217 protein-coding genes, 1 tRNA gene, 1 pseudogene and 1 riboswitch (2 of these 220 only partly in view) are annotated in these 223,539 nt (G+C 64.0%); of the genes and pseudogenes, 105 read left to right on the forward strand and 114 right to left on the reverse strand.

The genetic code is table 11. The features are described from left to right. The 9 genes from AC1RRE_RS09950 to rpsF all read right to left on the reverse strand — a co-directional run. A protein-coding gene (locus AC1RRE_RS09950) for a Spy/CpxP family protein refolding chaperone (RefSeq protein ID WP_492980971.1) crosses the window boundary here: on the reverse strand, window positions 1-445 show its 5' portion. 59 nt of this gene lie to the left of the window's left edge; the window shows 445 of its 504 coding nt (coding positions 1-445); it begins with the start codon at window positions 443-445; its stop codon lies off the left edge, out of view. A 103-nt stretch (window positions 446-548) separates the two neighbouring features. Next, window positions 549-1,022, reverse strand: coding sequence for a chemotaxis protein CheW (locus tag AC1RRE_RS09955; RefSeq protein WP_492980972.1), 474 nt, complete (start codon window positions 1,020-1,022; stop codon window positions 549-551). A gap of 14 nt (window positions 1,023-1,036) precedes the next feature. Then, window positions 1,037-3,040, reverse strand: a complete 2,004-nt coding sequence (locus tag AC1RRE_RS09960) for a methyl-accepting chemotaxis protein (protein WP_492980973.1) — start codon at window positions 3,038-3,040, stop codon at window positions 1,037-1,039. A gap of 180 nt (window positions 3,041-3,220) precedes the next feature. Beyond that, window positions 3,221-5,158 (reverse strand): methyl-accepting chemotaxis protein, encoded by a 1,938-nt coding sequence (locus AC1RRE_RS09965; protein WP_492980974.1) that lies wholly within the window; start codon window positions 5,156-5,158, stop codon window positions 3,221-3,223. 231 nt (window positions 5,159-5,389) lie between these two features. Continuing rightward, window positions 5,390-6,853, reverse strand: coding sequence for a replicative DNA helicase (locus AC1RRE_RS09970; RefSeq protein WP_492980975.1), 1,464 nt, complete (start codon window positions 6,851-6,853; stop codon window positions 5,390-5,392). A 364-nt stretch (window positions 6,854-7,217) separates the two neighbouring features. Continuing rightward, window positions 7,218-7,769, reverse strand: coding sequence for a 50S ribosomal protein L9 (rplI, locus tag AC1RRE_RS09975; protein ID WP_492980976.1), 552 nt, complete (start codon window positions 7,767-7,769; stop codon window positions 7,218-7,220). Continuing rightward, window positions 7,769-8,746: a DUF2232 domain-containing protein gene (locus AC1RRE_RS09980; protein ID WP_492980977.1), complete on the reverse strand. Its 978-nt coding sequence runs from the start codon at window positions 8,744-8,746 to the stop codon at window positions 7,769-7,771. Before AC1RRE_RS09980 ends, rplI begins: the two co-directional genes overlap by 1 nt. Window positions 8,747-8,790: 44 nt before the next feature. Then, window positions 8,791-9,081: a 30S ribosomal protein S18 gene (gene rpsR, locus AC1RRE_RS09985; protein WP_492970908.1), complete on the reverse strand. Its 291-nt coding sequence runs from the start codon at window positions 9,079-9,081 to the stop codon at window positions 8,791-8,793. Continuing rightward, complete coding sequence (gene rpsF / locus AC1RRE_RS09990; RefSeq protein ID WP_492980978.1) at window positions 9,081-9,578, reverse strand: 30S ribosomal protein S6; 498 nt, start codon at window positions 9,576-9,578, stop codon at window positions 9,081-9,083. The genes rpsR and rpsF overlap by 1 nt, the downstream gene beginning before the upstream one ends. A gap of 418 nt (window positions 9,579-9,996) precedes the next feature. On the opposite strand from rpsF, the gene AC1RRE_RS09995 reads away from it, so the two are divergent. Further along, window positions 9,997-10,917, forward strand: a complete 921-nt coding sequence (locus tag AC1RRE_RS09995) for an SAM-dependent methyltransferase (protein WP_492980979.1) — start codon at window positions 9,997-9,999, stop codon at window positions 10,915-10,917. Window positions 10,918-10,919: 2 nt separating this feature from the next. Here the strand turns inward: AC1RRE_RS09995 and AC1RRE_RS10000 are convergent, their stop codons facing one another. Further along, the gene (locus tag AC1RRE_RS10000) at window positions 10,920-11,972 is read right to left on the reverse strand and encodes a methyl-accepting chemotaxis protein (RefSeq protein ID WP_492980980.1); all 1,053 of its coding nucleotides are present in this window, start codon (window positions 11,970-11,972) and stop codon (window positions 10,920-10,922) included. Window positions 11,973-12,278: 306 nt separating this feature from the next. Between AC1RRE_RS10000 and AC1RRE_RS10005 the strand changes: the two genes are divergently transcribed. Beyond that, a complete protein-coding gene (locus AC1RRE_RS10005; RefSeq protein WP_492980981.1) occupies window positions 12,279-13,670 on the forward strand; it encodes a class II fumarate hydratase in 1,392 nt (463 codons plus the stop codon). Here the strand turns inward: AC1RRE_RS10005 and AC1RRE_RS10010 are convergent. Further along, window positions 13,667-14,731, reverse strand: coding sequence for a cache domain-containing protein (locus AC1RRE_RS10010; RefSeq protein ID WP_492980982.1), 1,065 nt, complete (start codon window positions 14,729-14,731; stop codon window positions 13,667-13,669). The two genes, AC1RRE_RS10005 and AC1RRE_RS10010, sit on opposite strands and share 4 nt — an antisense overlap. A 257-nt stretch (window positions 14,732-14,988) precedes the next feature. Here AC1RRE_RS10010 and AC1RRE_RS10015 point away from each other — a divergent pair, with 257 nt between their 5' ends. Beyond that, complete coding sequence (locus tag AC1RRE_RS10015) at window positions 14,989-16,410, forward strand: FMN-binding glutamate synthase family protein (protein WP_492980983.1); 1,422 nt, start codon at window positions 14,989-14,991, stop codon at window positions 16,408-16,410. Here the strand turns inward: AC1RRE_RS10015 and eutC are convergent. Further along, window positions 16,400-17,140 (reverse strand): ethanolamine ammonia-lyase subunit EutC, encoded by a 741-nt coding sequence (gene eutC / locus AC1RRE_RS10020; protein WP_492980984.1) that lies wholly within the window; start codon window positions 17,138-17,140, stop codon window positions 16,400-16,402. The two genes, AC1RRE_RS10015 and eutC, sit on opposite strands and share 11 nt — an antisense overlap. Next, a complete protein-coding gene (locus tag AC1RRE_RS10025; RefSeq protein WP_492980985.1) occupies window positions 17,137-18,522 on the reverse strand; it encodes an ethanolamine ammonia-lyase subunit EutB in 1,386 nt (461 codons plus the stop codon). The genes eutC and AC1RRE_RS10025 overlap by 4 nt, the downstream gene beginning before the upstream one ends. Before the next feature lie 113 nt (window positions 18,523-18,635). Here AC1RRE_RS10025 and AC1RRE_RS10030 point away from each other — a divergent pair, with 113 nt between their 5' ends. Then, entirely contained in the window at window positions 18,636-19,388 is a 753-nt protein-coding gene (locus AC1RRE_RS10030) for an SDR family NAD(P)-dependent oxidoreductase (protein WP_492980986.1), read from the forward strand. Here AC1RRE_RS10030 and AC1RRE_RS10035 read toward each other — a convergent pair. From AC1RRE_RS10035 to AC1RRE_RS10100, 14 genes are all read right to left on the reverse strand, one after another. Beyond that, window positions 19,385-20,068: an SOS response-associated peptidase gene (locus AC1RRE_RS10035; protein ID WP_492980987.1), complete on the reverse strand. Its 684-nt coding sequence runs from the start codon at window positions 20,066-20,068 to the stop codon at window positions 19,385-19,387. The genes AC1RRE_RS10030 and AC1RRE_RS10035 overlap by 4 nt on opposite strands. A gap of 40 nt (window positions 20,069-20,108) precedes the next feature. Beyond that, entirely contained in the window at window positions 20,109-20,576 is a 468-nt protein-coding gene (locus AC1RRE_RS10040; protein WP_492980988.1) for a nuclear transport factor 2 family protein, read from the reverse strand. 26 nt (window positions 20,577-20,602) lie between these two features. After that, on the reverse strand, window positions 20,603-21,394 hold the full coding sequence (locus AC1RRE_RS10045) for an ABC transporter ATP-binding protein (protein ID WP_492980989.1): 792 nt from the start codon (window positions 21,392-21,394) through the stop codon (window positions 20,603-20,605). After that, the gene (locus AC1RRE_RS10050; protein WP_492980990.1) at window positions 21,391-22,401 is read right to left on the reverse strand and encodes a FecCD family ABC transporter permease; all 1,011 of its coding nucleotides are present in this window, start codon (window positions 22,399-22,401) and stop codon (window positions 21,391-21,393) included. Before AC1RRE_RS10050 ends, AC1RRE_RS10045 begins: the two co-directional genes overlap by 4 nt. Next, window positions 22,398-23,444, reverse strand: a complete 1,047-nt coding sequence (locus tag AC1RRE_RS10055; RefSeq protein ID WP_492981351.1) for an iron ABC transporter substrate-binding protein — start codon at window positions 23,442-23,444, stop codon at window positions 22,398-22,400. The genes AC1RRE_RS10050 and AC1RRE_RS10055 overlap by 4 nt, the downstream gene beginning before the upstream one ends. Continuing rightward, window positions 23,444-23,647: a TOBE domain-containing protein gene (locus AC1RRE_RS10060; protein WP_492980991.1), complete on the reverse strand. Its 204-nt coding sequence runs from the start codon at window positions 23,645-23,647 to the stop codon at window positions 23,444-23,446. Before AC1RRE_RS10060 ends, AC1RRE_RS10055 begins: the two co-directional genes overlap by 1 nt. A 15-nt stretch (window positions 23,648-23,662) precedes the next feature. Next, complete coding sequence (locus tag AC1RRE_RS10065) at window positions 23,663-24,424, reverse strand: molybdate ABC transporter substrate-binding protein (protein ID WP_492980992.1); 762 nt, start codon at window positions 24,422-24,424, stop codon at window positions 23,663-23,665. Between the two features lie 38 nt (window positions 24,425-24,462). Further along, entirely contained in the window at window positions 24,463-25,299 is an 837-nt protein-coding gene (locus AC1RRE_RS10070) for an ABC transporter substrate-binding protein (RefSeq protein WP_492980993.1), read from the reverse strand. 21 nt (window positions 25,300-25,320) lie between these two features. After that, the gene (locus AC1RRE_RS10075) at window positions 25,321-26,058 is read right to left on the reverse strand and encodes an ATP-binding cassette domain-containing protein (protein WP_492980994.1); all 738 of its coding nucleotides are present in this window, start codon (window positions 26,056-26,058) and stop codon (window positions 25,321-25,323) included. Next, window positions 26,055-26,762 carry an ABC transporter permease gene (locus AC1RRE_RS10080; protein WP_492980995.1) on the reverse strand — a complete coding sequence of 236 codons (708 nt, stop codon included), beginning with the start codon at window positions 26,760-26,762 and terminating at the stop codon, window positions 26,055-26,057. The genes AC1RRE_RS10075 and AC1RRE_RS10080 overlap by 4 nt, the downstream gene beginning before the upstream one ends. A gap of 71 nt (window positions 26,763-26,833) precedes the next feature. Then, the gene (locus AC1RRE_RS10085) at window positions 26,834-27,271 is read right to left on the reverse strand and encodes a response regulator (RefSeq protein WP_492980996.1); all 438 of its coding nucleotides are present in this window, start codon (window positions 27,269-27,271) and stop codon (window positions 26,834-26,836) included. Further along, a complete protein-coding gene (locus tag AC1RRE_RS10090; RefSeq protein ID WP_492980997.1) occupies window positions 27,268-28,371 on the reverse strand; it encodes a PAS domain-containing sensor histidine kinase in 1,104 nt (367 codons plus the stop codon). Before AC1RRE_RS10090 ends, AC1RRE_RS10085 begins: the two co-directional genes overlap by 4 nt. A 64-nt stretch (window positions 28,372-28,435) precedes the next feature. Then, complete coding sequence (locus tag AC1RRE_RS10095; protein WP_492980998.1) at window positions 28,436-29,179, reverse strand: cytochrome c biogenesis CcdA family protein; 744 nt, start codon at window positions 29,177-29,179, stop codon at window positions 28,436-28,438. Between the two features lie 16 nt (window positions 29,180-29,195). Then, on the reverse strand, window positions 29,196-30,299 hold the full coding sequence (locus AC1RRE_RS10100; RefSeq protein WP_492980999.1) for a YeeE/YedE family protein: 1,104 nt from the start codon (window positions 30,297-30,299) through the stop codon (window positions 29,196-29,198). 132 nt (window positions 30,300-30,431) lie between these two features. On the opposite strand from AC1RRE_RS10100, the gene AC1RRE_RS10105 reads away from it, so the two are divergent. The 4 genes from AC1RRE_RS10105 (at window position 30,432) to AC1RRE_RS10120 (ending at window position 32,408) form a co-directional block, all read left to right on the forward strand. Beyond that, window positions 30,432-30,656: a sulfurtransferase TusA family protein gene (locus AC1RRE_RS10105; protein WP_492981000.1), complete on the forward strand. Its 225-nt coding sequence runs from the start codon at window positions 30,432-30,434 to the stop codon at window positions 30,654-30,656. 71 nt (window positions 30,657-30,727) lie between these two features. Then, on the forward strand, window positions 30,728-30,937 hold the full coding sequence (locus AC1RRE_RS10110; protein WP_492981001.1) for a hypothetical protein: 210 nt from the start codon (window positions 30,728-30,730) through the stop codon (window positions 30,935-30,937). Next, window positions 30,934-31,365 carry a hypothetical protein gene (locus AC1RRE_RS10115; protein ID WP_492981002.1) on the forward strand — a complete coding sequence of 144 codons (432 nt, stop codon included), beginning with the start codon at window positions 30,934-30,936 and terminating at the stop codon, window positions 31,363-31,365. Before AC1RRE_RS10110 ends, AC1RRE_RS10115 begins: the two co-directional genes overlap by 4 nt. Window positions 31,366-31,526: 161 nt before the next feature. Further along, window positions 31,527-32,408 (forward strand): hypothetical protein, encoded by an 882-nt coding sequence (locus tag AC1RRE_RS10120; protein WP_492981003.1) that lies wholly within the window; start codon window positions 31,527-31,529, stop codon window positions 32,406-32,408. Between the two features lie 24 nt (window positions 32,409-32,432). Here AC1RRE_RS10120 and AC1RRE_RS10125 read toward each other — a convergent pair whose 3' ends face one another. Both AC1RRE_RS10125 and gltX read right to left on the reverse strand, forming a co-directional pair. Further along, window positions 32,433-32,981 carry an RBBP9/YdeN family alpha/beta hydrolase gene (locus AC1RRE_RS10125; RefSeq protein ID WP_492981004.1) on the reverse strand — a complete coding sequence of 183 codons (549 nt, stop codon included), beginning with the start codon at window positions 32,979-32,981 and terminating at the stop codon, window positions 32,433-32,435. Between the two features lie 4 nt (window positions 32,982-32,985). Further along, a complete protein-coding gene (gene gltX, locus AC1RRE_RS10130) occupies window positions 32,986-34,389 on the reverse strand; it encodes a glutamate--tRNA ligase (protein WP_492981005.1) in 1,404 nt (467 codons plus the stop codon). A 117-nt stretch (window positions 34,390-34,506) separates the two neighbouring features. On the opposite strand from gltX, the gene AC1RRE_RS10135 reads away from it, so the two are divergent. From AC1RRE_RS10135 to AC1RRE_RS10145, 3 genes are all read left to right on the forward strand, one after another. Continuing rightward, window positions 34,507-36,717, forward strand: coding sequence for a ComEC/Rec2 family competence protein (locus AC1RRE_RS10135; RefSeq protein WP_492981006.1), 2,211 nt, complete (start codon window positions 34,507-34,509; stop codon window positions 36,715-36,717). 107 nt (window positions 36,718-36,824) lie between these two features. Further along, window positions 36,825-36,980, forward strand: coding sequence for a DUF3309 family protein (locus tag AC1RRE_RS10140; RefSeq protein ID WP_492981007.1), 156 nt, complete (start codon window positions 36,825-36,827; stop codon window positions 36,978-36,980). A 55-nt stretch (window positions 36,981-37,035) separates the two neighbouring features. Then, window positions 37,036-37,593 (forward strand): type 1 glutamine amidotransferase domain-containing protein, encoded by a 558-nt coding sequence (locus tag AC1RRE_RS10145; protein WP_492981008.1) that lies wholly within the window; start codon window positions 37,036-37,038, stop codon window positions 37,591-37,593. A 69-nt stretch (window positions 37,594-37,662) separates the two neighbouring features. Here AC1RRE_RS10145 and lexA read toward each other — a convergent pair whose 3' ends face one another. Continuing rightward, the gene (lexA, locus tag AC1RRE_RS10150) at window positions 37,663-38,415 is read right to left on the reverse strand and encodes a transcriptional repressor LexA (RefSeq protein ID WP_492981009.1); all 753 of its coding nucleotides are present in this window, start codon (window positions 38,413-38,415) and stop codon (window positions 37,663-37,665) included. Window positions 38,416-38,735: 320 nt separating this feature from the next. On the opposite strand from lexA, the gene AC1RRE_RS10155 reads away from it, so the two are divergent. Beyond that, window positions 38,736-41,090, forward strand: a complete 2,355-nt coding sequence (locus AC1RRE_RS10155; RefSeq protein WP_492981010.1) for a methyl-accepting chemotaxis protein — start codon at window positions 38,736-38,738, stop codon at window positions 41,088-41,090. Here the strand turns inward: AC1RRE_RS10155 and AC1RRE_RS10160 are convergent. Beyond that, on the reverse strand, window positions 41,060-41,575 hold the full coding sequence (locus tag AC1RRE_RS10160; protein ID WP_492981011.1) for an O-acetyl-ADP-ribose deacetylase: 516 nt from the start codon (window positions 41,573-41,575) through the stop codon (window positions 41,060-41,062). The genes AC1RRE_RS10155 and AC1RRE_RS10160 overlap by 31 nt on opposite strands. Window positions 41,576-41,711: 136 nt before the next feature. Here AC1RRE_RS10160 and AC1RRE_RS10165 point away from each other — a divergent pair, with 136 nt between their 5' ends. Then, complete coding sequence (locus AC1RRE_RS10165; RefSeq protein ID WP_492981012.1) at window positions 41,712-43,136, forward strand: divergent polysaccharide deacetylase family protein; 1,425 nt, start codon at window positions 41,712-41,714, stop codon at window positions 43,134-43,136. 6 nt (window positions 43,137-43,142) lie between these two features. Here AC1RRE_RS10165 and AC1RRE_RS10170 read toward each other — a convergent pair whose 3' ends face one another. The 4 genes from AC1RRE_RS10170 to AC1RRE_RS10185 all read right to left on the reverse strand — a co-directional run bounded on the left by AC1RRE_RS10170 (window position 43,143) and on the right by AC1RRE_RS10185 (window position 48,315). Continuing rightward, complete coding sequence (locus AC1RRE_RS10170; protein ID WP_492981352.1) at window positions 43,143-44,039, reverse strand: class I SAM-dependent DNA methyltransferase; 897 nt, start codon at window positions 44,037-44,039, stop codon at window positions 43,143-43,145. Between the two features lie 100 nt (window positions 44,040-44,139). Beyond that, a complete protein-coding gene (locus tag AC1RRE_RS10175; protein ID WP_492981013.1) occupies window positions 44,140-44,859 on the reverse strand; it encodes a DNA-3-methyladenine glycosylase I in 720 nt (239 codons plus the stop codon). A 15-nt stretch (window positions 44,860-44,874) separates the two neighbouring features. Next, window positions 44,875-46,392: an anthranilate synthase component I gene (trpE, locus tag AC1RRE_RS10180; RefSeq protein WP_492981014.1), complete on the reverse strand. Its 1,518-nt coding sequence runs from the start codon at window positions 46,390-46,392 to the stop codon at window positions 44,875-44,877. A 9-nt stretch (window positions 46,393-46,401) separates the two neighbouring features. Then, window positions 46,402-48,315 carry a peptidylprolyl isomerase gene (locus tag AC1RRE_RS10185; protein ID WP_492981015.1) on the reverse strand — a complete coding sequence of 638 codons (1,914 nt, stop codon included), beginning with the start codon at window positions 48,313-48,315 and terminating at the stop codon, window positions 46,402-46,404. A 179-nt stretch (window positions 48,316-48,494) separates the two neighbouring features. Here AC1RRE_RS10185 and tpiA point away from each other — a divergent pair, with 179 nt between their 5' ends. From tpiA to AC1RRE_RS10205, 4 genes are all read left to right on the forward strand, one after another. Continuing rightward, window positions 48,495-49,250 (forward strand): triose-phosphate isomerase, encoded by a 756-nt coding sequence (gene tpiA / locus AC1RRE_RS10190; RefSeq protein WP_492981016.1) that lies wholly within the window; start codon window positions 48,495-48,497, stop codon window positions 49,248-49,250. A gap of 6 nt (window positions 49,251-49,256) precedes the next feature. Continuing rightward, window positions 49,257-50,279: a lysine-2,3-aminomutase-like protein gene (locus AC1RRE_RS10195; RefSeq protein ID WP_492981017.1), complete on the forward strand. Its 1,023-nt coding sequence runs from the start codon at window positions 49,257-49,259 to the stop codon at window positions 50,277-50,279. A gap of 311 nt (window positions 50,280-50,590) precedes the next feature. Further along, window positions 50,591-52,012 (forward strand): hypothetical protein, encoded by a 1,422-nt coding sequence (locus tag AC1RRE_RS10200; RefSeq protein ID WP_492981018.1) that lies wholly within the window; start codon window positions 50,591-50,593, stop codon window positions 52,010-52,012. A gap of 38 nt (window positions 52,013-52,050) precedes the next feature. Further along, complete coding sequence (locus tag AC1RRE_RS10205) at window positions 52,051-52,731, forward strand: MBL fold metallo-hydrolase (RefSeq protein WP_492981019.1); 681 nt, start codon at window positions 52,051-52,053, stop codon at window positions 52,729-52,731. A 3-nt stretch (window positions 52,732-52,734) separates the two neighbouring features. Here the strand turns inward: AC1RRE_RS10205 and AC1RRE_RS10210 are convergent, their stop codons facing one another. Then, window positions 52,735-53,361, reverse strand: coding sequence for a LysE family transporter (locus AC1RRE_RS10210; RefSeq protein WP_492981020.1), 627 nt, complete (start codon window positions 53,359-53,361; stop codon window positions 52,735-52,737). A 175-nt stretch (window positions 53,362-53,536) separates the two neighbouring features. Between AC1RRE_RS10210 and AC1RRE_RS10215 the strand changes: the two genes are divergently transcribed. Continuing rightward, window positions 53,537-54,367: a metal-dependent hydrolase gene (locus AC1RRE_RS10215; RefSeq protein WP_492981021.1), complete on the forward strand. Its 831-nt coding sequence runs from the start codon at window positions 53,537-53,539 to the stop codon at window positions 54,365-54,367. A 64-nt stretch (window positions 54,368-54,431) separates the two neighbouring features. Here AC1RRE_RS10215 and AC1RRE_RS10220 read toward each other — a convergent pair whose 3' ends face one another. Genes AC1RRE_RS10220 through hppD form a run of 3 tightly spaced genes read right to left on the reverse strand, consistent with a single transcriptional unit; the run spans window position 54,432 to window position 57,683 of the window. After that, on the reverse strand, window positions 54,432-55,412 hold the full coding sequence (locus tag AC1RRE_RS10220; protein ID WP_492981022.1) for a fumarylacetoacetate hydrolase family protein: 981 nt from the start codon (window positions 55,410-55,412) through the stop codon (window positions 54,432-54,434). Window positions 55,413-55,439: 27 nt separating this feature from the next. After that, window positions 55,440-56,591 (reverse strand): homogentisate 1,2-dioxygenase, encoded by a 1,152-nt coding sequence (locus AC1RRE_RS10225; RefSeq protein WP_492981023.1) that lies wholly within the window; start codon window positions 56,589-56,591, stop codon window positions 55,440-55,442. Between the two features lie 24 nt (window positions 56,592-56,615). Beyond that, entirely contained in the window at window positions 56,616-57,683 is a 1,068-nt protein-coding gene (gene hppD, locus AC1RRE_RS10230; protein WP_492981024.1) for a 4-hydroxyphenylpyruvate dioxygenase, read from the reverse strand. 86 nt (window positions 57,684-57,769) lie between these two features. On the opposite strand from hppD, the gene AC1RRE_RS10235 reads away from it, so the two are divergent. Continuing rightward, the gene (locus AC1RRE_RS10235) at window positions 57,770-58,225 is read left to right on the forward strand and encodes a MarR family winged helix-turn-helix transcriptional regulator (RefSeq protein ID WP_492981025.1); all 456 of its coding nucleotides are present in this window, start codon (window positions 57,770-57,772) and stop codon (window positions 58,223-58,225) included. A gap of 21 nt (window positions 58,226-58,246) precedes the next feature. On the opposite strand, the gene AC1RRE_RS10240 is transcribed toward AC1RRE_RS10235, so the two are convergent. After that, window positions 58,247-58,882, reverse strand: a complete 636-nt coding sequence (locus tag AC1RRE_RS10240; protein ID WP_492981026.1) for a DedA family protein — start codon at window positions 58,880-58,882, stop codon at window positions 58,247-58,249. A 20-nt stretch (window positions 58,883-58,902) separates the two neighbouring features. Beyond that, a complete protein-coding gene (gene thiS, locus AC1RRE_RS10245) occupies window positions 58,903-59,886 on the reverse strand; it encodes a sulfur carrier protein ThiS (protein WP_492981027.1) in 984 nt (327 codons plus the stop codon). Window positions 59,887-60,116: 230 nt separating this feature from the next. On the opposite strand from thiS, the gene maiA reads away from it, so the two are divergent. The 3 genes from maiA to AC1RRE_RS10260 are packed head-to-tail and all read left to right on the forward strand — an operon-like array spanning window position 60,117 to window position 63,236. After that, a complete protein-coding gene (gene maiA, locus AC1RRE_RS10250) occupies window positions 60,117-60,758 on the forward strand; it encodes a maleylacetoacetate isomerase (protein ID WP_492981028.1) in 642 nt (213 codons plus the stop codon). A 3-nt stretch (window positions 60,759-60,761) separates the two neighbouring features. After that, window positions 60,762-61,829: a TAXI family TRAP transporter solute-binding subunit gene (locus tag AC1RRE_RS10255; protein ID WP_492981029.1), complete on the forward strand. Its 1,068-nt coding sequence runs from the start codon at window positions 60,762-60,764 to the stop codon at window positions 61,827-61,829. Window positions 61,830-61,832: 3 nt separating this feature from the next. Beyond that, window positions 61,833-63,236 carry a sensor histidine kinase gene (locus AC1RRE_RS10260; protein ID WP_492981030.1) on the forward strand — a complete coding sequence of 468 codons (1,404 nt, stop codon included), beginning with the start codon at window positions 61,833-61,835 and terminating at the stop codon, window positions 63,234-63,236. A gap of 35 nt (window positions 63,237-63,271) precedes the next feature. Here the strand turns inward: AC1RRE_RS10260 and gph are convergent, their stop codons facing one another. Next, complete coding sequence (gph, locus tag AC1RRE_RS10265; protein ID WP_492981031.1) at window positions 63,272-63,940, reverse strand: phosphoglycolate phosphatase; 669 nt, start codon at window positions 63,938-63,940, stop codon at window positions 63,272-63,274. A 147-nt stretch (window positions 63,941-64,087) separates the two neighbouring features. On the opposite strand from gph, the gene glmU reads away from it, so the two are divergent. From glmU to AC1RRE_RS10295, 6 genes are read left to right on the forward strand one after another with little or no spacing between them, the layout of a single operon-like run. After that, on the forward strand, window positions 64,088-65,449 hold the full coding sequence (gene glmU / locus AC1RRE_RS10270) for a bifunctional UDP-N-acetylglucosamine diphosphorylase/glucosamine-1-phosphate N-acetyltransferase GlmU (RefSeq protein ID WP_492981032.1): 1,362 nt from the start codon (window positions 64,088-64,090) through the stop codon (window positions 65,447-65,449). 10 nt (window positions 65,450-65,459) lie between these two features. After that, the gene (glmS, locus tag AC1RRE_RS10275) at window positions 65,460-67,286 is read left to right on the forward strand and encodes a glutamine--fructose-6-phosphate transaminase (isomerizing) (RefSeq protein WP_492981033.1); all 1,827 of its coding nucleotides are present in this window, start codon (window positions 65,460-65,462) and stop codon (window positions 67,284-67,286) included. A 13-nt stretch (window positions 67,287-67,299) separates the two neighbouring features. After that, window positions 67,300-67,905, forward strand: a complete 606-nt coding sequence (locus AC1RRE_RS10280) for a tyrosine phosphatase family protein (protein WP_492981034.1) — start codon at window positions 67,300-67,302, stop codon at window positions 67,903-67,905. Then, window positions 67,892-69,247, forward strand: a complete 1,356-nt coding sequence (gene gor / locus AC1RRE_RS10285; RefSeq protein WP_492981035.1) for a glutathione-disulfide reductase — start codon at window positions 67,892-67,894, stop codon at window positions 69,245-69,247. Before AC1RRE_RS10280 ends, gor begins: the two co-directional genes overlap by 14 nt. Beyond that, a complete protein-coding gene (gene cobU, locus AC1RRE_RS10290) occupies window positions 69,244-69,771 on the forward strand; it encodes a bifunctional adenosylcobinamide kinase/adenosylcobinamide-phosphate guanylyltransferase (protein ID WP_492981036.1) in 528 nt (175 codons plus the stop codon). The genes gor and cobU overlap by 4 nt, the downstream gene beginning before the upstream one ends. Before the next feature lie 7 nt (window positions 69,772-69,778). Continuing rightward, window positions 69,779-71,239: a cobyric acid synthase gene (locus AC1RRE_RS10295; protein WP_492981037.1), complete on the forward strand. Its 1,461-nt coding sequence runs from the start codon at window positions 69,779-69,781 to the stop codon at window positions 71,237-71,239. On the opposite strand, the gene cbiB is transcribed toward AC1RRE_RS10295, so the two are convergent. Further along, a complete protein-coding gene (gene cbiB / locus AC1RRE_RS10300; RefSeq protein ID WP_492981038.1) occupies window positions 71,223-72,245 on the reverse strand; it encodes an adenosylcobinamide-phosphate synthase CbiB in 1,023 nt (340 codons plus the stop codon). The two genes, AC1RRE_RS10295 and cbiB, sit on opposite strands and share 17 nt — an antisense overlap. On the opposite strand from cbiB, the gene cobD reads away from it, so the two are divergent. Next, complete coding sequence (cobD, locus tag AC1RRE_RS10305) at window positions 72,244-73,293, forward strand: threonine-phosphate decarboxylase CobD (protein ID WP_492981039.1); 1,050 nt, start codon at window positions 72,244-72,246, stop codon at window positions 73,291-73,293. The two genes, cbiB and cobD, sit on opposite strands and share 2 nt — an antisense overlap. Here the strand turns inward: cobD and AC1RRE_RS10310 are convergent. Genes AC1RRE_RS10310 through AC1RRE_RS10325 form a run of 4 tightly spaced genes read right to left on the reverse strand, consistent with a single transcriptional unit; the run spans window position 73,283 to window position 77,091 of the window. Then, complete coding sequence (locus tag AC1RRE_RS10310) at window positions 73,283-74,068, reverse strand: ABC transporter permease (protein WP_492981040.1); 786 nt, start codon at window positions 74,066-74,068, stop codon at window positions 73,283-73,285. The two genes, cobD and AC1RRE_RS10310, sit on opposite strands and share 11 nt — an antisense overlap. After that, complete coding sequence (locus tag AC1RRE_RS10315; protein WP_492981041.1) at window positions 74,068-74,940, reverse strand: ABC transporter permease; 873 nt, start codon at window positions 74,938-74,940, stop codon at window positions 74,068-74,070. Before AC1RRE_RS10315 ends, AC1RRE_RS10310 begins: the two co-directional genes overlap by 1 nt. Beyond that, window positions 74,940-76,004, reverse strand: a complete 1,065-nt coding sequence (locus tag AC1RRE_RS10320; RefSeq protein ID WP_492981042.1) for an ABC transporter ATP-binding protein — start codon at window positions 76,002-76,004, stop codon at window positions 74,940-74,942. The genes AC1RRE_RS10315 and AC1RRE_RS10320 overlap by 1 nt, the downstream gene beginning before the upstream one ends. A gap of 4 nt (window positions 76,005-76,008) precedes the next feature. Then, window positions 76,009-77,091 carry a polyamine ABC transporter substrate-binding protein gene (locus AC1RRE_RS10325; RefSeq protein ID WP_492981043.1) on the reverse strand — a complete coding sequence of 361 codons (1,083 nt, stop codon included), beginning with the start codon at window positions 77,089-77,091 and terminating at the stop codon, window positions 76,009-76,011. A gap of 228 nt (window positions 77,092-77,319) precedes the next feature. On the opposite strand from AC1RRE_RS10325, the gene AC1RRE_RS10330 reads away from it, so the two are divergent. Next, entirely contained in the window at window positions 77,320-78,372 is a 1,053-nt protein-coding gene (locus AC1RRE_RS10330; protein ID WP_492981044.1) for a glycosyltransferase family 4 protein, read from the forward strand. A 12-nt stretch (window positions 78,373-78,384) separates the two neighbouring features. On the opposite strand, the gene AC1RRE_RS10335 is transcribed toward AC1RRE_RS10330, so the two are convergent. Then, entirely contained in the window at window positions 78,385-78,933 is a 549-nt protein-coding gene (locus AC1RRE_RS10335) for a PAS domain-containing protein (RefSeq protein WP_492981045.1), read from the reverse strand. 154 nt (window positions 78,934-79,087) lie between these two features. Between AC1RRE_RS10335 and AC1RRE_RS10340 the strand changes: the two genes are divergently transcribed. The 3 genes from AC1RRE_RS10340 to AC1RRE_RS10350 all read left to right on the forward strand — a co-directional run bounded on the left by AC1RRE_RS10340 (window position 79,088) and on the right by AC1RRE_RS10350 (window position 82,746). Then, entirely contained in the window at window positions 79,088-80,221 is a 1,134-nt protein-coding gene (locus tag AC1RRE_RS10340; RefSeq protein WP_492981046.1) for a helix-turn-helix transcriptional regulator, read from the forward strand. A 351-nt stretch (window positions 80,222-80,572) separates the two neighbouring features. Next, entirely contained in the window at window positions 80,573-81,703 is a 1,131-nt protein-coding gene (locus AC1RRE_RS10345) for a helix-turn-helix transcriptional regulator (RefSeq protein WP_492981047.1), read from the forward strand. Between the two features lie 104 nt (window positions 81,704-81,807). Further along, on the forward strand, window positions 81,808-82,746 hold the full coding sequence (locus tag AC1RRE_RS10350; protein ID WP_492981048.1) for a 2-hydroxyacid dehydrogenase: 939 nt from the start codon (window positions 81,808-81,810) through the stop codon (window positions 82,744-82,746). Between the two features lie 64 nt (window positions 82,747-82,810). On the opposite strand, the gene AC1RRE_RS10355 is transcribed toward AC1RRE_RS10350, so the two are convergent. Further along, window positions 82,811-83,683 (reverse strand): transglycosylase SLT domain-containing protein, encoded by an 873-nt coding sequence (locus AC1RRE_RS10355; protein WP_492981049.1) that lies wholly within the window; start codon window positions 83,681-83,683, stop codon window positions 82,811-82,813. Between the two features lie 120 nt (window positions 83,684-83,803). On the opposite strand from AC1RRE_RS10355, the gene AC1RRE_RS10360 reads away from it, so the two are divergent. From AC1RRE_RS10360 to AC1RRE_RS10395, 8 genes are all read left to right on the forward strand, one after another. Beyond that, window positions 83,804-84,931 carry a hypothetical protein gene (locus tag AC1RRE_RS10360; RefSeq protein ID WP_492981050.1) on the forward strand — a complete coding sequence of 376 codons (1,128 nt, stop codon included), beginning with the start codon at window positions 83,804-83,806 and terminating at the stop codon, window positions 84,929-84,931. A gap of 30 nt (window positions 84,932-84,961) precedes the next feature. Beyond that, window positions 84,962-85,354, forward strand: a complete 393-nt coding sequence (locus AC1RRE_RS10365) for a rhodanese-like domain-containing protein (RefSeq protein WP_492981051.1) — start codon at window positions 84,962-84,964, stop codon at window positions 85,352-85,354. Then, the gene (locus tag AC1RRE_RS10370; protein WP_492981052.1) at window positions 85,351-86,472 is read left to right on the forward strand and encodes a CaiB/BaiF CoA transferase family protein; all 1,122 of its coding nucleotides are present in this window, start codon (window positions 85,351-85,353) and stop codon (window positions 86,470-86,472) included. The genes AC1RRE_RS10365 and AC1RRE_RS10370 overlap by 4 nt, the downstream gene beginning before the upstream one ends. Beyond that, window positions 86,453-87,232 (forward strand): SDR family NAD(P)-dependent oxidoreductase, encoded by a 780-nt coding sequence (locus AC1RRE_RS10375; RefSeq protein ID WP_492981053.1) that lies wholly within the window; start codon window positions 86,453-86,455, stop codon window positions 87,230-87,232. The genes AC1RRE_RS10370 and AC1RRE_RS10375 overlap by 20 nt, the downstream gene beginning before the upstream one ends. Window positions 87,233-87,289: 57 nt before the next feature. Continuing rightward, window positions 87,290-88,522: a Zn-dependent hydrolase gene (locus tag AC1RRE_RS10380; protein WP_492981054.1), complete on the forward strand. Its 1,233-nt coding sequence runs from the start codon at window positions 87,290-87,292 to the stop codon at window positions 88,520-88,522. Window positions 88,523-88,575: 53 nt separating this feature from the next. Further along, complete coding sequence (locus tag AC1RRE_RS10385; RefSeq protein ID WP_492981055.1) at window positions 88,576-89,358, forward strand: SDR family oxidoreductase; 783 nt, start codon at window positions 88,576-88,578, stop codon at window positions 89,356-89,358. Window positions 89,359-89,433: 75 nt separating this feature from the next. Beyond that, complete coding sequence (locus AC1RRE_RS10390; RefSeq protein WP_492981056.1) at window positions 89,434-90,021, forward strand: TetR/AcrR family transcriptional regulator; 588 nt, start codon at window positions 89,434-89,436, stop codon at window positions 90,019-90,021. After that, entirely contained in the window at window positions 90,018-90,440 is a 423-nt protein-coding gene (locus AC1RRE_RS10395) for a PaaI family thioesterase (protein ID WP_492981058.1), read from the forward strand. Before AC1RRE_RS10390 ends, AC1RRE_RS10395 begins: the two co-directional genes overlap by 4 nt. Before the next feature lies 1 nt (window position 90,441). Here AC1RRE_RS10395 and AC1RRE_RS10400 read toward each other — a convergent pair whose 3' ends face one another. After that, window positions 90,442-90,891, reverse strand: coding sequence for a carboxymuconolactone decarboxylase family protein (locus AC1RRE_RS10400; RefSeq protein WP_492981059.1), 450 nt, complete (start codon window positions 90,889-90,891; stop codon window positions 90,442-90,444). A 197-nt stretch (window positions 90,892-91,088) separates the two neighbouring features. Between AC1RRE_RS10400 and AC1RRE_RS10405 the strand changes: the two genes are divergently transcribed. The 7 genes and pseudogenes from AC1RRE_RS10405 to AC1RRE_RS10435 form a co-directional block, all read left to right on the forward strand. Further along, window positions 91,089-92,636, forward strand: a complete 1,548-nt coding sequence (locus AC1RRE_RS10405; RefSeq protein ID WP_492981060.1) for an acyl-CoA carboxylase subunit beta — start codon at window positions 91,089-91,091, stop codon at window positions 92,634-92,636. Further along, window positions 92,633-93,919 carry a GTP cyclohydrolase II gene (locus AC1RRE_RS10410; RefSeq protein ID WP_492981061.1) on the forward strand — a complete coding sequence of 429 codons (1,287 nt, stop codon included), beginning with the start codon at window positions 92,633-92,635 and terminating at the stop codon, window positions 93,917-93,919. The genes AC1RRE_RS10405 and AC1RRE_RS10410 overlap by 4 nt, the downstream gene beginning before the upstream one ends. Before the next feature lie 11 nt (window positions 93,920-93,930). After that, on the forward strand, window positions 93,931-95,166 hold the full coding sequence (locus tag AC1RRE_RS10415) for a URC4/urg3 family protein (protein WP_492981062.1): 1,236 nt from the start codon (window positions 93,931-93,933) through the stop codon (window positions 95,164-95,166). A 25-nt stretch (window positions 95,167-95,191) separates the two neighbouring features. Further along, window positions 95,192-95,830: a uracil phosphoribosyltransferase gene (gene upp / locus AC1RRE_RS10420; protein WP_492981063.1), complete on the forward strand. Its 639-nt coding sequence runs from the start codon at window positions 95,192-95,194 to the stop codon at window positions 95,828-95,830. A gap of 99 nt (window positions 95,831-95,929) precedes the next feature. Further along, window positions 95,930-96,562, forward strand: a complete 633-nt coding sequence (locus AC1RRE_RS10425) for a FecR domain-containing protein (protein ID WP_492981064.1) — start codon at window positions 95,930-95,932, stop codon at window positions 96,560-96,562. A 482-nt stretch (window positions 96,563-97,044) separates the two neighbouring features. Continuing rightward, the gene (locus AC1RRE_RS10430) at window positions 97,045-98,175 is read left to right on the forward strand and encodes a type III PLP-dependent enzyme (protein ID WP_492981354.1); all 1,131 of its coding nucleotides are present in this window, start codon (window positions 97,045-97,047) and stop codon (window positions 98,173-98,175) included. 491 nt (window positions 98,176-98,666) lie between these two features. Then, window positions 98,667-100,118, forward strand: a pseudogene (locus tag AC1RRE_RS10435) (PAS domain-containing sensor histidine kinase); the annotation flags it as partial. A 30-nt stretch (window positions 100,119-100,148) separates the two neighbouring features. Here the strand turns inward: AC1RRE_RS10435 and AC1RRE_RS10440 are convergent. Both AC1RRE_RS10440 and AC1RRE_RS10445 read right to left on the reverse strand, forming a co-directional pair. Beyond that, entirely contained in the window at window positions 100,149-101,114 is a 966-nt protein-coding gene (locus AC1RRE_RS10440; protein WP_492981065.1) for an NADPH:quinone oxidoreductase family protein, read from the reverse strand. After that, a complete protein-coding gene (locus AC1RRE_RS10445) occupies window positions 101,111-102,268 on the reverse strand; it encodes an MFS transporter (RefSeq protein WP_492981066.1) in 1,158 nt (385 codons plus the stop codon). Before AC1RRE_RS10445 ends, AC1RRE_RS10440 begins: the two co-directional genes overlap by 4 nt. 162 nt (window positions 102,269-102,430) lie before the next feature. On the opposite strand from AC1RRE_RS10445, the gene mtnA reads away from it, so the two are divergent. Both mtnA and AC1RRE_RS10455 read left to right on the forward strand, forming a co-directional pair. Next, window positions 102,431-103,525: an S-methyl-5-thioribose-1-phosphate isomerase gene (mtnA, locus tag AC1RRE_RS10450; protein ID WP_492981067.1), complete on the forward strand. Its 1,095-nt coding sequence runs from the start codon at window positions 102,431-102,433 to the stop codon at window positions 103,523-103,525. 19 nt (window positions 103,526-103,544) lie between these two features. Continuing rightward, window positions 103,545-105,599, forward strand: a complete 2,055-nt coding sequence (locus AC1RRE_RS10455; protein WP_492981068.1) for a bifunctional aldolase/short-chain dehydrogenase — start codon at window positions 103,545-103,547, stop codon at window positions 105,597-105,599. A 12-nt stretch (window positions 105,600-105,611) separates the two neighbouring features. Here the strand turns inward: AC1RRE_RS10455 and AC1RRE_RS10460 are convergent, their stop codons facing one another. Further along, entirely contained in the window at window positions 105,612-106,577 is a 966-nt protein-coding gene (locus AC1RRE_RS10460; RefSeq protein ID WP_492981069.1) for a LysR family transcriptional regulator, read from the reverse strand. A 76-nt stretch (window positions 106,578-106,653) separates the two neighbouring features. Between AC1RRE_RS10460 and AC1RRE_RS10465 the strand changes: the two genes are divergently transcribed. After that, complete coding sequence (locus AC1RRE_RS10465) at window positions 106,654-107,223, forward strand: DUF924 family protein (protein ID WP_492981070.1); 570 nt, start codon at window positions 106,654-106,656, stop codon at window positions 107,221-107,223. 31 nt (window positions 107,224-107,254) lie between these two features. Continuing rightward, window positions 107,255-107,878 (forward strand): glutathione transferase GstA, encoded by a 624-nt coding sequence (gene gstA / locus AC1RRE_RS10470; protein ID WP_492981071.1) that lies wholly within the window; start codon window positions 107,255-107,257, stop codon window positions 107,876-107,878. Between the two features lie 4 nt (window positions 107,879-107,882). Here the strand turns inward: gstA and AC1RRE_RS10475 are convergent, their stop codons facing one another. Next, window positions 107,883-108,170 carry a DUF1330 domain-containing protein gene (locus AC1RRE_RS10475; protein ID WP_492981072.1) on the reverse strand — a complete coding sequence of 96 codons (288 nt, stop codon included), beginning with the start codon at window positions 108,168-108,170 and terminating at the stop codon, window positions 107,883-107,885. Between the two features lies 1 nt (window position 108,171). Next, window positions 108,172-108,393 carry an acyl-CoA carboxylase biotin carboxyl carrier protein subunit gene (locus AC1RRE_RS10480; protein WP_492981073.1) on the reverse strand — a complete coding sequence of 74 codons (222 nt, stop codon included), beginning with the start codon at window positions 108,391-108,393 and terminating at the stop codon, window positions 108,172-108,174. Between the two features lie 82 nt (window positions 108,394-108,475). Between AC1RRE_RS10480 and AC1RRE_RS10485 the strand changes: the two genes are divergently transcribed. Then, entirely contained in the window at window positions 108,476-109,309 is an 834-nt protein-coding gene (locus AC1RRE_RS10485; protein WP_492981074.1) for an SPOR domain-containing protein, read from the forward strand. A gap of 105 nt (window positions 109,310-109,414) precedes the next feature. On the opposite strand, the gene typA is transcribed toward AC1RRE_RS10485, so the two are convergent. From typA to AC1RRE_RS10510, 5 genes are all read right to left on the reverse strand, one after another. Further along, a complete protein-coding gene (gene typA / locus AC1RRE_RS10490; protein WP_492981075.1) occupies window positions 109,415-111,235 on the reverse strand; it encodes a translational GTPase TypA in 1,821 nt (606 codons plus the stop codon). Between the two features lie 318 nt (window positions 111,236-111,553). Then, the gene (locus AC1RRE_RS10495) at window positions 111,554-113,782 is read right to left on the reverse strand and encodes a molybdopterin-dependent oxidoreductase (protein WP_492981076.1); all 2,229 of its coding nucleotides are present in this window, start codon (window positions 113,780-113,782) and stop codon (window positions 111,554-111,556) included. A gap of 383 nt (window positions 113,783-114,165) precedes the next feature. Then, window positions 114,166-115,329 carry an acyl-CoA dehydrogenase family protein gene (locus AC1RRE_RS10500; protein ID WP_492981077.1) on the reverse strand — a complete coding sequence of 388 codons (1,164 nt, stop codon included), beginning with the start codon at window positions 115,327-115,329 and terminating at the stop codon, window positions 114,166-114,168. A 148-nt stretch (window positions 115,330-115,477) separates the two neighbouring features. Then, complete coding sequence (locus AC1RRE_RS10505) at window positions 115,478-116,545, reverse strand: hypothetical protein (RefSeq protein ID WP_492981078.1); 1,068 nt, start codon at window positions 116,543-116,545, stop codon at window positions 115,478-115,480. Window positions 116,546-116,728: 183 nt separating this feature from the next. Beyond that, a complete protein-coding gene (locus tag AC1RRE_RS10510; protein ID WP_492981079.1) occupies window positions 116,729-117,709 on the reverse strand; it encodes a LysR substrate-binding domain-containing protein in 981 nt (326 codons plus the stop codon). Window positions 117,710-117,790: 81 nt separating this feature from the next. Between AC1RRE_RS10510 and AC1RRE_RS10515 the strand changes: the two genes are divergently transcribed. Further along, complete coding sequence (locus AC1RRE_RS10515) at window positions 117,791-119,170, forward strand: MFS transporter (protein ID WP_492981080.1); 1,380 nt, start codon at window positions 117,791-117,793, stop codon at window positions 119,168-119,170. 3 nt (window positions 119,171-119,173) lie between these two features. Here AC1RRE_RS10515 and AC1RRE_RS10520 read toward each other — a convergent pair whose 3' ends face one another. From AC1RRE_RS10520 to AC1RRE_RS10535, 4 genes are all read right to left on the reverse strand, one after another. Beyond that, window positions 119,174-119,533, reverse strand: a complete 360-nt coding sequence (locus tag AC1RRE_RS10520) for a hypothetical protein (RefSeq protein ID WP_492981081.1) — start codon at window positions 119,531-119,533, stop codon at window positions 119,174-119,176. 2 nt (window positions 119,534-119,535) lie between these two features. Continuing rightward, window positions 119,536-119,982 carry a hypothetical protein gene (locus AC1RRE_RS10525; RefSeq protein ID WP_492981082.1) on the reverse strand — a complete coding sequence of 149 codons (447 nt, stop codon included), beginning with the start codon at window positions 119,980-119,982 and terminating at the stop codon, window positions 119,536-119,538. Between the two features lie 241 nt (window positions 119,983-120,223). After that, window positions 120,224-120,880, reverse strand: coding sequence for a GIY-YIG nuclease family protein (locus AC1RRE_RS10530; protein ID WP_492981083.1), 657 nt, complete (start codon window positions 120,878-120,880; stop codon window positions 120,224-120,226). A 31-nt stretch (window positions 120,881-120,911) separates the two neighbouring features. Next, window positions 120,912-121,187: an Rdx family protein gene (locus AC1RRE_RS10535; RefSeq protein ID WP_492981084.1), complete on the reverse strand. Its 276-nt coding sequence runs from the start codon at window positions 121,185-121,187 to the stop codon at window positions 120,912-120,914. Window positions 121,188-121,281: 94 nt separating this feature from the next. Between AC1RRE_RS10535 and AC1RRE_RS10540 the strand changes: the two genes are divergently transcribed. The 3 genes from AC1RRE_RS10540 to AC1RRE_RS10550 all read left to right on the forward strand — a co-directional run bounded on the left by AC1RRE_RS10540 (window position 121,282) and on the right by AC1RRE_RS10550 (window position 124,750). Then, entirely contained in the window at window positions 121,282-121,920 is a 639-nt protein-coding gene (locus AC1RRE_RS10540; RefSeq protein ID WP_492981085.1) for a TetR/AcrR family transcriptional regulator, read from the forward strand. Further along, window positions 121,917-123,266, forward strand: a complete 1,350-nt coding sequence (locus AC1RRE_RS10545) for an MATE family efflux transporter (protein WP_492981086.1) — start codon at window positions 121,917-121,919, stop codon at window positions 123,264-123,266. The genes AC1RRE_RS10540 and AC1RRE_RS10545 overlap by 4 nt, the downstream gene beginning before the upstream one ends. Window positions 123,267-123,364: 98 nt before the next feature. Then, the gene (locus tag AC1RRE_RS10550) at window positions 123,365-124,750 is read left to right on the forward strand and encodes a zinc-binding metallopeptidase family protein (protein WP_492981087.1); all 1,386 of its coding nucleotides are present in this window, start codon (window positions 123,365-123,367) and stop codon (window positions 124,748-124,750) included. Between the two features lie 3 nt (window positions 124,751-124,753). On the opposite strand, the gene AC1RRE_RS10555 is transcribed toward AC1RRE_RS10550, so the two are convergent. From AC1RRE_RS10555 to AC1RRE_RS10605, 11 genes are all read right to left on the reverse strand, one after another. Continuing rightward, complete coding sequence (locus AC1RRE_RS10555; RefSeq protein WP_492981088.1) at window positions 124,754-125,263, reverse strand: PAS domain-containing protein; 510 nt, start codon at window positions 125,261-125,263, stop codon at window positions 124,754-124,756. Further along, complete coding sequence (locus tag AC1RRE_RS10560) at window positions 125,260-125,736, reverse strand: PAS domain-containing protein (protein WP_492981089.1); 477 nt, start codon at window positions 125,734-125,736, stop codon at window positions 125,260-125,262. Before AC1RRE_RS10560 ends, AC1RRE_RS10555 begins: the two co-directional genes overlap by 4 nt. 182 nt (window positions 125,737-125,918) lie before the next feature. Further along, the gene (locus AC1RRE_RS10565; protein WP_492981090.1) at window positions 125,919-126,338 is read right to left on the reverse strand and encodes a hypothetical protein; all 420 of its coding nucleotides are present in this window, start codon (window positions 126,336-126,338) and stop codon (window positions 125,919-125,921) included. 170 nt (window positions 126,339-126,508) lie between these two features. Continuing rightward, on the reverse strand, window positions 126,509-126,727 hold the full coding sequence (locus AC1RRE_RS10570) for a hypothetical protein (protein ID WP_492981091.1): 219 nt from the start codon (window positions 126,725-126,727) through the stop codon (window positions 126,509-126,511). A gap of 818 nt (window positions 126,728-127,545) precedes the next feature. After that, a complete protein-coding gene (argE, locus tag AC1RRE_RS10575; protein ID WP_492981092.1) occupies window positions 127,546-128,730 on the reverse strand; it encodes an acetylornithine deacetylase in 1,185 nt (394 codons plus the stop codon). 120 nt (window positions 128,731-128,850) lie between these two features. Next, window positions 128,851-129,870, reverse strand: a complete 1,020-nt coding sequence (gene denD, locus AC1RRE_RS10580) for a D-erythronate dehydrogenase (protein ID WP_492981093.1) — start codon at window positions 129,868-129,870, stop codon at window positions 128,851-128,853. Between the two features lie 86 nt (window positions 129,871-129,956). Beyond that, on the reverse strand, window positions 129,957-130,496 hold the full coding sequence (locus tag AC1RRE_RS10585; RefSeq protein WP_492981094.1) for a periplasmic heavy metal sensor: 540 nt from the start codon (window positions 130,494-130,496) through the stop codon (window positions 129,957-129,959). 6 nt (window positions 130,497-130,502) lie between these two features. After that, window positions 130,503-130,949, reverse strand: a complete 447-nt coding sequence (locus AC1RRE_RS10590) for a hypothetical protein (RefSeq protein WP_492981095.1) — start codon at window positions 130,947-130,949, stop codon at window positions 130,503-130,505. 3 nt (window positions 130,950-130,952) lie between these two features. Then, the gene (locus AC1RRE_RS10595) at window positions 130,953-131,573 is read right to left on the reverse strand and encodes an RNA polymerase sigma factor (RefSeq protein ID WP_492981096.1); all 621 of its coding nucleotides are present in this window, start codon (window positions 131,571-131,573) and stop codon (window positions 130,953-130,955) included. Between the two features lie 108 nt (window positions 131,574-131,681). Next, window positions 131,682-132,278, reverse strand: a complete 597-nt coding sequence (locus AC1RRE_RS10600) for a gamma carbonic anhydrase family protein (RefSeq protein WP_492981097.1) — start codon at window positions 132,276-132,278, stop codon at window positions 131,682-131,684. A gap of 136 nt (window positions 132,279-132,414) precedes the next feature. After that, on the reverse strand, window positions 132,415-132,786 hold the full coding sequence (locus tag AC1RRE_RS10605) for a c-type cytochrome (protein WP_492981098.1): 372 nt from the start codon (window positions 132,784-132,786) through the stop codon (window positions 132,415-132,417). Window positions 132,787-132,953: 167 nt separating this feature from the next. Between AC1RRE_RS10605 and AC1RRE_RS10610 the strand changes: the two genes are divergently transcribed. Continuing rightward, on the forward strand, window positions 132,954-133,691 hold the full coding sequence (locus tag AC1RRE_RS10610) for a DUF6969 family protein (RefSeq protein WP_492981099.1): 738 nt from the start codon (window positions 132,954-132,956) through the stop codon (window positions 133,689-133,691). Between the two features lie 7 nt (window positions 133,692-133,698). Here AC1RRE_RS10610 and AC1RRE_RS10615 read toward each other — a convergent pair whose 3' ends face one another. Further along, the gene (locus AC1RRE_RS10615; RefSeq protein WP_492981100.1) at window positions 133,699-134,838 is read right to left on the reverse strand and encodes a TRAP transporter substrate-binding protein; all 1,140 of its coding nucleotides are present in this window, start codon (window positions 134,836-134,838) and stop codon (window positions 133,699-133,701) included. A 204-nt stretch (window positions 134,839-135,042) separates the two neighbouring features. Between AC1RRE_RS10615 and AC1RRE_RS10620 the strand changes: the two genes are divergently transcribed. From AC1RRE_RS10620 to AC1RRE_RS10630, 3 genes are all read left to right on the forward strand, one after another. Then, a complete protein-coding gene (locus AC1RRE_RS10620; protein ID WP_492981101.1) occupies window positions 135,043-136,092 on the forward strand; it encodes a TRAP transporter substrate-binding protein in 1,050 nt (349 codons plus the stop codon). Window positions 136,093-136,163: 71 nt separating this feature from the next. Further along, complete coding sequence (locus AC1RRE_RS10625; RefSeq protein WP_492981102.1) at window positions 136,164-136,694, forward strand: TRAP transporter small permease; 531 nt, start codon at window positions 136,164-136,166, stop codon at window positions 136,692-136,694. After that, window positions 136,691-137,989: a TRAP transporter large permease gene (locus tag AC1RRE_RS10630; protein WP_492981103.1), complete on the forward strand. Its 1,299-nt coding sequence runs from the start codon at window positions 136,691-136,693 to the stop codon at window positions 137,987-137,989. Before AC1RRE_RS10625 ends, AC1RRE_RS10630 begins: the two co-directional genes overlap by 4 nt. Here the strand turns inward: AC1RRE_RS10630 and otnI are convergent. Beyond that, entirely contained in the window at window positions 137,979-138,788 is an 810-nt protein-coding gene (otnI, locus tag AC1RRE_RS10635) for a 2-oxo-tetronate isomerase (RefSeq protein ID WP_492981104.1), read from the reverse strand. The genes AC1RRE_RS10630 and otnI overlap by 11 nt on opposite strands. Before the next feature lie 149 nt (window positions 138,789-138,937). Between otnI and AC1RRE_RS10640 the strand changes: the two genes are divergently transcribed. From AC1RRE_RS10640 to AC1RRE_RS10655, 4 genes are read left to right on the forward strand one after another with little or no spacing between them, the layout of a single operon-like run. Beyond that, on the forward strand, window positions 138,938-140,065 hold the full coding sequence (locus AC1RRE_RS10640) for an ABC transporter permease (protein ID WP_492981105.1): 1,128 nt from the start codon (window positions 138,938-138,940) through the stop codon (window positions 140,063-140,065). Next, complete coding sequence (locus AC1RRE_RS10645) at window positions 140,065-140,868, forward strand: ABC transporter ATP-binding protein (RefSeq protein WP_492981106.1); 804 nt, start codon at window positions 140,065-140,067, stop codon at window positions 140,866-140,868. Before AC1RRE_RS10640 ends, AC1RRE_RS10645 begins: the two co-directional genes overlap by 1 nt. Before the next feature lie 4 nt (window positions 140,869-140,872). Continuing rightward, a complete protein-coding gene (locus AC1RRE_RS10650) occupies window positions 140,873-141,844 on the forward strand; it encodes an MlaD family protein (RefSeq protein ID WP_492981107.1) in 972 nt (323 codons plus the stop codon). Further along, on the forward strand, window positions 141,841-142,473 hold the full coding sequence (locus tag AC1RRE_RS10655) for an ABC-type transport auxiliary lipoprotein family protein (protein ID WP_492981108.1): 633 nt from the start codon (window positions 141,841-141,843) through the stop codon (window positions 142,471-142,473). Before AC1RRE_RS10650 ends, AC1RRE_RS10655 begins: the two co-directional genes overlap by 4 nt. A gap of 3 nt (window positions 142,474-142,476) precedes the next feature. Here AC1RRE_RS10655 and gpt read toward each other — a convergent pair whose 3' ends face one another. The 5 genes from gpt to AC1RRE_RS10680 all read right to left on the reverse strand — a co-directional run bounded on the left by gpt (window position 142,477) and on the right by AC1RRE_RS10680 (window position 147,649). Then, window positions 142,477-142,995: a xanthine phosphoribosyltransferase gene (gene gpt / locus AC1RRE_RS10660; protein ID WP_492981109.1), complete on the reverse strand. Its 519-nt coding sequence runs from the start codon at window positions 142,993-142,995 to the stop codon at window positions 142,477-142,479. 2 nt (window positions 142,996-142,997) lie between these two features. After that, a complete protein-coding gene (locus AC1RRE_RS10665; protein WP_492981110.1) occupies window positions 142,998-143,459 on the reverse strand; it encodes an acyl-CoA thioesterase in 462 nt (153 codons plus the stop codon). 85 nt (window positions 143,460-143,544) lie between these two features. After that, complete coding sequence (boxB, locus tag AC1RRE_RS10670; protein WP_492981111.1) at window positions 143,545-144,957, reverse strand: benzoyl-CoA 2,3-epoxidase subunit BoxB; 1,413 nt, start codon at window positions 144,955-144,957, stop codon at window positions 143,545-143,547. A gap of 12 nt (window positions 144,958-144,969) precedes the next feature. After that, window positions 144,970-146,664, reverse strand: a complete 1,695-nt coding sequence (gene boxC, locus AC1RRE_RS10675; protein WP_492981112.1) for a 2,3-epoxybenzoyl-CoA dihydrolase — start codon at window positions 146,662-146,664, stop codon at window positions 144,970-144,972. A gap of 82 nt (window positions 146,665-146,746) precedes the next feature. Next, the gene (locus AC1RRE_RS10680; RefSeq protein WP_492981113.1) at window positions 146,747-147,649 is read right to left on the reverse strand and encodes a helix-turn-helix transcriptional regulator; all 903 of its coding nucleotides are present in this window, start codon (window positions 147,647-147,649) and stop codon (window positions 146,747-146,749) included. A 90-nt stretch (window positions 147,650-147,739) separates the two neighbouring features. Between AC1RRE_RS10680 and AC1RRE_RS10685 the strand changes: the two genes are divergently transcribed. From AC1RRE_RS10685 to AC1RRE_RS10700, 4 genes are all read left to right on the forward strand, one after another. Further along, window positions 147,740-148,207 carry a flavodoxin domain-containing protein gene (locus AC1RRE_RS10685; protein ID WP_492981114.1) on the forward strand — a complete coding sequence of 156 codons (468 nt, stop codon included), beginning with the start codon at window positions 147,740-147,742 and terminating at the stop codon, window positions 148,205-148,207. 57 nt (window positions 148,208-148,264) lie between these two features. Next, window positions 148,265-149,815: a benzoate-CoA ligase family protein gene (locus AC1RRE_RS10690; RefSeq protein ID WP_492981115.1), complete on the forward strand. Its 1,551-nt coding sequence runs from the start codon at window positions 148,265-148,267 to the stop codon at window positions 149,813-149,815. Between the two features lie 2 nt (window positions 149,816-149,817). Beyond that, window positions 149,818-150,627 carry an alpha/beta fold hydrolase gene (locus AC1RRE_RS10695; protein WP_492981116.1) on the forward strand — a complete coding sequence of 270 codons (810 nt, stop codon included), beginning with the start codon at window positions 149,818-149,820 and terminating at the stop codon, window positions 150,625-150,627. Between the two features lie 124 nt (window positions 150,628-150,751). Next, a complete protein-coding gene (locus AC1RRE_RS10700; protein ID WP_492981117.1) occupies window positions 150,752-151,186 on the forward strand; it encodes a response regulator in 435 nt (144 codons plus the stop codon). Between the two features lie 8 nt (window positions 151,187-151,194). Here AC1RRE_RS10700 and AC1RRE_RS10705 read toward each other — a convergent pair whose 3' ends face one another. Both AC1RRE_RS10705 and AC1RRE_RS10710 read right to left on the reverse strand, forming a co-directional pair. Then, the gene (locus AC1RRE_RS10705; protein WP_492981118.1) at window positions 151,195-151,572 is read right to left on the reverse strand and encodes a response regulator; all 378 of its coding nucleotides are present in this window, start codon (window positions 151,570-151,572) and stop codon (window positions 151,195-151,197) included. Beyond that, window positions 151,569-153,146: an MHYT domain-containing protein gene (locus AC1RRE_RS10710; protein ID WP_492981119.1), complete on the reverse strand. Its 1,578-nt coding sequence runs from the start codon at window positions 153,144-153,146 to the stop codon at window positions 151,569-151,571. Before AC1RRE_RS10710 ends, AC1RRE_RS10705 begins: the two co-directional genes overlap by 4 nt. 233 nt (window positions 153,147-153,379) lie before the next feature. Here AC1RRE_RS10710 and AC1RRE_RS10715 point away from each other — a divergent pair, with 233 nt between their 5' ends. Beyond that, window positions 153,380-154,450 carry a Fe(3+) ABC transporter substrate-binding protein gene (locus AC1RRE_RS10715; protein WP_492981121.1) on the forward strand — a complete coding sequence of 357 codons (1,071 nt, stop codon included), beginning with the start codon at window positions 153,380-153,382 and terminating at the stop codon, window positions 154,448-154,450. Window positions 154,451-154,553: 103 nt separating this feature from the next. Beyond that, window positions 154,554-154,853 carry a hypothetical protein gene (locus AC1RRE_RS10720; RefSeq protein ID WP_492981122.1) on the forward strand — a complete coding sequence of 100 codons (300 nt, stop codon included), beginning with the start codon at window positions 154,554-154,556 and terminating at the stop codon, window positions 154,851-154,853. A 3-nt stretch (window positions 154,854-154,856) separates the two neighbouring features. Here the strand turns inward: AC1RRE_RS10720 and AC1RRE_RS10725 are convergent, their stop codons facing one another. The 3 genes from AC1RRE_RS10725 to AC1RRE_RS10735 are packed head-to-tail and all read right to left on the reverse strand — an operon-like array spanning window position 154,857 to window position 159,380. After that, window positions 154,857-156,158, reverse strand: a complete 1,302-nt coding sequence (locus tag AC1RRE_RS10725; protein ID WP_492981123.1) for a hypothetical protein — start codon at window positions 156,156-156,158, stop codon at window positions 154,857-154,859. Between the two features lie 30 nt (window positions 156,159-156,188). Further along, window positions 156,189-157,736: a tetratricopeptide repeat protein gene (locus AC1RRE_RS10730; RefSeq protein ID WP_492981124.1), complete on the reverse strand. Its 1,548-nt coding sequence runs from the start codon at window positions 157,734-157,736 to the stop codon at window positions 156,189-156,191. 33 nt (window positions 157,737-157,769) lie between these two features. After that, a complete protein-coding gene (locus AC1RRE_RS10735) occupies window positions 157,770-159,380 on the reverse strand; it encodes an ABC transporter permease (RefSeq protein WP_492981125.1) in 1,611 nt (536 codons plus the stop codon). A gap of 222 nt (window positions 159,381-159,602) precedes the next feature. Between AC1RRE_RS10735 and AC1RRE_RS10740 the strand changes: the two genes are divergently transcribed. The 4 genes from AC1RRE_RS10740 (at window position 159,603) to pdxR (ending at window position 163,929) form a co-directional block, all read left to right on the forward strand. Next, window positions 159,603-159,896: a hypothetical protein gene (locus AC1RRE_RS10740; RefSeq protein ID WP_492981126.1), complete on the forward strand. Its 294-nt coding sequence runs from the start codon at window positions 159,603-159,605 to the stop codon at window positions 159,894-159,896. Beyond that, the gene (locus AC1RRE_RS10745) at window positions 159,897-161,714 is read left to right on the forward strand and encodes a tetratricopeptide repeat protein (protein ID WP_492981127.1); all 1,818 of its coding nucleotides are present in this window, start codon (window positions 159,897-159,899) and stop codon (window positions 161,712-161,714) included. Continuing rightward, window positions 161,711-162,391: an NnrU family protein gene (locus AC1RRE_RS10750; RefSeq protein ID WP_492981128.1), complete on the forward strand. Its 681-nt coding sequence runs from the start codon at window positions 161,711-161,713 to the stop codon at window positions 162,389-162,391. The genes AC1RRE_RS10745 and AC1RRE_RS10750 overlap by 4 nt, the downstream gene beginning before the upstream one ends. 86 nt (window positions 162,392-162,477) lie before the next feature. Next, window positions 162,478-163,929: a MocR-like pyridoxine biosynthesis transcription factor PdxR gene (gene pdxR, locus AC1RRE_RS10755; protein ID WP_492981129.1), complete on the forward strand. Its 1,452-nt coding sequence runs from the start codon at window positions 162,478-162,480 to the stop codon at window positions 163,927-163,929. Here pdxR and AC1RRE_RS10760 read toward each other — a convergent pair. Next, a complete protein-coding gene (locus AC1RRE_RS10760) occupies window positions 163,913-164,584 on the reverse strand; it encodes a pyridoxamine 5'-phosphate oxidase family protein (protein ID WP_492981130.1) in 672 nt (223 codons plus the stop codon). The two genes, pdxR and AC1RRE_RS10760, sit on opposite strands and share 17 nt — an antisense overlap. Window positions 164,585-164,700: 116 nt before the next feature. Here AC1RRE_RS10760 and AC1RRE_RS10765 point away from each other — a divergent pair, with 116 nt between their 5' ends. From AC1RRE_RS10765 to AC1RRE_RS10800, 8 genes are all read left to right on the forward strand, one after another. Then, entirely contained in the window at window positions 164,701-165,387 is a 687-nt protein-coding gene (locus AC1RRE_RS10765; RefSeq protein WP_492981131.1) for a LysE family translocator, read from the forward strand. Window positions 165,388-165,392: 5 nt separating this feature from the next. Further along, entirely contained in the window at window positions 165,393-166,349 is a 957-nt protein-coding gene (locus AC1RRE_RS10770) for a M14 family metallopeptidase (RefSeq protein WP_492981132.1), read from the forward strand. A 220-nt stretch (window positions 166,350-166,569) separates the two neighbouring features. Then, entirely contained in the window at window positions 166,570-168,189 is a 1,620-nt protein-coding gene (locus AC1RRE_RS10775) for an ABC transporter substrate-binding protein (RefSeq protein WP_492981133.1), read from the forward strand. A gap of 68 nt (window positions 168,190-168,257) precedes the next feature. After that, the gene (locus AC1RRE_RS10780; RefSeq protein WP_492981134.1) at window positions 168,258-169,244 is read left to right on the forward strand and encodes an ABC transporter permease; all 987 of its coding nucleotides are present in this window, start codon (window positions 168,258-168,260) and stop codon (window positions 169,242-169,244) included. Beyond that, window positions 169,244-170,167 (forward strand): ABC transporter permease, encoded by a 924-nt coding sequence (locus AC1RRE_RS10785; RefSeq protein WP_492981135.1) that lies wholly within the window; start codon window positions 169,244-169,246, stop codon window positions 170,165-170,167. The genes AC1RRE_RS10780 and AC1RRE_RS10785 overlap by 1 nt, the downstream gene beginning before the upstream one ends. A 5-nt stretch (window positions 170,168-170,172) precedes the next feature. Next, complete coding sequence (locus tag AC1RRE_RS10790; RefSeq protein WP_492981136.1) at window positions 170,173-171,153, forward strand: ABC transporter ATP-binding protein; 981 nt, start codon at window positions 170,173-170,175, stop codon at window positions 171,151-171,153. Next, window positions 171,146-172,177, forward strand: coding sequence for an ABC transporter ATP-binding protein (locus tag AC1RRE_RS10795; protein ID WP_492981137.1), 1,032 nt, complete (start codon window positions 171,146-171,148; stop codon window positions 172,175-172,177). Before AC1RRE_RS10790 ends, AC1RRE_RS10795 begins: the two co-directional genes overlap by 8 nt. Window positions 172,178-172,347: 170 nt before the next feature. Further along, the gene (locus tag AC1RRE_RS10800) at window positions 172,348-173,184 is read left to right on the forward strand and encodes a universal stress protein (protein WP_492981138.1); all 837 of its coding nucleotides are present in this window, start codon (window positions 172,348-172,350) and stop codon (window positions 173,182-173,184) included. A gap of 2 nt (window positions 173,185-173,186) precedes the next feature. Here the strand turns inward: AC1RRE_RS10800 and AC1RRE_RS10805 are convergent, their stop codons facing one another. Next, window positions 173,187-174,347 (reverse strand): GGDEF domain-containing protein, encoded by a 1,161-nt coding sequence (locus AC1RRE_RS10805; RefSeq protein WP_492981139.1) that lies wholly within the window; start codon window positions 174,345-174,347, stop codon window positions 173,187-173,189. A gap of 129 nt (window positions 174,348-174,476) precedes the next feature. Between AC1RRE_RS10805 and AC1RRE_RS10810 the strand changes: the two genes are divergently transcribed. Further along, entirely contained in the window at window positions 174,477-175,019 is a 543-nt protein-coding gene (locus AC1RRE_RS10810; RefSeq protein WP_492981140.1) for a hydrolase, read from the forward strand. An 11-nt stretch (window positions 175,020-175,030) separates the two neighbouring features. Next, window positions 175,031-175,729 (forward strand): alpha/beta fold hydrolase, encoded by a 699-nt coding sequence (locus AC1RRE_RS10815; RefSeq protein WP_492981141.1) that lies wholly within the window; start codon window positions 175,031-175,033, stop codon window positions 175,727-175,729. Here AC1RRE_RS10815 and parE read toward each other — a convergent pair. Beyond that, on the reverse strand, window positions 175,726-177,693 hold the full coding sequence (parE, locus tag AC1RRE_RS10820) for a DNA topoisomerase IV subunit B (RefSeq protein WP_492981142.1): 1,968 nt from the start codon (window positions 177,691-177,693) through the stop codon (window positions 175,726-175,728). The two genes, AC1RRE_RS10815 and parE, sit on opposite strands and share 4 nt — an antisense overlap. 104 nt (window positions 177,694-177,797) lie before the next feature. Here parE and AC1RRE_RS10825 point away from each other — a divergent pair, with 104 nt between their 5' ends. Both AC1RRE_RS10825 and AC1RRE_RS10830 read left to right on the forward strand, forming a co-directional pair. Beyond that, the gene (locus tag AC1RRE_RS10825; RefSeq protein ID WP_492981143.1) at window positions 177,798-178,187 is read left to right on the forward strand and encodes an acyl-CoA thioesterase; all 390 of its coding nucleotides are present in this window, start codon (window positions 177,798-177,800) and stop codon (window positions 178,185-178,187) included. Continuing rightward, entirely contained in the window at window positions 178,184-178,660 is a 477-nt protein-coding gene (locus tag AC1RRE_RS10830; protein WP_492981144.1) for a hypothetical protein, read from the forward strand. Before AC1RRE_RS10825 ends, AC1RRE_RS10830 begins: the two co-directional genes overlap by 4 nt. A gap of 160 nt (window positions 178,661-178,820) precedes the next feature. Here AC1RRE_RS10830 and AC1RRE_RS10835 read toward each other — a convergent pair whose 3' ends face one another. Beyond that, complete coding sequence (locus AC1RRE_RS10835; protein ID WP_492981145.1) at window positions 178,821-179,747, reverse strand: transglutaminase family protein; 927 nt, start codon at window positions 179,745-179,747, stop codon at window positions 178,821-178,823. A gap of 360 nt (window positions 179,748-180,107) precedes the next feature. On the opposite strand from AC1RRE_RS10835, the gene AC1RRE_RS10840 reads away from it, so the two are divergent. The 3 genes from AC1RRE_RS10840 to AC1RRE_RS10850 all read left to right on the forward strand — a co-directional run bounded on the left by AC1RRE_RS10840 (window position 180,108) and on the right by AC1RRE_RS10850 (window position 185,040). Beyond that, a complete protein-coding gene (locus tag AC1RRE_RS10840) occupies window positions 180,108-182,273 on the forward strand; it encodes a hybrid sensor histidine kinase/response regulator (RefSeq protein ID WP_492981146.1) in 2,166 nt (721 codons plus the stop codon). A gap of 153 nt (window positions 182,274-182,426) precedes the next feature. After that, a complete protein-coding gene (locus AC1RRE_RS10845; RefSeq protein ID WP_492981147.1) occupies window positions 182,427-184,412 on the forward strand; it encodes a DEAD/DEAH box helicase in 1,986 nt (661 codons plus the stop codon). After that, a complete protein-coding gene (locus AC1RRE_RS10850) occupies window positions 184,345-185,040 on the forward strand; it encodes a trimeric intracellular cation channel family protein (protein WP_492981148.1) in 696 nt (231 codons plus the stop codon). Before AC1RRE_RS10845 ends, AC1RRE_RS10850 begins: the two co-directional genes overlap by 68 nt. Window positions 185,041-185,043: 3 nt before the next feature. On the opposite strand, the gene AC1RRE_RS10855 is transcribed toward AC1RRE_RS10850, so the two are convergent. Together AC1RRE_RS10855 and AC1RRE_RS10860 are read right to left on the reverse strand one after the other, a co-directional pair. After that, window positions 185,044-186,927, reverse strand: a complete 1,884-nt coding sequence (locus AC1RRE_RS10855; RefSeq protein WP_492981149.1) for a methyl-accepting chemotaxis protein — start codon at window positions 186,925-186,927, stop codon at window positions 185,044-185,046. Window positions 186,928-187,231: 304 nt separating this feature from the next. Beyond that, window positions 187,232-188,248, reverse strand: a complete 1,017-nt coding sequence (locus AC1RRE_RS10860; protein ID WP_492981150.1) for a LacI family DNA-binding transcriptional regulator — start codon at window positions 188,246-188,248, stop codon at window positions 187,232-187,234. Between the two features lie 158 nt (window positions 188,249-188,406). On the opposite strand from AC1RRE_RS10860, the gene AC1RRE_RS10865 reads away from it, so the two are divergent. Continuing rightward, entirely contained in the window at window positions 188,407-189,972 is a 1,566-nt protein-coding gene (locus tag AC1RRE_RS10865; RefSeq protein WP_492981151.1) for a UxaA family hydrolase, read from the forward strand. 43 nt (window positions 189,973-190,015) lie between these two features. Beyond that, window positions 190,016-191,026, forward strand: a complete 1,011-nt coding sequence (locus AC1RRE_RS10870; RefSeq protein ID WP_492981152.1) for a Bug family tripartite tricarboxylate transporter substrate binding protein — start codon at window positions 190,016-190,018, stop codon at window positions 191,024-191,026. Between the two features lie 36 nt (window positions 191,027-191,062). On the opposite strand, the gene AC1RRE_RS10875 is transcribed toward AC1RRE_RS10870, so the two are convergent. Continuing rightward, the gene (locus AC1RRE_RS10875; protein WP_492981153.1) at window positions 191,063-191,854 is read right to left on the reverse strand and encodes an aldolase; all 792 of its coding nucleotides are present in this window, start codon (window positions 191,852-191,854) and stop codon (window positions 191,063-191,065) included. Window positions 191,855-192,010: 156 nt separating this feature from the next. Continuing rightward, window positions 192,011-192,094: riboswitch (ZMP/ZTP riboswitch) on the forward strand. Window positions 192,095-192,118: 24 nt separating this feature from the next. On the opposite strand from AC1RRE_RS10875, the gene AC1RRE_RS10880 reads away from it, so the two are divergent. Then, window positions 192,119-192,817, forward strand: a complete 699-nt coding sequence (locus tag AC1RRE_RS10880) for a DJ-1/PfpI family protein (RefSeq protein WP_492981154.1) — start codon at window positions 192,119-192,121, stop codon at window positions 192,815-192,817. A gap of 16 nt (window positions 192,818-192,833) precedes the next feature. Here the strand turns inward: AC1RRE_RS10880 and AC1RRE_RS10885 are convergent, their stop codons facing one another. The 6 genes from AC1RRE_RS10885 to AC1RRE_RS10910 all read right to left on the reverse strand — a co-directional run bounded on the left by AC1RRE_RS10885 (window position 192,834) and on the right by AC1RRE_RS10910 (window position 198,393). Further along, a complete protein-coding gene (locus AC1RRE_RS10885) occupies window positions 192,834-193,145 on the reverse strand; it encodes a ferritin family protein (RefSeq protein ID WP_492981155.1) in 312 nt (103 codons plus the stop codon). Between the two features lie 95 nt (window positions 193,146-193,240). Continuing rightward, window positions 193,241-194,293 (reverse strand): MBL fold metallo-hydrolase, encoded by a 1,053-nt coding sequence (locus AC1RRE_RS10890; RefSeq protein WP_492981156.1) that lies wholly within the window; start codon window positions 194,291-194,293, stop codon window positions 193,241-193,243. A gap of 49 nt (window positions 194,294-194,342) precedes the next feature. Then, window positions 194,343-194,972 (reverse strand): tetratricopeptide repeat protein, encoded by a 630-nt coding sequence (locus AC1RRE_RS10895; RefSeq protein WP_492981157.1) that lies wholly within the window; start codon window positions 194,970-194,972, stop codon window positions 194,343-194,345. A 193-nt stretch (window positions 194,973-195,165) separates the two neighbouring features. Beyond that, window positions 195,166-196,575, reverse strand: coding sequence for a type I glutamate--ammonia ligase (gene glnA, locus AC1RRE_RS10900; RefSeq protein WP_492981158.1), 1,410 nt, complete (start codon window positions 196,573-196,575; stop codon window positions 195,166-195,168). A 113-nt stretch (window positions 196,576-196,688) separates the two neighbouring features. After that, window positions 196,689-197,027, reverse strand: a complete 339-nt coding sequence (locus AC1RRE_RS10905) for a P-II family nitrogen regulator (RefSeq protein ID WP_492970590.1) — start codon at window positions 197,025-197,027, stop codon at window positions 196,689-196,691. 178 nt (window positions 197,028-197,205) lie between these two features. Further along, entirely contained in the window at window positions 197,206-198,393 is a 1,188-nt protein-coding gene (locus tag AC1RRE_RS10910; RefSeq protein ID WP_492981159.1) for a pyridoxal phosphate-dependent aminotransferase, read from the reverse strand. A 220-nt stretch (window positions 198,394-198,613) separates the two neighbouring features. Here AC1RRE_RS10910 and AC1RRE_RS10915 point away from each other — a divergent pair, with 220 nt between their 5' ends. Together AC1RRE_RS10915 and AC1RRE_RS10920 are read left to right on the forward strand one after the other, a co-directional pair. Continuing rightward, entirely contained in the window at window positions 198,614-198,937 is a 324-nt protein-coding gene (locus AC1RRE_RS10915) for an NIPSNAP family protein (RefSeq protein ID WP_492981160.1), read from the forward strand. A gap of 23 nt (window positions 198,938-198,960) precedes the next feature. Continuing rightward, a complete protein-coding gene (locus AC1RRE_RS10920; protein WP_492981161.1) occupies window positions 198,961-200,646 on the forward strand; it encodes a thiamine pyrophosphate-binding protein in 1,686 nt (561 codons plus the stop codon). Between the two features lie 61 nt (window positions 200,647-200,707). Here the strand turns inward: AC1RRE_RS10920 and AC1RRE_RS10925 are convergent, their stop codons facing one another. Further along, entirely contained in the window at window positions 200,708-201,616 is a 909-nt protein-coding gene (locus AC1RRE_RS10925) for a DMT family transporter (RefSeq protein ID WP_492981162.1), read from the reverse strand. A gap of 103 nt (window positions 201,617-201,719) precedes the next feature. Between AC1RRE_RS10925 and AC1RRE_RS10930 the strand changes: the two genes are divergently transcribed. From AC1RRE_RS10930 to AC1RRE_RS10940, 3 genes are all read left to right on the forward strand, one after another. Then, on the forward strand, window positions 201,720-202,634 hold the full coding sequence (locus tag AC1RRE_RS10930) for a LysR substrate-binding domain-containing protein (protein WP_492981163.1): 915 nt from the start codon (window positions 201,720-201,722) through the stop codon (window positions 202,632-202,634). Between the two features lie 43 nt (window positions 202,635-202,677). Continuing rightward, a complete protein-coding gene (locus tag AC1RRE_RS10935; protein ID WP_492981164.1) occupies window positions 202,678-203,349 on the forward strand; it encodes a hypothetical protein in 672 nt (223 codons plus the stop codon). Between the two features lie 123 nt (window positions 203,350-203,472). Next, a complete protein-coding gene (locus AC1RRE_RS10940; RefSeq protein WP_492981165.1) occupies window positions 203,473-204,420 on the forward strand; it encodes a methyltransferase domain-containing protein in 948 nt (315 codons plus the stop codon). 15 nt (window positions 204,421-204,435) lie between these two features. Here the strand turns inward: AC1RRE_RS10940 and AC1RRE_RS10945 are convergent, their stop codons facing one another. Both AC1RRE_RS10945 and AC1RRE_RS10950 read right to left on the reverse strand, forming a co-directional pair. Further along, window positions 204,436-206,400, reverse strand: a complete 1,965-nt coding sequence (locus AC1RRE_RS10945; protein WP_492981166.1) for a glycosyltransferase family 2 protein — start codon at window positions 206,398-206,400, stop codon at window positions 204,436-204,438. A 4-nt stretch (window positions 206,401-206,404) separates the two neighbouring features. Beyond that, a complete protein-coding gene (locus tag AC1RRE_RS10950; protein ID WP_492981167.1) occupies window positions 206,405-207,652 on the reverse strand; it encodes an HlyD family secretion protein in 1,248 nt (415 codons plus the stop codon). A gap of 317 nt (window positions 207,653-207,969) precedes the next feature. Between AC1RRE_RS10950 and AC1RRE_RS10955 the strand changes: the two genes are divergently transcribed. Next, entirely contained in the window at window positions 207,970-209,223 is a 1,254-nt protein-coding gene (locus AC1RRE_RS10955; protein WP_492981168.1) for an MFS transporter, read from the forward strand. 84 nt (window positions 209,224-209,307) lie between these two features. Then, a complete protein-coding gene (locus tag AC1RRE_RS10960) occupies window positions 209,308-210,555 on the forward strand; it encodes an adenylate/guanylate cyclase domain-containing protein (RefSeq protein ID WP_492981169.1) in 1,248 nt (415 codons plus the stop codon). Between the two features lie 50 nt (window positions 210,556-210,605). On the opposite strand, the gene AC1RRE_RS10965 is transcribed toward AC1RRE_RS10960, so the two are convergent. After that, window positions 210,606-210,809, reverse strand: coding sequence for a cold-shock protein (locus AC1RRE_RS10965; protein ID WP_492981170.1), 204 nt, complete (start codon window positions 210,807-210,809; stop codon window positions 210,606-210,608). 539 nt (window positions 210,810-211,348) lie between these two features. On the opposite strand from AC1RRE_RS10965, the gene AC1RRE_RS10970 reads away from it, so the two are divergent. From AC1RRE_RS10970 to AC1RRE_RS10985, 4 genes are all read left to right on the forward strand, one after another. Next, entirely contained in the window at window positions 211,349-211,921 is a 573-nt protein-coding gene (locus AC1RRE_RS10970) for a PAS domain-containing protein (protein ID WP_492981171.1), read from the forward strand. Window positions 211,922-212,038: 117 nt separating this feature from the next. Further along, window positions 212,039-212,890: a sulfite exporter TauE/SafE family protein gene (locus AC1RRE_RS10975; RefSeq protein WP_492981172.1), complete on the forward strand. Its 852-nt coding sequence runs from the start codon at window positions 212,039-212,041 to the stop codon at window positions 212,888-212,890. Window positions 212,891-212,998: 108 nt separating this feature from the next. After that, a complete protein-coding gene (locus AC1RRE_RS10980) occupies window positions 212,999-214,468 on the forward strand; it encodes a sensor domain-containing diguanylate cyclase (protein ID WP_492981173.1) in 1,470 nt (489 codons plus the stop codon). 165 nt (window positions 214,469-214,633) lie between these two features. Further along, the gene (locus AC1RRE_RS10985) at window positions 214,634-215,032 is read left to right on the forward strand and encodes a response regulator (protein WP_492981174.1); all 399 of its coding nucleotides are present in this window, start codon (window positions 214,634-214,636) and stop codon (window positions 215,030-215,032) included. A 16-nt stretch (window positions 215,033-215,048) separates the two neighbouring features. On the opposite strand, the gene AC1RRE_RS10990 is transcribed toward AC1RRE_RS10985, so the two are convergent. The 10 genes from AC1RRE_RS10990 to AC1RRE_RS11035 form a co-directional block, all read right to left on the reverse strand. Further along, window positions 215,049-215,138, reverse strand: a tRNA-Ser gene (locus AC1RRE_RS10990). 34 nt (window positions 215,139-215,172) lie between these two features. Beyond that, window positions 215,173-215,694 carry a globin family protein gene (locus AC1RRE_RS10995; RefSeq protein WP_492981175.1) on the reverse strand — a complete coding sequence of 174 codons (522 nt, stop codon included), beginning with the start codon at window positions 215,692-215,694 and terminating at the stop codon, window positions 215,173-215,175. Window positions 215,695-215,719: 25 nt separating this feature from the next. Continuing rightward, window positions 215,720-216,859, reverse strand: a complete 1,140-nt coding sequence (locus AC1RRE_RS11000; RefSeq protein WP_492981176.1) for a helix-turn-helix transcriptional regulator — start codon at window positions 216,857-216,859, stop codon at window positions 215,720-215,722. Between the two features lie 392 nt (window positions 216,860-217,251). Next, the gene (locus AC1RRE_RS11005) at window positions 217,252-217,539 is read right to left on the reverse strand and encodes a hypothetical protein (RefSeq protein WP_492981177.1); all 288 of its coding nucleotides are present in this window, start codon (window positions 217,537-217,539) and stop codon (window positions 217,252-217,254) included. Beyond that, window positions 217,539-219,284: an ATP-binding protein gene (locus tag AC1RRE_RS11010; RefSeq protein ID WP_492981178.1), complete on the reverse strand. Its 1,746-nt coding sequence runs from the start codon at window positions 219,282-219,284 to the stop codon at window positions 217,539-217,541. Before AC1RRE_RS11010 ends, AC1RRE_RS11005 begins: the two co-directional genes overlap by 1 nt. A 113-nt stretch (window positions 219,285-219,397) precedes the next feature. After that, window positions 219,398-220,195 carry an MBL fold metallo-hydrolase gene (locus tag AC1RRE_RS11015; RefSeq protein ID WP_492981179.1) on the reverse strand — a complete coding sequence of 266 codons (798 nt, stop codon included), beginning with the start codon at window positions 220,193-220,195 and terminating at the stop codon, window positions 219,398-219,400. 10 nt (window positions 220,196-220,205) lie between these two features. Then, window positions 220,206-220,748, reverse strand: a complete 543-nt coding sequence (locus tag AC1RRE_RS11020) for a response regulator (protein ID WP_492981180.1) — start codon at window positions 220,746-220,748, stop codon at window positions 220,206-220,208. Between the two features lie 64 nt (window positions 220,749-220,812). Continuing rightward, window positions 220,813-221,337: a response regulator gene (locus AC1RRE_RS11025; RefSeq protein WP_492981181.1), complete on the reverse strand. Its 525-nt coding sequence runs from the start codon at window positions 221,335-221,337 to the stop codon at window positions 220,813-220,815. 78 nt (window positions 221,338-221,415) lie between these two features. Beyond that, window positions 221,416-221,907 carry a hypothetical protein gene (locus AC1RRE_RS11030; RefSeq protein ID WP_492981182.1) on the reverse strand — a complete coding sequence of 164 codons (492 nt, stop codon included), beginning with the start codon at window positions 221,905-221,907 and terminating at the stop codon, window positions 221,416-221,418. 6 nt (window positions 221,908-221,913) lie between these two features. Next, complete coding sequence (locus tag AC1RRE_RS11035; protein ID WP_492981183.1) at window positions 221,914-223,218, reverse strand: MmgE/PrpD family protein; 1,305 nt, start codon at window positions 223,216-223,218, stop codon at window positions 221,914-221,916. A 95-nt stretch (window positions 223,219-223,313) separates the two neighbouring features. On the opposite strand from AC1RRE_RS11035, the gene AC1RRE_RS11040 reads away from it, so the two are divergent. After that, window positions 223,314-223,539, forward strand: the beginning of a protein-coding gene (locus AC1RRE_RS11040) for a YdcF family protein (protein ID WP_492981184.1). 569 nt of this gene lie beyond the right edge of the window; the window shows 226 of its 795 coding nt (coding positions 1-226); its start codon is at window positions 223,314-223,316; its stop codon lies off the right edge, out of view.

Raw genomic sequence — 223,539 nt, forward strand, 5'->3', positions numbered from 1 at the left:
CGGCGGTCTTCTTCTGCTCATCCGACAGCGACTGGTAGAGCGGGCGGAAGGCGGCGATGTGGCGGTCCTGCGCCGTCGTCATCTCCTTCATCATCGCCTGGCGCTTTTCCATCTTCTCCAGCGCCGAGGTCGAAGCCGGGGTGGTGGCGCTGGCCTGCTGGCGTTGGACATGGCGCTCCTGCATCACCTTGGCGCTGGCGCGCATTTCATCGGCCAGTTTGTCGAACAGCGGCTGCTGCGCGGCGGTGAGTTTCAGCTCGGTCTTCAGGAAGGCGATGCGGCCTTCGATGAATTTTCCAGGGGCAGGACGCTCGGCGCGTTGCGCATGCGCGGCGGGCTGGCCGGGCTGCACACCTGTCTGGGGAGCAGGCTGGGCGAAGGCGAGGCCACCGCCGAAGCCGGCGGCAATCACACTGGCGGCGAGAAGGGCATTGCGGATCGACATGACAGACTCCTGGGGTTGAAAAAAGGGACGGCAGGTTTTTCACCGCCGTCCCCAATCAACACGTCGCGTCCCGTCAAATCCTGCGGGCGGTTTTTTTGGCGGTTTACGCCGCGTGCGGCAAAGCCTTCGGCGTTTCTGCCGGCATGCGCGAGCCGGCGAGGCGGCTGAGCGCCAGCACCGGCACCAGACGCTCGCCCATCGTGGCGATGCCGTCGAGCAGGCCCGAAGCCCAGGTTTCGGCCTCATCGGCGCGACTGAGATGCTGGGGATCGATCTCGATGATGTCCGACACGCTGTCGACCACCAGGCCGAGCGGCTTGCCGTCCAGCACCGCGACGACGATCACGTCCTGGGGGCGCGGCGGATTGGCCGGCTTGCCCAGGATCGGACGGGCGTCGAAGACCGGCAGCACGCTGCCGCGCAGGTTGATCACGCCCAGACAGGCGGGATCGGTATCAGGCAGCGGCGACACCGGCGACCAGCCGCGGATCTCCTGGATCTGGAGTAGCGGCAAAGCGTAGGTCTGGTCACCGACATTGATGAGCAGGGCGTCGAGACGATCGGTATTGCTATCCATGTGCGGTCTCTCCTTTACTCGGCGGCCAGCGCCAGATTTTGCCCGGCGGTGCCCTTGATGCGGAAGAAGCTGACCAGCTGCGCGAGCTGGCTCGCCTGCTGCGACAGCGACTGGGCCGAAGCCGAGGTTTCCTCGACCAGGGCGCCGTTGCGCTGGGTCATCTCGTCCATGGTGCCGACGGCGGTATTGACCTGCTCCAGACCCGTGGCCTGCTCGCGGCTGGCAGCCGCGATCTCGGCGACGATGTCCGACACCTTCTTCACCGCGCCGACGATCTCGGTCAGGCTTTCACCGGCCTGGCCGACCAGCTTGCTGCCGTCGCGAACCTGGGCGTTCGATTCAGAGATCAGCGCCTTGATCTCCTTCGAGGCATCGGCCGAGCGGCCGGCGAGCGCGCGCACTTCCTGTGCCACGACCGCAAAGCCCTTGCCGGCTTCACCCGCACGCGCGGCTTCGACCGAAGCATTGAGCGCCAGCAGGTTGGTCTGGAAGGCGATCTCGTCGATCAGGGCGATGATGTCGCTGATCTTGCCGGCCGAGGCTTCGATGCCGGTCATCGACTGCACGACGCTGCCCATCACGTTGCCCCCCTTGTCGGCGGCCTCGCGTGCCACGGAGGCGAGCTGGTTGGCTGCCGCCGCATTGTCGGCATTCTGCTTCACGGTAGCGGTGATCTCGTGCATCGAGGCGGCGGTCTCCTCGATCGAGGCTGCCTGACTTTCCGTCCGGCTGGCCAGGTCGAGGCTGCCGGTGGAGATTTCCGCAGCGGCTTCCTTTACGGCGGCGGCGCTATGGTTCAGCTCGCCGGCGATCTCGCGCAGCTTGCCGGCCATCTCGTTGACACCGGTCTTCAGCTTGCCGAAGACGCCATGATAGTTGCCGCGGATGTCATTGGTCAGGTCGCCCTGGGCCATGCCGGCGGTAACGGTGGCGATTTCGCTGGTGACCTGCTGCAGCATGCCGGTCAGGCCGTTCAGGCGCTGGCTGATGGTGAGCAGGAAGCCTTCCTTGTCGGTTTCATTGAGCCTTGTATCCAGGTCGCCGGCGGCGGCCTTGTCACAGAGCAGCGAGATTTCCTCGATCGCCTTGCGCTCGCGGGTCTCGCGGGCGGCGCGCTGCTCTTCCGTTGTGCTGCGCTGGGCGGCGATATCGGCCTCGGCCTTCTCGCGGGCGATCATGCTGTCCTTGAACACCTGCACGGCCTTGGCCATGGCGCCGATCTCGTCCTTGCGCAGGGCGCCTTCGACATCGACCTTGGTGTTGCCGGTGGCCAGCGTGGCCATGGTGTCGGTCATGCGGCGGATCGGGCGGGTGATGGTGCCGATGGCGACGAAGCCGGCGATCAGCAGCGAGCCGATGATGGAGCCGGCGACGGTGACGATCAGCAGCCAGCGCTGGTCGGCGTAAAGCGCGCTGACCTCGTCGTTCATCTTGTCGACAGCCTTTTCATTATTGGTGACGGCGGACTGGATGCGCTCGACCACGGCATCGCGCAGCTTGATGTTGTCGGGGGTCTGGCCGAAAGCCTGGGCCGCGGCTGAGCCTTCCTTGCTGGCGACCTCGATGATGCGGCGGCGCAGGGCAATGAAACTGTCAACCTGGCTGCGCATCTCGGCAAAGGCGGCCTTGCGATCGGTGGGGACCATGCTTTCCCATTTATTCATGCCGGCGACGATCTTGTCGATATTCTGCACCGCGTTGGCGCTGTAGCGCTTCAGCTCGTCCGCATCGCGGGCGGAGTAGACCGAGCGGGTATCGGCGAGCGTCGACTGGATCAGGGAGTCGATCCGCAGACCCTGCAGGGCGCGGGCCGAGGTATTGGCCATCTGGTCGGTCACCTTGTCCGACACATCGACGATGTAGCGCGCCATGATGCCGACGCCCAGCGTGGCGCCGGACAGCAGGATCAAGACGAAGAAGATGCGGGTCAGAATCTTGGTATTGGTCAGCAGGCGGGTCATGGCGGCCTCGATGGGCTTGAAGGGGTGTGATCCCGCTTCCGGCGGGACCTGACCCATCCGGCATACGCCTGCCTTTCAAACCTGTCCGATTACTTTCCAATAATGGAAACGGTTGATAATGGCGGCCTTACGGGAAAATTAGGGCGTTTCCCGGTCTGGCGCCCCAATCATCCCGTCTTGCGTGTAGCGACCTAAAACAGCCCAACCTGCTCTGGTTTATGCCTCGGTTATTTTCCATCAGGCCACGCGCACCAGCCGCGGTGCATGACCGCCGACACGGAAGAAGCTGACGAGCTGGGCAAGCTGGGTGGCCTGCTGCGACAGCGATTGGGCGGCGGCCGAGGTCTCTTCGACCAGGGCGCCGTTGCGCTGGGTCATCTCATCCATGGTGCCGACAGCGGTGTTGACCTGCTCGAGGCCCGTGGCCTGTTCGCGCGAGGCCGCCGCGATCTCGGCGACGATGTCGGAGACCTTCTTCACCGCGCCGACGATCTCAGTCAGGCTTTCGCCGGCCTGGCTGACCAGCTTGCCCCCATCGCGGACCTGGGCATTCGATTCCGTGATCAGCGCCTTGATCTCCTTCGAGGCATTGGCCGAGCGGCCGGCCAGCGCGCGCACTTCCTGTGCGACCACGGCGAAACCCTTACCGGCCTCGCCGGCGCGGGCGGCTTCAACGCTTGCGTTGAGCGCCAGCAGATTGGTCTGGAAGGCGATCTCGTCGATCAGGGCAATGATGTCGCCGATCTTGGCTGCCGAATTCTCAATGCCGGTCATGGATTTCACCACATCCTGCATGACGGCGCCACCCTTGTCGGCCGCGCCGCGCGCCACTTCCGACATCTGGTTGGCGGCCTGGGCATTGTCGGCATTCTGCTTCACGGTGGCGGTGATTTCATGCATCGAGGCGGCGGTCTCCTCGATCGAGGCGGCCTGGCTTTCGGTGCGGCTGGCCAGGTCGAGGCTGCCGGTGGAAATCTCGGCGGCGGCTTCTTTCACCGCGGCGGCACTGCGATTGAGCTCGCCGGCGATCTCGCGCAGCTTGCCGGCCATGTCGTTCACGCCGGTCTTCAGTCTGCCGAACACGCCCTGATAGTCGCCGCGGATGTCATTGGTCAGGTCGCCCTGGGCCATGCCGGCGGTGACGGTGGCGATCTCGCCGGTCACCTGCTGCAGCATGCCGGTCAGGCCGTTCAGGCGCTGGCTGATGGTGAGCAGGAATCCCTCCTTGTCGCCTTCGTTCAGGCGGGCATCCAGATCACCGGCCGAAGCCTTGTCGCAAAGTGTGGAGATTTCCTCGATCGCCCGGCGTTCGCGGGTTTCACGGGCATTGCGCTGCTCCTCGGTGACGCGGCGCTGTTCGGCGATATCGGTCTCGGCCTTTTCGCGGGCGATCATGCTGTCCTTGAACACCTGCACGGTCTTGGCCATGACGCCGATCTCGTCCTTGCGGGTCGCGCCATAGACATCGGTGCCGGTATTGCCGTCGGCCAGGGTCTTCATGCCCCCGGCCAGCCGGTTGATGGGACGGGTGATGGTCAGCAGTGAAATGCCGAAGCCCAGCAGCAGCGAGCCGATGATGATCATGGCCGAAAGACCGATCAGCAGCCGTTCCTCGGAAACGATAAAAGCATCGAGCTGCGTGGAAATCTGCGTGATGCCCTGGTCGTTGCGAGCGATGGCATCGTCCAGCTCCTTGTCCAAGGTGTCGCGCAGGGTGGTGTATTGCGGCTGGTTGCCGAATCTGCGTGCGGCCGCACCGCCATCGGTCAGGGCGATGCGAGCGATCTCGCGGCGATATTTTGCAAACTCCTGCATCTGCTGCTTGCGCGCCTGGAAGGCGGCGCGCCGGTCGGCCGGCTGTGCGGCCTCATAGGGGACAAGGGTATCTTCGAATTCCTGGATCGCCTTGTTCAGGCGCTCCGCCAGGCCGCGGATTTCGGCCGGATCGGTGCTGCTGTAGATGGCGCGGGCTTCGGCCGCGGTATCGCTCATGGCGCGGCTGGCCTTCAGCGCGTACAGCGCGCGGTTAGCCATGCTCTGCATGTCGTCGACGCTGCTGTCATAGGTACGGAGGCCGTTGAGGCCGATCAGCGTTACGCCGACCAGGCCGCAGGCGAACAGCACCAGGATGGACAGGATGCGGGTGCCGATTTTCAGGTTGTTGAAGAACTGCATGGAAAATCCCTCCAGCATGATCCGTGATGGACCGTTGTGCGTGGAGGGATAGTCGCGAAAAGGAATTTTACGCGAAAGCTATTTTACTTAATTCGAACACGATCCTTACAAAACTTAAGGGCCGTCATGTCTTTCAATGCCATCAGCGAAGCTTGAGCATATGATGATACTCGCCTGGCGCGGCTCGATCGCTGTGCTGCTCAGTATGCGGCGTTATCGTAGCGTATCTTTTTAATACGCCTCGGGTAGGTGATCGCTCTGGATATGATCGCTGAACTTGGTGAAGGCGCTTTCGAAATGCAGCACCACGCGGCCGATAGGGCCGTGACGTTGCTTGCCGATGATCACCTCGGCCAGGTTGGCGATGCGGCCCATGCGGTCCTGCCACTCTATATGCTCGGGCGTGCCCTCGGTGGGCTGCTTGCGCATCTCGTAATATTCCTCGCGATACACGAACATCACGACGTCGGCGTCCTGCTCGATGGCGCCTGATTCACGCAAGTCCGAAAGCTGCGGGCGCTTGTCGTCGCGGCTTTCCACGGCGCGGGAGAGCTGGGACAGCGCGATGACGGGGACGTTCAGGTCCTTGGCCAGCGCCTTCAGCGCCTGGGTCACTTCCGAGATTTCCTGCACGCGATTGTCGTTGCGGCGCGAGTTGCTGCCGCGCACCAGCTGCAGGTAGTCGACGATGATCATGCCGATATTGTTGGTGCGCTTGAGGCGGCGGGCGCGGCTGCGCAGCAGCGAGATCGAGATCGCGCCGGTATCGTCCACGAAGAACGGCAACTGCGCCAGGTCCTTGGACGCCGGCACGATCTTGCGGGTGAATTCATCGTCAGTGATTTCGCCGCGGCGCAGCTTCTCGGACGGAATTTCGGTTTCTTCCGCCAGGATACGGGTGGCCAACTGGTCGGACGACATTTCGAGGCTGAAGAAGGCCACCGGGATGCCGGCCTTGGCCGCGTTGAAAGCCATGTTGGTGGCCAGCGAGGTTTTACCCATCGACGGACGGCCGGCAAGGATGACCAGATCGGACGGATGCATGCCGCCCAGCATCTTGTCCATGTCGCGCAGGCCGGTGGTGACGCCCGACAGGCCGCCCTTCTTCCAGGCGGCGTCGATATTCTTGATCGATTCCCCGATGGATTCCTTGAACGAGACGAAACCGCCTTCCGAGCTGCCTTCATCGGCCAGCTTGAACAGGCGCTGTTCGGTTTCCTCGATCTGGTGGGTCGCGGCCTCGTCGACCTGGGGGTCGTAGGCGCGGTTCACCATTTCCTCGCCGATGGTGATCAGCTGGCGGCGCAGCGCCAGGTCGTGGATCACCTTGGCGTAATCCTCGGCATTGATGACGGTGGTGGCGGCGGCGGCCAGGCGGGCCAGATAGGCGGTGCCGCCGGTCTTGGCCAGCACTTCGTCACGCTCGAAATAGGCCTTCAGCGTAACCGGATTGGCGATCTCGCCGCGCTCGATCAGCGTCAGCGTCGATTCATAAATCTTGCGATGGGCTTCGTGGAAGAAATGGTCCGGGGCCAGGAAACCCGACACCTTCATGGCAGCTTCGTTGTTGACCAGGATCGCGCCCAGCAGTTCCTGTTCGGCATCCAGGTTGTGCGGTTGGGTCCGGAAGGCCGGTGTGGTGCCGGCAGGGTCGCTGCCAGCCGCCGGGGCGGAGAAGGGGGTAACGACTGCCATACCGGAATTCTTCCCAAACCTGAGTTCTGCCGTTCAGTTCATCGACCGCATTCTGTCCTTCCTGGGATATTTCCCGAGGAGAAGACTGTGACGGTTCTGCGTCGCCATGCTGGCGAGGGGCGCATTAACGGCGAATGGCCTGTGCAGTTCTAGTTCGAAATGAGATTGACAGCTGATTATCCACCTCATTTTAGCTGTGGGTAACCGATCTTCCTAAGTCGATATTTCGACACACAATTCTTGGCGCAAAACCAAGTAATCCACAGGCGTAGTTCTTTTGAGCAAAACAAAACGGCCCGGCAGTTTCCTGCCGGGCCGATTCGTTTTTACGCAGATAATCGTGACGCTGATCAGACGTTCGGGATCAGGCGTTCTGGGCTTCCGCCTCAGCTTCGCCTTCGGCCTCTTCGTCTTCGATCGAGACGCCTTCGTCGAGCAGGTTCTCGACGCTGACCTGCTTCTCGGCTTCAGCCTCGGAGCGGGCAACGTTGACCTTCACGTCGACGGTGACTTCCGGATGCAGGACGACGGTGACGCTGGTGACGCCCACGGTCTTGATCGGGGTGGTCAGGTTGACCTGGTTGCGACCCAGCGTGAAGCCGGCGGCGGTGACGGCGTCCGCGATGTCGCGGGCGCTGACCGAGCCGAACAGCTGGCCGCTGTCGCCAGCCTGGCGCAGCAGGGCAACGCTGAGACCGACCATCTTGGCGGCGACCTTCTCGGCCTCGCCCTTCTTGGCCAGGTTCTGCGCTTCCAGCTGGGCGCGCTGCTTCTCAAAGACCGCCTTGTTGGCGGTGGTGGCACGCATGGCCTTCTTGCGAGGGAGCAGGAAGTTACGGGCGTACCCGTCCTTCACACGCACCACTTCGCCCATCTGGCCGAGCTTTTCGACGCGTTCGAGCAGAATGACTTCCATTAGTTTTTCTCCTGGCTGGCTCCGGCCCCGGCGAGACGCCGGCGGAAACCCGCCCATTGTTCGATGAAACCCAGGATAACGACCAGTACACCGACCAGCGCGCTAACCAACACCAAAGCCGCATAGAAGACGGCCAGAACCAGACCCGGCAAAGCGACTTTCGCCGCCAGCCCATGCACCACCGCCAGCCCCTGCAGGAAGAAGGGGAAGGCGAGAACCGTCGCCGCCGTGGCGCCGACGAAAGACAGATCGCCGGGCAATACCAGGCCGGCGAGCACCGCAACACCGAAGGCCACCGCAAGAACGCGCGGCAGGACAAGCGCCGTATACTGCGGCGTGGGCCGGCGATTTTGCCGAACCATCATCGCCAGCGCCTGGGCCAGGGTGCCGTTGACCGTCATCATGGTGAGCCAGCCCAGACCCAGAGCCGAGGGCAGCACGTGAGCAAGGCTCGCGGCGGCTTTCTCGTAGTCGATAGCCATCTTGCTATCGCGCTGCAGGTCCATCAGGCGCAGCACCTGGTCGACCTTGGGCTGGAGCAGACCGGGGAGACCGCCTTCGCGGTCCACGGTCAGCAGCAGCGCCACGCCGAACAGGGCAAGCACCCAGAGGGTGAGGCAGACAACCAGTCGACCGGCCGGATACCATTCCAGCCCGTCTTTGACCTCGGCACCCGTCGTGGCTTCCTCAGCCGGACGGGCCAGCAGCGCCTGACGCGTCAGCAGCACGGCCGGAACCGCGAAGATGACGAGATAGGCGCCGGCGGCATACAGCCCGTTATACGCACTGACCAATGCGCCCAACGCGCCAGCGATACCGATGGCCGGCAGGCCATGGGTGAGGCCGGCGAAGAACAGCGGCAGCGGCACCAGATAGCTGAGCATCAGGCCGAACGGACCGCTTGCGGCGGTCAGTACCAGCACTGCGCTCGCTACGCCGGCGAGGCTTCCGATGATCATGCTGCGTGTCGTGGTCATGGTTGCAGGTCTTCCGGTTTCCTATGCGGAAACTGGCTGGGTCCTTACTTGATGACGAACGGCAGCAGAGCCAGGTTGCGCGCGCGCTTGATGGCCTGGGCCAGTTCGCGCTGCTTCTTGGCAGAGACTGCGGTGATGCGCGACGGCACGATCTTGCCGCGCTCGGAAATGAAGCGCGAGAGCAGCTTCACGTCCTTGTAGTCGATCTTCGGCGCATTCGCGCCCGAGAACGGGCAGGTCTTGCGACGGCGGAAGAACGGACGGCGGGCAGGGCCGCCACGGCCACCGGCGGCGGGCTTGCCGCCACGCTCAGAAGAGGTACCAGTGCTCGACATTAGGCGTTCTCCCCAGCAGGAGCGGCCGGAGCCGACTCTTCACGTTCAAAACGCGGACGACGCTCGCCGCGGTCACCACGGTCGCCGCGATCGCGGTCACCGCCGAAGCCACGACCACCGCCGAAGCCACGATCGCCGAAGCCACGCTCCGGACGGTCGCCGCGCTCGCCGCGATCCTTGTTCTGGAGAACGGCCGACGGGCCTTCTTCCAGCTTTTCGACGCGCACCGTGAGGTAGCGCAGCAGATCTTCGTGGATGCGCATGTTGCGCTCCAGTTCGGCAATCGCCGCACCGGTCGCAGAGATGTTCAGAAGGACGTAGTGGCCCTTCTTATTCTTCTTGATGCGATAGGAGAGATTGCGAACGCCCCACTGCTCGGTCTTGGTGACCTCGCCGCCCTGGGCCTTGATGATGTCAGTGAATTGCGCGGCCATCGTCTCGACCTGGGTGGTCGAGAGATCCTGACGCGCGATGAAAACGTTCTCGTAGAACGCCATCGGCAGCTCTCCTTCTGGGTTGCGACCCGGCGGCGACACACAACGTGTCGACGGATCGGGTCTTAGCCGGACCCGGTATGAGTCCAGCAAGGAGCTATGTAGAGGGCGCGGACTATAGCGATTTTCCACAGGGTGGCAATATGGTTTGCCCCCTTGAAAACCAAATCATATTCCCTATATGTTCTCTTTTGAGTGTTTTGGCGGATTTCCGGGATTTATAGCCTGGGCCAGGCCCGAAGCAGGACCCCGGACGAACCGGAACGAACGAAAACGAAGCCAAACGAACTGAAACGAACCAAAACGAACGCAAACGAAGCCAAACGAACCGGAACGAAGCCAAAGGAACGAAAACGAAGCGGATCGGCCTGGCCGTTGGTGAACCTTGATCTCCCGGCTGCATTCCGGCACTCACCACCCCATGACCATCACCGGATATCTGGCCGCCGAGGGCTTCGAGGCGCAGCTGCGCGAGGAGCTGGCCGGCCGGATCACGGCTGAACATGACCGGCTGTTCCTTGCCAGCGGGGAGGCCGGCCCCGCAGCCTGGGCCGCCAATATCTGGCATGACGTGCAGGATGTGGCGATCCAGTCCATCGGCGATGCGGCCGGGCAGCTGAAGGCGATCCAGCGCAACTGGGCCGCTTACGCGCCGCTGCATTCGGGTCGCGTGAAACTGATTGTCGAGAAGCTGCCGCATGTCTCGGCCAAGCCGCTGGTCTTTGGCCAGCCCCTGCATGCGGCCCCGCTGGGATCGTTCACCCTGCTGGCGCCTGATCGCATGCTGTTCGCGGCACAGTGTTCCAGCGCGCGGCCCAATGGCGTGTTCGATTTCATCGAGGATCGCGAAGGGCCGCCCAGCCGCGCCTATCTGAAACTCTGGGAAGGGCTGACGCGCCACGCCGCGCTGTTCGGCGGCGGCCTGCCGAAACAGGGTGATATCTGTCTCGATCTCGGCTCCTCGCCTGGCGGCTGGACCTGGGTGCTGGGGTCGCTCGAGGCAACGGTCACCGCCATCGACAAGGCGCCGCTCGCGCCCAATGTTGCCGCGATGAAGACGGTGCGCTGGGAACAGGGCAGCGCCTTTGCGCTGGAGCCGTCAAAGTTCGAGCGCGTCGACTGGCTCTGTTCAGACGTGATCTGCTATCCGGCACGGCTGCTGAAGCTGGCCGAGCGCTGGCTGGCAACAGGTCAGGTGAAGAATGCGGTCTGCACGCTGAAATTCCAGGGTGAGACCGATCACGACACGGCGCGCGCCTTCGCCGCGATTCCGGGCAGCCATGTGCTGCACCTGCATCACAACAAGCACGAGCTGACCTGGCTGTGGCGCCGGCCCGATTAGACTTATGAGTTCGGCTTCTGGCTGATCACGCCATACCAGCCCAGGCCATCGTAGGTTTCGTAGCCGATGGTGCGGGCAAAGGCGATCAGCGTGCCGTCGGGCTGGTAGTAATAGCCGCGCTGTTTGTCACCGGTTTCCAGCGCGAAGGGCTGGTACAGGTTCTGGTTGTCGCTTGATGCGATGATGCGGCGCTTGTTGTCCAGCAACAGAACGCGCGTGCGCTGCCACTCCTCGGGCGAGAGGCTGGGCTCGTCCCTGACGATGCTCTTGCCCTGCTTGTCCCAGTCGAAGATCACGCCCAGCACGCCCAGCGGCGTGCCGTGGATCTGGCCGCCGCTGCGCACGGCGCCGGCATAGATGGCGACGGCCTTGTTGTCATGGCTGCCGCTCTGGCTGATGTCGTCGACCACGTAATCGTCGCCGCTGGTCGACTGCATGGCGCCCTGGAACCAGCGGGTCTGGGCGACCGAGGCATTGGCGGCGCGCGGAAACTGCTTGGGGTTTGAGCTGGCGACGATCTGGCCTTTCTCGTTGGCCAGCACCAGATTGAGATAGACGGTGTAGAAACGGTTGATCATGCCCAGCCGCTCGCTGGCGCGGGCGAACAGTTCGTCCGAGGGTTCAGCGAGGGCCTGCCAGACGGAGTCGTCCGTCGCCCACCAGCGGCAGTCGCAGGTGCGCTCATACAGGTTGCGCACGATAAGCTGCACCATGGTCTGCGCCATGTCGCTGAGACGCGGACCCTCCAGGTCCTTGACGATCTGGTCGACGATTTCCTCGGCGGCACGTTTGGAATCCGCCACGCGCTTCAGCACCACCTCGCGGAAGCGCTTGGAATTGTCTGACGCCTGGTTGGCCAGCGCCTTCACCTCCTGGGCCACCACTGCGAAGCTGCGGCCCACTTCGCCGGCGCGCGCCGCCTCGATGGATGCGTTCAGCGACAGCAGTGTGGTCTGGAAGGCGATGCTTTCGTTCTTGGAGCCGAATTCCTGAACGTCGCGCTCGATGCCATCAATAAGTTGATGCACCTGCAGATGGTGAGTCTGTGCAGTCATGGTTTTTATGAACTCAGGGTGGTGGCGAGACCCCGTCAGCATTGCAGGATGCGTGCCGGCATCACAAACTGGTTATCGGGGGAATGCGATATCCTCCTTAAGGATAGCTGCGGAGCGGCAGAGGTCCCCCGAAGGTGACAATTGTTTCTAGAATGGAATGGTCCCGACCTTGGTTCAGCGCTGATTTTTGCGATGGTGGTGCAATATTAAGCAGCCTGCACAGCATCACTGTACATTCCCTGGGCATCTTATAAGGGCTCTGCCGTTACCCTATGTGGCTACAGGCAGACAGAAAGGATTTCCGCCATGCCGACGCGCCAGGAACGTGATGCCTTCGGAACCGTCGAGGTTCCCGCCGACCGTTACTGGGGGGCGCAGACCCAGCGCGCGCTGACCCTGTTCCAGATCGGCCGCGAGAAGCTGCCGCCGGCGCTGACGCGGGCGATTGGCCTGCAGAAGTTGGCTGCCGCGCGCGCCAACGCCGGGCTGGATGAATTGCCGAAAGATCTGGTCGAGGCGATCCAGCAGGCGGCGCGGGAAGTCTGGGAGGGCAAGTTCGACGACCATTTCCCGCTGCCGGTCTGGCAGATCGGTTCAGGCACGGCGACCAACATGAACGCCAACGAGGTGATCGCCAACCGCGCCAACGAACTGCTGGGCCAGCCGCTGGGCACCAAGAAGCCGGTGCATCCCAACGACCACGTCAATCGCGGCCAGTCCTCGAATGACAGCTTCCCCACCGTGATGCATATCGTCACCGTGCTGGAGCTGAAGGCGCGCTTGATCCCGGCGCTGCAGAGCCTGCAGAAGGAACTGGCGGCGAAGGCGGACAAGTGGAGCGACGTGATCAAGATCGCGCGCACGCATCTGCAGGATGCGACGCCGATGACGCTGGGCCAGGAATTCGGCGCGATGGCGCGCCAGGTGGAGCTGGGCGTCGATCGTATCGAGGATGCGCTGAAGCGGCTCTATCCGGTGGCGCAGGGCGGCACGGCAGTGGGCACCGGCCTGAACGCCAAGATCGGGTTTGATGTCGCCTTCGCAAAGGAACTGGCGGAACTGACCAGGCTGCCCTTCGTCACCAACCCGAACAAGTTCGAAGGCATGGGCGGCCATGACGCGCTGGTGGAAGCCAGCGGCATGCTGAACACCATTGCCGTGTCACTGGCCAAGATCGCCAACGACATCCGTTTCCTCGGCGCCGGCCCGCGCGCCGGTCTGGCCGAGCTGGTACTGCCGCATGACGGGCTGACCTCGTCGATCATGCCGGGCAAGCGCAATCCGACCCTGGCCGAGGCGCTGCTGCAGGTCTGCTATCAGGTGATGGGCAATCATGTCACCGTGACGCATGCCGCGGCTGCCGGTCATTTCGAGCTCAACGTCGCCAAGCCGGTGATCATCTTCAACATCCTGACCAGCATCGACCTGCTTGCCGATGCGGCGCAGGTCTTCGGCCGCGACCTGGTGGCCGGCATCGAGCCCAATGAGGCGACGCTGAAGCGCAATGTCGAGCATTCGATCATGCTGGCCACCGCGCTGAACCCGCATCTGGGCTATGACAAGGTGGCGCAGATCGTCAACAAGGCCTTTGCCGAGGGCATCAGTCCCAAGCAGGCTGCCGTGGCGCTGGGTTACCTGAGCGAGGCTGAGTACGACCGGCTGGCCGACCCGCGCGCCATGCTGGGGCCGCGCCCTTAGGCCAGCATGACCTCTGGTTCACTCTGCATCACATCCTGCACGGCGGCCTGCTGGACGATCACGCCATACCAGCCCAGACCGTCATAGGTCTCGTAGCCGATGGTGCGCGCAAACGCCACCAGGTCGCCATTCGGCAGGTAGTAGAAGCCGCGCGGCTTGTTCTGATGGCGCAGGTCGAAATGCTGATACAGGCCAAAGTCATCTGACACCGCGATGGCGCGCAGCTTTGAATCGAGCAGCATGCAGCGCGAGCGCTGCCATTCCTCGCGGCTCAGCGAAGGTTCGTCGGCGACGATGCTCTTGCCCTGCTTGTCCCAGTCGAAAATGACGCCCAGTACGCCGATCGGCTTGCCATTGATCTGGCCGTTCTCACGAACTGCGGCGGAATAGGTCGCCACAGCTTTGTTGTCGTGACCATCGTCCTGGCTGACGTCGTCGACGATATAGTCGTCGCCGCTTTTGCTCCGCATCGCATCCTGAAACCAGCGGGTGCGATCGGCCATGCTGCCAACCACACGCGGGAACTGCCTGGGGTTGGAAGCGGCGATGATCTTGCCGCTAGCATCGGCGAGGACGAGATTGAGATAAACCGTGTAGAAGCGGTTGATGACACCGAGGCGTTCGCCGGCGCGAGCGATGGTCTCACGGGTGGGTTGCTGCAGTGCCTGCCACATGGCGTCGTCGGTGGCCCACCAGCGGCAATCACAGGTGCGCTCATACAGGTTGCGCACGATCAGCTGCACCAGTGTCTGCGCCATATCGGTCAGGCGGGGCCCTTCGGAATCCTTGATGATGGCCTCGGCGGCCTGCTTTGATTCAGAGATGCGCTTGAGCACCACATCGCGGAAGCGCCGCGAGTTGACGGTGGCCTGGTTGGCCAGTGATTTCACTTCCTGTGCGACCACTGCAAAACCCCGGCCGACTTCTCCGGCGCGAGCCGCTTCGATGGACGCATTCAGCGACAGCAGGGTTGTTTGAAAAGCGATGTTTTCGTTGCTGACCCCGAAGTCCTGGACTTCACGCTCCAGACTGTCGATCAGCTTATGGATTTGACGCGTCATAACCCGCAAGACCCCCCTTGGCCCGTTTTTATTGCAAGCGCCGTTGCCTGCGAGCGGGGGGATTGCCACGAATCATTGCGGGCCGCCACAGGTTTCTGTGGCAATGGTTTGGAATAAAACTACTTGTGAAAGTTGTCATAAATGCTTGCATGAAATGCAGGCAAATAAGTGCCCTGTCCGGTGCATATATACAATTTTCAACTCTATTTTTACGACAATACCGGTAAAATATCGCCCAGCAGGGTGAGGAAACAGTCATGTTGTCATACGGTTTAGCCGCCATCGCATTGGCAGGCGTGGGTACGGTCGGTTGGTTTTATGTCTATGACCGCTGGATACAGCGCGATCATGCCGTCCGTCGGAATTTTCCGATCTATGGTCGCTTCCGCTACATCATGGAGAATATGGGCGAGTATTTTCGCCAGTACTGGTTCACCGCCGATTGGGAAGAGCGTCCGTTCAACCGCCTGACCCGCGCCTGGGTTTATCGTTCCGCCAAAGGCGTGTCGAACTATGTCGCCTTCGGGTCCGAGGTCGACTCCCAGCAACCGGGCCATGTCTACTTCCTGCACTCGGCATTCCCGATCAACGACGATGAAGCCGAGACCTTCACCGGCAAGTGGATCGGCAAGGGTATCGTCGGCAATCCCTACAAGCCGAAAAGCTTCTTCAACATTTCAGGCATGTCCTACGGCGCATTGTCATCGGCCGCCGTGCAGGCGCTCTCGGAAGGCGCTGCGCTGGCGGGTATCTGGATGGATACGGGCGAGGGTGGCCTGTCGTCGCATCACCTGAAGGGCGGCTGTGACATCTCCTTCCAGATCGGTACGGCGAAATACGGCGTGCGCGATGCCGATGGCAATCTGGACGAGGCGCGCCTGCGCAAGATCGCCAGCCTCGATCAGGTGAAGATGTTCTGCATCAAGCTGAGCCAGGGCGCCAAGCCCGGGCGCGGCGGCATCCTACCGGGTTCGAAGGTGACTGATGAGATCGCCGGTATTCGCGGCATCCCGGCGGGCAAGGCTTCGATCTCACCCAGCCGCCATCACGATATCACCGATATCCCGACGCTGGTGGCGCTGATCAATCGCGTGCGCAAGATCACCGACAAGCCGGTGGGCATCAAGATGGCGGTCGGCAGCTACGACTTTATCGACGAGTTTTTCGATTACCTGCAGTCTCATGTCGACGAAGCACCCGATTTCATCCAGGTCGATGGCGCCGAAGGCGGCACCGGTGCCGCACCGGCGCCGTTGGCCGATTATGTCGGCCAGTCGATCACCCAAGCGCTGCCCTACGTGGCCCAGCGCCTGCGCGCCTATGAGCTGCGCAATCGCATCCGGCTCGTCGCGTCGGGCAAACTGCTGACGCCGGACAAGGTGGCCTGGGCGATCTGCATGGGCGCCGATTACGTGGTATCGGCGCGCGGCTTCATGTTCTCGCTAGGCTGCATCCAGGCGATGAAGTGCAACACCGGTCATTGCCCGACCGGCGTGACCTCGAACGAACCGCGGTTCATGCGCGGCCTCGATCCCGCCCGCAAGGCGGTGCGCGTCGCCAATTACGCCAAGGCGGTGCAGCACGATGTCGAAGCCATCGCCCATGCCTGCGGCTGCAAGTCGGTGCGCGACCTGAAGGCGCAGCATGTCCGTGTCAACGGCGGCGACGTCATCCTTTAGGCAGGGCGGCCGACGGATCGACCTTCAGGCCGATGCCGCTGAGCTTGCGGCTGCGCGCCTCGGTCAGCAGCCAGACCAGCAGGTCGGCGGCCTGCGCGGTCTTCATGCCCGTTGCATGGATATTGGAAATGCAGTTGCGTTCTGAATCGACGCGCCCCATGCGTGGCGCCCAGGTGAGATAGACGCCCAGGCTGTCGGCCACGGAAAGCCCCGGGCGTTCGCCGATCAGCACGGCGACGGCGGCGGCATTCAGGGTTTCACCGATCTCGTCGCCGATGGCCACGCGGCCCTGGTCAACCAGGGCGATGGGCGCGACGCGCCAGCCTGACAGTCTCTCAAGACAGCGCTGCAGCAGCGGCACGGCCTGCGCCGCCACGGCCCGGGCGGACAACCCATCGGCGATCACGAAAGCCACATCCCAGTCGGCCGATGCTGCCGTCAGCGTGTCGATGCAGGCCGGATCGAGACGTCGTCCGAGATCGGGGCGGCGCAGGTAGATGGCGCGATCGGCTGCCTGGCTGCGCAGCAGCATGGTCGGATGCGGTGCCAGTGCGTCGGCCAGTGCCGCGAAATCTACCGCCCCGTGCACGGCATCACGCGCGCGGCTATGGGCGGCCTGGAATTCCAGCAAAGGCCGGGTGGGCAGGGCATCGCCGCTGCGGCCAAGCCCGATGCGGGCCTGCGTGGTGCTGCGCCAGCGCGCCCAGATATCCCGCGTGACATCGTTCATGGTGCGATGCCGGCCAGGCGTTGCAGTGTGCCGCCATCGGGCGGCGGCAGGCGGCCATGATCGTCCAGCATGCCCATGCGGCCAAGCCAGGCCTCGAATTCCGGCGCCGGCCGCAGTTTCAGCAAATGGCGCAGACCGAGCACATCATGGAAGGACAGGCTCTGGTAGTTCAGCATCACATCGTCGGCGCCGGGCACCGCGATCAGGAAGTTGACGCCGGCGGTGCCCAGCAGAGTCATCAGGCTGTCCATGTCGTCCTGGTCGGCCTCGGCGTGATTGGTGTAGCAGACATCGACGCCCATCGGCAGGCCGAGCAGCTTGCCGCAGCAGTGATCCTCCAGTCCGGCACGGATGATCTGCTTGGCGTCGTAGAGATATTCCGGGCCGATGAAACCGACCACGGTGTTGACCAGCAGTGGTTTGAAGGCACGCGCCACGGCATAGGCGCGGACTTCCAATGTCTGCTGGTCCACGCCGTGGTGGGCATTGGCGGAGAGCGCGCTGCCCTGGCCGGTCTCAAAATACATCACGTTATTGCCAACCGTGCCGCGCTTGAGCGCCAGCGCCGCATCGCGCGCTTCGCGTAAGATGGCAAGGTCGACACCGAAGCCGCGATTGGCCGCCTCGGTGCCGGCAATCGACTGGAACACCAGATCGACCGGCGCGCCGCGCGCCATCATCTGCAGTGTGGTGGTGACATGGGCCAGCACGCAGCCTTGCATCGGGATATCGAAACGCTGGCGGATCGCGTCCAGCATCTCCAGCAGGCGGATGCCATCCGGCACGCTGTCGGTGGCGGGGTTGATGCCGATCACCGCATCGCCGATGCCGAACAGCAGACCATCCAGCATGGCGGCGGCAATGCCCTCGGCGTCATCGGTCGGATGGTTGGGCTGCAGCCGACTGCCCAGCCGGCCGGGCAGGCCCAGCGTGGTGCGGAAGCCGGTGATCACGCGGCACTTGGCGGCCACGGCGATCAGGTCCTGGTTGCGCATCAGCTTGGACACGGCGGCAACCATTTCCGGCGTCAGGCCGTTGCTGAGCCTTGCCAGTGTCGCGCCATCGGCCTGGTAGCCGAGCAGCCAGTCGCGGAATTCACCCACGGTCAGATGCGCAACAGGCGCAAAGGCGGCGGCATCGTGGCTGTCGACAATCAGCCGCGTGACTTCATCCTGTTCATAGGGAACCAGTGCATCCTCGAGAAAGGTCTTCAGCGGCAGGTCGGCAAGTGCCATTTTTGCGGCCACGCCCTGCTCGTCGCTGGTAGCCGCGATGCCGGCGAGCTGGTCGCCCGAACGCAGCGGTGAGGCGCAGGCCAGCAACGCCTTCAGGTCGGCGAAGACATGGCGTGTCCCGTTCAGGCTGGCGGCAAAGCGCGTCATGCAGACCCCGGATTGGTTCCGCTGGTTCGGCGAGAAGCATACCAAAGCTGTCCACCCGTTGCATGGGCAATCCGCCTGCGCGAAGCTGGGAAAAACAGGACGGGAGAAACACCATGGATTTGGGTCTCAAGAATAAGCGCGTTGTGGTGGCGGGCGGCAGCCGCGGTATCGGCCGCGCCATCGCCATGGCCTTTGCCAGGGAGGGCTGTGCGGTGTCGATCTGCGCGCGCGGCGAAGGCGGCGTGAAGGAAGCCGAGACGGCGCTACAGCAGACCGGCGCGAAAGTTCACGCGGCCTCCTGCGACCTGGGGCAGGGCAATGCGGTGAAAGCTTATGTGGAAGCGGCGGCCAAGGCACTCGGTGGTATCGACATCCTGGTCAACAATGCCTCGGGTTTCGGCCGTACCGATGACGAGGAAGGCTGGGCTGCCTCGATCAATGTCGATCTGATGGGCAGCGTGCGCGCCACGCAGACCGCCATTCCCCATATCCAGAAAGCCGGCGGCGGCAGCATCCTGCATGTGTCGTCCATCGCCGGTCTGGCGCCCAGCGTGCGCACGCCGCCCTACGGCGCGGTCAAGGCGGCACTGATCCAGCTCAGCATGACGCAGGCGGCGGCGCTGGCGAAAAGCAATATCCGGGTGAACTGCGTGGCGCCGGGCTCGATCGAGTTTCCCGGCGGCGTCTGGGACCAGGCCAAGCAGGGCAATCCGAAGCTTTATAGTACGATCCTTGGCAGCATTCCTTTCGGCCGCTTCGGTACGGCCGAGGAAGTCGCAAACCTGTCGGTGTTTCTGTGCTCGGATGCGGCAAGCTGGATCACAGGGCAGGCCGTCGTGGTCGATGGCGGGCAGATGTTGAGTTAGGCGACCTTGAGTGCCGTGTTCAGCGGCGCGAAGCATTCCGGCCCGTCGACCTTCACGCCATTCACCACCGGGGTGACGCGATAGCGCGCCATCGCCTCGGCCGGATAGCTCTGCATCAGGCGCTGCAGGATGCCGCGCGGCGTGGCCGGATCGAGCCAGAGGCCGAACTGTTCGCGCGGCAGGATCACCGGCATGCGCTCGTGCAGGGGCGCGAGATAGTCATTCGCCGCCGTGGTGAGGATAGTGAAACACTCGGCATTGCCGAAGGCGGCTTCGATCTGCCACAGACCAGCAAAGGCAAAGACGTTGCCGCCTTTCAGGCCGATGCGCCAAGGTTGCTTCTGGGGCTGCTTGGTCTTCTGGCCCTCGATGGCCTGCCATTCATAGAAGCCGTCGACCGGCACCAGGCAGCGGCGTTGCGCGAAGGCTTCGGAGAAGGTGGGCTTCTGCGTGGCGGTCTCGCTGCGCGCATTGATCAGCGGCGCATTATTCGGCCCGGCAAAACCCCAGCGCAGCATGGCCAGCTCGCGGCCGGCTGGTGCACGGCGCACCACGGCGCTCATCTGCGTCGGCGCGATGTTCCAGCGCGGCTGCAGATTAGGGCGCGCGCCGGCATCGTAGAGCTCGAAAAACGAGGCGAGATCGTCGAGAGGCTTGGTCTGGCTGAAGCGTCCGCACATGCAGCCTGCATAGCCGATCCGCTCCGAGTCGGGCCAGTCTCTATATGAGGTGAGGGCGCGCTTCGTCGCGGCCCTTCAGCTCCGCTCCGGCGCGGATCAGGATTTTGGCCACCCGTTCGGGTGCGAAACCGAGGTCGAGCAGGGCGGGGCCGGCATTGGCCACCTCGCGGTAATCGGCGATCAGGCCGTCGCGCAGTGTGAAGATCGCCACGCCCTCGAACATCACGCGTTTGCCACCGGCCTCGGGCAGCAGGGATTTGTAGGAAAAGGTGTAGCGGGCATAGAGCGTCCTGCCATCGCTGACCGGATCATGCAGGTGCCAGCGGAAATCCTCGGCCGTGCGATAGAACCAGTCATCCACCAGTTCGGTGATCTTCTGTCGGCCTTTGAAGGCGCCGTAGAAGACATCGTGATAGACGGCATCCTCGGTGAACAGCGCGGCGAAATCGGCGCCCTTGCGATCCTGTACGGCCTGCGAAAAGCGGCGCAGCAGCATCTGCGTATCCATGTTTTCCTCCGGTCTTTTGCCGGATGCTAGTGCGCAGATGCGGTCAGCGGCAAGCAGACACGGCGGCGGCGGCCATCGGCCAATGCAACCTCGGCGATTTCGACTGCAACGCCGTAGAGTTGTTCCAGTGCATCCGGCGTGATTACGGCATCCGGTTGGCCGATGATCAGGGTTCCGTCGCGCCGCAGCATCGCCACGCGGTCACCGCAGAGCAGTGCCTGGTCGGGATCGTGGGTGGAAAGCAGCACGCCGATGCCGCTTTGTGCCAGCTTCGCAATCTCGTCGAGCACGCGCAACTGGTTGCCGAAATCCAGGCTGGCGGTCGGTTCATCCAGCACCAGCAGTCGCGTTTCGGCGGCCAGCGCACGGGCGATCAGGGTGAGCTGGCGTTCGCCGCCGGAGATACGGGTGTAGGTGCTGTCCGACAGATGCGCGATGCCCAGGCGCTGCAACGCTGCTTCGGCGGTGGCGCGGTCCTTGGCGGTGGGAGCCGAGAAGGGTTTCAGATGGGCATTGCGGCCCATTAGCACCACATCAAAAACCGTGAAGGGGAAATAGCCAGTCTGCGCCTGCGGCACATAGGCGATGCGGCGCGCAGTCTCGGCCGGAGAGAGGGTCGACAGATCAACACCATCGATCGTCACCTGTCCGGCGAGTGACTTATGCAGACCGAGTAGACTGCGGAACAGCGTCGTCTTGCCCACACCGTTCGGACCGAGCAGGCAGAGCACTTCACCGGGCTGCAGCGCGAGTGACAGGCCCTGCGCCAGCACGCGGCCGGGAAAACCGATGGTGAGATCGCACGCCTGTAGGCTCATTGCCAGCTCCGGCGGGTGCGGACCAGAATCCACAGGAAGACTGGCGTGCCGATCACGGCGGTGAGAATGCCCAGCGGAATTTCGATGCGCGCCGCCGTGCGCGCCAGCGTGTCGATGGCCAGCAGGTAGGCCGCACCCAGCAGCAGCGAGGCCGGCAGCAGCAGCGCGAAGCGCGGTCCGACCAGCAGGCGCGCCAGATGCGGCACCAGCAGGCCGATCCAGCCGATCACGCCGCTGATCGCCACCACGGCCGAGGTGATCAGCGTGGCACCGGCAATGACGGCCAGCCGCACGCGGGTGGGGTGCACGCCGAGACTGCGCGCCTCTTCGTCACCCAGCGACAGCACATCGAGCTGCCAGCGCAGGAGCCACAGCGGCACCAGTCCGACCAGCACCACCGGCAGCGTGCCGTAGACATCGGCGGGCGCGACAGCGGCGAGGCTGCCCAGCAGCCAGAAGGTGATGGCAGGTAGCTGGTTATAGGGATCGGCCAGGTATTTCATCAGGCCGACGCCGGCACCGCCAAGCGCACCGATCAGCACACCGGCCAGCACCAGCGTCAGGACAGGATCATGGCCGCGCACGGCAATGGCGATGGCATAGACGGCGGCCACTGTGCCAAGGCCGACGGCGAAGGCCAGCAACTGGATGCTCAGTACATCCAGTCCCAGGAAGATGCCGAACACTGCACCCAAGGCCGCACCCGACGACACGCCAAGGATATCGGGTGAAACCAGCGGATTGCGGAACAGTTGCTGATAGGCCGCCCCGGCTGCCGACAAGGCTGCACCAACGGCGATGGCGGCCGTGACGCGCGGCAAGCGGACGCCGAACAGCACGCTCTCGGCGCCAGCATCCAGGCCGTGCAGTTGGCCGGTGAGACTACGCAGGATGGCGAGTGCGGCATCCACGGTGCCCAGCGGGAAACGCCCGGCCGTCAGCGCCACCAGCGCCATCACCAGCAGCGCCGCGACGGCAGCGGCAAAGGCCCAGACCGTGCGACTCATCGTGTCAGGCCGTTCATCGACTGCAGCATGGCGGATAGCTGCGCGTCGCTCGGTGTCTGGTGATAGAGCCGCCGATAGGCATCGGCGGTGAAGCTGCGCAGGTCCTCGGGGAACTGCGCCGGATAGAGAATGGCGCAGAGCCAGCGCAGGCCGAGCAGGCGGTTGAGCGCCGGTGGGAAATCGATCCAGCCAAACGGCGCATTCGGCGCGAGATAGACGCGGCCGTCGCGCACAGCCTGGAGACCCTGCCAGGGCGAGGGCTCGCGCAGGCTGGCATGAAAGGTCGGATCGATGGTGACGATCACATCGGGCTTCCAGGCCAGCACCTGTTCCAGTGATACCTGCACAAGGCCGCCCTGGCCGAGTTCGGCGGCGACATTCACGGCGCCGGCGCGCTCGATGATCTCGGTATTGATCGAGCCGGCAAGACCTGTATCCAGTCCGCGCGGCCCGCGCCCGTAATAGACACGCGGACGACGGTTCTGCGGCACCTGGGCGAGACGCGTGGCGACAAGGTCGAGCTGCACGCGTACCCAGCCGGCAAGATCGGTGGCGCGCTGCGGCTCACCGATGGCCTCGCCCAGCTTTTCGATGCCGGCAGCCATGGCATCGAAGCGGCCATCGAGCAGGAGATAGGGCAGGCGGGTCTGCTCCTGCACGCGGTCGGCCAGCGACGTGAACGTGGGACTGACAGTGCCGTAATCGAAGATCAGGTCGGGCTTTGCCGCCAGTACGGTTTCGACATTGGCGGTGTTGCCGCGACCGGTGAGGCGGCCGAGCGTCGGCAGCGCGGCATACCGCTGATCGACGAAGGGTCGTTCATGATCGCGCCAAGGCGTGGTCCAGCCGAGCAGTTTCTCGGGCGCCAGCGCAAACAGCAGCAGCGAGGCCGGCGGTCCGGCGGCATAGACGCGGCTGACCTGCGCCGGCAGGGCAACGCGGCGGCCGGCATCGTCGGTGATGCTGCGGCTTTGCGCCTGCGCCCGTGCTGCAAAGGGCAGAGCGAGCGTCGTGCCGAGGAATGCCCGCCGGCTGAACCGCATCACTTGCCGACGATGACGTCCGAAGCCTTGATGATGGCGTAGGCCGTTTCGCCCTTTTTCAGCTTCAGTTCGTCCAGCGCTTCCATGGTGATGGACGCCGTGACCAGGGCATCGCCAACCGCGATCCTCACGGTGGCGGTGGTCTTGCCCTTGGTGATCTGCTTGACCTTGCCCTTGAGGATATTGCGCGCACTCAGCTTCATGAGAGGAGCTCCTGGTTAGCGGATGGGCGAGAAGCCCTGCGCTGTCAGGATAGCCTGTCCCTTGGGCGAAAGCACGAAATCGGCGAAGCGTCTGGCTTCCGGCCGGGCATTCACGGCGGCGGCCATGCCGTAATCGGCACCGACCCGCAGGTCGGGCGGCAGGGCCACCTGCTTCAACGCCGGGGTTTCCTGTCGGGCCAGTACGGCGTTGGTGCAGTATGTCAGGAAGATGTCTGCATGGCCCTGGTCGACCAGCATGCCGTAGACATTGCGTCCCGGTGGCGGCGGGGGCGATTGCGGGCCACCGGTGAGCTGCATCGCCTTGGCATCCAGCTTCGCATAGCTGCCGGCCTGCACGGCATCGGCCCTGCGGAATACCTCCCAGGCGTAATCGCCTGAGGGATCGGCCTTCGGCGTCGAGGTCCCGAGCCGGGTGCCGGCATCCAGCATGCGGGCCAGCAGCGTCTCGGGCGTCACGCTGTTTTGCGCGGGATGCACCAGAGCGCACATCTCGTTGCGGGTGAAAAGCGAGACCGGGCCGAGCCTGCCGCTCCGCGCCAGCATCTGCGGGTGTTCCATGTTGGCGGAGGCGAAGACCTCGGCCGGCTCGCCCTTTTCGATGCGCTCCCGCAGCAGCCCCGATGCACCGTAGGTGCCGGCCACTGTCAGGCCGGTTTCGGTTTTGAAGGCGGTTGCGATCTCGGTCATCGCCGCGCGCAGGGAACCGGCCGCATAAAGGCGGACCGGTTCCTGCGCCACGGACGGATGGCTGCTCATGCCAATGATTGTTGCACAGACAAGAGCCAGCCGGCGCATCAGCTATTCGCGCCGGGCTTGTAGTTCGGGAAGAACAGCTGCTCGCCCTCGATCTTGTAGGCGGCGACAGCGTCCTGGCCTTCCTTCGAGGTGATCCAGTCAATGAAGGCCTTGCCTTCCGGCACCTTCACATGGGCGTGCTTGGCCGGATTGACCAGCATGACGCCATACTGGTTGAACAGCTTGACGTCGCCCTGCACGGCAATGGTCAGGTCGCCGCGGTTCTTGAAGCTGAGCCAGGTGCCGCGATCGGTGAAGGCATAGGCATTCATGCCGCTGGCGGTGTTCAGCGTCGGGCCCATGCCCGAACCGGTCTCGCGATACCAGCCGTCACCGGCGGTCTTCACGTCGATATCGGCTTCCTTCCATAGGCGCAATTCGGCAGCGTGAGTCCCCGAGCTGTCACCGCGCGAGGCGAACGGTGCCTTGGCAGCAGCGATCTTCTTGTAGGCGGCGACGACATCCCTGGTGCCGGCGATCTTGGCCGGGTCGCTCTTCGGGCCGACGATGACGAAGTCGTTGTACATCACCAAGCGACGGTCGACACCCCAGCCGGCCTCGACGAATTTCTGCTCGGCAACCGGATCATGCACGAAGACGACATCGGCATTGCCCTGCTCGGCGGTCTTCAGCGCCTGGCCGGTGCCCTGCGCCACGACGCGCACCTGGATGCCGGTCTTCTTGGTGAAGGCGGGCAGGATATGGCCGAACAGGCCCGACTGTTCCGTGGATGTCGTGCTGGCGACGACGATGAACTTGTCTTGCGCCAGCGAGGGCAGTGCACCAAGAGCAAGCGCGGTGCCGGCGATCAGGCCGAGAAGATGACGACGTTTCATTGTGGTTTCCTCCATTGATGTCTACCAGGTGAGATCGCCGCGGAGGAAAGCCTGTGCGGGCTCGCTCTGCGGAGTGTCGAAAAAGCGGTTTGCCGGCGTGCGCTCGGTGACGCGGCCGCGATGTAGGAAGATCACATCGCCGGCCAGGCGGCGGGCCTGCCCCAGATCATGCGTGGTCATCACGATCTTGGTGCCGCCGCGCGCGATGCTGTCGATAATGCTTTCCACCTGACGCGCGGCATTGGGGTCCAGTGCTGCGGCCGGCTCGTCGAGGAACAGGATCTGCGGCTCCAGCGCCCAGGCGCGTGCCAGCGCCAGGCGCTGCTGCTCGCCGCCCGACAGCACGCGAGCCGGCCGTTCGGCAAAGGCGGCAAGGCCGACGCGATCCAGCACGCTCATCGCTTTTGCGGTGCGCGTGGCGTGATCGAGGCCGCGCAATTTGAGCGGGAAGATGACATTGGCCAGCACCGAACGGCGCAGCAATACAGGTTTCTGGAACACCATGGCCTGACCGAAGCGCAGTTGCTCTGGTGTCTGCGCCGCACCCTGCCATTGCACGCGGCCGGTCGTCGGCTTGATCAGGCCATGGCACAGCCGCAGCAGCAGGCTCTTGCCGGCACCGTTGGGTCCTAGCACCAGCGTCGGCGCACCGGTCTCGAAATCCAGCGTCAGGTCGCTGATCAGCGTCTGGCCGTTGACGCTGTAGCCGACGGCATCAAGGCGCAGCGGCAGAAGGGAGGCGCGGGCGTGCATGGTCATGCGCCCTGCCGTTGCCGCGCGGCATTGCCGAGCGTGGTGGCGGTGGCGTTGATGCCGATGGCGATGGTCAGCAGCACGATGCCCAGCGCCATGGCGAGTGCGAGATCGCCGCGGCTGGTCTCCAGCGAGATCGCCGTGGTCATGGTGCGGGTATAGCCGGCGATATTGCCGCCGACGATGATGATGGCGCCGACTTCGGCAATGGCGCGGCCGAAACCGGCCAGCACGGCGGTGCTTAAGCTAAAGCGCCCGTCCCATAGCAGGGTGGCGATGGCCTTCAGCGGCGTGAGGCCGAGCGAACGGAGCTGTTCTTCATATTCGAGCCACAGATCAGCGACGGTCTGGCGCGACAGCGCGGCGACGATCGGCGTGATCAGCACCACCTGCGCCATCACCATGCCGGCCGGGGTGAACAGCCAGCCCATGGGGCCGAGCGGACCCGAGCGCGAGAGCAGCAGGTAGACGATGAGGCCGACCACCACGGGCGGCAGTCCCATGCAGGCGTTGAGCACGATGATGCAGACGTTGCGGCCGGGGAAACGGCTGAGCGCCAGCAGGGCGCCGAAGGGCAGGCCGATGGCGCTGCCGATCACCACGGCGGTGAGGCTGACGCGGAGGGAGAGGCCGACGATGCGCAGCAGCTCGGGATCGAGGCGCAGCATCATCTGCAGGGACAGCAGGAAGGCGTCGGAAATCGTGTTCACACCGACCAAATACCGCAGTCAGGCGAGGCAGCGCAAAGGTATTAAATGCTGATATTCATTGCAAGTTTTGGCTACAAAAGAATTTGTTGCCAAAGAATGCCCGTCTGACAGTTTTTGCGGTCTGCATGGGGAGCTGCCATCTGCTGGCGGATCACCGTTGCCAATCGGGCCCCGCTGATCAGCTTGCTGGTACAAGGACATGTCGGCCAGCGCCGGCTTACAGTGGCCTCGTCGTAGCCGGTGGAGAAGAAGAAAGGGATGTTCAACTTCTCCAATCGTTCGGCGAGCTCAAAGCTGCGCTCACCCTGGATATTCACGTCCAGAATCGCGATGTCGATGTCTTCGGAATGATCGCGGAGGAAGTCGAAAGCATCCTGCAGGTTCAAAAAGGGGCCCAGGACTATGCAGCCGAGATCGAGCTGCAGGATATCTTCCATCACGATGGAAACCAGGGGGTCGTCCTCCAGCAGCATGACTTTGGTGCCGGTAATATCGGGCATGCTGGTCATGTATCCATCACCTGATGGGGCAGGATCATGTGACAGGCCAGGCCCGTCGCCCCATATTCGATAGTCAGGGCGCCGTTCAGTTCACGGGCGATGCTGCGTTCGATCAGGCGTGATCCGAAGCCGTGCGCTTTGGGCAATGCCATAGGGGGGCCGTTGCGTTCCAGCCATGTCAGCACCAGTGGACTGCCGGATGTGTCGATGCACTGCCATCCGATGTCGAGACGGCCTGCTTCGACGGACAGTGCGCCATACTTCGCGGCATTGATCGCCATTTCGTGAAACACCATGCCGAGCGAAAGCGCGCAGCGGGGCGTCAGGCGGACGGGTTCGCCTGACAACGTTATCTGTGAGGCAATGCCATAAGGCTCAAACACCTTTTCCAGCAGTTCATGCAGGTCGGCTCCTGCCCATTCGCTGCGGACGAGAGTTTCATGTGTATGCGAGAGTGCTGTCAGGCGTGACTGGAAAGCCTCGACGAAATCGGCCGGACTTTCGCAGCCGCGCAGCGTGTTGATGGCAATGGCCGAGACGGTTGCCAACACATTCTTGATGCGGTGATTCAGCTCTTCCATCAGGAACTGCTGCTGATTCTGTATCAGAATGTTTTCGGTGACATCGATTCCAGAAACAAACACGCCGATGACGGCCCCGCTGGCGTCGAGGATCGGCTGATAGCTGAGATCGAGATAATAATCGGCGCCTCTGGTCCCGTCCCGGCGCAGCGGGGCGATGTGGAGGCCATGGCTGGTGCAGGGCAGGCGCGATTTCACGACGCTGTCGAACAGTTTGGTGAGGATTTGCTTGGCGTCGCCATGCAGCACGTCTCCTGCCGGCATGCCGAGAACATCCCGGCCCATAATGGTCAGCCAGGCGCGATTGACGAATTCGAAGACATGCTGGGGTCCGAGGAGGACGCACATCAGTCCGGGGGCGGTATCGAACAGGTGCACCAGGAAATTGCGCTCGACCAGCATCAACTGGTTTTGCGCCTTTAGCGCTGCCATCAGAGTCGGCAGGCTCTCGCTTAAAGGGCTCGAATCACCCCATACGCCGCGATGCGCGACCGAAGTATCTGCCTTGTCTGCTGCAATTGTGTCCATGCGCCTACCGTGCAGACGTAAACGGGCAGCGGTCTAGTGATCATTTGGGTGTGGTGCGGCGGCATCAGCCGAGCCGGGCGAGCCAGGGAAACATGTCCAGCAGATAATAGCTGAACTGGCCCAGACTGTTGGTGAAGATGAGGATGCCGGTACCCACAAGGAGTACCCCGGCGGTGATATCCACCTTGCGCAGATGGCGACGGAATTTCTGCATGAACTTGATGAAAGGGTTCATCGCCAGCGCGGCCAGCAGGAAAGGAATGCCTAGTCCCAGCGCATAGGTCGCCAGCAGGGAAATGCCATAGCCGAGGTCCTCGCGGCTGGCGGCCACGGTCAGGATGGTGGCCAGGATCGGACCGACGCAGGGGGTCCAGCCGAAGGCGAAGGCCAGGCCGATCACGTAAGACCCGACCAGGTTGACGGGGCGATCCTGTGGTGTGAGACGGGCCTCGCGATAGAGCAGCGGGATTTTCAGCAGGCCCATGGTGTGCAGGCCGAATAGCACGATCACCACCCCGGCGATCTTGGCGATGATGTCCATATGCTGAACCAGCAGCCGGTTCAGCGCCGAGGCCGAGGCCCCCATGAGAATGAAGACCGTCGAAAAGCCGATCACGAAAGCCAGCGCCGAGACGAAGACGCGGCGCGTCAGCGCCGGATCGGCATCGTCGGTGACGATGACGCGGTCCAGCGTGGTGCCGGCGACAAAGCAGAGATAGGCCGGTACCAGCGGCAGCACGCAGGGGCTAAGGAAGCTGATCAGTCCAGCGCCGGCGGCAGCCGCATAGGAAATGTCGAGACCGTTCATGGGATGCGCGAACCTGTCAGCTGCGCGCGAACAGCGCGCGCAGGGCGCCCGGCAGGCTGCCTTCCTCAAGATAGCGAATGCCCAGCACACCGCCAATCACGATGCCGGCGACTGCGACAAAGCTGCCCAGGGCCAGCGTGCTCAGGCCGGTGAGACCCTGACCGACCGTGCAGCCCAGCGCCAGAACGCCGCCCACGCCCATCAACACTCCGCCCAGCAGATGCGACAGCAGATCGGGCAGGCTGGTAAAGCCTTCAAGCCGGAAGCGGCCGTCGATCTTCGCCATGACAAACGCGCCGAGGATCACGCCGGCCACGCTGCTGACCGCGAAATCCAGCTTCGCGCCAGTGAAGGTCATCAGATACTGGAGCGCCGCACCGATGGGACCGACAAAGCTCATCGAGGCGAGCTGCACCGGCTCGAAGCCTTCCGCGCCCAGGATGCCGGTCGTGGCCCAACCGCCGATGATGATCAGGCCGACGATAATGCCGGCAGTGATCAGCGTGGTCTGGCGGCGGAAACGTACATCGCGGAAAATCCAGAGCAGCAGCAGGGCCGGCAGCAACAGTGCGAGTGTCCAGCGCACGGATTGCACATCGACGCCGAAGCTGCTGCCGATCAGGTCAGGGAGAGTCTGGCTGCTGAAACCCTGCGCCTTCAGGTCGAGGCTGGTGCCGCGTTCCAGCCAGACGCGCAGCGGTGCGAGCAGGCCGCGCAGGGTGATATAGCCCGACAGGCCGATCATCAGCACGACCAGCAGGGATTTCAGGTTACCCGCGCCCAGTCGGGAGAGCGTGCGGTTGCCGCAGCCGCCGGCCTGCACCATACCGAAGCCGAACATCAGGCCACCGAGCAGGGCACCGAACCAGCTCAAGCTCGTGCCGGTATAGATCGAGCGCCGGACATCGATCAGGCCATGAAGCTGCAGCAACTGGCTGCCAAGAATGGCGATGGCGATGGCAAGCACCCAGCTGCGCAGACGATCCGCATTGCCCATCAGCACATAGTCGCTGATCGCGCCCATGGTGCAGAAGTTGCTGCGCTGGACCACGGCGCCAAAGACCAGTCCCAGCAGCAGGCCGGAGAGATTGACGAGGGCGGGCAAGGGCAGGTCGGTCATGATGGGCGCAGACCCTCCAGGCGGATTTGCCAGCATTTATAGCGGGATGCCGGGGAGTATAGGATTTACATCAAGCATGTGAAGTATTATGTCTTGCCCAGATATGAAGTGTGGGATTTTGAGGGGACAGCCATGAGCCAGGTCCTGGATGTGAAAGGCCTGAACTGCCCGTTGCCGGTGCTGCGGACCCGCAAGGCGATGAAGGCCGTTCCCAGGGGTGAAATCCTGACCGTGGAGGCCACCGATCCGAATGTCCCCCGGGATATGACGGCTTTGTGCGAGGCAGCCGGTTTCGCCCTTCTGTCTACGGAAGAGCGTGACGGGGTCTTCATTTTCCAGATCCGCCAGCCTGCCTAGCCCACCCCTGCCGCTTGGCGCAAAGCGGGGAAATGCGCTAGCGTGTCCGCAATCGATTCAAGGTGTTTCAGATGGCCAAGTTTACCGCCGCGGACATTGTTCCCGGCCAGCGTTTCGTGCAGCAGCAGGGCTTTGTCTGGCGTGTCGCACGCCTGATTCAGTTCCCGGGCGAAGACGCCCAGCATGTGCAGCTCATCAACGAACGCGATGCCAGCAGCACCAAGACGGTGTCGGTCAGCGCCCTGCTGGACCGCAATCTCTTCAAGCTGGTCGAGAAGTGAGCCGGACACCGATCCTGCTGTTCTCCGGTCGCCTGGCGGCCGTCTCGCTGCTTGTTTTGCTCGCGGCCTGCGCTTCACCAGCGCCCGAGGCGCCGCCGCCGATGGCTGAACCGGTGATCGTGCCGCCGCCGGTGGTCGAAGTGCCGCCGCCCGATCCGGTACCGGCGCCGATACTGCGCTTTGCCGGTCATGTCGCCAGCTATAAGACGCTGCCCGAAGCCGAGGCGGCCTGGCCGCGACTGGTCGGCCGTTTCCCCGTCCTGAAGGATACGACGCGACGCTATGTCGAGGTCGATCTGGGCGGTCAGCGGGGCAGGGTGGTCCGGCTGCTGGTCGGCGGTTTTACCGACCAGCCGGGCGCGCTCGGCTATTGCCGGTCTCTGCGCAGCGCCGGGCTATATTGCGCCCCGCATGATCTGCCAGCCTGAATTACAAGCGATCTGAACTGCTTAGACTGGTTCCGCACTTTCATCGTTTGGTCATAAATCATAGGCAAACTTACAGTTGTACCGACCTTGCCGGAATCCTGCATTTCTGCAAAAATTGGTTCAGTTTTCGTACCAGACGTTATCTGACGGAATAGGCTCCAGTGGATCAGTTGATCAAACCGGTTGTTCAGGAAACCCTGAAGCTGGTCGGCGTGGTGGAAAACCAGAGCCGCGAGCTGCTCGCCTTTTGTCAGAACGAAGGGAACCTCAACGGTACCTTTGGCGACTACAAGCGCTTCGTCGAGAAGATGGAGCACTTCTACGTCTTCGTCGATCTGGTCGATGGCCGTATCCCGGAATTCGATGAGGGCAAGCGGCGCCCGCTGCAGAAGCACCTGTCGAAGATTCGCTGGAAGATCACGATCCTCGAACTCGACACCACACGCATCTACCTGATCAACATTACGCGCGCGGGCCGTCGCCTGCCGATCGGTGCGCGCGAGTTCCTGATGCGCCGCCTGGATCGCCTGAGCGAGATTGCGCAATACTATGATCGCTTCGGCGAAGAGCATGATCTCGCGCCGTTGAGCAATGAACTGATCGAAGCCGTGCGCAAGCTGCTGGAACAGAGCATCGAGAACGCGCCGCGCCTGGATGAATTCCAGCCTTCGCCGCCGCCGCCGCGCCTGTCGGCTACGCCCAGCGCGCCGTCTTCGTTGTCGCTGGTCTCGCCCGATGCCGTGACGTTCTCGCGTTCGCTGGCCGATGCGGCGCCAGCGCTGCCGGCCAAGCTCAACGTCAAGGAACAGTGGGGCCGCTTCTTCGTGGAGAAGGGCTCGGTGGTTGCCGTGTCGCAGGCCTGCAAGGTCGCGGCCATCTCGCTCGACCAGCTGGCCCAGCGCATCGGTGTCACTCGCGTGGCGCTGACCCTGATGCTCAGCGGCCAGGATCCGATGCCGCGTCAGGCCATCGAGAAGCTGCAGCAGTTCATGATGGATCAGGCGCGCATGTCGCGTCAGGCCGAGCAGCGTCGCCAGCTCTGAGCCTTTTCTGCGCCGCTGCAGCGTTCAGTCGGCGTCGAGCAAATCTTCCAGCAAGCCCAGGCCCATCGGCCAGTCCTTCAGGTTCGATGCCGAATTGATGTGCCCCAGCGGGCCGGCATCGACGAAGCGCGCATGCCAGCGCGTAGCGAAAAGCTGCGCGCGGCTGAAATCCACATAAGGATCGTTGCTGCTGGCCACCACGATGGCGGGGCAGGCAAAGCGTGCCAGCGGCATCGGGCGGAAGCCGCGCGTTTCCGGCGGCGTATGGCTTTCGGAATCGACATCGGCCGGCGCCACCAGCAATGCGCCATGCAGTTCGCCCGCATGCCGCGTCACCCAGTGACCGACCAGTGCGCAGGCCAGGCTGTGTGCCACCAGCACCGGCGGCTTGGTGCAGGCGGCAATCGCCGCATCCAGCCGTGTCAGCCAATCCGTGAAATCGGGATTGTCCCAATCCGCCTGTTCGACGCGGATGTAATCGGGGTGACGCTGCTGCCAGTGGGTCTGCCAGTGGTCCGGCCCGGAATTGCCCAGGCCGGGCACGATCAGGACTGGTGGTCGTGCGCGCGTCATCGCATCACGCCGCCGTGTCGGCCAGTCGCGCCAACGTCTCTTCGCGACCCAGCACGGCCAGCACGTCGAAGATCGGCGGCGACACGGTGCGGCCGGTCAGTGCCGCACGCAGCGGCTGCGCCAGCTGGCCCAGCTTGACCTGCTGGGTTTCGCTCAAGGCACGGATCGTGGCTTCGGTCGTGGCGGCCGTCCAGTCGGCCACATCCTTCAGCGCGTCGATCATGGTCTTCAGCCGCGCCCTGGCGGCATCGTCCAGATGCTTCTTCGCCGCTTCATCGGGCTGGATCGGACGGGCGACAAACAGGAACTGCAGCGCCTCGGTGATCTCGTTCAGGTCCTTGGCGCGCTCTTTCACGGCCGGCAGGATGGTCTTGATCTGTACGGCTTCGGCCTGGTTCGGTGCGCGGCCGATCTTCTTCTCGATAAAGGGCAGGGTAGCCTGCAGCAGCTCGTCATCCGCCGTGTGACGGATGTAGTGGCCGTTCAGGTTGTTCAGCTTGACGAAGTCGAAGCGTGCCGGCGAGCGGCCGACATGATCGAGGCCGAACCATTCGATGGCCTGCTGGGTCGAGATGATCTCGTCGTCGCCATGGCCCCAGCCCAGGCGCAGCAGGTAGTTGCGCATCGCCGCCGGCAGGTAGCCCATATCGGCATAGGCCTCGGTGCCCAGTGCGCCATGACGCTTGGACAGCTTGGCGCCATCCGCGCCATGGATCAGCGGGATATGCGCGAAGTCCGGGACGGCGAAGCCGGCAGCCAGATAGAGCTGGCTCTGGCGCGCCGCATTGGTCAGGTGATCGTCGCCGCGAATGATATGCGTGACGCCCATGTCGTGATCGTCGACGACGACCGAGAGATTGTAAGTCGGCGTGCCGTCGGACCGCAGGATGATCAGGTCATCAAGCTGCTCGTTCTGGAATGTCACGTCGCCCTGCACGTGGTCCTTGATGATCGTCGCGCCCTCGCGCGGCGCCTTGAAGCGTACCACCGGCTTCACGCCGGCCGGAGCATCTTTGGGATCACGATCGCGCCAGCGGCCGTCATAGCGGATCGGCCGGCCCTCGGCCTTGGCCTTGTTGCGCATCTCGTCCAGCTCTTCGGGCGAGCAGTAGCAGTGATAGGCCTTGCCCTCGGCCAGCAGCTTGTGCGCCACCTCGGCATGGCGGTTCATGCGTGCGAACTGCATCACCGGCTCGCCGTCCCAGTCCAGCCCCAGCCACTTCAGACCCTGGAAGATCTTCTGCACGGCATCCTCGGTGGAGCGCTCGCGGTCGGTATCCTCGATGCGCAGCAGGAAGGTGCCGCCGTGATGGCGCGAGAACAGCCAGTTGAACAGCGCCGTGCGGGCACCGCCGATATGCAGGTAGCCGGTCGGTGAGGGGGCGAAGCGGGTAACGACTTTGGTCATTGGGCAATCCGGACAAGCAAAGAAAGCAGGGTTTTAGCATACGGGTGCAGGCGGGCAAGCCGCGTTCCCGATTTGCACGGATTGGCGACCCCAGGGCAGGTATGCAGATTTTCCGCCATGGCCCGCCTGGTGCAACCGCTTTCCTGGCATCGTCTTACATCGGCGCTTGCTGCAGGTCTTGCGGCGAGCTGGACAAATCTGCGCGATTTCAATGTCGTCGCAACCCTGCTGGCCGAGCGCGAACGCTGGTTTCTCTGGCTGCCGGCATTGCTGGGCGGTGGCATAGCGACGTATTTCCTGCTGCCGGTCGAACCGTCGCTGCTGCCGTTGCGGCTCGGTGTCGCAGCCCTTGGCCTGGCGCTGCTGCTGTTTGCCCGTCATGCGCTCTGGCGACTGCCGCTGGTTGTGGTGCTGGCCGTTGTCGCTGGCCTGTGGCTGGCGGCCGAGCGCAGCGCCTCGGTCGCGGCACCGGTGCTGCAGCGGATGACCGGCGCCGTCTGGCTGGAAGGCCGCATCCTGGAAGTCGAGCCGCGCGATGCCGGGCATCGCTTGCTGCTGGACCGTCTATCCTTCGGCGGGCTGGCCGAGCCAGAGACGCCGCAGCGCGTGCGCATCACGCTCAATCGCGATGGCAGCGTGCTGTGGCCGGGCGACCGCATCCGCCTGCGCGTCATGCTGTTGCCGCCGCCGGAGCCCGCCATGCCCGGTGCCTTCGATTTCGCGCGCTATGCCTGGTTCCGCCAGATCGGCGCGGTCGGTTATGCGATCAGCACGCCGGAGCCTTTGCCGACAACCGAGCCCGATGGCTGGCGCGATGCGGCACTGCTGTCGCTGAGCGCCTTGCGGCAGGACTGGACGCGACGGATCGCGGCGCAGACCGAAGGTGCGGGTGGCGCCATCGCGGCGGCGCTGATGACCGGCGTGCGGGGCCCGATCCCCGACGATGTGGATGCGGCGTTTCGCGATTCCGGGCTGGCGCATATCCTGTCGATCTCCGGTCTGCATCTTACACTGGTCGCCGGCTTGCTGTTCTTCCTGCTGCGCGCGGCCCTGGCGCTCAGTCCGCGACTGGCACTGGCCTATCCGATCAAGAAATGGGCGGCGGTGGCGGCGCTGCTGGGGGCCGCCGCCTATACGCTGCTGTCGGGTGCGGCACTGCCGACCCTGCGTGCGCTGGTGATGATCGCGCTGGCACTGATCGCCGTGATGCTGGATCGCCGCGCCATCACGTTGCGCGCCGTAGCCTGGGCGGCGTTGCTGCTGCTGGTGCTGTGGCCGGATAGTCTGCTCGATCCGGGTTTCCAGATGTCGTTTGCGGCCGTGACGGCGCTGGTGGCGGCGTTCGAACTGCTGTCACCCGGCCTGACGCGCTGGCGGCAGAATGCAGGTCCGGTGCAGGTCGCGCTGCTCTGGCTGCTGGGTACGATGGCAGCAAGTTTTGTCGCCGGTCTGGGGTCGTCCTTCTTCGCAGCCTATCACTTCAACCGCGTGGCCGATTACGCGCTGATCGCCAATCTGCTCTCGGCGCCGCTGGTCGATTTCCTGATCATGCCGCTGATCGTGCTGGCCTTCATGCTGATGCCGTTCGGATTGGAAGCGCTGGCGCTGACACCGATGGTCTGGTGCATCGATCTGTTGATCCTGCTGGCGCGCTGGGTGGCGGGCTGGCCCGATGCGGTCGGCGTGGTGCCGGCGATGCCGCTCTGGGGTCTGGCTGCGATTGCATGCGGCGGCCTGTGGCTCTGTTTGTGGCAGCAGCGCTGGCGATGGTTCGGCATCCTCGGCCTGTTGATCGGTACGCTGTCGCCCTGGACTCTCACGCCGCCCGACATGCTGGTCAGCGGTGATGGCCGGCTGATCGCCGCGCGTGCTGCAGATGCCCGCTATTATCTGACATCGACGCCGCCACGTGGCTTTGCCGCCGAGACCTGGTGGGAACGGCTGGGTGCGCCGCCGCTCTATCCGTGGCCCACCCTGCGGCGCAACGATACCGAAGGCAAAACCGGCGCCGATGGCTCGTTGCGCTGCGATCCGGACGGCTGCTCCTGGCGACGTGACGGTTTCCTGATTGCCCTGCCGCGCCAGCCAAAGGCGATCACGGAAGACTGTCGCCATGCCGATGCGGTGATCGCCACCCAGATGCCGATCCGCTACCGCTGCCCGGCCGCGAAAATCGTGATCGACCGCAACGACCTGTGGCGCGGGGGCGCTCATGCCCTGTTCCTGGACGCGGAAAACCGGGCTATCCGCACGATCACCGTGGCGCAGACGCGCGGCCACCGGCCCTGGGTGGTGCCCAAGGGCCATGCGCCGGAGCGGGGCGAGTAACGCGCGCTGTGAATTTTTATCCGGTTGCGGAACGTGGCGCGGAATTTGCCGTTCGACTCCCGCTGCCGGTCTCGGAAGCCGCCCAACACAGAAGCGGAGACGCATCGATGATCACGATTCTTGCAATCATGACGTTGGTTCTGGTGCTCACCCTGCCGGTCTGGCCCTACAGCAGGCGATGGAGCGCGGTGCCCTGCGCACTGGTGCTGTTCATCATGGCCACTTTCGTCGCCTTCATGCTGGCGGGCCGCATCGTCGCCTGATTTTCGGAACCCTTCCTGCGTGCCCGGGTTGTCCGTGTACACAGAGGAGAACAACATGACCAATATCAAAGAATCGCGAATTCTGATTATCGCGACCGATGGCTTCGAACAGTCGGAACTCACCATGCCGCGCAATCACCTGAAGCAGGCCGGTGCCACAGTCGATGTGGCCTCGCCGACCGGCAAGGCGATCCGGGGCTGGGACAAGAAAGACTGGGGTGAGATGGTGGATGTCGATCTCAAGATTGCCGATGTCCAACCGGACCATTATGACGCGCTGGTCATCCCCGGCGGTCAGATCAACCCTGACAAGCTGCGCGTCGATGGCGATGCCATGAGTGTCGTGAAACGCTTCGTAGCGGATAACAAGGTCGTCGCCGCGATCTGCCACGGTCCCTGGCTGCTGATCGAGGCCGATGCGGTGCGCGGCCGCAACGTCACATCCTACATATCCATCAGGACCGACATGAGCAATGCCGGGGGGAAATGGGTCGACAAGGAGGTTGTGGTGGACAAGGGCATCATCACCAGCCGTTCGCCGGATGATCTGAACGCTTTCGTTGGCAAGATCATTGAGGAAGTGCAGGAGAGCAAGCATCAGCGCGCCGCCTGATCCTTGAACTTCGGCCAATAAAAAACGGGGCGCCTGAAGCGCCCCGTTTTGCATCCGTAGAGTTGAAGCTCAGTAGCGGCGCAGCAGGCCGACCAGGCGGCCCTGTACCTTGACCCGGTCGGGGCCAAAGATGCGGGTCTCGTAAGCCGGGTTGGCGGCTTCCAGTGCCACCGAGTTGCCCTTGCGGCGCAGACGCTTCAGCGTCACTTCCTGATCGTCGACCAGCGCAACCACGACGGTGCCGTTTTCGGCATTGTCGCTGCGCTGGATGATGACGGTGTCGCCATCCATGATGCCGGCATCGACCATCGAGTCACCGGCGACTTCCAGGGCGTAATGCTCGCCATTGCCCAGCAGGCCGATCGGCACATCGATCTGCGTGCTGAGATCGCGCAGGGCCTCGATCGGCGTACCAGCGGCGATACGGCCGTAGAGCGGCAGGGTGACGATGTCGCGGGCGTTGTAGGGATTGACGTTGACCGGTGTGCCGGGCATCGGGCCGTTGCCGGCGCCGCCTTCGATGGCCCGCGGCATCAGGCGGTTGCGCGGTGCGGCGCTGCGGGCAGACGCAGTGGCACCGACGCCGCCGCCACGGACCGGTACGGCCGAGTCGGGCAGGCGCAGGACTTCCAGGGCGCGGGCGCGATGGGCCAGCCGGCGGATGAAGCCGCGTTCCTCCAGGCCGGTCACCAGACGGTGAATGCCGGACTTGGATTTCAGCTTCATGGCCTCCTTCATTTCCTCGAAGGAGGGGGATACGCCGGAATTCTCCAGCTTGTCGTGAATAAAGAGCAGCAGGTCGTGCTGTTTCCGGGTCAGCATGGTTAGCCTCCTCGATTATATGTCCCAGGTAGTCGCCGGATCAGTGGGGACAGCCGGCGGCAAACCAGAACGAACATGAAACCCACGAAATGTTCTAATGAGGTTCTGTATTCGGGTCAAGTATTTTTCCACAGGCTAGAACCTACATCTAGGGGTGGGAACGAATGGGGCCTCCCATAGGTTGAGTGATCCGTAGGCAGTGCACCTCCTCACTCTCACCCTTTACGGCGATGGTTTGAGTGGGAAATATGGTCTGTAACTAGAAGGCCAGAGGCGGCCGCTAAGCCAGACACCAGAACGGGGTCTGCGGGGGAGGGGTTATGGGTATCCGTCAGAAGTTGAATCTCGCGATCGGTGTGCTTGCCGCACTGACCCTGCTGTCGAATGTGATCGGCGGTCTGTTCTTCAACCGCGTCGAAAGCAGCTACGCCGGGATCACCAGCACCAACCTGCCCGCCGTGATCACCGCGCTCGAGTTGTCGGGCACCAGCGCCGACCTTGCCGCCGGTGCGCCGGTGCTGGCCAATGCCAGCAGCGATGCCGAGCGCGAGAGCGCATTGGCCTCGCTGAAGGCCAAGCAGGAAAAGCTGAAGCAGGCGGTGGAGACGGTGAAGGCTTCCGCGCCCGAGGATCAGGCGGAGCGGATTGCCGAGATCGGCCGTTCGGTCGATGTGCTCAACACCATGGTTGCGCAGATCAACCGGTCGGTGAATGCGCGTCTGGGTTACATCAAGCAGCGCGAAGACGTGCAGACCAGGATGAGCGCCGACAACATCACGTTCCAGGCGCTGATGCAGCCTGCGCTCGATCGCGCTATCTATGAACTGCGCCAGCCCAATGCGAAGTCGGAAGCCGCCGATGCAGCCAACGCGCTGATCGCTGCCGGCAATGCCGTGAACCAGTTGATTGCCGTGATGGCAGTGGCCGCGCAGGCTCCGAACAATGCCGAACTCGACAAGCTGTTCGCCGAATTCGTCAAGCTGAACAGCCGCGCACTTGAAGAACTCGACTGGGCCAGCAAGCGCTTCGATGTGGTTGAACTGCAGAACACCACCACCAAGCTGCTGGGCTATGGCCAGGGTTCGGAAAGCATCTTCCAGGTCCGGCGTGGCGAAATCCGTACCATCAATACGGCGGGTCTGGCGCTGACGCAGTCGCGCGATGCCGCGACGCAGTTGGGCGGTCAGGTGGAAGCACTGGTGAGTGCCGCCACGGCCGCTGCCGATACCGCCTCCAAGAAGGCCGAAGGCCAGGCAATGACAGCGCAGCTCGTGCTGGTGGTGATCACCGTGATCGGCCTGGGCTGCGCGTTGCTGATCGGTCTGCTGTTCACCGGCCCGCAGATTGCCGCGCCGATTGCGCGCATGACCGAGGTGACGCGCCGGCTGGCCGAGCGCGACTGGTCGGTCGAACTGAAGGAAACCGGCCGATCCGACGAGATCGGCGAGATGGCGCGCGCTGTCGAGGTGCTGAAGACCAACGGGCAGGAAAACGAACGGCTGCAGCGTGAGGTCGAAACCGGACGTGAAGCCTTTGAGGCCGAACGCAAGGCGCAGGAGCAGCTGCTGGAAGAGGCGATCGGCCAGATCGTGTCCTCGGCCACCGCCGGCGACCTGACCCGACGCATCGATGCCGAAGCGCTGCAGGGCGTGATGCGTCGTCTGGGCCTGGGCATGAACAACCTGCTCTCTACGGTCGACAAGGCGCTGCGCGATCTTGGCAGCATGCTGGGCGCGCTGGCGGAAGGCGATCTGACGCATCGCATCGCGGGTGGCCATCAGGGCACCTTCGAGCAGTTGGCCAATGACGCCAACACGCTGGCGGGCCGGCTGGCTGATATCGTCGGCAAGCTGTCGCAGACGGCAGGCAACGTGCGCGACGCCTCGGCCGAGATTTCGGTCGGCAGCAACGATCTGGCCCAGCGCACCGAGCAGCAGGCTGCCAGCCTGCAGCGCACGGCCGCGTCAATGGAGCAGATCACTGCTACCGTGCGGCACAATGCCGACAATGCGCGGCAGGCGAGCCAGCTGGCCGCCACGGCGCGTGACACGGCGGATCGCGGCGGTGGTGTCGTGGGCCGCGCGGTCAGTGCCATGGGTGAGATCGAGGATAGCGCCCGCAAGATCGTCGATATCGTGTCGCTGATCGACGAGATCGCGTTCCAGACCAACCTGCTCGCCCTCAATGCCAGCGTTGAAGCGGCGAGAGCCGGTGAAGCGGGCAAGGGCTTTGCCGTCGTGGCGCAGGAAGTGCGCGCGCTGGCGCAGCGCTCGGCCGATGCCTCGAAGGAGATCAAGACGCTGATCGCCGCATCGAACAGCCAGGTCAAATCGGGCGCGGCGCTGGTCAACGAGGCAGGCGCCAGCCTGACCGGCATTGTCGACGCCGTGAAGCGCGTGGCCGGCATCATCGAGGAAATCTCGATCGCCAGTCAGGAACAGGCATCAGGTCTGGACGAGATCAATGATTCCGTCACGCAGATGGACGAGATGACCCAGCGCAACGGCGCCCTGGTCGAGGAGACCACGGCCTCGGCGCAGTCGCTGGCCAATCAGGCGCGCGAACTCGCCACCTCGATCACCTTCTTCCGTCTGGCCCAGGCTGCCATCGCCACGGAAGAGCCGGCCACGGAAGAGCCGGATGATCAGGGCGAGGTCGCCAAGGCAGCGGAATAGACCGCCGCCGCATCGGCCGAGAAGCAGCAGAAGATCACGCGCCCGGGTGTCGCTTTGCCCTGTAGCCAGGTGCGCACCTCGCGCACCGCGATGGCGGTGGCCCTGTCCATCGGATAGCCGTAGATGCCGGTCGAGATCGCCGGGAAGGCGATGCTCTGCAGATTGTAATCGGCCGCCAGCGCCAGGCTGTTGCGATAGCAGCGCGCGAGCAGTTCCGCTTCGTTGCGGTTGCCGCCATGCCAGACCGGTCCGACCGTGTGGATGACATGGCGCGCCGGCAGGTTATAGCCGGCCGTGATGCGCGCCTCGCCGGTGGGGCAGCCGCCGATGGCGCGGCATTCATCCAGCAACCCCGGGCCGGCCGCACGATGGATCGCACCATCGACGCCGCCACCGCCCCGCAGGCTTTCATTGGCGGCGTTCACAATGGCATCGGCGGCGACCCTGGTGATGTCGCCGGAAATCACTTCGATTCGACCGGACATAATCGGAGTTTAACGTCTCTGCGAGTCGTCGGGCAGGGGTGTCTTTACGCTTCTATAACCATGTTGAAATCACAATGGCGGCAACGCGTTGCACGCCGCCCTTGCCGTGTCCGCCGCAATCCTTTACCCGGGTCAGATGAGCGATCCTGCCGCCGCCCTCAAACTGAAGACGCGCCGCGCCGCCACCGCGCAGTCTGCCGCCGGTGCCTATGGTGCCATGCAGGCCCGCAGCGTGCCCGGCCAACAGATGCCCGCGTCTCCTGCTGCTGTCGCTCCCAAAGATAAAAGCCGTGGTTTTCTGGCGATCAATTGGCCGCTGATGATCGCTGCCGCAGCCCTGCTGGGCGGTGGTGTGGTCATGGGCATGGCTGTCGGCAGCGCACCGCGCCCGCAGCCTGTCGCTGTCGCGGCGCTGCAGACCCAGCCGGACCAGGCGCCGATCAGCATCGCGCCGACCACACCGGCACAGATTCGTACCGAGCAGAGCGGTGGCTGGCGTCCGATTTCAGAACTGGCCCAGCAGGCTGCCCAGCAGCCTGTCCTGCCGCCCATGCCGTTGCCCGCGCCGGAACCGGTTGTCGCAGCTGCCCCACCGCCGGCCCCTGTTGTCGATGTCGCTGAACCCGTTGTCGCGGCAAAGCCCGAACCTCAGGCTGAAGCCGTCGCGCTGCCTGTTGCCGTGACACCACCTGCGCCTGTCGTGGCTGCCGCGCCGGTGACCGCAAAGAAGACTCCGGAAAAGCCGGCTACGGCTGTGGCCAAGGACAAGCCCGTGCAGCTCACGGCTGCGCCGGTCGTGCCGCCGTCGGTGACGCCGCGCGCCGCTGGCGAAGGCCCGGCCTGGCGCGCCCGCGCCGTTGCACCGCCGGCCACGGCCAAGCCGCCCTTCGTCGCCTTCCTGATCGATGACGCCGGTCTCGACCGTCGCGGCACCCAGCGCGCCATTGCTCTCAAGCATCCTGTGACGCTGTCCTTTATGAGTTACGCCAACGACCTGTCGGAGCAGAGCGCCGCCGCCCGGGCCGCCGGCCATGAAGTGATGCTGCATCTGCCGATGGAGCCGCTGGACGCCAAGCGCAACAATCCGGGCCCGAATGCGCTGTATGTCGGTCTGGATGAGGCCGAGCTGCAGCGTCGTCTGAACTGGCATCTGGACCGCTTCAGCGACTATGTCGGCGTCAACAATCACATGGGCAGCCGCTTCACCGCCAATGCGGCCGGCATGAATGTGGTTCTGAATGAAATCAGCCGCCGCCAGGTCTTCTGGCTCGACAGCCTGTCGGGCCCGAGTTCCGCCGGTCCGGCGCTGGCGCGTCAGCGCGGCCTGGATGCCACCGAGCGCGACCTGTTCCTGGATGACGAACGTTCGCCCGGCATCGGTCACGAGCTGGCTGCGATGGAACGTGTTGCCAAGGCGCGTGGGGATGTCATCGCTATCGGCCATCCGCATGGCGCGACGCTGACGGCCATCGAGACCTGGATGGCTACCGCGAAAGAGCGCGGCTTCAGCCTGGTGCCGGTGAGCACCGTCCTGCTGCGTCGTCAACAGCAAGAACGCTGATCTTCCCTAGTTGACGGTTTTGATGAAGCGGTAGGCGCGGCCGGGCATGATCTTGCCCTTTTCGATGCGGATCGCGGCATCGAGCTGGTCGACGCAATGCAGGTAGCCGGAGGCGCAATTGCGCAGATAGCCGTCTGCGTGGTTGAAGCGGCCGGTTTTGGTCAGCACGAAATCAGTCTCACCGGTTTCCACCGTGAACAGGAAGCTGCCGCCGGGCTTGAGCGCCAGTGCCGTCAGGCGGAACAGGTCGGTCACTTCACCGACATAGATCAAGGTATCGGCACAGATCACTGCATCGAGACTGGCCTGCGCCTGCATCCGCAGCGCGGCATGGACTTCAAGATGCTCCAGCCGATCGTAGATGCCACGGCGCTGGGCCTGCTCCAGCATTTTCGGCGCGAGGTCGACGCCATGCAGCTGTGTGGCATAGGGGCGGAAAGGGACGCCGCTCAGACCGGTGCCGCAGCCCAGATCAAGGATGCTGCGGCTGCCATCAGCCAGCCAGCCGGCGCGCTCCGCCAGTTGATGCAGCATGCCCGGGCCCTGATAGCCGAGCCGCAGCAGATGATTGTCGAACTGGGCTGCATAGGTGTTGAACAGCCAGGTCACATAGGCATCGGGTGCATGTTGGGACGTATGACCGCTGAGGGAGTCGAGCAGGTGGCGCACCACGCCTGAATTGGGAGATAGCGCTTGGGCGTGGCGCAGACTGACGACGGCATCGTCGCTACGGTCCAGATCAATCTGGGTCAGCGCCAGGCCAAGCCAGGACATCGGACGGGCATTGTTATCGGCCACGGCCCGGCTGAAGCAGGCTTCTGCTTCGGCATGCCGGCCGGCATCGCGGGCGATAATGCCGCGTTGTTCCCAGCTTAATGACTCAAGGGTCTGATCGTGTTGCATCACGATAGCTAACCCCGGAGGGTGAGAGTTGGCCACCGAATTAGTTGGATTTATTTACCCGGGCGTTTACACCCTGATAACCATACCCGCCGCGTACGGATCAGTCGGCGCTGCCCGTGATTTTCTGCAGCGTGGCGGCATCATAATTTTCGCCAATCGACATGGCGCAAATCCGTGAAATATGAGTCAGCGGTAGTCCGCTTTCCTTGGCCCAGATGTTGAACTGCGTCTGGATGTTCTTCCAGTCGCGCTTTGAACTGCCCTTTTCGGTCAGCGCCACGCCGGCATCGCGCAGGCACAGCAGCACGTCGCGCGAGACGATGAAGCTGTCACGGCCCAGGAAGCGGATCAGGTACTGGCCCGTATTGCCGCCGAGCCGCGCGCCGCGTTTGCCCAGGAAATCCATCAAGCCAAGCTGATCATCCATCGGCCATGATGCCAGCAGCTTGCCGAAGCTGCCGTATTCGGCAGCGATCTCCATGATGAAATGCGCATTGTCACGCACGCTGCGGATTTTCTGCGGGTTGCGCACGATGCGCTTGTCGCTGGCCAGTTTTTCCCAGAACTCATCGGGCTTGTGCGCCAGCTTGCGCGGCTCAAATCCCTGGAAGGCGGCCTCGAAGCCGTCCCATTTGTTCTCGATCACGCTCCAGACGAAACCGGCGGAGAAGACGCGCTTGGCCATCTCGGCCAGTGCACGATCGTCTTTCAGTTTTGCGAGCTGCTTCTGGTCGGGAATCTTGGGCAGCAGTTTTTTGAGAGCTGCCGCACCTTTACGCTTTTCCGCGCGGGCCCGGATGGTTTTGAAGGAGGTTGCCATCCGTGCTGCTCCGTCTTATTGCCCGCGGCCCGATCGGCTGGCGAAGCGCTCGGCTTCTTCGGCGGCGCGGATCAGGGCTTTCGCCTTGTTGACGCATTCCACATGTTCCGACATCGGGTCGCTGTCGGCGACGATGCCGGCGCCAGCCTGCACATACATGGTGCCGTCCTTGACCAGCGCAGTGCGCAGCGTGATGCAGGTATCCATGGTGCCATTGGCCGAGAAATAGCCGACGCCGCCGGCATAGAAACTGCGGCGTACGGATTCAAGCTCGTCGATGATCTCCATGGCGCGCACCTTCGGCGCACCCGAGACGGTGCCGGCGGGGAAGCCGGCGAACATGGCGTCCAGCGCATCGAATTCGGGCCGGATTTTGCCCTCGACGTTGGAGACGATATGCATGACGTGGCTGTAGCGTTCGATCAGGTTGCGCTCGGTCACCTTCACGGTGCCGATCTGCGCCACACGGCCCACATCGTTGCGGCCGAGGTCGAGCAGCATCAGATGCTCGGCCAGTTCCTTGGGATCGCTCAGCAGGTCGTCGGCCAGCGCCTGGTCTTCTGCTGGCGTGGCGCCGCGCTTGCGGGTGCCGGCGATGGGCCGCACGGTGACGGTATCGTCGCGCAGGCGTACCAGGATCTCAGGCGACGACCCGACCAGGCAGGGGCCGCCGAGATTGAGATAGAACATGAAGGGCGAGGGATTGGTGCGCCGCAACGCGCGATAGAGCGCGAACGGCGGCAGGCGGAACGGCAGGCTGAAACGTTGGCCCACCACCACCTGGAAGATGTCGCCGGCGGCGATGTAGTCCTTCGCCTTCAGCACCATCGCCATGTAATCCTCGGGCGACATGTTCGACTGCGGCTCGGGCAGGGCATCAAGATCGGCGATCTGGTCGCGCACTGCGCCCAGGGGACGATCAAGATCGGCCACGATATCGGACAGGCGCTCGCTGGCCATGGCATAGGCGGCGCGTGCATCCATGCCGCTCTGCGGCCGCACTGGCGTGATCAGCGTGATCATGTCGAGCACGGAATCGAAAATCGCCATCACCGTCGGCCGCATCATCAGGCCATCGGGCAGGCCGAGCGTGTCGGGATTGGCATCGGGCACTTTCGGCTCAACCAGCCGCACCATGTCGTAGCCCATGAAGCCGACGATGCCGGCGGCCATCGGCGGCAGGTTCACCGGCAGGTCGATATGGCTTTCGGCCAGCAGGGCACGCAGGCTTTCCAGCGTCGGCTCCTTGCAGGGCTCGAAGCTCTCGGTATCGAAGCGCGCCTTGCGATTGATCTCCGCCCTCTGGCCCTTGCAGCGCCACAGCAGGTCCGGCTTCAGGCCGATGATCGAATAGCGGCCGCGTACCGCGCCGCCCTCGATCGATTCAAGCAGGCAGGACCACGGACGATCTGCCAGCTTCAGGAAAGCGGAGACCGGAGTCTCCAGATCGGCGACCAGCTGGGTCGACAGCACCTGTGCTTCGCCCGCCATGTAGCGCTGCGCGAAGCTGGCATAGTCGGGCGTGATCTTCATGGCGGAAGCTTACTGGCCGGCGCTGATGGCGCTGGCGCGGGCTGCCGCATTCACGGTGACGCCGATATCCTTCTGCAGGGCCTGGCGATACTGTTGCACCAGATCCTGCGCCACGCCGCCAGCCAACTGCTGCGTCGCCTGATCGCGCTGCTGCGCGATGGTGGCGGGATCGGCCTGCTCGATGCGGCTGAGGCGCGCGACGATGGCATTGGCACCGCCGCTGGGGCCCGGAGACGCGGCCGGACCAGTGACGATCTCACCCGGTTTGGCATTGAACAGGCCGCCAGTGATGACGGGAGAGAAGTTGCGTTCGCTGTTCTGGCCGCGGGTCATCGGCGTGCTGAGTTGCACGGCGGTGTTCAGGGCGGCGGCTTCCTTGGCCAGATCGCCGCCGGCGCGCACGCGTTCGGCGATCTGCTTGGCGCGTTCGGCAGCGGCATCGGCTCGGGCGCGCTGCTGCAGGGCGGTGACGACGTCGCTCTTCACCTCATCCAGCGGCTTCTGCGCGGCAGGCTTGATCTCGGTCACCTTCAGCACGATCAGGCCGGTATCGGTGTCGACGATATGCGGCTCGGCTTCCGGGCCGAGGTCGAAGGCATCGGTGAAGAAAGCCGGCAGCTTGGGCAGCGTGGCGACCGGCTTGCCGGCAGTATCTAGGCCCTGGTTGTCGATATTGGCGGCCTGCTGCAGTGACATGGACTGTGCCTTGGCGATTTCTTCCAGGGTGGCGCCGCCGGCGATCTGGTCGTCGATCTGCTGGCGCAGTTTCACCATGTTGTTGAGCGCCTTGCGCAAGGCAACCTGCTGGCGCAGCTCGGCCTTGGCTTCGTCGAAGCTGCGGGTGCTGCCGGCCTGGATTTCGGTGACGCGGATCAGATGGAAGCCGAAAGGCGAGATCGCCGGCTCACTCACCTTGTCCTTGGGCAGGGCGAAGGCGGCGTTGGCGATGGCGGCCGGCAGCTCGTTGCGGGTCACGACACCCAGCTTGACGTCATCGGCCTTCAGCTTCTGGGTACGCGCAGCCATGGCCAGGAAGCTTTCACCCTTGGCGATGGCTTCGGCGGCAGCCTTGGCCTCGGCTTCGGTGTTGAAGACCACCTGCTCGACGGCGCGCTTTTCAGCAACCGTATAGGCGGCGCTGTTGGCGTCGTATTCGGCATGCAGCTCGTCGTCGGTGACATCGGTCTGCGCGATGCGCTGGCTGGCGCTCAGTTCGATCCAGGCGACGCTGCGGCGTTCGGGCGCCGTATAGGCCGCCGGGTTGGCCTTGTAATATTCGTCGATCTGCTCGGTCGTGGGCGCGGGCGGGGCCGGCAGCTTGGACGCATCCACCACCACGAATTCGGCCAGGCGGCGTTCCAGGCGATAGGCCAGCACGGTATCGGCCAGCGGCTTGGGCGCGGTGGTGATGCTGCCGAACAGGCTGCCGATCAGCTGGGTGCGTGCGATGTCGTCGCGCAGCACCGCGACCAGCATGCCTTCGGACATGCCTTCGTTGCGCAGATAGCTTTCAAACGCCAGACGGTCGAACTGGCCGCCCATGCCCTTGAAGGCCTGAGCATTCATGATGGTGTCGCGCACCTGCTGGTCGGTGACCTGGATGCCGAGCTTCTGTGCCGCCTGGACATAGAGCTTGTCCTCGATCATGCGGTTCAGCACGCTTTCATCCAGACCGAGCTGGCGCGCCTGATCGGCGGAGAAGGCGTTGCCGAAGCGGCGGCGCAGATTGGTCACCTCGCGGCGGAAGGCTTCGGCGAATTCGCCTTGTCCAATGACAGTCGAGCCCACCTTGGCCACGTCGCCGCCGCCGCCGAAGCCGCGCACGTAATCGGCAATGCCCCAGACGCCGAAGCTGAGGATGAGAAGGACCATCAGTAACTTGGCAATCCACGAGGCCGCGCCGGACCGCATCTGCTGCAGCATGAAACACCTGAAAAAGTGAAGCGAAACAAAGGCTCCCGCCGACCTGACTGGCGGCCGGACGGGTGGGCGCGCATACTAAAGCCGGCCCGGAGGGGGGGCAAGGCGTCCAGCTTTGCCTTTCCGGGCGGAACTTGCTACGAAACCCCCGATTTTATTGATGCAGCAGTGAGGTTCTGAGCATGGCGGCGCGTCGCCCCCTGATCGTCGGCAACTGGAAAATGAACGGCCTGACCGCCAGCCTGTCCGAGGCGACCGCCCTGGCCGCCAAGGTGAAGGCCCAGGCCCCGCAGGCCGAACTGGGCCTGTGCCCGCCGGCGACCCTGGTGGCTGCGCTGAGCCAGACCCTGAAAGGCACCGGCATCAACACGGGCGGACAGGACTGCCATGCCAAGGCGTCCGGCGCCCATACCGGCGATATCGCGGCCGAGATGCTGAAGGATGCCGGCGCGACCTATGTGCTGGCCGGCCATTCCGAGCGCCGCGCCGATCATGCCGAGAGCGATGCCGTCGTCCGCGCCAAGGCGCAGGCGGGCCATCGCGCCGGTCTGGTGGCGATTGTCTGCGTGGGCGAGACGCTGGCCCAGCGTGACGCCAATGAAACCCTGAAGGTGGTCTCGGCCCAGGTGCGGGCCTCGGTGCCCGACGATGCCACTGCCGCCAACACTGTCGTTGCCTATGAGCCCGTCTGGGCCATCGGCACCGGCCGCACGCCGACTGAGGCCCAGGTGGCCGAGGTGCATGCGGCGATCCGCCAGGACCTGAAGGCGCGCTTCGATGACGGCGACGGCTTCCGCATCCTCTACGGCGGCTCGGTGAAGCCCGACAACGCCAAAAGCCTGATGGCGGTGCCTGATGTCGATGGCGCACTGGTCGGCGGCGCCAGCCTGAAGGCGAACGACTTCTGGCCGATCATCGAAGCCAAGGGATTCAAGTAATCCGTCATGGGTGCGGCTGAACGGGACAAGGACGGCACTATCGCGGCACTCAAGAAGGTCGCCGAGATGTTTGCTGTCGCCGTCACGCCGCATCTGCAGGCGCAGATCGACCCGTCCGATCCGAAAGACCCGATTGCGCGCCAGTTCCTGCCCGATGCGGCGGAACTGGAGATTCACGAGCATGAGCGCGCCGATCCCATTGGCGATGATGCGCACAGCCCGGTGCCGGGCATCGTGCATCGCTATCCCGACCGCGTGCTGCTCAAGCTGGTCAATGTCTGCCCGGTCTACTGCCGCTTCTGCTTCCGCCGCGAGATGGTGGGGCCGGGATCGAAGGGCTTGAGCACCGACCAGCTCGATGCCGCCATCCAGTATATCGCCGAGCATCCCGCGATCTGGGAGGTGATCCTGACCGGTGGCGATCCGCTGATCGTGTCGCCGCGTCGCCTGAAAGAGGTGATCGCCAAGCTGAACGCGATCCCGCATCTGGGCGTCATTCGTATTCACAGCCGCGTGCCAGTGGTCGATCCGGCGAAGATCAACGACGCGATGGTCGATGCACTCAAGAGCAGCGGCAAGGCGGTGTGGCTGCTGCTGCATGCCAACCATGCGCGCGAATTCGTGACCGAGGCGAAAGCCGCGATCAGGCGGCTGGTCGAGGCCGGCGTGCCGGTGCTGGGCCAGTCGGTGCTGCTGAAGGGCGTGAATGACAGCCCGGCCGCGCTGACCGACCTGTTCAAGACCATGGTCGCCAACCGCATCAAGCCGCATTACTTGCATCACGGCGACCTGGCGCGCGGCACAAGCCATTTCCGCATCAGCCTGGCCGAGGGCCAGCAACTGATGCGTCGCCTGCGCGGCCATGTCTCGGGTCTGGCGCAGCCGACCTACATCCTCGACATCCCCGGCGGCCACGGCAAAGTGCCGGTCGGCCCGGTCTATGCCGAACCGGCCGAGGATGGCAGCGGCTGGAGGGTCACCGATCCCTGGGGCTGCACACACAGGTATGACGATCCGGCGCTGGATTGATTCGCTATTTGCGCTTGTCGGAGCCTTATTGGGGCTTATTCGACCCTTATTACTCCCTTATCCGATGCTTATTCGACGTTATCCGGGGCCTGTTTGTGCTTGGGCGTCACCCCGGATTTCAGATAACCATTTGAAATTCATATAGAAACGCCGCTTGCAAAAACAAGTGGGTATTAACCATTAGCCTCTAGGGGCGAAATTCTGGGTTGTGCTAGACACAGTCCATGGTTGATGCGGTGACGGGGCGGGCTGCGCTCGCCCTTCTGTCAGCAAATTCCGCGGCGGACCATCAGAGCAACCGGAAGAATCCGTTGCTGCCGACCCCGTTGCCGTCGCCCCAGCAGGGGAGCGACCAGCGGGCATCAGCGATTCTGCGCTTCGATACGCCGCGCGTCAGCACCGATGTCTTCTCCACCCTGAACCAGACCGCGCTGCTCAGCGCGACACGCAAGGTCGTGGTGGGCGAGGAGCGCCGCGTGCTGGAAGCCGAACTGCAGCGGAGCATCCAGGTGACGGAAACGCCGGGCACACCCGGCAGCCCCGGCACGCCCGACCGCATCGACACCATCACCACGCGCGACGCGAAACTGGATGCCGAGGCGCTGAACAGCCTGACGCGTCTGATCGGCACTGTCGAAAAGGGCAACCGCGGGGACCTGCGCGATGCGCGGCTGGTCGAGGCGCTGCAGCCCGCGCTTGATCGCTTCAGCCAGAAGGTTGGCGACGCCAATGCGGGCAAGGCGCTGGGCGAGATCGTCGGCCGGCTGGAGAATAGTGTGATCGGCCGGGACGGCCTGGACCTGCGTGATCTGTTCAGGGATCCGGGACTGTTCGGCAGTCTGGGCCGCGCACTGGTCGATTTCGCCGGCGATGTCGGCTTCAACGCGGCGGAAAAGCTCGGTGACCTGATCGGCAAGGTCAGCAACCGCAGCTTTGAGAATCCGGATGCGAATAATGCGGCCGTGAAGGCGGTGGCCTCGGCCATCGACGATCTCGGGGCGGCGCTGCAGGGCAAGAGCCGCGCATCCACGGCGCTGAATGACGTGCTGGGCACGCTGCAGGATCGCAACACCGGTCGCGGCTTCATCACCGGGCAATATACGGACAAGGTCAGCGACATCCTGACCAGCACGCTGAACAGCCTGAAGGCTGGCAAGCTGGATGGCGATGCCGTCGCGCAGGTGCGCAGCGCGCTGCAGGACGTGCAGGCGCTGGATAACATTTCCGGCCGCCGCGACGACCGGCTGCGTAACACCGCCATCGCCGGACTGAAGGATATCCTGAACCGCTACGCCAGCGAGACGACGCGCACGCAGACCGTGGTCACGCCGGGCGAACCGGCCACGCCAGGCACGCCGGGAACACGCGATGTGAAACTCCTGGAAGAGACGACACTGGTGCCCAAGGTGGAAACCGTGCAGCGCGTGCTCACCATCTACCAGTCAGTGCAGGCCTCAGTGGAACCGCTGCGCCGCCTGAGCCAGTCGCCGCCGCCCGCACCGAATCTGCAGGCACTGGTGCCGCCGCCGGTGCAGGCTGAAGATGCAGGCAAGGGCTTTGTCCTCCGCGCCAGAGCGAAGGACGAAGACGAAGAGGATGACCGTCCGTCGGCCTTCCGCCGCATCGGCGAAAAGGACGAAAAGACCGGTGGCTTCGGCATTGCCGCCGCCGGCCTGGCCGACGGCCGCGGCTTTGGCATCCGCAGCGGCAGCCTGGTCGACAGCCGCATCTGATTCTTGCCAATTTTTGTCGGGCCATTTAAGCCGGTGGCATGACCCAGCAGACGCCTCCACAACCCGTTCTCCATGTCGAGATCAATCCCGTCACGCCGTTCCAGCAGAATTGCTCGCTGATCTGGTGTCCTGAAACCATGCGCGGCGCGCTGGTCGATGCCGGCGGCGAGCCCGAGATGCTGCTGGCGGCCGTGCAGCGCCAGGGCGTGACGCTGGAAAAGCTGCTGGTCACCCATGGCCACCTGGATCATGCCGGTGCGGTAATGGAGATCGCCGAGGAGCTCAGGCTGCCCATCGAGGGCCCGCATGAGGATGACAGGTTCTGGATCGACGGCATGCCGGCGGCGGCGCAGCAATACGGCTTTCCGCCCAGCCGCAGCTTCACGCCCGACCGCTGGCTGAAGAATGGCGACACCGTCACCGTCGGTAATCTGGTGCTGGATGTGATCCACTGCCCCGGCCACACGCCGGGTCATGTGGTGTTCTATCACGCGGCATCAAAAGCGGCGCTGGTGGGTGACGTGATCTTCCAGGGCTCCATCGGCCGCACGGATTTTCCCAAGGGCAACCATGCCGATCTGATCCGCTCGATCCGCGAGCGGTTGTTCACGCTCGGCGACGACATCACCTTCGTACCGGGCCATGGCCCGCTCTCCACCTTCGGGCAGGAGCGCAGCAGCAATCCCTATGTCTCGGATCGCGCACTGGGGATCGGGTGACGCCTACCGCGTCGCCAGCAGCCTGACGCCCAGCACGATCAGCAGCGCACCCATGGCGCAGTCGAGTGCAGTCTTGGCCTTGCGATAGGCGCTCTGCACCGGACCGGTCGAGAAGAACAGCGCCAGCGCGCCATACCAGCTCACCGACATGACGATGATGATACCGACCGTGGCGCCGTAGACCCAGACCGGCGCATCCGGCGGCAGCACCACTACGAACAGGCTGCTGAAGAAGGCCGCCGTTTTCGGATTGGTGAGGCTGGTGAGGTAGCCGCGTCGCAGCAGCAACAGGGGCAGCGTGTCGCGCAGCGCCAACGCGCTGCCGGGCAACGGTGCCGGCTCGCGCGCGGAACGGATCATCTTCACCCCGATATACAGCAGGTATACTGCACCGGCGATCTTCAGCGCCGTGTACAGCCAGACGGCCTGCGTCAGGATCAGGCTGAGCCCCAGGATGGCCAGGATGGTCCAGGTGGCACCGCCGCAGGCGATGCCAAGTGCAGTGAGCAATCCGGCGCGACGTGAGGCGGCAATCGCGGTCGAGGTGACGACCACGAAATTCGGACCGGGCGAGGTGACGCCGAGGGCGAAGATGCCGGCGATGCCGAGCAGGGTTGAGGTGTAGTCCATGGGATTCTCTGGGGATGCTGGTCCACACAGGGTGGAATGGGATCGGATCTCCTGCAAGCGAGAAGATGAACCGGTACAATTCACGGCATCGCATTGCACCCTCGCGCGTATGTTATCGCCCCGCCGGGCGACAGCCGTTAAGCTCCGGCAGTCTTTGAAAAAAAGGGAGGACACCATGACGATGGTTATGCGGACTTTATGGATTGCCGCGCTGATGCTGATCGGCGTCACTTCGGCGGCACAGGCGCAGATGACCGGCGGCAAAACCGAACTCCTCTGGCTGGGCCAGGCGGCTTTCCGCATCACCACACCGGGCGGCAAGGTGATCCTGATCGATCCCTGGCTCACCACCAATCCGAAGACGCCGGCTGAGTGGAAAGACCTCAACAAGCTCGGCAAGATCGATGTCGTGCTGGTCACTCATGCCCATGGCGATCATATCGGCGATGCGCCGGCGATCGTGAAAGCGCAGAACATCAAGCTCTGGGCTCCGGCCGGCCTGAACGACACGATGATCAGCCTTGGCCTGCTGACCGCCGATCAGGCGCCACGCATGAACAAGGGCGGCACCATCGCGCCGCTGGGCCCGGGCATCAGCATCACCCAGACCCGCGCCGAGCATTCCTCGGAATACATCCACATGAACAACGGCAAGCGCGAAGTGCATGTCGGCGGCGAGCCGGTCGGCTTCATTATCCGGCTGGAGAACGGCTTCACCATCTATCACATGGGCGATACCGGCCTGTTCGCCGACATGACCATGATTGCCGACCGGTACCGCCCCGACCTGATCCTGATCCCGATCGGCGGCCACTTCGTGATGGACCCGCAGGATGCCGCGCACGCCACCCGCATCCTGCATCCGAAATACGCCATCCCGATGCATTACGGCACCATCCCGCAACTGGCCGGCACGCCGGAGCAGTACAGGGCGGCGTTGCAGGGCGAGAAGGTCGATATCCGGGTGATGAACCCGGGCGAGACGATCTCGTTTGAAGGGAAGTAAAAAAGGCGATCCCAATACTGTTCGTCATGGCCGGGTGAAGCCCGGCCATGATGTCGGTCGGGATTTAGGGCGCGTATTTCACCACCGTCTGGTCGATCACGCCGAAGATCGACTGGCCTTTTGAATCCGTCATTTCCATCTGGATGCGGTCGCCGAATTTCATGAACGGTGTCTTCGGCTTGCCGTCGGCAATCGTCTCGATCATGCGGATTTCGGCCAGGCAGGAGAAACCCTTGCTGGCGTCGCGGTTCGACACCGTGCCGCTGCCAACGATGCAGCCGGCGCGGAGCCGCCGCGTCTTCGCGGCATGGGCGACCAGATCGGCGAGGCTGAACTGCATGTCGGCGCCGGCTTCGGGGGCACCGAACTGCTTGCCGTTCAAAATGCTGACCAGCGGGCGATGCACCTTGTTGTCCTTCCAGTCGCCGCCCAGTTCGTCGGGCGTGACGGCGACGGGGGCGAAGGCGGTGGAGGGCTTGCCGTGGAAGAAGCCGAAGCCCTTGGCCAGTTCGCCTGGGATCAGGTTGCGCAAACTGACGTCGTTCACCAGCATCAGCAGGCGAATCTGTTTCGCACATTCGGCCGATGAAGCGCCCATCGGCACGTCGCCGGTGATCGCGGCCACTTCGCCCTCGAAATCGATGCCATAGGCCTCGTCGACCACTTCGATGTCCGCGGTGGGGGCCAGGAAGTCGTCCGAGCCGCCCTGATACATCAGCGGGTCATGCAGGAATTCCGGCGGCATCACGGCGTTGCGCGCCTTGCGCACCAGCTCGACGTGATTGAGATAGGCCGAGCCATCGCACCACTGATAGGCGCGCGGCAGCGGCGAATGCAGCTTGTCAGGATCATAAGGGATACCCTTGGTCTCCCCCTTGTTGAGCGCATCCGAGACAGCCTGCAGCTTGGGAGCCATCGTGGTCCAGCTATCGAGCGCCATCTGCAGGGTGGGGCAGAGCCCATCCACCGGCAGCATGGTTTTCAGGTCGCGGCTGACGACGGTGAGGCGGCCGTCACGGCCATGCCGCAGCGAGGCGAGTTTCATCGCGTTTCTCTCCCTAAATTCGTTTTATTATTCCGCGGCCTGCTTGAACCCTTCGGGGTTCCAGCTTGCGGCATAGCCCGTGAACTCGATGCTGTCGGCGGCGGGGCCGACATCCAGCGCGTCGCGGGTATCCAGCATCACGGCGACCTCGTCGGTTTCTTTCTTCGCGGCTTTTGCGCCGGCAGCGAAGGCCTTGGGGTGTGGGCCATGGGTGAAGCCGCAAGGATGCAGGCTGATCATGCCGGGATGAATGTTGTCGCGGCTGAAGAAGCTGCCCTTGTGATAGAAAATCACTTCGTCGTAGTCGTCGTTGTTGTGGAAGAACGGCACCTTCAGCGCTTCCGGGTCGCTTTCGATCGGGCGCGGCACGAAGGTGCAGACGACAAACCGGCTGGCCAGGAAGGTGGTATGCGCGCTGGGCGGCAGATGGTAGCGGTGGCTCATGAGAGGCCGGATGTCGCGCCAGTTCAGCTTCACCACGGTCAGGTCGCCCTTCCAGCCCACCACGTCGAGCGGGTTGAAGGGATAGGTGACGGTGGAGAGCTGGTCGCGGCGCTTGATCACGATGCGCCAGTTACCCGACTGTTTTTGCTGTGCCTTGAAGGCATCGTCCAATTTTGGAACCTGCAGCACGCCCGGATCGAAGATTGCATGCGGCCCGACCAGCCCCTTGTCGGGCAGGCGATAGCTGTCGTTGGTCGCCTCGATCAGCAGGAACTTGCTGGGCGTCTTCGGCTCCAGGCGCCACATGGTGCCGCGCGGCAGCATGATGTAGTCGCCCTCGCTGTACGAGAGTCGGCCGAAGTCGCAGTAGAGGTCGCCGTCGCCGTCATGCACGAAGATCAGTTCGTCGCCATCGCCGTTACGCACCAGATGGTCCATGGCGGCGGTCAGCGTCAGGTGGCGATACTTCACATGCGCGTTGCTGAGCAGCGTCTTCGCCTTCCAGGGGCAGTCGACTTGTTCAGCGAACTTCGCCGTGTCGAAGGCGCGGGGCTTGAGCGGACCTTCCCAGTCTATCCAGCCGGTCGGCGGGTTCTGGTGATAGAGATGCGCGGCCGGGCCGAAGAACCCTTCCTTGCTCATCTCGCGCTCGTAGGTACCTTCAGGCAACGCCACATGGGCCTGCTTTGCCGCGATGCCCTCGCTGTGGCTCATCGGAATCCAGTTCTTGCCCATGCGACGTCTCCTGTTCGTTTCTTCTTAGTTGGCCTTCAGCACGCCGCGGCGGATCTGGTCGAGCTCGATGGACTCGAACAGGGCCTTGAAGTTGCCTTCGCCGAAGCCGTCATTGCCCTTGCGCTGGATGATCTCGTAGAAGATCGGCCCGATCGCATTCTCGGTGAATATCTGCAGCAGCAGGCCCTGGCCCTTGGTCGGCGCGCCATCGATCAGGATCTGCAGTTCCTTCAGACGGGCAACGTCCTCGCCATGACCCGGCAGGCGGTCATTGATCTGGTCAAAATAGGTATCGTTGGTCGACTGGAATGGCAGGTCGCGGCCGCGCAGCTGGCTCACGGTGCTGTAGATGTCATCGGTGCCCATGGCGACATGCTGGATGCCTTCGCCGTGATAGGCGTTGAGGTATTCCGCGATCTGCGACTTGTCGTCGGAGCTTTCGTTGATCGGGATGCGAATCTTGCCGCAGGGGCTGGTCATCGCCTTGGACTTGAGCCCGGTCAGCTTGCCTTCGATGTCGAAATACTTGATCTCGCGGAAATTGAAGAGGCGTTCGTAGAAGCCGGCCCATTCACCCATGCGGCCGCGATGGACGTTGTGGGTCAGATGATCCACATACGTCAGGCCGACGCCCTTCGGGTTGCGCTCGGCCCCTTCGATGGGCACGAAGTCGACGTCATAGATGGTGCCGCGCTCGCCATAGCGATCGACCAGATAGATCAGGCTGTCGCCGATGCCCTTGATGGCGGGGATGTTCAGCTCCATCGGGCCGGCATGGGCCTCGACGCCCCAGGCGCCGAGTTCGACGGCGCGCTTGTAGGCCTTGGGTGCATCCTTGACGCGGAAGGCCATGGCGCAGATGGAAGGGCCGTGGATGCGGGCGAAGCTCTGGGCGAAGCTCGACGGCTCGGCGTTGAGGATGAAATTGACGTCGCCCTGGCGATAGAGCGTGACGTTCTTGGAGCGGTGCTTCGCCACGGCCTGGAAGCCCATGCGTTCGAACAGGGCGGCCAGCTTCTCGGGCTCGGGCGCGGCATATTCGATGAATTCGAAGCCGTCGGTGTTCATCGGGTTGTCGAAGAGGTCGGCCATGGGGTAACTCCCAAAGTCTGAATTGCGGTTGGCCTCGATATTAGTTACAATTGAAACTAAATTCAAGATCAGAGACACTAAAACCGATGCCCAAATCGCCGCTCGCGCTGGAACGTTTTCTGCCCTACCGGCTGTCGGTGGTGACCAACCGCATCAGCGGGGCGCTGTCGCGCCATTATGCCGAGCGGTTCGGGATCAGCATTCCGGAATGGCGGGTGGTGGCGAACCTTGGCCGTTATCCAGGCCTGACCGCCAATGACGTCGTCGAGCGCTCGGCCATGGACAAGGTGACGGTCAGCCGCGCGGTGTCGGCGCTGGAAGACAAAGGCCTGCTGGAGCGCGTGCGCGACGATGGCGACAAGCGCAAGTCGCGGCTCACGCTGTCAGGGAAGGGCGCGCAGGTCTATGCCGAGATCGCGCCGCTGGCGCTGGGTTTCGAGCGCGACCTGCTCACGGTGCTGACGACAGATGAGGCGATGCAGCTTGATCGCATCATCGACAAGCTGAACGCCAAGATGGACAAGGTGGACGGGAAGGACTGAAGAGGGGGCCGGCTGAGCGGCTTATTCCACTTCAGGCGGGGGCGCGACCTGCTTCTGCTGCTGGGCGGCGACCTTGGCCTCGAAGTTCTTCTTGCCACGACGGTGCACGAAGAACAGGATCACGCCGACGGTGGCAAAGATGCCCAGCATGATGAAGCCGAAATCCTTGGCGATATTGCCCAGCATCGCCTCGAAGGCGACACCCAGCAGATAGCCGGCCCAGGTAAAGGCATTGGCCCAGAGGCCGGCGGCGATGAAGTTCAGCGCGGCAAAACGCGGCCACGAGATCATGCTCATGCCCATGGCGAGCGAGGAGAAGTTGCGCACGCCGTATATGAAGCGGAAGCTCAGGATGAAGCCGACATGGTATTTGTGCAGCATGTCGAGGGCGACGTTGACGCCGCCCTGCAGCTTGGGGAAACGCTTGAGCAGGCGATGGCCGTATTTGCGGCCGATCCAGAAATAGAGCTGGTCACCGCAGAAGCTGCCGAGCCATGCGGCCGCGATCAGCCAGTAGACATGCAGCAGGCCCTGGCTGGAGGCCGCGCCTGCGAAGATCACGAATGTCTCGCCTTCCAGGAAGGTCCAGACAAAGGTGATGACGTAGAACCACTCGCGATACTGTTCGATCAGATGATAGATGTCGATTTCTGGCACGGTCGCTCAGCCTCGCACGGTCAGATCAGGCCGGCGAGCGGCGAAGAGGGATCGGCATACAGTTTCCTGGGCATGCGGCCGGCCTGATAGGCCAGACGGCCCGCCTCGATGGCCAGCTTCATGGCGCGGGCCATGCGGATCGGGTCCTTGGCTTCGGCGATCGCGGTGTTCATCAGCACGCCGTCGCAGCCCAGCTCCATGGCAATCGCGGCGTCCGAGGCGGTGCCGACACCGGCATCGACCAGCACAGGCACTTTCGCGTTTTCGATGATGACTCGGATGTTCACCGGGTTTTGCACGCCGAGGCCGGAGCCGATGGGCGCGGCGAGCGGCATGATGGCGCAGGCGCCGAGGTCTTCCAGCTTCCTGGCGGCGATCGGATCATCGGCACAGTAGACCATGACGTCGAAGCCGTCCTTGACCAGAAGCTTGGTCGCTTCCAGCGTGGCTTCCATGTCGGGATAGAGCGTCTTCTTGTCGCCCAGCACTTCCAGCTTCACCAGCTTCCAGTCACCGGCCTCGCGCGCCAGGCGCAGCGTGCGCACGGCATCGTCGGCGGTGAAGCAGCCGGCCGTGTTGGGCAGGTAGGTATATTTCTTCGGATCGACGTAATCGACCAGCATCGGCTGGTTGCGGTCGGTGATATTGACGCGGCGCACGGCGACGGTGACGATCTCGGCGCCCGAGGCTTCGATGGCCAGTCTGGTCTCTTCGAAATCCTTGTACTTGCCGGTGCCGACCAGCAGCCGAGAGCGGAAGCGGCGGCCTGCCACCTCGAAATAGTCGTCGGCACCGAGCGGGGCGTTGCCGCCACCGATGAAATGCACGATCTCGATCTTGTCGCCGTCGCTGAGCGACGTAGCGCCGTATGCAGAGCGCGGCACGATCTCGCGGTTCAGCTCGATGGCGATCTTGCGGCCGTCCAGCTCCAGCGTCGACAGCAGGTCCGCCACCGTTGCCGCAGCGGTCATATCGCGAAGTTCGCCATTGATCGTCAGACGCATCTCGAGGCTACCCTGCCACCCGGTCCGGCCGGAACGCTGCCGGCGGACTGATCCTGAATTCGTTGTTTGTTGCCACCCTTGGCCTACCGGACAGATGGGGACCGGAAGGCGCGCCGACAATAGAGGGTGGGCTGACGGGGCGGCAACCCTTACGAAGGTCCCGAAAGTCCCGACAAGGCTTTGTAACATAAGAAGACTGCGCTAGAATCCCGGTCCTCAGGGAGGGGTATATGCTTCTGTACGGGTATTTCCGGTCCTCGGCCGCCTATCGGGTCCGGATCGCGCTGAATCTGAAGGGCATGGCTTACGACCAGACCTTTGTTCACCTGGCCAAGCTGGAGCAGCTCTCCGACGCCTTTGCCGCGATCAATCCGCAGAAGCTGCTGCCCGTCCTTGTCGGCGACGACGGTACCCAGATGACCCAGTCGCTCGCGATCATGGAGTATCTGGAGGAAATCCACCCCGAACCGCGGCTGCTGCCCAAGGACCCTGTCGGCCGGGCGCGAGTCCGCGCGCTGGCACTGGCGATTGCCTGCGAAATCCATCCCATCAACAACCCACGCGTGCTGCGCTACCTGACCGGCAAGCTGGGCGTGAGCGAAGAGCAGAAAGACGCCTGGTATCGTCACTGGGTGGAAGAGGGCCTGCAGGCGGTGGAAAAGCTGCTGACCGCTAGTCCGGCCACTGGGCGCTTCTGCCACGGCGACACGCCGACCATGGCCGATATCTGCCTGGTGCCGCAGGTGGCCAACGGCCGCCGCTTCAAATGCGACTTCTCCGGTTGCCCGACCGTCATGCGCATCGAGGCTGAATGCCAAAAGCTGAAGGCTTTCGCGAAAGCGTCGCCGGGCCAGCAGCCGGACGCCGAATAGCCGATGCGGCAGCGCCTGTTCCGGATCAGCCGACTGATCATCCGCCCCGCAGGGCGGATGGCGGCGGCCATGGTCCTGATGCTGGGCAGCGCGACGGCCGGCTTGGCGCAATCCACCATCACCACGGACACGACCCTGCTGCGCATCGGCACCGGTGGCCAGAGCGGCACGTATTTCCCGATCGGCAGTCTGATCGCCAAGGCCGTCAGCGATATGGCGCCCGGTCCGGACTGCACGCCATCGGGCGGCCGGGAAGGGCGCTGCGGCGTCCCGGGTCTGGTGGCCGTGGCGCAGATTTCCAACGGCTCGGTCGCCAATGCCGCGGCGCTGCAGACCGGCGAGAACGAGATGGCGCTGGTGCAGGCCGATGTCGCCACCTGGGCTTATGAGGCAAAGGAAGTCTATGCCGGCAAGCTGCCGCAGGATCGCCTGCGCTTTGTGGCGCATCTTTACCCCGAGGCCATGCATGTGGTGGTGCGCAAGCAGGCAGGCGTCAACCGCATCGGCGATCTGCGCGGCCGCACCGTGGCGCTGGACGAGCCGGGCTCCGGTTCACTGATCCACGTCCGCAACCTGCTGTCGGCCTATAACCTGGCTGAAACCGATCTGCGCGCGCTTTATGTGAAGCCTGATCTGGCCGTGCCGCGCATGCAGGCCGCTCATCTGGATGCCTTTTTCATCGTGGTGGGCTGGCCGGTGAAGACCGTGGCTGATGCGCTGGGGAATGGCAACGCCACCCTGCTGCCGCTCGATATCAATCAGGTGCGTGGCGTGATGCAGCGCAATCCGTTCCTCAGCTTTGGAAGCATTCCGGCCGGCGCCTACCCCGGACAGCCGGAGATTCCCACGCTGATGGTGGGTGCGCAGCTGATCGCACGCGTTGACCTATCGGATGATCTGGTTTTCGCTTTCCTGGAAGCGATGTGGAGCGAGCGCGGTCAGCAGGTTCTGCGGGCCGGGCATCCGCGGGGCGCGGATATCCACTTCAAGGATGCCGTGATGGGACGCAGCATTCCGATGCATCCGGCAGCCGAGCGGTTTTACCGCGCGCGCGGCCTTCTGGCGGGTTGATCGATGGGATTTGTGTTCGGCCGACGCCAGATCATGGTCGTCATCATTCTGATTGTGGCTGGCGTGCTGGGCATCGCCTTCTATGTGCAGAATACGTTGACCACGGTGGCGCGCGATCTGCCGGTCACCCTGCTGGAGCAGGAGCGCGATGCTGAATCGATGATCCGCGAGATCGGCAATCTCGCCTGGGCCATCGAGGCCTGGCGCCGTGACCCTGATGATAGTTCGCGCCGTCGTGTGGCCATCTACCTGATTTCATCCCGTGCCCGCGCCGATCTGCTGCGCGCCAATTACAACCTGGACAACATGGTCGGCGCCGCCGGCATGTATGCCGTCGCCAATCCGGCGTTGCAGGATCTCGCGCGCTGGTACGAGGAAGGCATTCCGGGGCAGGTGGCGGGTTCGCCGGCGGTGGTCATGCTGATGCAGTCTCGCGCCCGTGATGCCGAGAACCGGCTGATTGTGCTGCTGGAGCAGTCGCGCAATACCGCGCGCGAGATGCTGCTGACCCAGGAGCGCCGGCTTGACCGCTTCGCCGATGCCGTCGGCATCCTGACCGGCATCGCCGTGGTACTGGTGATCGGCCTGGTGCTGCTGCTGTTCCGCGAACGGCGCGTGGTAGAACTGAAGGAACAGGCCGAACTGTCGGCGCTGTCGGCCAAGCGGGCGGCCGAAGAGGCCAATCGCGCCAAGTCGGAATTCCTGGCCAACATGAGCCACGAGCTGCGCACGCCGCTGAATGCCATCATCGGGTTCTCGTCGATCATCCGCAACGAGATGCTGGGTAAGGTGAATGTGCCGCGCTATCGCGAATATGCCGGCGATATCCATGCCAGCGGCGAACATCTGCTGGCGATCATCAACGACATTCTCGACCTGTCGAAGGTGGAGGCCGGCAAATACGAACTGGCCGAAGAAGATTTCGACGCCGACGAGATCATGACCGCCGCCGCCCGTCTGGTGCGCGAGAAGATCGAGCGCGCCGAAGTGCAGCTGAAGGTGGAGCCGCCGCAGGGTCTGGTGCAATTGCATGCCGACCGTCGTGCGTTGTTGCAGGTGCTGATCAACCTGCTGGCCAATGCCGTGAAGTTCACCGAGGAAGGCCTGATCACGCTGTCGGCTGAAATGACCGAGGGCGGAGGCTTTGCCTATATCGTCACTGATACCGGCATCGGTATGACTCCGGCCCAGATCAAAATCGCCATGCAGCCTTTCAGCCAGATCCAGAATGCGCTGACCCGGGCGCAATCCGGCACGGGCCTCGGCCTGCCGCTGAGCGAGCGCATGGTGCGGCTGCATGAAGGCTGGCTGGAAATCCAGAGCACGCCGGGCAGCGGCACGAAGGTCCGCGTGCACCTGCCGCCTTTCCGCGTGGTCGACGGCTTTCAGGGCGGCGCGAAGGCCTGAGTGGCGTCAGCCTCCCAGTCTCAGCCTTCCAGTCTTCAGCCTCCCAGGGCTGTGATCGCTGCCGGCAAATCCGAGAAATGGTCGATCAGGCGGTCGCCGCCCAGTTCCGCGGGCGGGATGCGCGTATAGCCGAAGCTGACCACCACACAGGGCAGGCCGGCGGCCTTGGCGGCATTCACGTCATTGGCCGAGTCGCCCACCATCGCGGCCCAGCCGAATCCGTCGCCCAGCTTGTCCAATGTGCCGCGGATATGGCCGGGATCGGGTTTGCGCACCAGCAGGCTGTCGCCGCCGACAACGGCACCGAAGAAAGACGTCAGGCCGAGCTGGTCAAGCAGGCTGCGGCTTAAGGCTTCGGGCTTATTGGTGCAGACCGCCAGCGCATAACCCTGTTCGGCAAGCTGCGCCAGGCAGGTGGTGACGCCGGGAAACGGCCGGCTGGTGTCAGCCAGATGGCGCCCGTAATAGATCATGAAATCCTTGAAGGCGGTCTCGAACTGGTCGGGTGCGGGCATGCCACCGCTGGCCCTGAAGCCTTTTTCCAGCAATGCGCGCGCGCCGTCGCCGACCATGTTGCGCACCTCGTCCAGCCCGATCATCGGCCGGCCGGCGCGATCAAGGGCAAAGTCGGTGGCGGCGGCCAGATCGGGCGCGGTGTCCACCAGCGTGCCGTCGAGATCGAAAAGGATGGCTTTACGGGTCATGAAAGGGCTGCGGTGGGACGTTACAATTGGTAAAACCTTGAAACAGACCGAAATTGGAATTCATTTCCGGTTTTCAGCCTGATTGTGAGACAGTCCGGCGCGCAAAAGCAGGGCGAATCACTGCCCTTTTTTATACGGAACCCGAGCATGGCGAAACAGGCCGTAGCCGTGGTTGTTCTGGCCGCAGGTCAAGGCACCCGGATGAAATCGAAACTGCCCAAGGTGCTGCATGCCGTGGCCGGGCAGCCGATGTTGTTGCATGTGCTGGATGCTGCCGCCAGCCTGACGCCCGACCGTGTGGTGGTGGTGATCGGCAAAGGTCAGGATGCGGTGGCCAAAGCTGTCACCCAGTCGCATTCCTTGGCCACCGTGGCCGTGCAGGACCCGCCGCGTGGCACTGGCGATGCCGTCATCGCGGCCCAGCCGGCGCTGCAGGGGTTTGGCGGCGATGTCATTGTGATCTTCGGCGATACGCCGCTGTTGACGCCGGCGCTGCTGCAGAACCTGCTGGCCGCGCGCCGCGGCAAAGATAACCACGCCGCCGTCATCGTCGGTTTCCGTCCTGCCGATCCTGCCGCCTATGGCCGCCTGATCGTCAACGGGAAGGGTGCGCTGGAAAAGATCGTCGAAGTGAAGAATGCAACGCCGGCCGAGAAAGCCGTCACGCTGTGCAATGCCGGCCTGATGGCGCTGGATGGCGAGCGCCTGCCGGCGCTGCTGTCGCGCTTGAGCGACAAGAATGCGCAGGGTGAGTTCCTGCTGACCGATGTGGTCGAGCATGCCAATACGGCCGGCTGGACCTGTGGTGTGGTCGAGGCCGATCCGGTCGAGGTGATGGGCATCAACAACCGCGCCGAGCTGAGCATCGCCGAAGCTGCGATGCAGCAGCGTCTGCGGGCGAAAGCCATGGCGGATGGCGTCACCATGACGGCCCCGGAGACAGTGTTCCTGCGCAGCGACACCGTGCTGGGGCGCGATGTGTTGATCGAGCCTTACGTGGTTTTCGGTCCGAAGGTCAGCGTGGGCGATGACGTGGTCATCCGCAGCCACAGCCATATCGAGGGCGCCAGCATCGCGCGCGGCGCCACCATCGGGCCGTTCGCGCGCCTGCGGCCCGGCGCGAAGATCGCCGAGGATGCGCATGTCGGCAATTTCGTCGAGATCAAGAATGCCAGTATCGAGGCGGGCGCCAAGGTCAATCACCTGACCTATATCGGTGATGCCCGCGTGGGTGCCAAGGCCAATATCGGCGCCGGCACCATCACCTGCAATTACGACGGCTATTTCAAGTCGCATACCGATATCGGCGCCGGCGCCTTCATCGGTTCCAATTCCGCACTGGTTGCGCCGGTGAAGATCGGTGACGGTGCGATTGTCGCCGCAGGCAGCGTGATCACCAAGGATGTGCCGGCCGATGCGCTGAGCGTCGCGCGCGGCAAGCAGGAAGACAAGCCGGGCCTTGCCGCGAAATTCCGCGCCAAGAAATCTGCCCTGAAGAACAAGACGTAGGAGTTTCTGTATGTGCGGTATCGTTGGGGTCGTGGGCACGCGCGACGTTGTGCCTCTGCTGATCGATGGCCTGAAGCGGCTCGAATATCGCGGTTATGATTCATCGGGCATCGCCACGCTGGTGAAGGATGGCGCCATCGAACGCCGCCGCGCCGAAGGCAAGATCGCCAGGCTGGAAGACCGTCTGGTCCAGCAGCCGCTGCAGGGCTTCATCGGCATCGCCCATACCCGCTGGGCCACCCATGGCGCACCGAACGAGGCCAATGCCCATCCGCATGCCACCAGCCGCGTCGCCATGGTGCATAACGGCATCATCGAGAATTACCGCGAACTGGCCGAGGAACTGATCGCCAAGGGCCATACCTTCGCCAGCCAGACCGATACAGAAGTGGCGCTGCATCTGATCGACGAATATCTGTCGGAAGGCAAGGAGCCCGTGGCTGCCGTGCAGGCCGCGCTGGGCCGTCTGCGCGGCGCTTTCGCACTGGGCATCCTGTTCCATGGCAAGGAAGACCTGTTGATCGGCGCACGTCGCGGTGCGCCGCTGGCGGTCGGTTTCGGCAAGGGTGAAATGTATCTGGGCTCGGATGCGTTGGCGCTGGCGCCGCTTACCGACAGGATTGCCTATCTGGACGAGGGCGACAGCGTGGTGCTGACCCGCACCGGGGCCACCTTCTACGATGCCGACAACAAGACGGTTGAACGCGTGGTCCGGCCGACCGCGATCAGCGGCGCGATGATCGGCAAGGGCAACTACCGCCATTACATGCAGAAGGAAATCTACGAACAGCCGGCGGTGATGGGCGATACCATCAATACCGTGGTCAGCCCGACCGATCGCCTGGTGCATCTGCCCGATCTGGGCCTTGATCTGGCCAAGATCACCCGCATCACCATCGTCGCTTGCGGCACTTCCTATTATTCGGGCCTGGTGGCGAAATACTGGCTGGAGCGTTACGCCAAGGTCGGCGTCGAGGTCGATGTGGCATCCGAGTTCCGCTATCGCGAGGCACCAGTCGACAAGAATGGCCTCGCCATCTTCATCTCGCAGTCGGGCGAGACGGCCGACACGCTGGCCGCGTTGCGCTACGTCAAGCAGAATGGCGGCCGCACGCTGGTGATCGTCAATGTGCCCGAAAGCAGCATGGCGCGCGAAGCCGATGGCGTGCTGCTGACCAAGGCGGGGCCTGAGATCGGGGTTGCCTCGACCAAGGCCTTTACCTGCCAGCTCGTCACGCTGGCCGCCTTCAGCCTGGCGGTGGCGCAGGCGCGCAATGCACAGTCCAAGGAAGACCTCGCCCGCATGATGGCGGCGCTGATGGAAGTGCCGGCCCGTGCAGCCGAGGTGCTGAACCATGACGACGAGCTGCATGCGCTGGCCGAGAAGATCATGGATGCCCGCGACGTGCTCTATATCGGCCGCGGCCCCTGTTATCCGCTGGCCATGGAAGGCGCGCTGAAGCTCAAGGAAATCTCCTACATCCATGCCGAAGGCTACGCCGCCGGCGAGCTGAAGCATGGCCCCATCGCGCTGATCGACGAAGTGGTGCCGGTAATCGTGATCGCGCCCAGCGACAGTCTGTTCGAGAAGACCATCTCGAATATGCAGGAGGTGATGGCGCGCGGCGGCAAGGTCATCTTCATGTCGGACAAGAAGGGCTTCGCCCATATTGATGACCGCACCTTCGCCACGGTGGAGCTGCCCGAGGTCGATCCCTTCGTTGCGCCCATCCTCTACGCCATTCCGGTGCAGCTGCTGGCCTATCATGTCGCCGTGCTGAAGGGCACCGATGTGGACCAGCCGCGCAACCTCGCCAAATCCGTCACTGTGGAATAAGGAAACTGACTGAATGAGTACCGTCGAACGTGGATTGATGCCGTTCCGTATCAGTATCTGCGGCGTGGCCGAACTGCACGAATTTGCCGGTGACGTCAGCCATATTCTGGGCATCCTCGATCCCGGCACGCCACAGCCGGAAGGCTACATCCATCACCCCGAGGCGCGGCGCGACGAATTCCGCTTCTACGATGTGGTGGTGGATGATGCGACCCGCACCCGGCCCACCGAAGCGGATGTGGTGAAGATTCTGGAAGTGGGCGAGAAGCTGGCAGCCCAGTCGGTGAAGCATCTGCTGGTGCATTGCTATGCCGGCGTGTCGCGCTCGACCGCCTCGGCCGTCACCCTGATGGCCCAGCGCAATCCAGCCCGTGCGGCCGATATCTTTGCCGCCCTGGGTGATATCCGCCCCAAGGCCTGGCCCAATACGGTGATGATCGGCCATGCCGATCGTCTGCTGGGCCTGGGCGGCACGCTTGTCGAGGCGCTCCGGCTGCACCACATTGCTGTGGCCCATCGGTATCCCGAGGTTCGGACCTTGATCTCCAGCGTCGGTCGGGGGCATGAATTGCCGGCCGAGTATGCTGCTGAAGGACTGAACCCGGATGACCCAGTATGATTTCGACCTCTTCATCATAGGCGGCGGCTCGGGCGGCGTGCGCGCCGGCCGTATTGCGGGCGGCTACGGGGCGAAGGTCGCCGTGGCCGAAGAATACCGCTACGGCGGCACCTGCGTGATCCGCGGCTGCGTGCCGAAAAAGCTGCTGGTCTACGGCTCGGAATATGCCCATACCTTCCAGGATGCCGCCGGCTTTGGCTGGACGGTGCCGGAGCCCAGCTTCGACTGGGCGACCATGATCGCCAACAAGGACAAGGAAATCGCCCGGCTTGAAGGTATCTACCGCAAGCTGTTCGAGAATGCCGGCGCGAAAACCTTCGATGGCCGCGCCACGCTGAAAGACGCCCATACCGTCCTGATCAACGACAAGCCGGTGACGGCCGACAAGATTCTGATCGCCACCGGCGGCCATCCGGTCAAGCCGGCGATCCCGGGCGCCGAGCTGATGATCAGCTCGAACGAGGCCTTCCATCTGAAAGAACAGCCGAAACGCATCGTCATTGTCGGCGGCGGTTATATCGCGCTGGAATTCGCCGGCATCTTCAACGGTTTTGGCTCCAAGGTGACGGTGCTGTATCGCGGTGAGCAGGTCCTGCGTGGCTTCGACGACGACATCCGCAACCATCTGGCGGCCGAACTGGTTAAGACCGGCATCGATCTGCGGGTGAAGACCGACCTGACCAAAATCGAGAAAAAGAACGGCGCCCTGCTGGTACATCTGACCGACGGCAGCACGCTGGAAGTCGATGCCGTGATGGCTGCCACCGGCCGCAAGCCCAGTACCGATGGCCTCGGCCTGGAAGCGGCCGGCGTCAAGACCGATGCCGAGGGCGCGGTGGTGGTGAACGAATACTCGCGCAGTAGCGTCGAGAATATTTACGCCGTTGGCGACGTCACCAATCGAATCAATCTTACGCCGGTGGCGATCCGCGAGGGTCATTGCTTCGCCGATACCGTGTTCGGCAACAAGCCGCGCTCACCCGACCATGCCGATGTGCCGGCTGCCGTGTTCAGCCAGCCGCCGGTCGGCACTGTTGGCTTGAGCGAAACCGACGCCCGCAAGAAATATGGCGAGGTCGATATCTACCGCACCAGCTTCCGGCCGCTGCGCGCCACCGTCTCGGGCGGTGAAGAACGCGTGATGATGAAGCTGGTGGTGGATGCCAAATCCGATCGCGTCGTCGGGGCGCATATGGTCGGCGCCGATGCCGGTGAAATCATGCAGGGCATCGCCATTGCCATCAAGGCCGGCGCGAAGAAGGCCGATTTCGACGCGACCGTCGGCATCCATCCGACGGCGGCTGAGGAATTCGTCACCATGCGCGAGAAGGTGAAGGCTTGAACCAGCCACGCAACGACGCCCGCATCACGTTGCTGCTGGGCGGCGCGCGGTCGGGCAAGTCGCGGCTGGCCGAGCAGCAGGCCGAAGCGCGCGAAGGGCGGCTGGTTTATATCGCCACGGCCGAAGCCTTCGATGACGAGATGAAGGCGCGGATCAGTGAGCACAAGTCGCGGCGCGGCGACCGCTGGCACAATATCGAGGTGCCGGTTGCGGTGGCCGAGGTGCTGCAGGCGCTGCCGCTCGATACCGGTGCGGTACTGATCGACTGCCTGACGCTCTGGCTGTCGAACCTGATGCATGCCAACCGCAGTATCTCCGAAGAGACCGAGCGTCTGATCGGCGCGCTGAAGGTGGCGCGCTTTCCGGTATTGCTGGTCTCCAACGAAGTGGGATTGGGCATCGTGCCGGACAACAAGCTGGCGCGCGATTTCCGCGACCGTCAGGGCCGGCTCAACCAGGCTGTCGCAGCGGCAGCCGATCACGTGATTTTCATGGCCGCCGGCCTGCCGCTCGTGCTCAAGTGACGCCTGCATGAAACGCGCGCGCAGCCTGATGTTCCAGGGGACCGGCTCCGATGTCGGCAAGTCGGTGCTCTGCGCCGGCGTAATCCGGGCGCTGGCCAAGCGCGGCCATCGCGTACTGCCGTTCAAATCGCAGAACATGTCGAACAATGCCGCGGTCACTGCCGATGGTGGCGAGATCGGCCGGGCCCAGGCATTGCAGGCACGCGCCGCCGGCGTGCCGACCAGCGTGCATATGAACCCCGTGCTGCTCAAACCCCAGGGCGAGCGCACCGCGCAGATCGTGGTGCAGGGCAAGGTCTATGCGCAGAGCGACGGGTGGGGCTATCTCGACCGCAAGGCCGAGCTCTGGCCGTTTGTGTCGGAAAGCTTCGAGACGCTGCGCGCAGATGCCGATTTCGTCATTGTCGAAGGCGCGGGCTCGCCGGCCGAGGTGAACCTGCGCGCCAACGATATCGCCAATATGGGTTTTGCCACCCGGGCCGATGTGCCGGTGGTGCTGGTGGGCGACATCCATCGCGGCGGCGTGATCGCCTCGCTGGTCGGCACCGCGGCGCTGCTGGAGCCGGAAGAGCTGGCCATGGTGTCAGGTTACGTGATCAACAAGTTCCGCGGCGATGTCAGCCTGTTTGACGACGGCCTGAAGATCATCACCCAACGCACCGGCTGGCAGAGTTTCGGCGTGCTGCCCTTCCTGCCCGAGGTCGCGCGTTTGCCGGCCGAGGATGCCGTGGCGCTTGATATAGTGGAAGCAAGTGCGGGCGAGATCGTGATCGCCGTACCATTGCTGAAACAGATCGCCAATTTCGACGACTTCGATCCGCTGAAGCAGGAACCGGGCGTGCGCCTGGTCTTCGTGACGCCGGGCCAGCCGCTGCCGCCCGATGCGGCGCTGGTGATCCTGCCCGGATCAAAGGCCACCATCGCCGACCTGAAATTCCTGCGTGCGCAGGGCTGGGATGTCGATCTGCAGGGCCATCTGCGGCGCGGCGGCAAGGTGCTGGGCATCTGCGGTGGCTATCAGATGCTGGGGCGCAGCGTCAGCGATCCTGCCGGCATTGAAGGTGCGCGGGAATCCATTGAAGGGCTTGGCCTGCTGGAAATCGACACCGTGCTGACCGGCGACAAGACCCTGATCGAGACGCGCGGCTTCGAGCGTTTCACCGGCGAGACCGTGCGCGGCTACGAGATGCATGTCGGCAACACGGCTGGGCCTGATACGGCGCGGCCGATGCTGCGACTGAACGGCCGGCATGATGGCGCAACCAAGCCTGATGGCCAGATCGCCGGCTGTTATCTGCATGGCCTGTTCGCCAGCGATGCCTTCCGATCAGCCTATCTCTCGCAGCTCAGCGGGAAAAATATGACGGTGCGAAACTATGAGGCCGGCGTCGACCAGGCGCTGGATGCGCTGGCCGATGGCATCGAGCGGCATCTCGATGTCGATGCTCTGATTAAAGCAGCGCGATAGCCGCGATCAGTGCAATGCCAACCATAAGGGCGGCAGCCGTCAGATAAAGGCGCAGGCCACGGCGGATATCCATTGCAGTGACCTCGGCGCGACCGCTTTCACCACCCATCCAGTGATCATCGACCCAGCCTTCGCTGCCATAGCGGCGCGGCCCGGCCAGCTTCAAACCGAGCGCACCGGCCATGGCGGCCTCGGGCCAGCCGGCATTGGGCGATTTGTGCCTGCCGGCATCCTGTTCGACGGCAGCGAAGGCCTTGTGCGCATCGGCATGGGGGAGGATGGCTGCGGCGGAGATCAGCAGCAGCGCACTGAGCCGCGAGGCCGGCAGGTTGACCAGATCGTCCAGCCTCGCGGCGGCCCGGCCGAACTTGCGGTAGCGATCCGACTTGTGTCCGATCATGCTGTCGGCCGTGTTGATGGCCTTGTAGAGCGCGATGCCGGGCAGGCCACCGACCAGCAACCAGAAGGCTGGCGCGACCACGCCGTCGGAAAAATTCTCGGCCAGGCTTTCCAGTGCTGCGCGGCTGATGCCGTGTTCGTCCAGGCTGTCGGGATCACGCCCGACGATGCGCGCCACCGCCAGCCGGCCGCCGGCCAGACCGTCGATCTCCAACCCGCGCAGCACGGCAGCGACATGGTCATGCAGGTTGCGCGTGGCGATCAGGCTGGCGCAGAGCAGAGCTTCGATAATCCAGCCATAGGGCAGGCCGTGCAGCATCATGCTGACCAGTGCTGTCGTCATGCCGGTGACCAGCAGCACGACCAGCAGCGCGGCGACGCCCGCCATCTGCCGGGTGCTGTTGCGCCAGAGCGGATTGTTCAAATGCCGTTCCAGCCAGCTTATCAAGGTGCCGATCCAGCTCACCGGATGACGAATTGTGTGATTCAGGAGGGCCGGCCAGCCGGCCATGGCTTCGATGCCGAAGGCCAGGATCAGGAGCCAGAGGTTGATTGCGGCGGGATGCACCGTAAGATCGCCCGAACGTTGAACCGATGAGGTCACCATGGGCGAGGTCCCGCCGAGCCGTCAACCAGCCGACGACGCCAGTATCACCGGACCTGTTCATGGCGGCGACCTGAGTGCGCTCAAATCCATGCCCGATGCCTATGCCGGCGACTGGATGGACCTCAGCACCGGCATCAATCCGTTTTCCTGGCCGCTGCCGGCGATAACGCCCGAGGTCTGGACGCGGCTGCCTGCGGCTGCCGCGCTGGCCGGCTTGCTGGAAGCCGCGCGCGTCGCATACGGCTGTCCGCCTGGCTCCGGTATTACGGCTGTGCCGGGAACGCAGGCGGCGATCCAGTGGCTGCCGCGCCTGTTCGCGCAGGCGCGGGTGACGGTGCTGGGTCCAACCTACGGCGAGCATGCCCATATGTGGCGCCAGTGCGGCCATGCGGTCACCGAAATCGACGGTGTGCCCGGCACGCTGGGCGGCACGGATATCCTGATCGTGGTCAATCCCAACAACCCCGATGGCCGTGCCATGGGGGCGCAGATGCTGCTGCGCTGGCATGCAGAACTCAGTGCGCGCGGCGGCTGGCTGATTGTGGACGAGGCCTTCGCCGATGTGATGCCGGAGATATCGCTGGCGGGATCGGCGGGCCTGCCGAACCTGCTGATATTGCGCTCCTTCGGCAAGGTCTTCGGTCTGGCCGGCATCCGGCTGGGCTTTGTGCTGGGCGATCCGGAGGTGATCGCGGTGCTGCAGGCAGCCATCGGTCCATGGGCCGTGAGCGGCCCGGCCTTGCAGATCGGCACGGCAGCCTTGCAGGACGCGACCTGGATGACGGTGACGCGCGACGACCTGCGTGCGCGGGCCCGGCGCTTCGACCAGATGATGCGTGATCGCGGCATCCATGTGCTGGGTGGTACGTCGCTCTATCGCCTGGCCAAGCTGGAGGATGCGGCGGGTTTCGCGCTGGCGCTGCGCGGGCAGGGCATTCATGTCCGCCTGTTCGATTACCAGCCGCACTGGGTGCGCTTCGGCCTGCCCAATCCGGAAGCGGAATTCTGGCGTCGCCTCGATCTGGTGCTGAAGGACTTCAGCCTTTAGAGAGCGACCGCTTCTGCAGCAGGCTGGCGCCGATCACCAGGATCGTCACCACGGCGATCATGATGGTGGAGATCGCGTTGATCTCGGGTGAGATGCCCAGCCGCACGGCGCTGTAGACCTTGATCGGCAGGGTGGTCGCGCCCGGGCCGTTGACGAAGGACGAGATCACCACATCGTCGACTGACAGCGTGAAGGCCAGCAGCCAGCCGGCGGCCAGCGCCGGTGCGAGGCCCGGCACGGTGACCAGCAGGAAGGCCTGCACCGGGCCGGCGCCCAGATCGCGGGCCGCTGCCTCCAGATCGGGATTGAGCGTCGCCAGCTTGGACTGCACGACGACGAGCACGAAAGCCGCGCCGAAGGTGGCGTGCGCGATGGTGACGGTCAGCAGGCCGCGTTCGACATCCAGCGCTACGAACAGCAGCAATAAGCTGACGCCGAGGATGACCTCGGGCAGTACCATGGGCGCCAGCATCAGGCCGCCGAACAGACTTCTGCCGGGGAAACGCCCGAGCCGGGTGAGAGCGAGCGCGCCCAGCGTGCCGATCACGGTGGCCAGCGTGGCCGAGAGCGCGCCGATGCGTAAGGAGAACAGCGCTGCTTCCAGATAGGCCGGGTTGGAGAACAGAACGCCGTACCAGTGCAACGACCAGCCGCCCCAGACCGTGACCAGCTTGGATGCGTTGAAGGAAAACACGATCACCAGAAGGATCGGCAGGTAGAGAAACGCCAGCCCCAGCGTCAGCGCCGTGATGTGGATGCCGGTGAAGCGCCGCATCAACGCATCCTCCGGTCTGCTTCGGCCAGTTCCACCTTCTGCAGCCACATGGCCGGGGCCAGCAGCAGCGCGGTGAGCAGCACAGCCAGCGCACTCGCCATGGTCCAGTCGCGGTTGGAGAAGAATTCCGTCCAGATTGTCTGGCCCAGCATGATGGTGCCCGATCCGCCCAGCAGGTCGGGGATGACGAATTCGCCCATGGTGGGGATGAACACCAGCAGCGCAGCGGCGATCAGGCCCGGCCGCGCCAGCGGCACGGTGATCAGCCAGAAGGCTTGGCTAGGCGATGCGCCCAGATCAATGGCGGCTTCCGAGACCTGCCTGGGCTGGCCGGCGAGGCTGGCATAGATCGGCAGAATGGCGAAGGGCAGGTAGCTGTAGGTCATGCCGATGACGATGCCGAAACCGGTATTGACCATCACCAGCGGCTGGTCGATCACGCCCAGCGCCAGCAGGGCTGCATTGATCAGGCCCTCAGGCTTGAGCAGTGCGATCCAGGCATAGACGCGGATCAGCAGCGAGGTCCAGAAGGGCAGCACCATCAGTGTGAGCAGCAGCGGCTGCCAGCGCGGGGCCGCGCGGTCGACGGCGCGCGCGATGGCCAGGCCGAGGATCAGGCAGCAGAGCGTGGAGATGCCGGCATAGAGCAGGCTGTTGCCCAGCGCACGGGTATAGATCGCGTCGTCCCAGATCATGGCGTAGTTGCCGAGCTGCGCCAGCCATGCGCCATCCTGGATCAGCGGCGTGTAGGGCGGCTGGGCCAGCTGCGGCTCGGCAAAGCTGATCTTCAGCACCAGCAGCAGCGGTACAGCCACCAGCGCCAGCAGCCACAGGCCGGGCAGGGCGAGCAGCGCTAACCGGCGTGCAGTCATCAGATCTTATCCTGCAGCGGCACCAGCGCATCGGCATCCCAGCTCAGCCACACGGTCTGGTCCAGCTCCAGCAGCGGCTCATGGATGGCGTTGAGCTGTGAAGCCTTGATCACATGGCCGTCGGCCAGCGTCACGTCGATGCTGGTCATGTCGCCGATATAGTCGATATCGGTGATCACACCGGTTGCTGTATTGACGCTGCCCTGCACCGGCTCGCGGGAAATCTCGATCTGCTCCATCCGCATGGCCAGCAGCCGCCGGCCACTCGTCTTGCCTTCAGGACGGAAACACAGGTTGAGGCTGCCGCAGCGCGCCGCGCCATCGGCGGACAGAACCTCGGCCTCGAACAGGTTGGTCTCGCTCATCAGCGTGGCGACGAAGCGGTCGACCGGCCGGTCATAGATGCGGCGCGGATGGTCGATCTGGCGGATGCGGCCATGGTCCATCACGGCGATGCGATCGGCCAGCGCCATGGCCTCGTCATTGTCATGGGTGACGAAGACGAAGGCGATGCCGGTCTGGCGGTTCAGTTTGCGCAGTTCAGCCTGGGTCTGCTGGCGCAGGCGCTTGTCCAGCGCGCCCAGTGGCTCATCCAGCAGCAGGAGGCGCGGGCGCTTCACCAGCGCGCGGGCCAGAGCCACGCGCTGCTGCTGACCGCCTGACAGCTGATGCGGCTTGCGGGCCGCGAAGCCGGTGATCTCCAGTATGGCCATGGCGTCGCCAACGCGCGTCTCGATGTCCGGTTTCGGCAAGCCTTCGCGGCGCAGGCCGAAGGCCACGTTGTCGGCCACGCTGAGATGCGGGAACAGGGCGTAGGACTGGAACATCATGTTGACCGGCCGCTTATGCGGCGGCAGCGCCGTGATGTCCTGCCCATCCAGCAGGATGCGGCCGCTGTCCGGTGTTTCCAGGCCGGCGATCATGCGCAGCAGGGTCGACTTGCCGCAGCCACTGGGGCCCAGCAGCACCAGCGACTCTCCAGGCTCGACTGTCAAGGTCAGCACATCGACCGCCGTCTCGTGTCCGTAGTGTTTGCTGACGCCCTCGACCTGCAACAAGGTCATCGGATCAGTTGCCGCCCTTGATGCGGGTCCAGCTCCGGGTCAGCACGCGCTGCTCCGCCTGGTTGAAGGGCGTCACGGTATACAGGCTCTTGATCATGTCCTGTGTCGGGAAGACGTCCTTGTCGGCCATGGCTTCCTTGTCGACCAGCTTGAGTGAGTCCGGCACGGCATTGGGATACTGCACGGCATTGGTGATCTTGGCGATCACCTTGGGCTGCAGGATGTAGTTGATGAAGGCATGGGCGTTGTCGGGGTTGGGCGCATCGGCCGGAATGGCCATCACGTCGAACCACTGCTGCGCGCCTTCCTTGGGCAGCAGGTATTGCACCTTCACGCCCTTCTTGGCTTCCTCGGCGCGGGTGCGCGCCTGCAGGATGTCGCCCGAGAAGCCGTAGACCAGACAGGCGTCGCCATTGGCCAGATCGTTGATGTACTGCGAGGAGTGGAACTTGCGGATATGCGGCCGCACCTTCATCAGCACGGCCTCGGCCTTGGCCAGCGTGGCCGTGTCCTTGGCATTGGGATCGAGGCCGAGGTATTTCAGCGCCGCCGTCATCAGTTCGTCGGGCGCGTCCAGCACCATCACGCCACAATCGGCGAATTTAGACACCACTTCGGGATCGAACAGCATCTTCAGCGAATAGGCGGGCGGGTTGGCCATGCGCTGCTTGATCTTGTCTGGGTTGAGGCCGATGCCGCTGGTGCCCCAGAGATAGATGGCGGCGTATTTATTCTCCGGATCGTATTTCGCCAGACGCTCCATCAGCGCCGGATCGAGATTTTTCAGGTTCGGAATCCTGGTCTTGTCCAGCGGCCGCAGCAGCTTCGCCTGCACCTGGCGCGCCATGTAGTATTGCGTCGGCACTACAATGTCGTAGCCGGTCTTGCCGGCCAGCAGTTTGCTTTCCAGCGTGTCGTTGGAGTCATAGACGTCGTAGCGCACCTTGATGCCGGTCTCGGCCTCGAAATCCTTCAGCACCTGCTGGTCGATATAGTCCGACCAGTTATAGACGTTGACCACTTTTCCCTGTGCCAGCACAGGCGTGGCGAAGAGGGCGAGAAGGGCGGCGAAACGTGCAAGGCGCATGGCAGATGGTCCCCCGGAATTCGATGACCGGATTATGACAATCCGTATGCGCAGCGGCAATCCCAGAGCCGCAGAGCTCCGCGATAACCTTCTGTGGATTGTCATCCAGACGTCATCAATGTCTCCGACTTATCCCCAGGCTTTCATCGCCCTGTCATCGAATCGCGATGGAATAAGCGAATCGGCGAGTCAAAAAGACGCCGCCCTAGGGAAAAGAGAGACCACGAGATGCGCATTCTGATCGTTTCCGATGCATGGCACCCCCAGGTCAACGGCGTGGTGCGCACTCTGACCAAGACCCGCGAGGTTCTGGAAAAGCGTGGGCATGTGGTCGAGGTGATCGGGCCGGAGAAGTTCCGCCGCATCCCGTGCCCGACTTATCCCGAGATCGAGTTGGCGATCCTGCCTTACCGCAGCCTGGTCAAACAGATCGAAGCCTTCGCCCCCGACGCGATCCATATTGCCACCGAGGGGCCGCTGGGCATGGCGGCGCGCAAATACTGCAAGCGCAACAACCTGATCTTCACCACCGCCTATCACACCAAGTTCCCCGAATACATCCATGAGCGTTGCGGCCTGCCGCTCAGCTGGAGCTACGCCTTCATGCGCTGGTTCCACAACAGCGGTTCGGGCGTGATGGTGGCGACCGACAGCCTGGCGAAAAGCCTGAGCGACCATGGCTTCAGGAACCTGCGCACCTGGTCGCGCGGCGTTGATGTCGAACGCTTCAAGCCGCGCTCGAAAGACATTCTCGACCTGCCGCGCCCGATCTACCTTTATGCCGGCCGCGTCGTGGTCGACAAGAACATCGAAGCCTTCCTGAAACTGAAGCTGGACGGCACCAAGCTGGTGGTCGGCATCGGCCCCGACCTGGAAGGCTATCGCGCCAAGTATCCTGAAGCCGTCTTTGCCGGATATCTGGAGAACGGCCATCTGGCCAGCTATTTCGCCGCCGCTGATGTCTTCGTCTTCCCCAGCCTGACCGACACTTTCGGTCTGGTGCTGCTGGAGGCGATGGCGTCAGGCGTGCCGGTCGCGGCCTATCCGGTCACCGGGCCCATCGATATCGTCGGCCCGCATCCGGAAGTCGGCTGCCTGGACGAGGATCTGGCGGTGGCGATCAAAGGTGCGCTGGGCAAGTCGCCCGAGGCCTGCCGCGCCCTGGCGCTGCAGTATTCCTGGGATGCCTGCACCGACCAGTTCCTGAACAACCTCGCGCCGCTGCAGAAGGCGCGGCCGGAGCAGCAGACGAACACGGCAACGGCGACCCGCACCGCCTGAAGCCAGCGCCGCTCAGCAGAGATAGACGGCTGCCAGAATCTGGTCGACTGTGTTGCCGACCATTAGCGGCATGGCCAGTTTGTCGAACTGAAGGTGGTTGCGGATGGATGGGCTGAAGCGGGATACGTGGATCGGCCGCTTCGATTCCGACACGTCTTCATATTCGATCAGGGGGCGGTCGCCGATCAGCACCGCAGACTCGAATACCGTCTTGCGGGTCAGGTCGAAGCCGAAGATATCGACGAGGTTCGTGCCGTAGAGACGGAACCGGATATCGGACCGGCTGTGCAGGTTGTCGAGAATGATGAGATGCCCGAGCCAGGGCTTCAGATCGAAGACGGAAAGGTCATCGCGGGTCGGCGCGATGCGGTCGCCTCGCTTGGCATCCCAGAATTCGTAAAGCCCTCGCAGCCGACTGTTCCCGATATCCGCCGCATGCTGAACGTATATGGTGCCGTTATCCGCGCTTCGCGACCTGCGATGCACAGTTTCAATCTCGGTCTCCGGTGTCGGTAGACTCACGAGCATTGCTGGACCTTTTGTAGCCAGATCAGCATGCATGTCTTTGGAAACTGCGAAATAATCTCGCGGGATTAGATTCAACCTGAACAACTCGCCATGCGCGAGCATGCTGCAATTATGCAGGCGTAACGCGGGAAAATTGCCTTGCCCGGCTCGAGCCTTCCGATTATTGAGGGCTCGCGATGCGGGGGACATGATGTCGCATTCGACAACCAAAAGCGTACAGAAGCTGCTCGAGCAGCTCTATCTCAGTGCAGCGGACGACGAGAATCTGGCGCCATTTCTCAGCAATCTTGCATCGACTTACGATGCGAGCCTGGCAACGGTTGCCACGATGGATGGCCTGTCGCGGCAAGACAGCTTGCGCATCACGCGCTGGGCAGACAGTCGCGACTATGACAGCGGCGTTCCGGAATACTATGCGGTGCGCAGCCCATTCCGTCCGCTGATGACGTTGGAGGCCAACTTCGGTCGCGTCATGAGCTCGGCTGATATGGTTTCGCAGGAGCGGCGCGCGCGTGATGTCTTCTGCAACGAGTTCCTGCGGCCGACAGATCACGAATTCCTCGTCACCGGCGTCTTCGCCAAGGACGGAGAGCAGTATAATTATTTTGTCCTCAATCGCGGCCGGCAGTTCGGTGAGTTCGATTCCCGCGCCATCACCGAACTCCAATCGCTGATCCCGCATTTCCGCACCATGCTGCGCATCCGCAACAGCATGGTGACGCGCGAACGTCATATCGACTTCTCTCATATGATGGCGGATCGCAGCGGTGATGGTCTCGTCTTGCTGGATCGGCATGGCAGGGTGCATTCAATGAATGCGCGGGCGGCAGCCCTGTTGGTGGAAGGTGATGGCTTGGGCATCCGGACGACAGGACTGGAAGCGGCGTTTCCTGACGACAACAGCCATCTGCGGGCGGCGATCAACCGGTTGCTGGTATCGTCCTCGCCGCAAAACCTTGAGCCGGGCGTTTCGCTGGTGGTCCGTCGGCGGTCGGGGGCGCAGCCGTACCGGCTGCACATCATGCCGCTGTCGCTGCGCAAGTTTCTCTACGGCGACGACGGAATTGAACTGGCGGTCCAGATCGTCGGTCCGCCCGCCATTGAGGACATGGTCGACGACAGCTTCGCGGCGCGGTTCGGGCTTAGTCCGTCTGAGGCCCGCATTGCGGTGCATCTGGCTTCGGGCCTGTCGGCCAAGCGCATTGCGGAAGCGCTGGGCAACAGTGTCAACACCATCAAGGTGCACCGGCGGAACCTGTACCGGAAACTGGGGGTCAGTCGGCAGTTCGATCTCGTCCGGCTGCTGGAGGGGAAGTTCTGAGCCGCTCTTGACCAGGCGTTTGATTCGTCTTCATGCCCGGATTCAGCGCCCGGCACGGCGTTTCCGGGCGGCGCTGGCGTCTACTCGCAAACTTGTGAACTGGACAAATAACAACTTCGATCTAACGAAGCTTGGCTGTGTTTTACACGCTGTAGATCGCTGACAGCGTGGAAATCCGCGAGGATAGCCGTCATTCGGCAGATGTCTGCCGCTCTAAACCTTCTCAGGTTGTATACGACCTCAACGGGAAGTCCGGATTTAACAGACCGTTTCGTATAAAAACGCCTTATCAAACATACTCCATCCGGCTTATATGTGTGCGCTCTGTAATGCGATTCAGGGGGGCTGACGTTGCATTCGACCACCGCCGAAATTTCACCCGGGCTGCTGGAAAAGCTTTATCTGAGTGCCGTCGATGACGAGCAGATGAAGCCGTTCCTCAGTGAACTGGCGCTGGCGTTCAACGCCAGCCTGGCCACCGTCGCGACCATGGATGGCATGTCGCGCCACGATAACCTGCGGATTTCCAGCGGGGTGAGCGTGCAGGAAACCGCCAGCGCCGTGCCCGGCTATTACGCAGCCCGCAGCCCATTCCGCCCCATCATGCTGCTGGAAAACAACTTCGGCCGGGTGATGACCTCGGCCCAGATGGTCGATCGCGAACGCCGTGAGCGCGACGTCTTCATCAACGAATTCCTCAAGCCCGCCGATCACCACTATCTGGTCACCGGCATTTTCGCCAAGTCAGCCGACAAGTTTAACTACTTCGTCCTCAATCGCGGCGCCTGCAGCGGCGAGTTCGACGAGGATACCACCGAAGAGCTGGAGCGGATGATCCCGCATTTCCGCACCATGCTCCGCCTGCGCAACACCATGGTGGCGCGCGACCGGCATATCGATTTCTCGCGCATGATTGCCGACCGCAGCGGCGACGGCATGGTGCTGATCACCCGCCATGGCAAGGTGCATTCAATGAATGCCAAGGCGACGGCGCTGCTGTCCGAGGAAGACGGCCTGGCGTTGACCGGCACCGAACTGGTCGCCGACTTCGCCGAGGATAACGACCGCCTGAAGCGTGCGATCCACACCCTGTTGCAGCATGGCCGATCGCAGATTTCGGATCCTGCGGTTTCGCTGGCGATCCGTCGCCGCTCGGGCGCGCAGCCCTATCGCCTGCACATCATGCCGCTGTCGGTGCGCAAGTACTTCTTCGCCGGCGACGAGATTGAATTGGCGATCCAGATTGTCGGGCGTCAGACCTCGGGCAGCGAGATCGACGACAGCATGGCCAGCCAGTTCGGCCTGAGCCCGGCGGAAATCCGCGTCGCCACCCATCTGGCGGCCGGCGTTTCGCCGAAGCAGATCGCCGACCTGCTGGGCAACAGCATCAACACCATCAAGGTGCATCGCCGGAACCTGTATCGGAAGCTGGGTATCAGCCGGCATTTCGATCTGGTTCGCATGATCGACGGCAAGTACTGAAGCCAGGATCGTCCGGGACAACCGGATTAATTGGTTCAGCGCCTTGAACCGGGCAGGGCGGCTTCGTTAGGCTCCAACTCATATATAAGTGAGGGAGGAGCCGAATGGCCGTCGAAATCGTCCAGACCATCGCCATGATGCCGGCCGTCCAGCAGGTGCTGGATCGCGATTACACCGTGCACAAGCTGTGGGAAGCCAAGGACCGCGATGCGCTACTGAAGGATGTAGCGCCGCGCGTGCGCGGCATCGTCACCTCGGCCAGTTCGGGCGTGAACCGCGCCCTGATGGAAGCCCTGCCCAAGGTGGAGGTGATCTCCAGCTTCGGCGTCGGCTACGATCCGATCGATATCGGCGCCGCGAAAGAACGCGGCATCATCGTCGCGAACACGCCTGATGTGCTGACCGAATGCGTGGCCGATACCGCACTCTCGCTGATGCTGGCGATGATGCGTCGTATCCCGCAGGCGGATCAGTTCGTGCGTCAGGGCAAGTGGCCGACCGACAAGTTCCCGCTGACCGACAAGCTGGGCGGCAAGCTGATGGGCGTGCTGGGTCTGGGCCGCATCGGCCAGGCCATCGCCAAGCGTGCCGAAGCCTTCGGCGTCAACATCGCCTATTACGGTCCGCGCAAGAAGGCGGACCTTCCCTACAAGTACTATGACAACCTGGTCGCCATGGCGAAGGACATCGACATCTTGATGATCGCCTGCCCGGGCGGCAAGGAAACGCAGGGTCTGGTCAACCAGGCCGTGATCGATGCGCTCAGCACCAAGGGCTATGTCGTCAACATTGCGCGCGGCAGCGTGGTGGACGAGCCTGCGCTGGTGAAGGCGCTGGTGGGCGGCAAGCTGGCCGGCGCCGGCCTTGATGTCTTTGTCGATGAACCCAACGTGCCGTCCGAACTGTGGAAGCTGGACAACGTGGCGCTGGCGCCGCATGTCGGCTCGGCCACGCATCAGACCCGACAGGCCATGGGCGACCTGGTGCTGAAGAACCTGGCGGCGCATTTCGCCGGCAAGCCGGTGATCGCGCGCGTGGTCTGATATCGGAAGATGTTTGATGTGAAGCAGCCCCGGTGAAAGCCGGGGCTGTTTTGCGTTTGAGCGCTTAGATGTCGCTGTCGGTCTTGCCGCCGGTCATCAGGCGGGTCTTGTTGCTCATGATCTTGTGCAGCAGTTCCATCGCCATCATCTTGACGCCATGGTCGATGACGCGGCGCTGCTCATCCAGATGAGCCTGCACGGCGCCCGAACCGCCGCTGCTGCGTGCCACGACCTGTGCACTGTCCAGCGGCACGGTGTCGAGGCCGGTAGCGTTGTTTTCCAGCTTGCGGGTGAAGGAGGCGTAGATGTCGCCCAGCGACTTCGCCTTGCCGTCGGCCGTGTAGAACACGCCCTGATTGGCGGCTGCAGCCTCAGGCAGCAGGGCAGCGGCATTCTGGCCCGGATTGTTCTTCAGGCCGGCCAGGAATTTCGTCGCGCCATTGGCGCCGAGGAAATGGCCGAGATAAAGGTCGACCTTGCTGACATCGACGCCGAATTCGCGCGACAGCACCTGCTGGTTGCTGCGGGCATATTCCGCCGCCATCACGGAGGCGACGCGCGGATCGTCGCGTAAGGAGAGGATGTCGCGGCGGGCATCGGTGTCACTGACGCGCGGCTTGCCGTCGGTGCCGGTGACGATTTTCTGCGCCTCGGCGGCCAGGCCATGCTTGGCGCCATGATCGCGCACGGTCTCGAGCCAGGTGCTTTCGATGAACTGGAACAGGCCGCGGGCCGAGCTGGTCTTGGCCTGGGCATCGGCCTTGAAGCCGCTTTCCTGTCCGGCCTGGGCGACCAGATAGGCAAAGTCCACGCCCGTGCGGTTGCTCGCCTGCTTCATGGTGTTGAGCAGTTCGTAGCTGACCTTATGGCCGCCGACGCGATAGCTGTCGGCGCGCGGGGCAGCGGAAGAGGGCGGGAACGGCGTGACGGGGGCCATGGACCAACAGATAGTAAGAGCGAGTTTCGCTTTTAACCGGAGCGCGGCAAAGATTCCGTTAATATCCCTGAGATATTCTATCCCCTTGATTCAACTAATATTTGCAGGCAAACAGAAGCGATGCTGGAGCGTCTGACGGCAGGATGGACGACCGTGGACTGGGCGGCCCAGGGCCCCTGGCTGGTCCTGCTGCTGATTCTGCTCAGCGGCCTGCTGCTGCCGGCCGGGCTCTACGCGCTGTTCGACCGCTGGGCGTCCCGGCGCCTGCGCATCGACACCATCGCGCTCGCCACCCGTTATGGCGGTTTCATGAATTCCTGGGCAGTCTTTGGCCGCCATGCCGGCGAGTATCGCGACGTGCGGCCACTATTCCCCGAGGCGCAGGCGGCCGAGCTGGCGCGCTTTCATGACGGCACGGCCTGCATAGCAGCGCGCTTCCGCACCGAAGACGCCGCCGCTAGCGCCGCCCAGCTTCGTTTTGCCAGCTTCGCCGCCGCCGGCGTGGAATATGCCGATGCCGGCATGTCGTTCCAGACCGCCGGTGCCACCGAGAAAAGCGGCGGGTATCTTCGCGGTCAGTGGCTGGTAATCGGCGATACGCTCTTTGCCTTCTACGGCCCCGACAGCGCCGCGCTGTCGCGCCGGCGTCAGGCCACGCCGGCTTTGCGCGCGCGTCGCTTCCCCGGCCCGCTGCGCCTGCTGCACAGCCGCACGGGCCATATGGTGATCGCCGTGCTGTGGATCGGCGTTCATCTGGGCCTGGCCAGCGAATGGCTGGAGCGCACCGCCATGCGTCCGGGCGAGGGCGCGCCAGTGCCGGTCAGCGAACTGCGCCTGCGCCTGATCGGCCTGGATGGCGGCGGGTTGAAACTCAGTGCCGTGCGCAAGCCCGATGGCCTGATCCTGTCGGGCCGCAGCGACGATCTGCTGCAGAAGGATCTCGGCCTGCTGGCCGGCCGCGACTGGATCGCCGGACTGGACCTGATCATCGATGCCGAACGCAGCGTCGTCAAAGCGTTGCCGTTGGTTGGCCGCACGGCAGAGCCCGAACAGCTTGGTGCGCCGCCGCCGCCGCCCGCGCGCTGGCGCAACAATGCCTTGCTGTTCGAGGCCGGAGATCCGCTGCTGCGCGCCGTGCGCGATACGGTGCTGGCGGCGGGCTGGGAGTGGCAGCCGGTGCTGTGGCCGGCGCCGCCGAGGCTGAGCGCGACCTGGCTGCAGTGGGCATGGCCTCGGTCTGATGGCTGACCTATAGTTCCTCCATAGACGGAGGAACCCATGCCCAAAGGCTACAAGGCCATGCTTGATGAAGCGCTGGCCGAGATCGTCACCCTGACGCCGCAGCAGGCCGCCGAACAGCTCGGCAAACCCGATGTCGTTTTTGTCGATATCCGCGATCCGCGCGAGCTGGAACGCGATGGCCTGATCCCGGGTTCCTATCACGCGACGCGCGGCATGCTGGAATTCTGGATCGATCCGGAAAGCCCGTATCACAAGAAGATTTTCGCCGAGGACAAGACCTTCGTCTTCTATTGCGCGGGCGGCCTGCGCTCGGCGCTGGCGACCAAGACCGCCAAGGATATGGGCATCAAGAAGCTTGCGCATATCGACGGCGGCTTTGGCGAATGGAAGAAGCTCGGCCTGCCTACCAGCGAATGGACCAAGAAATGAGCGGGCCGCTCACTGGCCTGAAGGTCATCGAGATGCCGGCGATTGGGCCGGTGCCCTTCTGCGGCATGCTGCTGGCCGATCTGGGCGCGGATGTGCTGCGCATCGACCGCACCGGCGATGTCGATCTCGGCCTGCCGATCGAGCCGAAATACGAACTGCTCGGGCGCGGCAAGCGTTCGCTGGCGCTCGACCTGAAGGATCCGAAGGCGATTGCGCTCATGCTCGACTTGATGAGCAAGGCCGATGTGGTGATCGAAGGCTTTCGCCCCGGCGTGATGGAACGCCTGGGTCTCGGGCCGGATGTGGCGCAGCAGCGCAATCCGCAGCTGATCTACGGCCGCATGACCGGCTGGGGCCAGGACGGCCCGATGGCCATGGCCGCTGGTCATGACATCAACTACATCGCGTTGACCGGTGCGCTGCATGCCATCGGCCACAAGGATGGCAAACCGGTGCCGCCGCTCAATCTGGTCGGCGATTTCGGCGGCGGCTCGCTGTACCTGGCCATGGGCATTCTGGCGGCGCTGTTCGAGCGTCAGCAGTCGGGCAAGGGGCAGGTTGTCGATGCCGCCATGGTCGATGGCGCGGCCTCGCTGATGACCATGTTCTACGGCATGAAGGGCGCGGGATTGTGGAGCGACATGCGTGGCGCCAACATGCTGGATACCGGTGCGCCCTGGTATGACACCTATGAATGCAGCGACGGCGGCTTCGTCGCCATCGGTTCGATCGAAGGAAAATTCTACGCCGACCTGATCAAGGTGCTGGGCCTCGATCCGGCGATCCTGCCCAAACAGCATGACCGTAAGCGCTGGTCGAGCTTGCGTGCGTCCATTGCCGCGACGTTCAAGACGAAGACGCGCGACGACTGGTGCGCCCTGATGGAAGGCAGCGACATCTGCTTTGCGCCGGTGCTGAGCCTGGAAGAGGCGCCGAAGCACAAACATATGGCAGCGCGGCAGACCTTTGTGTCGCCTGACGACGTGCTGCAGCCTGCGCCGGCGCCGCGCTTCTCACGCACGCCGGGGAAAATTGCCCGCAAGCCGCCCACGCGGGGCGAGGGTGGCGAGGCGGCTCTCAACGATTGGGGCGTGAAGCATGGCGCGTCTGGCGAATAAGGTTGCGCTGATCACTGGAGCCGCGTCGGGTTTCGGCAGGGCCACGGCGACGCTGTTCGTTACTGAAGGCGCACATGTCATCCTCACGGATCGCAATACCGACGACGGTATGGCAGCGGCGGCGGCACTCGGGTCGCAGGCGCGCTTCCGGCCGCTGGATGTGACGCTGGAGGCGGAGTGGGAGACGGTGATCACCGATATCGGCGATCACGAAGGGCGACTGGATGTGTTGGTCAACAATGCCGGCATCGGGTTGAGCCGCAAGGTGACCGAGATGACACTGGAGGAATGGCGGCGTGTGCAGGCGGTGAATTCCGACGGCGTGTTCCTTGGCTGCAAGCATGCCATCCCGCTGATGCGGCAGGTCGCGGCAGGCAAGCCCGATGGCGGCGGCTCCATCGTCAATATCGCCTCCGTCTTCGGCAAGACCGGTGCGCCGGACGTCAGCGCCTATTGCGCCTCCAAGGGTGCGGTGACGCTGTTCACCAAGGCGCTGGCCATGGAGGCCGCCTATGGCCGCTGGAATATCCGCGTAAATTCTGTGCACCCTGCCTATGTTGACACCCCGCTGGTGCGGGAACACATGGCGCAGATGGGCGAACCCGAGAAGGCCCGCAAGTTCCTCGAACGCCTGCATCCGATTGGCCGCATGGGCACGGTGGAGGAGGTGGCGAAGGCCATTCTCTATCTCGCCAGCGATGACGCGAGCTTCACCACCGGCAGCGAATTGATGGTGGATGGCGGCATGACCGCGCAGTAATCAGGCGCGGCACGCTCCTTGCATTTTCTTATGCTTTCCGTCCGTGAGGAGTAAGCGATGGTCGAGAGCAATATCCGGGTTAATCAGGACCGTCTGTGGGACAGCCTGATGGAGATGGCCAAGATCGGCGGCACGCCCAAGGGTGGCTGCGCGCGTCTTGCTCTGACCGACCTCGACAAGCAGGGCCGCGATCTGTTCGTCCAATGGTGCAAGGATGCCGGCTGCACCATCAGCGTCGACCGCATGGGCAACATCTTCGCGCGCCGGCCGGGAAAGAATAACGACCTGCCACCGGTGGTGACCGGCAGCCATCTCGACACCCAGCCGACCGGTGGCAAGTTCGATGGCGTCTATGGTGTGCTGGCTGGCCTGGAAGTGATCCGCACCCTCAACGACCACAAGTTTGAGACCGAAGCGCCGGTGGAAGTGTCGGTCTGGACCAACGAGGAAGGCTCACGCTTCGCGCCGGCCATGGTGGCGTCCGGCGTCTTCGCCGGCGTGTTCACCGAAGAGTATGGCCTGAGCCGCGCCGACCTGGATGGCAAGACCATCGGCGAGGAGCTGAAGCGCATCGGCTATTTCGGCGATCTGCCGGTCGGTGGCCGCAAGTTCAAGGCCTTTTTCGAGGCGCATATCGAACAGGGTCCGATCCTGGAAGCCGAAGCGAAAACCATCGGCGTCGTGCAGGGTATTCAGGGCATGCGCTGGTTCGAGGTCACCATCACTGGCAGCGAAAGCCATGCCGGCACCACGCCGATGCCGCGCCGTAAGGATGCCATGCTCGGCTGCGCGCGGATCGTGGAGCGCGTGCACCAGATTGCGCTGGATAACGCGCCGGCAGTCACCACCGTGGGTCTGGTGAAGGTGATGCCGAACTCGCGCAACACCATTCCGGGCGAGGTGTTCTTCAGCGTCGACCTGCGCCATCCCTTCGACGACGTGCTGGCGAAAATGACGGAGACGCTCCACGCCGCCTGCGCCGAGGTCTGTGCGCCGCTCGGGCTCACGGTCGAATGCAAGGAGATCTGGCATTCGCCGGCCACGCATTATGACGAGGGGTGTATCTCGGCGGTGCGCAAGGCGGCGCAGGATTGCGGCTACGCCTGGCGCGACATCACCTCGGGCGCCGGGCATGACGCCGGCTATATCAATCGCGTGGCGCCCACCGCCATGGTCTTCGTGCCTTGCGCCGACGGCATCAGTCATAACGAGGTCGAAACCGCCGCGCCGGAGGACCTTGCGGCGGGCTGCAATGTGCTGCTGCGCGCGATGCTGGAACACGCCGCCTGAGCGCGCTATGTCTAGGACGGTTGTATTCCGTCCGATGACATAGGGAGTGAAACATGGATTTCGGTATCAAAGGCCGCAACGCGCTGGTCTGCGCGGCGAGCAAGGGCCTCGGTTTTGGTTCGGCGCTGGCGCTGGCCAAGGAAGGCGTGAACGTCACCATCACCGCGCGCGGCGCCGAGACGCTGGAAGCGGCGGCCAAGAAAATCCGCGAAGCCGCCCCGGGCGTCACCGTGAAGACGGTGGCGGGTGACATCACCACCGATGCCGGCCGCGCCGAAGCGCTGGCGGCCGCTGGTGAGGTCGACATCCTGGTCAACAATGCCGGCGGGCCGCCGCCGGGCAGCTTCCGCGACTGGGATCGCGAACATTGGATCAAGGCGCTGGACGCCAACATGATCACGCCGATCCTGCTGGCCAAGGCGGTGGTCGACAAGATGGCGGCGCGCAAATGGGGCCGCATTGTCAACATCACCTCCAGCTCGGTGAAGGCACCGATCCCGGTGCTCGGCCTCTCCAACGGCGCGCGCTCGGGCCTGCATGGCTTCATCGCCGGCATGTCGAAGCAGGTGGCCAAGGACGGCATCACCATCAACAACCTGCTGCCGGGCCGCTTCCTCACGGATCGCCTCAAGACCACCATCGGTGCCGCCAGCAAGACCGAAGGTGCCGAGCTGGAAGCGGAACTGATCAAGCAGGCTGCCACCGTTCCGGCCGGTCGCTTCGGCACGGCGGAGGAGTTCGGCCAGGTCTGCGCCTTCCTGTGCTCGATACAGGCGGCCTATATGACCGGCCAGAACGTGCTGCTGGACGGCGGCAACTATCCGGGCAGTTTCTAAGTATTCAGGGAAGGGGGCTTCGGCCTCCTTTCTTTTTGGTCTTGCGCCAACTAGACCAGTCTATATAATCGAGTTATGAGTAAGACCCTGTCAGCGGCGAAAAAACCCGTCACGGCACGTGACCGCTTCGTCGTCATGACGGCCAAGCTGATGTCGCGGCGCGGCTATGCTGCCGTGGGGCTGAACGAGATCGTCGAGAAAAGTGGCGCGCCGAAGGGCTCGCTCTATCACTATTTTCCCGAAGGCAAGGAACAGCTTGCGGCTGCCGCTGTCACCTGGGCCTCGGACTGCTTTCTCGCCACGCTGAAGGACGAGATGGCGCAAAGCGGCTCGGCCGCCGCCGCCATTCATGTGCTGGTCGAGCGCATCGCCGGCTGGATGGAAGAGTCGCAGTTCAAGGACGGTTCGCCACTCACCATCGTGGCGGTCGAGACTGGTGCCTTCGTCGAACCCCTGCGGCTCGCCTGCCAGGCCGGCTACCAGGCCTGGGCCGACCTGTTGGCCGATCAGCTGCGCCGTGACGGAAAATCCGTGAAGGAGGCCAGCGATCTGGCGCTCTGGGCGGTCGCCGCACTGGAAGGCGCGATCATCCTGGCCCGGACCCAGCATTCGGCCGAGCCGCTGCGCCGCGTCGGCAAACTCATGCAACGGAGTTTCAAATGAGTGATGATAAGCCGACCCTGCTGCTCGATCGCGCGCGGCTGGACCATGTGATCTCGATCAGCACCTTCACCAGTTGGGTCGGCACCCGTGTGCTCGACCTTGAACCCGGCCGGGTCAAGGTGGAGATCGATGTCCGGCCCGAGATGAAGCAGCACCACGGTTTCGTCCATGGCGCCATCCTCGGCTACATGGCCGATACGGTCTGTGCCTGGGCGGCGGCATCCGTCGTCGGCGACGTGGTGACGTCGGAATACAAGCTCAACCTGCTGGCCCCGGCGCTGGGGGATAAGCTGACCGCCGTCGGCACGGTGATCAAGGCCGGCAAGCGCCAGGCCGTCACTCGCGCCGATGTCTTCGTCATCAAGGATGGCGAGGAGAAGATCGTGGCCACGGCACTGGCCACGATCGCCCGGGTTTAACTTACTTCTCGACCGGATGCGCGGCGCGGAAGCCGACCTGCAGCCGGTTCCATACATTGATCGCACCGATCAGCAGCGTGAGCTGCACCTGCTCGGCCTCGGTGAAGGCGGCCTTCACCAGCGCGTAGTCTGAATCCGGTGCACCGGTTTCGGCGAGGCGGGTGAGGGATTCCGTCCAGGCCAGTGCGGCGCGTTCACGCTCGTTATAGAGCGGGCTTTCACGCCAGGCGTTCAGCATGTACAGCCGCATCTCGGTCTCGCCGTTCTTGCGGGCATCGGTGGTGTGCATGTGGATGCAGAAGGCGCAGCCGTTGATCTGCGAGGCGCGCAGTTTCACCAGCTCACGCAGGCTCAGTTCCAGCGTGCTGCTGCCGAAGCTGGCTTCCAGCGCCATCATGGCCTTGAGGCCTTCGGGGATCGACTTGAAGGGGGCATTCAGACGGGGAGTCATCGTTTTTCTCCAGTTTGTGGTCTTCACATCTCATAGACGGGGCAGGGTGCGGTCCTGTGACAGGCCGGGGGCGGTTTTTTGCCCGCCCGCCCGGCTGCCGCGGCGTTAAGGTCCCGGCACGCCCCTTTTGAGGCCGTTGTGCACCCTCCGGCACAGCGTTACACTCCATCGCTTTCCAGTGCCAAGAGGCCTGAATAATGAGCTGGGAAGCCGAGATCGCCGAACTGCGGCGACGCGAAGAGATGGCTCGCCAGATGGGCGGCCCCGACAAGATCAAGCGCCAGCATGATGGTGGCAAGCTGACGGTGCGCGAACGCATCGACCAGTTGCTCGACCCCGGTTCCTTCCACGAGATCGGCGCCATCGCCGGCCGCGCGCGCTACGACGCCGACGGCACCCTGCAGGAATTCAGCCCCGCCAATTTCATTTTCGGCCGTGGCCGCATCGATAACCGGCCCATGGTGGTCGGCGGCGACGACTTCACCGTGCGCGGCGGTGCTGCCGATGCCGCGATCTGGCAGAAGCAGGTCCATGCCGAGCAGATGGCCCATGAGCTGCGGATTCCGATGGTGCGGCTGGTGGATGGCACCGGCGGCGGCGGGTCGGTCAAGTCGCTGGAGATGGAAGGCCGTACCTATGTCCCGCTGATGCCGGGCTGGGAGCATCTGGTCAACAATCTCTCCACCGTGCCGGTGGTGGCGTTGGCGCTGGGTTCGGTCGCCGGCCTCGGCGCAGCCAGAACAGTCAGCAGCCATTTCTCGGTGATGGTCGAGGGCATCTCGCAGATGTTCATCGCCGGGCCGCCTGTCGTGGCGCGCACTGGCGTCACCATGACCAAGGAAGAACTCGGCGGCGTCGACATCCACACCCGCGCCGGCGCGGTCGATCTGGCCGTCGCGACCGAAGCCGAAGCCTTCGAGGCCGCGCGGCGTTTCCTCTCGTATCTGCCGCAGTCGGTGCATGAGCTGCCCGCGCGCATCATGTCGCAGGATGACGTCAACCGCCGCGAGGAGAAACTGATCTCCGTGGTGCCGCGCGACCGCCGTCGCGTCTACAAGATCCGCGAGATTCTCGACTCCGTCGTCGATGACGGCAGCTTTTTCGAGATGGGCCGCATGTATGGCCGCTCGGTGGTGACGGGTCTGGCGCGGCTGGACGGCTGGCCGGTCGCCATTCTCGCCAGCGATCCCTATCACTATGGCGGCGGCTGGACTGCCGATGCCGCGCACAAGATCATGCGCTTTGTCGATCTGGCCGAGACCTTCCATCTGCCGGTCGTGCATTTCGTCGACATCCCGGGTTTCCTGATCGGTCCGGAAGCCGAGCAGAGCGGCACCATCCGTCATGGCGCCCGCGCGCTCGCCGCCGTCTATCAGGCCAGCGTACCCTGGTGCTCGATCATCCTGCGCAAGGCATTTGGTGTGGCGGGTGCGGGCCATTCCAATCACGCGCGCCTGCGCTACCGTTATGCATGGCCATCGGGCGACTGGGGCAGCCTGCCGCTGGAAGGCGGCATCGAGGCGGCCTATCGCGCCGACCTGGAAAAGGCCGACGATCCCGCCGCATTGCTGAAACAGATCGAAGAGAGACTGAACCAGGTGCGCTCGCCGTTCCGCACGGCGGAAGCTTTCCTAGTCGAGGAGATCATCGATCCGCGCGACACGCGGCCGCTGCTGTGCGAGTTCGCCAATCTTGCAGCCCCTTTACGTAAGACTGGACCATCAAGCTTCGGGTACAGACCATGAGCACCACTGATATTCCGAATATCCCGAATGAAAAGAAGGCGGCGCCGAAGTCCATCGTGCTGACCTCGCATCCCAGCACCACGGCCAGCGGCAAGCCGCTGCCGGTGGAGTGGGGCGCGGCCGACCCGCAGCAGCGCGGCCCGCTGGTGGCGACGCTCAAGAATCCCGGTGGCAAGAATGCCATCGGCACGCATTCCGGTGCTTACTCGCTCTATCGCGCGCTGGCTGTTGCCTCTGGTCAGCTCAAGGCCGAGCACAAGCCTGACCTGACCAACACCGCGCCGGCCGAGCCGCTGGGTCCGTTCCCGCAATGGGCCGATCCGGAGAAGATCGTCTCGCTCGATCCCTGGGGCCATATCACCAGCCAGGTCTTCGCCGAGCAGATCAAGGCGGACTGGGACGTGCGCCCGACCATCGCGGTCACCAAGGCGCATATCAACATGCCGGAACTGCACGACGCCGTGCGCGCCGGCCGCATCAAGCCCGATGGTCATATCCTCGCCTCCAACGGCGATGTGAAGGTGACCAAGGTGGCGGTCGAGCCGGTCTGGTATCTGCCCGGCGTGGCCAAGCGCTTCAACATCACCGAGACCGAACTGCGGCGCGGCCTGTTCGAGCAGACCGGCGGCATGTTCCCCGAACTGGTGACGCGTCCCGATCTCAAGGTCTTCCTGCCGCCGATCGGCGGCATGACCATCTATCTGTTCGGCGACGTGGCCAAGCTGGGCAAGCCCGCGACCAAGATCGCCTGCCGCATCCATGATGAATGCAACGGCTCGGATGTGTTCGGGTCCGACATCTGCACCTGCAGGCCCTATCTCGCGCATGGCATCGAAGTCTGCATCGAGGAAGCGCAGCAGGGCGGCGTCGGTGTCATCGTCTATAACCGCAAGGAAGGCCGCGCGCTCGGCGAGGTGACCAAGTTCCTGGTCTACAACGCGCGCAAGCGCCAGGAATCGGGCGACCGCGCCGAGACCTATTTCCAGCGCACCGAATGCGTGGCTGGCGTGCAGGACATGCGCTTCCAGGAGTTGATGCCGGATGTTCTCCACTGGCTGGGCATCAGCCGCATCGACCGCCTGGTCTCGATGAGCAACATGAAATACGACCCCATCGTCAACAGCGGCATCCAGGTGGTCGAACGCGTGCCGATCCCCGACGAGCTGATCCCCGCCGATGCGCGGGTGGAGATGGATGCCAAAAAGGCGGCCGGCTATTTCACCGACAAGGTGCCAGATGCCGATGAACTGAAGAAGGCCAAGGGCCGCGGTCTGGAAGAGTAAGGAGTTGTCTTGTGAGTAATCTGAACGATCCAGCGCAGGCGGTGGCCTGGCTGCGAAGCCCGCTGGCGATCCGCGAGCGCTGCCATTCGCTGTTCAATCTGGCGGAACGCGAGGCGCTGCCCAATTTCAGCCTGCATCTGGACAAGCTGGAGCCGGCTGCCGATTACGTGGCGCAGGCGATCCGCGAGAATTATCCCACGCTGGCCATTCCCTATCATGCGCGCTGGCGGCATTTCGCCGCCAACGGCATTGACCGCTGGCGCCAGCTTGCCGGCACGCTGCAAGGCGTGGATGCCGACGAGATCGCGCGTATCCGCTTCGACCTCTGTGTCACCAGCGTGTTGCTGGATGCCGGCTCGGGTCCGGGCTGGAGCTATACCGAAGAGGGCCATGGCCCGGTGGCGCGTTCGGAAGGTCTGGCGGTCGCCAGCCTGCATGCCTTCCGCGCCGGGCTGTTCTCGGGCGACAAGGCGCAGCCGCTGCGCGCCGATGCCGCCGGACTGTCGCCGCTGGCGCCCAATGCCATCGCCCATGCCTTCCAGGTCAGCGACAAGAACCCGCTGGTCGGCGTCGAGGGCCGCGCGGCGCTGCTGCGCAACCTGGGGCAGGCGCTGAAAAGCCGGCCGGACCTGTTCGGCCCGCAGGCCCGCATCGGCGGCCTGTACGATTACCTGAAAGCCCGGGTGAAGAACGGCAAGCTGCCGGTAACGGCCATCCTGTCGGCCGTGCTGGATGGGCTGGGCCCGATCTGGCCGTCACGCATGACCATCGACGGCGTCAATCTGGGCGACGTCTGGCGCCACCGTGGCCTGATGAGCGGCGATCTGACCTCTGGTCTGATCCCGTTCCACAAGCTGTCCCAGTGGCTGACCTATTCCCTGGTCGAGATCTTCGAGGATGCGGGGATCGCGGTGACCAACCTGGACGACCTGACCGGCCTGCCGGAATACCGCAACGGCGGCCTGTTCATCGATCTGGGGGTGCTGGGCGTGCGTCATGACGCGCTGCTGAAATACCCGATCCCGGTTGAGGACGAGGCGGTGGTGGAATGGCGGGCGCTGACGCTCGCGCTGCTCGACCGCATCGCCGACCCGGTCCGGGCCCGTCTGGGCAAGACGGCGGCGGAGATGCCGCTGGCCCGCATCCTGGAGGGCGGCACCTGGGCGGCCGGCCGTAAGATCGCCAAAGAGAAGCGTCCGGATGGCGGCCCGCCGCTGACCGTGGCCAGCGACGGCACGGTTTTCTGACTTCATGTTCGGGGGAGAGTAGACGATGAACGCGTTTCCCAATGCCACCGTGGTCCAGCATCCGCTGGTCCAGCACAAGCTGACCCTGCTGCGCCGCAAGGAGGTCTCCACCGCCGAATTCCGCCGTCTGGTGCGCGAGCTGAGCCTGCTGCTCTGCTATGAGGTCACCCGCGACCTGCCGCTGGAGAAGGTGGATATCGAGACCCCGCTGGAGCACATGAAGGCGCCGCTGCTGTCAGGCAAGAAGCTGTGCTTCGTCCCCATCCTGCGGGCCGGCAACGGCATCCTGGACGGCATGCTGGACCTGGTGCCCTCGGCCCGCGTCGGCCATGTCGGCCTCTACCGCGACCCCGAGACCCTGGTGCCGGTGGAGTACTACCTGAAGCTCCCCGAGGACGTGCGCGAGCGCCTGGTGATCGTGGTCGACCCGATGCTGGCCACCGGCCACTCGGCGGCGGCGGCTGTCACCCGCCTGAAGGAGGCCGGCGCCAGCCAGATCAAGTTCGTCTGTCTGCTCACCGTGCCGGAAGGGCTGCGGGTGATGCAGGATAACCACCCGGACGTGCCGGTCTTCACCTGCGCCATCGACCGCCAGCTGGACGAGCACGGCTATATCCGCCCGGGCCTGGGCGACGCCGGCGACCGCATCTATGGGACGAAATAAGGTTCCCGGCACGACCATTCGTATCCACCGTCACAGCCGCCGGACCGGGCCTGCGCCATACTCGGGACAATCTTAAAACCTGTCCTGAGGAGCCGCGTCATGGCCGCCTTGCTTATCCGTCGCACTCTACGAGTGTCGCTCACCCTTGCCGCCGCCGCTGTGGCGGGCCTGGCAGCCAATAGCTGGGCTGCGGAGCAGCTTCCTGGCGGCTTTGGCATCCAGCCGGCCGCCGTCACCAGCCCCGCGCCCCGCGTGGTGGGGCAGGAGAGCCGGCGTGGCCAGCCCATCGTGCTGGGCAACCGGATCGCCAGCGGCCCCGGCTCGGGCGTGAAGTTCACCCTCGACGACCGCACCAGCGTCATCATCGGCCCCAACAGCGTGATCAGCGTCGACGAGTTCGCCGCCGACCGGGTGGTGCTGCGGCTGGAGCGCGGCAGCTTCCTGCTGGACTCCGCCAATCCCGGCAATGTGTACGTTGTCATGCCGGCCGGCAGCGTGGCGGTGAAGGCCGCCACCGTGGGCGGCCGGATCGGGCCTGACGCGACGGAAATCGCGCTGCTGAGCGTCGGCCGCGCCGAGGTCTCCGGCTTCGGCGGCCACAGCGTGAAGCTGGAGCAGATCGGCGCGGCGACGCGCCTGAGCGGCCTGGCCGGCCCCAGCCAGCCGGCTATTCTGCCGCCACAGCGGCTCCAGGATTTCATCGGACTCACCAGCCAGCTCGCCTCGCGCTGAGCGCGACTCGTTTTCCGCGGCGGCGCGCTGACGCCGTCGCGGCGGCCCGCGCAGGGCAATGTTACAGCTGCTTACGAATTTTTTATCTGCCGCCGCCGCGCCTGGCCGCGCTCCCGTCGAAAAGTCTCCGCCTGCAGAAAAGCCGTACGTCATGCGGCTTTTTTCATGCTCGGCGCCGCGCTGGCGGAGCGCGGCTGTGTCGCTGGAAACACAGCCCCGGCAAAAAGTTTTCCCCACCGGGCAATTTCCTATTGCAATGGGGGCGCGATGCTGTAAATACCGCTTTCAACGACGCACCCGCACGTGCCGATGGCCCCTGGCAGGTTATGCAACGACGAACGCGTCCTTTTTGGTCGCACAGTTTGAAAGCTGTGCCGGTTTAAAGCCGGTCCGAGAGGGAGGTTTCGATGCTTGCAGCCAGCGCTGGCCGCACCAATACCCGTCTGCGACGCAATTCGCAGAAGCGTATCGAGTTGGGTCAAATTACCCCCAAGATGCAGAAGTTCCTCGCTGAGGCGAAGGACACCGAGCCGTTCCTGGTCGTCGACGTCGATGTCGTCGAGCAGAACTACCGCGAACTGCGCCGCCTGCTGCCGCTGGCCAAGGTGTACTACGCCATCAAGGCGAACCCGGCCCCGGAGATTCTGCGCCGCCTGCGTACGCTCGGCTCGAATTTCGACACGGCTTCGGCCAACGAGATCGAGCAGTGCATGCTGCAGGGCGTGACGCCCGACCGCATCTCGTTCGGCAACACGATCAAGAAGAAGCGCGACATCGCCTGGGCCTTCGAGAAGGGCGTGCGCCTCTATGCCTTCGACTCGCTGTGCGAGCTGGAGAAGCTGGCCGAGCTCGCGCCCGGGTCCCAGGTCTTCTGCCGCGTGCTGATGGAATGCGAAGGTGCCGAATGGCCGCTGTCGAAGAAATTCGGCTGCGCCCCGCGCATGGCTGCCGACCTGCTGGTCAAGGCGCGTGAGCTGGGTCTGGACCCCTATGGCATTTCCTTCCATGTGGGCTCGCAGCAGACCGACCTGAACCAGTGGGACAAGGCCGTCGCCCAGGTCTCGCAGATGTTCACCGTTCTGCAGCAGCACGATGTCGACCTGCGCATGGTCAATCTCGGCGGCGGTTTCCCGGCGCGCTATCGCACCGATATCCCGATGCTGGAGGCTTATGCCCAGGCGATCAGCAACGCCATGACCGATCACTTCGGCAACAACCTGCCGGAAATGATCATCGAGCCGGGCCGCGGCCTGGTGGGCGATGCCGGCGTGATCCAGGCCGAGGTCGTGCTGATCTCGGAGAAGGATTACGACGACGACCGCCGCTGGGTGTATCTCGACATCGGCAAGTTCTCCGGTCTGGCCGAGACGATGGACGAGGCGATCAAGTACCGCATCGTGACGCCGCATGACGGCGGCCCGACCGGTCGTGTGTCGCTTGCCGGTCCGAGCTGCGACAGCGCGGACATCCTGTACGAGAAGGCGGAATACCAGATGCCGCTGGCTCTCGAAGTGGGGGACAAGATCCAGATCCTGTCCACCGGTGCTTACACGACGACCTATTCGTCGGTTGGCTTCAACGGCTTTCCGCCGCTGAAGAGCTACTGCATCTAAGCAGAGCGGTTCCAACGTACCGAGTGGGTTCCGAAAGGGCCGGCCGCGCAAGCGGCCGGCCTTTTTGCTTTGGAGAGGTTTGGGCCCGGTAGTGGCTTTTTGCTTACCCGCGCCGGGTTTCTGCAACCGGTGGACGGGTGGCGGGTGCATACAACCCAACCCCAATTTGCCTAAAGCCTGTGTGTAATTGGGAAAACCCCGTTTCCTGTTGCGGCCAAGTCTCGCCTATGTGACAAATTTGCCGCCCGAAAAACGCGTATAATAATGCGACTCCACGGCACGGGTCGCGAAACAGGGAAATGGGCCGGTTGCAGTCTGCGCCGGCATCACCCAGCCGCCGGGCGGCTGGCAAGGAGAATGCGGTGAAGGAACCACCCTTCGGCGAGGACCGCTTCCTGGCTGCGCTCGCGCGACATCGCGAGGCGGCCGACGAAATGCCGTCTGCACCGGCTGAGGCCGAAGCCGCGCTGCTGCATGCCGCTCTCGACACCATGGGCGAGGGTTTCGCTGTCTGGGATGCCGGTCCCAACCTCGTCCAGTTCAATCGCCGTCTGCCCGACCTGTTCGGCGTGCCCGAAACCATGCTGCAGCCCGGCCTGCCGGCGCGCGACTTCCTGGCGCTGCTGGTGGCGCGCGGCACGCTGACCATCCGGGCCGAGGAAGCCTCGGCCTGGATCAATGCCTATATCGATGCCTCCACGCGAGCCGACCGCAAGCAGGAGGTCCGCCTCACCGACGGCACCTGGCTGAACTTCGACTGGCGCCGGCTGCCTGCCACGGGCGACAAGCCGGGCGGCTATGTTTCGGTCTTCACCGACATCACCGTGCGCAAGCGCGCGCAGATTCGCCTGCGTCAGGCCGAAGCCAAGTATCGCCAGATTTTCGACAACGTGCATGAAGGCATCATCCAGGTGACGCCGGAGGGCCGCGTGCTCTCGGTCAATCGCGCCGGCGCAGCCATCTTCGGCTTCCAGTCCCCTGAAGAGATGCTGGCGACTGTGACCCGCTCGGGCGACCAGCTCTATGTGAATGCCGACCGCCGCAAGGAACTGCTGAAGCATCTGGAACGGCACGGACTGGCACGCGACTTCCGCTCCGAGATGCGCCGCCGTGACGGCACCACGATCTGGATTTCCAAGACGCTGCGCCGCGTCACCGACGAAAGCGGCAATGTGGTGATGATCGAGGGCATGTTCCGCGATGTCAGCACCCAGCGCCGCAACGAGCAGCAGCTGATGATGGCCAAGGAAGAGGCCGAGGCCGCCAGCCGCGCCAAATCCGACTTCCTTGCCAACATGAGCCACGAGCTGCGCACGCCGCTCAACGCCATTCTCGGGTTCAGCCAGGTGCTGATGGACGAGATGATGGGCCCACTTGGCAACGCCAAGTATCGCGAATACTGCCGCGACATCGTGCAGAGCGGCGAGCATCTGCTGGCGCTGATCAATGACATCCTCGACATGGCCAAGGTCGAGTCCGGCAAGATGGCGCTGGACGAGGAATGGCTGGATGCCAACGAAAGCCTGGAAGCAGCCCTGCTGCTGGTGCGCGAGCGCGCCGCCAACAACCGCATCCAGGTCCGCAAGCAGATTCCCAATCCCTCGCCGGCGATCTGGGGCGATACCCGCCGCCTGCGTCAGGTCTGGATCAACCTGTTCAGCAATGCCGTGAAGTTCACGCCGCAGGGTGGCAGCGTCGACATCCGCTGCGACCTGCAGGCCGATGGCCGCCTGGAGATCGCTGTGGTCGACACCGGCATCGGCATCGCGGAAGAAGATATCGAACGCGTGCAGCAGCCGTTCAGCCAGGTGGCCAATGCGCTGTCGCGCAGCCATGAGGGCACCGGCCTCGGCCTGTCGCTCTGCCGCAGCCTGATCGAACTGCATGGCGGCGAATTGCATATCGAAAGCCGGGTGGGTGAGGGCACGACGGTGCTGGTCACCCTGCCGCCCGAGCGCAGCCGTCCGGGGCCTTTAGCCGGGTCGCAGGACCAGTTTGCCGACCGCTTTTCGCTCGCCCAGGCAGCGCAGGGCGGCAGCAGCTTCATCAAGCCGGTAGACACCGCCGATCCGCGGGCGTCCAAGCTCGCTGCCGACTAGCCAGTCCTTCAGTCCAGCGTCCAGCGCCTTTGCCGCTTCCGGCACGCGTCGGGCCTGTTCGCCGGCGCGCACACCGATCAGTTCGGCTTCCTTCAGCAGCAGGCGGTTGGCCGGCGGTTTCGGGATGCCGCCGGCAGCAAAGCCGACCACCAGCCAGCGCCCGCCGGATGTCAGTGCGCGCCAGGCCGTGTTGAAGATGTTGCCGCCAACCGGATCGAACACCACATCGGCCGACACGGCCTTTTCCCAACCTGCGATGGCCGGATCGATGCAGAGCGTCGCGCCGGCGGCTTTCGCGGCTGCGCGTTTCTCCTCGGATGAGGCCACGGCGATCACCCGCGCGCCGGTCATCGCACCCAGCGTCACGGCCGCCAGCCCGGTACCACCACCGGCGCCCAGCACCAGCAGTGTCTCGCCGGCCGTCAGCCGGCCGCGCCAGAGCAGCGCGATCCAGGCGGTGGCGGCGGCCACGGGAAAGGCGGCGGCCTCGTCCCAGCTCCAGTCCGCCGGTTTGGGCAGCAGGCCACGCGCTGGTGCGACGAACTCTTCGGCATAGCAGCCCTGGCTACGCAGGATCACGGCATCGCCGACGCGCCAGAGATCGGATGTCGTCTCGATGATCTCGCCGGCCGCCTCGAAGCCCGGCACGAAGGGCAGCGGCGGCTTGTGCTGGTACTCGCCCGCCACCTGCAGCAGGTCGGGAAAATTCACGCCGGCGGCGTGGATACGGATGCGCACCTGACCGGCCTGCAGCGCCTCGCGCGGCAGCATCGCCTGCTCCAGCACCTCGGGCGGCCCGAGCCTGCGGCAGAGCATGGCGCGGTATTCGCCGCCGGTCATTGCTTCCGGTGGATGATGCGCCAGCCGAATGCCAGCGTCAGCAGCAGGATGGCGCCGCCGATCAGGTAGGGCAGCGTGACGCCGACCTCGTCGAACAGCAGACCGCCCCAGATCGGACCGGCGACGCGTCCCAACGCCGCCACCGCCTGGTTGACGCCCATGGTCAGGCCCTGACGGCCGGGATCGGCGCTGCGCGAGATCAGGCTGTTGATGCTGGGGTTGACCATCCCGAAGCCGCCGGCGGTGCACAGGATCGAAATCGCCATCAGCGGAATGCTGAACACGCCCCAGGTCATCGCCGTGCCGGCGGCGAGGATGATGAGGCCCGTGCTGAGAATCCAGGGCTCGCCGAAGCGGCGCGTCAGCGGCCCGATCAGGCCGCCCTGCATGGTCAGGACGATGCAGCCGATGAAGGTGAAGGCGAGCCCGACATCATAGGCATGCCAGTCCAGCCGCGTGGCAGTGAACAGCGGGAACAGCGTCTCGATCTGGGCGAAGACGAAGTTGATGGCGAAGTTGACCATGATCAGCGCCAGCGCCTGGCGGTTCAGGTCGCCGATGCCGGCCAGCGGATTGCGGAACAGACTGCCGGGCTCGGTCGGCCGCGCATGGGTCTCGCGCAGCGTGACCAGCGCCAGGATGAGCGCGATGGTGGACGCGGCCGCCGCCGCAAAGGCCGGCCATGAATAGCGCGGGTTCATCTCGTCGGGGCCGATCAGGAAACCGCCCAAAGCAGGCCCCAGGATCATGCCCAGCCCGAAGGCCGCGCCGATCATGCCCATGCCCTTGGCCCGCGTCTCCGGTGTGGTGGCGTCGGCGATGATGGCCTGGGCGATGCCGATCTTGCCGCTGCCAATGCCGGAAAGGATGCGGGCCAGGAAGATGATGGTCAGCGTGTCGGCGAAGGCGAGCCAGATATAGCCCAGTGCGCTGAGCGCCGTGCAGAGGATGTAGACCGGCTTGCGGCCATAGCGGTCGGACAGGCCGCCCAGCACGGGCGAGGCGGCGAACTGCGCAATGGAAAACACCACCGCCAGCAAGGCCACCGTGAAGGGCGAGGCGCCGTAATGGATGGCGTAAAACGGCAGCAGCGGCAGGATCAGGCCGAAGCCAATCAGGTCGACCACCGTGGTGAAGAAAATCGCGACCATCATTTACGGGACAATCCAGTGAAAAGCGCGCAAACAGCGGTCTGAACGGGGCCTTCGGCATTGCCCGGCAGGCCCCTGTCCGCTACTTTCCGCGCGATTTTCAGTTCCGCCGTAGAGGCTGTCTCTGGCGGTGCGGTTTTCCGGTGTTTTGAGGGTAGACGGGCCATGAAGGTTAAGGGCGTAGCCTACCGCACGATCTGGGTCAACGAGGACGGCTGGTCGGTCGGCATCATCGACCAGACCAAATTGCCGCATGCCTTCATCACCACCACGCTGAAGACCTGGGACGAGGCGGCGCATGCGATCAAGGCGATGGTCGTGCGCGGCGCGCCGCTGATCGGTGCGACCGGCGCTTACGGCCTGGCGCTGGCCATGCGCGCCGATCCGTCGGATGCGATGCTGGACAAGGCCTATCATGTCATCAACGAAACGCGGCCGACGGCGATCAACCTGAAATGGGCGCTCGACCGTGTGCGCAATGCCTTGCACAACCTGCCGGCCGAACAGCGCGCCGCCGCCGCCTATAAAGTCGCGGCCGAGATATGCGACGATGATGCCGCCACCTGTTCGGCGATTGGCGACCATGGCCTCAAGATCATCGAAGACCTGTATGAAAAGGCCGGGCGCAAGCGCACCATCAACATCCTCACCCATTGCAATGCCGGCTGGCTTGCCTGCGTCGACTGGGGCACGGCAATCGCGCCGATCTACAAGGCGCATGACAAGGGCATTCCGGTGCATGTCTGGGTCGACGAGACCCGGCCGCGCAACCAGGGCGCTTCGCTCACCGCCTGGGAACTGAACAGCCATGGCGTGCCGCATACCGTGATCGTCGACAATGCTGGCGGCCATCTGATGCAGCATGGTCAGGTCGACATGTGCATCGTCGGCACGGATCGTACGACGCGCGACGGGGACGTCTGCAACAAGATCGGCACGTATCTGAAAGCGCTGGCCGCCCATGACAACGGCGTGCCCTTCTACGTGGCGCTGCCGCATTCCACCATCGACTGGACCATCCGCGACGGTGTGAAGGAAATCCCGATCGAGGAACGCGCCCAGGAAGAGGTGACGGTGATGAGCGGCCGTACGGCGTCCGGCGAGATCGTACCCGTCACCATCACGCCCGAGGGCAGCAAGGCCGCCAATTTCGGTTTCGATGTGACGCCGGCGCGTCTGGTCACCGGTCTAGTCACCGAACGCGGCACCTGCGCTGCGTCCGAAGTTGGTCTTATCAAGCTCTATCCCGAATTCGCTTAAAGTTTCAGGAACGCATCCGATGAAGAATCTCTGGTCTGACCGCGACGCGAAAGCCGCGATTACCCATTACGCCAAGCAGGGCGTGAACAAGGATCTGGCGCTGCGCACCTACACCACGCGCCTGCTCGGCGGCGTGCCCGATCTGGTCCAGCATGGCGGCGGCAATACCTCGGTCAAGACCACGATGCCCGATCCGGTGGGCAAGCCGGTCGAGGTGCTCTGCGTGAAGGGCTCGGGCTGGGACATGGCAGTGATTGAGCCGCCGGGCCTGCCGGCCGTGAAGCTGCAGCCGCTGATGGATCTCATCGCGCTGAAGTCGCTGACCCACGAGGACATGGTCAACATCCAGCGCTGCAACCTTCTGGATGCGACCTCGCCGAACCCATCGGTCGAGACGCTGTTCCATGCCTTCCTGCCGCACAAGTTCATCGACCACACCCATGCCAGCGCCGTGCTGGCGATCACCGACCAGCCTGATGGTGCTGCCATCTGCAAGAAGCTGTACGGAAACCGCGTGGCGCTGGTGGAGTACGAGATGCCGGGCTTCGGTCTGGCCAAGAAGGCGGCAGCCGCCTTCAAGGCCAATCCGCAGGCGCAGGGTCTGATCCTGCTCAAGCACGGCATCTTCACTTTCGCCGAGACAGCCAAGGAAGCCTACGACCTGATGATCGAGTTCGTGTCCAAGGCCGAGAAGCATCTGGCCAAGGGCAGGAAGACGGTCTTCACGCCGGGCAAGGCACTGCCGAAGAAGATTGCTTCCGCGCAAGACGTGCTGCCGATCCTGCGCGGGCTGCTCAGCATTCGGGTCGATGCCGATGGCGCAGTGACGCGCTGGGTCTTCAATCTGCGCGACAGCACTGAGATCCAGGCGTTTGCACGCGGCAAGGAAGTCAGCCGCTACAGCCAGGCCGGCACGGTGACGCCCGATCACGTGATCCGCACCAAGCCCTGGCCGCTGGTGCTGCCGGCGCCCGAAGCCGGCAAGCTGGATGTCTTCGCCGCCGAGGCGCAGAAGGCGGTCGATGGCTACATCAAGAAGTACAAGGCCTATTTCGAGCGCAACAACGCCAAGGCGACCCCGAAGAAGATCATGCTCGATCCGATGCCGCGCGCGCTGCTGGTGCCGGGGCTCGGCCTGATCGGCGTCGGCAAGACGCGCAAGGATGCGGCGATCGCCGGCGACGTCGCCCAGATGGCGGTGTCGATCATCACCAAGGCCGAGGCCATCGGCAAGTTCACCAGCATCAGTGAGCGCGACATCTTCGATGTCGAATACTGGTCGCTGGAGCAGGCGAAACTGGGCAAGGGCGGCGAGAAGCCGCTGTCGCGCCAGGTTGCCGTGATCACCGGCGGGGCAGGGGCGATCGGTGCGGCCACTGCCAAGGCGATGGCGGCCGAGGGCGCCGAAGTGGCGGTCTTCGATCTGGATGGCGAGAAGGCGGCTGCCGTGGCGAAGAAGCTCGGCGGCATCGGCATCGCCTGTGATGTCACCAAGCCGGCCGCCGTGGCGGCGGCCTTTGCCAAAGTCGTGCAGCATTTCGGCGGCGTCGACATCGTGGTGTCGAATGCCGGCAATGCCTGGGGCGGCAAGATCGGTGAGGTTTCCGACGACCTGTTGCGCAAGAGCTTTGAGCTGAACTTCTTCAGCCACCAGTATGTCGCCCAGGCGGCGACGAAGATCATGCTGCAGCAGAAGACTGGCGGCTGCCTGCTGTTCAACGCTTCCAAGCAGGCGGTGAATCCGGGCCCCGATTTCGGACCCTATGGCCTGCCCAAGGCGGCGACGCTGTTCCTGTCGCGGCAGTATGCGCTCGATTACGGCGCTGAAGGAATCCGCTCATCCGCTGTGAACGCCGACCGCATCCGCTCGGGCCTGCTGACCGACGAGATGGTGGCCAAGCGCTCGAAGGCGCGCGGCCTGTCCGAGAAGGACTACATGTCAGGCAACCTGCTGCAGCGTGAAGTCAAGGCGTCGGATGTGGCGCAGGCCTTCGTGCAGCTTGCCGTGGCGGCCAAGACCACGGCGGCGGTCGCTACCGTGGACGGCGGCAATATCGCGGCGGCGTTGCGGTAAGAGCGGCCTGCGTTAGGCGACTCGACGCTTCTTCGTCTGCGGCGCGGTCTCCTGCAGCAGCCCGAACAGCCAGGCCACGCCTGAATCCATCAGTGCGGCGCTGGTCGCCACCGCCTGGATGCGGTCGGGCTTGCGCGGCACCGGCAGTGTGGCGCTGACCAGGCCGAAATCCTTCGCATGGATTTCGACCAGCCGGCGCGGCAGCGCGGCGATATAGTCGGTATCGCGCAGCACCGCCAGCGCCTGCATGAAACCCGGAATGGTGAGCGCCACGCGGCGCGTGCGGCCCTGTCTGGCCAGCGCCTCGTCGACAAAGCCATGCGGTTCGCTGCTCTGCGACACCACCAGATGCTGCATCCGGCAATACTGCTCCAGCGTCGGCCTGGCCGCGAAAGCGTGCTTCGCCCGCATGGCGACGACGAAATCCTCCTCATAGACCGGCTGCGCCCTGAAGCGCGCCGGCACCGTGTCGATGGGCAGCACGGCGATATCCAGGCTGCGATCCTCCAGCTGGTCCAGCGCCGTGGCCCAGGCGCGCTGCGGCGTGCGGCCGCCCTGCACGGGCAGCAGCTGGCGGATGCCGATATCGATGGCCGGAGCCTGACGACGCAGCGCCGCCAGCAGCGGCGGCAGGAAGACGGAAGAGGTGGCGTCGGGTGCACCGATCAGGAAGCGGCGTGCCGAGGTCTTCGGATCGAAAGGCTCGGCCGTCGCCACCACGCTGCGCACCCGCGCCAGGATATCGGCCACCGGTGCGGCCAGGTCGGCGGCACGCTGTGTCGGCACCAGGCCCTTGGGTGTGCGCAGGAACAGCGGATCGTTGAGCAGGCGACGCAGGCGGCCCAACCCGTGACTGACGGCCGAGGGCGACAGGTTCAGCCGTTCGGCGGCGCGGCCGGCATGCTGTTCGGCCAGCACAGTCTCGAACAGCACCAGCAGGTTGAGGTCGACGCGGGATAGATCAGTATGATTCATCATATAGATGAAATCATATCATTTGATTCATGATCGTCCAGCGTCGATTGTCCGGCCTCCGATCTGACTGAGAGCCGCGATGTCCGCCCCGCTGTTTGCTACCCCTGTCACACCGTCCGATGCCCGGTCCGTCGTCTCCTTCTGGCGCGATGCCGGGCCGCAGATGTGGTTCGCCAAGAACGATGCTTTCGACCGGCATTTCCGCGACGGCTTCCTGCGCCTGCACGAGGCGGCGGCCCGGCAGTTGCTGGAGCACTGGCTGGTCACGGCCGAAGGCGCGCTGGCGTTGCTGATCCTGCTCGACCAGTTCCCGCGCAACAGCTTCCGCGGCACGGCACGCATGTATGCCACCGATGCGCTGGCGCGCCGGGTCGCCGATCTCGCCATCGCGCTCGGACATGACCAGGCGGTGACGGAAGACCTGCGGCTGTTTTTCTATCTGCCCTTCGGTCATTCGGAAAACCTGGCCGACCAGGAGCGTTCGGTGGCGCTGGCCAGTCATCTGCCGGCGCCGAACCCGGCCCATGCGCGGCGCCATTGCGAGATCGTGCGCCGCTTCGGCCGCTTTCCCCATCGCAACCCCATCCTCGGCCGCAGCATGACGGCCGAAGAACAGCAGTACCTCGATGCCGGCGGCTATGCCGGCTGATCCAGCCCCGGACTCAACCAAGGAGAAGACCATGAAGCTTTACTACTCACCCGGCGCCTGCTCGCTGGCCTCGCATATCGTCGCCCGCGAAGCCGGGCTGCCCGTCACGCTGGAGCGCGTCGATCTCGCCACGCGCAAGACCGAACACGGCGATGATTATCTGGCGGTCAACCCGAACGGCTATGTGCCGGCGCTGGCGCTGAACGGCGATATGGTGCTGACCGAAGGGCCGGCGATCATGCAGTATCTGGCCGATCTGAAGCCCGAGGCCGGCCTGCTGCCGCCCGCCGGCACGCTGGCGCGTGCCCAGGTGCAGGCGCAGCTCAATTTCGTCGCCACCGAGTTGCACAAGCTGTTCGCACCGTTCTTCATGCCCGGCGCCACCGAAGAGGCCAAGGCCATGGCGAAGGGGATGATCGGTCGCCGTCTCGGTCATGTCGAAACCGTGTTGGGCGACGACCGCCAGTATTTCAGCGGCAGCCGCTTCTCGGTTTCGGATGTCTATCTGTTCGTCATCGCCGGCTGGTGCTGTCATTGCGGCATCGACATGACGTCCTGGCCCAGGCTCGGCGCCTTCATCAGCCGGGTGGCGGCGCGCCCGAAGGTGCTGGAGGCGCTGCGCGCCGAAGGCCTGATGCCGGCGGCCGCCGCCTGACGGCTCAGAAGCCCTTTACCAGTATCGACAGCGTATCGGCCCCGGCGCGACGATCATTCGAGATCTCCTCGTAGCCGGGGTCGTTGACGAAGCGCTGCGCTTCGGCCTCGTCGGGGAAACTGAGGATCACGACCTTGTCGCGGTCCCAGCTGCCTTCCAGGCGTTGCGGTGCTTCATCGGCGGCCAGTACGCGGCCGTTGAAAGTCTTGAACACACCCATGAAGCGCGCCTGGTAGCGGTCATAGGCGGCACGGTCGGTGAATTTGAGCTGGGCGATGACGTAGACGGTCATGTCAGATGTCCAGCATGGCCAGAACTTGGCCTTCCTTGACGCTGTCACCTTCGGCCACGGCGAGGGAGGCCAGCCTGCCGGCCTTGGGCACCTCGACCGGAATCTCCATCTTCATCGATTCCAGGATCATCACGACGTCGCCAGCGCCAAGCTGCGCGCCGGCTGCAGCTTCGAGTTTCCAGACCTTGCCGGTGACGTCGGCCTTGATGGCGATACTGGGCATGATTCCTCCATGTCTTAACCATACTTCTACCTTGGAGCCGGTACGCCTGTCCGCCTAAAATGCGCGGATGAGAGGTGAGTCGATGTCCTTCCGTAGCGTCACAGCCATACTGCTTGCCGCCGGCCTGCTGGCCGGCTGCGAGGATTTCAAGAAGACCTCCTACGAGGTGCAGAAGGAACTCGGCATGTATCCGGTCGATCCGCCGCGCGCCGAGGCGCAGATGCCGGCACCGGGCACGATCTCGCAGGCGAGCTGGGCCGCGCAGCGCACGGCCACCTTCCAGAACAACAGCCAGACCAACACCGTGCCGGTCGGCTATGCCGAGCCGGAAAAGCCGGCTGCGCCCGGAAGCGCGCCTGTCGCTGCGGCGCCCACATCGGTGGCTCCGTCCGGACCGGTCGCGCCGCCGCTGCGTCCGCCGCCGGTTGTCGCTGCCCGTCCGGCCGCGGCACCGCCGGTCGCCGCTGCGTCGCCTGCTGCCAATCCTGCTGCGATGACGCCGGTGCCCGCCGCTGCCGCGCCAGTCCTGCCGGCCGGCTACATCCCCTCGGCCTCGGCCGTCGACAAGCCCCAGGATGCCAGCGCGCAGCAGCAGATGGCCGCTGCCACCGGCGCCGTGCCCGAGCCGCCCATGATGAGCGGCAGCATGAAGGACGGCGTTACTGCGATGGCCGGTACCTGGAAGGCGCATCTGGCCTCGCACCGTACCGAGTCTGCGGCGATCAACGAATGGCAGGAGCTGCTGAAGAGCAATGCGGCGCTTTATGGCCAGTTCGACCCACTGGTGGAATGGACCGACACCCAGCGTGGGCCGTTCGCCCGCTTGCTGCTGGTCGGCTTCGCCGAGCGCAAGGACGCCGATGCGGCCTGCGCCAAGCTGCGCTCATCCACACGCTATTGCGCCAGCGTCCAGTAAAACGCAGATCGGCAGGCAACAAAAAAAAGGCCCGGTTTTCACCGGGCCTTTTCGGATTCGGTGTGACGCTGCTTAGGCGGCGTCAGCAGCGCGCCCAAGCCGCCGTTAGGCGGCGTCAGCAGCGCGCGACGCGCGCTTGCGGTCGTTCGGGTCCAGCAGCTTCTTGCGGATGCGGATCGACTTCGGCGTCACTTCCACCAGCTCGTCGTCGCCGATGTAGCTGATCGCCTGTTCCAGCGACATCTTGCGCGGCGGGGTGAGGCGCACGGCCTCGTCCTTGCCCGATGCACGCATGTTGGTCAGCTGCTTGGCCTTCATCGGATTGACTTCGAGGTCGTTGTCGCGGCTGTTCTCGCCGATGATCATGCCCTCATAGACGGGCGTGCCCGGATCGACAAACAGGGTGCCGCGCTCCTCAATGTACCACAGCGCATAGGCCACGGTTTCGCCGGTGCCGTTGGCGATCAGCACGCCGTTGCGGCGGCCCGGGATGGCGCCGCGATGCGGGCCGTAGGAGTGGAACAGCTTGTTCATGATGCCGGTACCGCGGGTATCGGTCAGGAATTCGCCGTGATAACCGATCAGGCCGCGCGATGGCGCCAGGAAGGTGATGCGGGTCTTGCCGCCGCCCGAAGGACGCATGTCGCGGAGTTCAGCCTTGCGCAGCGACATCTTTTCCACGACCACGCCGGTATAGGCGTCGTCGACGTCGACATGCACTTCTTCGATCGGCTCGAGCAGGTTGCCGCCGTCGTCCTTCTGGAAGATCACGCGCGGACGGCTGATCGACAGCTCGAAGCCCTCGCGGCGCATCACTTCGACCAGCACGCCGAGCTGCAGTTCACCACGGCCGGCGACCTGGAAGGCGTCCTTCTCTTCGGTCTCGCGGATATGGATGGCGACGTTGCCTTCGGACTCGCGCAGCAGGCGGTCGCGAATGACGCGGCTCTGGACCTTGCTGCCTTCCTTGCCGGCGAACGGCGAGTTGTTGACCGAGAAGGTCATCGACAGGGTCGGCGGGTCGATCGGATTGGCCGGCACCGGCTCGGTGACGGCGGGTTCGCAGATGGTGTCGGCCACCGTGGTGGTGGTCAGGCCGGCGATGGCAACGATGTCGCCCGCATCGGCTTCTTCCACCGGCACGCGTTCGATGCCGCGGAAGGCCAGCAGCTTGGTGACGCGGCCCACTTCGATCTCGCTGCCATCGGCGCGCAGCGAATGGATCGGGGTGTTGACCTTCAGCTTGCCCGAGTAGATGCGGCCGGTGAGGATGCGGCCGAGGAAGTTATCGGCTTCCAGCGTGGTGACCAGCATCTTGAAGGGCGCGTCGAGTTCGACGGTCGGCGCCGGCACATGGCGCACGACGAGGTCGAACAGCGGGGCGAGGTCCTTGCGCGGGCCTTCCAGGCTGTCATCGGCCCAGCCGCTGCGGCCCGAGGCGAACATGCAGGGGAAGTCGAGCTGGTCTTCCGAGGCGTCCAGCGCCGCGAACAGGTCGAAGACTTCGGAATGGACTTCCACCGGACGGGCGTCCTGGCGATCGACCTTGTTGATGACCACGATCGGGCGCATGCCGAGGCCCAGCGCCTTGCCCAGCACGAACTTGGTCTGCGGCAGCGGGCCTTCGGCGGCATCGACCAGCAGGACGACGCCGTCGACCATGCTCAGGATGCGCTCGACTTCGCCGCCGAAATCGGCGTGGCCGGGGGTGTCGACGATGTTGACGCGGGTGCCGTGCCACTCGACCGAGGTGCACTTGGCGAGAATGGTGATGCCGCGCTCACGCTCCAGGTCGTTGCTGTCCATGACACGCTCGGCGACCTGCTGGTTCTCGCGGAACGAGCCGGACTGGCGGAGCAGGGCGTCGACGAGCGTGGTCTTGCCATGGTCGACGTGGGCGATGATGGCGATATTGCGGATATCCATGCGGCTTACACAAAAGGCCCGGTCCATCCTGAGGGCAGGTGGCCAGGCGCGATTCCTTTAGGTTCGGGCTTAAGTTGCGGGGTTTATACGGGCCCGGACGGATTGTGACAAGGGCAGATTTGTTGCGCCGCAATGACGGTGGCGCAGGGCTGCCATGCCTGCAGATAACGAAGCCGGACCAAGGGGTTAATGGTTCCGATTCGTCTCGGTTTCCGGGCCACCCGGACTTGGCCCGGTGGGCCCCCTCAGATGCGGAAGCTTAACGGGGGCTGCACAGGCGACAGCGGCCCTTGCTGCCGGCGTCGGGGCTGAGCGGCGCTAATGCTCCGTCATCTCGGCGGCGCACATCTCCACCGGGATGCCGGACAAGACGGCATTGCCCGAGAGTGGGTCGCGCAAGCCCTCGTCCAGCAGCATGTTCAGGTTCACGCCCGGCCGTTCTGCGGCCAGATGCATGCGTGCGCCCGGCATGTCGTGTCCCCAGCCGTGCGGCAGGCTGATCACACCAGGCATCATCTCGTCGGACATTTCGACTTGGGCGAGGATGCTGCGCGCGCCATTGGCAATGCGCGCTCGGCCGCCATCGATCAGGCCGTAGCGCGCCACGTCCTGCGGATGAACCAGCACGGTGCAACGGAAGGGGCCTTTGGCCAGCGTCGGCAGGTTATGCATCCAACTGTTGCAGGAGCGGACCTGCCGCCGGCCGATGATCACTAGGTCCGGCATCGGCCGTGTGAGATCGGCGGCGGCGCGCTGCAGGTCGGCGAGCAGCGAAGGCGGTGCCAGTTCGATCTTGCCGCTGGGCGTACGCAGGATCTCCGGGATGCGTGGTGCCAGGGGACCAAGGTCGATGCCACCCTCGGTCTCGCGCACCTTCGCCAGGGTCAGGCCGTCGGGCTCCATGCCGAAGCGGTCGCCGTAAGCGCCCATGCGCAAGGCAAAGTCGATTTGCCTGTCCGGTCCTCGCAGGGGCTTGAGCGTCTGCAGTGCCGCATCGGCATGATCACCCAGTATGCGGCGCACATCTTCGCCAAACTGCTCGTCATCAAGCGCATGAATATCGGCCTGCGCCCCTTTGCCCGAGGCAATCGCCGCCAGCCGCAGGATGATTTCCCATTCGGCAGGCTGGCCATCCGGGCGCGCCAGAACGGCTTCCGAAAAGCGCGCGGCGTTCCGGTAAGCGAACTGCGTATAGAACATGTCGTAATGACTGTCTTCGAGCGGCGAGGAGCCCGGCAGGATGACGTCGGCATGGCGCGTGGTTTCGTTCAGGTAGATGTCGATGCTGACCATGAAGTCGAGCTTGTCGAGGGCGCCAGCCAGGCGCCCGCTGTTCGGTGCCGACAAGGCAAGATTGCTGGCCAGCGTCACCAGCGCTCTTACCTGGCCGGGGCCGGGCGTTTCGATCTCTTCGGCCAGGCAGGTGATGGGGAACTCGCCCATGACTTCCGGTGCACCCGAAACACGTGCCTTGCGCCGTCCGGTGCCGATGCCCTTGCCCATGCCGGGCTTCCCGAGCGTGTTGGCTGCAAATGCGGCGGCCTTCGGGAACATCGCGCCACCCTCCCGGTCGAGGTGGCCGGTGACGATGTTGAGCACATCGATCAGCCAACTGCACAGGGTGCCGTATTCCTGGGTGCAGGTGCCAAGGCGTCCATAGATCGCGCCGCTGCGCGCATCGGACAGGTCGCGCGCGAGGCGACGGATATCGTCGGCGGCAATGCCGCAACGCACGGCCGTGTGCTCGGCTGAAAACGCCGCCACGGCAGCCTGCAATTCCTTGAGACCGGCGAGATGGTTTGCCAGTTTTCCTGGCCTGACGCGGTCTTCAGCGAACAGGGTATGCAGCATGCCCAGCAAGAGAAAGACATCCGCGCCGGGACGAATGAAATGATGCTCGTCAGCCAGCTCAGCGGTTTCATTGCGGCGTGGGTCGATCACCACAATGCGCCCACCGCGTGCCCGCATGGCTTTGGCTTTGCCGCGGTAGTCGGGGACAGTCCACAGGCTGCCATTGGAGACCACGGGGTTTGCGCCCAGAACGATGAGGTAATCCGCGCGTTCGATATCCGGCACCGGAATCGACAGCCAGTGACCGAACATCAGGCCGGCCGACAGATGCTTGGGCATCTGGTCGATCGTGGAGGTGGAAAAGACATTGCGGCTGCCGAGCGCGCGCGCCAGGCGCGGGCTGTACATGAGAAGGCCGATTTTATGCGACGAAGGGTTGCCGAATACCGAAGCGACAGCGTCGGCGCCATGCGCGGTGATGATTGGCGGCAGGCGCTGTTCGATCTCGGCAAAGGCTTCATCCCAGCTAGCCTCGATGAATGTGCCATTGCGCTTGATCAGCGGGGTGCGCAGACGATCCGGATCGTTATGCAAATCCTTGAGCGAGACGCCCTTGGGGCAAATATAACCTTTGCTGAAGACATCGGCATCATGACCGCGCACGCTGGTGACGGCGCCGTCCTGCAGCTTGATCTCAAGGCCGCAGCAGGCTTCGCACAGGGGGCATATCCGGTGCGCTATGGTTGTGTCGGGCATGAAGGCTTCCTTTCACATGAAAGACACAAGCCAAGACAAGAGCCCCAGTCTTGCAGGGAGCCGCCACGCCATATGATCGTCTTTTCTTATCGGGTCTTGAGGATGATGTGGGAATGTCTGGTCGACGAAAGTCGAGGGCATGGTGAGGCCTCATTGTGTCGGCCCGTTATTCTGCTCTTTGTGCGACGCAGAATAGTCCAGAAACTGTAGCGCGAATTATTTCCGGATTTGCCAGTCCATGCTGAACTGATCGTCGCTTCTCCGACTATTACATTGATCTCAACGACCGAATCTCATCTGTAGTGATGCGCGTGAGACAAGATGAACTGGAATCAGCTTGTGCTGAGCGTGAGTATGATGAGTCACTTTTAAGTTATTGAATCTCAAATCCTGAAGCTGAGGGAGTCGATCCCGCAGCGGACGCGGCCGGTCAGCTCGTAGGACAGCGGGTTGGCCGAGATGTGATGGGTGAGGCAGCCGGCCTCGCGCATCAGGCGCGACAGCACGCCGCCGCGGCGGATTGCCCCGGCGCCCGAGGCGTCATAGGCGGCGCGCACAATCTCGGCGCTGCGCTGGGTCGCGGTGACGGCGGCCAGCCGCACGTTCAGGCGCATCTCGGTTGTTGCGGGCTCGCCGCGCAGGGCGCAGTCCCAGATGTCGCGCAGCGCTTCGCGCATGCTGGCGCGGCAGGCGAGCCACAGGCCCTCGGCGGCTTCCAGGCTGCGCTGGGTGGCGGGATGCTCCAGTAGCGGCTGCTGCGAATAGCGCTCGATCTTGCCCTTCAGCTCCTTGCGCGCCTCGTCCAGGGCGCGTCGCGCCAGACCCAGATGCGTTGCGCCGACGCCGATGGAGATGAACCAGGTGCCGGGCGAGAAGATGGCGGCGGGATACCCGGACTGCGGCTTGCCCGAGGGCCAGTCGAAGGTGCGATGCCAGGGCACCAGCACATTGTCGAAATGCACGTCGTGGCTGCCGGTGCCGGCCAGCCCGACCGGGTCCCAGGTTTCCCTGATGGTGGCCTGGGCAATCGGCGCGAGCGCTGCGACCATGCGCGGCGGTCCGCCGGCGATCCGGGGCGACAGCAGCACCATGCCGCCGACATAGGTGGCGGCCGTGCAGCCGGACTCAAAGCCCCAGCTGCCGCTGATGCGCACGCCATCGGCTTCCTCGGTCACGGTGATGCGCGGCAGGTTGCTCCAGGCGGCACAGGCCTCGGCGTCGGCGAAGAACTCGTCGCGGAACTGCGGCGACGCAGACGCGTAGATCAGCCCGGCGCAGATATTGGCATGGCCGGCGACCCAGCCGGTCGAGGCATCGGCCTCTGCCAGCGCCATCACGATCTCCAGCCATTGCGGCAGTGAACCGCCCAGCCCGCCGGCTTCGGTGGGGATCAGGATTTTCAGCGCGTTGGTGGCTTTCAGCTTGGCAACGAAATCGGGCGACAACTTGCGCCCCTGTTCGAATTCCGCCGCGCGCGTTGCGGCTTCGTCGGCCAGGGCGGGCAGGGCTGTGAACAGATCGTCGAGGCGGGATGCGGATGCAGGCATGGCGGTCCTCTTATCGGACCACCATCCTAGGCCAAGTGCGGAAAAGGCGCGATCAGGCTGAAGGGCGGGAAAGGTTCAGAAAATGGACTTGGGGCCGGATGCCATCAGGGCGACGCCGGCTGAAACCGGCGTCGCCCCGCAGGCAGGATCAGGCCAGGGCCTTCTGGCATTTTTCCATATGCTCCTTGATCAGGAGCTGGTTCACCAGGATCGCCGTCTCTTCGAAGATGGCGATCCGCTCCCGGTTCATCTCGTCGATGGGAGGATAGCCGCTCTCCCGGAATTCAGGGATGACCAGCGGCGTGGTTGTCTCCTTAAGGCTTTTGGCCTGGCCGGAGAACATGCTGGTCAGACGCGATGTGAGTTCGTTATCCATGGCCTGAATCTCGGGCGTGATCGAATACATGCACTCGCTGGGCCGCCGGCACGGGGGTGGTTCGCACTCTGTCACCTTGGTTGAACTGCCGGTGAAGCCGGATCGCAGGTCGCCCGAGATCGTGACCGTGACCGTATCGGTGCAGCGCATGCGCCGCACTGTATAGGTGTATTCCCGCGGCCGGGCATTGAGCGCATTCGTCCTGCTGTCGATGCCGGCTTTGGTTCCGGCAGCGATGGTCGTGATGCTTTTCGGATTGGCCGGATCGAGCCAGCGGTCATAGGCGCGCTTGAACACCTCCTTGGATTTATGGAAGCGATCCGCGCTGAGTCCGAGCGCCTGATGCAGGGCCAGGCTCATGCCGACACCGGCCCCGAAGGCGATATAGGCCGGCGTATCGAATTGCCCCAACTCGTGGGCGGTCTGCGACACGGCGGTCTGCAGGTCGATATATTCGCTGCGGTTGGCCGGAGATGGCCTTTCAACGGTCAGGATTTCATAGCGGTCCTGATGGGCCTGCATCCGCACGACGGTGTTTTCCCGGAAGGCACGATACAGCGCCTCGTCGATATACAGCTTCAGTGATCGCAGCTCGGCGATGATGATCTCCTGGTTGCGGATGATCGCATTGAGCTTGCCGCTGATCTCACCGAGGATTTTCGTCTTGCGATCGTCCGACAGTATGCCGGCGACGCCGCTGATGATGCCCACGACCGCGGCACTTGCGCCCAGCAGTGTCGCAGGCTCGGCCGAGAGCCGCAGCGGAATGGCCGAGAGGAATGATGTTGCCAGTGCGCCGCGCATGAATGCGCGGCGGTTGGTTTTCAACGCGACGATCATGGAAATCCCCCAGTGTGTGTTTGCCCACCCGGCGGGAATTCAATCTGCTGAGGGCATGCTCAGCAACTGGACTATTTGAAATAGAGTCCCATCGCATACTGGCTTATGTGATGTGACTACGCGCATCATCATTGGTCTGCGGCCAGAGCATTCCATATGCAGCGCAGGCCATCAGCCCGCCGGTCACATCGCGCGTTTTTGCGCCGATGCCGCGATGGGATGAATGCCGGTCACGGTCTTCTTTGCTTCCGCCGCCATCCAGGTGACGAAGGCATGCACGCGGGTGTCGTTGGCCAGTCGCGCCGGCCAGACCGCCATATGCACTTTCTCCGAGGCCATGTCCCAGCGCGGGTTGAGTACGCGCACCAGCCGGCCCTCGGCGAGCGCGTCATGCACGATCAGCGAGCGCGCCAGCGCCACGCCGGCACCTTCCAGCGCCGCGCTCACCGCGGTGCCCAGTTCCTCGACGCGCAGCGCCGCCCTGGGACGTGTCGCGATTCCCAGTCGCTTGAACCAGGTGCTCCATTCCCATTCCTCACCTTGCCCACCCTCGGCACTTTTCAGCAGCAGCGGCAGCGTGGCGATCTGCGCCGGTGTCTTCAGTGGTGCGGTCTTCAACAGCGCCGGTGCGCAGACGGGAAACACCTGTTCGCGGAACAACAGGCGCTGCGTGCTGGAATTGCGGACATCCTCGGGCTTCATCCAGCGCACGCGGATATCGAGATCGCCGCTGCGCGCCTCGGCCTGCGCCACGGTGTTGAAGATCACCAGTTCGACATCGATGCCGGGATACTTCTTGGCAAAGGCGGGCAGGCGGCGCACCAGCCAGTGATGCGCCAACGCCGCGCCGACGCCGACGCGCAGGCGGGCAGGGGCGGTGGCGGCGCGGCAGCGCTCGCGCAAACCCGCCATGCCGTCGAACAGGTCTTCCAGGCCATTGGCCAGCGTCGCGCCGGCCGGCGTGGGGGTGAGCCCGGCGCGCCGGCGCAGCAGCAATGGCGTGCCGATGAAGGTTTCCAGCCGGCGCAGGCGATGGCTCACCGCGCTCTGCGTCAGGCCCAGCTCGGCCGCCGCCGCCGTCATGCTGCCATGCCGCAGCACCGCCTCGAAGGCGACGAGGGAGTCAAACGGCGGCAGCAGGCGTGTGGTTTTTTTGACGGGCATGGGCGTAGTATGAATTAAATTCATGATCCTGTGAAGCGTTGTCGCTGGGCTTTGCCGCCCCGCGCGTGTCATTGCTGGGCCATGACCGACACACTCTCTTCTCCGGGCGCTGCGGCCCGCCATCCCATGCTGCCGGCGCTGGTGCTGTCGCTGGCCGTCTGCCTCACCCAGTTCGATGTCACCGCCGTGGTCGTGGCGCTGCCCAGCATCCGCGCCGATCTCGGCTTCGGCATCGCCGCCACCGCCTGGGTGATGGATGCCTACAGCCTGGCCTTTGCCGGCACGCTGTTCTTTGCCGGCGCGCTGGGCGACCGCTTCGGCCGCCGCCGCATCCTGCTGTTCGGCAATGTCGCCTTCGCCCTCGCTTCGCTGCTCTGCGGTCTGGCCTGGGACGGGCCGACGCTCTGGGCCGCGCGCGCCATGCAGGGCGCAGCCTCGGCCTTCACCATCACCGGCGGGCTCGCCTCCATCTCGGTGACGTATCCGGTTTCGGATGCGGCCAGCCGCGCACGCGCCTTCGGCATCATCGGCGTTACCGGTGGCGCGGCGATGGCGCTGGGACCGACCCTGGGCGGTCTCATCACGGCAGCGCTCGACTGGCGCTGGGTCTTCCTGATCAACCTGCCGATCTGCATCGCCAGCCACTACGCCCTGCAGCGTATGGCCCAGGAATCAAAGGACGCCGAAGGCCGCCGGGTCGATATGATCGGCGTGCTCCTGCTGACCTTGGCGATCGCGCTGCCGGTGCAGGCCCTGCTGCACGCCAGTGATGAAGAGGGGGGCGCGCCGCTGTGGCGCTGGGCCGGGTTGCTCGGCGGCCTGCTGTTTGCGGCCATGCTGGCGCTGCAGCAGCGCCGTCAGCCTAAACCGATGCTCGACGTCATGCTGTTCGCCAAGGCGCAGCCGATCGGCATCGGCAGCCTCCTGCTCAGCCTGTCGCTGAGCTACTGGGCAGTGCTGGTCTATCTGCCGCTCTACCTGCAGACGGTGTTTTCACTGAGCGTGGACGAGGCCGGGCTGGCTATGCTCGCGGCCACCGGGCCGATGCTGGTGCTGCCGCCGGTCGGCGTCTGGCTGACGCAGAAAGTGGGATGGCGCGCGAATTTCACCGGCGGCATGGCGCTGATCGGCCTTGGCATGGTGCTGCTGGCGATCTGCACGATGCAGAATGCGCCGCTGTGGCAGGTGTTGCTGGCGATGCTGGTCGGTGCGAGCGGCGCGGGGATCAGCAACTCGCAGGTCTCGGGTGCGCTGGTGGCGACCGCGCCGCCGGATCGCGCCGGCATGGCCTCGGCGCTGGCAACGACCCTGCGTCAGGCCGGCTTCGCCATCGGCATCGCGCTGCTGGGCGCGGTATCGCTGGGCGGCACGAGTTTCACGCCGGTCTTTATCGTGGCCGCCATCGGCGCAGCGCTGGGTGCACTGGCCGCCGTGCTGACCCTGAAGAAGACGCTGGTCTGAGGCTCAGACCAGCAGGTTGGCGACGCCGCCGACTTTCTCCTGGATCTCTTTCTTGACCGCCGCCTCGATCGCTTCCTTGATCTGGTCCTCGATCTTCTTGCGCTCTTCCTCGGCCATGGCGGCGAGCGATTCCTCGGTCAGGCCTTCCTGTTCCAGGAAATTCTTGCGAATGCGTTCGGGGATCGACAGCTTGGCGTAATCCAGGAAGTCCTGAGCCACATCCTTCTTGGCGACCGGCGACTCACCGAGGCCGGCGGCCTCCTGGGTGGCAGCAGTCTTCGCGGCCTTCGCGGCATCGGTCGGCTTGGTGCCGCCGGCCTGGTTGATGCCGTAATAGGGATTGACGTTCGAGACGCTGCTCATGGTCACACCGTCAGGTCGGCGATGCCGCCGATGCTCTTGCCGGTCTGCTTCATGATGTTCTCGGCGACCTTCTCGCGAATGCCTTCCTCGATCTTGGCGCGCGCCTGCGCATCCATCTCGTTCAGCTTCTGCTCGGTCAGATCCTTTTCCTTCAGCTCCTTCATGCGGACCTTCTCGGTGTCCGACAGCTTGGAGAAGTCGAAGAATTTCTCTTCAGCCGACTTGTCCAGCTTGTTGGTGCTGGTGTTGCCGCTGGTATCGCCGGCGGCGGCGCCGGAGAAGAAGTCGGCGGCCCGGGTCGGATCGCTCGGTGCCTGCGCGCCCTGGATGGCGGCGGGGAAGCTGGCGCTGGCACCACCGGCCTTGCGCGCTTTCTTCAGTTCTTCCAGATCGAACAGGCGGTCCAGCTGGGTGAGCTGGCCGGAGCCAATTCCGTTGATCGTCGACATGGTGGTCCTCCGTGCTGCCTTTACGGCGTTGTCTGTTCACGGAGGAAGCAAGCCACATGCCAGAGGTTGCAGACCGGATGATGTCGACGGGTATGGCGGAAGACCGCGGAATCTTCCGGCTACGGAGTATGGTTAACCCCGGTTAACCGGAATTTTTTGCCGCTCGCACGCAATGTGTCAGCAGCTTTTGCCGGATCGTTTCTGCACGTCCGAAGGGTGGAGCCCCTCGTTCTATAACTGCTCATCCAGGCTCCGAACGGACGCCCTTGCGGTTCCATTCCGGCTGGATGTGCTTGATCAGGGCCAATTCGAGTCCGGGAGAAATCTCGACTGGAAGGCCGTTGATCTCCGTCTGACCCGGTTGGCAGAACAGCATGTGGACGGGCAGTCCTTCCTCCAATGAGGACACGATCAAACCCTTGATCCTGTGGCTCGTACTTTGTCCGGCCGGGCCATACTTGTATTCATTTACCCTTCTTGGGAGATCGTTGCTCACACCGATGTAGACAATTTCATTGAGGCTGATGAGCGCGTAGACACCGAATCCGTGCGGTGGTTTGCCTTCGAATATGAGATCGCCGCCGTTCAATGCCCATTCCAAGCCCATCTTGAAACCGCCAGCGAACAGCCGATCGATGTCGATGGTCTCGGTGGGTGGGGAAGCGGTCTCGATAGTTTTGACCGTCTCAACCTCAAGTTCGACCGGCTGACGGGCACGTTTTGGGTCGTAGCCGGTCGTGATGCCAGCGTCTAACAGAACCTTGCGCACATGCTGGTAACGCTTACCCAGCAGCTTTGCGATATCAACGCGGCTGATGCCAAGACCGGCCAGAAGCCTGATCTGTTCGGAAGGCCCCTTTGTGCCCTCAAGGATATTGGCGAGCTCCGCAGGTGTCATCGTTTCTCTCCCCTTGGTTCATGCTGAGTCCTCACCGATCCGTATGGCCAAGATCGCGCTCAGGATCGATGCGGTCGCGCACCAGCTGCTTCAGCGTCTTCACATCGGGGAAGCCGCCGTCGCGTTTGCGCTCCCACAGCAGGTCGTCATTCAGATGAATTTCGAAGATGCCGCCGGTGCCGGGCTTCAGCGCGACTTCCTCCACGTCGTCGACAAAGGTGGAGAGCAGCTCCTGCGCCATCCAGGCGGCGCGCAGCAGCCAGTGGCATTGCGTGCAGTAGGTGATGCGGATGCGCGGCTTGCTCATGGCAGACTCCGGGAAAAGGCCAGCCATATTAGCAGGATAGGGGTTATCTAGAAAATATGATGACGGTCATCATATTTTATGGTCTGCTGCCGTCGTGAAGACTCGCAAGACCAAAGCCGCGTCCGAGACCGCTCTCACCAAGGGCGAAGCCACGCGTCAGGCCATTCTGGACGCCGCCGCCGGCGCGATCCGCCGCCATGGCCCCGATGGCGTCAGCGTGGTCGCGGTGATGCGCGAGGTGGGGCTGACCCATGGCGGCTTCTACGCGCATTTCAAATCCAAGGACGCGCTGGTGGCCGAGGCCATCCGCCACATGTTCGCCGGCGGGCGCGAGAAATACGTGGCGCGCGTCGGCGCCAGCATCGGCCCCGATGCGCTGAAAAGCTGGATCGAGAGCTACATCTCGCGCAGTCATCGCGACGATCCCGGTCGCGGCTGCGCGCTGGCGGCGCTGATCTCCGACATGCCACGTCTCAAGGGTGATGCGCGCCAGGCCTATGACGAGGGCGTGCGCGCCATCGCCGGCCGCCTTGCGCAGCATCTGCCCGGCAACGCCCCCGGCAATGCCCCCGACAAGGGCAATGCCAGCGACGCCGCCAGTTCGCTGATGGCCGAGATGGCCGGCTCGGTCGCCATCGCGCGTGCGGTCAGCGACCCGCAGCTCTCCGACCGCATTCTGAAAAACTCGCGGGCCGCCCTGAAGGCCCGCATCGATGAAATGAGTGTGTCATGAACCAGGCCGTCAACCAGCGCGATAATCTGCTGTCCGCGCCAATCCTGCCGACCCTGATCCGGCTCTCCCTGCCCAACACGCTGGCGATGATGGTGACGGCACTCGCCGCCATTGCCGAAACGGTCTATGTCGGTGCCCTGGGCGTCGAGGCGCTGGCCGCCATGGCGCTGACCTTCCCGATGATCATGCTGATGCAGATGATGTCGGCCGGTGCGATGGGCGGTGGTGTCTCCTCGGCCATTGCGCGTGCGCTCGGCGGTGGCGATGTGGGCCGGGCCAATACGCTGGCCATCCACGCCCTGGTCATCGCGCTCTGCGGCGGCCTGGTCTTCACGGTCTTCTTCTGGCTGCTCGGTCCGGCGATCTATGCCTTCCTAGGCGGTCGCGGCGCGGCGCTGGAACAGGCGGTGCTGTATTCGAACACGGTGTTCAGCGGCGCCATGGCGATCTGGCTGTTCAACACGCTGGCCTCGGTGCTGCGCGGCACCGGCCGCATGGGCGTGCCCTCGGTCACCACGCTGGTCGTCGCCGCGCTCACCATCGCCATCGGCGGCACGCTGGGGCTGGGCCTCGGTCCGGTGCCGCGCTTTGGCATGATCGGCGTGGGCCTTGGCCAGGTGATCGCCTTCGCGCTCGGCGCGCTCTATCTTTTCTGGCACCTACGTTCGGGCCAGGCGCGGCTGCGCCTGCGCTTCACCGGCTTCCGTTCCGAGCGCGGGCTCTATGTCGACATCCTGAAAGTCGGCGCGGTCGCCTGCGTCTCGCCGCTGCAGACGGTGCTGACCGTCCTCATCTTCACCGGCCTGGTGGCGCGCTTCGGCACCATTGCGCTGGCCGGCTACGGCATCGGCGCGCGGCTGGAATTCCTGCTGGTGCCGATCTCCTTTTCGGTCGGTGTCGCCAGCGTGCCGATGGTCGGCATGGCGGTCGGCGCGAAGAACATCCTGCGCGCCCGCCACGTCGCCTGGACGGCCGGCAGCATCGCGGCAGCCGCGCTTGCCGTCATCGGCATCGTGGTCGTGCTGTTCCCCGATGCCTGGACCACGCTGTTCACCCAGGATGCCGCGGTGATCGACATGGCGCGGCTGTATCTCACCGCCGCCGGCTTCGGCTTCCCGTTCTTCGGTTTCGGGCTGTGCCTCTACTTCGCATCACAGGGCGCGGGCAAGGTGCTGGGGCCGGTGCTGGGCGGCACCATCCGTCTGGTCATGGTGGCGGTGGGCGGCTGGTGGCTGACCGTGAGCGGTGCCGACGTCTGGACGCTGTTCGCGCTCGCCGGTGCGGCGATGGTGGTCTACGGCGTCTCGACCGGCCTGCTGGTGAAGGCGACCCGCTGGGACCAATAACGTGACGCGGCCGTAATAAAAACGGGCGGGGGGAACCTTCCGGTCCCCCCGTCGTCCTCTCCGTGTGCCGGTGTTCCGGTCACGAGAGGGTGCGGCAGATGAAACTATTTGAATGCCTCGGCTGCGGCCAGCCGGTCTATTTCGAGAATACCACCTGCGAAGGCTGCGGCCGCCGGCTCGGCTACCTGCCGCAGATCGGCGTGCTCAGCGCGCTGGAACCGGCGTCACCGGTCGCGCAGGACCCGCCGCCCGATCTCAATGCGGTCAATCCCAATGCCACTAACGGCGTGTGGCGCGCGCTGGCCTCGCCGGAAAAGCGCTGGCGCTTCTGCATCAACGCGCAGCACGATGCCTGCAACTGGCTGGTCGAGGCCGAGCCGAAAGGCGCGCCGCCCAACCCCGAGGCCTATTGCACCGCCTGCGCGCATAACCGCACGGTGCCCGATCTGTCCAACCCGGTGCATCTGAGTAACTGGCGTCGCATCGAAAGCGCCAAGCATCGCCTGTTCCACGGCATCCTGCGGCTCGACCTGCCGCATGAGACCCGCGACGACGATCCGGACGAGGGCCTGGCCTTCGACTTCCTGCCCGATCCGCCCGACAAATCCGCGCCGCGCATCATCACCGGGCACGACAACGGCCTGATCACCATCAACCTGGTCGAGGCCGACGACGCCAAGCGCGAGAAGATCCGCGTCGCCATGCACGAACCCTATCGCACGCTGCTGGGCCACTTCCGCCACGAGGTCGGGCATTACTACTGGGAACGGCTGGTGCGCCGCGCCGGCGACAACTCGGAAGCCATGAGCGGATTCCGCGCGCTGTTCGGCGACGAACGCGAGGATTACGCCGAGGCGCTCAAGCGCCATTACGCCGCCGAGGGCGAGGGCGGGCCGGCGGCGGGCTGGCAGGAGGGCTTTGTCAGTTCCTATGCCGCCGTGCATCCCTGGGAAGACTTCGCCGAGACCTGGGCGCATTACATGCATATCGTCGACACGCTGGAAACGGCGGGCGCTTTTGGCCTGCGGGTCAAGCCGCGCATCAGCCGGGGCGAGGAGATCGGCACCCGTATCGACTTCGACAGCTACCAGGCCGAGAGCATCGACCAGCTGATCGAAGGCTTCCTGCCGATCACCTTCGCGGTCAACAGCCTGAACCGCTCGATGGGCCAGCCCGATCTCTATCCCTTCGTGCTGAGTGCGCGCGCGATCGAGAAGCTCGGCTTCATCCACGCGCTCTGCCGTCATGCGCGCGAGGGCCTGCCGCAGATCAGTCTGTCGCAAAGCCAGCAGATGAACCAGCCGCCGATGCTGCAGGCGCGCCAGCCGCAGGTGCCCGATATCGCCGCCTTCCTGTCGGTGCCGGATGAACCGCCTGCGCCGGCCGTGCCGCTGCCGGAAGGTCCGACCGACGAGCCGGTGACGCCGCAGACTGCGGCACTGATCGCCGTGGCCTCGCAGCTCGCGCTTGATCCGGCGAACTAGCGCTTACATGCCGTCGATGTGATAGACGAAGACGGAGAGGATGCGGTCGACGTTGCGACCATCTTCAGCCAGCGGGCAATGCACGTATTCGATATCGGCGAAGTTGAAGCGGAACGGAACGTTGACCCGGCCCCGCCAATGCGTTGCCTGGCCACTCTCTGCCACCCGTCGGCGCGGATCGATGACGCAGGCCTCGCTGTCATCGGGTCGCGTACTGTCCAGGTTCACGCTGGTCTCGATATAGCGGTTCATCAGCGGTACCGGGGCGGCGCGCAGCACCAGCTCGCCGGCCACGCGCACGAAGAAGCGCATGCCGACGTCCTCTTGCCGCTGCACCTCCACCAGCACCAGATGATCCAGCATCTGCGGCAGCATCATCGGATCGAAGGCGGCGCGGGCGGGCAGGCGGTCGACGGGATGGATGCGCTGCATGCAGCGCAGGAAACCGGCGATCACCGGGCTCTCGGTCGCTGTCAGCGCGGTCTCGATGGCCTTCAGATTGGGATGCGTCAAGCCTGCTCGCCGCCGCGGTAGAAAAAGGCCGAAACAATACGGTCTATTCTACGGCCGTCATCGGCCAGCGGGCAATGCACGTATTCCAGATCGTCGTAATCGTAGCGGAATTTCATGCGCGGCGGCCCGCGCCAGTAATAGGTCAGGCCGGTTTCCACCACCTGACGACGCACCTCGGTGATGATGGTTGTGGGCTGGCGGCTGTCCGGCGTCACCAGCTTGCCATCCAGCTCGTCCAGATAACGGTTCATCATCGGCACCAGCGCGGCATTGCTGATCACTTCGCCGACCACGCGCATGAAGAAGCGCGGCGGTTCGGGCAGGGGACGGCGATGCACCTCGGCCAGCACCACATGGCCCAGCAGCGACGGGATATGCATCGGATCAAAATCGCGCCGCGCCGGCAGGCGATCGGCCGGATGGATGCGCTGCATGTAGCGCAGGAAGGCGGCGATGGCCGGGCTCTCCGCCATGCTGAGTGCGGCGGTGATGGCGGCAAGGTTCGGGTGAAGGTGGTCGGCCAGTGTCTCAGTCCCGGGTCAATACCGGGATGATTTTCGCCGCCTACGGGTTAACGGTGTGTGGAGATCAGCGCCGGTTTGGCCTAGCACTCCAGGGTGAGTCTGGGGTGCGTGCGTCCGGCCCGAAGGTCCGTTTAGAAGATCGCCGTGATGCGGTTGATGAAAACGGCCAGAATGAGGGCATTGGCGACCATGCCGCCCACATGCATCAGGCGCATCCGCCGCACCGCGCCGGTATCGCCGGCATCGCGGGCGACGATCTCATAGTCGATCCGCTGCAGGAACCAGCGGCGGGCCATGAAGGCGGCGGCTGCCAGCAGGCACATGGCGACGGCGAAGACCGTGTGGTTGGTGGCGGCATAGGCAAAGGTGGCGAAGCCGCCGGTGGCCATCAGCATCAGGAAGTAGCCGCTGAACATGGCGCGCATCAGTCGCGGAATGGCGGGATGCGACAGCCGCACCAGCAGGAAGGCCGGGCAGGCCAGCAGCAGATACCCCATCGGGAACAGCAGCACGATGGTGGCAAAGAGGGCGAGCGGTTCGGGAGTGGTCATGGGCGTCTCGTCTGCGCAATGCGGGTGCAATAGGCCGTAATCTGGCTGATTATACGCCCCGTTCCGGCAGGTGCAGCATTCGACTTAGGTCATGAAACAGTGACACGATTGGGGACGCCGTGGCCGCACGAGGCCAGCGCGGCCTGCGCGACACGACGCCCCGGTCGCGATCAGTTTTTGGTCGGTGCCTTCGGGCAGGTGCCGTCGGCTTCCAGCTTCTCGCGGGTTGGCATGAACATAGGGTTCGCACCCATCTGCTTCTGGGCGACGCAGGTATCCTGGCTGTAGTTGGCATCGCCCGGACGGGCCGCGCCGCCGTCCCCGGCGCAACCGGCAAGAGTGATGCCCAACAGGGCGAGGGCCGCAAAGCCCGACGTGGTCTTAAGCATTACACTTTCCCCTTTAACGGGCCTCGATCCGGCCCTGTCAGCAGCGCTACACGGCCGGGGGATGAACGTCAACGCCACCTATGGGCGAGCCGGCAACAAAGATATGTTAAAAGTCCCATTTATTCTTTTTTTGTTCTCATTTTCTGAAAATCACGGTATGATGCGTCTCCTGTGCCTCTCACAGGAGAAATGCCATGTCGCCACCCCGCGAAACCTACGACCCGTTTAAGGACGAAACCCTTGGAACGGCTGACGAAACGCCCCTGAAGATATGGGGGACTCCGCCGGCCCCCAAGCCGGCCCGGCCGCCGCGCAAGCGCCCGCAGCTGATCGACTGGCGCGGCGTCGCGCGCCGGATCGCCGAGGGCGAGCGCATCCCGCTCATCGCCGATGCGCTGAACATCCCCGAGCAGCGCATCTGGTCGCATCTGCATAAAAGCCTGCGCTTCGCCACCTATCTCCGTCTGGCGCTGGAGCGTCAGCGGCAACTGACGCGCGCGCAGTTTCCAGCTCTGGTTTCCGCCACCCTGCGGCGCGGGATCATGGGCGACGAGGCATTGCCCGCCGATGTGCTGGCCTGGCTCAGCGCCCAGATCAAGGAGAAGGAAGAGTCGCAGGCGCAGGAGATCACGGATCGTCTGCGCGCGGCCTGCGGATCGCAGCCCAAGGCGAAGCCGGCTGCAGATGCAACTGAGGTTGTGCAACCGCCCACGCCGATTTCACCGCAACTAGAAACGAAGCAAAACGAAGCGCCGCGAACGTTTCCGCGCGCGGCGCCTGTCAGAGAAGATATGTCTGAAGGGTCAGGCGGGCCAGCCTTAAGCAGGGATGCCGGTGCCGGTGCGCACGCGCTCCAGCAGCCGATCCATGAAGGCCTCGCAGAGCGCGACCTGCTCCAGCGCGATGAACTCGTTGGGCTTGTGGGCCTGCTCGATGTTGCCGGGCCCGCAGACAATGGTGGGAATCCCCAGCTCGGAGAACAGGCCGGCCTCCGTGCCGAAGGCCACCTTCTGCACGCGGTTGGCCCCGGTTAGCGCCTTGGCCAGTTCGATCACGCCGGCGCGGTCATCGGTCGAGAGCCCGGGGAATTCCGACACCTGGCTGAAGGTGAAGCCGGCAGCAGGATCGATGGCCTTGAGTTCAGGCTCCAGCTTGTTCTTGGCGTAAGCCACGACCTCGGCATAGAGCGCATCGACATCGTCCTGCGGCAGATAGCGGATCTCCCACAGGAAGTAGCAGTCCTTCGGCACGATGTTCAGCGCCGTGCCGCCATTCACCACGCCGGTATGCAGCGAAGTGTAGTGGGGTGCGAATTCATGATCGTAGGGGCCGTTGTCGCGCTTCTTGCGGGCGAGGCCCTTGATGAAGGCGATCAGCTCGGCGGCGGCTTCCACGGCATTGGCACCCTGGTGGGTCAGCGAGGAATGGCATTCAAAGCCGCGCACATCGACGCGCCAGCTTTTCTTGCCCTTGTGCTGCGCGATCACCTGCATCTCGGTCGGCTCGCCGACGATGCAGGCCTTGGGCCGCACCGGCATCTTCTTCAAGGTCTCGATCAGGCGCTTGGCGCCGAGGCAGCCGACTTCCTCATCGTAGGTGAAGGCATAATGAATCGGGGTTTCCAGCTTCTGCGCCAGGAATTTCGGCGCATAGGACAGCGCGATGGCGACAAAGCTCTTCATGTCCGAGGTGCCGCGGCCATACAGCTTGCCGTCCTTCTCGACGATCTTGAAGGGATCGGTGTCCCATTCCTGGCCGTCGATCGGCACCACATCGGTATGGCCAGACAGCACGATGCCCGGCTTGTCCTGCGGGCCGATGGTCGCATAGAGGTTGGCCTTCTTGCCGGTCTCGTCATGCACCAGCGTGCTGTCCACGCCCAGGCCCTTGAGGTGATCGCGCACCCAATGGATCAGGTCGAGATTGGAATCGCGGCTCACCGTCGGCATCTCGACCAGCTGCGTGATCATGTCGAGGGCGGTCTTGCTGGGCTTGGAAGTCATGTTTTTCTCTCTTGCTTTACTACCGTCGTCCCCGCGAAAGCGGGGACCCAGGGGCCACAGCCTGAGCATATGACCCTGGATTCCCGCGTGCGCGGGAATGACGAGGGGAGGGTACTGGTACTACTGGGACTGCAGGCTCTTGATCTGGGCGTCGAGGTCGTCGGCGATGAAATATTCCACGATCTCGTCGATGCTTTCATCGACCGTGAAGCCCATGTCGGCGGCGCGCTGCGACTGCGTCGCACCGGGCCAGCCATCGACGATCTTCTGGATCGCGGCATCGGGCGTCCAGTGGATGGTGCCCACCTTGCGGTTGGCACCCTTCAGCGCCGGGGTCGCGCGCTCGACGGCCGCCGCCATTTCGCCGGCAGTGACGCGGATGCCGCTGAGCAGCAGCGCGCGGTCCTTGCCGAATTTTTCCGCCGGCAGGTCATGGGCGCGGATGAAGGCATCGACGACGCGACGGGGAGAGAGACAGGCCATCGGGCTGTCCGGGCGCACCGGGCAGATGGCATCGACGCCCGACAGCGGCTCGCGGATCATCGAACTGGCCCAGGTGCTGGCGGCTTTGTTGGGTTTGCCCGGGCGCACCATGATGGTCGGCAGCCGGATGCTGCGGCCATCGAGCAGGCCCTTGCGGCTGTAGTCGTTGACCAGCAGTTCGCCCGACAACTTCTGCACGCCGTAAGATGTTGTCGGCCGCTGCGCGGTTTCGTCGGTCACCGTCTTGGGCAGATAGTCACCGCCATAGACGGCCACGGAACTGGCAAAGACCAGACGCGCGGGCGTGGAGAGCGCGCGGCAGGCCTCCAGCACATTGCGCGTGCCGGTCAGGTTGACGCTGTAGCCGCCGTCGAAGTCGGCTTCCGCGCCCGACGACACGATGGCAGCGAGATGGAAGACGGAGTTTGTCTTGTCGCCGATCAGCGCCTTCACCTGCGCCGCGTCGCTGATGTCGCCGGCCTTGATCGTGACCTTCGGATCGACAGGGCCTGCGGCCTTCACGGTGTCGAAGAGAGTGATATGCGCGATCGGCTGCGGCTTGCCGTCCGGGCCGGTCAGCGTGCCGCGACGCAGCAGTTCCTGGACCAGCTTCTGGCCAATGAAACCGGCGCCGCCGGTGATGACGACATTGAGCATTGGGCACTCCCAGTATTCTGGAAAGCGTCCACGCTAATCACCCCGGCGCGCCCAGACAAGGCGCAGGGATTGGTTCAGTCCAAAGGTCAGCGGGGCGGCGGCGGGCCGCGGTCGCCATCAAGGCCAGGTTCGCCCCTGCGTTCGCCCCGGTCACGCCGCGGACCCATGCCCGGCGGGCCCAGATGCAGCAGGCGCTGGGAATATTCCCGCCGTTCCGCCGGCGTCATGGCATCGGCGGCGGCCAGCAGGCCGGCCTGCATGCCCTGCTGGAAATCAGCCAGCCGGTCGCGGTGCTGGGCCAGCAGGCTGGCAAATTTCGCGCGGTCGAAAGGTTCGGCCGCCAGGGTCTCGGCCAGTTCGCGGCGCATCTCGTGGAAGGGCGTCACGCCCGGCTTGCGGCTTTCTTCTACCGCCTTGCGGAAGGCTTGCGCGGCATGATCGGGCAGGCGGCGTGCCACCTGTTCCTCCGCATGGCTCGCCGGCATGCGGTCCATGTTGCGGTATTTATAGAAGCGCGTGGCGCCGAAGCCGATCAGCGCCAGGTTGACCGCCACCGAGACGATCAGCCCGGCGGCAAGCCAGCGGTTGAGGTGCGGCTTCGGTGCGGGAAGGGATGTATCGGCCATGATGACTCAATCCTCCAGCGAAACCGGCGTCGCGGCCGCGTATTGCAGCGAGACGATGTCATTCTGCGTATCCAGCAGGGCGAAGTTGGTGAAGCCCGCGCCGATGCCGATGGCCAGCGCCAGCGCAAGGGCTGCAAATTGCGGCATCGCGCGGCCGGTGGGGAACAGCAGCCCCAGCGCTTCGGCCACCTGGCTGCGCCAGCCGGCCAGGGCCGCGACGGGGCGCGTGGCAATCTGGCTCAGGATGCGGTTGCGCAGCGCATCGCTCGGTTCGATCCCGGGCAGGACGGCGTTCAGCAGCAGGGCATCGACATGGGCGGCCTCGCGCAGCAGGGCGCGCGCCGGCGTCGAAGACTCCAGCAACCGGTCGGCGGCTTCGCGGTCGGCCTTGGGCCAGCGGCTGAGATCGGCGCCCCAGGCATCCAGCAGGTCGGTGAAACGGTCCATGTCCATGACTTACTCCTTGTCCCGGCCGTCGCCGCCCAGGCTGGGGGCGAGGTCGTCGCGCAAGCTGCGCTTGGCGCGGATCAAAAGGGATTCCAGGGCGCCGACGCTGATATCCAGCGCGCGGGCCGCGTCGATGTTGCTCTCGCCTTCCCAGAAGCAGAGCAGGATGGCGGCGCGCTGGCGCTCGGGCAGTTTCTGCAGCGCGGCGGCGACGCGGTCGCCGGTTTCATGCGCCAGCCGTGCGTCATAGGGCGAGGCCGTCTGCTCGTCGATCGGTTCGGGCTGGTCGTCCAGCACCGCCATCTTCGGCTTGCGCCGGCGATCGATGCTCAGGTTCACCACCACGCGGTTCAGCCAGGTCTTGAAGCTGGCGCCGCCATCGGCGCGCCAGCGACCGGCATGCTGCCAGACGCGCAGGAAGGCTTCCTGCGCCACCTCCTCGGCATCGGCGCGGTCGAACAGCACCCGGTAGGCCATGGTGACGGCATGGCGCAGGTACTTGTCGACCAGCAGGCGATAGGCCGCGTGATCGCCATTGGCGACCCGCTGCATCAGTGCGGCGTCGACATCGCTCATGCGGTCAACCGGCCCGGCTGTTTCCAGCCGGGGCAGCGTGAGAGAGGCGAACATGGGAAACTGTCCTGCTCATGCCGTTATCGTCTGGAAGGTTACACGGGGGCATGGGTGGATTCCTGCGCCCGGAATAGGGCGGTTTTCAGGCAGCGTTCATGCCAGGGACTAAGCCTGGCCGGCCGCCTCCAGGGCTTTCAGCTCCTCGGTCAGGCGGGCGATCTCGGCGCCCATCTCCTTGGCGATGTCCGGCGCGTCCCAGTCGCGATACTGCTGCTGCCGGTAGGCCAGCGCGTTGCGGTAATACAGCCAGGCATTCAGGCGGCAGCGCACGTAGTTGTTCTGGGTCTTGATCACCTTGCCCGGGCTGCCCACCACGACGGAGTTCGACGGGATCACGGTGCCTTCCTTCAGGAAGGTATGGCCGCCGATGATACAGTTATCGCCGATCACGCAGCCGTCCATGATGGTCGAGCCGATGCCGATCAGGCAGTTGTCGCCGATCGTGCAGCCGTGGATGGTGCAGTGGTGGGTGATCGAGCAATGCGCGCCGATATAGGTGCCGGTCTGGCCGCCCACATGCAGCATCGAGAAATCCTGGATGTTGGTGTGTTTGCCGACGACGACCTCGTAATTCTCGGCCCGCATGGCGACGTTGATCCAGACCGACGATCCTTCCTCCAGCCGCACCTTGCCGTAAATCTGCGCGGTATCGTGGATATAGGCGGGATTGTTGAGGACGACGTCGGGGCCATACGCGGGCATTTATGCTTCCTCCATCTGGGTGCCGCCAGCTTATCCAACGCGGGCGGGGGGAGAAAGGTGCCCCAGACGCGAAAAGGGCCGCCCGCCAAGATCATATTGGGAGCGGCCCTTGCGCAACATGACAGTGCCGTGGTGCTTACTTGGTGGCGTCCTTCAAGAAGGCGATCAGGTCGGCGACCTCGCTTTCCTTCTTGATGCCGGGGAAGACCATCTTGTTGCCCGGGATGTAGCCCTTGGGATCGGCGATGTATTCGCCGATGGTCTTCTCGTCCCAGGTGATGGCCTTGGCCTTCATGGCATCCGAGAACTTGTAGCCGTCCATGCTGCCCGACTTGCGGCCGAACAGGCCGGCGAGGCTGGGGCCCACGGCGTTCTTGCCGGCTTCCAACTGGTGGCAGGCCCGGCATTTGGCGAAGGATTTCTTGCCTTCCTCGGGGTTTCCGGCTGCCTGAGCGGAAGAAATACCGATCAGGCCGAGGGCGGCGATACCAAGCAAAAGACGCAACATATGGGGGGCTCCTTCAATCCAAGACACGAGTCGCTGGAGGAAAATAATCCGACGAGCAAAAAAATAGCACAGCGACTCGCAAAGGGAACAGCGACGCGGTGTCGCATTTACCGGTGCTTAAGAAGCCGATGCGTAGTCTGCCCCGCCTGAGTGCAGGGGACGTACTTATGAATATGATGGCCAATCTGGAGCGGGCGCGGCTGCAGGCGATGCTGACGGCGGGCAACGACGTGTTGCTGGTCCAGCGCGAACTGGCGGCCAAGCGCAGCAACCTGGTGGCCGAACTCCTGCGCGGCGAAGAGGATTTCTTCGAGCAGCAGCATTATCCCGTCGGCGATGTCTTCGATCCGTCGACCGGTGCGCAGTATTACTACCATGCCCATCGCAACGAAGATCGCGAGCACGGGCATTTCCATATCTTCCAGCGGCCGCATGTGCAGGCCGAGCAGTTCGAGCCGGCCCGCTATGTGAAGGCGGGCGTGGGGCGCTGCTCGCCCGAGGAGATGATCGGCAAGCACTGGCCGCGCGGCGACCAGGCGCTGGCCCATATCGTCGGCGTCGCCATGGATCATTACGGCCAGCCGATCCGCCTGTTCACCACCAACCGCTGGGTGACGGACGAGACCTGGTTCCCGGCGCGCGAGGTGATCGCGATGCTGAGCCGCTTCGAGCTGCGCCATGCCTGGCCCGCCCAGGAAGTGAACCGCTGGCTCAACGGCCTGCTGCAGCTGTTCCAGCCCGAGATCGTCGAACTGATCCGCCGCCGCGACGCCGCCGTGGAAGCCCGCGGCCGCGCCAATCCACGCGGCGATGCGCTGGAAGACCGCAGCCTGGAAGTGACTGCCTCGCTGGATATCTCGGTGGAGCGCCGGGTGCGCCAGCTGCGTCGTTCGCTGGCCGTTTAAAGCCTGATCAATTGGGCAGGTAGCCCAGGTTGCGCCATTCCGTATAGGCCTTGCGGAAGCTGTGGAACGACTCCCACACCTTCTTGAATTCCGGATTGGCGGCGCTTTCTTCCTTCACCACCTGAACCCATGATGCCTTGAGCGCGTCCATCACCGGCTTGGGCAGGGTGTGGAGATTGACGCCACGGGCGCGGATTTCCTGCAGGGCCTTCACCTGCTGGACTTCGCCCTCGGCCAGGCTCTCGCGGATATTGTCGCCGCAGGCATTCATGATCATGCCGCGTTGGGCATCGGTCAGGCCATCCCAGACCTTCATGTTGATCAGCAGCGTGATCAGCGAACTCTGCTGGTGCCAGCCGGGGAAGTAGTAATGCGTGGCGGCTTTCTCGAAGCCGTAGCGCAGGTCGATGAAGGGCAGCGAGAATTCCGCCGCGTCGATGCTGCCGCTCTGCAGTGCATAGAAGGTGTCGCCGCCGTTCAGCGCCACAGTATCGACGCCCAGCCGGCGCATCACCTTGGCACCGATGCCCATGAAACGCATGCGCAGGCCGTTCAGGTCGGCCACCGTGTTGATCTCGCGGCGGAACCAGCCGCCGGATTCCGGCGGCAGCACGGTGCAGACGATCGGCTTGATGTTGAAGCGCGCGAAGCTCTCGTCCATCAGGTCCTGGCCGCCGCCGTAGGATAGCCAGGCCAGGTATTCGCCGGCCGAAGGACCAAACGGAACCGTGGAGAAAAGCCAGAAGACTGAGTCGCGCTCGGCGAAGAAATTGGGCGAGGACCAGACGGCGTCGATGGTGCCATCCGAGACCTTGGCGAACAGTTCGGCATTCGGCGCCAGCATGTTGGGCTCGAACACCTTCATTTCGATATTGCCGTCCGATGCGATGGACAGCTTTTCCACCATCGACACGGCCATGGTGCCGATCTGCGGCGCCGAGGTCGGCGCGGCGCTGGCCAGCTTGATGACGACGGGGCGGCCGGGCGCCTCGGTGACGGCGGGCGGGACGGCGTTCAGGGCGTTGTCGGGATCCTTGATGGCACGCGCTTCCGGGGTATTGGCGGACCGCTGTAACGACACGGCGCCGATACCAATCAGAATACCAAGTACCAATGCCAGGCCGGCAACCGTGACCAGGCGTGCCATGTTCACAATGATCCTGTTCCCCTCTGCCGGCGCGAGGTCCCACCAGCGCCGGGCTTTGTAAGTGTGTGTGACAATAGGCGGCTGCCGGGCCGGCCGTCTATGCATACACGGATGATCGGGCGTCAGCTTGACCTTAGTTTCACATGAAACTAATCTGCCGCAAGGTTGAGAAACGATAACGAAGACCTGTCCCGGGAGGACGCTATGGCGATGTCTCGCTTCATCACATTGCTGTGCAGTGCAGCATTGACGGCTGTTACATGGGGCGGTACCGCGCCGTCGGCCAGTGCCCAGGAAATCGAGCTCAAGCTGAGCCATTTCCTGCCGCCCGGCCACGGCATGCACCGCGACTGGTTCGTGCCCTGGGGCGAGGAGCTGGCCAAGCGCACCAACGGCAAGGTCAAGCTGACCGTCTATCCGGCGGGCAGCGCGTTCGGCAATCCGGCCCGCCAGCTGGAGCAGGCGGTGAGCGGCGTGGTCGATATCGCCCATGGCCTGCGCGGCGTGCCGGCCGGCCGCTTCAACCGCATGGGCATCATCGAATTCCCCTTCCTGGTCGAGACCGCGAATGCCGCCAGCCGCACGCTGTGGGAGATGTACCCCAAGCATTTCGCGGCCGAGTTCCCCGACACGGTGAAGGTGCTGGGCCTGCACGCGCATAACGCCGGCCTGATCCATACCGGCGCCAAGCAGGTCAAGACCATGGATGACCTGAAGGGCCTGCGCATCCGCTCGCCCAGCCCGCAGATCAACGCGATGCTGCAGCAGCTGGGCGCGACCCCGGTCGGCCTGCCGCCGGGCGATGTGTATGAGAACCTGCAGCGCGGCGTGATCGACGGTGCCGTGTTCCCGTGGGACCCGATCAATTCCTTCCGCCTGTTTGAGGTGACCAAGTATCACCTCGATGCACGGTCCTATACCGCCAGCTTCTACTTCATCATCAACAAGCGCAAATACGACAGCCTGCCGGCCGATGTGAAGAAGGCCATCGACGAGACCACCGGCAGCGCGCTGACCGAGCGCTTCGGCGACTGGTGGAACCAGTGGGATGCGCCGGGACTCGAAGCTGCCAGCAAGAAGGGCAACGTGATGACCTCGCTGTCGGAGGCCGAGCGCGTCCGCTGGCGTGAGGCGCTGAAGCCCACCACCGAAAAGCTGCTCACCGATCTGGAAGGGCAGGGCGTCAAGGATGCCCGCGACATCCTGAAGGAGATGCAGCAGCGCATCGCCAAATACGAAGGCGGCAAGCGCTAAGAGAACTTTCAACCGCCCCGGCCCAGGAAAATCCCTTGGCCGGGGCGGTTCGTTTCTGCAGGACCGCTTTTATGATTCCTTTATACCGCCTGGCTGATCGCGCCACCGCATGGCTTGCCGTGGTCGGCGCTTTCTGTGCGTTGATGGCTGGCGTGGTCACCTGCCTCGATATCGTGATCCGCAACATGGGCGGGCAGGGGATTCTCGGGACGGTCGACATCACGCAGATGCTGATCGTCGCCGCCGCCTTCTTCACCATCCCCTATGGCTTCATGACCGACAGCCATGTCGCCGTCGATGTGGCGGTGAACTACCTGCCGCCGCGCGGCCGGGCACTGGCGCGCGCCTTTGCCGTGGCGCTGGGCGGACTGCTGATGCTGGCCATCGGCTGGTACGGCATCGGGCAGGCCAACACGGTGGCGATGATGGGCGACAGGTCGCAGACCATCGCGCTGCCGATGATCTGGTTCTGGTATCCGCTGCTGGCCGGGTCGTTCTTCACGGCATTGATTGTCGCCGTCATTCTGGCACGCCATCTGGAGGTCGCCGTCACCGGACGCGACATGCTCCCGCCGGTCGAGCACAAGGGAGAAATCCTGTGAGCGCGACCGTGATGGGGATTGCCGGCTTTGCCGCCGTACTGTTGCTGATGGTGGCGCAGGTGCCGGTGGCGGTCGCCATGGGCGTGGTCGGTGCGGCCGGCTTCCTGTGGCTGCAGGGCTGGGACGGGCTGGCCTATGTGATGGGCACGTCGCCGTTTGAATCCGTCATTCCTTACAGCCTGTCGACCGTGCCGCTGTTCGTGATGATGGGCGTGTTCGCGACCTATGCCGGCCTGTCGCGCCAGCTCTATGACGCGGCTTACGCGTTCCTGGGGCATTATCGCGGCGGACTGGCGCTGGCTACCATGGGCGCCTGCGCGGCCTTTGGCTCGATCTGCGGCTCGGCTGTTGCGACAGCTGCCACCATGTGCCGTGTTGCGCTGCCCGAGATGCGGCGGCGCGGCTATTCCGACAGCCTCGCCACCGCGACGGTGGCGGCCGGCGGCACGCTGGGGATTCTGATTCCGCCCTCGATCATTCTGCTGATCTATGCGCTGCTGACCGAGCAGTCGCTGGGCAAGCTGTATATCGCGGCGCTGCTTCCCAGTGTCCTGGGCACTGGCCTCTACATGCTGGCGATCACCGTGGTGACGCGCCTCAATCCGGCCAGCGGCCCGGCCGGCGACAAGATGGACTGGCCCAACCGCCGCCGCACCATGAAGAATGTCTGGCCGGTCTTCCTGCTGTTCACCGTGGTGATCGGCGGCATGTTCATCGGCATCTTCTCGCCCAACGAGGCGGCTTCCGTGGGCGCGGTTGGTGCGCTGCTGTTTGCGCTGGCCAGCCGCACGCTGACGCCGTCGCGTTTCAAGGATTCGCTGCTGGAGACGGCGGCGACCAGCGCCATGATCTTCCTGATCCTGATCGGGGCGGGGCTGTTCAACTTCTTCCTGGAAGTGACCAACGCGCCACAGCTGGTGGTGCAACAGATTCAGGCGATGGGTCTCAGCCCGACGATGTTCCTGATCCTGCTCACCGTCTCCTACGTCGTCCTCGGCGCGCTGATGGACGACCTGGCGATGATGCTGCTGACCTTGCCCTTCGTCTATCCCGCCGTGCAGGCGCTGGGCATCGATCCGATCTGGTTCGGCATCTACATGGTGACGATTGTCGAGATCGGCATGATCGTGCCGCCGGTGGGCATGAACCTTTTCGTCATCCAGGGCGTGGGCAACGTGAAGCTGGAAACCGTGATCCGCGGCATCCTGCCCTTCGTGGTGGCCGATCTGGCGCGCGTGGCGCTGCTGATCGGTTTCCCGGCCATCGTGCTGTGGCTGCCGAAATTTATGGAGTGATGCGCTTCTTCGCGGGCGGCGTCACACCGTAGTTTCGGATCCAGCCGAGGGAGTCGACGGTGGCGCCGGCCGGGCGATACTCGCAGCCGATCCAGCCGTCATAACCCAGCGTATCCAGGGTCTGGAAAATATAGTCGTAGTTGATTTCGCCGTTGCCTGGCTCGCGCCGGTCCGGCGGATTGGCGATCTGCACATGGCCGATGACGGGCATCTGGCGTTCGATGCGCTTGGCCAGATCGCCATGGATGATTTGCGCGTGATAAACATCGAACTGCAGGCGCAGGTTCATGACGTTGATTTCCCGGATCACCTTCTCGGCGAAATCGAAGTCGCTCAGGAAAAAGCCGGGGATGTCGCGCTGGTTGATCGGCTCGATCATCAGGGTGATGCCGACCTGTCTGGCCTGTTCGGCCGCCCAGGCCAGATTGTCCATGTAGCAGGCTTCCATGGCGCGGCGGTCAGCCTTGGCCGGCTGCAGCCCGGCGACGACGTGAATCTGCTTGCAGCGTAGGGCCTGCGAATATTCAAAGGCGCGGCTGATGGTGGCGCGGAAGTCCTGGCGACGGTCGGGCAGCGAGGCCAGCCCGCGGTCGCCGGCGGCCCAGTCACCGGGTGGCGCGTTGAACAATGCGACCTGGACGCCGGAATCACGGATGGCGGCGGCAACGGCGGCGGCGCTGTGCTCGTAGGGGAACATGAATTCCACGGCCTGGAAGCCCTGTTCGGCGGCTGCCGCGAAACGGTCGAGGAAGGGCTCTTCCTGGAACAGGAAGCTCAGGTTGGCAGCAAAGCGCGGCATCATTCCCCCCGGTGGCGGCCTGAATGCAGACGGGCCGGTGAACCCGATCTGTCATCGGACGTTGGTTTTCCGAGACTGTCATTTCTGCTAACTGTTGGGCAAGCCTTCTTCTTTTCCCTAGCCTTCCTCGACCACCTCCCAGGACCCTCATGGCCAACGGCATCTTGCAGGCGGAACGCGACGGCAGCCGGCTGCGCTTGAGCGCCAGCGGGGCCTGGACGCTGGCCAGTGCCGCGACGCTGCTGGAGCGCGTGGAAGCCGTGAAGACGGGTGGCCTGCGGCAGGCCGTGCTGGACACCGCCCGTATCGAACGCCTGGACACGACCGGGGCCATCCTGCTGCACCGGCTGGATACGGCCCTGCAGAAACAGGGCGTGAAGCTGGACTGGGGCGGCTTGCGGCCCGAGCATCAGGCGCTGGTCGATTACGTGAAGGGCGGCGATGCCTCGGTGCCGATGCGGCCGGGCGCCGGCAGCGGGCTGGTGGCGCTGGTCACGTACTTTGGTTGGCTGACCGTCTATTTCGGCCGTGAGGCCCTGCGCTTCATCATGTTCATCGGTGAGGTGACCGAGACCTTTGTGCGGCTGATCGGCAAACCGCAACGCCTGCGCTTCACATCGGTCGTGCATCACATGGAGCAGACCGGCCTGCGCGCCATCCCCATCGTCGGGCTGCTGTCCTTCCTGATCGGCATGGTTATGGCCTATCAGGGCGCCAGCCAGCTGCAGCGCTTCGGGGCGCAGATTTTCGTGGTCGACCTGATCAGCATCTCGGTGCTGCGCGAGCTGGGCATCCTGCTGACCGCCATCCTGATTGCCGGCCGTTCCGGCAGCGCGTTTACCGCGCAGATCGGCACCATGAAGGTGAACGAGGAAATCGCCGCCATGCGCGTGCTGGGCCTCGATCCGGTCGAGGTGCTGGTGCTGCCGCGTGTCTTCGCGCTGGTGCTGACCCTGCCGGTGCTGGGCTTCTTCGCCGATATCATGGGCCTGCTGGGCGGCGCACTGATGGCCTGGAACAATCTGGACATCGACCCTTTCATGTTTTTCCGCCGCCTGCATGACGGCAACGCCCTGCGGCATTTCACACTGGGCATCGTCAAGGCGCCGATCTTTGCCATCCTGATCGCGCTGGTCGGCTGCTATGAGGGCATGCGGGTCAAGCGCGATGCCGAAAGCGTCGGCCGGCTCACCACGCGCGCGGTGGTGCAGTCGATCTTCCTCGTGATCGTGTTCGACGCGCTGTTCTCCATCATCTTCAGCGTGATGGGGCTGTGATGGAGACTGCCCGCAGCATCGGCGAACGCGACGTGGTGATCTCGGTGCGCGGGCTGGTCAACCGCTTCGAGGGCCCACCGATCCACGATGGCCTCGACCTCGATGTCTATCGCGGCGAGGTGCTGGGCGTGGTCGGTGGTTCGGGCACCGGCAAGTCGGTCCTGCTGCGCAGCATCGTCGGTCTCAACCGCACCAAGGGCGGCAGCATCCGCCTGCTGGGCACCGACATGATCGATGGCGATCCGCAGGCCCTGCGCGCCGTGCGCCAGCGTTTCGGCGTGCTGTTCCAGGATGGCGCGCTGTTCTCGTCGCTGACCGTCGCCCAGAATATCCAGGTGCCGCTGAAAGAGTTCTACGACCTGCCGCAGGATTTGATGGACGAGATCGCGGCGGCGAAAGTCCATATGGTAGGCCTGCCGGCCGATGCGGCGGGCAAGTTTCCCGCCGAACTCTCGGGCGGCATGCGCAAGCGTGCGGGTCTGGCCCGTGCGCTGGCGCTGGACCCGGAAGTCGTGTTCTTCGACGAACCGACTGCCGGCCTCGATCCGGTTGGCGCGGCGGCTTTCGACCAGCTGGTGCGCGACCTGCAGAAGGCGCTGGGACTGACCGTGTTCATGGTGACGCATGATCTCGACTCGCTGCATGCCATCTGCGACCGTATCGCCGTGCTGGCCGAGAAGAAGGTGCTGCTGACCGGGCCGATGGATGTCATGCTGAAAGACAAGCATCCCTGGGTCGTTGAATATTTCCATGGGCCGCGGGCCCGCGCAGCCGCCGCCACGGCACTGTTGGATAAAAGGTGAGACAATGGAAACGCGCGCCAATCATCTGCTGATCGGCAGCTTCATGCTGGTCTTCCTGGTGGCCATCGTGGCTTTCACGCTGTGGCTGGCCAAAAGCCGCACCGATCGCGACATCGCCCGCTACAACATCTATTTCACCGGGTCTGTGGCGGGACTGGGCGTGGGCGGCGATGTGCGCTTCAACGGCATCAAGGTTGGCAATGTCACCCAGATCGTGATCGACCGCGACGATACCAGTCGCGTGCTGGTGATCGTGGAGATCGGCGCCGACACGCCGGTGCGCCGGGATTCGGAAGCCACGTTGCAGCTGCAGGGCATCACCGGCGTTTCCTATGTGCAGATTTCGCCGGGCAGCCGGGGCGCAGAAATCCTGCCGGTGGTGAGCAGCAGCGATCAGAAGGAATATCCGATCATCCGCTCGAAATCCTCGGCCATCGAGGCGCTGGTGGAAGCCGCACCCGAATTGTTCAACCGCGCGGCCCAGGTGCTGAGCGACGAGAATCTGAAGAACCTGAGCGGCATGATCGCCGACATGAAGACGGTCACCGGCCAGCTGGCTGCGAAGCAGGAGAGCATCGGCCGCGCCATCGACAGCTTCGAGCGCACCGGCAGCGATATCGCGAAAATGGCCGCGGCGGCGGGCGAGATCGCGGGCAAGCTGGACAACCTGCTGACCGAGGCCGAGCGCACCTTCAAGCAGAGCAACAAGCTGCTGGATGGCGATGTGGCCGCCACCTTGCAGGATGCGCGCGTCACGCTGGCGCAGCTACGCGCCATCGCCGAGGAAAACCGCGCGCCGATCAACGCCATCACCACCGATGGCTTCGGCGAGTTCCGCCGCTTCATCGCCGAAGCGCGCAATCTGGTGACCAGCCTGTCGCGCGTGGCGCAGCGGCTGGAAGACGATCCGAGCGCTGTGCTGTTCGGCAATCGCGATGCCGAATACCGGACCGAAGGGGGAGGAGCCCGCCGATGAGCGCCATGATGATGACGCGCCGTGGATTGATGCTGGCCGGTGCGGCTTTGCCGTTGTCCGCCTGTGGCGGCCTGCTGCCGCAGACGCCGCCGTCCAATCTCTACACGCTGTCGCCCAAGACCACCTTCCGCAACGATCTGCCGAAGGTGGATTATCAGCTGGTGGTGGAAGAGCCCTATGCGGCGGGCGGGCTGGATACGCATCGCATCGCCATCTACACCACGCCCTATGAGGTGAAGTATTACGCCGAGGTGCGCTGGGCCGAGCGGGTGCCACGCATGGTGCAGACCTTGCTGGTCGAGAGCTTCGAGAATACCGGCAAGATTGTCTCGGTCGGCCGCCAGTCGGTGGGCCTGCGCTCGGATTTCAACCTGAAGAGCGAGCTGCGCGAATTCCAGGCCGAGCTGAAGGACGGCGGCAGCGTGCCCGAGGTGCTGGTGGCGCTGAATGCCAAGCTGGTGAGCCAGACCAAGCAGCAGATCGTGGCCTCGATGAACTTCTCACGCCGCACCAAGGCGAAGGGCGCGGCCCTGCCTCAGGTGATCGAGGCGTTTGACGAAGCGCTGGGTGCGGTGCTGCGCGAGACCGTCCAGTGGTCGATGGGCAACATGCGCAAGGATATGCTCTGAGGTTTAGAGCCCGCTGCGCAGTTCCACGATCGGCTTGGACATCACCGCTTCGGTGTCCCAGGGGAACAGGATCCAGGTATCCTGGCTCACTTCGGTGATGTAGCTGTCGACCATCGGCCGGCCGGAAGGTTTCGCGTAGATGGTGGCGAAATGCGCCTTCGGCAGCAGCTGACGCACGGCCTTGGCCGTCACACCGGTATCGACCAGGTCGTCGACAATCAGCCAGCCTTCGCCCTGATCGGGCAGGGCGGCCGTGGCCTCTTTCAGGATGTTGACCTTGTTGCCGCGCTCCAGCTCGTTATAGGTCGAGCAGGAGATGGTCTCGATCACGCGCACGTTCAGTTCGCGCGCCACGATGGCCGCCGGCACCAAGCCACCGCGCGTGATGGCGACGATACCCTTGTACTTGCCGCCATTGGCCTGCGCCGCATCGAGCAGGCGCCAGGCCAGCGCCTTGCAGTGGCGATGCAACTCTTCCCAGGAGACGGGGAAGAATTTGGTGTAGCCGTGGGTCTCGGTCATGCTTATTCCCCCGCTGCCGTCGTGGCTTTGCGATAGGCTTCCATGGGATTACGGACCATGTCCGGGATCTCCACGGATTTCAGGATTTTCTCATCGACGATGCAGGAGACATGCGTGGCGGTGAAGCAGACCTCGCCGGCCGTGTTGCGCCCCTTGATGTCGAAAGTGATGGTGGAGCGGCTGATCTTCTCGATGCGCAACTCGACCGTGAAGGGATCGCCGCCTTTCAGCGCGCGCTGGAAATCCAGCCGGGTGCTGACCGTTGGCGCGCCAAGGCCGAATTCCTTGTGCAGGCGCAGGAACCAGACGCCCACCACCTCGCGCCAGAAGGCCTCCAGCGTCTCCATCACGTAATCCAGAAACTGCGTGGTGTAGACCATGCCGGCCGGATCGCATTCGCCCCATTGCACGATGCGCGGGACGGAGAAGGGGCGGTCAGGCGTATACGTCTTTGAATCGCTCATGGGCGGGGATGATACGGAGGCCGTCGGGCAAAAAAAAGGGCGTCCGGACCTGAATCCGGACGCCCTTGTCTGGGAGGGAACCGTTTTACGGGCGGACGTATTCGAAATCGACCGCCTGGTTGTTGATGCCGCGCGCCGGCGGGGCGATCCAGCCGGCATATTTGCCGATCTCGGTCACCGGCTTCATCAGGCTGATGACATAGAGGCGGTCGTCCTCGGTGGGCAGCCAGCTGTGATGCCTGGAGTCCCAGTCGGCCTGGCTGATGATCTTGCCCTGCGGGTCGACGCGCATCTCGGAAAACTGGCCGATCTGGCGGTGGAAGGCGCGGTGCGGAATCTTCAGCTCGAAGTCGATGCCGTGGCGCTTGATCACCTGGTTCCAGCGCATCACGCCACGGGCGCAGTCGGCCACATAGTCGTCGCGCAGGCGTTCGTTCAGCGAGATCAGGGCGGCTTCTTCCTTCTCGCGGAAACCGTCGCCGTGAGGCTCAAGAACTTTGTACGCCGCGTCGGTCAGCTTGTGGTCGTCGTCGATGCGGGTCTCATCAAAACGACCCTTGATGCCCATGGTGTAGTAGTTGGCGGCGTTGGTCGAGATTTCCGAGCCGAACAGATCGACGGAGACCGAGAAGTGGAAGTTCAGATACTTCTGCAGCGTCGGCAGGTCAATCACGCCATGCTTGCGCACGTCGTCGGTCTTGAAGTCGCGCATGACCTCGCAGGTGCGCTGGATCACGCGGCTGATGCCGGTCTCGCCCACGAACATGTGGTGGGCTTCCTCGGTCAGCATGAAGCGGCAGGTGCGCGACAGCGGGTCGAAGCCGCTCTCGGCCAGCGAGGCGAGCTGGAACTTGCCGTCGCGATCGGTGAAGAAGGTGAACATGAAGAAGCTGAGCCAGTCCGGGGTTGCCTCGTTGAAGGCGCCGAGGATGCGCGGCTTGTCTTCATCGCCCGAGCGGCGCTGCAGCAGCGCTTCGGCTTCTTCGCGGCCGTCGCGGCCGAAATAGGCATCGAGCAGGTAGACCATGGCCCAGAGATGGCGGCCTTCCTCCACGTTGACCTGGAAGAGGTTGCGCATGTCGTAGAGCGAGGGGCAGGTCTGGCCCAGCAGGCGCTGCTGTTCCACCGAGGCCGGCTCGGTGTCGCCCTGGGTGACGATCAGGCGGCGCAGTACGCCGCGATATTCGCCGGGCACTTCCTGCCAGGCATCTTCGCCCTTGTGGTCGCCGAAGTTGATCTTGCGGCCGGCTTCCGGCTCGGCCAGGAAAATGCCCCAGCGGTAATCCGGCATCTTCACATAACCGAACTGCGCCCACCCTTGAGCGTCCACGCTGGTGGCGGTGCGCAGATAGGCTTCACGCGCCTGGAAGCCGGCGGGGCCCATATCGCCCCACCAGTCGAGGAATTTCGGCTGCCATTCTTCCAGCGCGCGCTGCAGGCGGCGATTGTCCGACAGATTGACGTTGTTCGGGATCAATGAGCTGTAGTCGATAGCCATGATCGTTCTCCCTTAGACGCGTTTGCGGTCGTAGGCGGCGCGCTGGCCGGTGCCGTACTGCTTGAGCGCGCCCTGTTCGCCGACGGCGTTGGGACGCTGGAAAATCCAGTTCTGCCAGGCGGTGAGGCGACCGAAAATCTTGGTCTCCATCGTTTCCGGGCCGCCGAAGCGCAAGGAGGCTTCCATGCCGGTGAGGGCATCGGGCGAGAAGGCGGCGCGTTCCTCGATGGCGATGCGCACTTCGTCTTCCCAGTCGATGTCGTCGGGCGTGAAGGTGACGAGGCCGGCCTCGTCAGACGCTTCGGCATCTAGGTCCTGGCCGATCAGCTTTTTGATGCTATCGACGCGCGAGAGGTCGTCCAGGTTGCGGCTGGCGATGCGACTGAGGCCGTTGCCCATCGGATAGGCGCCGAAGTTCAGCTCGGTGAGGCGCAGCGTGGCCGGCGGACGGTTGTCGCCTTCCATCTGGCCATCCAGCATGTAGGCGCGGTCAGACGCCACAACGAATTCCAGTAAGGTGCCGGTGAAGCAGGAGCCGGGCTCGATCAGCGCGAAGGTCGAGCGCGAAGAGACATCGACGCGCTTGAACACGCGCTTGAGGAACAGGCGGATTTCGCGGACCAGCCAGTTGCTCTTATAGGTTTCGAGCGCGGCATCGTAAGCCGCGACCAGATCGGCATCGCCCTGGCTGCGGAACACCCACATGCCGGTGGTCTCTTCGTTGGTGCGCAGATGCAGGATCAGGTCGTCCATCTCGCGGGCAAAGGCCAGCGGCCAGAAGTTGACGCCCTGGGCCTGGATGGCGTCGATGGAGGCGGGGACGGCATCCTTGGGGCCATGCACGGTGATCTCGGCGATGCCCTTGGCGCGGTCGATCTTGGCCTCGACATGGCTGTAGCGGATGGTGTCGCCGTCGATCTTGCGGTCCAGCTTGGACAGCGCGATGCCTTTGGCGTTCGTTGGGCGGTCGGATTTCTCGCCCAGGCTGACAGCGCGTTCGCGCATCGCTTCGGCCAGCTTGGTGCGCGGCACGACCTCGTCGACCAGACGCCAGTCGACGGCGCGCTTGCCCTTGATGCCTTCCTCGATGGTGCAGAAGAAATCGGCGCGGTCACGGCGCACCATGCGCTTGTCGACCAGGCGGGTGAGGCCGCCGGTGCCCGGCAGCACGGCCAGCAGCGGCACTTCCGGCAGCGAGACGGAGGTGTTGCCGTCATCGGCCATCAGGATGTAGTCGGCAGCCAGCGCCAGTTCGTAGCCGCCGCCGGCGCAGGGGCCATTCACGGCGGCGATATAGGTCTGCTGCGACTCAGCGGTGGCGTCTTCGATACCGTTGCGGGTCTCGTTGGTGAATTTGCAGAAGTTGACCTTCCAGCCATGGGCCGACTGGTTGAGCATGCGGATATTGGCGCCGGCGCAGAAGATGCGCTCCTTGCCCGAGGTGAGGATCACCGACTTGATTTCGGGATGCTCGAAGCGCAGGCGCTGCACGGCATCATGCAGCTCGATATCGACGCCGAGATCGTAGGAATTGAGCTTGAGTTCGTAGCCGGGGCGGAGGCCGCCATCTTCGCGCACGTCCATCGCCAGGGTGGCGACGGGGCCATCGAAGGTCAGCTTCCAGTGTTTGTACTGGGCCGGCTCGGTGCGGAAATCCACCAAGAAAGACTTTTCCTGGGCATGGGTGCCGTTGAGTTGTTCGGCCATTGGGGCAATCCTCCCTGAACTGTTTCTGCATTATAATGCACAATTAGGAGGTCGCAAGAACTATCTTGCAGTTATTCGCCTGCTACTCGGCGGCCTCCCGGGCCAGCCAAGCGGGATGCGCCTTCAAAGCGGCCCCCAACTCGGCTGCAGCAGATTCCACCGATTTGCCGGCGGTATCGAAGGCCATGTCGGCCCGGGCATAGAGCGCCTCGCGCTGGGTGAGGATGCGCTTGAGGTCGGCCATGGCTTCCGACTGGCCGGTGATCGGCCGCATGTCGCCCTGGGCCACGACGCGGCCCATATGTTCTTCGGGCGCGGCCTTGAGCCAGATGGTGAAGCAATAAGTCAGCAGATGGGCGTAGGTGCCGGGCTCGGACGGCAGGCTGCCGCCGGTGGCGATCACCTTGGGGCCGGGATCGGCGGTGACGCGTTCCAGTGCGCGGCGTTCGAAGCGGCGATAGGCCGACTGGCCATAGAGATCGAAAATCTCGTTCAACGACAGCCCGGCTTCGGCCTCGATTTCCTTGGCCATCTCGACAAACTGGAGCCCGAAGGCCGCCGCGAGTTGTTTGCCCAGCGTGGTCTTGCCGGCACCGCGCAGGCCGGTGAGCGCGATATGCCGCTTCACGCCGGGCGCCACGCCGAAGCGGTCGCGCACAAAGCTCTGCAGTTCCTGCAGTTGTTCGGGCGAGAGGTCTTCGATCTGGCGCAGTAGCAGCGCTTGGTCGACGCCGATCTGCGCGCGGTCGCCAAGGAAGTCGGTGATCGGCAGGTCCATGGCGCGCGCGATCTGGCGCAGCAGCAGAATGGAGATATTGCCGGCGCCACCTTCAAGCTGCGCGAGATAGCGTTCGGAAACGCCAGAGTCTTTCGCCAGGATCTTGCGACTCATGCCGCGGCGGGCGCGGGCATTGCGGACGCGTTCGCCCACCACCTGCAGGAAGGCCGTGTCTTCAGGGGCGGTTTTGTCCCGGGTCTCGCTCATGTGATGCACTATAGTGCAAATTATACTGGAGCGCCAGTATATGATGCGTTATAGTTCGGGCTCGATAGCAGTCTGAGGAAAGGTCAGTCCATGCAGGTTTCCATTCTGGTCGGCACCATGACCGGCACCGCCGAGATCGTGGCCGGCGACGTGAAGAAGACGCTGGAGGGCAAGGGCCACAGCGTCGACATCCTGCTGATGGACAACCTGAAGGCCGGCACGTTCGAGCGTCCGGGCGCCTTCCTGATCGTCACCTCGACCTACGGGCAGGGCGACGTGCCCGACAATGCCCGCGATTTCCTGTCCGACCTGCTGGCGGTGCGGCCCGACCTGACCGGCAAGTATGTCGGCATCATCGGCCTGGGCGACACGACCTATCAGGACACCTTCAATCACGGCGGCAAGCAGTTCGAGGATGCGCTGCGCAGCCTCAATGCATCCGTTGTCGGCGAGCGCATGCAGCATAACGCCTCGGGCGGTTCGCTGCCGGAAGAAGACGGCATCGCCTGGGCTGTGGAATGGGCCGAGCAGGTCGCGCCTCTGGCCAAGGCCGCATAACAGTCCGCAGACATAGCGGGCGGCAAACAGACAAAGATATTTCCCCGGGAGGAAATCATGCCGCGCTTTCTGGAGTTGCCGCGCCGGTATAACGCGGCGACGCATTTCGTCGATCGTCATATCGCCGAAGGCCGCGGGGCGAAGACCGCCTTCATCGACGACAAGGGCAGCTACACTTACGCCGATCTCGCCGCGCGGGTGAATCGCGCCGGCAACCTGCTGAAGGCGCAGGGCGTGAAGCCCGAGCAGCGCGTGCTGATCGCGCTGCTGGACGGCATCGATTTCCCGGCGATTTTTTTCGGCGCGATGAAGATCGGCGCTGTGCCGGTGCCGGTGAACACGCTGCTCACCACGCCCGACTATGATTTCATGCTGCGTGACAGCCGTGCCGTGGTGCTGGCCGTCTCCGATGCGCTGATGGAACGCTTCCGTCCGATCATCTCGGACCAGCCCTATCTGGAAAAGGTGTTGATCTCGGGGCAGGTGCCGCCGACAGTGACGCCACTGGCCAAACTGTTGGATGAACAGTCCGATCAGCTTGAGGCGGCCGCCACCACACCGGACGATATTGGCTTCTGGCTTTATTCCTCGGGCTCGACCGGTTCGCCCAAGGGCACTGTCCATCTGCATGGCGATCTGGTGCACACGGCCGTGCTCTATGCGCAGGACGTGCTGGGCATCCAGGACAACGATGTCGTCTTCTCGGCGGCCAAGCTGTTCTTCGCCTATGGCATGGGCAACGCCATGACCTTCCCGCTGCATGTGGGCGCGACCGGCGTGCTGATGGCCGAACGGCCGACGCCGGCCGCGGTGATGAAGCGGCTGAAGGATCATCAAGTCACCATCTTCTACGGCGTGCCGACACTCTACGGCGGCATCCTCGCCGACCAGAGCATCACCAGGGACAGCGGTTCGGCGAAGCTGCGGCGCTGTGTCTCGGCGGGCGAGGCCCTGCCTGAGGATATCGGCAAGCGCTGGGAGAAGCTGTTCGGCGTCGAGATTCTGGATGGTATCGGCTCGACCGAGATGCTGCACATCTTCCTGTCCAACCGGCCGGGCGAAGTGCGCTACGGCACGACGGGCAAGGCCGTGCCGGGCTACGACCTGCGCGTGGTGGACGAGAACGGCAAGGATGTGGCGCCGGGCGAGATCGGTGAATTGCTGGTCAGCGGCCCGTCCTGCGCGGTGGCCTACTGGAACAACCGTGCGAAAAGCCTGAACACCTTCCACGGTCCGTGGACGCGCACCGGCGACAAGTACATCTGCGACAAGGATGGCTACTATACATACGGCGGTCGCTCCGACGACATGCTGAAGGTCAGCGGCATCTGGGTCTCGCCGTTCGAGGTCGAGTCCGCGCTGCTGGCGCATGCCAAGGTGCTGGAAGCCGCCGTCGTCGCCCATGCCGATACCGACGAACTGATCAAGCCCAAGGCCTATGTGGTGCTGAAGGCGGAGTTCACGGCGGAAGAGGCGCTGGTGGGCGAGTTGCAGATGTTCGTGAAGGATCGTCTCGCGCCGTACAAATATCCGCGCTGGATCGAATTCGTGCCCGAACTGCCCAAGACTGCCACCGGCAAGATCCAGCGCTTCAAGCTGCGGGCCTGAAGATGAGCGGCCTGCAGTCCGTTCAGATTTCGGCCGGCCGCATCGAGTATCGCTGGATCGGACATCGTGGCAGCGTCTTGCACGATGCAGCGCTGCCGGTGCTGGTCTTCCTGCATGAAGGTCTGGGCTCTGTCGCGCTGTGGAAGGATTTCCCCGACAGCGTTGCCGCGGCGACCGGCCTGCCGGCGCTGGTCTACAGCCGCATCGGCTATGGCGGCTCCGATCCTTGCACGCTGCCGCGACCGCTGACCTACATGCATCATGAAGGCGAGGCGGTGCTGCCCGCGCTGCTGTCCGCGCTCGGCATCCAGCGCCATATCCTGGTCGGCCATTCCGATGGTGCGTCGATTGCGCTGATCTATGCCGGCTCTGGTGAGCGCAACGGCCTGCTCGGCGTCACCGCGATGGCGCCGCATGTTTTCTGTGAAGAGGTTTCCGTCACCTCGATCCGCGCTGCCGGCAAGGCCTATGCCGAGGGCGACCTGCGTCAGCGGCTGGCGAAGTATCACGGCGAGAATGTCGATTGCGCGTTTCGCGGCTGGTGCGATGCCTGGCTCGATCCGGATTTCATGCGCTGGAATATCGAAGGCTATGTCGATCGCATCGCCGTACCGGTGCAAGTGATCCAGGGCGTGGATGACGAATACGGCACGGCCGCGCAGGTCGAGAGCATCAAGGCGAGAGCCAGAAATGGGCAGGGGGCCGAGACGCTGATGCTGCCAGCCTGCGGCCACTCCCCCCAGCGCGACCAGCCCGACTCGAGTTTACGGGCGATCGACCGATTCTGCCGGCGCCTTGTCGCTGCGGAATAGCCCTTCTGGCTGAGTCCGCATCGGCTTTCGCGACGTCAGGATGTACCGTCAGCCTGCGTGTATAGCCGGACACATTTACGTGAAATAAGGTTACGCGAGAGCAAATACTCTCTAAACAGAGGGCATGGTCGAGACCGCTACCACCTCTGCAGCCAAGCCACAGCCGGATCGGATTCTGGTGGTCGATGACCATCGTGACTTCGGCGAGTTTGTTCAGCGCGTTGCCGAAAAAGCCGGATTTGTCGCCACCGTGGTTCAGAGCGGTGAGGCGTTCAAGGCGGCGTATCCCGATGTCATGCCGGCGATCATCTGCCTCGACATCGTGATGCCGAATGAAGACGGCATCGAGCTGATCGTCTGGCTGGCCGAACAGCGCAGCCGCGCCGCCATCTTCATCATCACCGGCCATAATCCGAATTTCGCCCGCGCCGCCGTCGAGATCGGCCGCACCAAGGGGCTGAACATCGCCGGCGTGCTGCAGAAGCCGGTGTCGCTCACCACGCTGCGCGATATCCTGTCGGCCACCCGCAACAGCACGAATGCCATTGCGGCGGATTAAGGCGGCGATCAAGCCTGCTGATTTTTGAGCGCGGCTTCGATCTTGACGAGCAGGCGCACCAGATCCACCGGTTTGGTGTCGTAATCGATGCAGCCGGCTTCCATGCTGCGTTCGCGATCGGTCGCCAGTGCATGGGCGGTGAGCGCGATGACCGGCGTCGCGGCGGTTTCGGGCAGCGCCTTCAGGCGGCGCGTGGTTTCCAGGCCATCGATGCCTTCGCCCAGGCCGATATCCATCAGCACCAGATCGGGCTTTTCGCGCGGCGCGACTTCCAGCGCGATCTCACCGGTCTCGGCGTAGCAGAGATCAAAGCCGCGCTTGGCCAGCCGCCGGCCCAGCATGTCGCGGTTGAGCGCATTATCCTCGACGATCAGCAGCTTGGTCATGGCGCCGTGCCCTCGATCCTCGCAGGAAGCGCGATGGTGAAGGTCGAGCCCTGACCGGGCACGGATGTCAGGGTGATGTCGCCGCCCAGCAGACGGATCAGCCGGCGGCTGAGCGCCAGGCCGAGGCCGGTGCCGCCATGATGGCGCGCCGTGTTGCTGTCGCCGCGATGGAAGTCTTCGAAGATGTCGGTCTGGAATTCCGGCGCCACGCCGATGCCGGTATCGCTGACCGCGATCTCGACCCAGTCGGTGCCGTTACGCTGGAAGGAGCGGGTGTCGAGCGACACCTTGCCATCGCGGGTGAACTTGGCCGCATTGCCCAGCAGGTTGATGATGGCCTGCCGCAGCTTGGTGACATCGGTATCCAGCTGGGTGATTTCGCTGCGGTTGTTCAGGGTGAAGCTGTTGTTGTTGGCATCCAGCAGGCGGCGGCAGACCGCCATGGAATCATCGAGCAGGTCCTTGAACTGCGTACGCTCGACGGCGATTTCCATCTTGCCGGCCTCGATCTTGGACAGGTCGAGGATGTCGTTGATCAGCGCCAGGATGTGCTTGCCGGCAGTGTTGATCTTTTCCAGATCGCCGACCTCGGTATCGTTGATGGCGTCCTGCTCGCGGGCTTCTTCCAGCAGGATTTCGCTGTAGCCGATCACGGCATTCAGCGGTGTGCGCAGTTCGTGGCTCATGCTGGCGAGGAAGTCGGTCTTGGCGTTGCTGGCGCGCACAGCGTGGTCGCGGGCTTCCTCCAGCTCGACGGTGCGCTCGGCCACCATGCTTTCCAGCCGCTCGTTCAGCACGCGCAGGCGGATCGCCTCGGCCTGGGCGCGGTTGGCCATGTTCTCGTCGAACATGGCGGCCAGCAGGCCGAGGAAGAGGATGACGAAGGACGCGGCGGCGATGGTGATGGCCAGGAATTCCGGCGACATGCCTTCGGGCTGAACCAGCGAGCCATGCGTGGGCAGGAAGCTGGCAGCCGCCATGCCGGTGTAATGCATGCCGGCGACGGCGACGGTCATCAGGGTTGCGGCGACCAGCTTGAAGGTCAGCGATTTCGACTGGTTGGACAGCCACAGCGCGGCTGTCGCGGCGGCGATGCCGATGAAGATCGAGAGGATGACCAGCGGCAGATTCCACTGCAGCATCGCGCCCATCTCCATCGCCGCCATGCCGGTGTAATGCATGGCGCTGACGCCAAGGCCGGTGATGACGCCGGCGAGCAGCAGGCCGGAGAGGCGGTTGTTGCGGAAGGCGACGAGCGCCATGCCGAAGCCGACCACGGCGATGGCGACCAGCATGGAGAGCAGCGTCAGGCCACTGCGGTAATGCATCGGCATGCCGACATCGAGGGCGAGCATGGCGATGAAATGCATGGCCCAGATGCCGCCGCCCAGCGCGATGGCGGCGCTGGCGAGCCAGCCATACCGGCTTATGCCCTGCGTGGCGCGCATGCGGTCGGCCAGGGTCAGCGCGGTGAAGCTGGCAAAGAAGATTGTGGCCAGACTGAGCAGCACCAGTTCGAGCTGGTAGGACTCGGTCAGTCTGTTGGAGAGATATGGCAGGTCGACGACGGGCATGCGGAGGGAAATCCAAGACGACGAGAGGGCTGAATACAGCAAGTTGCGGTCCCGTCGAATGGTTTTTTCGGTAACCTGCCTGTGAAAGGTAGGGGCGGCAGGCGTCCGGCGGACGGGGATGTCACAATCAGTTTATAGGAATTTTATGCAGTCTTGCGGGGCTTTGGGGTGGGTGATAGGTTGCGGCTGCTAGTCATTCTCATATTCACAAAAGCTGCCGTCAGGAGCGCACCATGCTCACCATTCTCCGCCAAATCACCCTGTCCCGCCGCGCCACCCTGCTGGGCGCGCTGGGCGCCGTCGCAGCCACCGCGGTTGGCACCGGTCTGCCGGTTTCGGCCCAGGCCCAGGACAAGGTGCTCAACCTTTATTCCTCGCGCCATTACGACACCGACGAGGCCCTGTACGAGAATTTCACCAAGGCCACCGGCATCAAGATCAACCGCCTGGAAGCCGGTGAGGACCAGCTGCTGCAGCGCATGAAGGCCGAAGGCGACAAGAGCCCGGCCGACGTGCTGATCACCGTCGATGCCGGCCGCCTCTGGCGCGCTCAGGAAAACGGCCTGCTGCAGCCGATCAAGAATGCCGCGCTGGAAAAGGCCATCCCGGCCCATCTGCGCGAGCCCGATGGCCACTGGTTCGGCTTCTCCAAGCGCGCCCGCATCTTCGTGGTCAACAAGGACAAGGTGAAGTCGGGCGAACTGACCCGCTATGAGGACCTGGCCGATCCGAAGTGGAAGGGCCGCCTGCTGATCCGTTCCTCCACCAACGTCTACAACCAGTCGCTGACCGGTTCGATGATCGCCACGCTGGGCGAGACGGGTACGGAAGCCTGGGCCAAGCAGGTGGTGCAGAACTTCGCCCGCGCCCCGAAGGGCGGCGACACCGACCAGATCAAGGCGGTGGCGGCGGGCGAGGGCGATGTGGCGCTCTCCAACACCTATTACTTCGCGCGCCTGCTGAACTCGTCCAAGGCCGAGGATCGCGCCGTGGTGGCCAACCTGGCGGTGGTCTTCCCCAACCAAGGCGATCGCGGCACCCATATCAACATCAGCGGCGCCGGCGTGGCCAAGTATGCCCCGAACAAGGCGAATGCCATCAAGTTCCTGGAATACCTCGCCTCGGCGCAGGCGCAGGGCTACTTCGCCAAGGGCAACTACGAATTCCCGGTGATCGCCAATGTGGCCCTGCATCCGGTGATCCAGTCCTGGGCCGAGTTCAAGGAAGACCAGATCAATGCCGCTGTGTTCGGCCGCAACAACGAAGCCGCGCTGAAGCTGATGGATCGTGCGGGCTGGAAATAAGCCGGACCACGGTCACGAAACATGAAGGGCGGGGGAAACCCCGCCCTTTTTCGTGGCTCCGACTGGGTTAGAATGGCGTCATGTCTCGAACAGGATGCAGACCATGACCCATGCAGGCAACCGGACCTTGATCATGCTGGCGGCGATGCTGGCCTTCTCCTTTGGCGGCGGCATGATCGGCGGCTATTTCGGCAGCATGCAGGTGATGCGCGGCCAGATGGCGGAGAATGCGCGGGTGCAGGAAAACCTCGACCGCGTCTCGGTGGCGACGGTGAATGCCATCGCCTCGCTGGCGACGGATACAGAAATCGTCGCGGCCGACCTTGTCGAGATCAACAACCGCCTCGACGCGCTGGAGGTCAAGGCCAGCGACATGGGTCGCAGCATGGCGGCGCGGCGTTAAACGTCAGTCGCGGGCTTCCAGTTTGCGCAGCGCCGCGCCGACCATGGCATTGCGCTGGTCCAGCTTGCGCAGGTTGGCCAGCAGCACGGTGCGCAGCGAGTCCGGATTGCTGACTTCCATCGGCGTCCAGAAGCGGCGGCTGGAGCGGAAGAAGCCGACTTCGTCCAGGAATGACACACCGAAGTAATAGGCCTCCGACGCGCTGTCATAGGGCGTCTCGTCGAAGGTGCCGTCGGCATGGATTGAGACGTTCAGCGAGCGCGCCACCATGATGGTCAGTTCGGCTGCCGAGCGCGCCTTCTGCTCGACCGTCATATGCGGCCAGGCGCGGCGCAGCAGGCGCGCCACGTCATAGGCATGGTGGTTGTTCTGCGTGCCCTGGTCGCGCCAGCCGTAGGGGTAGCGCGTCGTGCGAATGGCGAACAGCGTATCGGCGAGTTCCTTCATATGCGGCGGATCGTTGGGACGATAGCTGATCGCATGGAAGGTGATGCTGAGGTCGTTGGTCTTGCGCAGCTCGCCATCGACCATGTACCAGGCGCCCCAGAAGCCGGTCTCCGGATTCTGCGCCGTCTTGTCGAGGAAGGCTTGCAGCGTGGCTGCCAATGCAGCGGCTGGTATGTCTTTTGGAAGCTGCGCCGCCAGTTCCGGAATGAACAGCAGCTGCGCCAGACCGGTGATGGTGAGATTCAGTTCCTTACGCTGGTCGACGCCGTTCTTCGGAACATCGGAGACCAGCAGGCCTTCCAGCTTGGTGCGCAACTTGTCCGGCGTATCCACCGGCCCCATGAAGCCGAGCGGATATTGCGGCGTCTTGCCGGCAGCGACGAGTTCCTTCAGCGGATCGACGCTGGCATGCATGCGCAGATACCAGGCCTTGAAGCAGCCGCCCCATGAACCATCCTGCGCCGACTGCTGGAAGGCATGATCCTGCACTGGCGCATCAATGCTGGCGCGCAGATCGTCCAGACGCGCGCGCACGGCGGCATTGGCGTTGGTGTAATTGATCAGGTCGCGCGTCTCGGTCAGGATCTGCGTCGAGCAGAGCGGCTCGCGGCCTTCATGGCTCTGCGCGATGATCGCATCGCGCAGCTCGCGGAATTCAGGTCCATAGCGACCATTCATCTCGCGCTTGAATGGCGAGGTCGGGATGTAATTGGGAATGTAGCGGTAGTGGATCGGCGTCGGCCGGCTGACCAGCGGCTCCTGCGGCGCACGCCAGTCTGGCTGCACCACGGTGACAATCGCGCCGCCAAGCAGCACCGCACTGCCGATGATGCCGATGAAGGCGAGGCGCTTTTTCAACGCGTCCGCCTGTCGCCGGCCATGGCGGCCTCAGGCATGCTGCGCCAGCACCAGAAGGCAGGGCACCGGCTGGCCCATTTCTTCGCGGCCATGCGTCTCTTCGAAGCGCAAAATCTGGTAGCCCGCCTGTTCCAGTGCGCGGCGCACATAGGCGGCGTCATGCTGGTAACGGCCGGTGGCGCCGAGGCGATAGCCGCTGGCCGGCATATCGCCGCCCTTGGCTTCTTCCACCGTGAAGGCCAGCAGCGACTGCGGCGTGCTGCGGGCGGCGATGCCACGGAAGCTGTCGTCCAGCGCGCCGAAATAGCAGAAGACGTCGGCGGCAACCGTCACGTCGTAGCTGTCCTTCGTGTTATCGAGGAAAGCGCCGAGTTCGGCTTCGTGCAGAGAATCGTAAAGTCGACGGTCGCGTGCCTTGGCCAGCATGCCGCCGCTGAGATCGACGCCGACTAGCGTCGCGGAAACCGGCCGGAGGAATGGCGCGCAGAGGCCGGTGCCACAGCCTGCATCCAGCACGGACAGGTTAGTGCGGTTGCCCAGTGCATCGGTGACGGCGCCGCAGAGCAGTTCCGGCACGCGGTAGCCCAGCCTACCCAGCGTGCTTTCGAAATCCGCCGAGAAGCGATCGAAGGTCTCGCGCACATAGTCGTCGCCGGCGCGGGTCGGGATGTTGCCGCCCAGAACCGCCGACGCCATATGCTGTGCGACCGAATGTTCGGGGAACTGCTTCTTCCAGGCTTCGGCCATGGCATGCGCCTTGGCGGTCGTCCCTTCGCGCACCATGCCGTAGAGCATCTCGCCCATATGGTAATGCAGCATGGTATCCTGCGGTGCGACGGCCAGCGCGCGAGCGGTGACGTCGGCGCCTTCGGCATAAGCGCCGAGATGATAGAGCGACAGCGACAGGTTGCGCAGCGCATGGATATGGTTCGGCGCGGTCTTCAGCGCCTGCAGGCATTCCTCGGACGACGCGGCATAATTTTTCAGCGCAGCGTAATGCGCGCCCAGATTGGCACGGTAGTCGGGATTGTCGGGCTGCAGCGCGATTGCCTGTTTGTAGGCCGTTTCGGCATCGGCATTGCGGCCGGCTTCGCGATGGGCGTTGCCGAGGCTGAAATAGACCTGCGCGTAGTTCGGCTGCAGGGCGATGGCCTTGTTGTAATGCGTGATGGCGGCGTCGATGTCGCCGCCTTGCTTCAGGGCGATGCCCAGATTGAATTGCAGCAGCGCGCTGCCCGGCACCTTGGCCAGGCCATCGCGATAGGTCTGCAGGGCCTGGCTCAGGCGCTCGTTGCGCAGATAGGCATTGCCCAGATGCACATAGCCATCCTCGATCTGCGGCGCCAGGCCGATGACGCGCTTGAAGGCCTGGGCGGCGGGCTTGAAGTTGCCACGTGCGACCTGGATCTGGCCCAGACGGAACCAGGCCTCGGCATGGTTGGGCGTCAGGCGCAGCTGCGTTTCCAGGATATGCTGCGCGGCATCCAGGTTGCCCTGATTGGCGAGCGAGACGGCGGCCTTGATCGGGTCGGTGCCACCAACCTGCTGCATGAGCGCATCACTGACTGAATTGGTCATCCTGGAATCCTGCTTCTTTACTCACCGGCCATTTTACTCACCAGGACGGGAACGCGCCACGGCTGCATGCAGCCAGATTACGGGAATGAGGCTGACCGCTACAATGATCAGGGCCCCGGTCGAGGCCTCGCCCAGCCGTTCATCGCTGGCCAACTGGTAGACCCGGACGGCCAAGGTATCGAAATCGAAGGGCCGCACGATCAGGGTGGCCGGCAATTCCTTCAGGACATCCACGAAAATCAACATGGCGGCGGTCATCAGGCTGCCGCGCAGCAGGGGTGCATGGATACGCCGCACGACGCCGAGCGGCGACTGGCCCAGCACCCGGGCAGCCTGATCGAGACTCGGCCGGATACGGTGCAGTCCGCCATCCACGGTGTTGAAGGCGACGGCCAGGAAGCGGACCAGGTAGGCGTATAGCAGCGCGACCAGCGTGCCGGTCAGCAGCAGGCCGGGTCCTTTGCCGAACAGGGCCTGGGACCAGCTGTTGATGTAATGATCGAAGGCGGCGAGCGGCAGCAGGATGCCGATGGCGATCACCGAGCCGGGCACGGCATAGCCCATGGTGGCGAGTTGGATCAGCCAAGACATGGCGCGGCGCGGCGCCAGCCGCTGCGCGTAGGCGAGGCTGAGCGCCACCAGGATCAGCACGATGGCGGCCAGTCCGGCCAGCACAAAGCTGTTGACGGTAAAACCGGCCAGGCGGCCGATGCCGTGTTGGTCGCCTTCGGCCAGCGCCAGATGCAGCAGCCAGCCGCCTGGCAGCAGGAAGCCGATGGCGATCGGCGTCAGGCAGGCGAGGATGGCGAGGGCTGCACGCGGCGGCGACAATGGCCGCAGCGGCAGCGGCCGCGTGCGGGCGGAAGTATGGTGGAAGCGCTTGGCGTTGCGGCCGGCGCGCTCGATCATCACCACGACCAGCACGAAGATCAGCAGGATGCCGGCAAGCTGGGCTGCGGCCGTCACATCGCCCATGCCGAACCAGGTGCGATAGATCGCGGTGGTGAAGGTGGGGACGCCGAGCCAGCTTACCGCGCCGAATTCCGCCAGCGTCTCCATCATCACCAGCGCCGCGCCGCCGGCGATCATCGGCCGCGCCAGCGGCAGCGCGATGCGGAAGAAACGCTGCCACGGACCCAGGCCGAGCGTGCGGCCGACTTCCAGCACGCAGACCGACTGGTCGATGAAGGCGGCGCGCGCCAGCATGAAGACGTATGGATAGAAAGAGAAGATGAAGAGCGCGATGGCGCCCTGCAGCGACAGGAAGTCGGGGAACCAGTAATCGCCGCGGTGCCAGCCGAACAGGTTGCGCAGGCCGGTCTGCACCGGGCCGGCGAACTGCAGCAGGTCGCTGTAGACGAAGGCGCTGACATAGGCGGGCATGGCCAGCGGCAGGAACAGCGCCCAGGACAGCCAGCGCCGGCCGGGGAATTCGGTCATCGTCACCAGCCAGGCGCAGCCGGTGCCGATCACAATGCTGCCCGCACCGGTGCCGATGATCAGGAACAGGGTATTGCGCAGCATCTCGGGCAGCACGGTGGAGACCAGATGACGCCAGATCTCGGTGGCCGGCTGGGCGAGGTTGAGCAGAATGGCCAGAATCGGCGCCGCGATCACGATGGCGACCAGGCCGGCAAAGAGCATCCAGCCGCGACCATGCCTGCTCCGGGGCCGGCTGTGCAGACGGGCAGCGGGAGCGGTCGGGGGCGGAGGGGAAAGGGTGGCGTCGGTCACGGCCCCTGCTTAAGCCATTTGCAAGCTGTTCGCAAATATTGGCCGGCTTTCAAGCCGGCCGGACCTGATGGCCGTCACGACTTTGAAGGCCGTGATATCATTGTACGATTGCCGCTCAGGCGGGGCTTAATTATGCTGGTGCCGGCAGGAGGACAGGCGATGGCGGAGGGGACGCGGTTCGTCCGCAATGGCCAGACCAAACCGACGGATGCGCAACTGCGCTATCTGAGGCGCGGCCTGCGTCAGGCCGGCGGCAAACTGCCGCTGTTCGACGAGCATGGCCAGCAGATCAGCGTCCACACCATCCAGTCCTGCATCAGCGCCGGCTGGGCCGAACCCTGGTTCGAAAACCCCATCAAACCCGATTGGCTGGTCTGCAAGCTGACCCCCATCGGACGTGCCCTCTTCGACATCCGCGGACATTGAATGACCCGTTGCAGTTCTTTCCGGCGAGCCCCTCTGCTGGCGCTCCCTCTCTTTGCTTTTGCGCTGACACAGGGCGGCGTCGTTTCGGCCCGGCCGAGCGACCAGTATTCCGCGCCGGTCACCCGGCCGGCGACACCAGCCACCACGCTGCCCGATCTGCTGAAGCGGGCCGAGGCGGGTGAGGCGCAGGCGCAGTTCGAAGCTGGCCTGGCCTATCAGTTCAGCATCGGCACGCGGCGCGACGATGCAGCGGCGCGGCAATGGTTCAAGCGGGCTGCCGATCAGGGCCATGCGCGCGCGCTGAACAGCCTGGGCTACATGCTGCTGGTCGGGCAGGGTGGTCCGGTCGATCTGCCGGAGGCAGAACGCGTGCTGCGCGCCGCCGGCGAGCGCGGCGAGGCCGCGGCCTGGGCCAATCTGGCCGAAGCGATCCTGATCAATCGTCCGGCGCAGGCGACTGACGCCATCGCCATGATGGAAAAGGCCGTTGCCGACGGCGCGATGAATGCGCGCTATCGGCTTGGGCGTCTTCTCTTTGAAGGCAGGGTCGTGCCCGTCGACGAGACGCGTGGCCGTGCCCTGCTGCAGCAGGCCGCCGATGCGGGCAGTCCCTATGCCCAGGCCTTTCTCGCGGCGCTGGTTGTGGAAGAGAAAGGCGGCGCCTTGACGCCGGCGCAGGGACTGGCGCTGGCGCAAGCAGCAGCGCAGGGCGATTTCGCCGAAGGCATCAACGAACTGGGGCGCTATCATCTGAGCGGCACGGCGACGCCGCGCGATCCGAAACGCGCCGCAGCACTGTTTGCGCGCGCCGGCGACGGTGGCGATCCGAATGGCTGGTACAATCTGGCGCTGCTGCATAATGCCGGTGTGCTGGGCAAGAAGGATGAGGCGAGCGCGCGCCGGATGGCCGTGAAGGCCGCCGACCTGGGGCATGTGTCCGGTGCGGAACTCGCCGGGCGCATGCTGTTCAAGGGCGAGGGCGGCGCAAAGGATTCTGCTGCGGCGCAGCCTTATCTGCAGCGGGCAGCCGAGGCAGGGCAGGCCGATGCGCAGAACATGCTGGCGCTCATCCTGTTCAACGGCGAAACCGGCCCGGCCGACCAGGCGGTGGCGATGGACTGGTGGGAGAAGGCCGCGCTGCAGGGGCATGGCGCAGCGGTGAACAATTTCGCCACCTATCTGGCCAGCGGCCGCGGTCGCAAGGCCGATCCGGCGCGTGCGCGGCAGCTCCTGACCGGGCAGGCCGAGCAGGGCTATGGCCCGTCGCAATTCCGGCTGGGGCTCTGGTATGAGCAGGGCTGGCAGGGCACGCCGAAGGATCTGGCGACAGCGGTGCGCTGGTTCAAGCGCGCGGCCGAAAGCAAGCATGGCGCCGGCGCCTTCAAATACGCCAGCTATCTGGAAGCCGGCGAGGGCGTGAAGCCTGACATGAAGGCGGCGCTGCGCTGGTATCGCGCCGGTGCCGAGCGCGGCAATGCCGATGCGCAGTTCCAGGTCGCACGTCTGATGTTCAACGGCGAGGGCGGGACCAAGCCTGATCCCACCGGTGCGCTGCGCTGGCTCGAGCGGTCGGCGAAGCAGGGCAACCCCGAAGCGCTGTTCGTTCTGGGCGACATGACCTTCCGCGGCGAGGGGCGGCCATCCGATCCGCCGCTCGCCTGGGCCTATCTGCGGCTGGCCGAGCAGGCCGGCGTGGCCGAGGCCGGACCCAATCGCCGCCATATCGAAAGCCGGCTGGGTGCCGCCGACCGCGAACAGGCGGTCGCTGCCATCACCCGGCTGTCCGGCAGCATGCGCCGGGAAAGCGAGGACGAGTGACCGCTCTCAGTCTGGCCGCCCTGGCCTGGGTACTGCTGCATGTGATCGTGGCCGGTCCGCTTCGTCCGGGGCTGGTCCGGCGACTGGGCCTGCCGGCCTATCGCGGGGTGTTCTCGCTGTTCAGCGCGCTGTCGCTGGCAGCCCTGATCTGGACCTATAGCCAGGCGCCGTATGTGGAATTCTGGGAGACCACATCCACCCTGGCGCTGGTGCCGCTGCTGACCATGCCGCTGGCCTTCCTCTTCCTGGTCGGCAGCCTGCGCACGAAGAGCCCGACCCTGGCCGGACCCGACATGATCCTGAAGGGGGAGTTCCCGGTGATCGGCTTCAGCAAGATCACCCGCCACCCCATGCTCTGGGGCTTCAGCCTCTGGGCGGCCGGTCACATGGTGGCCAATGGCGACGTCGCCACCTGGCTGCTGGCCGGGGCGATCCTGGTCACCGCCCTGAACGGCATGGTGTCCATCGATCGCAAGCGGGCCGTGGAATTTCCCGATAGGTGGCAACGATTTAAGGACAAAACCTCGATCCTGCCGCTGGGCGCTGTTTTGAGCGGCAAAACCCGGCTCAGGGCTTCGGATGTCGGAATTCTAAATATCATAATAACAACAATTATTTATACGGTATTTATGTACTGGCATGATAATCTGTTCGGCGTTCCGGTTTATCATCCTTGATGTCTGAAAATCACATCAATGACTTCAATAATTAACAACAAAAACAAATATATAAGTATTATATATAATCTTATGAGTGAATTCTGATGACGCGTCGTGCGGCAGGCCGGTTTATCGGCTGGTTCAGGCCCTCGCGCGCCGTCGGCGGCGACAGCCTGCAGGAGCAGCTGTTCGCCGCCATCCGCACCGCCGTGCTGTCGGGCGAGTTGGCCCCGGGCGAGCGGCTTCCCTCCAGCCGGGCGCTGGCCGTCGACCTGTCGCTGGGCCGCAATACCGTTCTTGCCGCCATGGAGCGCCTGACTGCCGAGGGCTATCTGGAAAGTCGCCGGGGTGCCGGGCTGTATGTCTCGGCCGACCTGCCGCCGGAGGGGATCGGCACCGGCACCGATCCGGGGCCCGCCCGGCTGTCGCGCCGGGCCGACCGCTTTCCCCGGCTGCCCGAGCACCGCCCAAATCAGCCCGCGCTGCTGATGCCGGGCCAGCCGGCCCTGAGCGAGTTCCCCTTCGACCTGTGGCGCAAGCTGTCGATGCAGACCCTGCGACGGGAGAAGCAGGCGATGCTGGCCGTCGGCGATCCGCAGGGTCTGCCGGCCCTGCGCCAGGTGCTGGCCCGCTACCTGGCCGATACGCGCGGTGTGAAGTGCACGCCCGAGACCATCGTCATCGTCTCCGGCGCGCAGCAGGCGCTCGATCTGACCGGCCGGGTGCTGCTCGATCCGGGCGATGCTGTGGCCGTGGAAGACCCGGGCTATATCGGCATGCGCGAGGCGCTGGCCGGCGTCGGCGCGACGCTGCTGCCGGTGCCGGTCGACGAGCAGGGCTTCGATCCGGCCTGGCTGTCACGGCTGCAGCCGGCGCCCAAGCTGGTGATGCTGACGCCCTCGCACCAGTTCCCGCTCGGCATGACCTTGCCGCTCAGTCGCCGGCTGGCGCTGCTGGCCGAGGCGCGGGCGCGCGGGCTGTGGATCGTGGAGGACGATTACGACTGCGAATACCGCTATAGCGGTCCCCCGCTGCAGGCCCTGCAAGGGCTGGATGGTGGCGACCGTGTTCTCTATGTCGGCACCTTCAGCAAGGTGCTGTTCCCGGGCCTGCGGCTTGGCTATGTGGTGCTGCCGCCGGCGCTGGTCGACGGCTTCCTGCGCGCCAAGGTCTCGGCCGACGGCTTTGCCGCGCCCTGGCCGCAGGCGACTCTCGCTGCCTTCATTGCAGAAGGCCATCTGGCCCAGCATGTGCGGCGCATGCGGGTGCTGTATCGCAAGCGGCGGCAGGCGCTGCTGGCCGCCATCGCCCGCCATGGCGGCGATCTTTTCACCATCCGCGCTTCCGATGCCGGTTTGCATGTGGTGGCGGAATTCCGCGACGGTCGCGACGACCGCAGCGCTGCCGCCGCTGCACAGGCGGCTGGCCTGCGCGTCTCGCCGCTGTCACGGCAGGCGATGACGCGCCCGTCCAGCGGCCTGCTGCTCGGTTTCGCCGCTCATGACGAAACCGAACTCGATGCGGCGGTTCAGCGGCTGGTCAGCGTTCTGAGATAAGGGCCTTGAGATAGTCTGGCATGGCAATGCCGGCCTTCATCAGCGGATCGGGCGCCGGTGTATCGAAACCCTGTCTGAACGGGATCACGCCGCTCCAGGCCATGATGTCCATGTCCTCCGGATCGTCCTTGTTCGGGCCGCTGCGGATTTTCGCCGCCGCTTCGTCCAGGGCCATGCGCAGCACCATGGTGCCTTTCAGCTCCTGCCTGTTCGGTGGGCGGATATCGCGCCAGCGACCCGGCGCGACACGCTCGGTGAAGGCTTCCAGCGCCGCCATTTTGCCTTCGTCGGCCAGTTTCTCGAACACGCCAAAGGCGACGACGGAGCGGTAGTTCATCGAATGATGGAAGGCCGAGCGCGCCATCACCAGGCCATCCAGCAGTGTGACGGCGACGCTGGCGGGAATGCCTGTCGCCAGCGCCATGGCCATGCGGCTCTTGGTCGAACCGTGGATGTAGAGGTGGCTGCCCTCGCGCCAGTAGGCGGTGGGAATCACTACTGGCCGCTGCTGCGGATCGGTGAAGGCGACATGGCAGACATAGCCGGCATCGAGGACGGCATGGACGGCGGCGGCATCGTAATGGCCGCGATTGGCGACGCGCTTGACCTGGATGCGGGGTGAGGGGGCGGTTGCCGTGGCTGTGGTTCTGGTCATGGGTAACTCCTTGTACCCACGCGATTACCCTGACAGCGGTTCCAGAATAAGCGCCAGTTTATGCAAAACTTATGGGGCCAGTTTGCAGGCCGGTCGGTTTACGGCGCAGCAGGCCCATGCTACAGCCGCAAGCCGTAGAGTTTCGGGAGCGCAAGACAGTGTGGGACATCCTGCTGATGCTGGGAAAAGGCGCCCTGGCGGGATTTATCATCGCCGCACCCGTTGGCCCGGTGGGTGTGCTCTGTGTGCAGAAGACCCTGATGGAAGGTCGCATGGCTGGCCTCTCGGCTGGTCTGGGCGCCGCGATGGCCGATGCGCTGTATGGCTGCATCGCCGCCTTCGGCCTCAGCCTGATCTCGGGCTGGCTCGAAGCACACCAGCAATCCTTCCGCATCATCGGCGGCCTGTTCCTGCTGTTCATGGCCTGGCGCATGCTGCGCGCCGCCCTGCATCCGCCGCCGCAGGCTGAAGCTGTTTCCGTGAAGCGCGACGGCTTGATCGCCGGCCTGGTCTCCACCTTCGTGCTGACCGCGACGAATCCCATCACCATCGTTGCCTTCCTCGGCATCTTCGCCTTCTTTGGCATCGGCAGCTTCGGCCTCTCCAACGAGATGGCTGCCTGGCTGGTGCTCGGCGTCTTCGTGGGCTCGTCTTTCTGGTGGCTGTCGCTGGCCGCACTGGCGGGCGCGTTCCGCCACCGTCTCAACAACGGCGGCCTGCGCTGGATCAACGGCCTGTCCGGCTTGCTGATCTTGGGCTTCGGCCTTTACGGCCTTGGTAGTGCATTCCTGTTCAGAGGTTGATGATTATGACGGACCAGCATGCGGCCCTGCCGCCGATCGAACTCAAGCAGAAAGACCTGAGCGCGTATCGGATCGGCAATCGCGGCGTCGATTATGTGCACACGTTCGATTCCGGCCGGCCGGGACCGCATGTCATCGTCAACGCGCTGACCCATGGCAATGAATTCTGCGGCATGATCGCGGTGACGCATCTGCTGGAGACGGGAATCCGGCCGCTGCGCGGCAAGCTGACGCTCTCCTTCGCCAATGTGGAGGCCTATCACCGCTTCGATGCGGCCAAGCCGTTTGAATCGCGCTATGTCGAACGCGACTTCAACCGTGTCTGGGATGCCGCCACGCTGGAAGGCCCCGATGCCACGGTGGATGTGCAGCGCGCCCGCGCCCTGCGCCACATCTATGCCGAGGCCGATGCGCTGCTCGACATCCATTCGACCTCCTATGCCGTGCCGCCGATGCTGGTGCTGGAAGGCCACGACAAGCTGCAGCCGCTGACCCGGCATCTGCATTCGCCGCTGCACCACGTGGTGCTGCCAGGCGTGAAGCATCCGGGCAAGCCGCTGCTGCAATACGGTCCTTTCGGCGATCCCGCCGCGGCGCCGCTGGCCATCGTGGTGGAATGCGGCCAGCATTTCGAACATTCGGCTGGCGAGCTGGCGATTGCGACGACGATGCGCTTCCTCGACTTTTTCGGCCAGATTTCTCCCGATCTTGCGGCGCAATATAAAGCCGAGACGGGTGCGCCGAGACGTTATGAAATTCTTGACGTCATGGTGGCGAAGACCAACCAGTTCCGGTTTACCATGCCGCTCGTCGGCTTCGAGGAATTGCCGGGAAACACCGTTATCGCCACCGATGGCGACGATGTGATCCGCACGCCGCCCGAAGGCTGCGCCATCATCATGCCGGCACGGCGCATCGTGACGGGCAGGGATGTGGTGTCTTTCGCCCGCCGGCTCCAATAACCCCGCGGACTTATGGTCCGTATTGGTCCGTCCGCACTGCCTTAAGGTCATGCAACAGGACGGTTTTTTCGGCATGATGTTTTTACAGTCAGGTGTAGACGTATATACGTCCGCAGCCCTATGATCCGGGCAACGCCAGGCCCTTAACAGGGGGGCCGGTGGAACATCAGCCCGAAAAACAGGGCTTCAAATTCTTCGTTGGGAGAAGGAACAGGGGACTATGCAGCGAGGCAAGTTTACCAAGGTCGCGTTGATCGCGGCAGTTGCTACGATCGCTCTGCTCGGCGCTCAGCCGGGCTCAGCCAAGACGTTCAAATGGGCCAATGACGGCGACGTCAATTCGATGGACCCGTACGCCCGTAACGAGACGTTCCTGCTCAGCTTCAACGCCAACATCTACGAGCCGCTGTTCCGTCGTGACCGCGAGCTGAAGCTGCAGCCCGCGCTGGCCACCAAGGTCGAGCAGCCGAGCCCGACCGTGTGGCGCTGGACTCTGCGCCCGAACGTCAAGTTCCATGGCGGCGAACCGTTCACCGCCGATGACGTCGTGTTCTCCTACAAGCGCGCGATGGACAAGGGTTCGAACGTTGCCGGCAACTTCACCTCGTTCAAGGAAGTCCGCAAGGTCGACGACCTGACGGTCGAAGTCGAGACCAAGTACCCGGATCCGCTACTGAACGACAAGATGGTTCAGATCGGCATCATGTCGAAGATCTGGTCCGAGAAGAATGGCTCGCTCCAGACCGCGGACATGACGAAGAACGAAGAAAACTTCGCCACCCGTAACGCCAACGGCACCGGCGCCTTCAAGCTGAAGCTGCGCGAGCCGGACGTGCGCACCATCCTGGAGCCGAACGGCACCTGGTGGGACAAGCCTGAGCACAACCTGACGGAAGTGATCTTCCAGCGCGTCGCCAACGAAGCGACCCGCGTGGCGGCTCTACTGTCGGGCGAAGTGGACATGATTTACACCGTGCCGCCGCAGGACGTTGACCGCATCAAGAAGACTGCCGGTCGCCGCGTCATCGAAGGCCCGGAAACCCGCATCGTTTTCTTCGGCTTCAACCAGCAGCTCGACGAGCTGCCGGAGTCGAACGTCAAGGGCAAGAACCCCTTCAAGGACAAGAAGGTCCGCGAAGCGTTCTATCGCGCCATCGACGTCGAGGCGATCAAGCGTACCGTCATGCGCAACCAGTCGCGTCCCAGCGCCCTCATGGTCGGCACCGGCCTGAACGGCTACGACAAGGATCTGGACGTCCGTCCGAAGTTCGATCCGGAACTGTCGAAGAAGCTGCTGGCCGAAGCCGGCTATCCGAACGGCTTTGAGGTTCGTCTCGACTGCCCGAACGACCGCTACGTCAACGATGAAGCGATCTGCCGCGCCGCTGTGGCCATGCTGGCCAAGGTGGGCGTCAAGGTGAACCTGGTTGCCCAGACCCGCGCGAAGTACTTCGCCCAGATTCTGCGCACGGCTTCCGACATCGAGAAGTCGCCGCAGATCGGCATGTACATGCTCGGCTGGTCGCCGGCCTCGACCTATGACGTGCACAACGTCATTGAGTCGCTGCTGCAGACCCCGTCTGCCGCCACCAAGAAGGGCCTGTTCAACGCCGGTGGCTATTCGAACAAGAAGCTCGACGAGCTGGCCGACAAGATGGAGCAGGAGACCGACAAGGCGAAGCGTGAGGCGATGGTCAAGGAAGCGACCAAGCTTTACGTCGAAGACTTCGGCGTGATCCCGCTGCACCAGCAGTATGTTGTCTGGGCTGCCAAGGACTCTGTCGAACTGCATCAGCCGGCGGACAATTACTTCCCGCTGCGTTTCGTCAAGGTCAAGTAATCTGACATCAGTGGCGCGGCCCGGGATGCCTCGGGCCGCGCCACGCATTTTTTGACCAGACCAGCCCCATGCTTGCGTTCATTATCCGTCGTATCGTGCAATCCGCCCTCGTCATGCTGGCGGTCGCCTTTATTGCGTTTACCATGTTCAACTTCGTCGGCGATCCGATTGCGATCATGGCCGGCCAGGACCTGCCCGCCGAAGCGCGTATCGAACTGCGCAAGTCGCTGGGTCTGGATGACCCGACGCCGGTCCGTTTCGCGCGTTATGTCGCCAACGCCGTGCAGGGCAACTTCGGCCTGAGCTATCGCACCACCGAGCCGGTGGGCCGCATGATCATCGACCGTCTGCCCGCTACGCTGGAACTCAGCCTGATCGCCGCCGTCTTCGCGCTGGCGGCCGGCATTCCGATGGGCGTGTTCTCCGGTCTCTATCCAACCCACTGGCTGAGCCGCACCATGATGACGGTGTCGCTGGTCGGCATTTCTCTGCCGACCTTCCTGATCGGCATCCTTCTCATTTGGATCTTCGCTGTCATCCTCGGCTGGCTGCCCAGCTTCGGGCGCGGCGACACGGTGCGGATCGGCTTCTGGACCACTGGTTTCCTCACCTTCAGCGGCTGGCGGGCCATCATCCTGCCGTCGATCACGCTTGGCCTGTTCCAGATGACGCTGATCATGCGCCTGGTGCGGTCTGAAATGCTGGAAGTGCTGCGCACTGACTACATCAAGTTCGCCCGTGCCCGCGGCCTGTCCAATCGCGCCGTGCATTTCGGCCATGCGCTGAAGAACACGCTGGTGCCGGTCATCACCATCACCGGGCTTCAGCTTGGCGCCATCATCGCCTTTGCCATCATCACCGAGACGGTCTTCTCCTGGCCCGGCATGGGGCTGCTGTTCCTGCAGTCGGTGATCGCCGTCGACATCCCGGTCATGGCCACCTACCTGGTGCTGATCGGCTTCCTGTTCGTGCTGATCAACCTGATCGTCGACAGCCTGTATTTCGTGGTCGACCCGCGCCTGCGCGCACAGAGCGGCAAGTCGGGGGGCAAGTGATGGCCAGCATTGCTGCCGCCTGGCGCGGCATCATCGACAGCGACCTGTTCTGGAGCTTCACCCGCTCCAAGCTGATCATGACCTCGGCCGCCATCACCGTGATCTATTTCGTGGCGGCCATCGGCGCGCCGCTGATCGCGCCCCATAACCCCTTCGACCTCGCGTCGCTTGAGCTGTCGGATGCCTTCCTGCCACCGGCTTGGGGCGAGGGCGGCTCGACGAAGTACCTGCTTGGCACCGACGACCAGGGCCGCGACGTTTTCTCCACCATCATGTACGGCTCGCGCACCTCGCTGCTGGTCGGCTTCCTGGCCGTCATCTTCGCCATGGTGCTCGGCATCTCGCTCGGTCTGCTCGCCGGGTATCTCGGCGGCGCGGTGGATGCACTGATCATGCGCGTCGCGGATGTGCAGCTGTCTTTCCCCGCCATCCTGATCGCCATGCTGGTCGACGGTGTCAGCCGTGGCCTGCTCGGCAACGACCGTCGTGACAACTCGGCGCTGGTGGTGCTGGTCGTCGCCATCGGTCTCAGCTTCTGGGTTCAATATGCCCGCACCGTGCGCGGCTCGGTGCTGGTCGAAAAGAACAAGGAATATGTACAGGCGGCTCGCGTGATCGGCCTGCCGGGTCCGCTGATCGCGCTGCGCCATGTGCTGCCCAACGTGCTGGGCCCGGTGCTGGTGATCGCCACCATCAACCTGGCGCTGGCCATCATCACGGAAGCGACGCTCAGCTTCCTCGGTGTCGGCCTGCCGCCGACCCAGCCCTCGCTCGGCACGTTGATCAATATTGGCCAGAAGTTCCTGTTCTCGGGTGAATGGTGGATCGCCATCTTCCCGGGCGGGGCGCTTGCCATTCTCGTGTTGTCGGTCAACCTGCTGGGTGACTGGCTGCGCGACGCTCTCAATCCGAAGCTCCGGTAATTGCCATGACCAGCCCGAAGCTGCTTGAAGTTGATAACCTGCGTGTCGAGTTCCCGACCCGGCGCGGCACCCTTGTGGCCGTCGACGATGTGTCGCTGGCCATCTCGGCCGGCGAAGTGCTGGGCGTGGTGGGCGAGTCCGGTGCCGGAAAGTCCATGACCGGTGCGGCCATCATCGGCCTGCTGGAACCGCCGGGCCGTATCGCCGGCGGCGAAATCCGCCTCGATGGCCGCCGCATCGATAACCTGCCTTATCACGAGATGCGCAAGATTCGCGGCCGCCAGATCGGCGCGATCTTCCAGGATCCGCTGACCAGCCTGAACCCGCTCTATAAGATCGGCGACCAGCTGGTCGAAACCATCCTCACGCATCTGCCGATGAATCAGGAGCAGGCGCGGGCGCGGGCGATCAAGCTGCTGGAGGATGTCGGCATCCCCTCGGCATCGGAGCGCATCGACAGCTATCCGCACCAGTTCTCCGGCGGCATGCGGCAGCGCGTGGTGATCGCGCTGGCGCTGGCGGCCGAGCCCAAGCTGATCATCGCCGACGAGCCGACCACCGCGCTGGACGTCTCGATCCAGGCGCAGATCATCCAGTTGCTCAAGCGCCTGTGCCGCGAACACGGCACGGCGGTCATGCTGGTGACCCATGACATGGGCGTCATCGCCGAGACCGCCGACCGCGTCGCCGTCATGTATGCCGGTCGCATCGCCGAGATCGGTCCGGTGCAGGACGTGATCCAGCGTCCGCGTCATCCCTATACCGTCGGTCTGATGGGCGCGATCCCGTCGATGGCGGGCAAGGTCGAGCGCCTGACCCAGATTGACGGGTCGATGCCGCGCCTGAATGCCATTCCGAAGGGCTGCGCCTTCAATCCGCGCTGCCCCAAGGCTTTCGACCGTTGTTTCCGCGACCGGCCTGAACCGATGCCAACGGGCGGGAGTCACGCGGCCTGCTGGCTGGTGGAGGAGAAGGCCCATGTCTAAGGTCTCTGTTCCCATGCTGACCGTCACTGCCCTGAAGCGCGTCTTCGATGTGTCGGCGCCCTGGCTGAACCGCATCCTGGAGCGCAAGGGCAAGAGCATCGTGCGCGCCGTCGATGGCGTCAGCTTCTCGATCAACAAGGGCGAGACCTTCAGCCTGGTGGGTGAGTCGGGCTGCGGCAAGTCCACTGTTGCCCGGCTGATCGTCGGCCTCTACGAGCCGAGCGACGGCTCGGTCAATTTCGAAGGCGTCGAGATTGGCTCGGCCGTCGAGCGTTCGAAGCACCCTGACATCCAGGGCCGCATGCAGATGATCTTCCAGGATCCTTATGCATCGCTCAATCCGCGCTGGCGCGTGGGCAAGATCGTCGCCGAACCGCTGCGCTTCCGCAAACTGCTGAGCGGCAAGGCTGCCGTCGAGAAGCGGGTGGGCGAGCTGCTGAGCCAGGTCGGCCTGTCGCCGCTGGATGCGCGCAAGTATCCGCATGAATTCTCCGGCGGTCAGCGCCAGCGCATCTCGATCGCGCGTGCGCTTGCTGGCGAGCCGGAATTCCTGGTCTGCGACGAACCGACATCGGCGCTCGATGTGTCCGTGCAGGCGCAGATTCTCAACCTGATGAAGGATCTGCAGCGCAATCTCGGCCTGACCTATCTGTTCATCAGCCATAATCTCGCCGTCGTGTATCACGTCTCGGACAAGGTCGGCGTGATGTATCTCGGCCGTCTGGTCGAATGGGCCGATACCAAGACGCTGTTCTCGCGTCCGCTGCATCCCTATACGCGCATGCTGCTGGATGCGATCCCTGATCTGGGTATGACCGGTCGCCAGCGCACGCCGGTGGCGGGCGAGGTGCCGAGCCCGCTCAATCCGCCGCCGGGCTGCAGCTTCCATCCGCGCTGTCCGTTGGCGAACGAACGATGCCGCCGCGAAATCCCCAAGGCGATTGCCGTTGAGGGTGGCGCCGTGGCCTGCCATGCGGTCGAGGAAAATCGCCTGCCGCCGTGGAAAGCTCAGGCTGCTGCATAAAGCAGCCTGATTCGCCCCATCTAGACCTGCTTGTCTCGGACCCCGGTCCTGCCTACAGTCATGGGCAGGGACGGAGAGTTGTGCCGTTTGGCGTAATCATCAGCACTTCCGATAATAACGGCCGAAGCCGCAGGGGGAATGCGGCACGGCCATAACGAGGAGGCCGGGCGATGAGTTACCGCGATATCCTGGTGCATCTGACACTCGACCCGCGCAACATGGCGCGGACACAACTGGCTATTGCCATGGCGCGGCGCTTCGGCGCGCGGGTCAGCGGCCTCTACACGGTGCCGCCACCGAATGTGCCCTATTACATGGGCGAGTATATCCCGACAGAACTGATCCAGAAGCAGATGGACGAGGCGCAGAAATCCTCAGGCAGCGCCAAGGAGGAATTCCTCGCCACCTGCGCCGATGCGGGCATTGAGCATCGCTGGCTCAGCAGTGACATGGCGCCGGTGGAAGCACTGCGTCTGGCCAGTCGCGCCAGCGACATCGCCCTGGTCGGCCAGCCCGATCCCAATCCCTCCGATCCGGCCGCGATCCCTTATGGGACAGACGTGCTGCCGCATGAACTGGCGTTGCAGGCCGGTCGTCCCATTCTTGCCGTGCCGCATGCCGGTGCGGTGACCGATGTCGGCCGCCGGGTGCTGGTCGCCTGGAATGGCAAGCGTGAGGCGGCGCGCGCGCTGCACGATGCGATGCCGCTGCTGCGTGGCGCCGAGGTCGTGCATATCGTCACCATCGGGGCCGAACGCAAGGGCCGCACGCCGATCGCCGAGATCGCCGGCCATATGCAGCGTCACGGCCTGCGGTTGGAAACGGCGATCATCAACAGCAACGGCACCAAGGTCGGCCTGGCCCTGCTGGCCGAAGCGCAGAGCCGCACCTGCGACCTGATGGTGATGGGCGCTTTCGGTCATTCGCGGCTGCGCGAAATGGTGTTCGGCGGCGTGACCGAAACCGTGCTGGGCAACATGACGCTGCCGGTATTGCTGAGTAACTGAACTTAGGGCGCGGTCGCGACCACGACGCGATTGCGGCCGGCTCGCTTGGCGGTGTAAAGCGCGGCGTCGGCCTGCCGGATGACATCGGGCCATACGGCACCATGGGTGCCAAAAGTGGCGACGCCGATGCTCACCTGGATCGACAGGGTATGGCCGCCCGCGTCGATGCCCAGTTCGGCGATGGCGGCGCGGATGCGCTCGGCCAGATGCAGGGCGCCTTCGATCGGCGTGCTGGGAAGCAGGGCGCAGAATTCCTCACCGCCGAACCGGCCGAACAGGTCTTCGCGCCGCAGGCAGCGCCGGACCGTGTCGGAAAACTGCCGCAGCACCGTATCGCCTGCCGGATGGCCATACTGATCGTTGATCAGCTTGAAGTGGTCGATATCCAGCATCAGCATGCTCAGCGCCGTGCCATGGCGCCGGCTGCGGGCAACCTCCACGTCGCCGGCTTCCTCCAGCGCCCGCCGGGCCAGTGCACCGGTGAGGGCGTCCTGCCGCGCAGCATCCTGCAACTGCGCCGCCAGGGTCTGGTTGACCAGCAGGACGGCGGTGAACACCACGGCAATCGACAGCAGCATCGGGATCAGGAATATCCAGCCCGAAATCGAGACCTGCGTGATGGCCTCTCCCGATGGCGGCAGCCACCATGCGGCGATGGCAAGGGTCAGGCTGAACAGCCCCTGCAGGGAGATCGGCGTGGCGGCGAGAATTTGGGAAAAGCGCGTTGCCGGACTCAGGTCGCGCACCAGGCCATAGGCGCGCAGTCCCGCCAGCAGGGCGCTGATGCACATCAGGAAGATGATGCGGGGGCGTGCGGCCGTGTCGATGAAGGTGAAGTAGAGCAGGCCGGTGGCCGACAGGGCGAGAATGATCAGGCCCCAGCGATAGGGCAGCGGGCGATTGAAGAATGCTTCTATGCCCAGCCAGGTCAGGATCAGGCCTGAATGGATCATCAGGTTGACGACGATGATCGAAACCGTGGGCGGCAGGCTGCCGCGCAGATAGATGCCCAGAACGCCGATCGAAATTACCATTGTACCTGCGGCCCAGAACGCGATGCCGCGCATGCCGCGATGGATCACCCACAATGCTGCAAGGATGGCGGATTCCAGAAACAGCACAAGAACTGTGATGAAGCTGACGGTGAGTGTGTCCAGATGCATGAAATCTACTGAGGTAAGACGACGAATTCTGCACCGGGATGCGTTGAAAAAGCAATGTCGGGACGCCCTGCGGCTTGGCATTCGGAAGGCGGCGGCTATATCCTCGGTTTCAACCTTACAGATATGTCCATGCTGCTCTCCGCACCCGATAGCCTGTTCGTTGTCGTCGATATCCAGGAACGCCTGCTGCCGGTGATGCAGGATGGTGCGCGCGTGTTGCATAATACCGGCATCCTGCTGCAGGCAGCCCGCGCGCTGGACATACCCTGCGTCATTACCGAACAGTATCCGAAAGGGCTGGGATCCACGGTTTCCGGGATCAAGGCCGAAGCCGGCGATGCGGCGGTTCTGGAGAAGATGCATTTTTCCGCCTGGGACGAACCGTCGGTGCGCGCGCATATTACCGCACAGGCGCGACCGCTGACCGTGATCGCCGGTATCGAGGCACATGTCTGCGTGTTGCAGACCGCCATCGGCATGGCGGCGGCTGGTCGGCGCGTGGCCGTGGTGACCGACGCCATCTCTTCGCGGCAGGCCGAGAGCGTCGTCGTCGCGCAGCAGCGCATGGCGCAGGCCGGCGTCATGCTGGTCACCACCGAAATGTGCCTGTTCGAATGGCTGGGATCGGCCGCACATCCGCAGTTCAAGGCGCTGTCGCGCCTTATCAAGTAGAAGGGTTCATCATGCGCCAGCCCCTGGTCCTGCTTCCCGGCCTGCTGCTGACCGAGGATTTCTGGCGCGAGCAGGTGGCGCGACTCTCCGATGTCGCACAGTGCATCCTGCCGACCAGCCACTTCCATCAGGACAATTTCAGTGACATGGCGCGGCTGGTGCTGGCCGAGGCGCCGGAAACATTCGCGCTCTGTGGCCTGTCGATGGGCGGCTATATCGCGCAGGAGATCATGCGGCAGGCGCCGCAGCGGGTGACGCGCATCTGCCTGATGGATACCTCCAGCCGCGCCGATACGCCCGAGCAGACAGAGCGTCGCCGCGGCCTCATTCACCTGAGCCAGATCGGCCGTTTCAAGGGCATCACGCCGCAGCTGATCCCGCTGCTTCTGCACCCCGACAAACAGAAGGACGAAGCGCTGACCGGCCGGCTGATTGCCATGGCCGAGGCGATCGGCCGCGAGGGCTTCACCCAGCAGCAGACTGCGATCATCAACCGGGTGGACGGGCGTGCCGACCTGAAGGGCTACAAGGTGCCGGCGCTGGTGCTCTGCGGTCGCCAGGATGCGCTGACGCCGCTGGAACTACATGACGAGATGGCGTCGCTGATCCCCCATGCGAAGCAGGTGATCATCGACAATTGCGGTCATCTGCCGCCGATGGAACATCCCAACCAGACAGCCAATGCCTTCAAGGAATGGCTTAACGCCTAGACGTCGATATCGGTGGCGAAGGCAGCGCGTTCCTGGATGAACTGGAAGCGCAGCTCCGGCTTGCGGCCCATCAGGCGTTCGACCAGGTCTTCCGACTCTTTCACTTCCTCGACCGGCACCGAAACCCGCAACAGCACGCGGTTCTTCCGCGTCATGGTGGTTTCCTTCAGCTGCGCGGGCGGCATTTCGCCCAGGCCTTTGAAGCGGCTGATTTCCACCTTGCGGGTGCCGAAATGCTGCTTGATCAGCTTGTCCTTGTCGGCGTCGTCCATGGCGTAGAAGGTCTTGCCGCCCTGGCTGAGGCGGTAGAGCGGCGGCTGCGCCAGATAGAGATGGCCATGCTCGATCAGCTTCGGCATCTCGCGGAAGAAGAACGTCATCAGCAGGGATGCGATATGCGCGCCGTCGACATCGGCATCTGTCATGATGATGACCTTGTCGTAGCGCAGGTCTTCATCGCGATACTTGCCGCGCGTACCGCAGCCCAGCGCCTGGATCAGATCGGCCAGCTCCTGGTTGGCGGCGAGCTTGTCCGAACCGGCTGAGGCCACGTTCAGGATCTTGCCGCGCAACGGCAACACAGCCTGCGTGCGGCGGTCGCGCGCCTGCTTGGCGGAACCGCCCGCCGAGTCACCCTCGACGATGAAGAGTTCCGAACCGTTGGCGGCTTCGTCGGAGCAGTCCGCGAGTTTTCCAGGAAGACGCAGCTTGCGGGTGGCCGACTTGCGGCTGACATCCTTCTCGGCGCGGCGGCGCAGGCGATCCTCGGCGCGTTCGATCAGGCGGGTGAGCAGCGCATTGGCATGCTGCGGCGCGCCGGCAAGCCAGTGATCGAAGTGATCCTTGATCGCCACTTCAACCAGCTTCTGCGCTTCCACCGTGACCAGCTTGTCTTTGGTCTGGCCCTGGAACTGCGGGTCCTTGATGAACAGCGACAGCATCGCGGTGCCGGCGAGTAGGATGTCGTCGGCGGTGATCTGCGATGCCTTCTTGTTGTTGGTCAGCTCGGCATAGTCCTTCAGGCCGCGCATCAGGGCCGAGCGGAAGCCGGCCTCATGCGTGCCGCCATCGGGCGTCGTCACCGTGTTGCAGTAGGACTGCAGCCAGCCTTCATCGATATCCTGCGGCCAGTGGATGGCCCATTCGACCTGGCCGCGTTCGCCGCCCAGCGCCGCACGGCCGGCGAACGGCGTCGGCGTCACGGTCTGCTGGCCTTCCAGCTGCTCGTTCAGATAGTCCTGCAGGCCGCCGGGGAAATGCAGCACGGCCTCTTGCGGCGTGATCTCGTCGCCCTTGAGCAGTTCGGGATCGCACTTCCACAGGATTTTCACGCCCGGATAGAGATAGGCCTTGGAGCGCGCCATCTTGAACAGGCGGGCAGGGCGGAAATGCGCACCCTTGCCGAAGATCTGTTCGTCGGGATGGAAGGTCACCACCGTGCCGCGACGATTGGGGGCGGCGCCGACCTTGACCAGCTTGCCCTGCGGCGTGCCGCGCGAATATTCCTGGCGCCAGAGTTCCTTCTCTCGCGCCACTTCCACGATGAGGCGATCCGACAGCGCGTTCACCACCGAGATGCCGACGCCATGCAGACCGCCGGCGGTGGAATAGACCTTGGACGAAAACTTGCCGCCCGAATGCAGCGTGGTGAGGATGACCTCGAGCGCCGACTTGTCCTTGAACTTGGGGTGGCGGTCGATCGGGATGCCGCGGCCGTTGTCGCCCACCTGCAGGCTGCCATCGCCCTGCAACGCAACCTCGATACGGTCGGCGTGGCCGGCGACGGCCTCGTCCATCGAGTTGTCGAGCACTTCGGCAAACAGGTGGTGGAGTGCGCGTTCGTCGGTGCCGCCGATATACATGCCGGGCCGGCGGCGCACGGGCTCCAGACCCTCGAGAACCTCGATGTCCTTGGCGGTGTAATCGCTGCCGCCCTTGCTTCCCTGTTGGAACAAGTCGTTCATTCTATTCACGGATTCGGATTAAGGGGTGACTCGTTGTTGGGCCGCAGTATAGTAGGGCGCAGGCGGGATACAACCAACATACAGTGACAAAGTCAGGAGCAGAGATGACCGAATCGGCGCAGAAATCCAGAGGCGAACCGGTCATCCGCAGCGCCCCGATGCCGGCCGACATGAACGGCAACGGCGACATCTTCGGCGGCTGGGTGCTGAGCCAGATGGACATCGCCGGCGGCATCGTCGCCGCGCGCCGCGCGCAGGGCCGCGTCGTCACCGTGGCGGTGGATGCGATGACCTTCCACCAGCCGATCAAGGTCGGCGACGTGGTCTCGATCTATGGCAGCGTGCTGCGCGTCGGCCGCACCTCGATGGCGATCAAGCTGGAGACCATCGTGGCGCGTCGCCTCGATCCCGCCGAAATCAGGGTGACCGAGGGCGTCTACACCTATGTGGCCATCGACGAGAACGGCCGACCGCGACCGGTACCGACAGAATGACAAACGGCAAGCGGCATTGGGCGGCCGACGAGATTGTCGCGCCGGCGCTGATCGCGCTGAAGGCCTGGTATGACGATGCGCGTGGCAAGCGCGCCATGGCCGCCTTCGCCGCGCTGCCCGACCTGCGCACCTTGCCCGGCGTCGCCGACCTGGCCGTGGTCGAGGTCAGCGGCGATGGCCGCTATCCCTACCTGGCGATGGGCGAGGGCTACCGCCGCACGGCCGCCCTGGTGGCGGGCCCCGATGGTGTGACCATCGAGACACGGCCGGTGGTGCGCCAGCATTTCGACCTGACCTGCGAGGAACGCGGCGCCTTCCATGTCAGCATCACGCGCTGGGACGGGCCGAAGATCCTGCAATACGACCGCCTGCTGCTGCCGCTCGATGATGGCGCCGGCCAGAGTGAGAAGGGCGGCGACATCACCCATCTGCTGGTGGGCGAGGTCTTCCTGCGGGTCGCCAAGGCCGGCTGACCGTTTCGGGTGCCTTCGCACCTCTTCACAACGCTTCGTTTTGCTTCGTTTCTGGTTACACGGGTGTATTCATTGGACTTGCTCCCGCTGGGCGAGAACATGAGTTCTTAATGGGAACATATCATGAATATGAGGTGGGCTCAAGACCGGCTGGTCCCGCCTACCCCATCCGCACCCCGTCGAAGGCCTGGGTTGCCGGCGCGCTGGTGACCGTCACGCCCACGCGCATACCAATGTAGTCATCCGACCAGCCGGTGAAACTGCCCTGGATCGGCGTCAGGTCTTCGATGCGGCAGCCGATGGCCACCGGCACCAGACCGTGGCCGCCATGAGTTTTATGTGTGGGATCGAAGGCGATCCAGCCGTTGCCGGGCAGGTAGACCTCGACCCAGCAATGGGTGGCGCCTTCGCCAGCGCCAGCATCGTCGAGGCCGTCGCGCTGCGGATTGTAGAGATAGCCCGAGATCAGCCGCGCGCCGAAACCGAGCCAGCGCACCACATCGGCGAACAGCACCGCGAGATCGCGGCAGGTGCCCCAGCCGCGCGCCAGGGTTTCCAGCGGCGTCTGCGTGCCCTCGGCGTCGCGGCTCTGGTACCGGATACGGTCGGCGATGCCGGCATTCAGGTCGCGCAACATCGACAGCGCATCAGTCGGCAGCGGCGCGATATAGGCCTGGGTCCAGTGCAGCAGCGTGCTGTCGGGATCGGCATATTGCGGCCGCGCCATCTGTCCCAGTGCTGTCCAGTCGCTATCGCTGTGGCGGAACGGGTAGGGCAGGCCGCCCTGGCCGGCAGCATCCGTGCCGAACAGGGGAGCAGGGCCGATCTGGTCATCGGCGTGATGCAGGATGCGCAGGCGGCTGTCGATGGTGAGGGTGTCGGACGGCCAGAGCGGCATCGCGCTGGCAATGACGTTGCCATAGACGTCTTCGCTCCAGCTCACCAGGCTGGGCGGTGTGGTTTCCACCGTGAAGGCCAGCAACTGATTGGCGGCGCTCTCACGCGGCCGCAGCATCAATCGATGCGCCTCCAAGCTCACCGGCTGGCGGTAGAGATACGTTGTGCGGTGATGGATGTGCAGCAGCATCAGGCCCGGCGTCCAGATCTGGTGGCGTCGGCGACATGGGCGGCTGCCAGGCGGAAGGTGAGAGCGGTCTGGGTGCTGCGGCTGGTCATGGGCAATGTCCTTCGGTCAGGCGTATCGCCGGCCGTTTCGCTCCTCGGAGTGTCGATTGCAGGAATTGCCGATCACCATCTGCCTCGCGGGCATGCGGCGCAAGGCTATTCGTCCGTACACAAGCCGCTGGAGGAATTCTCCAGCTTTTCCGCCGGAATCCTGGATGTTATTTTACAGATACCTCGTTCGGGATGGCTTTGCCTTATCGGCTTTCAACCTGCTTTTCCGGCAGAATCGGCGGAAGCTGGCTCCATCAACTGGAGACGAGCCATGTCGATCCATCGCCTGTTTGCCAAATTATCCCTGCGCCATCTGCTGCGTCGGCAGGGCTTCTGGCGCGGTCGCGGCGGCGTGGTGCTGGGGCTGACGTCTTTTCTGGCTTTCTTCCTGATTGGCCTGACCACCGTCGAGATCGTGCGCCGTCATGATCTGGTGATCTCGGATTACGAACATCGCACGCAGAACCTGTCCGAGCTGGCCGCCGCCCATCTGAGCCGCACCCTGGAAGCGGTGGACCGTACCCTGCTGGAAAGCGCCCGGGTGTCGAAGCCCGTGCTGGCCGGCCGGCAACTGATCACCGAAAACATGCTCGATGAGATGGAAATCATCTATGGCAATGCTTCAGGGATCACGTCGATCGCGACCTATGACAGTGACGGCCTGCGTGTCCTGAGCTCGGTCGGCGCCACTGCCGGCCTGGATGTCTCGCAGCGCGAGTCCTTCCTGTTTCATGCCAATAACAAGACCAACCGGATGCATATCTCGCATCCCTTCGTGTCGACGGTGACCCAGCGCCCCACCATTCTTGCCTCGCGCCGGGTCTCCGCCGATGACGGTACATTCCTCGGCATCGTGGCGGCGCGCCTCGACCTCGATCATTTCGTCAAGCTTTATACATCGCTGTCGCTGGGTGAGACCGGTTCGTTCTTCATCGTCTACGATGATGGCATCCTGATGATCCGTACGCCATTCGATGAAACGACGACCGGCCGGCAGGTGACGTCGCCTGCTGCGATGGGCGCGCTGCTGGCGCAGGGCCGGGCGGGCACCACGCATATCCGCAGCAGCTACGATGGCAAAAAGCGCGTGATGAGCTATCGCCGCATTCCGCGCAGCGTGCTTGTAGTTGGCCTCAGCTTCGCCCATGAGGAAATTCTGTATACCTGGCGGCGCAATTCCATCTTCGGCGGCGGCATCATGCTGCTGACGGCCGGCGCGCTGTTGCTGGGCGGCATTCTGCTGGCGCGCAGCCTGTATCGCGGCGAACAGCGCGAACGCATGCTGATCGCTGCCCGCACCGAGGCCGAAGAGGCAAGCCGCGCCAAATCGGAATTCCTCGCCATCATGAGCCATGAGCTGCGCACACCGATGAATGGCGTGATCGGCTATTCCAAGCTGCTGTCCGATCTCGACCTGAACGAGAAGGCGAAAGGTTACGCCGGCATCATCTCGGATTCCGCCACCAGCCTGCTGGGCATCGTCAACGACATCCTCGACTATTCCAAGATGGAAGCCGGCAAGATCACGCTGGAATCCGTGGAGACAGACCTGCGTCACCTGGTCGATGACGTGATCGCGCTGAATCGCCCGACTGCCGACGCCAAGGGGCTGGCTCTGCACCTGCGCTATGACGATCGCGCGCCGGACCGCGTGCTGGCCGATCCGACGCGCCTGCGCCAGGTGCTGATCAATCTGGTCGGCAATGCGGTGAAGTTCACCACCGAAGGCCATGTGACGCTGTCGGTCAGCGTCGAGGCCAGCGCTGATGCACGCTGTTCGCTGCGCTTCGCCATCACCGATACCGGCGTGGGCATTCGCGAGGCCGACATGCCGTTGCTGTTCCAGAGCTTCACCCAGGTGGACTCCACCGTGGGTCGCCGTTTCGGCGGCACCGGCCTGGGGCTGACCATCTGCAAGCGCCTGGTCGAAATGATGGGCGGCAACATCGGTGTGTCCTCGCAGCATGAAGTGGGCAGCACCTTCTGGTTCACGCTGCTGTTCACCGAGGTGGCCGTTGCCGCCGAGGTCGAAGTGGAAGCAGCGGTGGAGACGTCGCTGCGCACCGGCAAGATTCTAGTGGTGGACGACAACCGCACCAACCGCCGTCTGGTCTCGGCGCTGCTGGCGCCGAGCGGCAACACCGTGGTCGATGCGGCCAGCGGCGAGGAAGCCCTGCAGAAGCTGGCATCCGAGGATTTCGACCTGATCCTGATGGACCTCAACATGCCGGTGATGGACGGGCTGCAGGCAACGGTCTGCATCCGGGCGCTGCCCGAACCCAAATGCAGCACCCCGGTGGTGGCCCTGACCGCCAGCGCCATGGCCGAGGAAATCACACGCTGCCGCAATGCCGGCATGAACGGTCATGTCGCCAAGCCGATCGATCCCGCCACATTGTTGCGGACGATCTCGGCGAATATCCGCAAAGCGGCGTAAAACCGGGCTTTACGCGTTGACGGATCGGCGGACGGGGCCTACAAAGCGCCCCGCAGGGCCGGCGCAGGATGATCGCCATTCCCTGATCGGCCCAAAGACTGCTGGGTGGGCCGCTGCGCATGTGCCGACCCTCATCTCCTGAAAGACATTGCTATGACTGAATTTGCAGGCGTGATTCCGCCGCTGGCGCAGGCGTTGACGCAGCGCGGCTATACCACGCTCACGCCCGTTCAAACGGCCGTACTCGCCCCCGAACACGCCGAGGCCGACCTGCTGGTCTCGGCCCAGACCGGTTCGGGCAAGACCGTCGCCTTCGGCCTCAATATCGCACCGACCCTGCTGCAGGGCTCGGACGGCTTCGAGCCGCAGCGCCGCGGCAACTGGATGCCGCCGCTGGCGCTGGCCATCGCGCCGACGCGCGAACTGGCGCTGCAGGTCTGCCGCGAACTGGAATGGCTCTATGCGCCGACCGGCGCCAAGGTTGTCTCCTGCGTCGGCGGCATGGATATGCGCACCGAGCGCCAGGCGCTGAATGCCGGCGCACATATCGTGGTCGGCACGCCGGGCCGCTTGCGCGATCATATTGAACGCGGCGCGCTCGACATCAGCGGCCTGCGCGCCGTGGTGCTGGACGAAGCCGACGAGATGCTGGACCTAGGCTTCCGCGAGGACCTGGAATTCATTCTCGACGCCGCTGCGCCCGAACGCCGCACCCTGATGTTCTCGGCCACGGTGTCCAAGCCGATCGCCCAGCTGGCCAAGCGGTTCCAGAAGGATGCGATCCGCATCTCGACGACGTCGGAGCGTGAACAGCATGTGGATATCGAATACCGCGCGCTGATGGTGGCTCCGAACGAGCGCGAAAACGCTATCATCAACGTGCTGCGTTTCCACGATGCCAAGAGCGCCATCATCTTCTGCGGCACCCGCATGGCGGTGACGCATCTGACGGCGCGGCTGTCCAATCGCGGTTTCGGCGTGGTGGCGTTGTCGGGTGAGCTGAGCCAGAACGAGCGCACCCATGCGCTGCAGGCCATGCGCGACGGCCGGGCCCGCATCTGCGTTGCCACCGACGTGGCGGCGCGCGGCATCGACCTGCCGGGCCTGGAGCTGGTGGTGCATGCCGACCTGCCGACCAACCGCGAGGCGCTGCTGCATCGGTCGGGTCGTACCGGCCGCGCGGGCAACAAGGGCATCTGCGCGCTGCTGGTGCCGCATAACCGCCGTCGCGGCATCCAGCGCCTGCTGCAGGAAGCCAATATCGACGCCAAGTGGGCGCAGCCGCCGTCGGCTGCCGAAATCCAGGCCGTCGACCGCAAGCGCATCATGAACGACGAGAGTTTCCAGGCCGAAGCGACGCCCGAGGAACAAGAATTCGCCGCCGCCTTGCTGGCCAAGCATGGGGCGGAGAAGGTGGCGACCGCCTTCCTGCGCCTGCATCAGGGCAAGCAGCCGGCGCCGGAAGAGCTGCTGGATGTGGGCTCGGAAGCGCCCTCGGCCTTCAATGACCGTGGCGACCGGCCGCGCAAGTCGCGCGACGATTTCGCCGGCGGCAATGGCGTGTGGTTCCGCATCACCGCCGGCCACAAGCAGAATGCCGAGCCGCGCTGGCTGCTGCCGCTGATCTGCCGCGTCGGCCATGTCACCCGCAAGGATGTCGGCTCGATCAAGATCTTCCATACCGAAAGCCAGTTCGAGATCACGGCGGCTGTCGCCCAGCGCTTTGCCGACCAGATCGCGCGCGAAGGCACCGGCGAGAAGCAGATCACCATCACGCGCCTTGAAGGTGCGCCCGGCGTTGCCGGCGAGACCGCGCAAGAGGGCGATGGCGGCAAGAAGCCCTGGACGGGCAAGAAAGCCGGCGGCTTCACCCGCAAGGAGTTCGGTGAGAAGAATGCCGCCACCTTCGGCGAAAAGAAGGAATGGGCCGGCAAGAAGCCCGGCTTCGGCAAGAAGGAATTCGGGGACAAGAAGGACTTCGGCGGCAAGAAAGAGTTCGGCGCCAAGAAGCCCTGGGATGGCAATACCAGCCGTCCCTACAAACCCGATTTCAAGAAGCCGGTTGCGGAAGGTGCGGGCAATCCGGCAGGATCGGACCGTCCGGCCTGGAAGAAAAAGCCGGAGCGCAAAAAGGACTGATCGCCTGCTGCTCACGCTGTTCGACTATGTCGGCACCTTCGTCTTTGCGCTGAGCGGCGCCACCGCCGGCGTGCGGCGACGGCTCGATCTGTTCGGTGTGCTGGTTCTCGGTTTTGCGGCGGCGTCTGCCGGCGGGATTCTGCGCGACCTGCTGATCGGCGCGTTGCCGCCGGTGGCGATCCGCGACTGGGCCTATCCGGTGATCGCCGGCACTGCCGCGTTGATCGTGTTTTTCCAGTACAGGCTGGTCGAGAAACTGAAGCATCCGGTGCAGCTGTTCGATGCGGCCGGACTGGCGCTGTTTGCCGTGCTGGGCGCGCAGAAGGCGCTGATCTACGGCCTCAATCCGCTGGCGGCGGTGATGCTGGGCGTGCTCAGCGGCATCGGCGGCGGCATGGCGCGCGATATCATGCTGGCGGAAATTCCCACCGTGCTGCGCGCCGAGGTCTACGCGGTGGCGGCACTGGCCGGCGCTGTCGTGGTGGTGGCCGGCGACCTGCTCGGCGCACCGTTCCACGCCAGCATCATCCTGGGCGGGTTGCTGTGCTTTGCCATCCGCGTGCTGGCGATCCGCCGGAACTGGCAGATCGCCGTGGCGCAGACCGGTGATGATGCGCCGAAGCGCTAGGTCCTAGAATTCCTCCCACTCGCCATCGGCGGCGCCGGCGGGCGGCGCGCCGGCCGATACCGGCATCGGCTTCGGGGCTGTCCTGACCGGAGCGGGTTTGGCGGCGCGCGCCGCCGGCGCGGCGGCCGGACGGCTTTGCACAATCTTCAGCGCCGGACGGGCAGCGGCAGCGGGAGAGGGCGCGACGGCACGCGGCACGGACGCCGCACCGCCGGCGATGCGGTAACGCTGCACCAGATGCGACAGTTCTTCGGCCTGGCTGGAGAGCGACTGCGCTGAGGCGCTGGTCTCTTCCACCAGGGCGCCGTTGCGCTGGGTCATCTCGTCCATGCTGGCGACCGCGCCGTTGATCTGCTCGAGGCCGGTGGCCTGCTCGCGCGAAGCCGCGGCGATCTCGGCCACGATATCCGACACCTTCTTGATGGCGCCGACAATCTCGGTCAGCGAGTTGCCGGCCTGGTTGACCAGCGCCGCACCGGTCTTGACCTGGCTGTTCGAGGTCGAGATCAGCGCCTTGATGTCCTTCGATGCATTGGCCGAGCGCTGGGCGAGCGAGCGGACTTCCTGCGCGACGACGGCAAAGCCCTTACCGGCTTCACCGGCGCGTGCCGCTTCGACCGAAGCATTCAAGGCGAGCAGGTTGGTCTGGAAGGCGATCTCGTCGATCAGGCCGATGATGTCGCTGATCTTCTGCGCACTGGCTTCGATCTGCGTCACGGCCGTCACTGCATCGGCCACCACGCTGCCGCCCTTTTCGGCGGTGTCGCGGGCAGCGGTCGCCAGCTGGTTGGCGGCCTGGGCATTGTCGGCATTCTGCTTCACGGTTGCCGTGATCTCGTGCATCGAGGCGGCGGTTTCCTCGATGGCCGCGGCCTGGCTTTCCGTGCGCTGGGCCAGATCCTGGCTGCCGGCGGAAATCTCGCCCGAGGCGGCGGCGATGGTGGTCGCGGCCTCGCGGATGCTGCCGATCACGCCGGTCATGGCGTCGACCAGGTCGTTGACGCCGCTGCACAGCGTGCGGATGTCGCCATCCTTGCCGGCGAGATCGATGCGCTGGGTCAGATCATTGGCGCGGGTGGCATTCACCACGGCCTGCACCTGGTGCACGGCCTGCTGCATGATCTGCGCGGCCTTGGTCTGCGCGGTGATATCGGTGGCGTATTTGACAACCTTATAGGGGCGCCCGCTGGCATCCATGATCGGGTTGTAGCTGGCCTGGATCCAGACTTCCTTGCCGCCCTTGCCGATGCGCTTGTACTGGCCGGCGTCGAACTCGCCCTTGCCGAGCTTGGCCCAGAAGGCCTTGTACTCGGCGCCCTCGCGATAGCCGGGCTCGACGAACAGGCCGTGATGCTTGCCCTTCACCTCGTCCAGCGTATAGCCGAGCGTGTTGAGGAAATTCGGGTTGGCGCGGATGATGGTGCCGTCGAGATTGAACTCGATCACCGCCTGCGACTTGCCGATGGCGTCGATCTGGCCCTCGTAGTCGGCGATCAGGCGCTTTTGTTCGGTGATATCCGTGGCGAACTTGACGACCTTGTAGGCGCGGCCGCGCTTGTCGAAGATCGGGTTGTAGCTGGCCTGGATCCAGATTTCCTTGCCGCCCTTGCCGACGCGCTTGTACTGGCCGGCGTCATACTCGCCACGGCCAAGCTTGTCCCAGAAGGCGCGGTACTCGGCGCTGGCGCGATAGTCCGGCGTCACGAACATGCTGTGATGCTGGCCGCGGATTTCTTCCAGCGTGTAGCCGATGGCGCCGAGGAAATTCTCGTTGGCATGCAGGATGCGACCGTCCAGCGTGAATTCGATGATCGCCTGCACACGGTTGATGGCAACGAACTGGGCCCGCAGGTCATTCGACGCGGCGCCGGACGAGAACTGAAACATCGGGGAGGTATCCTTTTCTGATCCGGCGGGGCGTTGCCCGCCAGCTGGGGTCGTGTTCGCGATGAGTCTGAGGATCATCGGCGTGCGGATTATTCGCAGAAAAAACCGCCCTGGATCAGTAAATAAAGAGTGCCTTACGCTTTTTTTACTTCAGGTTTTATTTGGGAGGACTTGAGGTACAAGGGATTACTTAGGGTTTATGCCGGTCATTACTTTGGGTTGTAGTACTCGAGTGGTAGATAGGTAGTATTGGGCGAATCCAATATTGCCGGCCGGAGCGTTTACTCGACTCCGTTATCTCGACTCAGGCGCTGTCGCGTGCCACCAGCGTGAAGCCGACATCGACGATCCTGGTCTTCGGGGTGCGGCCCTGGGCGCGCGCCACCAGCATCTCGGCCGCGATGCGGCCGATCTCGCCGCCTTCGACGCGCATGCTGGTCAGCGGCGGATCGGCATCCTTGCCGAAGCTCTGGTCGCCATAGCCGATGACGGCCAGCTGCTGCGGCACCGCGATCCCCTGGGTGCGGGCCTCGATCAGCGCGCCGAGCGCCAGGTTGTCGGAGCCGCAGAAGACGCTGTCGATGCCGGGATGCGCTTCCAGCAGGTGGCGCAGCGCCGTGCGGCCGTCGCCCATCGGCGTGGGGGCCGCGGCCTGCATCATCGGCAGCGGCGTCTTCTTGCCGGTCAGGCGCAGGAAGGTATCGCTGAAGGCCTGGGCGCGCAGCTTCGCGCGGCGGTCGTCGGGCGAGATGATCCCCGGTCGGCGGCAGCCGCGCTTGTACAGGTACTCGGCCGCCGCCGCACCGATAGCGGGATGCGAGAAGCCGACCAGCATGTCGATCGGCTTGTCGGTCAGATCCCAGGTCTCGACCACAGGAATGCGCGCGGCGCGCAGCTTGCGACGCACATCGGGTGAATGGACGATGCCGGTGAGGATAATGCCATCGGGGCGGCGGCCGATGATGGCGGCCAGCAGTTCGTCCTCGCGTGCATCGTCATAGCCGGCCTGGCCGATCAGCAGCTGGTAGCCATGGGTCTGCAGATGCTCGGCGATGCTCTGCATGGTCGCGGTGAACATGGCGCCAGCGATGCTGGGCACCAGCGCCACGATCAGCCGCGAGCGGTTGGACGACAGCGAGCCGGCCAGCAGGTTGGGGGTATAACCGATGCGGCGCACCGCGGCGCGCACCTTGTCCAACGTCTCGGGCGAGACCTGGTCGGGCGTGTTGAGCGCGCGGGAGACCGTGATCTTGGTGACGCCAATCTCGGCCGCGATATCGGCCAGCGTGGGCGTCTTCGCAGGTGCGGAACGCGGCCCCACTTTCGGGCGCGATAACTTTTGGGCGGACTTCTGCGACGGCTTCTTCACAAAACGAGTATAGCCAGCGCGGTGTTTTGGCGGTAGTCTCGCCGTTCATGTTACCGGTAACATTCCGGGCCAGCACCCGGGACCAGCATCCCTGAAGCGAGTCACGCCCCATGAACCAGATTGACCTGCATGCCAAGCGCCTGATCGGCCCCGTCATCCGCCTGCATCCCGACGACAACACGGTCGTTGCCCGCGTCGATGTGGTGCCCGGCATTCCGGTGGAGGGCGACAACCGCCATCCTGGCTTCCTGATCCGCGACAAGACGTTGGCCGGTTACAAGATCGCCGCCCGCGACATCAAGAAGGGTGAGCCGATCCTGAAATACGCCGTCACGGTCGGTTTTGCTGCCGAAGACATCCGCGTCGGCAGCATGCTGCACGGCCATAACACCGAGTTCCGCGAGTTCGACCGCGACTATGCCCATGCCCAGGGCTACAAGCCGGTGGAGATGATCCCCGAGGCCGAACGCGCGACCTTTCAGGGCATCGTGCGCCCCGATGGCCGCGTCGGAACCCGCAATTTCATCGGCATCGTCTCTACCGTGAACTGCTCGGCCACCGTTGTGCATGCGGTTGCGCGGCATTTCACCGAGGAACGCCTGGCCGATTTCCCCAATGTGGACGGCGTGGTGGCCTTCAGCCATGCGCTGGGCTGCGGCATGGAGATGACCGGCGAAGCGATGGCGCTGCTACGCCGCACATTGGGCGGCTATATCCGCCATGCCAATCTCGCCGCCGTCGTGGTGATCGGGTTGGGCTGCGAACGCAACCAGCTGGGCGGCATGATGGAGGAGCAGGGGCTGGAGCGCAGCGCCAACCTCGTCACCTTCGTGATGCAGGATACCGGCGGCACCCGCAAGACCATCGAGGCCGGCGTCGAGGCGGTAAAGAAAATCCTGCCCGCCGCAAATGACGTCAGGCGCACCACCGTGTCGGCCAGCCATATCACGGTCGGCCTGCAGTGCGGCGGATCGGACGGCTTTTCGTCGATCACCGCCAATCCGGCGCTGGGCGCGGCAATGGACATTCTCGTGCGTCATGGCGGCACCGCGATCCTGTCGGAAACGCCGGAGCTCTATGGCGTCGAACACACGCTGACGCGTCGTGCGGTCACCCAGGAAGTGGGCGAGAAGCTGGTGGAGCGCATCCGCTGGTGGAAGGACGTCTATGCGGTGGGCCGCGACGTGCAGATCAACGGCGTGGTCAGCCCGGGCAATCAGGCTGGTGGTCTGGCCAACATCTTCGAGAAGTCGCTCGGCTCCTCCATGAAGGGCGGCACCGGGCCGCTCATGGAAGTCTACAAATACGCCGAGCCGGTGAAGACCAAGGGCCTGGTGATCATGGACACGCCCGGTTACGACCCGTGCTCGGCCACCGGCCAGATCGCCGGCGGCGCTAACATCATCGCCTTCACGACGGGCCGCGGTTCGGCCTTTGGCGCCAAGCCGGTGCCGTCGCTGAAGCTCGCCACCAATTCGCCGATGTACCGTCGCCTTGAAGAGGACATGGATATCAACTGCGGCCAGATTCTCGATGGCACCCGCTCGATGCAGGAAATGGGGCAAGAGATTTTCGAGCATATCCTGCGCACCGCGTCGGGCGAGAAGAGCAAGAGCGAACTGCTCGGCGTCGGCGACCACGAATTCGTGCCCTGGCAGATCGGGATCGTGGGGTAGCGAAGACCAGCCACTGAAAAACTAAAAACCGGAGGAAACGACAATGAAAAAAGTCATGCAGGGACCTGACAGGCGTCAGGTCCTCACGGGAACGCTTGCGTCCGCGGCAGTGCTGGCGACGGGCGGTCTGGCCCAATCTGCCTTCGCGCAGGCGGCCTATCCCAATCGCCCGATCCGTTTCATCTGTCCCTGGCCGGCCGGCGGCACGGCGGATGCCACCATGCGCGCGCTCTGCCGCGTGGCGGCTGCTGAACTGGGCCAACCGATCACGGTGGAGAATCGTGCCGGCGCGGCAGGCATGATCGGCGCGGCCGCCATCGCCACGTCGCAGCCCGACGGTTACACCATCGGGCAGATTCCCCTGAGCGTGACGCGCTTCTCGCAGTTGGGCAGCTTCCAGCATGACCCGCGCAGCGACTTCACCTTCATTGCGCGCACGGCCGGCCAGACATTTGGCATCGCCGTGCGGTCGGATTCCCGCTTCAAGACCATCCAAGATGTGGTGGCGGCAGCCAAGGCCAAGCCCGACACCGTGACCTATGCGACTTCGGGCGTGGCGGGGCAGACCCATATCGGCATGGAGGAATTTTCCCATGCCGCCAAGATCAAGATGAGCCATGTGCCTTTCAAGGGCGGCGCCGATGCATTGCAGGGCGTGCTGGGCGGCCATGTGGGAATCCTGGTGGATTCCAGCAGCTGGGCGCCGCTGGTGCGCGACGGCCGCTTCCGCCTGCTGGCGACCTGGAGCGAGCAGCGCCTGGCCGGCTTCCCCGATGTGCCTACCCTGAAGGAGAGCGGCTACAATGTGGTGATGCAGGCACCCAACGGTGTTGGTGCGCCCAAGGGCCTCGATCCGGCGATCACCGCCAGGCTGCGGCAGGTGTTCCGCAACGCGGCGCTGAGTGCAGACCACACGGAAACCTGCAACCGCCTCGACATGGTGGTGATGTATCTGGATGGCGAGGATTACCGCAAGTTCGTCGCGCAGAATTACGAAGAAGAGAAAGCCATCATCGAGCGGCTGAATCTGAAGGAGCTGCTCAGCAAGAGCTGAGCAACCCAGGCTGAACAGGGACTGGCCGGATTCCGGTCAGTCCTTGTAGGTCGGCTGCTCGCGGTCGAGTTCGCGCTTGATGCTTTCCAGATGCAGGCGGGCGGATTCATCATCGCCATCGTGCATCTGCTGGTAGGTCATGGCGGCGATCTTCGGATCAACCGGGATCAGCTTGCGCCCGGTGCTCTGCGCGATCACCTGCACCTCGCAGGCGCGTTCCAGGTAATAGAGGTCGTCCCAGGTCTCGGCGATGGTCTTGCCCAGTACCATCACGCCATGATGCTTCATGAAAACGATATCGGCCTCGCCGACGGCAGAGGCGATGCGGTCGCCCTCGGAACTGTCGAGCGCCAGGCCGTTGTAATCCTCATCGACTTTGGTGCGGCCGTAGAATTTCAGAGACGACTGCCCGGCGAAGACCAGCGGCGGTCCTTCGATCATGCACAGCGCGGTGGCATAGGGCATATGGGTGTGGAAGGCAACGCGGGCGCGCGGCACGTTCATGTGCATGCGGCCATGGATGTAGAAGGCGGTCGCTTCCGGCACGCCGGTCCCATGCACGACATTGCCATGGAAGTCGCAGATCACCAGATCGGACGCCGAGATTTCGCTGAAGGCCTTGCCATAAGGATTGACCAGGAAGAGGTCGTCATGGCCGGGCAGCACGGCAGAGAAATGGTTGCAGATGCCCTCATGCAGGCCGAGCTTCGCCGCCATACGGAAGCAGGCGGCCAGATCGATGCGCGCCTGCCGGATGTCGGGCGTATCCAGATCGGGGCGATTATGGCCGGTGAGAGCCTTGCTGTTGGTGGAGAGGGCGTGGGCCATGGGAGCGGTCCATATTCTGAACTGATCGCTGCCAGTTTCTCATGTTTGTCGTCTTCACGAAAGCTGGAACCCTGAGCCGCGTCTCTCCTGATGGCCAAGTAAAATGCATGGCGACAATTTGCCGGTTGCCCGCTTGCATGCCCTGCGGCAGACTGCCGCCGTTCGCGCGACTGGCGATATCAAGGTGGATCACCACCGGGGAGCGCGAACGAATACACGCCGTTCGCCTGGGCACTCACGCAAGCCTTGATCAAGGAGGCCCTGATGTCCGCTGCCGCACCGACACTCCAGGTCGGGTTTATTCTTTTTCCCAATCTCACCCAGCTTGATCTCACCGGGCCGTGGGAGGTCTTCGCCAAGTTGCCTGGTGCGCAATGCCATCTGCTGGCGCATGACCTGCAGCCGGTGCGCAGTTCCAGTGCCGGCCTGACCATCCTGCCGACCACGACCTACGCCGACTGTCCGCAATTGGACGTGGTTTGCGTGCCGGGCGGTGGTGGTCATCTGCAGGCGATGGAAGATGCGGTGCTGCTCGATTTCCTGAAAAAGCAGGCGCCAGGGTGCCGGTTTGTCACGGCGGTCTGCACCGGCGTGTTGGTGCTGGCTGCGACCGGGCTGCTGCGGGGCTATCGTGCCACCACGCACTGGATGTCGCTGGATCGTCTGGCGGCCTTTGGCGTCACGCCGGTGTCGCAGCGCGTGGTGACGGATCGAAATCGCGTCACCGGCGGCGGCGTCACGGCCGGAATCGACTTTGCGCTGGCGATGGTGACGACGCTGGCGGGCGAAGCCGTCGCGCGCGAAATCCAGTTGCAGATCGAATATGATCCGCAACCGCCCTATGGCGGCAATCCGCAGAGTGCCGGTGCAGAGACGGTGTCCCGTCTGCGCGGGCGCCTGGGCGACTATGCCGGGGCAATGGTGGAAACGGACAAGCGCGTACTGGCGCGCTTGCCGGTATAACGGCGTAACGGCAAGGTCAGTCCTTGCCGGTCGCTTCCTCTTCGTGCTTCGCGATGTCCTTGTCAGTGAACAGGTACTCGCGCAGCTCCTTGTCGAAATCCTTGCTGTTGCGGCGGATCCATTCGATCACCATCGCCGCATGCTCCATTTCCTCGCGCATGTTGTGCAGGAGGATTTCCTTGAGCGCGGTGTCGTCGCAGTCGTCGGCGCGCTGGCGATACCAGTCGACGGCCTCCATCTCCTCCATCAGCGAGGTGATGGCGTAATGCAGATGCAGCGCCTCCTTGCTGAGGCGTTCGCGGGGGACGTGAAGGTCTTCGCTGGACATGGGGGCTCCTAAGGGGACGTGTGTCTGGGGTCCCAATAGAAATGGCCGAAATCCGGTGAAGTTCCTTCTGAGAATAATGTTCAGAAGGCCAGGAGTCAGAAAGCCCGTGTCTCGCCGATCTTCATCACGCCGGCGTCTTCGGGCGCATAACCGAGATCGCCGGCGGCCTTGCGCAGGCGGTCGGCGGCTTCGAATTGCGGCTCCTCGCTGAGCCGCACCGTACCCCAGTGCATGCCGATCATGCGCTTCGCCTTCACGTCGCGGGTGAGCTGGGCCGCCTGTTCCGGCGTGGTGTGGCTGCCGCGCATGATCGCGGCAGGCTCATAGGCGCCGATGCCGACCAGGCCGAGATCGAAGGGGCCATAGGTCTCGCCGATCTCGCGGAACACTGGACCGATGGTGGTGTCGCCGGAGAAATACAGGCGCTTGTCGCCGGCGCGATAGACAAAGCCGGCCCAGAGTGTGCGATTACCGTCGAACAGGCCACGCCGCGAGAAATGGATCGCCGGCGTCACCGTGACGGTCACGCCCTTGCGCACGACGCTCTGATGCCAGTCCAGCTCGGTGACGTCGGTATAGCCCAGATCGGTGAAGTAATGGCCCAGCCCCAGCGGTACCACGACGCTGATGCGCGGCTTGTTCGGCATCGCGTCCAATGCTGCGAGATCAAGGTGATCGTAGTGATTATGGCTGACGGTGAGGATGTCGATGGGTGGGAGCGTTTGCGGGTCCAGCGCCGGCGGCACATACCGTTTGGGGCCAAAGCGGTTGAACGGCCCGGCATGGTCGGAGAGATAGGGATCGGTCAGCAGCGTGGCGCCGCCGATGCGAACCAGGAAGGCTGCATGGCCGAGCCAGGTGAGGCTGTCGGCATTGTGGTGGCGCGCCAGACCGGCCTGTACCTCGGCGGCCGGCAGCACATGGCCTTCGGGGACGATGTCAGTCTCGAAGCTGGCCATGAACATGCGCCACCAGAAGGGCGCGAGGGTGCCAAAGCCCGGCGGCTCGACGGGGATCGAACCTTCAGGATTGCGGAAGCGGCCATCGGTGAGATGGTGATAGGGCTTGTCGGGCATCTGCACCTCTGTGCGCGGTGCGCAATTGCCGAGAGCGAGGGCGGTCAGGAAGAGGCAAAGCGTGCGGCGCATGTGCAGCAGCTTACAGGGTGCAGCAGGTGGTTGCGGTGATGCCCGTCACTCAGGCCCGGCCGCGCTGGGCCGCCGCCGTGCCGCGACAGGCAAGGCTGTAGCGGGCAATCCGGTATTTGCGGTCCATGCCGGGATAGCGGTCACGCAGGGTATCGGCATCGGCGCGTGCGCCGGCGGCGGCGCGCAGGTCACCGGCCTGGCGCAGGGTCGCGGCGTATTCCAGCAGGGCCTCGGCCAGGCTGGCGGGATCGTCGGCTTCCAGTCCAAGCTGCCGCACCATCGGGATGGCCTGCGCATAATAGGGCTGGGCCTCGGCATACTGGCGGCGGTCGTAGAACAGGCGCGCCAATTCGAACAGTCGGCGCGTGACCTGCGCGCTGGCCGGGCCGGAGGTTTTCTCTTCGAGCGCCAGCGAGGTCAGCAGCAGTTCGCGTGCCTCGTCGAATTTGCAGCTATGGCCCTTCATGCGGCCGAGATTGTAGAGATTGAGCGACAGCATCGACGCGGGCACATTTTCGGTGCCGGCCCAGACCAGTGCGCGCTCATACTGCTGCTCGGCCGTCTGATAGTCACGGCCAAGCTCCGCTCGCATACCGGCATCGTGGTAGCGCGCCATATTCGTGGTTTCGAAATCCTTGGCGCAGCCGCCTGCCAGCATGGCCAGCGCCAGGACGAGCATTCTTGCCCGCATCACTCTTCCCCCGTCACCCCGGAACAGTCTCTTTTGGCGGCGACAGGCGAAGTTTAGACGGGGCGAGGGGAAAGCGGAACGTTAAAAAACGAAAAGCCCCGCCGGCAGGAACCGGCGGGGCTCGTTGGACGCCCGGCTGCTGAAAGCCGCTTGCCCAGGGAAGTCCAATCTTGGGAGGTCGTTAGACCGAGTAGTACATCGAGAACTCGATCGGATGCGGAGTGTGCTCGAAGGCATGCACCTCTTCGAACTTCAGATCGATGTAGCTGTCGATGAAGTCATCCGAGAAGACGCCGCCGGCCTTCAGGAAGGCGCGGTCCTTGTCGAGGGCTTCCAGCGCTTCACGCAGGCTGCCGCAAACCTGCGGAACCTTGCTCAGCTCTTCAGCCGGCAGGTCATACAGGTTCTTGTCCATGGCCGGGCCGGGATGGATCTTGTTCTTGATGCCATCGAGACCGGCCATCAGCATGGCCGAGTAAGCCAGGTAGGGGTTCGCGCCCGGATCGGGGAAGCGGACCTCAACGCGCTTGGCCTTCTCGCCGGCGCCGAACGGGATACGGCAGGAGGCCGAACGGTTGCGCGCCGAGTAGGCGAGCAGCACCGGGGCTTCGAAGCCGGGGATCAGGCGCTTGTAGCTGTTGGTCAGCGGGTTGGTGAAGGCGTTCAGCGCCTTGGCGTGCTTGATGATGCCGCCGATGTAGAACAGCGCCATCTCGCTGAGGCCGGCATACTTGTTGCCGGCGAACAGCGGCTTGCCGCCCTTCCAGATCGACTGGTGCACGTGCATGCCCGAGCCGTTGTCGCCCTTGATCGGCTTCGGCATGAAGGTCGCGGACTTGCCCCAGGCATGCGCCACGTTGTGCACGCAGTACTTGTAGATCTGCATGCTGTCAGCGGACTTCAGCAGGGTGGCGAACTTGATGCCCAGTTCATGCTGGCTGTTCGCCACTTCATGATGGTGCTTCTCGACGGTCACGCCCATGCCGGCGATGGTGGTCAGCATTTCAGAGCGCAGATCACCGCCCTGATCGATCGGGGCAACCGGGAAGTAGCCGCCCTTGATCGGGGCGCGATGACCCATGTTGCCGCCTTCGTAGATCTTGCCCGAGTTGTAGTCGCCTTCGATGTCGTCGAGATACACGAAGGTCTCGTTCATCGAGGTCTTGAAGCGCACGTCGTCGAAGACGAAGAACTCGGCTTCCGGACCGAAATAGGCCACGTCGCCGGTCTTGCTGGTCTTGATGTAGGCTTCGGCCGCCTTGGCGATCGAGCGCGGGCAGCGGTTGTACGGGGTGCCCTCATGCGGCTCGAGCACGTCGCAGAACAGCACGGCGGTCGTCTGGGCCGAGAAGGGATCGTAGGTGAGGCTGTCGAAGTCGGGCTTCAGCAGCATGTCGGACTCGTTGATCGCCTTCCAGCCGGCGATCGACGAACCGTCGAACATGATGCCTTCCTTCAGGGTCGCTTCGTCGATCATGGTGATGTCGAAGGCGACATGCTGCCACTTGCCGCGCGGATCGGTGAACCGGAAGTCGACGTACTTGACGTCCTTGTCCTTAAACTGCTTCACAATGGATTTTGCATCAGCCATGGCTGTTTTTTCCTGCTAGTTCTTCCCTGGTTTAAACGACTCACGAGACCTGCCCGCGAAGGACGGTGCCCGATGAGATTGGGTGGTAGAGGCGGAGAGTTCCTGCTCCGCCGTCAGACCGCTTCCGCGCCCTTTTCACCGGTGCGGATACGAATGACCTCTTCGACAGTGGAAATGAAAATCTTGCCGTCGCCGATGCGGCCGGTGCGGGCCGCCTGGGTGATCGCCTCGACGGCCTTCTCGACCATGCTCTCGTCGAGCACGACCTCGATCTTCACCTTGGGCAGGAAATCGACGACGTATTCGGCGCCGCGATACAGCTCGGTGTGACCCTTCTGGCGGCCAAAGCCCTTGGCTTCGGTCACGGTCAGGCCCTGGAGGCCGATCTCGTGAAGGGCTTCCTTCACTTCGTCGAGCTTGAACGGCTTGATGATGGCTTCGATTTTTTTCATGGGTGCGACAACACTTTGGCCGGAATGAAATGACGGCGGGAATAATGCACGCTTTGTGCCAGCATTAACCCGGGCTTAACTCGCGGGATTCCCGCTCAAGGCGGGGGTGTGGGTAACTTCGGAAGGGGTGTTTGCATCAAAAATACCCTGTTTGCCTAAAATACAGGCGAAATTTCGCCTAATGTTTGTGCTTCTGCTGGCTGAGGAAGTCTGCCATCCGGCCAAGGGCCTCGGTGATGGCCTGATCCGAGGCAGCGAACGACAGCCGGATATAGCCTTCGCCATGGCTGCCGAAGCTGGTGCCGGCGATGGTGGCCACCCCGGCCTGCTCCAGCAGACCATCCTGCATCTGGCGACTGTTCAGGCCCGTCTCGGTGATGTTGGGGAAGGCGTAGAAGGCGCCCTCGGGCTTGATGCAGCTGATGCCAGGAATCTTGTTCAGGCCGGCGACGCAGAGATCGCGGCGTCGGCGGAAGGCCTGGCGCATCTCTTCCACCATGTCCTGCGGACCCTGCAGGGCGGCGATACCGGCGAACTGGGTCGGCGCGTTGACGCAGGAATGGGTATTGATGGCGAGCTTGGTCGCCAGTTCGGCCAGGCGCGACGGCCACAGGCCCCAGCCCAAACGCCAGCCGGTCATGGCATAGGTCTTCGACCAGCCTTCCAGGATGATCAGGCGATCCTGCAACTGATCGAGATAGGGGATGAAGCTGGCATAGGCGCCGTCGCCGTCCAGCACCAGGCGCGAGTAGATCTCGTCGGCCATGATGGTGACATGCGGGAAGCGCTGCAGGCCTTCGACCAGCTTCTTCACTTCACCCGCAGGCGCGACGCCGCCGGTGGGATTGGCCGGTGAATTGACAATGAGAAGCCGCGTGTTCGGCGTGATGCGGGCGAGCAGGTCTTCGGCGCGGAAGGCGAAGCCGTCCTTTTCCAGCAGCGGATAGCCGGCGAGTTTTGCGCCGGTGTAGTTGACGAGGCTTTCGTAGATCGGGAAACCGGGGTCGGGATACATGATCTCGGCGCCGGGCTCGCCGAACATCTCGATGGCGGTGGCCATGGTGACTTTGCCGCCGGGCACGATGACGATGCGGTCGGGCGAGACGCTGACCTTGTAGCGTTGCGCGATTTCGGCGCAGACCGCTTCGCGCAGCGGCAGAATGCCGTTGGCCGGCGTATAGCCGTGATGGCCGTCGCGCAGCGCCTTGATGGCGGCCTCGACGACATGCGGCGGGGTGGGGAAATCAGGCTGGCCGATGCCGAGATTGATGACGCTCTTGCCCTGGGCTTCGAGAGCCTTCGCACGAGCCAGAACCTCGAAGGCGCTTTCCGAGCCCAGACGCGACATCCGCGCGGCAATCTGCATTGTTTTTCCTCCCGGTATAGTCCGTCTGCTTATGCCGGGATTCCGGGGAGGGGGCAAGGCAAGGGGGCGAAAATTGACGGTGAAATGGACCTTTGAAATGATCCATTGCGCAACACGGTAGTTGTCCCGGGCCGATACAAGTTCCCTGTGTGGTCTGCCGCTTGCGCGGGCCCCGAGGGGTGCCTAGTGTCCTTGGCCTTACCCAGAGGAAACACGAAAAATGCTGCTCGACGTCCGCACCTATACCTGCCGCCCGAACACCATCAAGCTGCAGCTTGAGCTGTATGAAAAGTATGGCTTCACTACGCAGAAGAAGCACCTGGGCGAACCGTTGGCCTTCCTGGTCACCGAGACCGGTGCAATCAACACTTATACCCATATCTGGGTCTATGAGAGCGCTGCCGATCGCGAGACGAAGCGCGCCGGCATGCAGGCCGATCCGGACTGGCAGGCCTTCATCAAGAAGAGCGGCGAGGCGGGTTACCTGATCAATCAGCAGAACCAACTGATGACTCCGGCCAGCTTCTTCCAGATCAAGCGCTAACCATCACGAAAGAGTACAGAGTCATGAAACGCAGTGGCGGTCATATCCTCGTCGAGCAGCTTCGCATCCAGGGCGTCGATACCATCTTCGGCGTGCCGGGTGAGAGCTTCCTCAACGTGCTGGATGGTCTGCATGACCACACCAACCACATGCGTTTTGTGATCTGCCGCCAGGAAGGTGGCGCGGCGATGATGGCCGATGCCTATGGCAAGACCACGGGCAAGCCGGGCATCTGCATGGTGACGCGCGGTCCGGGCGCCACCAACGCCTCGGCCGGCGTCCATGTCGCCTACCAGGATTCCACGCCGATGATCCTGCTGATCGGCCAGGTCGGCCGCGACATGATCGAGCGCGAGGCTTTCCAGGAAATCGACTATCGCCGCATGTTCGGCCAGATGGCCAAATGGGTGGCGCAGATCGACGACGCCACGCGCATTCCGGAATTCATCAGCCGCGCCTTCAGCGTGGCGATGTCGGGCCGGCGCGGTCCGGTCGTGCTGGCACTGCCTGAAGACATGCTGACGGATGTGGTGGAAGCCATCGACGGCAAGCCGGTGCAGCCGGCCGAGACGCATCCCTCGGATGCGCAGATGGCCAGGCTGAAGGACATGCTGAAGGCGGCGAAGAAGCCCTTCATGATCGTCGGCGGCTCGGGCTGGAGCGAAGGCGTGCGCGAACAGGTGCAGGCCTGGGCCAGCGCGTCGGGCATTCCGGTCGGCGCATCCTTCCGCCGCCAGGATTATCTGGATAACGACTGGCCGAATTACGTGGGCGATGTCGGCATCGGCATCAATCCGAAGCTGCAGGCGCGTATCAACGAGGCCGACCTGCTGCTGGTGATGGGCGCCAAGCTGGGCGAGATGACCACCGGCGGCTACACCATGATCAACATTCCGCTGCCCAACCAGACGCTGGTGCATGTGCATGCCGGTCCGGAAGAACTGAACCGCGTCTACACGGCCGACCTCGCCATCAATGCGACGGCTGCCGGCTTTGCCGCAGGACTGCAGAAGATTGGCCCAGTCGATGGCCGCGCCTGGGCCGACAGCACCAGGACGCTGCGCGCCGATTACGAGGCCTGGCAGACCGTGCCGCCGTCACCCGGCGATGTGCAGATGTCGGAGATCGTGAAGTGGCTGACCAAGACGCAGGGCCCGGACATGGTGCTGTGCAACGGCGCCGGCAACTACGCCACCTGGCTGCATCGCTTCCATCGCTATCGCCGCCACAACAACCAGCTCGCGCCGACGTCCGGCTCGATGGGCTATGGCGTGCCGGCGGCGGTGGCGGCCAAGATCGCCAATCCGGATCGCACGGTGGTTGCCTTTGCCGGCGACGGCTGCTTCCTGATGACGGGGCAGGAATTCGCCACCGCGCTTCAGTATGACGCCGCCATCATCGTCGTTGTGGTGAACAACGGCATGTATGGCACCATCCGGATGCATCAGGAGCGCGAGTATCCAGCGCGCGTCAGTGGCACCGAATTGAAGAATCCGGACTTCGCCGCTTATGCGCGCGCGTTTGGCGGCCATGGTGAGACGGTAGTGAAGACGGAAGAATTTGCGCCGGCCTTCGAACGTGCCAAGGCCTCGGGCAAGCCGTCGATCATCGAGATCAAGCTGGACCCGGAAGCGTTGACCCCGCGCATGACGCTGACCCAGATCCGCGAAGCGGCCGTGAAGGCCAAGGCGCATCACAGCGATCGGTGATCTTTCGCCATAGGACAAAGGCCGGGCTGCAAAACAGTCCGGCCTTTTTTATCTGCGGCGATTACTTTTTTAAATTCACCAGTACCACGCCGCCCAGTGCCAGCGCGCCACCGATCAGGCCCAACGTGGTCGGCACTTCGTTCAGCCAGACCCAGCCCATCAGGGTCGCGGTCGGCGGTACGCAATACATGAAGTTGCTGGCGCGTGCGGCCGGCAGGCGCGACAGCGCAATGGCCCAGCTGCCATAGGCGATGAAGCTGGGCACGATGCCGAGATACAGCACCGACAGCAGCAGGCCCGTCGATGCGGCCTGCGCTTCGGTGAAGGCGCCGGGCATCCAGGGTGCGAGGAACAGCGCGCCGATCACCATGTTCCAGGCCGAGACGGTCAACGGCTTGTGCCGGGTGAAGAGCGGTTTCTGGATGATGGTGTTGACGGTTGTGCAGAGCGCCGCGCCCAGGATGAACAGTGCGCCGGTGTCAAGCTGCAGGTTGTCGATGTCGCCCAGCGCAATGAGACCGATGCCGGTGAAAGACAGCGTGGTGCCGAGCCAAGCCCAGCGCCCGAAGCGTTCGCCCAGCAGCGCCATGGCCAGTGCGGCCGTGAGGATCGGGTTGACGTTGATGATGAAGCTGGCCGCGCCGGCCGTGATGGTCTGTTCGCCGATATTGAGCAACGCCGTATAGAGCGCCACGAACAGCAGGCCGCCGGAGATGAAGCGCCAGGCCTCGGCCAGCTTGGGCAGTGCCGGGCGGGTCAGCGCCAGGAAGATGGCAGCCGGGATCGCGGCGATGGCGAAGCGGGCAGCACCGAGCTCCAGCGGGCCGAAACCGGCCAGGCCGGCGCGGATGGCCGGGAAGGCCGAGGACCAGGCCACCACGGTAATGGCCACGGCCGCGACGGTGACCGGGTCGATCCGGCTGCGCAGGGTGGAAACGGGGACTGGAGCGGCGTCGCAGGTGGCGGTCATGACGGGTATCCGGGGTGAGCGTTGTGCTGTCCCTGAGATGCGCCTGCAGGAGCTGATTGACAATCGAGTAGATCAGGGGTCTGCTGTGCATATGGATCACAGCTTGCCAGCCCAGCTTCCGCCGCTCGATACGCTGCGCGCTTTTGAGGCCTCCGCCCGGCTGGGCAGTTTTTCGGCGGCCGGCGAGACCCTGAACCTGACCCATGGCGCGATCAGCCGGCAGGTGGCCAAGCTGGAGCGCTGGCTGAATGTGAAACTGTTCGACCGGCAGGCGCGCGGCGTGGGGCTGACGCCGGATGGGCAGCGGCTGTACCAGCGTACGCGCGAGGCCTTTTCGCTGATCGCCGACTATTCCGACCGCTGGACCGATCCGCGCGGCTCCCTCGTCGTGCGGCTCAATTCCATTCCGTCCGTCACCGGCCGCTGGCTGATGCCGCGCCTGGCCGCGCTGGAAGCGGGACCGCCGGCCCTGCGCGTGCAGCTGCTGGTCGATCACCGCCATGTCGATCTGGTGGATGAGGGCATCGATCTCGCCATCCGCTGCGGGCGCGGCACCATTCCCGGTCGCATCTCGATGCAGCTTTTCGAGGAACACTGCTTTCCCGTGGCCTCGCCCGCGCTGGCGAAGCAGATCGGCAAGGGCAAGCCGGAGCGCCTGCTGAAATTTCCGCTGCTGCATGATTCCAGCGCTACCGGCTGGCGCGCCTGGCTGGCGCAGCAGGGACTGGACTATCGCCCGCGTCCGCAGGACCGGCGCTTTGAAGACTACAATCTCGTGCTGGATGCCGCCGCCTGCGGCTTAGGCGTCGCGCTGGCGCGACCGCCGCTGGCGCAGGTGGATATCGACCAGGGGCGCATCATGGCGGTCGATCATCTGACCGCACTCAATTCGGTGTCCTACTGGATGGACCGTCCGCCCGGCATTCCGCGTCCTGCCGCGATCCAGCTTGCAACGCGCATTGCGGCCGAGGCTGGCGTGAAGCCCTCGATGCTGGCAGCATTTCTGGGCGAGGTTTGACGACGCCTGTTGTCAGACCGGGCGGGAAGATCATGGGGGGAACATGAAGCTTCATGCGGCAGCCTTGACGCTGCTTCTGCTGGCGGGCGGCAATGCCGCAGCCATGACGATGGAGGTGGCCGGCGACCAGATCATCCTGTCGGGTGAAGTCTTTCGCGGCGACTACAACAAGTTCCTCACCCTGATCAATCAGAATGCCGCCGTGAAGACGGTGGTTCTGCGGGATTCGCCCGGCGGAGACAGCCGTACCGGCTATGACATCGGCACCATGATCCGTGCGCGCGGCCTGAACACGGCCGTCTCGGGCTACTGCCGATCCTCCTGCTCGCGCATGTTCCTCGGTGGCGTCGAACGCCAGGTCGCCGATGACCAGCCGGTGGGCAAGACCCATGTCGGGTTTCACGGCAATTACGAGACCGGCGGCGGCGTCGACCGGAGCGCGGTCGAGAAGCTGCGTAAATACATCATCGATTTCAGTGACGGGAAGGCGGATGTCGAACTGGTCAACCGCTGGACCACGATCCCCACGAATGCGGGCTTCATCTATTTCTTTGATTCAGCCCGCCTGAAGCGCAATGACGGCATTTCGGTTTTCTTCTGCAATGGCAGTGAGAGCCGGGATAACCGCTACAACGAATGTGAAAAGATCGCCGGCAAGACCGGCTACGATCTCGGTGTGTTCACCTCGACCAAACTGGTGACGCCGAACAAGTGATCGGCCGTACCCGGCCGATTACACGCCGGCCGATCACTCAACTGGGTTATATCCCCCGCCGCCATTCCTCCTATGCTGATTAGGTCGACAGAATCGTCGGCATGACATGTCCAGGAGGGACATATGGTACGGAAGCCGTTGGCGCAGAACAGCGCCACGTTCAGCCACCGTTTGCGTGGCTGGCTGGGCAAGTCGCCTGGCAAAGACGATAGCGGGGTGCTGGATTTCCGCACCCGGGATGGCGCAGCAGGGCCCGGCCCGCGTGCGCTCGATTTCACGAAAACCCCATCGCTGCGCGACTGGTCGAACGAACGGCTTGCTGTCGTGCAGGATGTTTTCGGGATGAGCCGACATATCCCGGTGAATATCCGGGAACTTGATGCATCCATCGCGCGGCTGGGCATTGCCAGCAACAGCCTGGTCGCGGAACTGGGAGCGGGCCTGGGGGCATTGAGCCGTCGCGTGAACCGACTGTCCTGTCACGGGGTTGCCTATGAACCGGACGACCTGCTGTCGATCGAATGGAACAGGTCGATGCATCGGCAGCCGAACCGCGACCGGTGGACCCTGTCCAAATCCAGCCTCGACGAGATCGATTTCGGACAGTACCGCTTCGACTACATGCTGTCGAAAGAAGGACTGCTGGGGGTGGGAAACAAGCCGCGGCTTCTGGAGAAAATGCGCAAGGCCATGAAGCTTGGCGGCGCGATGCTGATCAGCGACTTCGTGCGCAGCGACGGTGGCTCCAGCGAGGCCTTTACGCGCTGGCGCCGGCTGGAACCGCAGCGGGTTTCCCTGATGACGATGCGCCAGTGGGAAGTGGCCCTGAAGGATTGCCATTTCGAAATCATCGAATGCGCCGATATCACGGCGCAGATCCGCCGGAACATCCTGCATGCCTTCGATCGCTATACGCGGTCGATCAAGGACATGGCGCGCAACATGGAGACGGGACGCCTGGACTGGGTGCTGGCGGAAGCCGAGCATTGGGCGCTGCGGCTGGGTGCGTTCGATGACGGCAGCGTCCAGGTCAGGCAGTTCTATTGCCGTGCCGGTGAAAGGTTCAGCTGATCTGTGGCTGTCGACCTATCGCAGGCCGAAAGCGCGCTTGAACACGTCGCCGAAGGCGGTGCCGACCTGGGCGAGATGCGTCACGCTTTCATAGTCGCCGGTATAGAGCTTGGTGATGATGGCCTCGCGCGGGGTACCAATGCCAAAGCGCAGATGCACCAGGTTGCCGCCGGCCGAGGTGACATGAGCGGTGACCGGACCGACTTCAGCGATTTCGACAATGATATCGGCGTCGCGCAGATGGGTCGCCAGCGCCGGCAGCACCTCGAGCCGGGCGCCCGAGACCGACATGTCGAGCAGGCGGACCGGTTGGCGCAGGCCTTTCCATAGCAGGCTGACCGGTTCGTTGAGGTCGAAACGCTCCTCGCGGCGCATGCGCGGCCGTTCCACGGCGAGCAGCATGACCAGCGCGATGATCAGCAGATTCCAGCAGCTCCAGAATGTATAGAGCGTGGGATCGCCGCCATCGGGCTGCCGGCCGTCAACCAGAGTGCTGGTGAAGGCCGCGATGGCGAAGGCGGTCAGTACGAACAGCGCGCCGGCTTCCAGAAAAACCGTCCAGTTGATCTGCACGCGGTCGCTCATCACGCCTTTACTGGTGACGTTGAAGGTCTGCGTTTTGCGGAACAGCAACGCAGTCCAGACGGACGGCGCCACGCGCGAGGCGCAGACGAACTCGGTCAGGTCGGTGAGAATCGGTACGATGCGGCCGCCGGAGACCCAGACGAACAGTGCAGTCGAGGAGAAGAAGGCCGGCATGAAGTGATAGGCGTAGTCGCCGGCATCGGCGCGCAGGATCGAGATGCCGCCATACCAGTAGAGCAGGGGTGCGATGAGGCCGAACAGGCAGAAGGCCGGCAGGCTGAGCCAGTAATTCGCGGTCTCGAGGAACAGGAAACGGTGCAGCAGGTCGAGGTTGTTGCGGCCGAACGGCCCGACCTTGACGAACAGCGACTGGATAGCGCCGATGCCCCAGCGGCTGCGCTGCTTGATGTATTCGCCGATGGTTTCGGGCGCGAGGCCGCGCGACAGCTTTTCGTTCAGGTAGCGCGTGACATAGCCGGCGTCAATCAGCTTGAAGCTGAGCAGGATATCCTCGGTGATGGTCTCCATCGGATAACCGCCGATATCCTCGATGGCGGCGCGGCGTGCCACGAAGGATGTGCCGCAGCAATAGGAGACATCCCAGGCATCCTTGGCCGGCTGCAGGGTGTCGAAAAAGAAGCGTTGTTCGTCGACCCAGGATGCCGACAGCATGAAATTATGCTGCAGCATGTTCGGGTTGAAGAAGAACTGCGGCGTCTGCACCAGCGCCACCTGCTGGTCGTCGAAGAACCCGATCACGCGGCGAAGAAACTTCTTCTTCGGCACAAAGTCGGCATCCAGGACCATGATGTAGGGCGCATTGGTTTCGGCTTTTGAGATGCCAAGCGCATTGTTCAGGTTGCCGGCCTTGGCGCCTTCGTTGCTGTCGCGGCGCAGATAGCGCACGCCCATGGCCGCGCATTTGTCGCGCAGCCAGTCGCGGCGCGTGTCGTCCAGGACCCAGACCTTGAAGTTGGGGTAATCCAGGGCGCGGGCGCCGAGGATGCTGCGTTCCAGCACCTCCCAGGATTCATTATAGGTGGGGATGAAAACGTCGACGGCCGGCATCTCGGCTTCATAGCTGCGGCGCTCGTTCTCTTCGGCGACGGGACTGTTGTCGCGATGTCGCCAGAAGGTGAGCAGGCAGACATAGGTGCTGAAGGCCAGCATCAGTTCCAGGATCAGGAACAGCAGGCCGAACACGAAATCCACCGGTTGAGCCAGCGGCGGCACCGTTTCGGTGATGCGCCACCAGAAGTACCGCAGGCTGAGCAGCAGCACGACGATGATCAGGCTGCGCCGCGCCAGCATGTTGGTGGGCTGCAGCACCGGCAGCAGCAGGAAGGCGCCGATCAGCAGGATGACGCCGGGCGCAGCAGCGAACAGGTTTTCCACGGAATCAGCTGGCGTTGAACAGGGTGGTGAAGCGCTTGCTCAGGCGGTCGATGGCGGTATCGATCGAGCGCAGCCGCCCGACCCGGCCGATCGGGCAGGATTCCTGCTGTCCTTCACCAGTAGAGAAATCCACGGCGAAGATCCAGCGCAACTGGTCGATACCAGCGGCAGTGGTGATTGCGAATTCACGGCGGTCGCCATCCTGGTCACCGCGCAGGCCGACCAGCCGGGCCTTGTGGCTGACCATCCGGCCATTGCGTTCGAACTCGACCACGGCGGCGTCACCGATGGACAGGGTCTCGTCGGTGCGGCGATCACGCGCCACCTCAAAGAAGATGCGCGAGCAATCGGCCACCTGCATCAGTGGCGCGCCGATCCCGACGGTGGCGCCTTCGCTTTCCAGCAGGCGCCACAGGACGCCATCGGCCGGGGTGGCGATGATCGCTTCGCCGGTCTGCTGGCGCCGGCGCTGTTCGGCCTCGAACTGGCGTTCGACCTGCGCACGTTCGGCGGCCAGTTCCGCACGACGGCTGATCAGCGACAGGCGCTGCAGTTCGATCTCGTCGCGGCGCTGCTGGGAATAGGGGGCATTGTTGTAGGAGTCGCTCAGGTAAACACCCTGGTCGGCCGCGCTGCGCTCCTGGCGCACGCGGTCAAGGTTACGGCGCTGGGCGACCAGTTCGGCCTGGGCGACATCGGCTTCGGAGCGGCGGCGGTCGAAGTCGGCGCGGCTGGCATAGCCTTTCTCGGCCAGCGGTTCGATCCGCTTGAACTGCGCATCGAGCAGGCGGGCATTGGCTTCAGCCCGGCGGACACGCGCCTCGGCTTCGGCGATCTGGGCATTCAGGTTGCTCACCACGGCGTTGCGGAACATGGTGCTGTCGCCGCCCAGCCGCTGCAGGAAGGGATCCAGCGCTTCGATCTGTTGTTCGATACCGCTGATACGTTCGGCCAGGGCATCGCCCTGGGCGCGCAGGCCGGCAAGCCGGACATCGCGTTCAGGCGGATCGCGCAGAACCGCCAGGGATTGACCGGTCTTCACCGGTTCGCCGATGCGCACGCCGTTGAAGCTGATCTGGCCATCGATGGGGGAGCGCAGTGTCTGCAGTTCGGCATTGACGCGGCCGGCCGGCAGCTGGGCGTAGAACACGCCCGGCAGCAGGGCGTAGCCGAACAGCCCGAGCAGCAGCAGACCCAGGCCGATCCGCAGCATGCGTCCGGGGGCGACGGATTTGTTTTTCAGGCTCTGCATGTACATCGACTTCGGTGGCTCCGTGTGAACAAGCCTGTCATAGCCGTCAGCGGAGCGGAGCCATTCATAAAAATACCGTAAGTAGTTGCCGGTCGGGGCCGGCCTTATGGTTAGCAAATGATTTCGGTGCGGATTACAAAGTCTTACTTCCTGCAATCGCAAGGCGGCACCGATGGCCGGGTTATCCGTTATATCTACTCACGCGAGCAGACCGCGGGAGACGGGGGGCTGATCGCCTGTTTGGGCGGCAGCGCCCTTGATACATTCAAATCTCGTAACAATGTCGTCAGTACCCCCCCTGAATTTGCCGGACCCGAATGATTAGCAGTCTCGCCCCCGTCGGCGCTCTCCTCCTCAGTGTTGCCCTGTTGCTGACCGGAAACGGCCTGCAGGGCACCCTGCTGCCGGTGCGGGCGAATCTGGAAAGCTTCGGCTCGCTCTCCATCGGCATTCTCGGATCGGCCTATTACATCGGCTTCGTCGCCGGCTGCGTGCTGACGCCCAAGCTGATTCGTCGCGTCGGTCATATCCGCCTGTTCACCGCGATGGTCTCGGTCGCCTCGGTGGTGCCGCTGGCGCATGCGATGTTCGTCGGCTCGGCCCCCTGGTGGGTATTACGCGCCATGACCGGGCTGTGCCTGGCGGGATTGTACCTGATCATCGAGAGCTGGCTGAACGAACGTGCGACACCGCAGAATCGCGGCATGATCTTCACGACCTATACGACGGTGAATTTCTCGGTCATCACGCTGGGCCAGATGCTGCTGCTGGCCGATGATCCCGTCCGCTTTCATCTGTTCAGCCTGGCCTCGATCCTGGTTTCGCTCGCCGCCGTGCCAGTGGCGATGACGCGTTCGCCGCAGCCAGCACCGATTTCTTCGGCGCGCCTCTCGTTGCGCGGCCTCTATCGCGTCTCGCCGGTCGGTGCGGCGGGCGTGCTGACAGTGGGGCTGGCGAACGGTGCCTTCTGGGGCATGGCGCCCGCTTTCGCCTCACAGGCCGGCCTGACCATTCCGCAGGTCGCCTGGTTCATGAGCGCCACCGTGGTCGGCGGCGCACTGGCGCAATATCCGTTTGGCCGATTGTCGGACCGGATGGATCGCCGCAAGACTATCATGCTGGCCTGTGCACTCTCGGCTGGGTCTGCCGGGCTGGTGATCTTCACCTACCTCACCATGCCGGATCTGATGATCGGTGCGGCGTTTCTGTTCGGCGTGTTTTCCTTTCCGCTTTATGCCATCAGCGTCGCCCATACCAACGACATGGCGACCGGCGTGGATTTCGTCGCCATCGCCGGTGGCCTGCTGCTGATCAATGGTGCGGGATCGGTGATCGGCCCGGTGGTGGCCGGCGTGGCCATGCAGCAGGTGGGGCCGCTGGGCCTGTTCGGTTTCACCGCCATCGTCCATACCGCCATGGCAGTCTTTGCAGTGCATCGCATGGGTCAGCGTGCCGCACCGGCGCAGGATCAGAAGACCGATTTCGTGACGATGCCCAGCACGGCGCCGGTGCGGGCCGATATAGACCCGCGTGCCGACGAGGTGGCGAACCAAGCAGCCAAGGCCGCCTGAACCCAGCGCCTGAATCTGACTGGGATCACAAAAAAACATTCTGCAGCAGCGGAAATCGATGGCGCAGTCGTATAGGCTGCCAGCATGACAATTCCGAATGCCCATCTCATGCCCGCCAGCGATGTCCCTGTGGCGATGTGGCTGGTCCGCTCCGGACTGGACGATATGTCTCCCGATGCGCTGGTGTCGGATTTCTGTGCCCGCGTCACCGAAGCCGGCGTGCCGCTGCAGCGTGTCTTTATCGGCATGGCGACCCTGCATCCGCTGGTACGCGCACGCGGCTATACCTGGACGCAGGAAGGCGGTCTGGTGGGCAACGACGCCATGCCGCATCGCGAGCCGGGCGATGAGCCCGAAGCCTGGGCCACCAGTCCGCTGCGCCACATGCTGGCAAACGGCATCACCGAAATGCAGCGGCCGTTGACCGGGCCTGATGCCGTTCTCGATTTTCCGGTGCTGCAGGAATTCGTTGAGCAGGGCCTGACCGACTGGTTTGCGCAGGCCTTCAGCTTTGGGTGGACATTCGACATCCCGACCCATGTGACCGATCGCTATGCCGGCATCGGCATGATCAGTTCCTTCACCACGGCGCGGCCCGGCGGCTTCGACGAGGATCACATCATGCGGCTGCGGCGGCTGGTGCCGCTGCTGGCCCTGGCGATCAAGGCGGCGATGCTGACGCAGCTCAGCCGCGACGTGACGGCGGCCTATATCGGCGGTGATGCTGCGCATCGCGTGCTGAATGGCGCGATCCGGCGTGGTCAGGCCCAGCGCGTCGATGCTGTGATCCTCTATGCCGATCTACGCAGCTTCACGGCGCTGGCCGACCGCATGACCATCGAGCCGCTGCTGGAAACCCTGAACGCCTATTTTGATTGTCTGGGGCCTGCCATTGAGGCCGGCGGCGGGCAGGTGTTGAAATTCCTGGGGGATGGCCTGCTGGCCAGCTTCCAGCTGGACGGCAGCCGTAGCACGGCTGAGGTTTGCGCCGCGGCGCTGACGGCGGCCCGCGAGGGACTGGCCTGCGTGACCGAGCTGAATGCCGCCCGGGAGAAAGACGGATTGCCGGTTCTCAGTTTCGATATCGCCCTGCACCAGGGCACGGTGATGTATGGCAATGTCGGCACCGGCGCACGCCTGGACTTCACCCTGATCGGACCAACGGTCAACGAAGCTGCGCGGCTGGAAAATCTCTGCGGCACGTTAGGGCGCAGCCTGTTGGCTTCGGCATCTTTCGCCTCGGCCGCGGGCGAGGCGGCGGGACTGGTCTCGCTGGGGCGTCATACGCTGCGCGGCGTGGCCGAGCCGCGCGAAGTCTTCGGGCTGAAATAAAAACGGCGCCTGTTAAGGCGCCGTTTCCATTCGCGGATGATCGCGGGCGATCAAAGAACCTTGAGGTTCACCGCCGAGGTCTTGCCCTTCTGGGTGGCCAGTTCGTATTCGACATTCTGGCCTTCGTTCAGGCTCGACAGGCCAGCGCGTTCAACGGCACTGATGTGCACGAAGACGTCTGCGCCGCCGGCTTGCGGCTGAATAAAGCCGTAGCCCTTGGTGTTGTTGAACCACTTCACGGTACCGTTCGCCATAGGAAACTCCTGATAGGCTTAGTCAAGAAAGGCATGTCGTCGACATGCCATTGGAAACGGCCATGCGGTGAGGCATGGTCCGAACAACCTGAATTTTGGATGAAGCCTGGCAGCTGTCGTGGGTCTTGAAGACTACGACGGCCTGCCGAAGCAGGCCAAAACATCGATTGCGAGGGTCATAAGAAAGCAGGGGTGCCGGCTTGTCAACGCACCGGCGGTTGCGGAGGCAGCCCGGACAGGGCTCAATTGCGGCAATATTGTGAAATCTTTGGCTTTTTTGCCTCTAAGCGGAAAGTAACCTTGAATTAAGGGGTGATGTGCTTATCTTAAGTCCTGGTCGTCAAGACCAACGATGATCGCCGACCGTAAAGCGGGATGCAGTGACCCGCCGGCGTATCATCACCGGTCTTCTTCCTTCCCCACAATCCGGTCTGGTTCCAGCGCTCAGCATCGTTGCGGAATTTCCGTTGGTGCGTGCGTTGCAGACTCTGGCATGATGCGCCGAAGCCGGCGGTATGTTCGGGCAAGGGTGGAAATGCATGGGAAAGCGTGAGCCTTTCGCAGGCCGGGCCCGATCTGCGTATCTGGGACAGGCCCTGTCCTGCGATACGGATGCCCGCTTTCAGCAGCCGCAGTCGCTTGCCTTTATCCGCCTGTGGCAAAGCGTCATCCCCTCCGGTCATCGGATTCCCTCGCGCGCGGCGTTGCCGCCCGAAGTCCTGCGCGACCACCTGCCACGTCTGGCGATCATCGACATGGATGCAGTGCGCGAGCGTTATCGTTTCCGGCTGATCGGCACCGAGGTGGTGGCTGCCACTGGCCGCGACAGCACCGGCCGCTGGCTGGACGACTTGTTCTCGCCGGCCGACATGGTCGTGCATCATCAGGCGCATGGCTGGGCGATGACCCGGCTGCAGCCGGTACGCGTGCATGGCACGCTGGCCTTTGTCGATCGCAGCTTCGTGCCGCTGGAAGCCGCCATCGTGCCAGTCTCGGTCGACCGGCCGGACTATGTCGAACAGTTTCTGATCTGCATGTCCTATGGTGACCCGCAGCAGCCTGATCTTCCCGGGCCTGACCGGACCTTTGAGACCATCGGTAAAAAGACATGAGGACGGCCGGCTTTTACACCCGGGTTACGGCCAGACCGTTGCCCGGGGGCCAGTATTCGGCCGACAATCTGGCTCCGCGCCGACTCTGGCGCCAGTCCTGATGTATTCGAGAGTCCCATGATCTTCGGTATTTCCTTCACTGAACTCGCCTGGCTTGCCGTTGCGCTTCTGGCGGCAGGTGCCTTTACGGGCGTTTTGGCTGGCGTGTTCGGTGTGGGCGGTGGCGCGGTCATCGTGCCGGTGCTGAACGAGCTGTTCACTCTCATGGGCGTGCCGGAAGAGGTGCGCTTGCCGCTCTGCGTCGGCACGTCGCTGGCGATCATCATCCCGACCTCGATCCGCTCCTTCAATGCGCACCGGCGCAAGGGAATGGTCGACATGTCGATCGTGAAGATCTGGGCCGTGCCAGTGGTGCTGGGCGTGATCGCCGGTGGCGTCATGGCCCGCTATGCCCCGGCCGATGTGTTCAAGGGCGTGTTCGTGCTGGTGGCCGGTGCCTCGGCGCTGCGCCTGCTGTTCGGCAAGGACAGCTGGAAGATCGCCGACGACATGCCGTCCAATCCGGTCATGCGGGCCTATGGTGTGCTGATCGGCGTGCTGTCGGCCCTGATGGGTATCGGTGGCGGCCAGCTTTCCAGCCTGTTCATGACCTTCTATGGCCGGCCGATCCACCAGGCCATCGCCACCTCGTCGGGTCTTGGCGTTCTGATCTCCATTCCCGGCGCAATCAGCTATATCTACGCGGGCTGGCCCAAGGCGGCGCTGTATCCCGATGTGGCGGCCATGCAGCCGCCGCTGGCGCTGGGCTTCGTCTCGGTCCTGGGCTTCGTGCTCTTCGTGCCGACCAGCATCTGGACCGCGCCGCTGGGGGCAAAGCTCGCGCATGCCCTGCCGAAGCGGAAACTGGAAATTCTGTTCGGGCTCTTCCTCATTACCGTCTGCCTGCGCTTCGTCATCAGCTTCTTCTGACGGCCAGTTCTTATGGCTGTTTTCCGACCCTGATTGACGGGACGGAACCCTGTTCACAATACCCGGACTGCGAGTATTGTATCTGGAGTATTCTGGTGGATGGGGGCAATGAAGCAGGTCCTGAATAACAGGCGGGCCCTGGTGGCGGTCGTGACGGCGCTGCTGGTGACCGGCTTTCTGGCGACGTCGCTGGCCAGCTATTTTGTCTCGCGGCAGTCGCTGCGCGATGCCGTGGTGCAGACCGAGCTGCCGCTGACCTCGGACAACATCTATTCCGAAATCCAGAAGGATCTGATCCAGCCGATCCTGATCTCTTCGGTGATGGCGACCGATACCTTCGTGCGCGACTGGGTGCTGTCGGGCGAGAAGGATCCGGAGCGGCTGATCCAGTATCTGCACGACATCAAGCAGCGCTATGGCGCTTTCACCAGCTTCTTCGTCTCCGAGAAGACCCGCAATTACTATCACGCCGACAGCGTGCTGAAGCAGGTGGACAAGGACGAACTGCGCGACGAATGGTATTTTCGCGTGCGCGAGATGCTGCTGCCCTATGAGATCAATGTCGATCCTGATCTGGCCAACCAGGACACGATGACGATCTTCATCAATTACCGGGTGCTGGATTATCAAGGCAACTTCATCGGTGCGACCGGCATCGGCCTGACGGTGAATGCCGTGCGCACGCTGATCACCGAATACCAGAACCGCTACGGCCGCACGGTCTATTTCGCCGATGCGCAGGGCCATATCGTGCTGGTGGGCGAAGGCGAGGCCGTGTCGGAGAACAATATTTCCGAACGCGGCTTGCTGGGCAGCCTGATGGCGGACTGGTCGCGTAAGGAAGTGAAAACCTTCGAATACGATTATCGCGGGCAGACGCGGTTCCTCAATGTGCGTTTCATCCCGGAGCTGCACTGGTTCCTGCTGGTGGAGAAGGAGGCGGATCGTGATCTCGCGCAGATCCGCAACGCGCTCTATATCAACATCCTGATCTGCATTGTCATCACGGCGCTGGTGCTGATCGCCACCTGGCTGACCATCACGCATTTCCAGAAACGCCTGGAAGCGATGGCGACCACCGACCGCCTGACCGGCGTGGCCAGTCGCCATGCCTATGACATCCTGATGGATCAGGCCGTGCGCGATGCGAAGCGGTTCAGCCAGCCGCTATCGGTCATCATGATCGATGTTGACCGTTTCAAGACCATCAACGACAGCCTTGGGCATGTCGCCGGCGATCGCGTGCTGGTCGGTGTGGCCAATGCGATCCGCGTCAGCCTGCGCTCGTCCGACATCATCTGCCGCTGGGGCGGCGACGAATTCCTGGTAGCCCTGCGCAACTGCGACCTGTTCAACGCCGAGCGGCTGGCACAGACCATCCGGCAGACCGTGGAAGGCGCCAGCTTCGCGCAGGATGGCCGCACGATCCGGGCGACGGTCAGTGTGGGTGTCACGCTGCTGCAGGCCGAGGACGAGCCGGCGGCCTTTATCGCCCGCGCCGATTCCGCGCTCTACCGCGCCAAGGAATCCGGCCGCAACCAGGTGAGCGTGCAGGACCTGATGCAGGCTGCCGACTGAATCCGGCGATCAGGCCGGCCGCGGAAAACCGGCACCGGCCCGTCAGCCGGCCCGATGAGGTTACCGGATATTCATTGCAGGTTTCCCGTCGTATCCGGAAATACACCTGATGGGCTGTATTTCCGTCGCCTATCGTGCCGCCAGCTATCAAGGACGGACACGGATATGGCGAACATACTTCTGGTCGAGGATGACCCGCTGGTCGCGAGAATAGTCGAGGATCTGCTTGAGGATCTGGGACATCGCGTCGCGCGGGCCGAGAATGGCATCTCCGGCTTCGAAAAATTCAAGATCGTGCCCTTCGATCTGGTGATCACCGATTACCAGATGCCGTTCGGCAACGGTGATTATCTGATCGATATGATCCGTGGCTTCGACGTGCGCTGCCATACGCCGATCCTGCTGATGAGCGGAGCTTTTCCCCGGCATATCTCGGTCGATGGTCTGCCCATCCAGGGCTTTCTGACCAAGCCGTTCCAAAACGATGCGCTGGTCGCCCTGGTGACGGCGACGCTGGAGGAGGCGAAGCATCTCCCCAGCCTGGGATTTCCCTGCGCCTACTGACGGCTGTCGGGAAGCATGGCGGACAGGGTGAGATTCGAACTCACGGTACCCGTGAAGGTACGGCGGTTTTCAAGACCGCTGCCTTAAACCACTCGGCCACCTGTCCGGCGGCCCGGTGATACGGCCGGTCCGCCGGGGCGTCAACCCGCAAGGCTGGAAAGAGGACGGTCAACCTGGGGCCGGGCACCGCCCAGCAGGGCCTCGACCAGATTGAAAGCCGCAGTCCAGGCGGCCTGGGCATTGCTGGCGGCCGGCTGATCCAGAATCCGGTCGACCGACCAGGCCAGCGCCGCCTTGGCGGTCTGGAATTTGCGATCCCCGGAACCGTAGACGGTATAGCGCCGGGCCAGCGCGGCCAGACGCTTCTGCAGCAGCGGGCTGTCATCCAGCAAGTCGACGATGCTGCCCAGCACCAGCATGAGCTGGGTGCGTTGCTCCGCCATGGTGCTGCGGGGCAGACGGACGCGGATTTCAGGATCCAGCGTCACCAGCCGGGCATAGAACATCTCGGCGAAGCGGTCTTTCTCCAGCGTGAGGATGCGGAAGGTCGTCCGCACCAGCCCGATCTGGATCGGCGTGATATGCGTGCTGTCCGGCTCCGGCATCATCACCGGCTGGGGCAGCACGTAATCGACATGATGCAGGGCGGCAGTCGCGGTCATGGCAGTATCCTTGGTGTCTGCAGTCTCAGCCCTCATGGCGAACCAGGCTCAGCAGATCGAAATGACGGGTGGCGCCGATCTTGCGATAGAGCGAGCGGCGCTGGACCTTCAGCGTGTTGACGCTGACATTGAAGCGGGTGGCGATATCCTTGAGCTGGCCGCCAACGATCAATGCCTCGGCCAGCCGCATCTCCGCCTTGGTCAGACTGAAGCCGGACAGCGCCGCCTGCGCCGGGACGGCCTGGCGCGCCAGCGGATCGGTGATCTCGATGGCGGCCGCGATCTGGTTGTCCTCGAAATGCGCGTTGCGGCCGATGACGGGGAAGACCCAGAGATTGTAATGCGGCTTGCCACCGCTGCGACGGAGCAGCAGCGTACCGCCAGCCAGGTTGCGGCTGTCATGCGGCATCATGTCGGCCTGCCCGCAGCGGGCGATCATCTGCGCCAACCGCTGGTCATCTTCGCGGTTCTGGGTCAGGAAGCGGTCCTGCAGGTAGGACAGGCCGTCATTCAGCGTGAGGATGCGCTCGGCTTCGCGGTTCATCGAGACGATGCGGCAATGGCGGTCCAGGCAGATCAGGCCCTTGCTCTTGGCATCCAGATACTGCTGGCTGATATCTTCGTAACGGCCCATGCCGACGAACTGCGAGCGGATGCGATAGGCCAACGCCAGATGCGGCAGCAGGTTCTGCAACGCGGCAATCTGGTCGTTCTCGAAGGGACCGGAGCGGCGCGAGCGATGTATGGCAACATAGGCCGCCGTACCTTCGCCAACCTTGAATACCGAACCGAGCAGATAGCGGATGTCGTAGTCCGACAGGTAATCGGTGTAGAACTCGCTGTTCTCGAATTCTGCGGGCGAGACGGCCTGATGGCAGGCGAGGGCGCGACCGATATTCTCGCGCTTGAACAGCACGGGGCGCAGCGGGCTGACGCGTGCGAAATGTGCGGTGTAGCGATCATACCAGCTGCGGTCGAAGGTACGGCTGGTGTATTGCACGATGGGCTTGCCGGTGCGGACATTCACTGTCGCCAGAGAGCTGTTCACGCCGTCGAAGGATGCGGTCAGGATGCGCAGGAAGTCGGCCCAGTGACCATATTCGATGGTGCCGGAATAAAGATGCGCCAGCAGTCGCGACTGCTCATCCGTTGATATGTGCCCCATGACAGCCCCCACTTGAATTCATGCGCACGGCTTGCAGGCCGGCGTGATCGCATTGCGTTACGCCGTTCGGTCCAGCGTGCGCGACACCCATATGTCTTACTGCATACGTGTGTTGGGGCGGCTGTATAGTCGGATTGGGTGATGTGCACCATCGCTTTTCTTTGGATGGCGTGTAATTTTTGTTTCAGTGTAAACGTCAATTACATCAAACGATCAGTAGTCTGGAATTCTTCAAATACATGTGACGTTTTTTGAAGCATTGTATCCCGACAATCACGAGTTTTGTTTCGGGCAGAAATAAACCCGATCGATAATCGCACGCTTCGGCAATCGTCGATCGGGCTGTGTAAGTTTAAAAAACAAACTTGAAACGGATTCGAAAGTCGGAGTGATCAGCTCTTCGCGGAGGCAGCGGTGCTGGCGCCGATCACTTTTTCTAGGCGCTCGACCGCCATGCGGTGAGCCGAGATCTTCAGCATCAGTTCCGCCATGGTCTGGCGATCGGCCACGGTCTGCTGTTCGAGATCGGCGATGCGGCGGCCGCGACGCTGCAGTTCACCGGAGTTCCAGCCAACCGCGAGGATCTGCCGCTTGTGGGCGGCGATCAGCTGCAGGACGATGAAGGCGCCGCCAGGGACGCCGATCAGGAAGAAGGCGATAATGAGCGTGAACTCGGTCATCACAGAAGCTCCATGGTGGGGCTGTGGTGTGGAAGCGATACTGTTACCACAGTTCCGCTGCCCAGTTGACTGAGAATCGTTAACGTCCCGCCATGCAGCTCGACCAGGGCCTTGGTCAGGGGCAGGCCCAGGCCCGTGCCGCCAGATCCGGTCTTATGCATGTCGCCGATCTGGACGAACGGTTCCAGGATGCGTGGGATGTCGGCCTTGGCGATACCGCGGCCGGTGTCCCGTATCATGAGGGCAATCTGATGCTCATTGCTCAAGGCCGTGACCGAAACCGTTCCGCCGGCGGGTGTGAACTTGATGGCATTCGAGAGCAGGTTGATGACGATCTGTTTGAAGCGCAGCCGGTCAGCCTTGATATCGATCTCGGGGATATCAACCTGCAATAGTACGCCCTTCTCGTGGGCCTGACTGGCGAACAGCCGCTGGCAGTCCTCCACGGCATCCAGCAGGTTCATGGGTTCGATCATCACCTGCATCTTGCCGGCCTCGATCTTCGACATATCGAGGATGTCGTTGATGATGCTCAGCAGGTGCAGGCCGCTGTTGCGGATATCGGTGGCGTATTCGACATACCGGTCGGCGATCGGGCCATGCAGACCACGCTCCATGATCTCGGAGAATCCGATGATGGCGTTCAGCGGCGTGCGCAGCTCGTGGCTCATCATGGCGAGGAAGTCGGATCGCGCCTTGCCGGCGGACTCGGCCGCCATCTTCGCGGCGATCAGGTCGCCCTCGCGCCGCTTGAGCGCCGTGATGTCGGTTTCCAGCAGAACCGACATCCCCGAGGTGGTACGGGCTTCGTCGACCTTGACCCAGCTGCCTGACGTATCGCGTTCGATCGTGGTGGTCTTCATCACCGGTTCGGAGAAGACGATGGTGGGGTCGCCACCGTTGCGGCGGCGATAGGCCTTGTTGGCCAGCACCATCTTGCCGCGCGCATCGAAGACCGCGAGACCATCGCCGATGCCCTCGATGGCCTGAGCCACCTCGACAAACAGCCTGTTCTCGGCCTCGCTGCGCATCTGGCGATGGTTCTGGCGGAAGAACACATAGGCCAGACCGACGGAAATGATGAAACAGGCCAGCGCGATGCCGATGCCCTCATTCCGGCGCGCCGCCATGAAGGCATCAACGGGCGCATCGAGGATGAAAGCGCCCATCAGGTCGCCCACGATCCAGCGATGCTCTGCGCCGACGGACTGGTGCCACTGCACGTCGTTATGGCAGCTGACGCAATCCTGCGTCGCCAAGGAGGGGTAGATGGTGCGCAGCAGGGTCACGCCGCCGATCTGCACGAAACGGGTGCGCGGCTTGGGCGCGACCTGACGCGCCATCGCGCTGAGCTGGCGTGCGGCATCGTCGTCCGGTGGCGGCGTGGTGATGTAACGATCGGACAGGCCGGCCCAGATAACGCGCATGGCTTCGCTGTTGCCGCGGTTGGCGGCGAGGGTCTGCAGGGCTGTGCGGCTGAAGGTGGCTGGCACCGGCAGGTTCGCGGTCTGGTGCATGCTGTATTCGGATGTATAGGCGTCGATCAGCTGCAGCACGGTTTGCTGTTCGGCCTGCGCGCTGCGCTGGAAAGCGTGACGGGCGGACAGGTAATAGCCAAGACCGAGGCCACAGCAGAGTAGGAAAGCCAGAATCGCAAAGGCGACGAAATGCCGCCACGAGCGCGAGTGACCGAAGCGCAGCGAAGGCTGCGTTACTAGTGGTGTATGCAGATAAGGCTGATACACGGCGCCCGGTCTCGATTCCCTGCAGATGAAAAGCGGCAGCAGGGATTGTCAGCGAATCGCTGATTATCCGCCATAATCCTTGGGGATTACGATGGTGTGCGAGTTTTCAGCGATCAGTGCGGGCCGGGAAGCACCAGAGCCACGGGCTTTTTTGGCAGGGTGCCGCGAGACACAACCGTGCTCGGATCATTGCTTAGTCTGATTTCGTGAGAATCTCGCAGGCGTGCCAGGAAGCGCTCTAGGGTGTTCTCGCTGAAGTAATGCATGGGGATCACCAACGGTGCGCCGATCTGGGTGATGACGTCCTGCATGTCAAAGATATTCAGTGTCAGTCCGCCATCGACCGGCACGAAGACCACATCGATCTTGCCAAGATCGGCCAGATGTCCCGGCGTCAGCTTGTGATGCAGATGTCCGAGGTGGGCGATGCAGAGATCGGCGACATCGAAAATGAAGATCGAGTTGCCGTCATATTCGGTGCCGTTGAAGTTGCGGATGTTGGTAGGCACGTTCCGTACCCGCATGTCCTTGTACTGCACGTTATGACGGGCAGGCTTGTCCTGATAGGACCAGCCGCGCAGAACATGAGTGATGCCGGGTTCGGGGTGATCGGTGTAGTGGGTGGTGTGCGCATAGTTCATCGTCACGATGTCGGGCCGCACCCTCGGACGAATGTAGTCGTTGTAATCGGTGGCAGCCGTCACGCCCTGTGGGCTTTCGATCAGGAAGGTGGCGTGGCCGACAAAGCTGATGCGCACGCTGCCGGGCGGCGCCGCGGCCAGCCGCATGCTTGCCGGCATAATCTGCGGGCGTGCCTGCGACACGGCGCCCAGACAGGCGGTCCATGCTGTGCCCGGCAGGATCATGGTCGTGAAACTCAACAGAGCAACGAACAGCGCCGGGCGAAGCATGGTAGTCACCTCAGGATTTGGGGGGCACGATCCATTTGTTTTGAGTCTTGGGCACCAACGATGTGGGCTCGCGATCTTCCTGGCGGCGGCCGGGATGATCGGTGGTGTTGCGCCGGCGACGGTCGGGCCCGGCATAGTCTTTCGACTTCACGAAGCGGCGCGAGCGCTCCAGCAGGCTGGACAGGCAGCGGGCCATCACTTCCGGATCGACCGGTTTGACCAGGAAGTCGTCGACGCCGGTGCCGCGCGCCTCGGCCACGCGCTCCGGATCGGCATGGGCGGTGATCATCACGATCGGAACATTCGGGTTGCCCAGCCCATCGGGCCGCCGGATCATGCGCACGAGCATCAACCCGTTGACGATGCCGAGCTGGAAGTCGCACAGGATCAGATCGAAGGCGCCCTGCTTCAGGGCCTCGATGGCCGAGGACATGTTGGCCATATGGGTGATCTTGCTGAAACCAAGCGCCTGCAGGATGGCCTGAAGCGTGGCCGCCGTGGGGGCATGATCTTCGATCAGCAGAATGCGTGCGCGCAGCGAGTCTGGCTTCATGTCCTGATATTAGCGGGGCAACAGCCCTGCCGGAAAGCAACAATCTGTCATTCCGGGCAGATGTTTAAGCCGAAGGATCGAAGGAATCCGGTTTGGGTTTGTCGCGGTCGGAGTCGCGCCGGCCCCGCAGGCTGCTGTCCTGGCGCTGGCGGCGGTCAGGCCCGAAATAGGCATTGGTCTCCACGAAGGCGCGCGGATTGTTCAGGATCGTCTGCAGGGTCTGCAGCAGGGTGGGGGGATGAATGGGCTTGGACAGGAAGTCGTTCGCGCCGGCTTCGCGCGCGGCAGTCACGCGATCGGGGCGTGTATCGCCGGTGATGAGAATGACCGGCATGTAGCGGTTGGTCAGCTTGGTGCTGGTCCGCACGGCCTTGATCAGGGCCAGGCCGTTGATCGCTCCGAGATTGAAGTCACAGAGCATGAGATCATAAAGCGTGCCGGCCTTGAGCAGACGGATGGCGGCTTCGACATCATCGGCGCGATCGATATGCTTGATGCCGAAACCCCGCAGCATGGCAATCAGGACGGCAGCATGTGCGTCGTGGTCTTCGACCAGCAGGATTTTCAGCTTATCCAGATTAAGGGTCATGACGGTTCCCGCAGCGGCTTGGCGGAATAATATACAGCCGTCGATTTACCGGGAAGCGGAATCCCGGCCCGTCGCCGGTCAGCGTTTGCAGATCGGGATTTCGCTGGCCAGGATTCGTTCCTGCAGGCGGCTGTAGTATTTGAAGCCGGGCCACTTCTCGGCCTTGATCCGGTCAATGATGTCATAGGTGCTCTTGCAGACACTGTCGTTGGTCTGCAGCGGCTTCATGGTGGCGACGGCCGCATCGGTTTCCCACTGCAGGGCCTGAGCGCGATTGGGATAGATGCGGGAAATGGCCTGGCGCCGCAACTCCACGGCAGCCTTGAATCGGTCGCCGTTGTCCTTGTCGAAGGTATACCAGTCGTTCAGATAGGTCTGACCATCGGGATCGGTCTGTGCGCAGCGGCGCAGGGTTTCACGTAGCTGGATGCCGGTGCGGACCTCGGCCTCGGCCTCGGCTTCCTTGGGGCCGAAACAGGGGCCCAAAGCGGCGCGCCGGTTCTGCGTCTGCGACCAGGCCGGCAGCGCCACTAGTACAATGACAAATAGAATCAGGGCACGCGACATCATGGGCGATTATAGCATCCGGTCGGGCAGGACAGGCAACGGGCCATCCTCGGCCAGCGCCAGAATGGCATCGACGAATCTTGCCGGCTCGGCAATTCCGCCATGGTGCAGCAGCATGATGGCCTTGTCGCGCATGGTGGATTCATCGAGTGGATTTTCCGGATCGCCGAAAGCATGCTGCCGCTCGGCGTTCAGTTCAGTGCCATCGTCGAGCTGCACGCTCACGCGCGCGCCCCACGCCCGCGGATAGCGATCAACGAAGGGCGCTGCGGCTTCAATGCTGACAAGGCGCGTCTGCGGCGCCAGGCGTGCACGGGCAGCGGCGTCGAAGCTGCCGAAATCCACGCGTCCGTCATTCAGCGCGGCCGCAGCCGTATGCTGCAGGGAAAACTTCGCCGCGTATTCGCTGTCCGGCGTCGCGCGGTCGCAAACATCGAGTGCGGCCTGATAGGTGGTGACGTGCACGCGTTCGATCCGGCGATTGCCAATGCGCGGCGCCAGTTCGAGGCTGGCATCAATGGTCGGATGCGTGTGGCGGCAGCAGGGCCAGGGCTTGATCGAGGTGAGGCGAAGCTGCCAGGGCGCGTCGGCATCCGCCAGCAGGCGTTCGGGCTGCGCATCGGAACAGGTGGCCTTGAAGAAGCCTTTGTCGCCTTCGAGAATATGCGGCGGTCCGGAGAAGCCCCGCGCTGCCAGATCGGCCGCCAGCAACCCGGCTTCCGCGGCGCGACCGGCATGCAGGTGCTTGCTCATTGCGCCGGTCTCGAGAAATTGCCACAGGCCCGAAGACTGTGTGCCGGCATTGCCGAGCGCATCCGTCATCGCGGCGTGATCGAGGCCGAGCAGATCACCGGCGGCGTAGGCCGACCCGAACGGACCGCAGGTCGCGGTGTTGTGCCAGATGCGGTAATGCGCGGGGCCAACGGCCATGCCGACACGGCAGCAGGCCTCGAAGCCACGCAGCACGGCGGCGAGGAAGGTGTGGCCGCCTGCATCGCGGCGACGGGCCAGCGCATAGGCCGCCGGCACCACCACGCAGCCCGGATGCACCACGGAAGCCCGGTGCAGGTCATCGACCTCCAGGATATGCGTCAGGCCGCCGAGCAGCATGGCCTCGCGGCCCGTCGTCAGCGGTTCGGCCGCAGCCCAGTCCAGCAGGATCGCGCCCGGCGCGGTGCTGCGGCCGGCCAGCGCATTGGCCAGGGCATCCAGCGTGAACAGCGCGGCGCTACGGTAATCGTCGGGCGTGATCGGCTTGGCGGCGATCAGGGCGACCAGACGCTGAGTGAGAGAAAGCGAGGCGAGGGCGGTCATAGCTGTGTTGCCGATGAGAGGTTATCGCTAGGCTTTCTCCGACTGTACCGATTCACGGATCGGAATCCCACTTCCTGCGTGGCCATGACCTGCCGATGAAACAGATACTCAGCGTTTTCGCCAATCCGGGCAGCATCCTTTTCATCCTGCTGCTGCTGGCGCTGCCGCTATCCTGGTGGCGCGCCACCCGGCGGTTGGGCATCTGGCTGGGAACCGCCGTGCTGGCCGCCGTGCTGGCGGTCGGCCTGCTGCCGGTGAACGACTGGCTGACGCGGCCCTTGGAGACCTATTTCCCGAAGCCGGTCCTGCCCGACCGTCTTG

The sequence above is a fragment of the Ferrovibrio sp. GW821-FHT12D07 genome (genome assembly GCF_058807275.1).

Bases quoted from the DNA above. Each gene is read 5' to 3' on its own strand.
- AC1RRE_RS09955 (WP_492980972.1), bottom strand. From the start codon at position 1,022: ATGGATAGCAATACCGATCGTCTCGACGCCCTGCTCATCAATGTCGGT.
- AC1RRE_RS09960 (WP_492980973.1), bottom strand. From the start codon at position 3,040: ATGGGTCAGGTCCCGCCGGAAGCGGGATCACACCCCTTCAAGCCCATC.
- AC1RRE_RS09965 (WP_492980974.1), bottom strand. From the start codon at position 5,158: ATGCAGTTCTTCAACAACCTGAAAATCGGCACCCGCATCCTGTCCATC.
- AC1RRE_RS09970 (WP_492980975.1), bottom strand. From the start codon at position 6,853: ATGGCAGTCGTTACCCCCTTCTCCGCCCCGGCGGCTGGCAGCGACCCT.
- rplI (WP_492980976.1), bottom strand. From the start codon at position 7,769: ATGGAAGTCATTCTGCTCGAACGCGTCGAAAAGCTCGGCCAGATGGGC.
- AC1RRE_RS09980 (WP_492980977.1), bottom strand. From the start codon at position 8,746: ATGACCACGACACGCAGCATGATCATCGGAAGCCTCGCCGGCGTAGCG.
- rpsR (WP_492970908.1), bottom strand. From the start codon at position 9,081: ATGTCGAGCACTGGTACCTCTTCTGAGCGTGGCGGCAAGCCCGCCGCC.
- rpsF (WP_492980978.1), bottom strand. From the start codon at position 9,578: ATGGCGTTCTACGAGAACGTTTTCATCGCGCGTCAGGATCTCTCGACC.
- AC1RRE_RS09995 (WP_492980979.1), top strand. From the start codon at position 9,997: ATGACCATCACCGGATATCTGGCCGCCGAGGGCTTCGAGGCGCAGCTG.
- AC1RRE_RS10000 (WP_492980980.1), bottom strand. From the start codon at position 11,972: ATGACTGCACAGACTCACCATCTGCAGGTGCATCAACTTATTGATGGC.
- AC1RRE_RS10005 (WP_492980981.1), top strand. From the start codon at position 12,279: ATGCCGACGCGCCAGGAACGTGATGCCTTCGGAACCGTCGAGGTTCCC.
- AC1RRE_RS10010 (WP_492980982.1), bottom strand. From the start codon at position 14,731: ATGACGCGTCAAATCCATAAGCTGATCGACAGTCTGGAGCGTGAAGTC.
- AC1RRE_RS10015 (WP_492980983.1), top strand. From the start codon at position 14,989: ATGTTGTCATACGGTTTAGCCGCCATCGCATTGGCAGGCGTGGGTACG.
- eutC (WP_492980984.1), bottom strand. From the start codon at position 17,140: ATGAACGATGTCACGCGGGATATCTGGGCGCGCTGGCGCAGCACCACG.
- AC1RRE_RS10025 (WP_492980985.1), bottom strand. From the start codon at position 18,522: ATGACGCGCTTTGCCGCCAGCCTGAACGGGACACGCCATGTCTTCGCC.
- AC1RRE_RS10030 (WP_492980986.1), top strand. From the start codon at position 18,636: ATGGATTTGGGTCTCAAGAATAAGCGCGTTGTGGTGGCGGGCGGCAGC.
- AC1RRE_RS10035 (WP_492980987.1), bottom strand. From the start codon at position 20,068: ATGTGCGGACGCTTCAGCCAGACCAAGCCTCTCGACGATCTCGCCTCG.
- AC1RRE_RS10040 (WP_492980988.1), bottom strand. From the start codon at position 20,576: ATGGATACGCAGATGCTGCTGCGCCGCTTTTCGCAGGCCGTACAGGAT.
- AC1RRE_RS10045 (WP_492980989.1), bottom strand. From the start codon at position 21,394: ATGAGCCTACAGGCGTGCGATCTCACCATCGGTTTTCCCGGCCGCGTG.
- AC1RRE_RS10050 (WP_492980990.1), bottom strand. From the start codon at position 22,401: ATGAGTCGCACGGTCTGGGCCTTTGCCGCTGCCGTCGCGGCGCTGCTG.
- AC1RRE_RS10055 (WP_492981351.1), bottom strand. From the start codon at position 23,444: ATGCGGTTCAGCCGGCGGGCATTCCTCGGCACGACGCTCGCTCTGCCC.
- AC1RRE_RS10060 (WP_492980991.1), bottom strand. From the start codon at position 23,647: ATGAAGCTGAGTGCGCGCAATATCCTCAAGGGCAAGGTCAAGCAGATC.
- AC1RRE_RS10065 (WP_492980992.1), bottom strand. From the start codon at position 24,424: ATGAGCAGCCATCCGTCCGTGGCGCAGGAACCGGTCCGCCTTTATGCG.
- AC1RRE_RS10070 (WP_492980993.1), bottom strand. From the start codon at position 25,299: ATGAAACGTCGTCATCTTCTCGGCCTGATCGCCGGCACCGCGCTTGCT.
- AC1RRE_RS10075 (WP_492980994.1), bottom strand. From the start codon at position 26,058: ATGACCATGCACGCCCGCGCCTCCCTTCTGCCGCTGCGCCTTGATGCC.
- AC1RRE_RS10085 (WP_492980996.1), bottom strand. From the start codon at position 27,271: ATGACCAGCATGCCCGATATTACCGGCACCAAAGTCATGCTGCTGGAG.
- AC1RRE_RS10090 (WP_492980997.1), bottom strand. From the start codon at position 28,371: ATGGACACAATTGCAGCAGACAAGGCAGATACTTCGGTCGCGCATCGC.
- AC1RRE_RS10095 (WP_492980998.1), bottom strand. From the start codon at position 29,179: ATGAACGGTCTCGACATTTCCTATGCGGCTGCCGCCGGCGCTGGACTG.
- AC1RRE_RS10100 (WP_492980999.1), bottom strand. From the start codon at position 30,299: ATGACCGACCTGCCCTTGCCCGCCCTCGTCAATCTCTCCGGCCTGCTG.
- AC1RRE_RS10105 (WP_492981000.1), top strand. From the start codon at position 30,432: ATGAGCCAGGTCCTGGATGTGAAAGGCCTGAACTGCCCGTTGCCGGTG.
- AC1RRE_RS10110 (WP_492981001.1), top strand. From the start codon at position 30,728: ATGGCCAAGTTTACCGCCGCGGACATTGTTCCCGGCCAGCGTTTCGTG.
- AC1RRE_RS10125 (WP_492981004.1), bottom strand. From the start codon at position 32,981: ATGACGCGCGCACGACCACCAGTCCTGATCGTGCCCGGCCTGGGCAAT.
- gltX (WP_492981005.1), bottom strand. From the start codon at position 34,389: ATGACCAAAGTCGTTACCCGCTTCGCCCCCTCACCGACCGGCTACCTG.
- AC1RRE_RS10135 (WP_492981006.1), top strand. From the start codon at position 34,507: ATGGCCCGCCTGGTGCAACCGCTTTCCTGGCATCGTCTTACATCGGCG.
- AC1RRE_RS10140 (WP_492981007.1), top strand. From the start codon at position 36,825: ATGATCACGATTCTTGCAATCATGACGTTGGTTCTGGTGCTCACCCTG.
- AC1RRE_RS10145 (WP_492981008.1), top strand. From the start codon at position 37,036: ATGACCAATATCAAAGAATCGCGAATTCTGATTATCGCGACCGATGGC.
- lexA (WP_492981009.1), bottom strand. From the start codon at position 38,415: ATGCTGACCCGGAAACAGCACGACCTGCTGCTCTTTATTCACGACAAG.
- AC1RRE_RS10155 (WP_492981010.1), top strand. From the start codon at position 38,736: ATGGGTATCCGTCAGAAGTTGAATCTCGCGATCGGTGTGCTTGCCGCA.
- AC1RRE_RS10160 (WP_492981011.1), bottom strand. From the start codon at position 41,575: ATGTCCGGTCGAATCGAAGTGATTTCCGGCGACATCACCAGGGTCGCC.
- AC1RRE_RS10165 (WP_492981012.1), top strand. From the start codon at position 41,712: ATGAGCGATCCTGCCGCCGCCCTCAAACTGAAGACGCGCCGCGCCGCC.
- AC1RRE_RS10170 (WP_492981352.1), bottom strand. From the start codon at position 44,039: ATGCAACACGATCAGACCCTTGAGTCATTAAGCTGGGAACAACGCGGC.
- AC1RRE_RS10175 (WP_492981013.1), bottom strand. From the start codon at position 44,859: ATGGCAACCTCCTTCAAAACCATCCGGGCCCGCGCGGAAAAGCGTAAA.
- trpE (WP_492981014.1), bottom strand. From the start codon at position 46,392: ATGAAGATCACGCCCGACTATGCCAGCTTCGCGCAGCGCTACATGGCG.
- AC1RRE_RS10185 (WP_492981015.1), bottom strand. From the start codon at position 48,315: ATGCTGCAGCAGATGCGGTCCGGCGCGGCCTCGTGGATTGCCAAGTTA.
- tpiA (WP_492981016.1), top strand. From the start codon at position 48,495: ATGGCGGCGCGTCGCCCCCTGATCGTCGGCAACTGGAAAATGAACGGC.
- AC1RRE_RS10195 (WP_492981017.1), top strand. From the start codon at position 49,257: ATGGGTGCGGCTGAACGGGACAAGGACGGCACTATCGCGGCACTCAAG.
- AC1RRE_RS10205 (WP_492981019.1), top strand. From the start codon at position 52,051: ATGACCCAGCAGACGCCTCCACAACCCGTTCTCCATGTCGAGATCAAT.
- AC1RRE_RS10210 (WP_492981020.1), bottom strand. From the start codon at position 53,361: ATGGACTACACCTCAACCCTGCTCGGCATCGCCGGCATCTTCGCCCTC.
- AC1RRE_RS10215 (WP_492981021.1), top strand. From the start codon at position 53,537: ATGACGATGGTTATGCGGACTTTATGGATTGCCGCGCTGATGCTGATC.
- AC1RRE_RS10220 (WP_492981022.1), bottom strand. From the start codon at position 55,412: ATGAAACTCGCCTCGCTGCGGCATGGCCGTGACGGCCGCCTCACCGTC.
- AC1RRE_RS10225 (WP_492981023.1), bottom strand. From the start codon at position 56,591: ATGGGCAAGAACTGGATTCCGATGAGCCACAGCGAGGGCATCGCGGCA.
- hppD (WP_492981024.1), bottom strand. From the start codon at position 57,683: ATGGCCGACCTCTTCGACAACCCGATGAACACCGACGGCTTCGAATTC.
- AC1RRE_RS10235 (WP_492981025.1), top strand. From the start codon at position 57,770: ATGCCCAAATCGCCGCTCGCGCTGGAACGTTTTCTGCCCTACCGGCTG.
- thiS (WP_492981027.1), bottom strand. From the start codon at position 59,886: ATGCGTCTGACGATCAATGGCGAACTTCGCGATATGACCGCTGCGGCA.
- maiA (WP_492981028.1), top strand. From the start codon at position 60,117: ATGCTTCTGTACGGGTATTTCCGGTCCTCGGCCGCCTATCGGGTCCGG.
- AC1RRE_RS10255 (WP_492981029.1), top strand. From the start codon at position 60,762: ATGCGGCAGCGCCTGTTCCGGATCAGCCGACTGATCATCCGCCCCGCA.
- AC1RRE_RS10260 (WP_492981030.1), top strand. From the start codon at position 61,833: ATGGGATTTGTGTTCGGCCGACGCCAGATCATGGTCGTCATCATTCTG.
- gph (WP_492981031.1), bottom strand. From the start codon at position 63,940: ATGACCCGTAAAGCCATCCTTTTCGATCTCGACGGCACGCTGGTGGAC.
- glmU (WP_492981032.1), top strand. From the start codon at position 64,088: ATGGCGAAACAGGCCGTAGCCGTGGTTGTTCTGGCCGCAGGTCAAGGC.
- glmS (WP_492981033.1), top strand. From the start codon at position 65,460: ATGTGCGGTATCGTTGGGGTCGTGGGCACGCGCGACGTTGTGCCTCTG.
- AC1RRE_RS10280 (WP_492981034.1), top strand. From the start codon at position 67,300: ATGAGTACCGTCGAACGTGGATTGATGCCGTTCCGTATCAGTATCTGC.
- gor (WP_492981035.1), top strand. From the start codon at position 67,892: ATGACCCAGTATGATTTCGACCTCTTCATCATAGGCGGCGGCTCGGGC.
- AC1RRE_RS10295 (WP_492981037.1), top strand. From the start codon at position 69,779: ATGAAACGCGCGCGCAGCCTGATGTTCCAGGGGACCGGCTCCGATGTC.
- cobD (WP_492981039.1), top strand. From the start codon at position 72,244: ATGGGCGAGGTCCCGCCGAGCCGTCAACCAGCCGACGACGCCAGTATC.
- cbiB (WP_492981038.1), bottom strand. From the start codon at position 72,245: ATGGTGACCTCATCGGTTCAACGTTCGGGCGATCTTACGGTGCATCCC.
- AC1RRE_RS10310 (WP_492981040.1), bottom strand. From the start codon at position 74,068: ATGCGGCGCTTCACCGGCATCCACATCACGGCGCTGACGCTGGGGCTG.
- AC1RRE_RS10315 (WP_492981041.1), bottom strand. From the start codon at position 74,940: ATGACTGCACGCCGGTTAGCGCTGCTCGCCCTGCCCGGCCTGTGGCTG.
- AC1RRE_RS10320 (WP_492981042.1), bottom strand. From the start codon at position 76,004: ATGACCTTGTTGCAGGTCGAGGGCGTCAGCAAACACTACGGACACGAG.
- AC1RRE_RS10325 (WP_492981043.1), bottom strand. From the start codon at position 77,091: ATGCGCCTTGCACGTTTCGCCGCCCTTCTCGCCCTCTTCGCCACGCCT.
- AC1RRE_RS10330 (WP_492981044.1), top strand. From the start codon at position 77,320: ATGCGCATTCTGATCGTTTCCGATGCATGGCACCCCCAGGTCAACGGC.
- AC1RRE_RS10335 (WP_492981045.1), bottom strand. From the start codon at position 78,933: ATGCATGCTGATCTGGCTACAAAAGGTCCAGCAATGCTCGTGAGTCTA.
- AC1RRE_RS10340 (WP_492981046.1), top strand. From the start codon at position 79,088: ATGATGTCGCATTCGACAACCAAAAGCGTACAGAAGCTGCTCGAGCAG.
- AC1RRE_RS10350 (WP_492981048.1), top strand. From the start codon at position 81,808: ATGGCCGTCGAAATCGTCCAGACCATCGCCATGATGCCGGCCGTCCAG.
- AC1RRE_RS10355 (WP_492981049.1), bottom strand. From the start codon at position 83,683: ATGGCCCCCGTCACGCCGTTCCCGCCCTCTTCCGCTGCCCCGCGCGCC.
- AC1RRE_RS10360 (WP_492981050.1), top strand. From the start codon at position 83,804: ATGCTGGAGCGTCTGACGGCAGGATGGACGACCGTGGACTGGGCGGCC.
- AC1RRE_RS10365 (WP_492981051.1), top strand. From the start codon at position 84,962: ATGCCCAAAGGCTACAAGGCCATGCTTGATGAAGCGCTGGCCGAGATC.
- AC1RRE_RS10370 (WP_492981052.1), top strand. From the start codon at position 85,351: ATGAGCGGGCCGCTCACTGGCCTGAAGGTCATCGAGATGCCGGCGATT.
- AC1RRE_RS10375 (WP_492981053.1), top strand. From the start codon at position 86,453: ATGGCGCGTCTGGCGAATAAGGTTGCGCTGATCACTGGAGCCGCGTCG.
- AC1RRE_RS10380 (WP_492981054.1), top strand. From the start codon at position 87,290: ATGGTCGAGAGCAATATCCGGGTTAATCAGGACCGTCTGTGGGACAGC.
- AC1RRE_RS10385 (WP_492981055.1), top strand. From the start codon at position 88,576: ATGGATTTCGGTATCAAAGGCCGCAACGCGCTGGTCTGCGCGGCGAGC.
- AC1RRE_RS10390 (WP_492981056.1), top strand. From the start codon at position 89,434: ATGAGTAAGACCCTGTCAGCGGCGAAAAAACCCGTCACGGCACGTGAC.
- AC1RRE_RS10395 (WP_492981058.1), top strand. From the start codon at position 90,018: ATGAGTGATGATAAGCCGACCCTGCTGCTCGATCGCGCGCGGCTGGAC.
- AC1RRE_RS10400 (WP_492981059.1), bottom strand. From the start codon at position 90,891: ATGACTCCCCGTCTGAATGCCCCCTTCAAGTCGATCCCCGAAGGCCTC.
- AC1RRE_RS10405 (WP_492981060.1), top strand. From the start codon at position 91,089: ATGAGCTGGGAAGCCGAGATCGCCGAACTGCGGCGACGCGAAGAGATG.
- AC1RRE_RS10410 (WP_492981061.1), top strand. From the start codon at position 92,633: ATGAGCACCACTGATATTCCGAATATCCCGAATGAAAAGAAGGCGGCG.
- upp (WP_492981063.1), top strand. From the start codon at position 95,192: ATGAACGCGTTTCCCAATGCCACCGTGGTCCAGCATCCGCTGGTCCAG.
- AC1RRE_RS10425 (WP_492981064.1), top strand. From the start codon at position 95,930: ATGGCCGCCTTGCTTATCCGTCGCACTCTACGAGTGTCGCTCACCCTT.
- AC1RRE_RS10440 (WP_492981065.1), bottom strand. From the start codon at position 101,114: ATGACCGGCGGCGAATACCGCGCCATGCTCTGCCGCAGGCTCGGGCCG.
- AC1RRE_RS10445 (WP_492981066.1), bottom strand. From the start codon at position 102,268: ATGATGGTCGCGATTTTCTTCACCACGGTGGTCGACCTGATTGGCTTC.
- mtnA (WP_492981067.1), top strand. From the start codon at position 102,431: ATGAAGGTTAAGGGCGTAGCCTACCGCACGATCTGGGTCAACGAGGAC.
- AC1RRE_RS10455 (WP_492981068.1), top strand. From the start codon at position 103,545: ATGAAGAATCTCTGGTCTGACCGCGACGCGAAAGCCGCGATTACCCAT.
- AC1RRE_RS10460 (WP_492981069.1), bottom strand. From the start codon at position 106,577: ATGATGAATCATACTGATCTATCCCGCGTCGACCTCAACCTGCTGGTG.
- AC1RRE_RS10465 (WP_492981070.1), top strand. From the start codon at position 106,654: ATGTCCGCCCCGCTGTTTGCTACCCCTGTCACACCGTCCGATGCCCGG.
- gstA (WP_492981071.1), top strand. From the start codon at position 107,255: ATGAAGCTTTACTACTCACCCGGCGCCTGCTCGCTGGCCTCGCATATC.
- AC1RRE_RS10475 (WP_492981072.1), bottom strand. From the start codon at position 108,170: ATGACCGTCTACGTCATCGCCCAGCTCAAATTCACCGACCGTGCCGCC.
- AC1RRE_RS10480 (WP_492981073.1), bottom strand. From the start codon at position 108,393: ATGCCCAGTATCGCCATCAAGGCCGACGTCACCGGCAAGGTCTGGAAA.
- AC1RRE_RS10485 (WP_492981074.1), top strand. From the start codon at position 108,476: ATGTCCTTCCGTAGCGTCACAGCCATACTGCTTGCCGCCGGCCTGCTG.
- typA (WP_492981075.1), bottom strand. From the start codon at position 111,235: ATGGATATCCGCAATATCGCCATCATCGCCCACGTCGACCATGGCAAG.
- AC1RRE_RS10495 (WP_492981076.1), bottom strand. From the start codon at position 113,782: ATGCCCGACACAACCATAGCGCACCGGATATGCCCCCTGTGCGAAGCC.
- AC1RRE_RS10500 (WP_492981077.1), bottom strand. From the start codon at position 115,329: ATGCCTGCATCCGCATCCCGCCTCGACGATCTGTTCACAGCCCTGCCC.
- AC1RRE_RS10505 (WP_492981078.1), bottom strand. From the start codon at position 116,545: ATGATCGTCGCGTTGAAAACCAACCGCCGCGCATTCATGCGCGGCGCA.
- AC1RRE_RS10510 (WP_492981079.1), bottom strand. From the start codon at position 117,709: ATGCCCGTCAAAAAAACCACACGCCTGCTGCCGCCGTTTGACTCCCTC.
- AC1RRE_RS10515 (WP_492981080.1), top strand. From the start codon at position 117,791: ATGACCGACACACTCTCTTCTCCGGGCGCTGCGGCCCGCCATCCCATG.
- AC1RRE_RS10520 (WP_492981081.1), bottom strand. From the start codon at position 119,533: ATGAGCAGCGTCTCGAACGTCAATCCCTATTACGGCATCAACCAGGCC.
- AC1RRE_RS10525 (WP_492981082.1), bottom strand. From the start codon at position 119,982: ATGTCGACGATCAACGGAATTGGCTCCGGCCAGCTCACCCAGCTGGAC.
- AC1RRE_RS10530 (WP_492981083.1), bottom strand. From the start codon at position 120,880: ATGACACCTGCGGAGCTCGCCAATATCCTTGAGGGCACAAAGGGGCCT.
- AC1RRE_RS10535 (WP_492981084.1), bottom strand. From the start codon at position 121,187: ATGAGCAAGCCGCGCATCCGCATCACCTACTGCACGCAATGCCACTGG.
- AC1RRE_RS10545 (WP_492981086.1), top strand. From the start codon at position 121,917: ATGAACCAGGCCGTCAACCAGCGCGATAATCTGCTGTCCGCGCCAATC.
- AC1RRE_RS10550 (WP_492981087.1), top strand. From the start codon at position 123,365: ATGAAACTATTTGAATGCCTCGGCTGCGGCCAGCCGGTCTATTTCGAG.
- AC1RRE_RS10560 (WP_492981089.1), bottom strand. From the start codon at position 125,736: ATGGCGGAGAGCCCGGCCATCGCCGCCTTCCTGCGCTACATGCAGCGC.
- AC1RRE_RS10565 (WP_492981090.1), bottom strand. From the start codon at position 126,338: ATGACCACTCCCGAACCGCTCGCCCTCTTTGCCACCATCGTGCTGCTG.
- AC1RRE_RS10570 (WP_492981091.1), bottom strand. From the start codon at position 126,727: ATGCTTAAGACCACGTCGGGCTTTGCGGCCCTCGCCCTGTTGGGCATC.
- argE (WP_492981092.1), bottom strand. From the start codon at position 128,730: ATGACTTCCAAGCCCAGCAAGACCGCCCTCGACATGATCACGCAGCTG.
- denD (WP_492981093.1), bottom strand. From the start codon at position 129,870: ATGCTCAATGTCGTCATCACCGGCGGCGCCGGTTTCATTGGCCAGAAG.
- AC1RRE_RS10585 (WP_492981094.1), bottom strand. From the start codon at position 130,496: ATGGCCGATACATCCCTTCCCGCACCGAAGCCGCACCTCAACCGCTGG.
- AC1RRE_RS10590 (WP_492981095.1), bottom strand. From the start codon at position 130,949: ATGGACATGGACCGTTTCACCGACCTGCTGGATGCCTGGGGCGCCGAT.
- AC1RRE_RS10595 (WP_492981096.1), bottom strand. From the start codon at position 131,573: ATGTTCGCCTCTCTCACGCTGCCCCGGCTGGAAACAGCCGGGCCGGTT.
- AC1RRE_RS10600 (WP_492981097.1), bottom strand. From the start codon at position 132,278: ATGCCCGCGTATGGCCCCGACGTCGTCCTCAACAATCCCGCCTATATC.
- AC1RRE_RS10605 (WP_492981098.1), bottom strand. From the start codon at position 132,786: ATGTTGCGTCTTTTGCTTGGTATCGCCGCCCTCGGCCTGATCGGTATT.
- AC1RRE_RS10610 (WP_492981099.1), top strand. From the start codon at position 132,954: ATGAATATGATGGCCAATCTGGAGCGGGCGCGGCTGCAGGCGATGCTG.
- AC1RRE_RS10615 (WP_492981100.1), bottom strand. From the start codon at position 134,838: ATGGCACGCCTGGTCACGGTTGCCGGCCTGGCATTGGTACTTGGTATT.
- AC1RRE_RS10620 (WP_492981101.1), top strand. From the start codon at position 135,043: ATGGCGATGTCTCGCTTCATCACATTGCTGTGCAGTGCAGCATTGACG.
- AC1RRE_RS10625 (WP_492981102.1), top strand. From the start codon at position 136,164: ATGATTCCTTTATACCGCCTGGCTGATCGCGCCACCGCATGGCTTGCC.
- otnI (WP_492981104.1), bottom strand. From the start codon at position 138,788: ATGCCGCGCTTTGCTGCCAACCTGAGCTTCCTGTTCCAGGAAGAGCCC.
- AC1RRE_RS10640 (WP_492981105.1), top strand. From the start codon at position 138,938: ATGGCCAACGGCATCTTGCAGGCGGAACGCGACGGCAGCCGGCTGCGC.
- AC1RRE_RS10645 (WP_492981106.1), top strand. From the start codon at position 140,065: ATGGAGACTGCCCGCAGCATCGGCGAACGCGACGTGGTGATCTCGGTG.
- AC1RRE_RS10650 (WP_492981107.1), top strand. From the start codon at position 140,873: ATGGAAACGCGCGCCAATCATCTGCTGATCGGCAGCTTCATGCTGGTC.
- AC1RRE_RS10655 (WP_492981108.1), top strand. From the start codon at position 141,841: ATGAGCGCCATGATGATGACGCGCCGTGGATTGATGCTGGCCGGTGCG.
- gpt (WP_492981109.1), bottom strand. From the start codon at position 142,995: ATGACCGAGACCCACGGCTACACCAAATTCTTCCCCGTCTCCTGGGAA.
- AC1RRE_RS10665 (WP_492981110.1), bottom strand. From the start codon at position 143,459: ATGAGCGATTCAAAGACGTATACGCCTGACCGCCCCTTCTCCGTCCCG.
- boxB (WP_492981111.1), bottom strand. From the start codon at position 144,957: ATGGCTATCGACTACAGCTCATTGATCCCGAACAACGTCAATCTGTCG.
- boxC (WP_492981112.1), bottom strand. From the start codon at position 146,664: ATGGCCGAACAACTCAACGGCACCCATGCCCAGGAAAAGTCTTTCTTG.
- AC1RRE_RS10680 (WP_492981113.1), bottom strand. From the start codon at position 147,649: ATGAGCGAGACCCGGGACAAAACCGCCCCTGAAGACACGGCCTTCCTG.
- AC1RRE_RS10685 (WP_492981114.1), top strand. From the start codon at position 147,740: ATGCAGGTTTCCATTCTGGTCGGCACCATGACCGGCACCGCCGAGATC.
- AC1RRE_RS10690 (WP_492981115.1), top strand. From the start codon at position 148,265: ATGCCGCGCTTTCTGGAGTTGCCGCGCCGGTATAACGCGGCGACGCAT.
- AC1RRE_RS10695 (WP_492981116.1), top strand. From the start codon at position 149,818: ATGAGCGGCCTGCAGTCCGTTCAGATTTCGGCCGGCCGCATCGAGTAT.
- AC1RRE_RS10700 (WP_492981117.1), top strand. From the start codon at position 150,752: ATGGTCGAGACCGCTACCACCTCTGCAGCCAAGCCACAGCCGGATCGG.
- AC1RRE_RS10705 (WP_492981118.1), bottom strand. From the start codon at position 151,572: ATGACCAAGCTGCTGATCGTCGAGGATAATGCGCTCAACCGCGACATG.
- AC1RRE_RS10710 (WP_492981119.1), bottom strand. From the start codon at position 153,146: ATGCCCGTCGTCGACCTGCCATATCTCTCCAACAGACTGACCGAGTCC.
- AC1RRE_RS10715 (WP_492981121.1), top strand. From the start codon at position 153,380: ATGCTCACCATTCTCCGCCAAATCACCCTGTCCCGCCGCGCCACCCTG.
- AC1RRE_RS10720 (WP_492981122.1), top strand. From the start codon at position 154,554: ATGACCCATGCAGGCAACCGGACCTTGATCATGCTGGCGGCGATGCTG.
- AC1RRE_RS10730 (WP_492981124.1), bottom strand. From the start codon at position 157,736: ATGACCAATTCAGTCAGTGATGCGCTCATGCAGCAGGTTGGTGGCACC.
- AC1RRE_RS10735 (WP_492981125.1), bottom strand. From the start codon at position 159,380: ATGCTCTTTGCCGGCCTGGTCGCCATCGTGATCGCGGCGCCGATTCTG.
- AC1RRE_RS10740 (WP_492981126.1), top strand. From the start codon at position 159,603: ATGCTGGTGCCGGCAGGAGGACAGGCGATGGCGGAGGGGACGCGGTTC.
- AC1RRE_RS10745 (WP_492981127.1), top strand. From the start codon at position 159,897: ATGACCCGTTGCAGTTCTTTCCGGCGAGCCCCTCTGCTGGCGCTCCCT.
- pdxR (WP_492981129.1), top strand. From the start codon at position 162,478: ATGACGCGTCGTGCGGCAGGCCGGTTTATCGGCTGGTTCAGGCCCTCG.
- AC1RRE_RS10760 (WP_492981130.1), bottom strand. From the start codon at position 164,584: ATGACCAGAACCACAGCCACGGCAACCGCCCCCTCACCCCGCATCCAG.
- AC1RRE_RS10765 (WP_492981131.1), top strand. From the start codon at position 164,701: ATGCTACAGCCGCAAGCCGTAGAGTTTCGGGAGCGCAAGACAGTGTGG.
- AC1RRE_RS10770 (WP_492981132.1), top strand. From the start codon at position 165,393: ATGACGGACCAGCATGCGGCCCTGCCGCCGATCGAACTCAAGCAGAAA.
- AC1RRE_RS10775 (WP_492981133.1), top strand. From the start codon at position 166,570: ATGCAGCGAGGCAAGTTTACCAAGGTCGCGTTGATCGCGGCAGTTGCT.
- AC1RRE_RS10780 (WP_492981134.1), top strand. From the start codon at position 168,258: ATGCTTGCGTTCATTATCCGTCGTATCGTGCAATCCGCCCTCGTCATG.
- AC1RRE_RS10785 (WP_492981135.1), top strand. From the start codon at position 169,244: ATGGCCAGCATTGCTGCCGCCTGGCGCGGCATCATCGACAGCGACCTG.
- AC1RRE_RS10790 (WP_492981136.1), top strand. From the start codon at position 170,173: ATGACCAGCCCGAAGCTGCTTGAAGTTGATAACCTGCGTGTCGAGTTC.
- AC1RRE_RS10795 (WP_492981137.1), top strand. From the start codon at position 171,146: ATGTCTAAGGTCTCTGTTCCCATGCTGACCGTCACTGCCCTGAAGCGC.
- AC1RRE_RS10800 (WP_492981138.1), top strand. From the start codon at position 172,348: ATGAGTTACCGCGATATCCTGGTGCATCTGACACTCGACCCGCGCAAC.
- AC1RRE_RS10805 (WP_492981139.1), bottom strand. From the start codon at position 174,347: ATGCATCTGGACACACTCACCGTCAGCTTCATCACAGTTCTTGTGCTG.
- AC1RRE_RS10810 (WP_492981140.1), top strand. From the start codon at position 174,477: ATGCTGCTCTCCGCACCCGATAGCCTGTTCGTTGTCGTCGATATCCAG.
- AC1RRE_RS10815 (WP_492981141.1), top strand. From the start codon at position 175,031: ATGCGCCAGCCCCTGGTCCTGCTTCCCGGCCTGCTGCTGACCGAGGAT.
- parE (WP_492981142.1), bottom strand. From the start codon at position 177,693: ATGAACGACTTGTTCCAACAGGGAAGCAAGGGCGGCAGCGATTACACC.
- AC1RRE_RS10825 (WP_492981143.1), top strand. From the start codon at position 177,798: ATGACCGAATCGGCGCAGAAATCCAGAGGCGAACCGGTCATCCGCAGC.
- AC1RRE_RS10830 (WP_492981144.1), top strand. From the start codon at position 178,184: ATGACAAACGGCAAGCGGCATTGGGCGGCCGACGAGATTGTCGCGCCG.
- AC1RRE_RS10835 (WP_492981145.1), bottom strand. From the start codon at position 179,747: ATGCTGCTGCACATCCATCACCGCACAACGTATCTCTACCGCCAGCCG.
- AC1RRE_RS10840 (WP_492981146.1), top strand. From the start codon at position 180,108: ATGTCGATCCATCGCCTGTTTGCCAAATTATCCCTGCGCCATCTGCTG.
- AC1RRE_RS10845 (WP_492981147.1), top strand. From the start codon at position 182,427: ATGACTGAATTTGCAGGCGTGATTCCGCCGCTGGCGCAGGCGTTGACG.
- AC1RRE_RS10855 (WP_492981149.1), bottom strand. From the start codon at position 186,927: ATGTTTCAGTTCTCGTCCGGCGCCGCGTCGAATGACCTGCGGGCCCAG.
- AC1RRE_RS10865 (WP_492981151.1), top strand. From the start codon at position 188,407: ATGAACCAGATTGACCTGCATGCCAAGCGCCTGATCGGCCCCGTCATC.
- AC1RRE_RS10870 (WP_492981152.1), top strand. From the start codon at position 190,016: ATGAAAAAAGTCATGCAGGGACCTGACAGGCGTCAGGTCCTCACGGGA.
- AC1RRE_RS10875 (WP_492981153.1), bottom strand. From the start codon at position 191,854: ATGGCCCACGCCCTCTCCACCAACAGCAAGGCTCTCACCGGCCATAAT.
- AC1RRE_RS10880 (WP_492981154.1), top strand. From the start codon at position 192,119: ATGTCCGCTGCCGCACCGACACTCCAGGTCGGGTTTATTCTTTTTCCC.
- AC1RRE_RS10885 (WP_492981155.1), bottom strand. From the start codon at position 193,145: ATGTCCAGCGAAGACCTTCACGTCCCCCGCGAACGCCTCAGCAAGGAG.
- AC1RRE_RS10890 (WP_492981156.1), bottom strand. From the start codon at position 194,293: ATGCGCCGCACGCTTTGCCTCTTCCTGACCGCCCTCGCTCTCGGCAAT.
- AC1RRE_RS10895 (WP_492981157.1), bottom strand. From the start codon at position 194,972: ATGCTCGTCCTGGCGCTGGCCATGCTGGCAGGCGGCTGCGCCAAGGAT.
- glnA (WP_492981158.1), bottom strand. From the start codon at position 196,575: ATGGCTGATGCAAAATCCATTGTGAAGCAGTTTAAGGACAAGGACGTC.
- AC1RRE_RS10905 (WP_492970590.1), bottom strand. From the start codon at position 197,027: ATGAAAAAAATCGAAGCCATCATCAAGCCGTTCAAGCTCGACGAAGTG.
- AC1RRE_RS10910 (WP_492981159.1), bottom strand. From the start codon at position 198,393: ATGCAGATTGCCGCGCGGATGTCGCGTCTGGGCTCGGAAAGCGCCTTC.
- AC1RRE_RS10915 (WP_492981160.1), top strand. From the start codon at position 198,614: ATGCTGCTCGACGTCCGCACCTATACCTGCCGCCCGAACACCATCAAG.
- AC1RRE_RS10920 (WP_492981161.1), top strand. From the start codon at position 198,961: ATGAAACGCAGTGGCGGTCATATCCTCGTCGAGCAGCTTCGCATCCAG.
- AC1RRE_RS10925 (WP_492981162.1), bottom strand. From the start codon at position 201,616: ATGACCGCCACCTGCGACGCCGCTCCAGTCCCCGTTTCCACCCTGCGC.
- AC1RRE_RS10935 (WP_492981164.1), top strand. From the start codon at position 202,678: ATGAAGCTTCATGCGGCAGCCTTGACGCTGCTTCTGCTGGCGGGCGGC.
- AC1RRE_RS10940 (WP_492981165.1), top strand. From the start codon at position 203,473: ATGGTACGGAAGCCGTTGGCGCAGAACAGCGCCACGTTCAGCCACCGT.
- AC1RRE_RS10950 (WP_492981167.1), bottom strand. From the start codon at position 207,652: ATGCAGAGCCTGAAAAACAAATCCGTCGCCCCCGGACGCATGCTGCGG.
- AC1RRE_RS10955 (WP_492981168.1), top strand. From the start codon at position 207,970: ATGATTAGCAGTCTCGCCCCCGTCGGCGCTCTCCTCCTCAGTGTTGCC.
- AC1RRE_RS10960 (WP_492981169.1), top strand. From the start codon at position 209,308: ATGACAATTCCGAATGCCCATCTCATGCCCGCCAGCGATGTCCCTGTG.
- AC1RRE_RS10965 (WP_492981170.1), bottom strand. From the start codon at position 210,809: ATGGCGAACGGTACCGTGAAGTGGTTCAACAACACCAAGGGCTACGGC.
- AC1RRE_RS10970 (WP_492981171.1), top strand. From the start codon at position 211,349: ATGGGAAAGCGTGAGCCTTTCGCAGGCCGGGCCCGATCTGCGTATCTG.
- AC1RRE_RS10975 (WP_492981172.1), top strand. From the start codon at position 212,039: ATGATCTTCGGTATTTCCTTCACTGAACTCGCCTGGCTTGCCGTTGCG.
- AC1RRE_RS10980 (WP_492981173.1), top strand. From the start codon at position 212,999: ATGAAGCAGGTCCTGAATAACAGGCGGGCCCTGGTGGCGGTCGTGACG.
- AC1RRE_RS10985 (WP_492981174.1), top strand. From the start codon at position 214,634: ATGGCGAACATACTTCTGGTCGAGGATGACCCGCTGGTCGCGAGAATA.
- AC1RRE_RS10995 (WP_492981175.1), bottom strand. From the start codon at position 215,694: ATGACCGCGACTGCCGCCCTGCATCATGTCGATTACGTGCTGCCCCAG.
- AC1RRE_RS11000 (WP_492981176.1), bottom strand. From the start codon at position 216,859: ATGGGGCACATATCAACGGATGAGCAGTCGCGACTGCTGGCGCATCTT.
- AC1RRE_RS11005 (WP_492981177.1), bottom strand. From the start codon at position 217,539: ATGACCGAGTTCACGCTCATTATCGCCTTCTTCCTGATCGGCGTCCCT.
- AC1RRE_RS11015 (WP_492981179.1), bottom strand. From the start codon at position 220,195: ATGCTTCGCCCGGCGCTGTTCGTTGCTCTGTTGAGTTTCACGACCATG.
- AC1RRE_RS11020 (WP_492981180.1), bottom strand. From the start codon at position 220,748: ATGAAGCCAGACTCGCTGCGCGCACGCATTCTGCTGATCGAAGATCAT.
- AC1RRE_RS11025 (WP_492981181.1), bottom strand. From the start codon at position 221,337: ATGACCCTTAATCTGGATAAGCTGAAAATCCTGCTGGTCGAAGACCAC.
- AC1RRE_RS11030 (WP_492981182.1), bottom strand. From the start codon at position 221,907: ATGATGTCGCGTGCCCTGATTCTATTTGTCATTGTACTAGTGGCGCTG.
- AC1RRE_RS11035 (WP_492981183.1), bottom strand. From the start codon at position 223,218: ATGACCGCCCTCGCCTCGCTTTCTCTCACTCAGCGTCTGGTCGCCCTG.